General features: G+C 39.9%; 215 protein-coding genes, 5 tRNA genes, 3 rRNA genes, 1 other RNA gene and 1 other annotated feature (2 of these 225 running past the window's edge). Of the genes, 178 read left to right on the top strand and 46 right to left on the bottom strand.

From position 1 onward, the window contains the following. The 3 genes in view from AUF14_RS11175 to rhaM are tightly spaced (at most 29 nt apart) and all read left to right on the top strand, a layout consistent with a single transcriptional unit that may run on beyond the window. On the top strand, nucleotides 1-1,082 hold the 3' portion of the coding sequence (locus AUF14_RS11175; protein ID WP_016179737.1) for a TRAP transporter large permease. 214 nt of this gene lie to the left of the window's left edge; the window shows 1,082 of its 1,296 coding nt (coding positions 215-1,296); its start codon lies off the left edge, out of view; its stop codon occupies nucleotides 1,080-1,082. A 4-nt stretch (nucleotides 1,083-1,086) separates the two neighbouring features. Next, entirely contained in the window at nucleotides 1,087-1,920 is an 834-nt protein-coding gene (locus AUF14_RS11170) for a sugar phosphate isomerase/epimerase family protein (RefSeq protein WP_049222177.1), read from the top strand. Nucleotides 1,921-1,949: 29 nt separating this feature from the next. Continuing rightward, a complete protein-coding gene (gene rhaM / locus AUF14_RS11165; protein ID WP_049222175.1) occupies nucleotides 1,950-2,261 on the top strand; it encodes an L-rhamnose mutarotase in 312 nt (103 codons plus the stop codon). 53 nt (nucleotides 2,262-2,314) lie between these two features. On the opposite strand, the gene AUF14_RS11160 is transcribed toward rhaM, so the two are convergent. Together AUF14_RS11160 and AUF14_RS11155 are read right to left on the bottom strand one after the other, a co-directional pair. Next, entirely contained in the window at nucleotides 2,315-3,661 is a 1,347-nt protein-coding gene (locus tag AUF14_RS11160; protein ID WP_049222173.1) for a PTS sugar transporter subunit IIC, read from the bottom strand. 209 nt (nucleotides 3,662-3,870) lie between these two features. Next, complete coding sequence (locus AUF14_RS11155) at nucleotides 3,871-4,584, bottom strand: GntR family transcriptional regulator (protein ID WP_016179741.1); 714 nt, start codon at nucleotides 4,582-4,584, stop codon at nucleotides 3,871-3,873. A 265-nt stretch (nucleotides 4,585-4,849) separates the two neighbouring features. Between AUF14_RS11155 and AUF14_RS11150 the strand changes: the two genes are divergently transcribed. Continuing rightward, a complete protein-coding gene (locus tag AUF14_RS11150; protein WP_102866042.1) occupies nucleotides 4,850-6,268 on the top strand; it encodes a glycoside hydrolase family 1 protein in 1,419 nt (472 codons plus the stop codon). Nucleotides 6,269-6,472: 204 nt separating this feature from the next. Here the strand turns inward: AUF14_RS11150 and AUF14_RS11145 are convergent, their stop codons facing one another. After that, complete coding sequence (locus tag AUF14_RS11145) at nucleotides 6,473-6,865, bottom strand: hypothetical protein (protein WP_227656342.1); 393 nt, start codon at nucleotides 6,863-6,865, stop codon at nucleotides 6,473-6,475. 203 nt (nucleotides 6,866-7,068) lie between these two features. Here AUF14_RS11145 and AUF14_RS11140 point away from each other — a divergent pair, with 203 nt between their 5' ends. Genes AUF14_RS11140 through hxlA form a run of 3 tightly spaced genes read left to right on the top strand, consistent with a single transcriptional unit; the run spans nucleotide 7,069 to nucleotide 9,220 of the window. Next, nucleotides 7,069-8,016: a class I mannose-6-phosphate isomerase gene (locus AUF14_RS11140; RefSeq protein ID WP_049222167.1), complete on the top strand. Its 948-nt coding sequence runs from the start codon at nucleotides 7,069-7,071 to the stop codon at nucleotides 8,014-8,016. Between the two features lies 1 nt (nucleotide 8,017). Next, on the top strand, nucleotides 8,018-8,581 hold the full coding sequence (gene hxlB, locus AUF14_RS11135) for a 6-phospho-3-hexuloisomerase (protein ID WP_049222165.1): 564 nt from the start codon (nucleotides 8,018-8,020) through the stop codon (nucleotides 8,579-8,581). A 12-nt stretch (nucleotides 8,582-8,593) separates the two neighbouring features. Further along, nucleotides 8,594-9,220 (top strand): 3-hexulose-6-phosphate synthase, encoded by a 627-nt coding sequence (gene hxlA, locus AUF14_RS11130; protein ID WP_049222163.1) that lies wholly within the window; start codon nucleotides 8,594-8,596, stop codon nucleotides 9,218-9,220. 435 nt (nucleotides 9,221-9,655) lie between these two features. Here the strand turns inward: hxlA and AUF14_RS11125 are convergent, their stop codons facing one another. The 3 genes from AUF14_RS11125 to AUF14_RS11110 form a co-directional block, all read right to left on the bottom strand. Continuing rightward, nucleotides 9,656-10,204: a helix-turn-helix domain-containing protein gene (locus tag AUF14_RS11125; protein WP_102866041.1), complete on the bottom strand. Its 549-nt coding sequence runs from the start codon at nucleotides 10,202-10,204 to the stop codon at nucleotides 9,656-9,658. 542 nt (nucleotides 10,205-10,746) lie between these two features. Beyond that, a complete protein-coding gene (locus AUF14_RS11115) occupies nucleotides 10,747-11,019 on the bottom strand; it encodes a hypothetical protein (protein WP_049222159.1) in 273 nt (90 codons plus the stop codon). Between the two features lie 254 nt (nucleotides 11,020-11,273). After that, a complete protein-coding gene (locus AUF14_RS11110) occupies nucleotides 11,274-13,208 on the bottom strand; it encodes a BglG family transcription antiterminator (protein WP_049222157.1) in 1,935 nt (644 codons plus the stop codon). 241 nt (nucleotides 13,209-13,449) lie between these two features. Between AUF14_RS11110 and AUF14_RS11100 the strand changes: the two genes are divergently transcribed. The 6 genes from AUF14_RS11100 to AUF14_RS11075 all read left to right on the top strand — a co-directional run bounded on the left by AUF14_RS11100 (nucleotide 13,450) and on the right by AUF14_RS11075 (nucleotide 19,588). Then, complete coding sequence (locus AUF14_RS11100; protein ID WP_049222155.1) at nucleotides 13,450-13,911, top strand: PTS sugar transporter subunit IIA; 462 nt, start codon at nucleotides 13,450-13,452, stop codon at nucleotides 13,909-13,911. Then, entirely contained in the window at nucleotides 13,908-14,231 is a 324-nt protein-coding gene (locus AUF14_RS11095; RefSeq protein ID WP_016179751.1) for a PTS fructose transporter subunit IIB, read from the top strand. Before AUF14_RS11100 ends, AUF14_RS11095 begins: the two co-directional genes overlap by 4 nt. An 18-nt stretch (nucleotides 14,232-14,249) precedes the next feature. After that, nucleotides 14,250-15,350 carry a PTS fructose transporter subunit IIC gene (locus tag AUF14_RS11090; protein WP_049222154.1) on the top strand — a complete coding sequence of 367 codons (1,101 nt, stop codon included), beginning with the start codon at nucleotides 14,250-14,252 and terminating at the stop codon, nucleotides 15,348-15,350. 99 nt (nucleotides 15,351-15,449) lie between these two features. After that, on the top strand, nucleotides 15,450-18,125 hold the full coding sequence (mngB, locus tag AUF14_RS11085) for a mannosylglycerate hydrolase (protein ID WP_049222153.1): 2,676 nt from the start codon (nucleotides 15,450-15,452) through the stop codon (nucleotides 18,123-18,125). Between the two features lie 26 nt (nucleotides 18,126-18,151). Next, complete coding sequence (gene scrK, locus AUF14_RS11080) at nucleotides 18,152-19,030, top strand: fructokinase ScrK (RefSeq protein ID WP_049222151.1); 879 nt, start codon at nucleotides 18,152-18,154, stop codon at nucleotides 19,028-19,030. A 132-nt stretch (nucleotides 19,031-19,162) separates the two neighbouring features. Continuing rightward, nucleotides 19,163-19,588, top strand: coding sequence for a phosphate-starvation-inducible PsiE family protein (locus tag AUF14_RS11075; protein WP_016179755.1), 426 nt, complete (start codon nucleotides 19,163-19,165; stop codon nucleotides 19,586-19,588). A 53-nt stretch (nucleotides 19,589-19,641) separates the two neighbouring features. On the opposite strand, the gene AUF14_RS11070 is transcribed toward AUF14_RS11075, so the two are convergent. Both AUF14_RS11070 and AUF14_RS11065 read right to left on the bottom strand, forming a co-directional pair. Then, a complete protein-coding gene (locus AUF14_RS11070) occupies nucleotides 19,642-20,517 on the bottom strand; it encodes a sulfite exporter TauE/SafE family protein (RefSeq protein WP_049222149.1) in 876 nt (291 codons plus the stop codon). Nucleotides 20,518-20,636: 119 nt separating this feature from the next. Continuing rightward, on the bottom strand, nucleotides 20,637-21,503 hold the full coding sequence (locus AUF14_RS11065; RefSeq protein WP_049222148.1) for a LysR family transcriptional regulator: 867 nt from the start codon (nucleotides 21,501-21,503) through the stop codon (nucleotides 20,637-20,639). A 205-nt stretch (nucleotides 21,504-21,708) separates the two neighbouring features. Between AUF14_RS11065 and AUF14_RS11060 the strand changes: the two genes are divergently transcribed. The 19 genes from AUF14_RS11060 to AUF14_RS10970 all read left to right on the top strand — a co-directional run bounded on the left by AUF14_RS11060 (nucleotide 21,709) and on the right by AUF14_RS10970 (nucleotide 50,097). Continuing rightward, nucleotides 21,709-22,248 carry a prolyl-tRNA synthetase associated domain-containing protein gene (locus tag AUF14_RS11060; RefSeq protein ID WP_049222146.1) on the top strand — a complete coding sequence of 180 codons (540 nt, stop codon included), beginning with the start codon at nucleotides 21,709-21,711 and terminating at the stop codon, nucleotides 22,246-22,248. A 224-nt stretch (nucleotides 22,249-22,472) separates the two neighbouring features. Next, the gene (locus tag AUF14_RS11055) at nucleotides 22,473-23,825 is read left to right on the top strand and encodes a sensor histidine kinase (RefSeq protein ID WP_185968652.1); all 1,353 of its coding nucleotides are present in this window, start codon (nucleotides 22,473-22,475) and stop codon (nucleotides 23,823-23,825) included. Between the two features lie 6 nt (nucleotides 23,826-23,831). After that, complete coding sequence (locus AUF14_RS11050; RefSeq protein ID WP_048719017.1) at nucleotides 23,832-24,566, top strand: LytR/AlgR family response regulator transcription factor; 735 nt, start codon at nucleotides 23,832-23,834, stop codon at nucleotides 24,564-24,566. Nucleotides 24,567-25,391: 825 nt separating this feature from the next. Then, the gene (locus tag AUF14_RS11045) at nucleotides 25,392-26,495 is read left to right on the top strand and encodes a tyrosine-type recombinase/integrase (protein WP_049222143.1); all 1,104 of its coding nucleotides are present in this window, start codon (nucleotides 25,392-25,394) and stop codon (nucleotides 26,493-26,495) included. A gap of 499 nt (nucleotides 26,496-26,994) precedes the next feature. Continuing rightward, entirely contained in the window at nucleotides 26,995-28,779 is a 1,785-nt protein-coding gene (locus AUF14_RS11040) for a SpaH/EbpB family LPXTG-anchored major pilin (RefSeq protein WP_049222142.1), read from the top strand. A gap of 120 nt (nucleotides 28,780-28,899) precedes the next feature. Then, nucleotides 28,900-33,933 carry a SpaA isopeptide-forming pilin-related protein gene (locus AUF14_RS22795; RefSeq protein ID WP_049222141.1) on the top strand — a complete coding sequence of 1,678 codons (5,034 nt, stop codon included), beginning with the start codon at nucleotides 28,900-28,902 and terminating at the stop codon, nucleotides 33,931-33,933. 1 nt (nucleotide 33,934) lies between these two features. Further along, entirely contained in the window at nucleotides 33,935-34,651 is a 717-nt protein-coding gene (locus AUF14_RS11030) for a pilin N-terminal domain-containing protein (RefSeq protein ID WP_102866039.1), read from the top strand. A 109-nt stretch (nucleotides 34,652-34,760) separates the two neighbouring features. After that, on the top strand, nucleotides 34,761-36,515 hold the full coding sequence (locus tag AUF14_RS11025) for a sortase family protein (protein ID WP_049222139.1): 1,755 nt from the start codon (nucleotides 34,761-34,763) through the stop codon (nucleotides 36,513-36,515). Between the two features lie 14 nt (nucleotides 36,516-36,529). Then, nucleotides 36,530-38,713, top strand: a complete 2,184-nt coding sequence (locus tag AUF14_RS11020) for a glucosaminidase domain-containing protein (RefSeq protein WP_049222138.1) — start codon at nucleotides 36,530-36,532, stop codon at nucleotides 38,711-38,713. 109 nt (nucleotides 38,714-38,822) lie between these two features. Beyond that, nucleotides 38,823-39,401 carry a signal peptidase I gene (gene lepB, locus AUF14_RS11015; RefSeq protein ID WP_049222137.1) on the top strand — a complete coding sequence of 193 codons (579 nt, stop codon included), beginning with the start codon at nucleotides 38,823-38,825 and terminating at the stop codon, nucleotides 39,399-39,401. A gap of 31 nt (nucleotides 39,402-39,432) precedes the next feature. Next, nucleotides 39,433-40,206 (top strand): hypothetical protein, encoded by a 774-nt coding sequence (locus AUF14_RS11010; RefSeq protein WP_049222136.1) that lies wholly within the window; start codon nucleotides 39,433-39,435, stop codon nucleotides 40,204-40,206. Then, the gene (locus AUF14_RS11005; protein ID WP_049222135.1) at nucleotides 40,206-41,771 is read left to right on the top strand and encodes a coiled-coil domain-containing protein; all 1,566 of its coding nucleotides are present in this window, start codon (nucleotides 40,206-40,208) and stop codon (nucleotides 41,769-41,771) included. The genes AUF14_RS11010 and AUF14_RS11005 overlap by 1 nt, the downstream gene beginning before the upstream one ends. Nucleotides 41,772-41,813: 42 nt before the next feature. Next, on the top strand, nucleotides 41,814-42,554 hold the full coding sequence (locus AUF14_RS11000) for a hypothetical protein (protein ID WP_225844217.1): 741 nt from the start codon (nucleotides 41,814-41,816) through the stop codon (nucleotides 42,552-42,554). Nucleotides 42,555-42,570: 16 nt separating this feature from the next. Beyond that, entirely contained in the window at nucleotides 42,571-43,674 is a 1,104-nt protein-coding gene (locus tag AUF14_RS10995; RefSeq protein ID WP_049222134.1) for a coiled-coil domain-containing protein, read from the top strand. Between the two features lie 63 nt (nucleotides 43,675-43,737). After that, on the top strand, nucleotides 43,738-44,538 hold the full coding sequence (locus AUF14_RS10990; RefSeq protein ID WP_048721976.1) for a helix-turn-helix domain-containing protein: 801 nt from the start codon (nucleotides 43,738-43,740) through the stop codon (nucleotides 44,536-44,538). Nucleotides 44,539-44,639: 101 nt separating this feature from the next. Beyond that, nucleotides 44,640-46,298 (top strand): immunoglobulin-like domain-containing protein, encoded by a 1,659-nt coding sequence (locus AUF14_RS10985; RefSeq protein WP_049222133.1) that lies wholly within the window; start codon nucleotides 44,640-44,642, stop codon nucleotides 46,296-46,298. A gap of 189 nt (nucleotides 46,299-46,487) precedes the next feature. After that, complete coding sequence (locus AUF14_RS10980; protein WP_048721980.1) at nucleotides 46,488-46,754, top strand: YiaA/YiaB family inner membrane protein; 267 nt, start codon at nucleotides 46,488-46,490, stop codon at nucleotides 46,752-46,754. A gap of 351 nt (nucleotides 46,755-47,105) precedes the next feature. Continuing rightward, nucleotides 47,106-48,356 carry a DUF4352 domain-containing protein gene (locus AUF14_RS10975; RefSeq protein ID WP_049222132.1) on the top strand — a complete coding sequence of 417 codons (1,251 nt, stop codon included), beginning with the start codon at nucleotides 47,106-47,108 and terminating at the stop codon, nucleotides 48,354-48,356. 424 nt (nucleotides 48,357-48,780) lie between these two features. Further along, nucleotides 48,781-50,097 carry a DUF1958 domain-containing protein gene (locus AUF14_RS10970; protein WP_390889553.1) on the top strand — a complete coding sequence of 439 codons (1,317 nt, stop codon included), beginning with the start codon at nucleotides 48,781-48,783 and terminating at the stop codon, nucleotides 50,095-50,097. A gap of 59 nt (nucleotides 50,098-50,156) precedes the next feature. On the opposite strand, the gene AUF14_RS10965 is transcribed toward AUF14_RS10970, so the two are convergent. From AUF14_RS10965 to AUF14_RS10955, 3 genes are all read right to left on the bottom strand, one after another. Continuing rightward, nucleotides 50,157-51,725: an L-serine ammonia-lyase, iron-sulfur-dependent, subunit alpha gene (locus tag AUF14_RS10965; protein WP_049222129.1), complete on the bottom strand. Its 1,569-nt coding sequence runs from the start codon at nucleotides 51,723-51,725 to the stop codon at nucleotides 50,157-50,159. Nucleotides 51,726-51,736: 11 nt separating this feature from the next. Further along, nucleotides 51,737-51,949 (bottom strand): tautomerase family protein, encoded by a 213-nt coding sequence (locus AUF14_RS10960; RefSeq protein ID WP_049222127.1) that lies wholly within the window; start codon nucleotides 51,947-51,949, stop codon nucleotides 51,737-51,739. Between the two features lie 176 nt (nucleotides 51,950-52,125). After that, nucleotides 52,126-53,112, bottom strand: a complete 987-nt coding sequence (locus AUF14_RS10955; protein ID WP_049222126.1) for an ornithine cyclodeaminase family protein — start codon at nucleotides 53,110-53,112, stop codon at nucleotides 52,126-52,128. A 705-nt stretch (nucleotides 53,113-53,817) separates the two neighbouring features. On the opposite strand from AUF14_RS10955, the gene AUF14_RS10950 reads away from it, so the two are divergent. Next, nucleotides 53,818-54,297: a rhodanese-like domain-containing protein gene (locus AUF14_RS10950; RefSeq protein ID WP_049222183.1), complete on the top strand. Its 480-nt coding sequence runs from the start codon at nucleotides 53,818-53,820 to the stop codon at nucleotides 54,295-54,297. 47 nt (nucleotides 54,298-54,344) lie between these two features. Here the strand turns inward: AUF14_RS10950 and AUF14_RS10945 are convergent, their stop codons facing one another. The 4 genes from AUF14_RS10945 to AUF14_RS10930 all read right to left on the bottom strand — a co-directional run bounded on the left by AUF14_RS10945 (nucleotide 54,345) and on the right by AUF14_RS10930 (nucleotide 59,609). Further along, a complete protein-coding gene (locus tag AUF14_RS10945; protein ID WP_049222125.1) occupies nucleotides 54,345-56,588 on the bottom strand; it encodes a S8 family peptidase in 2,244 nt (747 codons plus the stop codon). Beyond that, the gene (locus AUF14_RS10940; RefSeq protein ID WP_102866038.1) at nucleotides 56,581-57,687 is read right to left on the bottom strand and encodes an AAA family ATPase; all 1,107 of its coding nucleotides are present in this window, start codon (nucleotides 57,685-57,687) and stop codon (nucleotides 56,581-56,583) included. The genes AUF14_RS10945 and AUF14_RS10940 overlap by 8 nt, the downstream gene beginning before the upstream one ends. A gap of 984 nt (nucleotides 57,688-58,671) precedes the next feature. After that, nucleotides 58,672-59,088, bottom strand: coding sequence for a VOC family protein (locus AUF14_RS10935; RefSeq protein WP_049222120.1), 417 nt, complete (start codon nucleotides 59,086-59,088; stop codon nucleotides 58,672-58,674). A gap of 206 nt (nucleotides 59,089-59,294) precedes the next feature. Beyond that, a complete protein-coding gene (locus tag AUF14_RS10930) occupies nucleotides 59,295-59,609 on the bottom strand; it encodes a helix-turn-helix domain-containing protein (protein ID WP_053089570.1) in 315 nt (104 codons plus the stop codon). 349 nt (nucleotides 59,610-59,958) lie between these two features. Here AUF14_RS10930 and AUF14_RS10925 point away from each other — a divergent pair, with 349 nt between their 5' ends. The 13 genes from AUF14_RS10925 (at nucleotide 59,959) to AUF14_RS10870 (ending at nucleotide 75,339) form a co-directional block, all read left to right on the top strand. Continuing rightward, on the top strand, nucleotides 59,959-61,788 hold the full coding sequence (locus AUF14_RS10925) for a DUF4365 domain-containing protein (RefSeq protein WP_049222118.1): 1,830 nt from the start codon (nucleotides 59,959-59,961) through the stop codon (nucleotides 61,786-61,788). A gap of 572 nt (nucleotides 61,789-62,360) precedes the next feature. Further along, nucleotides 62,361-62,888, top strand: a complete 528-nt coding sequence (locus AUF14_RS22790) for an Rpn family recombination-promoting nuclease/putative transposase (protein WP_225844216.1) — start codon at nucleotides 62,361-62,363, stop codon at nucleotides 62,886-62,888. Nucleotides 62,889-63,034: 146 nt separating this feature from the next. Continuing rightward, the gene (locus tag AUF14_RS22785) at nucleotides 63,035-63,253 is read left to right on the top strand and encodes a transposase (protein ID WP_227656341.1); all 219 of its coding nucleotides are present in this window, start codon (nucleotides 63,035-63,037) and stop codon (nucleotides 63,251-63,253) included. 560 nt (nucleotides 63,254-63,813) lie between these two features. Continuing rightward, nucleotides 63,814-64,098, top strand: a complete 285-nt coding sequence (locus AUF14_RS10915) for a helix-turn-helix domain-containing protein (RefSeq protein WP_053089569.1) — start codon at nucleotides 63,814-63,816, stop codon at nucleotides 64,096-64,098. Nucleotides 64,099-64,417: 319 nt separating this feature from the next. Beyond that, complete coding sequence (locus AUF14_RS10910) at nucleotides 64,418-67,123, top strand: bifunctional metallophosphatase/5'-nucleotidase (RefSeq protein ID WP_102866037.1); 2,706 nt, start codon at nucleotides 64,418-64,420, stop codon at nucleotides 67,121-67,123. Nucleotides 67,124-67,594: 471 nt separating this feature from the next. Continuing rightward, a complete protein-coding gene (locus AUF14_RS10905) occupies nucleotides 67,595-68,407 on the top strand; it encodes a MetQ/NlpA family ABC transporter substrate-binding protein (protein ID WP_049218760.1) in 813 nt (270 codons plus the stop codon). Beyond that, the gene (locus tag AUF14_RS10900) at nucleotides 68,400-69,200 is read left to right on the top strand and encodes a DUF169 domain-containing protein (RefSeq protein ID WP_225844213.1); all 801 of its coding nucleotides are present in this window, start codon (nucleotides 68,400-68,402) and stop codon (nucleotides 69,198-69,200) included. The genes AUF14_RS10905 and AUF14_RS10900 overlap by 8 nt, the downstream gene beginning before the upstream one ends. 11 nt (nucleotides 69,201-69,211) lie before the next feature. Next, nucleotides 69,212-70,186, top strand: a complete 975-nt coding sequence (locus AUF14_RS10895; protein ID WP_049218758.1) for a methionine ABC transporter ATP-binding protein — start codon at nucleotides 69,212-69,214, stop codon at nucleotides 70,184-70,186. Further along, nucleotides 70,179-70,835 (top strand): methionine ABC transporter permease, encoded by a 657-nt coding sequence (locus AUF14_RS10890; RefSeq protein ID WP_049218756.1) that lies wholly within the window; start codon nucleotides 70,179-70,181, stop codon nucleotides 70,833-70,835. The genes AUF14_RS10895 and AUF14_RS10890 overlap by 8 nt, the downstream gene beginning before the upstream one ends. 132 nt (nucleotides 70,836-70,967) lie before the next feature. Next, nucleotides 70,968-72,167 carry an MFS transporter gene (locus AUF14_RS10885; protein WP_049218754.1) on the top strand — a complete coding sequence of 400 codons (1,200 nt, stop codon included), beginning with the start codon at nucleotides 70,968-70,970 and terminating at the stop codon, nucleotides 72,165-72,167. A 110-nt stretch (nucleotides 72,168-72,277) separates the two neighbouring features. Continuing rightward, a complete protein-coding gene (locus AUF14_RS10880; protein WP_049218753.1) occupies nucleotides 72,278-73,927 on the top strand; it encodes a membrane protein in 1,650 nt (549 codons plus the stop codon). A 60-nt stretch (nucleotides 73,928-73,987) separates the two neighbouring features. Continuing rightward, entirely contained in the window at nucleotides 73,988-74,254 is a 267-nt protein-coding gene (locus AUF14_RS10875; protein ID WP_016179771.1) for a hypothetical protein, read from the top strand. Next, nucleotides 74,254-75,339 (top strand): hypothetical protein, encoded by a 1,086-nt coding sequence (locus AUF14_RS10870; RefSeq protein ID WP_049218751.1) that lies wholly within the window; start codon nucleotides 74,254-74,256, stop codon nucleotides 75,337-75,339. Before AUF14_RS10875 ends, AUF14_RS10870 begins: the two co-directional genes overlap by 1 nt. Before the next feature lie 204 nt (nucleotides 75,340-75,543). Here AUF14_RS10870 and AUF14_RS10865 read toward each other — a convergent pair whose 3' ends face one another. From AUF14_RS10865 to AUF14_RS10855, 3 genes are read right to left on the bottom strand one after another with little or no spacing between them, the layout of a single operon-like run. Beyond that, on the bottom strand, nucleotides 75,544-75,750 hold the full coding sequence (locus tag AUF14_RS10865; RefSeq protein ID WP_225844212.1) for a restriction endonuclease subunit S domain-containing protein: 207 nt from the start codon (nucleotides 75,748-75,750) through the stop codon (nucleotides 75,544-75,546). 44 nt (nucleotides 75,751-75,794) lie between these two features. Continuing rightward, complete coding sequence (locus tag AUF14_RS10860) at nucleotides 75,795-76,109, bottom strand: DsrE family protein (protein WP_049218747.1); 315 nt, start codon at nucleotides 76,107-76,109, stop codon at nucleotides 75,795-75,797. 9 nt (nucleotides 76,110-76,118) lie between these two features. Then, entirely contained in the window at nucleotides 76,119-76,379 is a 261-nt protein-coding gene (locus AUF14_RS10855; RefSeq protein ID WP_016179775.1) for a metal-sensitive transcriptional regulator, read from the bottom strand. 178 nt (nucleotides 76,380-76,557) lie between these two features. Between AUF14_RS10855 and AUF14_RS10850 the strand changes: the two genes are divergently transcribed. The 9 genes from AUF14_RS10850 to AUF14_RS10810 all read left to right on the top strand — a co-directional run bounded on the left by AUF14_RS10850 (nucleotide 76,558) and on the right by AUF14_RS10810 (nucleotide 84,423). Next, a complete protein-coding gene (locus tag AUF14_RS10850; protein ID WP_049218745.1) occupies nucleotides 76,558-76,869 on the top strand; it encodes a rhodanese-like domain-containing protein in 312 nt (103 codons plus the stop codon). Between the two features lies 1 nt (nucleotide 76,870). Then, nucleotides 76,871-78,520 carry an FAD-dependent oxidoreductase gene (locus AUF14_RS10845; RefSeq protein WP_049218742.1) on the top strand — a complete coding sequence of 550 codons (1,650 nt, stop codon included), beginning with the start codon at nucleotides 76,871-76,873 and terminating at the stop codon, nucleotides 78,518-78,520. Next, nucleotides 78,513-78,812, top strand: coding sequence for a rhodanese-like domain-containing protein (locus AUF14_RS10840; RefSeq protein ID WP_049218740.1), 300 nt, complete (start codon nucleotides 78,513-78,515; stop codon nucleotides 78,810-78,812). The genes AUF14_RS10845 and AUF14_RS10840 overlap by 8 nt, the downstream gene beginning before the upstream one ends. 160 nt (nucleotides 78,813-78,972) lie before the next feature. Beyond that, nucleotides 78,973-79,665: a deoxyribose-phosphate aldolase gene (deoC, locus tag AUF14_RS10835; RefSeq protein WP_016179779.1), complete on the top strand. Its 693-nt coding sequence runs from the start codon at nucleotides 78,973-78,975 to the stop codon at nucleotides 79,663-79,665. After that, entirely contained in the window at nucleotides 79,662-80,108 is a 447-nt protein-coding gene (locus AUF14_RS10830; RefSeq protein WP_016179780.1) for a PTS sugar transporter subunit IIA, read from the top strand. The genes deoC and AUF14_RS10830 overlap by 4 nt, the downstream gene beginning before the upstream one ends. Before the next feature lie 15 nt (nucleotides 80,109-80,123). Continuing rightward, nucleotides 80,124-81,500, top strand: a complete 1,377-nt coding sequence (locus AUF14_RS10825; RefSeq protein ID WP_049218739.1) for a PTS fructose transporter subunit IIC — start codon at nucleotides 80,124-80,126, stop codon at nucleotides 81,498-81,500. Nucleotides 81,501-81,508: 8 nt separating this feature from the next. Further along, nucleotides 81,509-82,531: a Gfo/Idh/MocA family oxidoreductase gene (locus AUF14_RS10820; protein WP_016179782.1), complete on the top strand. Its 1,023-nt coding sequence runs from the start codon at nucleotides 81,509-81,511 to the stop codon at nucleotides 82,529-82,531. Next, complete coding sequence (locus tag AUF14_RS10815; RefSeq protein WP_049218737.1) at nucleotides 82,532-83,575, top strand: alcohol dehydrogenase catalytic domain-containing protein; 1,044 nt, start codon at nucleotides 82,532-82,534, stop codon at nucleotides 83,573-83,575. Nucleotides 83,576-83,646: 71 nt separating this feature from the next. Continuing rightward, entirely contained in the window at nucleotides 83,647-84,423 is a 777-nt protein-coding gene (locus AUF14_RS10810; RefSeq protein ID WP_016179784.1) for a DeoR/GlpR family DNA-binding transcription regulator, read from the top strand. 46 nt (nucleotides 84,424-84,469) lie between these two features. Here the strand turns inward: AUF14_RS10810 and AUF14_RS10805 are convergent, their stop codons facing one another. After that, entirely contained in the window at nucleotides 84,470-85,381 is a 912-nt protein-coding gene (locus AUF14_RS10805; protein ID WP_049218734.1) for a prenyltransferase, read from the bottom strand. A gap of 296 nt (nucleotides 85,382-85,677) precedes the next feature. On the opposite strand from AUF14_RS10805, the gene AUF14_RS10800 reads away from it, so the two are divergent. The 7 genes from AUF14_RS10800 to AUF14_RS10775 all read left to right on the top strand — a co-directional run bounded on the left by AUF14_RS10800 (nucleotide 85,678) and on the right by AUF14_RS10775 (nucleotide 94,047). After that, a complete protein-coding gene (locus AUF14_RS10800) occupies nucleotides 85,678-86,991 on the top strand; it encodes an NCS2 family permease (RefSeq protein WP_049218732.1) in 1,314 nt (437 codons plus the stop codon). A 407-nt stretch (nucleotides 86,992-87,398) separates the two neighbouring features. Next, nucleotides 87,399-88,103, top strand: coding sequence for a helix-turn-helix domain-containing protein (locus AUF14_RS10795; protein WP_016179787.1), 705 nt, complete (start codon nucleotides 87,399-87,401; stop codon nucleotides 88,101-88,103). A gap of 235 nt (nucleotides 88,104-88,338) precedes the next feature. Next, nucleotides 88,339-88,473: a hypothetical protein gene (locus AUF14_RS23105; RefSeq protein WP_256137782.1), complete on the top strand. Its 135-nt coding sequence runs from the start codon at nucleotides 88,339-88,341 to the stop codon at nucleotides 88,471-88,473. A 959-nt stretch (nucleotides 88,474-89,432) separates the two neighbouring features. Beyond that, nucleotides 89,433-90,086, top strand: a complete 654-nt coding sequence (locus tag AUF14_RS10790) for a hypothetical protein (protein WP_016179789.1) — start codon at nucleotides 89,433-89,435, stop codon at nucleotides 90,084-90,086. Between the two features lie 67 nt (nucleotides 90,087-90,153). Beyond that, on the top strand, nucleotides 90,154-90,852 hold the full coding sequence (locus AUF14_RS10785) for a helix-turn-helix domain-containing protein (protein WP_016179790.1): 699 nt from the start codon (nucleotides 90,154-90,156) through the stop codon (nucleotides 90,850-90,852). A 254-nt stretch (nucleotides 90,853-91,106) separates the two neighbouring features. Then, a complete protein-coding gene (gadC, locus tag AUF14_RS10780) occupies nucleotides 91,107-92,618 on the top strand; it encodes a glutamate:gamma-aminobutyrate antiporter (protein ID WP_016179791.1) in 1,512 nt (503 codons plus the stop codon). 28 nt (nucleotides 92,619-92,646) lie between these two features. Next, on the top strand, nucleotides 92,647-94,047 hold the full coding sequence (locus AUF14_RS10775; protein WP_016179792.1) for a glutamate decarboxylase: 1,401 nt from the start codon (nucleotides 92,647-92,649) through the stop codon (nucleotides 94,045-94,047). A 19-nt stretch (nucleotides 94,048-94,066) separates the two neighbouring features. Here AUF14_RS10775 and AUF14_RS10770 read toward each other — a convergent pair whose 3' ends face one another. Further along, nucleotides 94,067-95,530: a helix-turn-helix domain-containing protein gene (locus tag AUF14_RS10770; protein WP_016179793.1), complete on the bottom strand. Its 1,464-nt coding sequence runs from the start codon at nucleotides 95,528-95,530 to the stop codon at nucleotides 94,067-94,069. A gap of 647 nt (nucleotides 95,531-96,177) precedes the next feature. Here AUF14_RS10770 and pflB point away from each other — a divergent pair. Together pflB and AUF14_RS10760 are read left to right on the top strand one after the other, a co-directional pair. After that, complete coding sequence (pflB, locus tag AUF14_RS10765; RefSeq protein ID WP_016179794.1) at nucleotides 96,178-98,475, top strand: formate C-acetyltransferase; 2,298 nt, start codon at nucleotides 96,178-96,180, stop codon at nucleotides 98,473-98,475. A 178-nt stretch (nucleotides 98,476-98,653) separates the two neighbouring features. Further along, nucleotides 98,654-100,063 carry a L,D-transpeptidase family protein gene (locus tag AUF14_RS10760; RefSeq protein ID WP_227656340.1) on the top strand — a complete coding sequence of 470 codons (1,410 nt, stop codon included), beginning with the start codon at nucleotides 98,654-98,656 and terminating at the stop codon, nucleotides 100,061-100,063. A 141-nt stretch (nucleotides 100,064-100,204) separates the two neighbouring features. On the opposite strand, the gene AUF14_RS10755 is transcribed toward AUF14_RS10760, so the two are convergent. Next, on the bottom strand, nucleotides 100,205-100,900 hold the full coding sequence (locus AUF14_RS10755) for a Crp/Fnr family transcriptional regulator (protein WP_370447994.1): 696 nt from the start codon (nucleotides 100,898-100,900) through the stop codon (nucleotides 100,205-100,207). A gap of 216 nt (nucleotides 100,901-101,116) precedes the next feature. On the opposite strand from AUF14_RS10755, the gene AUF14_RS10750 reads away from it, so the two are divergent. Both AUF14_RS10750 and AUF14_RS10745 read left to right on the top strand, forming a co-directional pair. After that, on the top strand, nucleotides 101,117-101,407 hold the full coding sequence (locus AUF14_RS10750) for a hypothetical protein (protein WP_034875605.1): 291 nt from the start codon (nucleotides 101,117-101,119) through the stop codon (nucleotides 101,405-101,407). A gap of 12 nt (nucleotides 101,408-101,419) precedes the next feature. Beyond that, entirely contained in the window at nucleotides 101,420-102,607 is a 1,188-nt protein-coding gene (locus AUF14_RS10745) for an MFS transporter (RefSeq protein WP_016179800.1), read from the top strand. 52 nt (nucleotides 102,608-102,659) lie between these two features. On the opposite strand, the gene AUF14_RS10740 is transcribed toward AUF14_RS10745, so the two are convergent. Beyond that, nucleotides 102,660-103,478 (bottom strand): hypothetical protein, encoded by an 819-nt coding sequence (locus AUF14_RS10740; protein WP_102866035.1) that lies wholly within the window; start codon nucleotides 103,476-103,478, stop codon nucleotides 102,660-102,662. Nucleotides 103,479-103,774: 296 nt separating this feature from the next. On the opposite strand from AUF14_RS10740, the gene AUF14_RS10735 reads away from it, so the two are divergent. Then, complete coding sequence (locus AUF14_RS10735) at nucleotides 103,775-104,821, top strand: aspartate-semialdehyde dehydrogenase (RefSeq protein ID WP_016179802.1); 1,047 nt, start codon at nucleotides 103,775-103,777, stop codon at nucleotides 104,819-104,821. A gap of 247 nt (nucleotides 104,822-105,068) precedes the next feature. Here the strand turns inward: AUF14_RS10735 and sstT are convergent, their stop codons facing one another. Next, on the bottom strand, nucleotides 105,069-106,304 hold the full coding sequence (sstT, locus tag AUF14_RS10730; protein WP_016179803.1) for a serine/threonine transporter SstT: 1,236 nt from the start codon (nucleotides 106,302-106,304) through the stop codon (nucleotides 105,069-105,071). A 362-nt stretch (nucleotides 106,305-106,666) separates the two neighbouring features. Here sstT and AUF14_RS10725 point away from each other — a divergent pair, with 362 nt between their 5' ends. The 12 genes from AUF14_RS10725 to AUF14_RS10665 all read left to right on the top strand — a co-directional run bounded on the left by AUF14_RS10725 (nucleotide 106,667) and on the right by AUF14_RS10665 (nucleotide 116,955). Beyond that, a complete protein-coding gene (locus AUF14_RS10725) occupies nucleotides 106,667-108,346 on the top strand; it encodes a ribonuclease J (RefSeq protein WP_016179804.1) in 1,680 nt (559 codons plus the stop codon). A gap of 92 nt (nucleotides 108,347-108,438) precedes the next feature. Beyond that, nucleotides 108,439-108,675, top strand: coding sequence for a hypothetical protein (locus AUF14_RS10720; protein WP_225844341.1), 237 nt, complete (start codon nucleotides 108,439-108,441; stop codon nucleotides 108,673-108,675). Between the two features lie 248 nt (nucleotides 108,676-108,923). Continuing rightward, nucleotides 108,924-110,255: a DRTGG domain-containing protein gene (locus AUF14_RS10715; RefSeq protein WP_016179806.1), complete on the top strand. Its 1,332-nt coding sequence runs from the start codon at nucleotides 108,924-108,926 to the stop codon at nucleotides 110,253-110,255. 13 nt (nucleotides 110,256-110,268) lie between these two features. Further along, entirely contained in the window at nucleotides 110,269-111,225 is a 957-nt protein-coding gene (locus tag AUF14_RS10710) for a DHH family phosphoesterase (RefSeq protein ID WP_016179807.1), read from the top strand. A 632-nt stretch (nucleotides 111,226-111,857) separates the two neighbouring features. Further along, on the top strand, nucleotides 111,858-112,916 hold the full coding sequence (locus AUF14_RS10700; RefSeq protein WP_016179808.1) for a hypothetical protein: 1,059 nt from the start codon (nucleotides 111,858-111,860) through the stop codon (nucleotides 112,914-112,916). Nucleotides 112,917-113,088: 172 nt separating this feature from the next. Beyond that, on the top strand, nucleotides 113,089-113,412 hold the full coding sequence (locus AUF14_RS10695) for a zinc ribbon domain-containing protein YjdM (protein ID WP_016179809.1): 324 nt from the start codon (nucleotides 113,089-113,091) through the stop codon (nucleotides 113,410-113,412). Between the two features lie 117 nt (nucleotides 113,413-113,529). Then, nucleotides 113,530-114,240, top strand: coding sequence for a zinc metallopeptidase (locus AUF14_RS10690; RefSeq protein WP_016179810.1), 711 nt, complete (start codon nucleotides 113,530-113,532; stop codon nucleotides 114,238-114,240). A gap of 128 nt (nucleotides 114,241-114,368) precedes the next feature. Further along, on the top strand, nucleotides 114,369-114,704 hold the full coding sequence (locus tag AUF14_RS10685) for a hypothetical protein (protein ID WP_016179811.1): 336 nt from the start codon (nucleotides 114,369-114,371) through the stop codon (nucleotides 114,702-114,704). 94 nt (nucleotides 114,705-114,798) lie between these two features. After that, nucleotides 114,799-115,302 carry a tRNA adenosine(34) deaminase TadA gene (tadA, locus tag AUF14_RS10680; RefSeq protein ID WP_016179812.1) on the top strand — a complete coding sequence of 168 codons (504 nt, stop codon included), beginning with the start codon at nucleotides 114,799-114,801 and terminating at the stop codon, nucleotides 115,300-115,302. A 26-nt stretch (nucleotides 115,303-115,328) separates the two neighbouring features. After that, nucleotides 115,329-115,412, top strand: an RNA gene (gene ffs / locus AUF14_RS10675) — signal recognition particle sRNA small type. A gap of 167 nt (nucleotides 115,413-115,579) precedes the next feature. After that, the gene (locus AUF14_RS10670) at nucleotides 115,580-116,449 is read left to right on the top strand and encodes an SPFH domain-containing protein (protein WP_048720345.1); all 870 of its coding nucleotides are present in this window, start codon (nucleotides 115,580-115,582) and stop codon (nucleotides 116,447-116,449) included. Between the two features lie 11 nt (nucleotides 116,450-116,460). After that, nucleotides 116,461-116,955, top strand: a complete 495-nt coding sequence (locus tag AUF14_RS10665; RefSeq protein ID WP_016179815.1) for an LURP-one-related/scramblase family protein — start codon at nucleotides 116,461-116,463, stop codon at nucleotides 116,953-116,955. 51 nt (nucleotides 116,956-117,006) lie between these two features. Here the strand turns inward: AUF14_RS10665 and AUF14_RS10660 are convergent, their stop codons facing one another. Further along, entirely contained in the window at nucleotides 117,007-117,486 is a 480-nt protein-coding gene (locus AUF14_RS10660; RefSeq protein ID WP_016179816.1) for a methylated-DNA--[protein]-cysteine S-methyltransferase, read from the bottom strand. 96 nt (nucleotides 117,487-117,582) lie between these two features. Here AUF14_RS10660 and AUF14_RS10655 point away from each other — a divergent pair, with 96 nt between their 5' ends. The 4 genes from AUF14_RS10655 to AUF14_RS10640 are packed head-to-tail and all read left to right on the top strand — an operon-like array spanning nucleotide 117,583 to nucleotide 121,017. Continuing rightward, the gene (locus AUF14_RS10655; protein ID WP_016179817.1) at nucleotides 117,583-118,962 is read left to right on the top strand and encodes a bifunctional metallophosphatase/5'-nucleotidase; all 1,380 of its coding nucleotides are present in this window, start codon (nucleotides 117,583-117,585) and stop codon (nucleotides 118,960-118,962) included. Between the two features lie 34 nt (nucleotides 118,963-118,996). Further along, the gene (locus tag AUF14_RS10650; protein WP_016179818.1) at nucleotides 118,997-119,617 is read left to right on the top strand and encodes a YutD family protein; all 621 of its coding nucleotides are present in this window, start codon (nucleotides 118,997-118,999) and stop codon (nucleotides 119,615-119,617) included. Between the two features lie 4 nt (nucleotides 119,618-119,621). Then, a complete protein-coding gene (locus AUF14_RS10645; protein WP_016179819.1) occupies nucleotides 119,622-120,392 on the top strand; it encodes a TIGR01457 family HAD-type hydrolase in 771 nt (256 codons plus the stop codon). Next, entirely contained in the window at nucleotides 120,382-121,017 is a 636-nt protein-coding gene (locus AUF14_RS10640) for a TIGR01906 family membrane protein (protein WP_016179820.1), read from the top strand. The genes AUF14_RS10645 and AUF14_RS10640 overlap by 11 nt, the downstream gene beginning before the upstream one ends. A gap of 19 nt (nucleotides 121,018-121,036) precedes the next feature. On the opposite strand, the gene AUF14_RS10635 is transcribed toward AUF14_RS10640, so the two are convergent. Next, a complete protein-coding gene (locus tag AUF14_RS10635) occupies nucleotides 121,037-121,546 on the bottom strand; it encodes a phosphatidylglycerophosphatase A family protein (RefSeq protein WP_016179821.1) in 510 nt (169 codons plus the stop codon). 59 nt (nucleotides 121,547-121,605) lie between these two features. Beyond that, nucleotides 121,606-122,589 carry an NAD(P)/FAD-dependent oxidoreductase gene (locus AUF14_RS10630; protein ID WP_048719062.1) on the bottom strand — a complete coding sequence of 328 codons (984 nt, stop codon included), beginning with the start codon at nucleotides 122,587-122,589 and terminating at the stop codon, nucleotides 121,606-121,608. A gap of 131 nt (nucleotides 122,590-122,720) precedes the next feature. Here AUF14_RS10630 and AUF14_RS10625 point away from each other — a divergent pair, with 131 nt between their 5' ends. After that, nucleotides 122,721-123,308: a peptidylprolyl isomerase gene (locus AUF14_RS10625; protein WP_049218898.1), complete on the top strand. Its 588-nt coding sequence runs from the start codon at nucleotides 122,721-122,723 to the stop codon at nucleotides 123,306-123,308. 58 nt (nucleotides 123,309-123,366) lie between these two features. Here AUF14_RS10625 and AUF14_RS10620 read toward each other — a convergent pair whose 3' ends face one another. Further along, nucleotides 123,367-124,533 carry a MalY/PatB family protein gene (locus tag AUF14_RS10620; RefSeq protein ID WP_102866034.1) on the bottom strand — a complete coding sequence of 389 codons (1,167 nt, stop codon included), beginning with the start codon at nucleotides 124,531-124,533 and terminating at the stop codon, nucleotides 123,367-123,369. A gap of 77 nt (nucleotides 124,534-124,610) precedes the next feature. Between AUF14_RS10620 and AUF14_RS10615 the strand changes: the two genes are divergently transcribed. The 7 genes from AUF14_RS10615 (at nucleotide 124,611) to AUF14_RS10585 (ending at nucleotide 131,531) form a co-directional block, all read left to right on the top strand. Beyond that, a complete protein-coding gene (locus AUF14_RS10615; RefSeq protein WP_016179825.1) occupies nucleotides 124,611-124,991 on the top strand; it encodes a CvfD/Ygs/GSP13 family RNA-binding post-transcriptional regulator in 381 nt (126 codons plus the stop codon). 85 nt (nucleotides 124,992-125,076) lie between these two features. Beyond that, nucleotides 125,077-125,439 carry a hypothetical protein gene (locus AUF14_RS10610; protein ID WP_171030593.1) on the top strand — a complete coding sequence of 121 codons (363 nt, stop codon included), beginning with the start codon at nucleotides 125,077-125,079 and terminating at the stop codon, nucleotides 125,437-125,439. 356 nt (nucleotides 125,440-125,795) lie between these two features. Then, nucleotides 125,796-127,354 (top strand): 16S ribosomal RNA (locus tag AUF14_RS10605). A 239-nt stretch (nucleotides 127,355-127,593) separates the two neighbouring features. Continuing rightward, nucleotides 127,594-130,505: ribosomal RNA gene (locus tag AUF14_RS10600) — 23S ribosomal RNA — on the top strand. 73 nt (nucleotides 130,506-130,578) lie between these two features. After that, nucleotides 130,579-130,694: ribosomal RNA gene (gene rrf / locus AUF14_RS10595) — 5S ribosomal RNA — on the top strand. The 16S, 23S and 5S rRNA genes sit together here with 1 tRNA gene alongside, the layout of an rRNA operon. Before the next feature lie 7 nt (nucleotides 130,695-130,701). Continuing rightward, nucleotides 130,702-130,775, top strand: a tRNA-Asn gene (locus tag AUF14_RS10590). Between the two features lie 402 nt (nucleotides 130,776-131,177). Next, nucleotides 131,178-131,531 (top strand): iron-sulfur cluster biosynthesis family protein, encoded by a 354-nt coding sequence (locus tag AUF14_RS10585; RefSeq protein ID WP_016181182.1) that lies wholly within the window; start codon nucleotides 131,178-131,180, stop codon nucleotides 131,529-131,531. Between the two features lie 22 nt (nucleotides 131,532-131,553). Here the strand turns inward: AUF14_RS10585 and AUF14_RS10580 are convergent, their stop codons facing one another. Both AUF14_RS10580 and AUF14_RS10575 read right to left on the bottom strand, forming a co-directional pair. Then, complete coding sequence (locus tag AUF14_RS10580) at nucleotides 131,554-132,174, bottom strand: flavin reductase family protein (protein ID WP_049221465.1); 621 nt, start codon at nucleotides 132,172-132,174, stop codon at nucleotides 131,554-131,556. A gap of 10 nt (nucleotides 132,175-132,184) precedes the next feature. Then, complete coding sequence (locus AUF14_RS10575) at nucleotides 132,185-133,159, bottom strand: ring-cleaving dioxygenase (RefSeq protein ID WP_102866033.1); 975 nt, start codon at nucleotides 133,157-133,159, stop codon at nucleotides 132,185-132,187. A gap of 123 nt (nucleotides 133,160-133,282) precedes the next feature. On the opposite strand from AUF14_RS10575, the gene AUF14_RS10570 reads away from it, so the two are divergent. After that, nucleotides 133,283-133,924 (top strand): HAD family hydrolase, encoded by a 642-nt coding sequence (locus tag AUF14_RS10570; protein WP_016181185.1) that lies wholly within the window; start codon nucleotides 133,283-133,285, stop codon nucleotides 133,922-133,924. A 50-nt stretch (nucleotides 133,925-133,974) separates the two neighbouring features. Here the strand turns inward: AUF14_RS10570 and apf are convergent, their stop codons facing one another. Continuing rightward, nucleotides 133,975-134,580 carry an aggregation-promoting factor gene (apf, locus tag AUF14_RS10565; protein ID WP_048720777.1) on the bottom strand — a complete coding sequence of 202 codons (606 nt, stop codon included), beginning with the start codon at nucleotides 134,578-134,580 and terminating at the stop codon, nucleotides 133,975-133,977. 370 nt (nucleotides 134,581-134,950) lie between these two features. On the opposite strand from apf, the gene AUF14_RS10560 reads away from it, so the two are divergent. The 8 genes from AUF14_RS10560 to AUF14_RS10525 all read left to right on the top strand — a co-directional run bounded on the left by AUF14_RS10560 (nucleotide 134,951) and on the right by AUF14_RS10525 (nucleotide 143,447). Next, complete coding sequence (locus AUF14_RS10560) at nucleotides 134,951-135,940, top strand: LacI family DNA-binding transcriptional regulator (protein ID WP_049219880.1); 990 nt, start codon at nucleotides 134,951-134,953, stop codon at nucleotides 135,938-135,940. 278 nt (nucleotides 135,941-136,218) lie between these two features. Beyond that, on the top strand, nucleotides 136,219-137,622 hold the full coding sequence (locus AUF14_RS10555) for a L,D-transpeptidase family protein (protein ID WP_102866032.1): 1,404 nt from the start codon (nucleotides 136,219-136,221) through the stop codon (nucleotides 137,620-137,622). A 150-nt stretch (nucleotides 137,623-137,772) separates the two neighbouring features. Next, the gene (locus AUF14_RS10550) at nucleotides 137,773-139,092 is read left to right on the top strand and encodes an IS91 family transposase (RefSeq protein ID WP_102866031.1); all 1,320 of its coding nucleotides are present in this window, start codon (nucleotides 137,773-137,775) and stop codon (nucleotides 139,090-139,092) included. A 16-nt stretch (nucleotides 139,093-139,108) separates the two neighbouring features. Further along, nucleotides 139,109-139,261 (top strand): hypothetical protein, encoded by a 153-nt coding sequence (locus AUF14_RS10545; RefSeq protein WP_225844263.1) that lies wholly within the window; start codon nucleotides 139,109-139,111, stop codon nucleotides 139,259-139,261. Between the two features lie 286 nt (nucleotides 139,262-139,547). Continuing rightward, nucleotides 139,548-140,279, top strand: a complete 732-nt coding sequence (locus AUF14_RS10540) for a GntR family transcriptional regulator (RefSeq protein ID WP_016181189.1) — start codon at nucleotides 139,548-139,550, stop codon at nucleotides 140,277-140,279. 12 nt (nucleotides 140,280-140,291) lie between these two features. After that, the gene (agaS, locus tag AUF14_RS10535) at nucleotides 140,292-141,464 is read left to right on the top strand and encodes an SIS domain-containing protein (RefSeq protein ID WP_049221666.1); all 1,173 of its coding nucleotides are present in this window, start codon (nucleotides 140,292-140,294) and stop codon (nucleotides 141,462-141,464) included. Between the two features lie 22 nt (nucleotides 141,465-141,486). Next, nucleotides 141,487-142,494, top strand: a complete 1,008-nt coding sequence (gene lacD / locus AUF14_RS10530; protein ID WP_048720769.1) for a tagatose-bisphosphate aldolase — start codon at nucleotides 141,487-141,489, stop codon at nucleotides 142,492-142,494. A gap of 11 nt (nucleotides 142,495-142,505) precedes the next feature. Beyond that, entirely contained in the window at nucleotides 142,506-143,447 is a 942-nt protein-coding gene (locus tag AUF14_RS10525; RefSeq protein WP_049221663.1) for a hexose kinase, read from the top strand. A 17-nt stretch (nucleotides 143,448-143,464) separates the two neighbouring features. Here the strand turns inward: AUF14_RS10525 and AUF14_RS10520 are convergent, their stop codons facing one another. Beyond that, nucleotides 143,465-144,175, bottom strand: coding sequence for a GntR family transcriptional regulator (locus AUF14_RS10520; protein WP_016181193.1), 711 nt, complete (start codon nucleotides 144,173-144,175; stop codon nucleotides 143,465-143,467). A gap of 170 nt (nucleotides 144,176-144,345) precedes the next feature. Between AUF14_RS10520 and AUF14_RS10515 the strand changes: the two genes are divergently transcribed. The 7 genes from AUF14_RS10515 to AUF14_RS10485 all read left to right on the top strand — a co-directional run bounded on the left by AUF14_RS10515 (nucleotide 144,346) and on the right by AUF14_RS10485 (nucleotide 150,276). Further along, nucleotides 144,346-146,124 (top strand): glycoside hydrolase family 35 protein, encoded by a 1,779-nt coding sequence (locus AUF14_RS10515; RefSeq protein ID WP_049221660.1) that lies wholly within the window; start codon nucleotides 144,346-144,348, stop codon nucleotides 146,122-146,124. Between the two features lie 2 nt (nucleotides 146,125-146,126). After that, entirely contained in the window at nucleotides 146,127-146,606 is a 480-nt protein-coding gene (locus tag AUF14_RS10510; RefSeq protein WP_016181195.1) for a PTS system mannose/fructose/N-acetylgalactosamine-transporter subunit IIB, read from the top strand. A 12-nt stretch (nucleotides 146,607-146,618) separates the two neighbouring features. After that, nucleotides 146,619-147,515, top strand: a complete 897-nt coding sequence (locus tag AUF14_RS10505; RefSeq protein ID WP_049221658.1) for a PTS mannose/fructose/sorbose/N-acetylgalactosamine transporter subunit IIC — start codon at nucleotides 146,619-146,621, stop codon at nucleotides 147,513-147,515. Further along, nucleotides 147,502-148,311: a PTS system mannose/fructose/sorbose family transporter subunit IID gene (locus tag AUF14_RS10500; protein ID WP_049221656.1), complete on the top strand. Its 810-nt coding sequence runs from the start codon at nucleotides 147,502-147,504 to the stop codon at nucleotides 148,309-148,311. Before AUF14_RS10505 ends, AUF14_RS10500 begins: the two co-directional genes overlap by 14 nt. A 37-nt stretch (nucleotides 148,312-148,348) precedes the next feature. Then, nucleotides 148,349-148,753 carry a PTS sugar transporter subunit IIA gene (locus AUF14_RS10495; RefSeq protein WP_048719460.1) on the top strand — a complete coding sequence of 135 codons (405 nt, stop codon included), beginning with the start codon at nucleotides 148,349-148,351 and terminating at the stop codon, nucleotides 148,751-148,753. A gap of 143 nt (nucleotides 148,754-148,896) precedes the next feature. Continuing rightward, on the top strand, nucleotides 148,897-149,490 hold the full coding sequence (locus AUF14_RS10490) for a helix-turn-helix domain-containing protein (protein ID WP_049221654.1): 594 nt from the start codon (nucleotides 148,897-148,899) through the stop codon (nucleotides 149,488-149,490). 108 nt (nucleotides 149,491-149,598) lie between these two features. Next, nucleotides 149,599-150,276 (top strand): phosphatase PAP2 family protein, encoded by a 678-nt coding sequence (locus AUF14_RS10485; protein WP_016181200.1) that lies wholly within the window; start codon nucleotides 149,599-149,601, stop codon nucleotides 150,274-150,276. Between the two features lie 3 nt (nucleotides 150,277-150,279). Here AUF14_RS10485 and AUF14_RS10480 read toward each other — a convergent pair. Beyond that, nucleotides 150,280-150,352, bottom strand: a tRNA-Thr gene (locus tag AUF14_RS10480). Nucleotides 150,353-150,469: 117 nt separating this feature from the next. Then, complete coding sequence (locus tag AUF14_RS10475) at nucleotides 150,470-151,531, bottom strand: serine hydrolase domain-containing protein (protein ID WP_226080546.1); 1,062 nt, start codon at nucleotides 151,529-151,531, stop codon at nucleotides 150,470-150,472. Between the two features lie 217 nt (nucleotides 151,532-151,748). On the opposite strand from AUF14_RS10475, the gene AUF14_RS10470 reads away from it, so the two are divergent. The 6 genes from AUF14_RS10470 to AUF14_RS10445 all read left to right on the top strand — a co-directional run bounded on the left by AUF14_RS10470 (nucleotide 151,749) and on the right by AUF14_RS10445 (nucleotide 156,959). Next, nucleotides 151,749-151,822: transfer RNA gene (locus AUF14_RS10470), tRNA-Asn, on the top strand. A 179-nt stretch (nucleotides 151,823-152,001) separates the two neighbouring features. Next, a complete protein-coding gene (locus AUF14_RS10465) occupies nucleotides 152,002-152,973 on the top strand; it encodes an acyltransferase family protein (protein ID WP_048721788.1) in 972 nt (323 codons plus the stop codon). Nucleotides 152,974-153,029: 56 nt separating this feature from the next. After that, nucleotides 153,030-154,358 (top strand): C1 family peptidase, encoded by a 1,329-nt coding sequence (locus tag AUF14_RS10460; RefSeq protein ID WP_049222028.1) that lies wholly within the window; start codon nucleotides 153,030-153,032, stop codon nucleotides 154,356-154,358. A 231-nt stretch (nucleotides 154,359-154,589) separates the two neighbouring features. Then, the gene (locus tag AUF14_RS10455) at nucleotides 154,590-155,375 is read left to right on the top strand and encodes a tyrosine-protein phosphatase (RefSeq protein WP_016181204.1); all 786 of its coding nucleotides are present in this window, start codon (nucleotides 154,590-154,592) and stop codon (nucleotides 155,373-155,375) included. Nucleotides 155,376-155,387: 12 nt separating this feature from the next. Continuing rightward, the gene (locus AUF14_RS10450) at nucleotides 155,388-156,221 is read left to right on the top strand and encodes a fructosamine kinase family protein (RefSeq protein ID WP_016181205.1); all 834 of its coding nucleotides are present in this window, start codon (nucleotides 155,388-155,390) and stop codon (nucleotides 156,219-156,221) included. Further along, nucleotides 156,222-156,959, top strand: coding sequence for an acyl-[acyl-carrier-protein] thioesterase (locus AUF14_RS10445; protein ID WP_016181206.1), 738 nt, complete (start codon nucleotides 156,222-156,224; stop codon nucleotides 156,957-156,959). A 49-nt stretch (nucleotides 156,960-157,008) separates the two neighbouring features. Here AUF14_RS10445 and AUF14_RS10440 read toward each other — a convergent pair whose 3' ends face one another. Then, nucleotides 157,009-157,983 (bottom strand): asparaginase, encoded by a 975-nt coding sequence (locus AUF14_RS10440; protein WP_016181207.1) that lies wholly within the window; start codon nucleotides 157,981-157,983, stop codon nucleotides 157,009-157,011. A gap of 89 nt (nucleotides 157,984-158,072) precedes the next feature. Here AUF14_RS10440 and AUF14_RS10435 point away from each other — a divergent pair, with 89 nt between their 5' ends. The 3 genes from AUF14_RS10435 to AUF14_RS10425 are packed head-to-tail and all read left to right on the top strand — an operon-like array spanning nucleotide 158,073 to nucleotide 160,282. Next, complete coding sequence (locus tag AUF14_RS10435; protein ID WP_049222031.1) at nucleotides 158,073-158,903, top strand: DUF72 domain-containing protein; 831 nt, start codon at nucleotides 158,073-158,075, stop codon at nucleotides 158,901-158,903. Nucleotides 158,904-158,917: 14 nt separating this feature from the next. Beyond that, nucleotides 158,918-159,754 (top strand): Cof-type HAD-IIB family hydrolase, encoded by an 837-nt coding sequence (locus tag AUF14_RS10430; RefSeq protein ID WP_016181209.1) that lies wholly within the window; start codon nucleotides 158,918-158,920, stop codon nucleotides 159,752-159,754. Between the two features lie 12 nt (nucleotides 159,755-159,766). Continuing rightward, on the top strand, nucleotides 159,767-160,282 hold the full coding sequence (locus AUF14_RS10425; RefSeq protein WP_049222033.1) for a pyrophosphohydrolase domain-containing protein: 516 nt from the start codon (nucleotides 159,767-159,769) through the stop codon (nucleotides 160,280-160,282). Between the two features lie 14 nt (nucleotides 160,283-160,296). Here AUF14_RS10425 and AUF14_RS10420 read toward each other — a convergent pair whose 3' ends face one another. After that, nucleotides 160,297-161,649: an aspartate kinase gene (locus AUF14_RS10420; RefSeq protein ID WP_016181211.1), complete on the bottom strand. Its 1,353-nt coding sequence runs from the start codon at nucleotides 161,647-161,649 to the stop codon at nucleotides 160,297-160,299. 317 nt (nucleotides 161,650-161,966) lie between these two features. Between AUF14_RS10420 and AUF14_RS10415 the strand changes: the two genes are divergently transcribed. From AUF14_RS10415 to AUF14_RS10375, 10 genes are all read left to right on the top strand, one after another. Further along, nucleotides 161,967-163,688, top strand: a complete 1,722-nt coding sequence (locus tag AUF14_RS10415; RefSeq protein WP_016181212.1) for a septation ring formation regulator EzrA — start codon at nucleotides 161,967-161,969, stop codon at nucleotides 163,686-163,688. A 169-nt stretch (nucleotides 163,689-163,857) separates the two neighbouring features. Beyond that, a complete protein-coding gene (locus AUF14_RS10410) occupies nucleotides 163,858-165,000 on the top strand; it encodes a cysteine desulfurase family protein (RefSeq protein WP_049222034.1) in 1,143 nt (380 codons plus the stop codon). Nucleotides 165,001-165,094: 94 nt separating this feature from the next. Beyond that, the gene (gene thiI, locus AUF14_RS10405; RefSeq protein WP_016181214.1) at nucleotides 165,095-166,303 is read left to right on the top strand and encodes a tRNA uracil 4-sulfurtransferase ThiI; all 1,209 of its coding nucleotides are present in this window, start codon (nucleotides 165,095-165,097) and stop codon (nucleotides 166,301-166,303) included. 299 nt (nucleotides 166,304-166,602) lie between these two features. Then, a complete protein-coding gene (locus AUF14_RS23100; RefSeq protein ID WP_265331636.1) occupies nucleotides 166,603-166,725 on the top strand; it encodes a hypothetical protein in 123 nt (40 codons plus the stop codon). A 374-nt stretch (nucleotides 166,726-167,099) separates the two neighbouring features. Further along, the gene (locus AUF14_RS10400; protein ID WP_016181215.1) at nucleotides 167,100-167,735 is read left to right on the top strand and encodes a redox-sensing transcriptional repressor Rex; all 636 of its coding nucleotides are present in this window, start codon (nucleotides 167,100-167,102) and stop codon (nucleotides 167,733-167,735) included. 33 nt (nucleotides 167,736-167,768) lie between these two features. After that, nucleotides 167,769-167,981, top strand: a binding site (T-box leader). Between the two features lie 199 nt (nucleotides 167,982-168,180). After that, nucleotides 168,181-170,820: a valine--tRNA ligase gene (locus tag AUF14_RS10395; RefSeq protein ID WP_049219313.1), complete on the top strand. Its 2,640-nt coding sequence runs from the start codon at nucleotides 168,181-168,183 to the stop codon at nucleotides 170,818-170,820. 171 nt (nucleotides 170,821-170,991) lie between these two features. Then, the gene (locus AUF14_RS10390) at nucleotides 170,992-172,302 is read left to right on the top strand and encodes a bifunctional folylpolyglutamate synthase/dihydrofolate synthase (RefSeq protein ID WP_053089552.1); all 1,311 of its coding nucleotides are present in this window, start codon (nucleotides 170,992-170,994) and stop codon (nucleotides 172,300-172,302) included. Beyond that, a complete protein-coding gene (locus tag AUF14_RS10385; protein ID WP_049219309.1) occupies nucleotides 172,289-172,948 on the top strand; it encodes an HAD family hydrolase in 660 nt (219 codons plus the stop codon). The genes AUF14_RS10390 and AUF14_RS10385 overlap by 14 nt, the downstream gene beginning before the upstream one ends. Nucleotides 172,949-172,996: 48 nt before the next feature. Continuing rightward, nucleotides 172,997-173,686 carry a RadC family protein gene (gene radC / locus AUF14_RS10380; RefSeq protein WP_048719610.1) on the top strand — a complete coding sequence of 230 codons (690 nt, stop codon included), beginning with the start codon at nucleotides 172,997-172,999 and terminating at the stop codon, nucleotides 173,684-173,686. Nucleotides 173,687-173,842: 156 nt separating this feature from the next. Then, nucleotides 173,843-174,043 carry a cold-shock protein gene (locus tag AUF14_RS10375; protein WP_016181220.1) on the top strand — a complete coding sequence of 67 codons (201 nt, stop codon included), beginning with the start codon at nucleotides 173,843-173,845 and terminating at the stop codon, nucleotides 174,041-174,043. A gap of 100 nt (nucleotides 174,044-174,143) precedes the next feature. Here the strand turns inward: AUF14_RS10375 and AUF14_RS10370 are convergent, their stop codons facing one another. Further along, nucleotides 174,144-174,647, bottom strand: a complete 504-nt coding sequence (locus AUF14_RS10370; protein ID WP_049219234.1) for a TetR/AcrR family transcriptional regulator — start codon at nucleotides 174,645-174,647, stop codon at nucleotides 174,144-174,146. A gap of 382 nt (nucleotides 174,648-175,029) precedes the next feature. Between AUF14_RS10370 and AUF14_RS10365 the strand changes: the two genes are divergently transcribed. Both AUF14_RS10365 and AUF14_RS10360 read left to right on the top strand, forming a co-directional pair. Beyond that, the gene (locus AUF14_RS10365; RefSeq protein ID WP_102866030.1) at nucleotides 175,030-176,304 is read left to right on the top strand and encodes an ISL3-like element IS1476 family transposase; all 1,275 of its coding nucleotides are present in this window, start codon (nucleotides 175,030-175,032) and stop codon (nucleotides 176,302-176,304) included. Between the two features lie 147 nt (nucleotides 176,305-176,451). Beyond that, nucleotides 176,452-177,726 (top strand): ISL3-like element IS1476 family transposase, encoded by a 1,275-nt coding sequence (locus tag AUF14_RS10360; RefSeq protein ID WP_016252543.1) that lies wholly within the window; start codon nucleotides 176,452-176,454, stop codon nucleotides 177,724-177,726. Nucleotides 177,727-177,901: 175 nt separating this feature from the next. On the opposite strand, the gene rnjA is transcribed toward AUF14_RS10360, so the two are convergent. Beyond that, nucleotides 177,902-179,578, bottom strand: a complete 1,677-nt coding sequence (gene rnjA, locus AUF14_RS10355) for a ribonuclease J1 (RefSeq protein WP_016181222.1) — start codon at nucleotides 179,576-179,578, stop codon at nucleotides 177,902-177,904. A 1-nt stretch (nucleotide 179,579) separates the two neighbouring features. Beyond that, complete coding sequence (locus AUF14_RS10350; RefSeq protein WP_016181223.1) at nucleotides 179,580-179,792, bottom strand: DNA-directed RNA polymerase subunit epsilon; 213 nt, start codon at nucleotides 179,790-179,792, stop codon at nucleotides 179,580-179,582. A 359-nt stretch (nucleotides 179,793-180,151) separates the two neighbouring features. Here AUF14_RS10350 and AUF14_RS10345 point away from each other — a divergent pair, with 359 nt between their 5' ends. The 7 genes from AUF14_RS10345 to secG all read left to right on the top strand — a co-directional run bounded on the left by AUF14_RS10345 (nucleotide 180,152) and on the right by secG (nucleotide 185,906). Then, nucleotides 180,152-181,882, top strand: a complete 1,731-nt coding sequence (locus AUF14_RS10345; RefSeq protein WP_016181224.1) for an ABC transporter ATP-binding protein — start codon at nucleotides 180,152-180,154, stop codon at nucleotides 181,880-181,882. Then, complete coding sequence (locus tag AUF14_RS10340; protein ID WP_016181225.1) at nucleotides 181,879-183,639, top strand: ABC transporter ATP-binding protein; 1,761 nt, start codon at nucleotides 181,879-181,881, stop codon at nucleotides 183,637-183,639. Before AUF14_RS10345 ends, AUF14_RS10340 begins: the two co-directional genes overlap by 4 nt. 246 nt (nucleotides 183,640-183,885) lie before the next feature. Further along, the gene (locus tag AUF14_RS10335) at nucleotides 183,886-184,392 is read left to right on the top strand and encodes a gamma carbonic anhydrase family protein (protein WP_049221858.1); all 507 of its coding nucleotides are present in this window, start codon (nucleotides 183,886-183,888) and stop codon (nucleotides 184,390-184,392) included. After that, a complete protein-coding gene (locus AUF14_RS10330; protein WP_016181227.1) occupies nucleotides 184,379-184,714 on the top strand; it encodes a hypothetical protein in 336 nt (111 codons plus the stop codon). Before AUF14_RS10335 ends, AUF14_RS10330 begins: the two co-directional genes overlap by 14 nt. A gap of 62 nt (nucleotides 184,715-184,776) precedes the next feature. Further along, the gene (locus AUF14_RS10325; protein WP_016181228.1) at nucleotides 184,777-185,043 is read left to right on the top strand and encodes a (4Fe-4S)-binding protein; all 267 of its coding nucleotides are present in this window, start codon (nucleotides 184,777-184,779) and stop codon (nucleotides 185,041-185,043) included. A 269-nt stretch (nucleotides 185,044-185,312) separates the two neighbouring features. Further along, a complete protein-coding gene (locus AUF14_RS10320) occupies nucleotides 185,313-185,588 on the top strand; it encodes a GNAT family N-acetyltransferase (RefSeq protein WP_016181229.1) in 276 nt (91 codons plus the stop codon). 81 nt (nucleotides 185,589-185,669) lie between these two features. Beyond that, nucleotides 185,670-185,906 carry a preprotein translocase subunit SecG gene (secG, locus tag AUF14_RS10315; protein WP_010746758.1) on the top strand — a complete coding sequence of 79 codons (237 nt, stop codon included), beginning with the start codon at nucleotides 185,670-185,672 and terminating at the stop codon, nucleotides 185,904-185,906. A 44-nt stretch (nucleotides 185,907-185,950) separates the two neighbouring features. Here secG and AUF14_RS22515 read toward each other — a convergent pair whose 3' ends face one another. Beyond that, the gene (locus AUF14_RS22515; protein WP_193756244.1) at nucleotides 185,951-186,088 is read right to left on the bottom strand and encodes a hypothetical protein; all 138 of its coding nucleotides are present in this window, start codon (nucleotides 186,086-186,088) and stop codon (nucleotides 185,951-185,953) included. Between the two features lie 31 nt (nucleotides 186,089-186,119). Between AUF14_RS22515 and AUF14_RS10310 the strand changes: the two genes are divergently transcribed. The 11 genes from AUF14_RS10310 (at nucleotide 186,120) to AUF14_RS10260 (ending at nucleotide 196,457) form a co-directional block, all read left to right on the top strand. Further along, nucleotides 186,120-186,884, top strand: a complete 765-nt coding sequence (locus AUF14_RS10310) for an alpha/beta hydrolase (RefSeq protein WP_016181230.1) — start codon at nucleotides 186,120-186,122, stop codon at nucleotides 186,882-186,884. After that, nucleotides 186,865-189,249 (top strand): ribonuclease R, encoded by a 2,385-nt coding sequence (rnr, locus tag AUF14_RS10305; protein ID WP_102866029.1) that lies wholly within the window; start codon nucleotides 186,865-186,867, stop codon nucleotides 189,247-189,249. The genes AUF14_RS10310 and rnr overlap by 20 nt, the downstream gene beginning before the upstream one ends. 1 nt (nucleotide 189,250) lies before the next feature. After that, nucleotides 189,251-189,715 (top strand): SsrA-binding protein SmpB, encoded by a 465-nt coding sequence (gene smpB, locus AUF14_RS10300; protein WP_010746755.1) that lies wholly within the window; start codon nucleotides 189,251-189,253, stop codon nucleotides 189,713-189,715. A gap of 288 nt (nucleotides 189,716-190,003) precedes the next feature. Continuing rightward, entirely contained in the window at nucleotides 190,004-190,717 is a 714-nt protein-coding gene (gene atpB / locus AUF14_RS10295) for a F0F1 ATP synthase subunit A (RefSeq protein ID WP_048718669.1), read from the top strand. Nucleotides 190,718-190,754: 37 nt separating this feature from the next. Then, nucleotides 190,755-190,967 (top strand): ATP synthase F0 subunit C, encoded by a 213-nt coding sequence (gene atpE / locus AUF14_RS10290; RefSeq protein WP_010743272.1) that lies wholly within the window; start codon nucleotides 190,755-190,757, stop codon nucleotides 190,965-190,967. A 95-nt stretch (nucleotides 190,968-191,062) separates the two neighbouring features. Further along, nucleotides 191,063-191,584, top strand: coding sequence for a F0F1 ATP synthase subunit B (gene atpF, locus AUF14_RS10285; protein WP_016181233.1), 522 nt, complete (start codon nucleotides 191,063-191,065; stop codon nucleotides 191,582-191,584). Further along, complete coding sequence (atpH, locus tag AUF14_RS10280; RefSeq protein WP_016181234.1) at nucleotides 191,574-192,119, top strand: ATP synthase F1 subunit delta; 546 nt, start codon at nucleotides 191,574-191,576, stop codon at nucleotides 192,117-192,119. The genes atpF and atpH overlap by 11 nt, the downstream gene beginning before the upstream one ends. A gap of 19 nt (nucleotides 192,120-192,138) precedes the next feature. Beyond that, nucleotides 192,139-193,665: a F0F1 ATP synthase subunit alpha gene (gene atpA / locus AUF14_RS10275; RefSeq protein WP_016181235.1), complete on the top strand. Its 1,527-nt coding sequence runs from the start codon at nucleotides 192,139-192,141 to the stop codon at nucleotides 193,663-193,665. Nucleotides 193,666-193,680: 15 nt separating this feature from the next. Beyond that, a complete protein-coding gene (locus AUF14_RS10270) occupies nucleotides 193,681-194,586 on the top strand; it encodes a F0F1 ATP synthase subunit gamma (RefSeq protein WP_034876827.1) in 906 nt (301 codons plus the stop codon). Between the two features lie 22 nt (nucleotides 194,587-194,608). Then, the gene (gene atpD, locus AUF14_RS10265) at nucleotides 194,609-196,009 is read left to right on the top strand and encodes a F0F1 ATP synthase subunit beta (protein WP_016181237.1); all 1,401 of its coding nucleotides are present in this window, start codon (nucleotides 194,609-194,611) and stop codon (nucleotides 196,007-196,009) included. Nucleotides 196,010-196,022: 13 nt separating this feature from the next. After that, entirely contained in the window at nucleotides 196,023-196,457 is a 435-nt protein-coding gene (locus tag AUF14_RS10260; protein WP_010746747.1) for a F0F1 ATP synthase subunit epsilon, read from the top strand. 212 nt (nucleotides 196,458-196,669) lie between these two features. Here AUF14_RS10260 and AUF14_RS10255 read toward each other — a convergent pair whose 3' ends face one another. The 4 genes from AUF14_RS10255 to AUF14_RS10240 all read right to left on the bottom strand — a co-directional run bounded on the left by AUF14_RS10255 (nucleotide 196,670) and on the right by AUF14_RS10240 (nucleotide 198,218). Further along, on the bottom strand, nucleotides 196,670-197,281 hold the full coding sequence (locus AUF14_RS10255) for a DUF2922 family protein (RefSeq protein ID WP_102866028.1): 612 nt from the start codon (nucleotides 197,279-197,281) through the stop codon (nucleotides 196,670-196,672). A gap of 47 nt (nucleotides 197,282-197,328) precedes the next feature. Further along, the gene (locus tag AUF14_RS10250; protein WP_102866027.1) at nucleotides 197,329-197,715 is read right to left on the bottom strand and encodes a hypothetical protein; all 387 of its coding nucleotides are present in this window, start codon (nucleotides 197,713-197,715) and stop codon (nucleotides 197,329-197,331) included. 65 nt (nucleotides 197,716-197,780) lie between these two features. Further along, a complete protein-coding gene (locus AUF14_RS10245) occupies nucleotides 197,781-197,993 on the bottom strand; it encodes a DUF2922 family protein (protein ID WP_102866026.1) in 213 nt (70 codons plus the stop codon). A 21-nt stretch (nucleotides 197,994-198,014) separates the two neighbouring features. Beyond that, complete coding sequence (locus AUF14_RS10240) at nucleotides 198,015-198,218, bottom strand: DUF1659 domain-containing protein (protein ID WP_016181900.1); 204 nt, start codon at nucleotides 198,216-198,218, stop codon at nucleotides 198,015-198,017. A 746-nt stretch (nucleotides 198,219-198,964) separates the two neighbouring features. On the opposite strand from AUF14_RS10240, the gene AUF14_RS10235 reads away from it, so the two are divergent. The 13 genes from AUF14_RS10235 (at nucleotide 198,965) to AUF14_RS10175 (ending at nucleotide 207,540) form a co-directional block, all read left to right on the top strand. After that, on the top strand, nucleotides 198,965-199,198 hold the full coding sequence (locus tag AUF14_RS10235; RefSeq protein ID WP_016181242.1) for a DUF1146 family protein: 234 nt from the start codon (nucleotides 198,965-198,967) through the stop codon (nucleotides 199,196-199,198). 50 nt (nucleotides 199,199-199,248) lie between these two features. Next, entirely contained in the window at nucleotides 199,249-200,550 is a 1,302-nt protein-coding gene (gene murA / locus AUF14_RS10230) for a UDP-N-acetylglucosamine 1-carboxyvinyltransferase (protein WP_016181243.1), read from the top strand. Between the two features lie 79 nt (nucleotides 200,551-200,629). After that, nucleotides 200,630-200,806, top strand: a complete 177-nt coding sequence (locus AUF14_RS10225; RefSeq protein WP_016181244.1) for a DNA-directed RNA polymerase subunit beta — start codon at nucleotides 200,630-200,632, stop codon at nucleotides 200,804-200,806. A gap of 228 nt (nucleotides 200,807-201,034) precedes the next feature. Beyond that, nucleotides 201,035-201,325, top strand: a complete 291-nt coding sequence (gene yidD, locus AUF14_RS10220; protein ID WP_176674777.1) for a membrane protein insertion efficiency factor YidD — start codon at nucleotides 201,035-201,037, stop codon at nucleotides 201,323-201,325. 426 nt (nucleotides 201,326-201,751) lie between these two features. Beyond that, nucleotides 201,752-202,915 carry an ABC transporter substrate-binding protein gene (locus AUF14_RS10215; protein WP_016181246.1) on the top strand — a complete coding sequence of 388 codons (1,164 nt, stop codon included), beginning with the start codon at nucleotides 201,752-201,754 and terminating at the stop codon, nucleotides 202,913-202,915. Nucleotides 202,916-203,026: 111 nt separating this feature from the next. After that, nucleotides 203,027-203,905, top strand: coding sequence for a branched-chain amino acid ABC transporter permease (locus tag AUF14_RS10210; protein ID WP_016181247.1), 879 nt, complete (start codon nucleotides 203,027-203,029; stop codon nucleotides 203,903-203,905). A gap of 9 nt (nucleotides 203,906-203,914) precedes the next feature. Then, a complete protein-coding gene (locus AUF14_RS10205) occupies nucleotides 203,915-204,889 on the top strand; it encodes a branched-chain amino acid ABC transporter permease (RefSeq protein WP_016181248.1) in 975 nt (324 codons plus the stop codon). Further along, nucleotides 204,870-205,646, top strand: a complete 777-nt coding sequence (locus tag AUF14_RS10200) for an ABC transporter ATP-binding protein (protein WP_016181249.1) — start codon at nucleotides 204,870-204,872, stop codon at nucleotides 205,644-205,646. Before AUF14_RS10205 ends, AUF14_RS10200 begins: the two co-directional genes overlap by 20 nt. Then, the gene (locus AUF14_RS10195) at nucleotides 205,646-206,347 is read left to right on the top strand and encodes an ABC transporter ATP-binding protein (protein ID WP_016181250.1); all 702 of its coding nucleotides are present in this window, start codon (nucleotides 205,646-205,648) and stop codon (nucleotides 206,345-206,347) included. Before AUF14_RS10200 ends, AUF14_RS10195 begins: the two co-directional genes overlap by 1 nt. Before the next feature lie 3 nt (nucleotides 206,348-206,350). Then, on the top strand, nucleotides 206,351-206,995 hold the full coding sequence (locus AUF14_RS10190; RefSeq protein WP_016181251.1) for a CBS and ACT domain-containing protein: 645 nt from the start codon (nucleotides 206,351-206,353) through the stop codon (nucleotides 206,993-206,995). A gap of 75 nt (nucleotides 206,996-207,070) precedes the next feature. Continuing rightward, entirely contained in the window at nucleotides 207,071-207,301 is a 231-nt protein-coding gene (locus AUF14_RS10185; protein ID WP_016181252.1) for a DUF2969 domain-containing protein, read from the top strand. Between the two features lie 82 nt (nucleotides 207,302-207,383). Then, a tRNA-Tyr gene (locus AUF14_RS10180) sits at nucleotides 207,384-207,467 on the top strand. A 1-nt stretch (nucleotide 207,468) separates the two neighbouring features. Further along, nucleotides 207,469-207,540 (top strand) — tRNA-Gln (locus AUF14_RS10175). Nucleotides 207,541-207,633: 93 nt separating this feature from the next. On the opposite strand, the gene AUF14_RS10170 is transcribed toward AUF14_RS10175, so the two are convergent. Beyond that, nucleotides 207,634-208,509, bottom strand: coding sequence for a helix-turn-helix domain-containing protein (locus AUF14_RS10170; protein ID WP_016181253.1), 876 nt, complete (start codon nucleotides 208,507-208,509; stop codon nucleotides 207,634-207,636). A 239-nt stretch (nucleotides 208,510-208,748) separates the two neighbouring features. Between AUF14_RS10170 and AUF14_RS22510 the strand changes: the two genes are divergently transcribed. Continuing rightward, a complete protein-coding gene (locus AUF14_RS22510) occupies nucleotides 208,749-208,919 on the top strand; it encodes a hypothetical protein (protein WP_164872448.1) in 171 nt (56 codons plus the stop codon). Nucleotides 208,920-209,009: 90 nt separating this feature from the next. Here AUF14_RS22510 and AUF14_RS10165 read toward each other — a convergent pair whose 3' ends face one another. Continuing rightward, nucleotides 209,010-209,618: a TetR/AcrR family transcriptional regulator gene (locus AUF14_RS10165; protein ID WP_016181255.1), complete on the bottom strand. Its 609-nt coding sequence runs from the start codon at nucleotides 209,616-209,618 to the stop codon at nucleotides 209,010-209,012. A 177-nt stretch (nucleotides 209,619-209,795) separates the two neighbouring features. On the opposite strand from AUF14_RS10165, the gene AUF14_RS10160 reads away from it, so the two are divergent. Both AUF14_RS10160 and AUF14_RS10155 read left to right on the top strand, forming a co-directional pair. Beyond that, nucleotides 209,796-214,037, top strand: a complete 4,242-nt coding sequence (locus tag AUF14_RS10160; protein WP_049220746.1) for a 2-hydroxyacyl-CoA dehydratase — start codon at nucleotides 209,796-209,798, stop codon at nucleotides 214,035-214,037. Between the two features lie 355 nt (nucleotides 214,038-214,392). After that, entirely contained in the window at nucleotides 214,393-215,097 is a 705-nt protein-coding gene (locus tag AUF14_RS10155) for a GntR family transcriptional regulator (protein ID WP_034876820.1), read from the top strand. A gap of 9 nt (nucleotides 215,098-215,106) precedes the next feature. Here AUF14_RS10155 and AUF14_RS10150 read toward each other — a convergent pair whose 3' ends face one another. Further along, nucleotides 215,107-215,748, bottom strand: coding sequence for a YigZ family protein (locus AUF14_RS10150; RefSeq protein WP_049220748.1), 642 nt, complete (start codon nucleotides 215,746-215,748; stop codon nucleotides 215,107-215,109). A 111-nt stretch (nucleotides 215,749-215,859) separates the two neighbouring features. Between AUF14_RS10150 and AUF14_RS10145 the strand changes: the two genes are divergently transcribed. From AUF14_RS10145 to pstC, 16 genes are all read left to right on the top strand, one after another. Beyond that, nucleotides 215,860-216,141 (top strand): DUF7662 domain-containing protein, encoded by a 282-nt coding sequence (locus AUF14_RS10145; RefSeq protein ID WP_053089562.1) that lies wholly within the window; start codon nucleotides 215,860-215,862, stop codon nucleotides 216,139-216,141. Nucleotides 216,142-216,281: 140 nt separating this feature from the next. Continuing rightward, nucleotides 216,282-217,586, top strand: a complete 1,305-nt coding sequence (locus AUF14_RS10140; protein WP_049220753.1) for a DEAD/DEAH box helicase family protein — start codon at nucleotides 216,282-216,284, stop codon at nucleotides 217,584-217,586. Between the two features lie 193 nt (nucleotides 217,587-217,779). Further along, nucleotides 217,780-218,241 carry a ComF family protein gene (locus tag AUF14_RS10135; protein ID WP_225844334.1) on the top strand — a complete coding sequence of 154 codons (462 nt, stop codon included), beginning with the start codon at nucleotides 217,780-217,782 and terminating at the stop codon, nucleotides 218,239-218,241. A 138-nt stretch (nucleotides 218,242-218,379) separates the two neighbouring features. Further along, nucleotides 218,380-218,925 carry a ribosome hibernation-promoting factor, HPF/YfiA family gene (gene hpf / locus AUF14_RS10130; protein ID WP_034876815.1) on the top strand — a complete coding sequence of 182 codons (546 nt, stop codon included), beginning with the start codon at nucleotides 218,380-218,382 and terminating at the stop codon, nucleotides 218,923-218,925. A gap of 267 nt (nucleotides 218,926-219,192) precedes the next feature. Then, a complete protein-coding gene (gene secA, locus AUF14_RS10125; RefSeq protein WP_048718702.1) occupies nucleotides 219,193-221,724 on the top strand; it encodes a preprotein translocase subunit SecA in 2,532 nt (843 codons plus the stop codon). Nucleotides 221,725-221,909: 185 nt separating this feature from the next. After that, nucleotides 221,910-223,020, top strand: a protein-coding gene (gene prfB, locus AUF14_RS10120; protein WP_181236295.1) for a peptide chain release factor 2 whose coding sequence is annotated in 2 segments (ribosomal slippage) — nucleotides 221,910-221,981 and nucleotides 221,983-223,020 — 1,110 coding nt in all. Because the reading frame shifts where the segments join, the coding sequence is not laid out codon by codon here. Nucleotides 223,021-223,117: 97 nt separating this feature from the next. Further along, nucleotides 223,118-223,807 (top strand): cell division ATP-binding protein FtsE, encoded by a 690-nt coding sequence (ftsE, locus tag AUF14_RS10115; protein ID WP_016181267.1) that lies wholly within the window; start codon nucleotides 223,118-223,120, stop codon nucleotides 223,805-223,807. Further along, nucleotides 223,800-224,684, top strand: coding sequence for a permease-like cell division protein FtsX (gene ftsX / locus AUF14_RS10110; RefSeq protein ID WP_048718705.1), 885 nt, complete (start codon nucleotides 223,800-223,802; stop codon nucleotides 224,682-224,684). Before ftsE ends, ftsX begins: the two co-directional genes overlap by 8 nt. A 319-nt stretch (nucleotides 224,685-225,003) precedes the next feature. After that, nucleotides 225,004-225,324 (top strand): DMT family transporter, encoded by a 321-nt coding sequence (locus tag AUF14_RS10105; RefSeq protein ID WP_016181269.1) that lies wholly within the window; start codon nucleotides 225,004-225,006, stop codon nucleotides 225,322-225,324. 47 nt (nucleotides 225,325-225,371) lie between these two features. After that, the gene (locus AUF14_RS10100; protein ID WP_049220760.1) at nucleotides 225,372-225,809 is read left to right on the top strand and encodes a GNAT family N-acetyltransferase; all 438 of its coding nucleotides are present in this window, start codon (nucleotides 225,372-225,374) and stop codon (nucleotides 225,807-225,809) included. Nucleotides 225,810-225,869: 60 nt separating this feature from the next. Beyond that, the gene (gene cls, locus AUF14_RS10095; protein WP_016181271.1) at nucleotides 225,870-227,318 is read left to right on the top strand and encodes a cardiolipin synthase; all 1,449 of its coding nucleotides are present in this window, start codon (nucleotides 225,870-225,872) and stop codon (nucleotides 227,316-227,318) included. 514 nt (nucleotides 227,319-227,832) lie between these two features. Next, a complete protein-coding gene (locus AUF14_RS10090) occupies nucleotides 227,833-228,681 on the top strand; it encodes a phosphate ABC transporter substrate-binding protein PstS (RefSeq protein WP_016181272.1) in 849 nt (282 codons plus the stop codon). Between the two features lie 70 nt (nucleotides 228,682-228,751). Continuing rightward, nucleotides 228,752-229,528: an AraC family transcriptional regulator gene (locus AUF14_RS10085; RefSeq protein ID WP_049219834.1), complete on the top strand. Its 777-nt coding sequence runs from the start codon at nucleotides 228,752-228,754 to the stop codon at nucleotides 229,526-229,528. Between the two features lie 68 nt (nucleotides 229,529-229,596). Beyond that, on the top strand, nucleotides 229,597-229,989 hold the full coding sequence (locus tag AUF14_RS10080; RefSeq protein ID WP_049219835.1) for a VOC family protein: 393 nt from the start codon (nucleotides 229,597-229,599) through the stop codon (nucleotides 229,987-229,989). A 6-nt stretch (nucleotides 229,990-229,995) separates the two neighbouring features. After that, nucleotides 229,996-230,250: a helix-hairpin-helix domain-containing protein gene (locus tag AUF14_RS10075; protein WP_048719043.1), complete on the top strand. Its 255-nt coding sequence runs from the start codon at nucleotides 229,996-229,998 to the stop codon at nucleotides 230,248-230,250. Between the two features lie 243 nt (nucleotides 230,251-230,493). After that, nucleotides 230,494-230,686: the start of a phosphate ABC transporter permease subunit PstC gene (pstC, locus tag AUF14_RS10070; RefSeq protein WP_016181276.1), read on the top strand. It continues 740 nt past the right edge of the window; 193 of the gene's 933 nt are visible here — the first part of the coding sequence; it begins with the start codon at nucleotides 230,494-230,496; the stop codon falls past the right edge of the window.

The raw sequence follows: 230,686 nt of genomic DNA, 5'->3' as shown, positions 1-230,686 counted from the left end.
TCATTATGAATAATGGTGGGATCGCCGAGAAACTGGTGAACTTTGCAATGCTGTTTGTTGGACGAATTCCTGGTGGTTTAGCTCATACGAATGTTTTAGGTAACGCTCTTTTCGGTTCCATGTCTAGTTCTGCGATTGCTGCTTCTACGGCAATTGGCGGTGTGTTGGTACCACAGCAGGTAAAAGCTGGCTATGACCGAAAATTTGCCACAGCGGTAAATATCGCTTCGGCTCCCACTGGAATGGTGATACCGCCTAGTACGGCCTTCATTATGTATTCATTGGTTGCTGGTGGCGCTTCGATTTCAGCGTTATTCATGGGCGGTTATCTTGTAGGTGCTTTATGGTGTATCGGAATTATGGTGGTAGCTTTTATTCATGCTAAGCGTAACAATTATCAAACGATCAAAGGCGCTGAAAAAGGGACCGCGGGGAAGGTTTTAAAAGAGGCGATTCCGAGTGTCATGTTAATTGTGATCATTATCGGTGGTATTCTCTTCGGACTGTTTACAGCTGTAGAGGCTTCGGCGATTGCAGTAGCGTACTCCTTATTGATCGCGATGTTCTATTACAAAACGATCACTGTTAAAGATATTCCTAAAATGTTAACAGAAGCAGTCAAAACGACAGGGACAATTTCCTTCTTGTTAGCAACCTCTTCGATGATGTCCTTTGCGATGGCTTTTACAGGAATTCCTCAAGCGATCAGTGGAGCGATTTTAGGATTAACAACCAACAAGCTCATCGTTTTATTATTAGTTAATATTGTCTTATTACTTGTGGGCATGTTCATGGATGTCGGTCCGGCGATTCTAATCTTTACGCCGATCTTTTTACCAGTGGTGACGAGTGTAGGTGTTGATCCTGTGCACTTTGGTCTATTTGCTATTATGAATTTGTGTGTCGGCTCCATCACACCGCCTGTCGGAACGGGATTATACGTAGGTGCCAGTGTCGGCGGCGTCAAGGCCGAACAGATGCTGAAGCCGTTGATTCCCTTTTATGTCGCTATTTTAGTGATTTTATTACTGATTACTTATTTCCCAGCACTAGTTATGTGGCTGCCGAATATGGTGGGGTAGAAAAATGTTAAATTTATCGATTCGCGGACATGATTTGTCCGATGTTACAACGCTAGAATCTTTAGCTGAAAAAACACAGGCACAAAATGTCCAAACGCTGCAATTAGCACTAGGTCTTTCTTTTCCAGATTGGCCTAGTGATGGCAAAAATCTAAATCCAGGTTTAGGGCAAAGGGTTAAAGGGGTTTTGCAGAAAAGTGAGATTCAAGTAGGTATTTTAAGCTGCTATATCAATATGATTCATCCTGACAGCAGTCTGCGTGAAGCAGCATTATCCAAATTTGAAAGCTATGTCCGTCATGCTCGTTACTTTGGCGCGACGATGGTAGCGACAGAGACAGGGAATGTACTGCCGGAGATTCGTTATACGACGAAGAATTTTACCGACGAAGCGTTTAATGACATGGTTCAAGTCATCCGACGACTAGTGAAGGTTGGAGAAGAACAGCAGACACTGATCGGAATTGAGCCAGGATTGAATCATCCACTTTACTCGTTAGATCGAGTAGAGCAATTAATCCAACAGATCGATTCAGATTATTTAGGGATCATTTTAGATCCGACGAATTTGATTACTAGTGAAACCTATCAAAATCAAGTGGCTTTGGTCCAACAAGCCTTTGAACGGTTTGGCGAAAAAATCGTTGCGGTTCATTTGAAGGACTATCAGGTTCAAAAGGATCAAATCGTCCCAGTGAATTTAGGGACAGGGGTGATTGATTATCCAGCAATTTGCCGCTTGATTGCCAAGGAAAAACCCGGATTGTTTGTTGTCTTAGAAGAGACCAAGGATCAAGCGATTCACAAAGCCGTTCAATTGATTGAACAGGTATTATAGAAACATTGTGATTGAAAAAGGAGAATGTTATGATCAAAAAAGCGATCAGAATGAACCTATATCCTGGAGCGAAAGCAGAATATCAGAAAAGGCACGACGAATTGTGGCCGGAGATGCGGGAAATGCTGAAGGAACATGGAGCGTTAAGCTATTCTATTTTCTTAGATTCAGAAAGCAATCAGCTCTTCGGTTATCTTGAAATCGAGGATGAAGAAAAGTGGAATCAGGTTTCAACTACAGCCATCAATCAGAAATGGTGGACATATATGAAAGATTTAATGGAAACAAATCCAGATGATTCACCTGTTAGTTTTGATTTGGAACCGGTATTTGAATTGTAAAATAAAAAGTCGAATTCAGTTGAAAGATTTTCTTTCAGCTGAATTCGACTTTTTTAGTTTAGCGCTTTTTCCGCCTCTGTTTGAGCCATTTTCGCTGTTACGTGTTCGTCGATTCGCAAGAACGGCAAGTAGATAAAGACACTGACTGCAATAATGATGATTTGTAAAACGGCGGCGCGCCAATCACCACCCGTTGCGAGAAAGCCTGAAATCACTGGCGGTGTGGTCCAAGGGATTTGGACAACCACGTGATTGATCAATCCTGCAGCTGTTGCGAAATAGGCTGTTACTAGTGAGAAGATCGGAGCCAAGACGAATGGAATGATCAGACTTAGATTAAATACGATCGGCAGACCGAAGATGATCGGTTCGCTAATATTGAACAAGGCAGGTGTGACAGATAATTTCGCAAAGTCTTTATAATCTTTCCGACGACTAAAAACGAAAATCGCGATCAGTAAGGCAATCGTGTTTCCAGAGCCACCCATTACAGCGAAGGTATCTTTGAAGGCCATATTAATAATATGCGGGATTTGCTCGTTATTCGCATAGGCAGCCATATTTTCCTGCATGTTTTGTAATAAGAATGGGTCAAGCAATGAACCAGAAATCACGGCTTGGTGAATCCCGAAGCCAAAGAACAGATTGGCAATTGATGTAATCAGGACAAAGCCAGGTAATCCAGTAGTGACATGACTCAAAGGACCTGTGATGGCTTTTGTAATCAGTCCATTGACATCCATATTGAACAATTGATTAACACCAAAAGAAAGAATCGCAAATACTGTGACAGTAATCATGATCGGAATCAATACATTGAATGATTTCAGAACAGCCGGTGGAATATTTCCCGATAGTTTGATTTGCAGCTTTTCATTTGTGGATAATTTGATGAAGAGTTCCGTCGCTAATAAACCAACAAAGATACCGACGAACATCCCAGAAGCGCCCGTATGTGAACCGGGAATAACGCCAGTCACCTCAATCGCTTTTTTGGCATTTTCCGGTGTGAACATGGTTTTCATCGGCGTCAAAACGATAAAAGTCGAAATTGATACTAAGACAGCTGCAATATGATTGCTATAATTTCTGCTGACACACATATGATAAGAAACTGCAGCGACAACTAATAGTGTAGTGATACTTAAGGTACCATTGGCGATTGACATGCCGACCTCTTGAATCTTCATCAGGGTTGCTGGGTTGATGATTTTCCCCATGAAGCCGGTGGGCTCTAAGATAACGTAGTTGATCAAGGTTACGAAACCAGCTAACATCATGAAGGGCATGAATGTAGCAAAAGCGTCACGTAACGTTCGCATGTGGATCTGATTTCCTAGCTTGGTCGCGATAATCCCGAAACGTTCAAAGAGCTGTTCCTTTTTATTTGTTTTCTCCACGATAGATTCTCCTTTTTTGTAGAATGCTAGTTTGTCTTTCTCTCAGTATCCTGCGAAAAAAGGAACTGCATCCTTATGTTTTAGTTGTAAGCACTTACCTTGATTACATAATAAAACGGATCGACAATAAAGTAAATACCTTTTTATAAAAATATATATCTTTGGTTTGTAAAGTGACAAAAAAAGAGCTGAACACTCAGCTCAAGGAATCAATTCTCTACAAAAACAGCTTCAAAAATAAAGTCCTGGTACAAATGTCGCGTAATTGAGTATTCAAAAGGTGTGCCATTTGCTAAAGAAACACTCTTTTCAATCTCAATCATAAAATCGCCAACATCGATCCCTAAGATTTTGGCATCGAATTCTGTCGCAAGGACACCCTTCATCCAAACGTGAGAGGCGTTGATCTCTAAATGCAGTTCATCACGAATGTAGGAATAAACGGATTTTTTTAGATGCTTTGGTACCAACCCAGGGATAATGGAAAGGGGCATAAAGGTTTGTTCTAATGAGTAAGGTTGCTGATCTACAAAGCGGCTGCGAACAATATTATAAATATAGTCCTTTTCGTCTATTTGCAGCATTTCAGCAACTTTTTTAGAAGGCAACTCAATGGAAAAAGTATGAATCTCTGAATCCACATGCTCTTCACCTACGACGCTCATGAGTCCTTCACTAGGTCCGAAAACCTTTGAATTATCGATCGGCTTGCGTAATACTTCGGTACCAAATCCACTTCGGCTATGTAGAACGCCTTCTGAAACAAGCATATCCAACCCTTTTTTTACGGTTAACTTACTCGTATTGTACAGCTTCGCTAACTCAGTACCTGATGGCAGCTTCTCCCCAATCGCGTAGGTACCATCCTCAACTTTTCGTTTTACATCTAGATAGACCTCCATATATTTTGCCTTTTTCTTCATAATTACCTCCTTTAACAAACGATTAAAGATATAAATAATTATATACTTTTGCGAGGTTTTAGCAATGCTTTCGTAGTTAAAAGAATTATTTAGTTTTAAAAGTATATTCTTTTAATTAAAAAACTATTTCATTTTTTAGTAAGCGATGTTATGATGAATGAGCAAACAAGAAAACCTGCCTTTAACCTGCCATTTCTACTTCGGATACTTAGAAAGAGATGGCGTGAAAATGGGCTTCACTTTTATCGGAACGAGGAGGACTACAATGAATAAACAGCAATTAACTTTTCCAACGGACTTTTGGTGGGGATCAGCCTGGTCAGCCGAGCAATCAGAAGGACGCGGAGAAACAGGTAAAGCAGAAACCGTCTGGGAACGCTGGTATAAGGAGCAACCCTATCGCTTCTATCAAGGAATTAGTTCAGAAACAACCACCGATCATATCCATCGCTACAAAGAAGATGTCCAGCTGATGAAGCAAACGGGACACAATTCTTTCCGTGTGTCGATCTCTTGGGCACGGATGTTTCCAGCCGATGGTGTCGGTGAGGTCAATCCCAAAGCGATTGAATTCTATCGCGATTTATTTACAGAAATGAAGGATAATGGTATCAAAGTCTTCGCCAACTTGTATCATTTTGATATGCCGGCAGCGTTACAAGATAAAGGCGGCTGGGAATCACGGGAGGTCGTGGATGCGTATGTACATTTCGCGGATACGTGTTTTAAAGAATTTGGCGATCTGGTTTATCATTGGTTTACCTTCAATGAACCGTTGGGGCCAATTTTAGGTTCCTATTTGGAAGATTTTCATTATCCAAATATCATTGACTTCAAACGAGGGGCACAGGCTGCCCACTTTACGATTTTGGCTCATGCTAAGGCGATTGCGACCCATAAAAAACATAAGCTTACGAGTAAGATCGGCGTCATTTTAAATTTAAGTCCGACCTTTCCACGTAGTCAAAATCCAGCAGATGTGAAAGCCGCAGAGATTGCTGATCTCTTTTATGTGCGGAGCTTTTTAGATCCGATGGTCAAAGGGGCGTACCCTAAAAAATTAATTGATTTACTGAAGGAATACGATCAGCTGCCAGTTGATTATACAGAAGAAGACTTAGCATGTATCAAAGAAAATACGGCGCAAATTTTAGGCTTAAATTATTATGAGCCAAAGCGGGTGAAGGCTCGTCTAACTGCGATTAATCCAAAAGGGCCATTTTTACCAGACTGGTTCTTTGAAAATCATGTGATGCCAGGCCGCCGTATGAACGAATACCGTGGCTGGGAAATCTATGAAAAAGGCATTCACGATCTATGCATGGATATCAAGGAAAACTATGGCAACATTGAAGCCTTTATCTCGGAAAATGGCATGGGCGTCGCCAACGAAGAACGCTTTATGGATGAAACAGGTCAAGTGATCGATGATTATCGCATCGAATATATTCAAGATCATTTGGCTTATCTATGGAAGGCAATTAATGATGGCTGCAATATCAAAGGCTATCATCTATGGACCTTTATTGATTGCTGGTCATGGATCAATGCCTACAAAAATCGTTATGGTTTAGTCTCACTTGATTTACCAACACAAAAACGTACGATCAAAAAAAGCGGGGAATTCTACAAACAGCTCAGCGATCAAAATGGTTTTGAGTATGATGTGGATCGCTTAGTATAACAAACGGAAAAACCAATCTGAAAAGGTTGGTTTTTTATTTGGAATTTGTTTTTAGTTTCATAGTATAGTCGCCCAAGTTTTTTTTATTAAACAAGCGACAAGTAAGAGAAGCAATGAATGAGTCGAAAAATGGACTATTAACCGAGCAGAAGAAATAGCAAACTCACTATCCAAACTGGGAAGCGGGTTTTTTACAAGAAATTATTATTTAAACGGTTCCTTTCGCATAAAAGAAAATGGCGATTTGCTGATTTTTCCATACTCGTCGGCTCTCAGATAGTCGACCTCAACATGAGGATAGGCATTTAACTCTGCTATATGATCCTTCAATATCGGAACTAATAACAACAGATCAATGTCAATTTCACGCAGTAACTGTCTGGCTTGTGCCAATGTTGCAGGATGCCAGTCATAATCAGGATAAAGGTTCGAAATGTTTTTAAGCATATCCGCAGTGGCATAGTCTGTTGCAATAAAACCCCAATCATCAGCTTTTTTGGATATATAGTGGTGAACAACAAGCAAGGCTTTTTCCATAAATTTTTCCTCAAATCCGTTCTTTTTTACTATTGTAACCAGTAACTCAATCGGTCTCAAATGAAAAATGTTTGTAAATTGTATTCTTTCAGGGGATTTCTAGTAAAAGCTGCGCCCTAAAAGAGCAAACGATCTAGATAACAGAATAAAAGTGAAAAAATAGAAAATATCTCCTCAAAAGGACTAATTTTTTTAAGGGATTGTCAAAGAAATACAGGACTGTATAATTCTAGTTGTAAGCGGAAACAAAAGGAGGGGCTATAATGGAAAAACAAATCGTAAAAATCTTACCCTTTTTCGAAGCACGTATTTGGGGCGGCAAACGGATGCTGGAAGCCTTCAATTATCAGACAGATATTTATCCAATTGGTGAGGTCTACAATGTAGTGGCTTTGCCGGGAGCGGCGGATTGTCCAGTTGCTGATACCGATCTGACACTTTCTCAGCTTTATAAAGAATATCCTGATTGGTTCGATTGTGAGACGGAGGAACTGCCGATTCGCGTGAATTTATTAGATCCTTTAGCAGATTTATCTGTTCAGCTCCATCCAGACGATTCCTATGCCATGAAGCACGACAATTCACGAGGAAAACCAGAGGCTTGGGTGATCCTAGATACGCCCGCGGATGGCAAAATCGAGTTTGGGCACCATGCGAAAACTAAGGAAGAATTTGCTGAATGGGTCCAGGCTGGAGAATGGGGAAAGCTGTTGAAATACTTACCAGCCAAGAAAGACCATTTCATTGATATTCCGGCAGGGACATTGCATGCTATCAATCGCGATGTCTTGACCTACAACATTTCCCGTAACGCCGATTTGACCTATCGACTATATGATTATGGACGAGTCGATCCGAATACAGGAGAAGAAAGAGAATTACACATCAATAAAGTCTTGGAAAATGTCTTGGTTCCTGATACTTCAGAGGGCTTTGTTTGGATTGAACCTTATCAACGAAACGGCTGTGAAATCACTGATTATTGGGATGAACCAGGTTTATACAGTTTGAGTCGGATCAAAACAAAAGAACAGGGAACGTATCGGCTTAAGCGTTTTGTTTTTATCACAGTAGTAGATGGAGCGGGCACGGTAAATGAGGTTCCGATTTCGAAGGGAGAAACGATCTTAATTCCAGCGGGGATTGAGCACTTGGAGTTTACTGGGGCCTTAGATCTATTTGTGGCGAGCTATAAAAATATGGAGGCATAAGATGGAAACGAAGGAAGTTGCCTATACAGCAGCAATAGAGCTGGCAGAAACGTTGAAAAAAATTGATCAAGAACAGATAGATCAATTGGTAATCAGTGTCAAGCAAGCGAAGCGGATTTTTGTATCAGGGGCTGGCCGTTCCTTGTTAATGCTGAAGGGGTTGGCGATGCGTTTGATGCATCTGGGGTATGAAGTCTATGTAGTGGGAGAAGTGACAACGCCAGCATTTTTATCGAAGGATTTATTGATCGTGGCTAGCGCGTCAGGTGAAACTACTTCATTGATCAATACCGTAACGAAGGCAAGAAAGATCGGCGGCAACATCATTAGCTTGACCGTTTTTCCAGAATCAACTTTAGCCAAATTATCTGCGAGTATTATTCGAATTCCCGCTTATACCGACAAGCTGCCTGAAAGTAAGGAAAATCAAAAGGGAATTTTGCCAGGCGGCAGTATGTTTGAAGAAGCAGTCCTATTACTGTCGGATTCCTTGATTGTTGAGTTGGCAATAGAACAAAAAGTTCCGACTGATCGAGCGTTTGAAAAACATGCAAATTTAGAGTAAGGGGGAAAATAAATGAAATTACAACTAGCAATCGACGAATTAACTCTTACCGAAGCGTTGGAGGTTCTAAAAGACATTCATCCCTATATAGATATTGTCGAAGTAGGAACACCATTTTTAATTGATGCTGGTCGTGAAGCTGTTCGCCAGATCAAAGCGACCTATCCACAGCTTGAGGTTTTATGCGATGCCAAAATCATGGATGCTGGCGCCTATGAAGCGCAGTTGGCTTACGATGCCGGTGCTGATTATGTGACCGTTTTAGGCATCACTGATGATTTAACAATCAAGGGCTGTGTTGAGCAGGCTCAAAAGCAAGAGCGGCAAGTCATGGTGGATTTGATTTGTGTGGAGAATTTTGCTGAACGGGTGCCGATTATCGAAGCATTCGGTGTGGATATTATCGCAGTACACACAGGAGCGGATCAGCAGCAGGCAGGTCGAACGCCATTGGAGGATTTAAAGGAATTGAAGCAATACGCAAAAGCTGTTCAAGTAGCAGTTGCTGGGGGAATCAATGCTGAGACTATCGGAGATTATGTAGCGCTAGATCCGGATATTGTGATCGCCGGCAGTGGGATATTGAAGGCGGATGATCCGGTGGCAGCAGCGAAAGAAATGAAAGCAGCGTTGAACTAATTTCCTTTGTGTTGCGTTTTTTCATGTACATTAGACAAATCAAGCAGAATAAGTAGCAGTCATGAAAAAAGGTGATGATCATTGGAAGTCCTAATTAGGGGAAAACACCTTTGCGCGCAATATTAGAGATGCGAGAGGGTTGCCGTTGTTCTATTTGATGCTATGTCATAAGCCAGACCAAACCACGTTTTCTAAAGTCGAGTTTGATCAAAAATTACATTTAAAATAGTAGAAAAAGAGTGGTAGACCATTGATTTTGAAAAGGATCAATGGTCGTAAGCTTGACCAATACCAATATAGTAAGGAAATAATCTTCTTCAAAACAAGAGTAGTTTCAGAGAAAATTCAAGTCTCTAGTATTATTCAGGGTCTTATGGCTGTAGGTATTGTTACGCGAGGATTGATATTTGGGTAGATGAAAAGACGCCTTATTATTCAGGCGTTTATTTTATCATGTGGAGGATCTTGGATTTGATTTGCTGTTTCCTCAATTTCAATCACCAGTTTTACTCCTGTATCAAAATCTCTAATAAGAATATCCATTACCTTAGCTTCTAATCCATGAGGCTTTGATCTTCCCTGAGACCAGTTTTGAAAAGTACGTTCATTAACATTTAATAAATCAGGGAGATTCAGGTGTTTTTGTTTTGCCTTTTGCTTCACTACTCTTATCTGATAGGCATACTTTCGGTTTTCTTCTTTAGTTTTCTCTCGTTTTTTTCTAGCAATATTTAGTTTATGCTCTTCTAGTTGTTGAGCTAAGATAGGGGTAAATCTTTTTAATGATTCTGTAACTAGCACGTCATCTTTTCTTTCTAGGGTAATAATTTCTTCTAACTCATCATCAGAAATCCCCATTTTTTTGGCAAGCTGTTCTGATCCCCAATTCATACTATTAGAAATCGTGAGTAACTCCTCTGTTTTATCTTCATAAGGAATCGTATCCCAAAAATTTGGATTAAAAATATTCGGATTTATCGACATTCAACTCATCTCCTTTACTAACATGGACAGCAAGCAACAATTCAAATTTATGCACGCGAATCATTTCGAAAGCTTCCGAATACCTATTTTCGCTTGTGATTCCTTTGTCAAAAAAACATAAAAAATATTTGTTAACAGTTTCAGTAATGAAACGATTTGCCCCTCTGTTAGGTACTGGATTATTACCTATAAGAAAAAGTCCGCGAAAAGCAACACTTCGTTTTCTCAAGAAATTTCTCAATTCTGAAAATTCGGGAATTGATTTGTTGATTAGATCTTCCCGCAAATCAATTCGAAACTCGAATATTGACGTATCATGATTGCTTCGACTCATATGCTTAATGAATCGTATTTTTTTGAGGAAGATAATCTTTCCACGATAGTTGATAGTCAGATCACTCTTTGTCAGTTAGGCTTTTCGCAGTATTCAACGATCGGGATATACTCATTTTTAGATAGAAAATAACCGATGGTGCTGTGTAGCCTAATGATATGCGTGGCGAGCATCAGACTATTTTTCCGGTTTTTGGAAAAATAAATCCCTAATTTCGAGATAGTTTGATAAAAGTGATTTCTCCATGATACTCTCTTTTTTGGATATTCTTATTGTCAAAATCAGAAAAAATAGCATGATCAATTCGATCTAGTTCCTTAAAAACTGATTCATGGATGGCTAGTTTTAACTCTTCTGAGTCTAATCCTGTTGGAAAACGACTAAATTCCGTTGAAGCTCCTCTGAAACTTTCCTTTGGTAAATTCCGAAACTCATAAGAATTATATGGCTCTAGTAAAGCAGGTGAAACATTGATCGTCATATCTTTACCTCCAATTATACGCAAATTGCGCTTTTTTTCAATTGTGATAAAGGAAAATTGATTTTTTCGAACCCCATTCGCTCTATCAGTATAAAAATACGAAATCTAATCAACTAAACTGGTGAAACTTAACGTGAAAAAAATGTTTATTCTCTCTACTAAAGAAACGCTCCTCATTATTAAGTCAAGAGCAGGATTAGAGAAATCTTTATGTGAACAAACATAAAAGGAGTGGGGAAAGTTCCCAACTCCTTTTACAATTGCTTAATCTGCTTTAAGAAATTTTGAAAGTCGCTTTGCTGTAGAATCGCTTGCTGGATATCCTCGCGTTCCATTAATTCCAGCAGCAGATTGTAGATTTCTTCTGTATCTTCGTAGTCTTCTTTACTAATAGCAAACAGGAAAACAAATTTAACTAGATCGCCGTCGCCCCAATCCACACCTTCAGGTAGTACCGCGACGGCTACCGCTGAGCGCTTGGCCAATAGGGACATTGGATGGGGAATTGCCAACCATTCATTAATATTGGTTTGATTGATGGCTTCCCGCTTCATAATACTGTCATGGAAATATTCAGGAATAAAATCTAGCTTGAATAATTGCTGCGTCATTTTTTTGAGCAGCTGCTCTTTGTTCTCTACGTCACCGTAAAAATAAAACTCCTCTCGAAACAACGAATAGATTTCACCCTTCGCTTCATTAAAATTCGCTATGAAGTTCTCGATTTTAACGATTTCTTTATCTAATTTTGCCATATTGATATAAATATGAGGCACACTTAATTGCTCTAACGGCACGGTCGTGATGACGAAATCAATCGTGGATAGATTGCATTGCTGCAGTTCTACATAGGAAAGCCGATCCACTACCTCAAGGGTATCCTGATAATTCTTATTGATCTTGGCTTCAATAATCCGGCTCATAGCGCGTCCTGTTCCGCAGACAAGAATCACTCGATATTTTCGATTATTGCTGACAGAGTTTCGTTCCATTGCGCCTGCGATATGCAAGGCGATGTAGCCCACCTCGTCTTGTGAAAAATACAATCCATGCTTTTCCCCTAATATTTCTAAGTGGGTCAGGCACAAATCATAAGCCTGGGGAAAGGATTTTTTAATCGTCGCCAACAGAGGATTGCTGCGGCGGGCCTCCATCAGGTTCATATTAATAAAGCCTTCAATATGTGAGGTTAGATCCTCCACCAGTGTTGCGTCCTGAACCCAATCGAAGTTCGACGTACGTTTAATCGCCTGCAATAACTCTTCAACCAGGTTTTTTGCTGTTTCTGTCGAAGAGGTGCTTGTTAGTTCCGTTTCCACCAAACGTGGTGCATTTAATGCCAAGTAGTACGTAAAATATTCCCTTTCATCAGCAGTTAATTGAATGTCGAAGGCACAATCAATTTCGGTCAAAAAATGATCGAGAGCATCTTTCGCTTCCTGCTTCAAGATAGGAACGCGTACAGGAAAATCAGTGATGACATGCCCATCAAGAAAACGACTTAACGCTAAGGCAAAATGAGAAAGAATATTCTTATGATAATAATCCGAATCCAATAATCCCAAAGGCGCGAGGGATTCAAGCTCCAGCTGTTGTAAGAGGTCAAGATCGATATTGTCAAATAGAGCCAACTCCATCTCCGTAAAGCCCACTAGATATTCCTGTAAATCTTTTTCGATCAATAAATCGCTGATTGCCTGCCGCTTTGCAAATTCATTCCCTAGAAGCTCAAACCCAATGTTGGGACGATTGATGATCTTCAATTGATAGGTCAACAAATTGTCGCGAGCTGTTTTTAAATAAGAGTAAAAGGTATTTTTGCTAATGAACAGCCGATCCAAAAAATCATCCAACGATAAAGGGGTTTCATTTTTAAATAAAAGGAACAGTAAATAAGCTTGGCGTTCTTCACTGGTCGTTAAAAAAGATTCCGCAGAGGTCATACTTTCTGTCCACCAGTCGTTGAACTGTTCTTTAGAATGAATCGTCAGTAAATAGCCCTGTCCACGAAGGAGAGTGATCGTGGCACCGACATTGCTTAATAGATCATTTAGATTGGCAATGTCCGTTCGCACGGTTCGCTCAGAAATCGAGAAGCTTTTGGCTAATTCCTTCATCGGCAGCGGAGTGGTTTGTTTGGCTAATAATTCTAGTAGGTCATCTAAACGTTGATAAGCAAGCTTTGACACGTATTTCACCTCCGGTTCTTAACCCAATCATACAATATAGAAGAAAAGATTGAAATCGTTCCGTCGTACTGGATTTTTCCAAAAGAGTTGGCAATCTCTTTGGAAAACGCTTTACTAATGATTGCCAAATTAGTTGGAAATTGGAAGTGTTTACACAAAGGCCCAGAACTCGTAAATTAAACGTGTAAAGCGAAACGTTACATGAATCAAAAACTAAACAATTAAGAAAGGGGCTTCCGATATGGACTTTAACGAATCAACAATCCTTTTGGATGTAGCGGTCGCTTCGAAGGAAGAACTATTTGAAGTCATTGCGAATTATGCCTATGATTTGGGATTTGTCGCAAATGCGGCTGAGACCTGCGAAGCTTTTATCGAACGTGAAGCAGAATATTCGACTGGCTTGCAGGATGGCTTTGCAATCCCGCATGCGAAAGCGAAAACCGTTTTGAAGCCGACTGTTTTATTCATTCGCTTGAAACAGGAGATCGAATGGGAGACTTTTGATGATTCCACGGTGAAAAATGTTTTTGCCCTAATGGTTCCCAAAGAAGATGAAGGAACTGTTCATCTAGAAATGCTGAGTCGGTTGGCGACGGCTTTATTAGAAGAGACGTTTATCCAGCAGATTCAACGATCAGAAGATAAAACACAATTAGTCGAATTGATCAAAAAAGAAATGATTGGAGAGAGGATCAAATGAAAATAGTAGGAATTTCCGCGTGTCCAGCAGGCTTGGCACACACACCTATGGCCGCCAAAGCCTTAGAAAAGGCCGGTGCGAAAATGGGCTACGATGTAAAAATCGAACAACAGGGCTCATTAGGACAAGTCAATAAGATTAGTACAGAAGAAGCAAAAGAGGCTGATTTTTTACTGTTGGCAACCGATCAAAAGGTGGAGGGACTGGAACGATTTGAAGGAAAACCGCAGCTGCGCGTGAATATCAATACTTGTATCAAGGCACCAGAGGCTGTTTTGAAGAAATGTATCGCTGCTGTTCAGCAAAGACAAGCAAATTAAAGAAAAGGAGCAAGAATGATGAAGAAAGTTCTAGCAGATTTAAAGGGCCACTTAATGAGTGGGATCAGTTTTGTACTGCCGTTGATTATTGGTGCTTCCCTAGTCGTTGCGATCCCGAAAATGATCGCCCTTGGCATGGGGATAACGAGTTTAGATCCATATGCAGAAGCAGAAGGCTTCAAACATGCACTTTATTTGATTGAACAAGTTGGTTGGACTGGGATTGGCTTGATCAACACTGTATTAGCCGGATTTATTGCTTATTCCATCGGCGATAAGGCTGCATTAGGTGCAGGGTTTATCGGCGGTGCCGTTGCTTCAAGTACAAATGCCGGTTTTCTTGGTGCGGTAATCGCTGGTTTCTTAGCTGGTTACTTAGTGAAATGGTCGAAGGAAAAAATCAAATTACCAGAATCATTCTCAGGCGTGATGCCGTTAGTCATCTTACCGTTGATCGCGACCATGTCTGTGGCGATCGTTATGGGGGCACTTTTATCGGAACCGTTAGCATGGATTAATACTAGTCTCGTTGATTGGATTCGTACTATGATCGAAAACGATGTGAACAAGATCTTGCTGGCTATGATCATGGGCGCAATGATCGGGTCTGACTTAGGCGGACCAGTGAATAAAGCAGCATGGATGGCCGGAAATGTCTTATTAGCAGAAGGTGTTTACTTGCCAGCGATTATCGTTAACGTAGCGATCTGTGCGGTTCCATTTGGTTATGCCTTGGCTACTTTATTCCACAAAAAACGTTTTAACAACGAACTATTAGATGCCGGTCGCAACAATTTTATCATGGGTTTCATCGGAATTACAGAAGGTGCTATTCCTTTTACGTTGGTTAATCCATTACGTTTGGTTCCCATCAATATGCTCGGCGGAGCGATTGCTTCTGGTTTAGGAATTGCGCTTGGTATGTACGCAAAAATGCCGCCTGTAGGAGGGATTTACGGCTTCTTCACAGTTGGGAATGGCTGGGCGTATCTGATTGGTCTATTCGTCGGAGCAGCTTTCATCGGCTTTGTCGCACCATTATTCGTTAACTTCAATAAACAGGAAGAACAAACGGATGAAGTTGAATTAGAAGATATTGATATTAGCTTTGAAAATTAGCAAAAAAAAGTTAGTTCGCTAAACTAGACAAAAAATTAATAGGCACTGACGATGCAGATCGTTGAGTGCCTATTTTAATCAAACGAGAGGAATTTTTACATGAAAAAAACAGTACACGTTGTACCCCACAGTCATTGGGATCGCGAATGGTATTTCACCACCAGCCGATCAAAAATTTACTTGATGCATGATTTAAAAAAAGTTTTAGAGCAGCTAGAGAAGGATAATCCTTACGATAGTTTTATTTTAGACGGACAGGCTTCGTTATTGGATGATTACTTGAAATGGCGTCCGCAGGATCAAGCGCGAATTAGAACGCTGGTTCAGCAGGGCAAGCTGATTATTGGTCCTTGGTATACGCAAACCGATCAGCTGGTGATTTCAGGCGAAAGCATTGTCCGCAATATGCTGTATGGCATGAAGATTTGTGAAGAGTTCGGGGACTACATGAATGTTGGTTACGTACCGGATTCCTTCGGACAAGCAACCAGCATGCCGCAGATTTATCGCGAGTTTGGGATCAGCGATACGATGTTTTGGCGCGGGGTGAGTGATGATGATGTGGCACATACGGAATACACTTGGCGCGGGGAAGACGGCTCCGTTGTGAACGTGTATCAGATCCCCAGCGGCTATTACATTGGCGGAGCGATTCCTGAGCGGGAAGCAGATTTAGCCGAGTTCCTGCATCAAGAGCCTTTTAAAACGACGTGGGGTCGCAGTGCAACGGATCAGGTTTATTTTCCGAATGGCTTTGACCAAGCACCGGTGAGAGAAAATCTGCCGGAGTTAGTCGAACAAATGAATGAGCTTTACCAAGGGGAATATGAGCTGCAATTTTCAACGATTGAAAAATACATCGCGGCAGTCAAAGAACGCCATCCGGAATTAGAAGAAGTTGCCGGTGAGCTGATCAACGGAAAGTTGATGCGTATCCACAAAACGATTTTCTCTTCACGGCCGGACTTGAAGGCACTGAATACGCAAATTCAGCATTATCTGGTAAATGTGATGGAGCCAGTGTTGACGATGGCGCTGCAATTAGGCTTTGAATATCCCGTAGAAACAGTCAAGGAAATCTGGAAGCTGATGTTTGAGAATGCGGCACACGATTCGATCGGCTCGTGTGTATCTGATACTACTAATGAGGATGTCTATATGCGCTACAAACAAGCGCGAGATATTTCGATGAACCTAGTAGAATTAACATTACGCCAAATCTCAACCGCCATCAATAATCCGCAGGCACAAGAAATCACGTTTACGCTGTTTAATACCTACGACACTGCGCGTGAAGGAGTGATCGAAGCCGAGGTTTATCTGCCGCAAAAGACGTTTGCGATCCTCGATCAAGCGGGGAATTCCTTGCCTTATACGATCTTAGAAATGATCGATCAGACGGAATATGTTCTGAACCAAGGGAATATCTTGAATTCCGTCAAAGAAATCTATTTGCCGGAAAAAGTCTATAAAGCCAAAGTCGCGATCGAAACGACCACGGTACCAAGCATTGGCTATACCCAGTTGACGATCGATCTAAAAGGCGATAGCAGTGCACCCTTACAAGCCGCTTCGAATACGATGATCGAAAATGAGTATTATCAAATCACGATCAACCCGAATGGCTCACTCGATATTTTGGACAAGGCCAATGATATTCTCTACAAGAATCAAGGAATCATTGAGGAAAATGGCGATGATGGCGACTCCTTCAATTATTCGCCGCCAGTTAAGGATTGGACGATTTCATCGACTGATGTTGACCCTAAAATCACGATCCAACAATCCGATATTTATCAATCGGTACGTTTAGAATTCTTGTTGAAGGTTCCTCAAAACTTGAGTGAACGGTCTGAGAAACAGGCGACAGCGGAATTACCGATCGTTCTTGAATTAGTCTTGAAGAAAAATTCGCCGATCATTGATTTCAATTTGACGGTGGACAATCAAGCCGTGGATAGTCATCGGGTCTGTGTTTTGTTTGATACTGGGATCACCTCGAAATTCTCGATCGCTGATCAGCAATTCGGCACGTTGCAGCGTCCAGTTGTTTTTGAAAAAGAAATGGCTCTATGGGAAGCCAACAAAGAGCAATGGAATGAACAGCCGATCGCCATCGAAACCTGCCAGTCTTTTGTCGGTTTATTCGATGAGACGCATGGCGTTGCAGTGATGCCAAAAGGAGTGCGGGAATATGAAATCGTTGGTGAGGACTATGACACAATTCGCTTAACGATTTTCCGGACCTATGGCTTCATGGGGAAAGAAAATCTGATGTATCGTCCTGGAAGGGCATCAGGCGAAACGGTGATCGCCACCCCAGACGCGCAATGTCATAAGACGATGAGCTTTGATTTTTCGGTTGCTTACTTTGCGCAAGGCTTTGATCAAGCCAACGTAGCTCAACTTGCCAAACAAGCTGTGACTCCGATAGAACTGTATCAATACGCGGAATTCTTAAACTCGCGTCTGATCTTTACGCTAGGTGATGTCGAACCTACGCTACCCGCTGAATTCAGCCTTTTTGAGATTACAGGAAATCTGACGCTGAGTGTTTTGAAAAAAGCCGAAGATCGCCCGGGCTATATTATTCGGTTGTATAATGGTTTGCTTATTGAAGAGGGATACGCAACGATCACCTTCAAGCATGAAATCAAAATTGCGGAAAAAGTTGATTTGAAAGAAAAAACAAAGGAACCGCTACCAATAATTAATGATACAATAGAACTCGAGGACATCGGGCACGCGAAATTCGTGACCTTGTATGTTGAATAAATCTAAATGATTGTGAGTGAAGCTTAGTGGAAAAATTATTTGGCGGGATCGAGGCCGGCGGAACAAAATTTGTTTGTGCAGTGGGAAATAATGATCTGGAAATCGTGGAGCGGGTCAGTTATCCGACGACTACTCCAGAAGAGACGATGGCATTAGTGATCAGCTTCTTCAAGCAGTATGAAGAGCAATTAGTCAGTATCGGCGTAGGTTCATTCGGACCGATCGATATTCATCGCGATTCAAAAACCTATGGTTACATTACTTCAACACCGAAACTAGCTTGGCAGAATTTTGATTTTGTCGGCACTATGAAAAAAGAGTTTGACTTACCGATCGCCTGGACGACCGATGTGAATGCGGCTTGCTACGGCGAATACGTGAAGGGTCGCGGCGATGGTGTCAACAGTGTCGTGTATTATACGATCGGTACTGGCATCGGCGGCGGCGCGTTGCAAAAAGGCAATTTTATTGAAGGCTTCAGCCATCCGGAAATGGGGCATGTACTAGTCAGTCGCAACCCGGAAGATAATTTTGAAGGCAGCTGTCCTTTCCACGGACATTGTTTAGAAGGAATGGCGGCAGGTCCTGCGATTGAAAAACGCTTAGGACGTAAAGGTCAGGACTTAAGCGAAGACGATCCTTATTGGGACATCGAAGCGGATTACATCGCACAATGTGCCTACAATACGACCTTGATGTTCTCACCAGATGTGATCATCTTCGGCGGTGGTGTGATGCAGCAGGAGCATTTAGTTAAAAAGGTTCGCGCGCGTTTCAAAGAATTAGTGAATGATTATGTAAAAACACCTGAATTAGAAGATTATATTGTGACACCAAAGCTTGGTAATAATGCCGGAACAATTGGCTGTTTAGCTTTAGCCAGAGAAGCGAAATTACATTCATAATAAAATAAGCTCCGTCAACTCGCTCTTAGTAAGCTACTGAGCGAGTTGGCGGAGTTTTTTTAAGTGCGTATTCCTTCTGATTCGTTTTGAGAGTTGCTATAATTTAGATAGAAATCAAACGGAGGACGTACGATGAAGGAGAATTATTTTTTAAAATTCGAAAAAGCGATCAGTACGGTCGTGGATATATTATTAGCTGTATTGATAATTGTTGTTGTCATTGTCATGGGGGAAGGCATCATCAATATGATCATGCACGTGATTCCATTGAATAATGTATCGGAATTGACCCTCTTGATTGATGAAATCGCGACGCTGTTCATTTTATTGGAAGTCATATTGATGCTGCTGCGTTACATCAAGGAAGGGCATCATATTCCTGTACGTTACCTGATTTTAATCAGTATTACCGCCATCCTGCGAGAGCTATTACTGGCTCACGGAAACGGGACGAATTCTTTGTTATTATCTATCTCGATTTTGGTTTTGGTGGGTGTCTTATTCATTTTGGAAAAGGTCAAGGCCTTTCATAAGGGTGAAAGCCGCATAGAAAAATAAAATGGCTTCGTACCAATATTGGTACAAAGCCATTTTTTGATAAACAGAGCGATTTAAGCCGCTGCCGTTTTCCGTGATTTTAGAATGTATTGAATACCTGTATAGAAAATAATAACAATAACTAAATAAGTGACCATTGAAATGTCTAAGTTCATCAAAAATTGTGACGCGATGATAACTCCGGGAATCCCGCCGATCGTGATCGCCAAGGCAATTTTTCTAGAATAAGCTTTTTCACGAATGAAGTTGATACTAGCGACTGGTTGAAGTCCCGCGCATGAACACATCATGATCGGAAAAGCAGCTAATGGTGTCATTCCTAGCATGTAGACCATCGCCATACATGGCGCATATAGCCCAACACCAACCGTCATCAAGGCACCGAATAAGAAGTTGCCGATGATACCGATGCCTAATTTCACCCCGCTTAATCCCATCGCGGTATTTCCTTTACCCAATAAGGCAATGACTTCCGTTTGACGTAGCAACATCAAAATCGCTGTAATCAATAATGCCCAACCAATCCATTTCTGAACCGCTGTTTCGGATAGCTTAGTAACATATCTTGATCCGAACCAAGAGCCGACGATCGCCGCTAAGATTAAAGCGACTAAAGTCAACGCATCAACTTTGATAACTGTGACGAAAATCACAGCTTCAGTCAAGACAGGGATCGCGTGCCCAACATTTAAAATCCCAGGTAATTTTCGATCATCCGTATTTTGTTTCGTAACATTTAACATCATGGTAGTGAGTGCAAAACTCCCAATTCCAATCGTATCTGCAAAATCTGCAATAAAGCCAATAATTCCGCTAATTAGCCAATTTCCTGGACCTAAATCATCGCGATGGGTCACAACATCACGCACAAGCATGATTGCTTGAAAGATCATCAGTCCAATTAAAATATAAAAAATAATCTGTGCCATAAATCCTCCCGTAGGTCTTTTTCTTATAATTATAACAATAAACGAAATAGAAAAACCATAAAATTTGAAAAAATTGTGATTCATTGAACGATCGCAAGAAAAAATAAGTCCGAGTTAGCTTAAAAATCTAAGTATAGCTTCAAGAATTCTCGACTAGCTAACGAGAGCAAGGACTTGTTACGATAAAGAACTCCGACTTTACGAAAGACCGGATGAACGAACGGTCTAGTCTCGACTTGAAAAGCGATTCGTTGCAGAATCAATTTGGGTAAAATACTAATCCCTAAATTTTTCTCTACCATTGCCAAAATCGAATAATCATCCCATGTGCGAAATTTTATTTGTGGTGAAACCTGTGCTTTTGCTAATAATTCAGTGACGTCAGAGGTTCCTTCACGTTCTAGTAGAATAAAAGGCTGCGCTTTTAGATCGGTCACATGGACTTTTTCTTTAGCCAAAAAAGGATGCCCCTGCGGCAAAACGACCAGCTGCTCATCGTCATGGAGAAATCTTTGCTCCAAATTATGGGACGCAGGTAATCGTGAAAAGCCGAAATCAACGCGCCCCTCTAAGATCCACTGTTCGATTTCTTCGTAATCTCCCAATAATAATTCAAAATCAATCTTAGGATAGTCCTTTTGAAACGTTTCGATCGCTTCAGGCAGCCAATGAGTAGCCACACTCGAAAATGTCCCGATACGGATCAGACCTGTGTCTAAATGCCCCAGCTCTGCCAGCTGATTTTGCAAGGTTTGATATTTTTCCGCCAGCTCCTTTGCATAAGGCAACACATTCATCCCATCAGACGTTAACCGAAGGCCCGCGCGATTACGCTCCAACAAAGCAATTCCCCATTCTTGCTCGAGATCATGAATCATTCGACTGATCCCCGATTGAGAGTAGTTTAAAATTTTAGCCGCTTTAGTGAAGCTGCCTAGTTCAACGGTTTTAACAAAAGCGATGTATTTCTGAATGTTCATATCCATGATTGAATTCTCCTATCCATTTGAACTGATATGTGAATAAGCATTTATTGCATCTGTTTTCATCATATTAAAGATGCTAAAAATTCGTTTTTGTAATCCTTATTTCTATGATAAATTACTGCTAGTAACTATTCAATAGAAGAAGACAGCGTACACAAATGACAAGCTGCCAAAATTTACAGGTTAGAAAAAAGGAGTGAGTAAAATGGTATTAGTCAGTGAAGCCTATACATCAGTACCAGAAATATACAGTACACCATTGCAGGAAAAAGTCTATCAGGTCCTGCAAGAATTAGATATGGCGTTTCAGCGAGTGGAGACAGATGAAGTCATCACGATGGAGGATTGCCAGCAAATTAATGAACGTTTAGAGATGGATATGGTGAAAACCTTGTTCTTATGTAATCGGCAAAAAACAAATTTTTATCTATTCGTCACCTGTGGCGACAAGCCCTTCAAATCGAAGGAATTCAGTCAGGCGTTGGAAATTGCTCGAGTTTCATTTGCCTCAGCAGAGCAGATGGCTGAAATGTTAGGAACAAAAATCGGTGCGGCAACAATCTTTAGTACGTTGCTGGAAGAAGCCAAGAAGGTTCAGCTAGTTCTGGATAAGGATGTCTGTGATCAAGAATATTACGGCTGCAGCGATGGCACAACGACAGGGTATTTGAAATTGAAGACCAGTGATGTATTAGATAAATTTTTGCCTTATGTTAAGCATCAGCCGAAAATTATTGAAGTCTAAAAAAGCTAATAGAGCGTCTCATACATGAGATACTCTGTTAGCTTTTTTTTGCATCTTTTTGAATATTCTAAAAGTATTTTGGAATATTATAGATGCTCGAAAATAAGTAGCTTTTGACTTTTGATTTCAAATAATAGAAATTAAAAGATGCTTTTACTTGTTAATTTAAATATTATATACTTGACAAAAATATATTGATTTTATTTATTATTATGGGAGGTTTTATGGAATATCTGGCAATTGTTTATTTAACAAATTTATTCTCTTTAATATTAATTAATTTATTTACTTTATTTTTAACAAATTTATTTTTAGAGCACGTATTTCTTTTAGAAAGGCATTCGATTTATTTTTTTTGTAATACTTTTCTATTTTCACTATTGATTTCCTCAGTCTCTTTAGTTGACTTAGTGAATGGAACTCAGGTTGGTTTTTTTGTGTACAGTATTATTCTCGTAATTCAATTTATCAGTGGCTATTTATTAATTCGAACATTTTATCCAATGATAAATTACGCTCAGAATCTATTTATTCAAACAATCTCCGAAGCAATTTTAGCTGTTTTTAGGTATATACTATTAAATTTTTCTTTTGGCTATATCCAAAGTTTGTCTCGATTAGCAACTATGTTTGTAGGGATTTCCCTCTGTTTTTTTCAAGTAGGAATAGCAATCATTGTTTGTTATGCAGCGAGAAGAAGCCAGACAGTATCAACCATCAAAAGGATCTTTGATTATCCTGTATTTATGTTGATGTTTACAGGTTTATTTTTTTTGAGTGAATTATTTGTATATTCCCGCTTCTTTTTAAATAATTCCGATCGGCAAGTTCATTCATGGTTGCTGTCGTTAATCTATTTGATTGTACTAATTATTTTTGGTTTGTGGACTCTGACAATTGATCAGAAAAAGAAGTGGGAAAATACCCAGCTTATGCTAATTCAGCAGCAAAATTATTTGAAACAAATGGAAGAGGTTCAAAGGGAAATCAGGAGTGTCCATCATGATTATAAAAATATGCTTACAGGAATTTATTTGCATGCAAGTCAAGGAAATACGAAGGAAATTCAGACATTCCTGTCAAATAAATTTTTTCAACTCGATCATCAGATAGAAGAGAAATTAAAACGGCAAAATCAGTTATTACTTATAGAAAATACTGAGATTAAAGGATTGCTAATTAGTAAATTAGCAGAAGCAGAGTCGAAAGGTATTTCAATACATTTAGAGATAACAGATATTTTTAAAAACTTTCCAATGGAATCTAGTGACTTAGTAAGGGTCATGGGAATTTTTTTGGATAATGCAATCGAAGCTGTACTTGAGCTTAATCGAACCATGCAAAAGATAGTGATAATGCAAGATGAAAAATCTTTTGTTATTCGTATAAAAAATCCAAATGGGCATAAGGTTGCATTACATGAATTGGTACAAACAAATTTTTCAACAAAAGGTAAAAACCGAGGATTTGGACTTACAAATGTTAGAAAAATATTGGCAAGATATCCCCACATTTTAAATGAGGTTAACATACAAAATGATCAATTTATTCAGACATTAACGATCAAGAAGGAGTGATTCTCTATGGTTCCAATTTATATTTGTGAAGATCAACCGGAAATACTGAATCAGCTAGAAGAAAGTATCAGAAATATTATTATGATTGAGGAATTTGATTTTAAGGTTGTATTAGCTACGAAATCCCCTGAGGAATTACTTCAATGTTTGAAAAATCAGCGGACTAAAGGTATCTATTTTTTAGATATTGAGTTTCCTAAAGAATCAATAAACGGTTTTGAATTAGGGAAAGAAATTCGTAAATTAGATTCTAGAGGATTTTTAATTTACATAACCACCCATAATGAATTATTACCAGAAACCTTTTCTTATCAATTAGAAGCACTGGATTATATTTTAAAAGATAATCCAGCCCGACTAAAGCAGCACCTCAAAAAGGCGCTATTAACGATTCAAAATTTATTAGGCAATGAATCGTTGGAAGAAAGAGAAATGTTCACTGTGGAGAGTGCTTCGCGTATCTTGCATGTACCAGTTGATACGATTGAGTATTTTGAGACAAGCTATAAAAAGCATAACGTTGCATTAATTACCTCTGATCAATATATCGAGTTCCATGGGAATTTGACTCAGCTCGAGGAGCGTCTATCTTCAGGCTTTATCAGAACTCATCAATCGTACCTAGTCAATCGTTCTAAGATTCAGAATGTTGATAAAAAACGTCGCATAATACTACTTAAAAATGGCGGTACTTGTTTGGTATCGCGTAATAAAATCAAAGAACTTAAGCAGCTTTTTTAACCAAATAGGACAGAAAAGGGACCGAATAGTTTATAAGTGTCATCTGATTCTTTTTATTGGATATAGTGATAAAAAGGAAGAGGAGGTGGATGCTGGCTAAAGAAACTAAGAGTTTAGAAAATCTGAAAAAATAAAGATTTCAATCAACAATATAGCGATTTTACTGAAGTGCGACAGGCCTAATCTAAGTGCAAAATCATAGATTGTTGCACTTTTGAATAGTGTGTTTTAAAGATTCGTGGGTCTGAATTGGAGATGGTTTTTTCGCAAGATGACCGATTATCTAAAAAGATCGTTAAAATATAAAGTTGAGTAAAGTATAAGGTAGACGAAGAAGTAGTTAAAGAAGTTTGACAGGGACCGAAGAAGTGAAAAACAAAGAGCTCGCTGAAGTGTAGGTTACTTACGCTTCAGCGAGCTCTTTGTTTTCTATTTTTATGTCCAGAAGAATCTACGGATTTTAGTGTCGAGATAGTGATATTCATGAATGTAAATAATAACATCAATAAAAATTATATTTTATTGAAGACTGAAAATAATAGAGTAACAAACAAAAATTTCTTAGTCTTCCAAAAAACTAGAAAGAGTTTTGTTTGTTATGAAACAAATTAACTTATTTGTTAGCTATATCAAAGCTGTTCACGAAAACAATTATATATTAATCATTATTATTAGGCAATACGATTTACTAAAATAATTATTGTTTTTGAAAAAGATAATTTTTTTAGCTGGATATTGGATTTTTATCAGTTGTCTTAAACATAAATTAGAAAAAAACTCAAAAATGAGCCGTCTGTAAAGCCGTCAAAAAAGGAGGACGTAGAAATGCGTAAAGGTGAAAATATTTATTTACGAAAGGATGGACGCTGGGAAGGAAGATATCCCAAAGGAAGAAAAATTGATGGAAGGATTAAATATGGATATGTTTATGGAAAAACCTATACAGAAGTAAGGCAGAAAATGTTTCCACTTAGAGTGCATTACAGCACACTTCAACAAACGCACGGTGTTTCAAATGAAACATTCGAGGAATGGGCTGTTCAATGGTTAGGAGAAATACAAAGAGAGGTAAGACCTTCTACTTTTTCAAGTTATTTCTACAAGCTAAAAAAATACGTGTTTCCGAAAATCAAAGAGATTCCATTAAATGAACTCACAGGGGAACACGGTAAGTCACTTTTAATAGAACTTCAACATAAGCTTAGCAAATCAACAATACAAGTTATTTTCAGAATTATTAATAAGTGCTTAAATCATGCAAAAAAAATTGGGAAGATAATAACAAACCCATTCTCTGAAATACAATTGCCGAAAATCAAACGAAAAAGAACGAACGCATTAACACGTTCGGAGCAATCACAACTTATGTCAATTGCCAAAAAGGAGAAAACAAATCGGGGGCTGCCCGTTCTGTTAGCTTTACATTCAGGTATGAGAATTGGGGAGATCGCAGCTTTAAAGTGGGAAGACATTGATTTTGATTCAGGATTGATTCACGTAAGCCATACGTATCAACGTATAGGGGCATTACATACACATGATAAGAGCAGATTAATTTTTACAGAATCAAAAACAGACTCTTCCATTAGAATGATTCCCATAGGAAAGGCGCTAAAAAAATTGTTACTGAAGCACCGTAAGCAATCAAAAACGTCATTCGTTTTCTCGACGAACGGTCACCCTTGTGAACCACGATTGCTTACATACCATTTTCATCAAATCCGAAAGAAAGCAAACTTACCTAATATTCATTTTCATCAATTACGCCATACTTTTGCGACCCGATGCTTAGAGGCGAAGGGAGATGTTTCGTCTGTGAGCGCACTTTTGGGTCATTCCTCCACCCAAATGACATTGGATACGTATGTACATGCATTAATGGAACAGCGAATTCACGTAATCTCAAAAATGGAGAAAATGATTAGCTAGAATGAATTTAAATTAGAAAAAAATTAGAACAAAACCTGTATGGAGGGCTTTTTTTCTTTATCTAAGAAAACGCTTTCATAAGTAGGGCACGATATTCTCTTTGAAATACCTACATGTATTTATAAATTTATAAACGTTGGACTAATGCAACTTAAAATCATTCGCCGTCATTCGTCGTCAAGCTAGGTAAAATATCCCATCCTTATCAGCTTTTCTAGAGAACATCTAGTTTTTTGGAAGACTAAGAAGTATTTCAGGGAATTATTGCGGCATCCTGAACTTTGTAATGAAAAAAATTAACGAATTACTTTTTGAAGGGAGGTATGTTTATCGAAGGACAGACATACACAGTTTTCAATAGTAAGCAACTTAGACACAAACAAAAGATTACTTTGTCTAAGTGAAGATAAGTGGATCGAAAATGACGGCAATCAATTTTTCGTTATTCATTTATTTTAACTAATTTTACCAAAAAAAGGAAAAAGAAAAGGAGTTAATTATGAATAAAAGATGGATAGGTAAAGCGGCAATGACTTTGGGTGTACTGACGATGGTTGGATCAGCGGGAGCAGGTTTAGGTTCAATCGCGTATGCAACACCAGATGTTCCATATGTAAGTACGAATGCTATTTCAGACGACACATCTGATCGTACAATCACACTTTGGAAATATGAAATCAAAAGTTCGGCAGATTTAAAAGATCGTGATAATGGGGAAATGTTAGATCCTAATGATCCTAAACTGAAGGATAAAGTTTTGATGGAAGGCGTGGAATTTGAAATTGTTCGTGTCATCCCTAATAAAAATGCCACTGGAGATTACGTTAAGTTAGATGATCCAACCAAACAAAAAGAAGGTGCTACAAACGATTATACTATTGACCCTACTTTTAAAGCGAAAACTGGTGAAACTGGTGCTGACGGTAAACTAACTTTTAACGTAGGAACTGGTAAAGAAGCCGATGGAATCTACTTAGTTCGTGAAGTTCCAGATGAGAATGGAGATTACTGGTATATGAAAGATGGTGTGAAGACAAAAGTGTCTACACCGATGGCACCATTCTTTGCGTATTTGCCACAAACAAAACGCGACAATGAAAAAGAATTGATTTACGATGTACACGTTTATCCTAAAAATATTGTTAACGATTCATCAGGGGACAAAACAGTTGAAGGACAAAAAGGGTACTCGATTAAAGCTGGACAGCCTTTTCAATGGGAAGCAACAGTGAAGCTACCTACAAATTTATATTTCCAGGCACAAGAAGATCAAACGATTACGAATGTATATGACAAAGATGGAAATAAATTACCTGACATTAATGTATCGGCAGGAACTAAAGTTTATGCGAATGAATTCTATATTCATGATGAACTTGTTAAAGAACTTCACTTAGATAATGTGGAAGTAGAGGCTTATAATTCTACAACCAAAACATGGGATAAGTTAGTTTTCAATACGGATTATTCGGTGACCAAGAATGGCACCAAAGCAACTGCAAGTCCAATTACAAATGCAAATGGTGCACCAATTGATATCCGTGTAGATTTAGAAGAAGCGGGTATGGAAAAACTTGAAGGAAACTACAGTGATATTCGTGTTATCTACCATACCCATACCGATATTGATTTCAATGGCGCTATCGAAAATGAATTTGATTATGGCTATCTAATCCCTGGGTCAAAACCTGTAACTGATACTCCTAAAGATAATCCAGAATATTTCGATGGTGGATTTACGATTGATAAAACGGAAGAAGATTCTACGAAAAAATTAGCAGGTGCGGAGTTTTATATTGCCACAAGTAAAGAAAATGCCGACCAAGGTCGATTCTTAGCATCAGATGGAAAAACATACAAAAAAGATACTGATGATTTTGGTGCCGCAGATACTTTACCAACTGGTGTGACTTTCCTAAAAGATACAACAGATGAGAATGGACATGCTCAATTCAACGGATTGGAACTTGATTGGTACACGGATGCTAATGGTAATAAGAAACAAGATAAAGATGAACCAACGTGGGAGCATTCAAAAATTGAACGTGAATATTGGTTAGTGGAGACAAAATCACCAGATGGTTTTGAATTATTGAAAGATCCAATTAGCGTAAAAATCAAATTGAAACCAGAAGATGTAAAAGTTCATGTAGAAAATAAATCGCAAACCAAACTACCATTCACCGGTGGTACAGGAACAATGTTAACGATCATCATCGCAATTGGAGCTATCACAATCGGTACAGCAGCAATTGCCATTGATAAAAAACGTCGCGCAGTTTAAGAATATATTTATCTGATAAAAGATCGTTACTAAGGATGGAGTTATACCTCTTTAGTAACGATTCAATGGAGTATAGATACACCATCAATTGGATGGTAATGAGGAAAGGAAAGGAAGACGATGCGAAAAAACTTTAAAGCAAATAAAATGGTCACCATCCTTCTTCCTATAATATTTCTGATTGGAATACTAATTCTGCAAGTTTTTTCAGGTGATCTCTTAAGCGCATCGAATAAAGAAAGTCTGGTCAATATATCAATTGATGGGAGAGAAGTGACAACAGGTGAGCTTGAGTCAGAAAAGGAAACAGTTGAATTAACTCTTGAAGCGAAAAAGAAAGTCCTTCTTGAAATTCCATATGATGAATCGATTTCTATAGAATTATTGAACAACAAAAAAGAAAAAATAGATATAGAAGAGTATTCATCGACAGAATTTGATAGAAAAGAACTCATAAAAGAACTTGATGAGTTAGATGATAATGAAGAAACACCAAAGAAATTTAGCGGATTTCAAGTAGTCAATAGTGAAGGAAACAAAAAGTCACTCTTCTTCCTATTAGAAAAAGAACATAAGCAACAATTAAAGGTGAATAGAAGTACAAATGATAAAACAGAGGTCTCTGTTTTAAATGTAGAAAAGCCAGAAGTAGAGCAAACACTTCTTATTTTTAAAGGTCTATCTAAAAGCTCTGACCAGATAAGTAAAGTGAATGAATCTACTGAAAAAAAGAACATGGAGAAAGCTTCTGTAAAAAAAGCAAATGAGGCAAATCAAAGTAAGAAACAAACATCAGGTACAAAAACAACCGCTTCTTCAGAAATAGGCGAACAGGTAATAGAACAATCAGAAGCAGGGCAGCCTATTAAGGATTCAAATTCGGAAGAAGAAACGCAAAAAGCGAAACAAGAAGCTCCTAAAGAAGAAGCTATCGACTCCAAGACAGAAACTACTAATGAAACTACAGAATTACCAAAGATAGGTTCTCCAGAAAGTTACGATAGAATTCTGGCAGTTGAAACAGTCAAAACAAAATCTTCTTTAAATGAATTATTGAAGGATGAGTACAAAGCATCTGATTCTTTGAAGAAACCTCAATATTTAACTAACTCAAGCGCAAGTAAAGTGAAAGCAAAAGAAACCAAGGCAGAAACTCCTATTATTATTAGAGACGTGAAACTTGAGGTAAGGGACGGGGTAAATACTGATGATCCAGATAATGAGCCTGGACATGACGATGATGATGAAAATGGTATAGTCCGGTCTTTTGATCAAGTAAGTTATTTAGTATCCTTCTCTATTCAAAGTACTAGTACCCTTACCAAATACACCAATATTCGCTATCGAGTTATCGGCGAGTTGGGTACAGCCGTATCTTTGGAAAATGGAATTCCTAAAAATAACGGGGAAATTTCAAATGGAGAGTATTTTGAAAACGGGGATGGCTCTCAATATTCTCGAGGGGTAATGGAGTCTATTATTACTGATACCGGTCAAGTTTTTGTGCCGATCATCATGAATGTTTATGGAGCAAAACATGGTACTGAACTGACGCCATCATTCAAATTAGAAATTGTTGATGCGACGAATACAGAAACAGGAAAAGTTGAAACATTTAATAAAGTTTATGATGGTGAAGATTTTGAACCAATCAACAATAAAAAGAACGGAAAGATAAAAGTTAAGGTTTCAGCAAGGCCCTCAGTAAATGTCAAATTAGTTGCCGGTGATATCAAAGGGGGAAGCACAGTAGGTAGTACTAATGCTAAAGTAAGTGCTTACGATGTTGGGGTAACAACATTTTTACAACCTCTTCCTGAACGAACTGAGACTGGAGATTATAGGGGATCAACATTTCCGACAGGTCCTATTACTTATACGATTAAGCAAAAAGGAAGATATCAGAAAAAAGTTAGGATTAACGGAAAAGACACGATAGAAGAAGGTGATGTGGCACCTAGTCAAACTGCCAATATGGAGTGTGTGGGTATTGCGCCGGCAATTAATGATCGAACTCAAGCTAATTGGACAAAAAATGCTGGTGTTAAAGAAGGAGATTTCAAAAAACCGCTTCGTATTCCCAATGGGATAACAGAAAAAATTTATACGTCACAGCCATCTGGAGATGCTTCTAAAATTGGGGTCTACAATTCTGGAGATTTTAGCAAGACTGCTACAACTGCAAACGGAACTCCTATCACGAATAAAAATTATGTGGGTGTTCTGAATCCGTATACGTACAATATGGAGGGCGATCGGATACAATCCGCGACAGATAAAAGTTTTTCAAGTCTAGAGTTAATCTATTCTTTTGATAAAACGAAAATAGAGTCTGTTGGAGTAGCGCAAGGCTGGTTTAGGTATGACATGACATTATATGTAGACAATATAAAATATGATGGTTATGAAACTAATAAAACTAGTAGCATCAAGTATCCAAATGCTATTACTCCCGCTGGAGACTATGTTATGGGACCGCTTTTTGCTAAACCAAATGATGAGAATAATTTAAGTCCAGGTGATTTTATAAATTTAGAACTAAATTATCCTAATACGGATAAAAGCTTAGGTGATGCTCGCTTAAATCAAGGAGAGACTATTTATTTATCAAATTATAATCAAGCTTTTGCCCCTGCGTGTCAGGAATCAAAGGCAATACTGATGTGGGACTCAGATACATTTGAATACGATGACACGAAAGAAATATTAAATAACACACTACCGGACCATCGTAATAATATCAGTGTGAAGTATCGATATGGTGTCCCTAAAATAAAATTAGATCAGACTGCCCCCTATACAATGAATATAGATAATTATAATTATACTGAGCAGAATATTTATGCATGGTACAACACTGTAGCGGAAGCAAAGGCTAAAGGAAAAATATCTGCAGTAGAGACGGTAGCGAAAATTGATAAAGTAGTTGAACGGTGGGTTGCTAATCCGAGAATACCTGTAAAAGTAATTGGTAATCCTGGAGATAAAACTCCAGCTGAAAAACCTATTGCTCTATTTGAAACAAGTCAGTTTAATGATAAAAATGGAGCTGTACTTCTTAACTCAGTTACTGGAGGTGCAGGTAATTTTAAAACGTATAAACCTACTGTGTATGATTCAAATGGAGTAGCTACGGTAAATGTAAAATTTCCTTACTGGCATGCTACTTCAGCCTACATTAAGAAGTTCAATATTACGACTAATACAATTGTAAATAAGGAAGTTTACAATAGCTCTGAAGATATAGACGTCACAGTAACCGGAGTCTTATCAGGCAGCAGAAGTGTAAAGTATGATGGTGAGTTAAAAACAACATTGCCTAAAGGAATTTCGTATAAGGTGGGGTCATCGAATTATGGGGAACCGATAGTCACTGATAATCCTGATGGTACACAGATGTTACGTTGGAAATATGAGAAAAAGGATCTTAATGCGGGAAATTTCATAGAAATTAAATTCAAAGCGACTTCAGATTTTACGAAGTTGACATTTAAGAATACGGGCTATACAGACAATTTGACTGTTAAAACTGTTGGAGAAATGTGGACTACAGGAAATGACAAAGTTAAGGATGTAACCAAGGAAGAACTCCGATCCTCTACAGATACATTCATAGAACATCTGATTCAACAGGTTGTTCTTAGTAAAAGTGCTGATAAACCGTCTATTGAAGTGGGAGAAGTAAAAGAAAGTACCGATCCTGTAAAAGTTGATAACTCGATTACGTATAACGTCAAATTAGTTAATCAAAGTATTGACCCAATTAAGAATGCAAGAATACTTGATGTGTTGCCGTATGATGGCGATTCTCGTGGAACCAAGTTCAATGGAAACTACACGGTTGAAGAGGTAAAAATAGAGGAAGAAGATGTTAATGGTAAGAAAGTAGCTGATACAAAAGCCAAAATCACATTTACAAATACGCAAATTAGTGACACAAGTAAACCGAATGATATTTCTGGCTGGACGGCGTACACTCCTGGAACGACGAACATAACTGCTGTAAAAAATGCAAAAGCTTTTTTAGTATCACATCCAGAAGTAGCTGTAGGAAATACACTTGAATTAACAATAAAAATTCGACCAAAAAATCAATTGGCTGGTGATGTACTCGTCAATAGAGCTTCAATGGATTCCTTATTAGAACTTCCGGTTGATTCACAGCCAGTGTGGACTAGAGTATACGGTCGTGATCTGACAGGGTATGTCTGGTATGACGATAATTATGATGGATTAATGGATCAGAATTCAAATGGGAAACCAACTGATCCGGTTAAAGATATTGCTGTGAAGCTGTACCGTACTAGCCTAGAAGATGGTGGCTATAAGAAGCAACTCGTAAAACAAAGTTTGACGGGGGAAGATTTCATTGATAGTTCTGGGAACTCAAAGATAAAAACTGGAGCAGATGGGAAGTATACATTTTTAAATCTTCCTGAAGGGGATTATCTAGCAGAGTTCATTTTAGGTGATATTGTTGTTACGAAAAAAGTCGCTATTGTGACGAAGAAATTAGTCGGCAGTGATCCGAAATTGAATTCCAAAGCCGATCCAGATGACTTCAAGACACCCGAATATACGCATCCAGTGCTGAAAGATCTACCAACGTTACTAACTGGAACGGATAAGGTTCATCACATTACGGATGTCAATGCTGGATTGGCACGTCTCTCACGGATAAAACTCTTTAAATATGAAGAGGGCACGGTTATTGATGCCAATGGGGATGGAAAACTGAGTGATGCAGAAATTGAAGCACTCACTACTACCGCATTAGCCGGTGCTGAATTTCAGCTTTACAAAGGAAAAAGTGATAATCCAAAAGAGGCTGATAAAATTGGCACTGTTCAAGTAACTGGTAAAAATGGTTGGTTAGAGTTTGATGTTACTCTTCCACCAGGTGATTATACAATCGTTGAAACAAAAGCACCGGCTGGATTTGAATTATTAAAAGATCCAATCCATGTAAATGTACCACAGTATAATTATGTGGCTGTTGTTCATGTCGCAGACAAGGGACAAATCGATTTACCGTTTACTGGTGGAACCAAAGCCATGCGGATCATCTTAATCGCTTCTGCTACACTTTTTGTAATTGGGATGACAGGAGTATTTCTACATTTTCGACCGATCAAAGTAAGGGGAGGAAAATAAAATGAAAAAAGTCCATCGTTTGTTATTCTGTTTGTTTGTTTCCTTTCTGAGCTTTGGTGGGGTGGCATCTGCTCATGCCAAAGCAGATGCCACAGAAAATACGGAGAATTCTGGCTATAACATCTACATTCAAAAGTACAAGATCGTCGATTTTGAAAAGATTGCCGATACGTTGCCGTTAGATGGGACAAAAGTCGATCAGGTAAAGGATGCGGATGGGAAAAATTTGGACCCACTACCTGGGATGTCCTATGAAATCACTCGTGTTACTCCAATCCAAGGCGCATCTGGTTTTGAACCTGTTCAAGGGGATGGCGCCTTCACTACAACGGTTACGACAAATGAACAAGGCTTGGCCCATGCGGGTAACTTAGTTCAAGGGATGTACCAAATTGTGGAGAAAGAGCACGCACAGCTAAAAGATGTGATGGAACCTGTGATCGTCGAGCTGCCGTTTCCTCAACAAACCGGAGAACCCTTGAATGAGGTCTACATTTATCCTAAATCCAGTGTGGTAGGTGAAACCCCTAAATTACCTATAACCAAAGGACCGGATGGCACCCCGATTGAAGTCGATGAAAAAGGCGAAATTAAGAAGCTGCCGCAAACCAGTGGAAACATTGGAACCGCACAAGTACTTCTATGGATTTTGGCGATGATTATTACTATGGGTGCTTTTGGAATGCTTAGTATTCATCGCAAAAAAGATGTTTTTTAAGAATTGATTAATGCATCATTACTGAAGAAAGAATCTAGGATGCGTAACTATTAGTATCCTTGATTCTTTCTTTCAAATTGTGAATCTCTATTGGAAAGAAGGCCTCGTCATGAAGAAACAAAACAAGCCAAAACGAAAACACTCTTTTTTAAAGATTTTCGCGATCATTATGATCGTTGGCGGCGTGTTGACGCTTCTTTATCCAATTGTTGGGAATTACTTAGCCAATCGTGAACGCAGTCAGGCAGTCTCTGAATACGACGATACGATGAAAAAGATGTCCCAAAAGGAAAAAGACGAACAGTGGGCATTGGCGAAAGCCTATAACGAATACATTTACAACAAGCAAGAAGGATTACCAAAAGGAAATCCAGTTGTTTACAACAAGATCATGAAGCAGGGCGATGTCATGGGAACCGTGGACATTCCTGCGATTGATATCAAACAAATGCCTTTTTTTCACGGCACGTCCTTTAAAACATTAGAAAAGGGACTCGGTCACTTTGAGCCCAGCTCAATCCCAATCGGTGGGAAAAATACCCATGCGGTCATCACGGGACACAGTGGCGTTAAAAACCAAGTCTTGTTTACGGATATCCGTAACCTTAAAGAAGGCGATTTGTTTTTTATCAATATTCTAGGGAAACGATTGGCCTATGAGATCGATTCTTTTGAAGAGATTCTGCCGAGCGATGTCGATAAGGTCAAGATACATAAGGGAAAAGATAAAGTCACACTCTTGACTTGTACACCACCGGGAATTAATACGTTTCGACTGTTAGTCACAGGGCATCGCATTGATTACAAAACGGCAGTCAAGAAAAAAGTCAAGAAACGCAATACTTGGAGTTATCAAAATATTGTTCTAGCAACACTAGGTTTGAATGTCGCGATCTTTGCGCTATTAATGGGCTTGTACCGCCGCTTCATTAAACGTTTCCGCTCTGATGATCCAATCATCGCGGCGAAGGCCCGGAAGAATTTGAAACGACTATTTACAGTGACGAAGACGCTCTTCATTATCCTATTCATTACGATGACAGCGGTACTGATCACAGCGATCTATGGCTATCTGCATATGGAACAAGAACCAGCCTCGGCGGCAGTTAATGTCGGGAGGACAGAGGAATTGAGCTCTTATAATATCGACAAGATCCAAAAGGCAAACTACGGGGAGAAACAGATCGCCAGTGTAAAAATCTCTGATTATGCCAAAGCGAAATCGGTGGTTCAAACCACCACCAATAATTGGGGCATCGGAAAGCTCGTGATTCCCGATGTCTCGATTGATCTGCCGATCCTTGCGGGAATGGCCAATGAAAACCTGTTGACTGGAGCGGCGACTTATCGCTCCGATCAACAATTGGGACGGGGAAACTACGTGGTACTTACCCATAATATCTTTGATAAAGATGTATTGTTGCATCGGATTCAAGATTTAAAAAAAGGACAGTTGATCTACACAACGGATTTTAAAAATGTCTATGTCTACGAGGTTTCTTTGAACAAGATCATCGAAGAGACAGAGGTTTCTTATGTGGAAAAAGAGCCAAAAAATGGGATCGCGAAAATTACACTCTTGCGCTGTGAAGGGGACATTGGAACGATCTATCGGCGTCTTGTTCAAGGAAATCTCAAAAGTGTGGAACCGCTGCATGATGCGGAGGACGAGTTGTTCAAGAAACTGAAACTGAAACGAGACGATGGAAAGATTGACGGAACGATCGTGAAAAAAGATCCTGTGTCTGAGCCTGAACGAGTAAGCATGACCCTAGCTGCCAAGATCATTTCTGATCCGATGCAGACAGTTGTTCCGTTGTTCTTATTATTCTTATTACCAATTTTATTCTTTAGTCTGATTTAGAAGGGGAGACATTCATGAAAAAAATAGTACTAGGTGTTTGTGGGGTTCTCGTCTTTATCGGCGGACTTGTCAGTATACGCAGTGGTGTACTAAAGGCAGGAGAACTGACGAAAGACTCCTCATTAATCGTAGAAACGGGCACTGTGGAAAGTGTCGTTACTATTCCAGAGAGTAGTGAAACACCTGACGAGGAAGTCATTGTTCCTGAAGCAGAAAGTCCTGCACCAGTAGAAGAACAGCCAGCGCAGCCGATAGAAGAGTCGAGTACTTTGCCTGAGCCGTCTGCTAGTTCAGAGTCCGTTCCGTCGTCATCAAAACCGTCAGACACGAGTCCAACTGAGAGCAGTACAGTTGATTCATCGACCAGTACTAGTTCAACAAGTACGAGTACAACCAATTCGACATCCAGTAGTACATCGACATCGAGCACTACGATGCCGAACAGTTCCACAAAGCCAAGTAGCACAAAGCCAAGCAATCCGAAACCGAGCCAAACAAAACCAAGCCAAACAAAACCAAGCGAAACAACACCGAGTAGTATAGAACCAACCCAACCGTCTACGAGTCAAAGTTCAAAACAACCGACAAAACCGATGAAGCCAACACCTGTGTCACCAACTACACAGCCAGCACCTGCCACTACGAATAATACAAGTGTCCAGTCGAACTCATTCGTTGCGCCATCTGCACCAGAGGCATTTTCGGAAACAAGTACCTTAAATCTGCCGAGTGAACTGAAGACAACAGAAGTTGCGCAGTCGGATCTGAAGGGTTTTGAACTACCATTGTTAAGCAGTTTTGAAAACAAGGATCACGCGGTTTTGATTTACGAAGGGATTAAGCAGCTTGGAAACGAACAAGAAGAAACCTATAGCGCGGAACAATTAGCAACAGAGATCTATCAGAACTTATTCGATTTAGAAATTTCTGGGAAACCAGAAAAAATGCCAGAAGAAATCACCGTCGGCAGTCTGATTTATCAAAAGAAAAAAGATAAAAATAGTGTACTAGGGATCTACATCGGGAATGATTATTACTTAACCGTTGATGATGTAGAGGTTGAAGAAGATACAAAAGAGCGTACATCAATTAATGAAGAATCGGAAGAGAAAGAAAAGAAAGTAACTCAACGACAGGTTATTCTCGAAACTCTTGATCTGGAAGAAGAGCTCTTAGTGCAAGAATTGCCGGAAACGGCACTAACAGAGTATGGGAAACAAGTATTGGCAGAGTACCCCGCATCGATGAATTTTACCGAAAATGAGAGCGCAAAGAAGTTTATCGAAACAATCGCGGAAGATGCTCAGAAGTTAGGCCAAGAATATGATGTCTTTGCATCCGTGATGATTGCCCAAGCGTTATTAGAAAGTGGTTCGGGAACCAGTACCTTGTCCCTTTCACCTAACTTTAATTTGTTTGGAATTAAGGGAACTTATCAAGGGCAATCTGTTTCGATGTCAACTCAAGAAGATCGTGGAAATGGAGATCTGTATTCAATAAATTCCGCATTCCGTAAATATCCGAATTACGCGGCCTCGCTTGGCGATTACGTACAACTAATCCGTGGAGGCATCTCTGGCAATGATGGTTACTACAGGCAAACTTGGCGTTCAGAAGCGAAAAACTATCTGCGCACCACCAATGCTTTGACTGGAACTTATGCGACCGATACCACGTATGGTCAAAAATTGAACTCGATCATCGCGCTTTATCATTTGACTCAATATGATCAAGTAAAAACTACAGATGGGAATTCTGGTGTCTTTATCAAAGGAAAGGAAGAAATTCCGGAAGAATATCGAAATCGTATGAAATATCCTGATTACAACGGTGTAGATTATAACAGTTCCGGATCTTATCCAGTTGGTCAATGCACATGGTATGCCTTTAATCGAGTAAACCAATTAGGCAAAACAGTCGATGATTATATGGGCAATGGCGGGCAATGGGCGAGTAAAGGGAAGGTGCTAGGTTATGAGGTTAGTCAAAAACCAAAGGCAGGCTGGTTGATTTCCTTTAAGCCTGGTGTAGCTGGTTCTGATCCACGCTATGGTCATGTGGCTTTTGTTGAAGTGGTACGTCCAGAAGGAATTTTGATTTCAGAGGGAAATGTCTATGGTGGAACAATCATCTCTTATCGAGTAATTGACAATGCTTTAGCCACATCAGATCAAGTTTCATACATCAAACCAAAGTAATAACTACGTCCATTTAGTAACAATGGAACAGTATAAGTCTTAAAAATCAAATTTGTTTTTCTATTAAGAAAAACAAATTCATTCGTATGAAAAAGGAGCACCGTAACTTATGGCAACTGTTCGATCACGTCAAATGAAAAATGAAGGCAGTCCACCACAACGGTCGATTGGGAAAAGTCTAATCCTCACCATTTTGACGATTCTACTATTAGTAGTGTTGTTTGTAACGGGACAACTGGTGCGCAGAGAATACAGCTTTCATCCGATCTCAGGAACTTCTATGAGTCCCTCACTAACAGAAAAAGATATGGTTCTAGTTAAAAAGGAGCACAAAATTCTTCGCTATGATGTGATTGCTTTTTCTGTCAAAGGAGAATCAGGAAAATTTGTAAAACGTGTAATTGGTATGCCTGGAGATCCGATGTTTATTCGTAATGACCGAATGGTTTTAAATATTGGCGAGCAAGGGGATTTTGAAACGACCTATACGTTTCAACTTTCCCCAGCTATGGCAGAAGAATTTCAAGAGTTAACAGAGATTCCTAAAGGGTTGTATTTTACTATCGGTGACCATGTGGATGTCTCGAAAGATAGTCGAACCTTTGGCTTTGTCTATAAAAAAGAAATTGAAGGAACAGTTCAATTCCATCTTCCTTCCTTGATCAGAAAGCAGGCGAATAGTGAATGATTAAAAAAATCCTGCTGGAGGAGAAATCAGGATGGTGATAGTAGGAATACTCAGCATTGGATTCGTTGTCTTAGCCATTCTTTTAGTACTTGTTCGATTTGTATTTGATCTACGGTTAACAGCGATCCAACAGGAAGCGGATCACTCACAACTTTTCAGACGAAAAATCAATCATCTCAGAAAAATCGAACAAGCTAGACATATCCGCTACTTATTAATTATATGTTTAATGATCGGAATCGGATTAGCGATTCTGATTGGTTCCTTTCTAGTTTTAATGGATAAACAACAAAAATTGACAGCTCAGAATCAAATAGATCATGAACGAATCATTTATTTGGAGAAACAACAGAAGCAATTAATGGCTAATATTCCTTTGAAGAAGTATCCAGAGGAAGGGATTGGCTTAGAAGAATATGAATGGGAAAAATGGTCTGAGGAAAAGAAAGATGTGAATCTTCAAAGACAAATTGAATCAGCCATTTCAAAAAGATCGGCGCAATATTTTGATTCTTTTGATACAAAAGTGTCTTTATCTACTCCCAAAACGATTTCTCTTCAGCTAAAAGGATATACAGATGATGATGCAAGTAGAGAAATGATCAAAAACAATCTTGATGCATTTGCCAAAGAGGCGGAGAAAGTTTCTCAATTAAATAATATCCATGTTCGAATGATCACTTCTGTTAGTAAAGAGAAGCAAGTTGTCTATAGTGTCAATTATTCTCGCAAGAAGAGCGAGGATAAATTTAATAAACAGAATGTTTCTGAACAGAATCTAAAGAATAGTGGTGAGAAGGGTTAATGGCAGAAAATAAGAAAAAGAGAAAGTGGCTTTCAACGCAAGCTTTGAAGGAATTCATCAATGAAATCACCGAAGAAGAACTCAATGCGGAAGAAATGTATAACGAATTATCTCCTACTACTACCTTCAACTTACTAGAAGAGTCGGAAGCATTAATTCAAGAAAAAGAAAACAGTAATGAGTCAAAGAACCAAGAAGAAAAACTGCAATACGAAGAGGATTACTCTGACAAGTATTTAATCCTTCAACAAGCAGCTGAGAAATTAGATGCTCAAAAAAAGGAAGCAGAAATACGTATCCATGAGTTAGAAATAGAAAATGATGATTTAAAAGAAAAGCTAGATTTCGAACGAATCAGAGTTGGAGATGAGCTAACAGAACGGGATAAGAATTGGCAAGAGAAGCTAACTGAAATAGAAGAAGAAAAACAAGTAGTCGAGGAAGAATTTATACAGTTAGAGCAGCAACTAGAAGAAAAGCAGCGAGAATTAGAGGAATTTTCTGAAATAATTAAAAAGGAAGCCTCAGAAAAAGAAGCGGCGGCTGTTGACTTGAAAGAACTGACGCGACAGCTGAAGGAATACCAGAAAAACTACGAAGCTGTACAAGAGGAAAATCGTGAACAGGAAAAAAAGCTGACTCAGATCGAGGCGGAACAACGTGAAGAACGCACCCAATTTGATCAATTGAAGACACAATACCACGAGCTGGAGCAGGATTACCAACAGCTGCATCAACTCAATCAGAAAAATGAAGCGAAAATGGTCGAGCTTCAAGCAGAAAATGATGTATTGGATGAGCTGCTTGAAGAAAAGGAACACGAAATCGAAACAGAGCTTACACGTCTTAGAGAAGACAACGCAAAATATAAACAAACGATTCAACAGTTAAAGGAACAAGTAGCACAAAAGCTTACGAATGCATTGGAGGAATCAGACATGGCGATGGAGGAACAAGGACAACGACCGGAAGAGCAGGAACAAGAAGAAACGATTGAAGATACAGCGCAGCTTGCGGCCGAAAAGGAAGCCCTCAACAGTGCCTTGTTTGATGCCCATGAGGAAATTGCAAAGCTGGAGGAACAAACCAGTCGTCTAGAAGAGCTGGAGGCTGAAAAGGAACGGTTAGCGAGTCGCTTAGCAGATGCGCAAGTGGAATTAAGCAAGCTGAAGGAACAGAAGGTCGCTGAGGAAAGCCTTGAATTGATTCAAGCAAAAAAACAAGTCGAAGAACTGACGGAAAAGAATGAACAACTAAAAAAAGAAGTGGTTCAATCTCAACAAGAAATCGGTGAAGTCTTGATTTCAGCTAAGAAACAAGCGAATCGCACGATCGAAGAGGCGCAAACCGAAGCCAAGCACCTGATCAGTTCCGCTGAATTGGAATTAGAAAACATCAGCAACCGAGCGAGAAAAATCTTGATTGAAGTCTCTGAGTCACGAAAAAATGTGCTTTCCATCTACGATGACCTGGAATTCAAAGTAGAAGCACTATCCAACGGTACGCTGTTAAAGGAGATAAAGAAAAAGAAACAGGATCAGAAGTTAGCGGATTATTTTGATTAAGGACGAAACGACACTAAGTGCAGAAAAGGGGATAGACAGATATTGATCATAAACTGGATAAGCGTCGCTCTAGTCATTTTAATACTTGTTGTTTGGTTTAGACGAATAATTATTAGCGTGCAGCTTAAACGATTGAAATTGCCACCAAATACTCCGCAGTCGTTTCAGCGGAAATTGGAATACGTTAAACAAGCAGAACAAGGAAAACATGTCTCAGCGTTACTATTGCTCTCAATTTTTTTGGCAATGGGATTGTTACTGACCACATACGGGTTATTTCAAGTGGAGGATCAGCTGCACATTGTCACTGAACGGACGAATCAATTAAAAGATGAGCTATACACGTTAAAAAAAGAACAAAAACAAATTATTACGAAATTACCGATTAAAAGCTATCCCAAAAAAGGGCTTGGATTAAAAGATTATCCGTGGGATGAATTATTTTCAGAAGAAAATAGAGAAAAGCAATACGAAATTGAAAGTGATCTGTCTACTAAGGTAAGTCCTTATTTTGGATTATCAACGACATTGATTGTATTGGATATTCCTACCCAAACATTAAATATTGCGCTGGCAGGAGATTCCGGCAGTGAAGAAAATCGCCAACAGATCAAGGATAACGTCAAGTCATTTGCAAAAGAAGCGAAGGATGTGTCGAAGCTGACGCAGATCACCTTCCAGATGAACTTAATGAATGATAAAAACAAGAAAAAGACTTACAGCTGTACATTTACACGTGAAAAAGCTGATGAAGAATTTTCATTGATCCAAGAAGAAGAATAAGGAAAGAGGGCGCATTATGAACGCACAACAAAAAAAGAACGGATGGTTTTTTAGCAAGAACATTATAGATGAAATCAATTCCGTACCTGAAGAAGATATCTTATTCGAAGAAGAAACTAGCGCTTTACCAGAAAAATATACAAAAAAACAGAGGGATGAAATTTCTGAGTTAAAGCGATTGAATGAAGAAAAGGATGATCTTCTAAATAAATTGACAAAAGAAAGTACACTAGAAAATCAACGTTTAATAAAAGAAAACGAAAAATACAAACAAGCATTAATTCGAACCGGAGAAGAAAAAGCAGAAAATCGTCGTCAAATTCAAGAGCTGGAAGCAGAAGTTCGACGAAATAGACAAGAAATACGAAACCTGCAAGAAAACAAAGAGTCAGGAGATTTGAAAGAGCAACTAGAAAAAGCAAACGAAGAATTGAGGACTTTGAAGACGACTGCTGAGAATTATCAACAACTGGAAAAAGAATTGCAAGAAGCTCAGCAACAAATTCGTAATTTCACGACTACTCAAAAAGATGAAGCATTCCAACATCAAGAAAATATTCAGAAGTTTGAACGACAAATTAGTCATTTAATGAATGACTTAACTGAAAAAGAAGAGCTAGTCACTCAATTAGACCAATTGATTGTCGAAAAGGATCAGTTGATTTTAGAAAAAGAGGATATCGTTCAACAATTGATTGAAGAGCAGAAGCATCAAGATTCATTAGCAGAAAGTGAACTTGTTGCACAATTGCAACATCAAATAACTACACTTCAAAAAGAAAATGAACAGCTACAGCAAGAGGCAACTCAATCGCAACATGAAATCGGGGAAGTGTTGATCTCTGCACGACGCCAAGCGAATCGAATGGTGGAAAAAGCCAAATTAGATGCACAGCGGATCGTTAAAGATTCGGAAGCGGAGCTGCAAACGATCCATGATAGGGCTAAGGAAATTTCCTGTGAGGTCGATGAATCACGTCAGACAATTTTGAGCATTTATGAAGAATTAAAAATCCGAGTTGATCAATTAGCAAAAAGTAATGTGCCAGACTTAGAGGAAATAAAAGGACGTTATGAATATCCTAAGGTTTCAGTAATCACAAGAAAAGAGCATAAGTAATTAGTGGAAAAAATGATGTAGTTAGATAATTTAATGGTTCTAGATAAAAAAGGGGAGATTAACATGAATCAAGTCTTGATTCTGACCAGAAATGTGTTAGCTGAACAAGAAATTCAACAAAAATTACAATCGTTAAACTACGAGGTCTATTGTTCTTCGAAAGTTTTTGATACTTGTAGACAAAATTTAGAAGTAAGAGAATTTTTTAAGCTTTTTCAATATGTCATTTTAAGTGAAACGATTTGTGAGATGGAAGTGATGGAGCTTATACCGATCCTAAAGAATCATTCCGCTCAAGTTATTCGAAAAGTAGAGACAAATGTAACAGAAGCAGATCAAAGATGTCTAGAAAATGAACAACTGAATGCGATTATTTCATCATCGGATTCAGTTGATGAGCTACGAGAGTGTCTGTACAACTTAAGAAATAGTGATGAACGAACTGAGATATCACATCGAAATAATAATGTCGTTCAATTGTCAGGCAAGGTTTCGTTAATTGGATCAAATTATCTTCAAGGTTCCGGTAAATATAATGAAATTAATCGTCGTATTATTGAGACGCTGCATCGATTGTCTCAGACTGAATCAAAAATTCTCTCTATTTTAATTGAGGCGGGAAATCAAGTAGTTACGCGTGAAGAAATCTGTCATAAAGTTTGGAATGAAGATGTGACTAAATCTCATTTAGCCTCTCTTTCTAGCACAGTAACACGCATTAAAACAAAGTTTGAACAAGGCAATTTAGAAAAAATAGCCATTCATACATTATGGGGGAAGGGCTATAGGATTAATCAAAATCTGCTCAACCATCTTCAAGGTGAAGAGCTTTTGAAAAGTATTGTTTCTGTATCAAATGGGTAAACAGAAAGTATCTCGTTAAGGATCATTGAGAGATAAAACATTACTAATGGTCTTATCCTCTTTTAGAGGTTAGATAAATAAAGATTAAAAAAGGAGAAAAAATGAAAAAGAAGTATTTAGCATCACTAACCATAGCATCTGTATTGTTACCAGCGTTTCTTGCCACTCAAGGAGTAATTGCTGCTGAAAATGAGGGAAATCCTCAAACAGCAACTCAAACAACAGAGGCACCTGCTCCAGCTGTACCAACTGTTGAAGTACCTACTTCAACACCAACACCTGAGGTACAGACACCAGAAATATCAAATCCGACACCTGAAGAAACACCAGTACAGGAGTCACCTCAGGAGACTGCACCGGTACCGGAACAAGGGACTCAACAAGAAAGTCTTCCTCAGGAAAAACAAACAGAAGTAAAACCATTAGACGTTGAGCCATTTCCACCGAATGTGCCAACGGATTCAGCACCAGCAATCAATATTATTCCAGTACAAACAATTACTAAAGGAACTGCATTCGATCCAATGGCAGGTGTTAGTGCAACAGATCAGACGGATGGGGATATTACATCAAAAGTAACCGTTAGTGGGAATGTAGATGTGAATGTCGAGGGTTCTTACTTATTAACCTATTCGGTCACAAATTCAAAAGGCCAGACCGCGACTCAATCAGCACATATCGTAGTAGTTGCTCCGAATATTGGGATGTACAGTATTGAACTTGCTGATTTTAGTTTACCTAAAGGTGCAGATTATGTTCAGGCGATTCGTGATCGGATTGTAGTGAAAGACGCTGACGGAACGATCCTACCGATTGAACCTTTAAACATCGTGGTTTCGAGCCATCATTCTACAGATAAAGTTGGCACTATTGCAGTAGAAGTGGCAGTTCTTTCAAGCTATAACACTGTAACTAAAAAAATTGTCAATATTACAATTGTTGACAATAGCGCAGTGAGAATTGATGCTTCTGATGTCACTATAAATGTAGGAGATACATTTGATCCTTATAATTATGCTAAGGGATACGAAACAGATGTAAATGGCACGGAGACTGCGTTAGGTCAAGCGGCAGATGCTTCAAGTACCGGGATTTTTGTATTATCAAATAATGTTGATGCAACAAAGGCAGGAACCTATCAGGTGACCTATCAAGTAAGAAGCTCTGCTGGCACTGTGGATACAAAGACAATCAATGTCACTGTAACTGATAACGCTAGTGACCGTTTACCAACAATTATTGTAGAAGATAAAGTGATGTATGTTGGTGATAAATTGACGAAGGAAATGGTTTTAGCTTGGGCGAAAACAGAAGATCCAAACGATTTTATCACTGGATTTAAAGTGATGAATGGTGAAATCAAAGTTAGAGTTATAGGAGATACATTAGTTGAAACTGGGGTACATGAAATCATGTTTTATGCGATGACTGCCGAAGGAAAAACAGCTGAAAAATCAATGACGTTAACGGTCAAAGATAAAGAAGCAGCCACTGATGGGAATGGCACTGGAACTTCAGAAAAAGAAAGCTCTTCAACAGAGAAAGAACCTGTAAAGGTTATTGAATCAACTAAAACAGAGAATAAAAAGGTTGAAACTGTCAAAAAAATGAATACTGAACAAAAAGGTTCAGTTGATATAGCTACAGATGAACTGCCTAAAACAGGGGAAAGCTCTAGTAATGTGTTCTTAAGTCTGCTAGGTATTTTTATGAGTACCGGAGTAGTAGCATTTCTATTAAAAAAGAAAAAATCAGCATAATAACTAATTTGTTCTAATAAAGGCTGATAGTTGACCGACTTTTAGAAGATGGTGTGAAACCTATCCTTTTAAAAGTCGGTATTTTGATCACGGTTAAATGTGATGAAAATGTTTATCAAAGCCAAAAAGAACGTTGAACTAACAAAAACTTATTTTATCAGGTAAGCAGTAAAAAAGGAGAATAAAAAAATGAATAATATCAAGAAAAAAGCATATCGAAATACCCCAGCATTTGTGCTATTAGCTTGGGGATCGTTTCTTTTTTTTATCATTTTAATTTCAATTGGATTATATACATTAAAAGAGCCATTGATGGTTAAAGGCTATTATCTAATGGGATCAGTAGGGTTGATTTCTTCATCGTTCACACTATCAAAAGTTATTCGAGATAATCAAGAAGATGAGGAACGATATAATCAAATGTTTAGAGCAGAAGATTTTCCTGAGAAGGAGTAATCGAATCATTAAATGTATTGGGTAGATAGAAAAAGGAAGCCTATTCTTAGAAAAAATCAAGTTCATAACTACTAATAACTCTAAGATATGAGTTGTAAAAATAGTATCTATCTTGCTTAATTGCTTTTGATATTAGGAAGAACTACTAATTGAAGATACAGACTAGGTAAAATTTAGGGGGTATTTCATAATGATCGAAGTCATCTGTTTACATCTAGGAAGGCTTCGGTTTTTATTTATCGCTAAGTTTAATTGATCCCAAAGGTTGTTTGTCAACAATCTACAAATTTAAGAATGGACGAATCGTTATAAGAATTAGCTTTTTAAAAATTGATAGAAAGAAGGACTAAAATGAAAAGAAAAATAGTATTGCCTTTGATGGCAATTGCTTTATTAGGAATTAGTGGTTGTGAAGATAAAAAAGAAAGTGACTCAAAAACGGATGTGACAAAGTCTTCGATTAGTAGTACAAAGCAGCAAGAAGACGCAGAAACTAGTAGTAGCGAAATAGAAGAACAAAAAACGGATGATAAAACGGATTTAGATACTATACAAAAAGTACTGAAAGAGCAAACTAAAGCAGAAAAATTAACGAAGCTTTTTGAAAAAGATGACGTAATTACCAATGGAGATAATAACGTTAATTTTACTATCAACGGTTATCAATATCTAAAGATTGAGAATTTTTCGCGTGATTTTGCCGTTTCTTATGGTGATCAAAATAAAGAAGGCGGCGTGTTATTAGTTTCCGCTACTTTTAAGAATAATAGCGATACAAGTGTTTACGCTGGTCCAGGTTTCTCAATGAGTGTCGTGGGATATGACTCTGCAATTGGACGTGATGAGGATCTTTTAGAGAACGACTTAGTTGGTGAGCTGCTAGATAAGAAAAATGAGCTTAAACCGAATGAAGAACTTTCAGGTTATGTAGCTTTAGGAGTTAAACCTGCAGCGATGGAAAAAATTACTGAATCCGGTACAGCCGAATTTGAACTTCCAGGATTTTACAGCAAACCTGATAGTTTTAGTAAAGCAGATACGATTGTTGAACCAAAAAAAGAGAGTATTGCTTTAACTAATGAGGGAGAAAGCAGCAATACTGAAGCTTCTCAGTTTTATGAGGATAAGATAACGACAGAAAATATGGGCACCAAAACAATGATTGATGAAAAGAAACTAGAGAAGGTAGAAAATTTTGAAAATGTGGCTATTACCGCAGAAGGTTCTCAAATCACTTCTTTTGAGCCTAATGAAGAGCAAGCATCAAGATTTAGCAAATTTGAATCGGGTGTTATTCTAATTACAGTTAAATTGAATATAAGAAATGATGGAGACACACCTTTAAATGTTGATAGCACTTCTGCAACTCTAAAAATAGGTGATAGCGTTAAAATGATGAGTGAAAACATGCTGCAAACCAAGAATGGAGCTGATGAAGTAGGAAAAGGAGAAGAGGCAACAAAATGTTTAGTTTTTGCACTAGATAAAGAGTCGTACGAAAAGCTTTATAAAGATCAAGATCTCCTTTTAGATGTGAATTTATATGATACTAATTTCAAACGTATTACAAAAATTGGAAATATTTTATTTGAACTCACGTAGTTACAGATTTATTAGGAAGAATTGTAGTCATTAGTAAAAGGACTCACTCAACATTGATAAGTAATTTTAATTAGCGGAATGTTTCGGCTTAGGTGTTGATTAGGAGTGATCAATTAAATTTTGTAAGCCTATTGCACTGCTTTTGCAGCGTCAGCCGAAAATTATTGAAGCGTAAAATGTATTTAATAGCAGGTTTCCCAAAGAATTGGGAGCCTGTTTTTGATATGAGTAAGTTAATAAGAGAGAAATAGAAAAAGGAGTCTGTATTATGTGAAAAAAGTTCTAATATTTGTTTTCCATGTATGCTAAACTTTTAGGTATTACATGTTAACTAGGAGGTTCTGTGAATAAAAAGGGTTTATTATTAATCATTGTTTTATTTCTGATTTCTTTCGAAACATCGGCTTTTGCTGCTGAGGACATTATGGAGATTACCAAATCAGCAGGCTACACCGATGTGTTAGAGGAAAACAAACCAAAAGCTTCGATCGTGGTTGATGGAACGAATGGTCAGATATTATGGGAAGAGAACGCTGATGTGGTCAGAGAACCCGCCAGTATCTCCAAAATAATGACGGTCTTTTTAGTTTTTGATGCCATAAAAGAAGGGAAATTGACTTTAGACACGAAAATCAAAGCAACGGAAAAGGATCAAGCCATCAGTCAATTGTATGCCATCAGTAATAATAATATTGTAGCAGGTGTCGAGTATCCTGTTAAAGAGCTATTGAAAATGGTCGTTGTGCCGTCATCGAATGTAGCGACGGTTATGTTAGCAAATGCTGTTTCAGAAAGTCAAGCAGGCGCATTTGTTAAAAAAATGAATGAGAAAGCTCAAAAAATCGGTATGAAGAATACTGCTTTTTATAATTGCAGTGGTGCTTCAGCTGTGAGCTTTGAGGGGCTTTATACGCCAGAAGGCTACGATGCGAATGGCAGTAATACTGCAACTGCTCGTGATTTGGCTACAATGGTTTTTCATTTGATTAAGGAGCATCCAGAAGTATTGGAATTTACGAATCAGCCAAAGGTCACTGCCATGGAGGGAACGCCCTATGAAGAGACCTTTGAAACCTACAATTATTCGTTGCCTGGAGCAAAATATGGTTTTGAAGGTGTAGATGGCTTGAAAACGGGTTCTGGTCCTAGCAGTGCCTTCAATTATATTGCAACGGCCAAGCGGGGAGATACTCGTTTGATTGAAGTGATCCTAGGGGTGGGCGACTGGTCTGATCAAGACGGAGAATACTATCGTCATCCCTTTGGTAATGCGTTGCTTAAAAAAGTTTTTGACGAGTATGAACACCGCTTGCTCCTATCAAAAGGAATCCACGAGATTGATGGAAAATCGATACAGCTAGCGAATGATTTTTATGGTGTAGTGAAAAAAGGTGAAGAACCAAAAGTCACGATCCAAGAAAATCGGGTGACGTTAGCCAGTCAGAAGGAGCAGCTGACAGAAGACATGCCGAAATTATCGCTGAACTATAAAAAACTAGAAACAGAAGAAAAACATTTGCCGACTACGAGAAAAGCGTCATTTTTTGATCAGGCGAAGAAGTTTATTTTACCAGCTTTTCTGCTTATACTAGGACTGGCGCTGTTACTTTTTCCAGTGAAGAAAAAAACACTAAGACGGACAAGAAGCAGCTCTCGCCGTAAAGGTGTGGTGATATTCAGAATTGCTGGAATTGTCTGTATCCTTGCTTCATTATTTATGATGATCTGGGAAATACTTTAGAGAACCGAAAAACAGAGTGAACCGCCAAAATAGGCGAATCACTCTGTTTTTAATTTCTATCAGCAGCAATCCAATGGACAGCCTAAGCGTTCGGCGATGGCTAGTCCTGATGGTGTTTGTGCCAAGCCGGCATGACCTGTACAGCGTAGTGACGCTGGAATCATTCGACCAACTTTATTGAAGCTTTCGATGGTTTCATCTAACGGAATAACGACATCATAGCCAGCCAGCGCCATGTTGGCAGCACCCAATGCGTTCATTCCGCACATCATATTTTTCCCAAGACAAGGAACTTCTACCCGAACACCAATTGGGTCACAGGTCATTCCGAAGACATTTTGCAAGCCCATAGATGCGGCATTGACTGCTTCTTCGATGGTTCCGCCCATTAATTGCACGAGTGCGCCCGCAGTCATACCAGAACCCGAACCACATTCCGCCTGACAGCCTGCCACCTCTGCGGCAAATGTAGCATATTCCGCAATGAAGACACCAATCATTCCCGCAGCTAAGAGCGCTCGAACCAATTCATCATGGGTCTTTTTTTGATAATCACTAACAGCGATCAAGGTTCCTGGTAATGCGCCGCAGGAACCTGCCGTTGGCGCTGCAACGAATACATTCATCGAGCTTTTGACTTCCATTAAGGCAGAGATATTCTCGATGATTTTAGCTGGCAGGTCATCACCGATCAACTTCTCACGATTGGCGCGAATTTTAGGTGCCTGTGAGCCTAGCATCCGATCTTCATAGGAAGTACCGGCCAAGCCGATTTGAATGCCGTTTTCCATAATTTCAAGAATGTCTTCCGCTTTTTTATAGACTTCTTCTTCGGAAATACTGCCGCGATGACTTTCATAGCGCAGCGCCATATCGGCTAGATCTAAATTTTCCTCTTTTGCTAGAGCAATCATCTCTTCGGCTGTTGAAAAGAGCATCTTAGGTTCCTTTTGCGACATAATAGGCAGGACAGGATCAAAGGCAATGAATCGTTCAACCTTCATCTGCTTATTCAGCCAAGCGATTTCTTTTTCAGAAATCTCCTGTTGAGTCTTGATATGCAGCATCGTTTTACCAGCTTGTTCCTTGACGACAGCTGAGCAGAATTTGTCGATTTTATCTTCTAAGTCAGCTTCAGATAACGCCAAAGTCTCACCGAAAAGGAGGGTCTCATAGAAGCCTCCAGTAACTTCGACAGCAAAATGATTGATCTCGGTAATCTCGATCATCCCGCCGCCAACAGAAAGAGCAGTTACATCTAGTTCTTCGCCCAGATCTGTTTTGACTGTCATTTTATAAGTGTTAGGATGGTTGTTTTCGTAAGGAACCACCCGGAAAACAATTTCCATGCCATCCGCTTCAGCAATTTCAAGAGCACGTGTCAACCGATTGTCCGTCGGGTCCATTCCCAGCAAGCCCCCAACTAGACCGATATCGGAGCACTGCGTAATATAGCTTGCAGCTAACGAACCCTCTGGATCAAAATCTGCCTGAAAATAGATGATTTTTCCAACGACCATCTGCCGCAGTGCACGTCCAATCCGCACCGAGGCTGCTGTATGGGAACTTGAAGGACCGATCATCACCGGGCCTAACACATCATTAAAAATACTGGCATGTTCTTTCATTCGCGTCCTCCTTAGAAATCCGCTTTGATATAAACATCCTCACCTGCGATTTCGTCACCGATTACGTCTTTCCACTTGTCTGCTTCAATCTCCTTGAATGACACCGAGATCACATTCGGGGTACAACCAAGTTCCTTCACCACGAAATCTTGCAATTTTTTAGCAAAGTCCTGTTTTACTTCTTCCGAACGACCAGGGTACATTTTGACTGATAAATGTGGCATTTTTATTCCTCCTTATTGATTTTAACGTATTAATTTTTCGTGGAAAAATTATTCCGATCCGAATGGCGTATACCATCCAACTAAGTAATTCAGCTTTTAATTGATGCGGGCATCGTTGCTGTCTCACTGGCTAAGCGGGCTGCGAGAAGTTGGACTGGCATCCTTATTTCTATTTTTTACGACCATTCTGTTCCGATTTTTTCTTCCAGCGCACGTTCATAGATTTTTTGGGCAGTGACGAGATCCTGAGCGCCGATCCCAACAGTTTTAAAAACGATGATCTCTTCGTCATTTTCGCGACCGCCAATTTTTCCCATCAGCACCTCTCCGATGTCTCCGGTAAAATCGTCCTTCGTAATTATGCCGTCTTCTAGTGGTATCAAAATATCACCGGCTTCGGATAGCACCGCCTCTTCTGAATCAAAATAGAGCTTGCTGGCGCGTTCTAAAATTACCGGGTCCATTTCCTGCATATGCGGTTGATAAGAACCTACGCAACTGACTGTGGCACCAGCCTTGACTTTACTGCCATCAAAAACTGGCGAAGTGGCTGGGGTAACAGTGATGATCAGATCGGCATCATTAATCGCTTCATCTGAAGTTTCCGCTGGCAAAATTTGAGTCCCATAGTCCTTCAGCTCTTCATTCATTTGCTTAACGAATGCTTTTGTTCGCTCAGAATTTTGGTCAAAAACGTGGACCGTCTCTAAATCCCGGGCACAAATCATCGCCTCTAATTGTGTCGCGGCTTGTCCACCAGTTCCGATCAGTGCACCTTTTTTTGCATCTTTTCGACCTAAGACATCAAAGGCAACCCCAGAAGCGGCACCAGTCCGTAGCTGAGTAACAGTCACACCATCTAGTAGGGCGCTGACATAACCTGTCTTGCCATCTACTAACAGCACTTGAGCTGGAGCAGAGGCTAAACCTTTATCAATATTGTCAGGGAAAATATTGATGATTTTTAGGGCAGCTGCATCTAAATCAGGTGCGTAAGACGGCATGAATAGGAATGTGCCATTTTGTTTTTCCGAAACGATCTGTGTTCGCAACGGCACATCTGTCTTACCCCCACTAAATAATTGGAAGGCCACCTTGTCTGCTTCAATGGCATCCTTCATGGTAAATACTTGTTTGATATTTTCACGAGATAAAAGTAGCATAAAAACCTCCTTAATGAATTTTCTTTCACACCTAAAAGTATAAGCGATTACAATAACGGTTTCAAAGGAATTTCAAGAATTTTCTTTTATTCTTGCTACTACTTTACTGATAAGTTTATGGCTGAGTTCAAAAGCTGAAGCGACCTTGGAGGAAACATGTTGATGTACGGAGTACGAAGCACCGCTACAACGAGCAGCTGGCTGTTGGCGGACTGGAGTTAAAACTCCTTTAACTGCATTAATAGAACGATTGTAATTTTATTCAAATTTTTTAGCTATTTTAAACCATTTCGCAACAAAAGAAATTACTCAAATTGTTATTGAAAAAGCGTTTTCCTTTCTATATACTTTGATTGAAGAAAGATTCACAAAAGGTGCAGGAGGTGGAAGAAATGTCAAAACGACTATGACTATGAGGTGAAAACCAACTTAGAGTATCTAAGCGAGTTCGTGTAGCATTCTTTCCCTCAAAGTATTCCTGTGCTTAAAAAATCTGATCCCATACTTTCGAAGGATAAGGGATGACAAAAATATTTGGAACCCTTTCTTTACTGACGGCGTTTTAGTAGTAGCTTCTTCGTTAATAACCTGAAGCTGTCCACTTCTGACACAGCCTTTGTGCGGAAAAAACGAGGTGAAAGTAAAGCTATGACTCACCAATTCAACGAACCAACAAAAAATCGATCGAAAGAAGGATTTAGAAAAATGAAAAAGAGAATCAGCGGATTATTACTCATTACTTTAGCAATATTTGCCATCGTGTTGACAGGCTGTTCCAACAACGATGGAAAGAAAGATCGTGCAGAAGCGGATATTGATTGGCAAATGATCACACCAGAAAAGATGAAGAACGTTCTTGAAACAGACGATGCTGCCGATTATCAAATCATCGATATTCAACCGGAGGCAGACTATGAAAAAGGCCATCTGCCAAACTCTATCAGCGTACCAGCTTATCCAGTAGATACTGAAGAACTGGAAAAATTAGTCGTGGATAATGCTGATCAATTTAAGGATGGCGACAACCCAATCTATGTTGTCTGCCCAGGAGGTGGAAGCGGGGCGAAACGTACAATCTCATTACTCATCGATGAAGGCATCGATGAATCTCGGTTATATATCGTTGAAAACGGTGCGAAGAAATGGCCTTATAAAGATGATAGTAAACTGTGGGTGACAGAGTAAAATTTTAATAATAAAAAGAGTATCGGATGTTTTTAATCCGATACTTTTTATATTTGCTGTCTATCTTCTAAACGCATTTGAATTGGTTGAAGAATCGGATATTGAGACATCACATTACTATAAATATTTGTATCATTAGTGTAACGGACTGTTATGACCAGTGCATACTCTATTCTGTCTCTGTTATCAGATCTAGAGAGTCCATGTAAGCGAAGAAATGGTTTATTTAAGCTGCTTACTATTTTTCTGACTCTTTGTGTTTTTGTAGTATCCCATTTCAAAAAAGCGTTTCTTCGTTCTGTTTCGTCTAAATATTTTGAAGTTTGCTTTTTCGGATATGCACTTTTTTTGAAACCTTCCTCTAGTAATACTTCCGCTTGAGCTTTCCCTTCCTCAGAAGATAAATCTACTTCAATAGTGTTACTCCCTTTCTTACGAAAAGGATATCTCTCAGAGTTAGGATAAAAATCATCTTCTATTCCATACTCAGTGTACTTATCAGTATTATCAGGATTGACTTTTGATTTGGTTACAATAGTCCAAGTGAATATTGCAGATTTAGAAGTAGTCTTTTCAGGAACTGGAATAGGTAGCACAACATATCCTTTTGCAGAAATCGTTCCCGAATACATAATTCTAACTTCATCGTTACTTGAGGTTAGTAGTTGAGCTGAATCGTTGTCAAATTCGCCCTTACTTTCATAAGGAATATCCTTTGCAGAAGAAATCCGCAATGCTAAAGAATGTTCCAGTAACGCACGCGCTTCCCAAACATTAAAATCGGGATATTTGTCTAGTATCAAAGCTAATTTTCTTGCTACATGCGGAGCAGAAAATGATGTTCCATGAACTTTGTTTAATAAATAATCAAACGATGAAATAGTATAAATAGGATCAATTGGAAGTAAACCACCATGATCAATTAAATCTGGTTTAAGTTTTGCACCTTCTCTTCCAAGACCAATTGAACTGTATGGACTAGTGATTTTTTTCTCGCGATGCTCATAATATGCGGAGACGGTTAAATTATTCACTGAATCTCCCGGGATTTGTATTCTCTTCGCTATCCCGGTTTGAGTACCAGTATTACCAGCTGCGATAACAAAGAGAATATCATTTTCATAAGCAATTTGATCTAGTATTCTAGTCAACGAAGAAACGACTTCATCTTGGACAGGTCCTACAGGTCCGATAGAAAGATTCCAAACTTTGATATTGGAGTACTTAGGGATAATATCTAGTATCATTTGATCTAGAGTTAAAAGATTAAATTCCATATCCTCTTCAGAAGGTAATGCACGAACACTTTGAATTCTAAACGCTGGAGTTAGCTCATCTTCACCTTGTTCATATAGATCACCGAAAAGAAGAACACTAGCAACTGACGAACCGTGTTCTACGTAGTAGGATGTAGGTGGAATTTTTGACTCATCAATTTGTGTTATTGATTTAAAATAATTATTTGATTTTGAGATACCACCATCTATTAAACCAATCCAAGGAAGAGTACGTATTTTGTCTTCATTCATATTTGAAATAGAATATTTATTAATTATTTGCTCAGGAGAAAAGTTAGCGGACAAATAGTCTCTACTTTCTGATGTGTATGCTGCTCGTAAAGGGTTGAACTTTTCAAGTTTTTTTAGTTCATAATTTGTTAAATTGCAAACAATGAAAATCACATTATTTTCTGTTTGAATAATACTGAACTCATCCTGACCTAGCCCCGTTATCTTTTCAAATTTTGTAATAAATTCTTCGATATCCTCCACGGAATGAAAAACTAATTCATATGTTTTCCGTTCTACCGAATTATTTTCATCAGAAATCGAGGGTTTCAACAAAGAAATTTCTTCCATCCGCCTAATTTCTTTTGCTTGATTTTTCTTTGTTGTATTGTTTATTTGATTGATTAAAAAATCAATATTTTCTTTGCTACCAAATAAATAATCTGATCTACCTTCTTTTCCGTCATTATCAATCCAGGTTGCTGAACCTGTTACTTTAAGTTTAGACTCTCGGTATATTGAGGATACTTGATAAGACTTTGCAAGAAATGCATTTGAATAGCTCACTCTAAAATATATATTTTTTAGAAAGTTCGTACTAGGGAGACTTTTTATCTCTGATTTCAATTGATTCAATTGAGGTAAAAGATGGTCTCTAGCTTGATCTAAACTTCTTTTAAATTTACGCTCTTCAGCATTTGAATCTCCTCCAAAAGAAGGGGTTACTCCAGGTATAGCAAGAGCTCTACCATTAATAATTAATGGATTCGATTTTTCAGCCATCCTTAGTCAACTCCTTTAAGTATCTTTGCACAGAACTTTTTGAGATGTTCATTAACTCACCAATATCTCTAGTTGTCAGATTAGGGTAATTTTCTTTTAAATGCTGGACTATAAACTGTTTTTGATCCACTTCTAGCTTAGGAAATGTCAATTGGGTCAAAATAGTTAAGAAGGGGTTTTTTCCTTTTATGACTTTTAGTCGTAATCCTTGTTGGGAATATATCTCTATTTCAGCAGGGGAAAAACCGTCACTCAAGTTTGTTAGAATGAGAAGTTCATCTCTTGTTAATTGATTTTTTGAATACTTATCCCAAAGTTTTAGACGGTTTTGTTTATCAGGTAAGCTAATATCAATTTTTTCATCAAATCTTCTCCATACTGCACTATCCAGATTTTCCTTATCGTTAGTCGTGGCTATAATTAATCCTTCGCCTTCCCAAGCATCTAAACTGGTTAATACAGAATTAACAATTCGTCTCATTTCTCCAACATCATTTCTGGAGGATCTACTCACGGCAATACTGTCGAATTCATCAAATACGATCACAGCCTTTTTTGAACTTAAGGATTTGAAAAGAGAGGTAATTGTTTTTCCGGAGTCACCTAGATAACTTGAAAAAAGTGTAGGGACATTAACTAAAAGAAAATCTAACTCTAATTCATAAGCTAAAGCTTCGCCGATAGAAGATTTACCTGTTCCAGGGTTACCGTTCAAAATAATTTTTTGACTCAATTTTATTCCCAAATCATCCAGTTTCTTTCTATTGCGGTAAGAAATAATAATGTCATCAATATGATTAAGAGTATCTCTATTCAAAATTAAATCGTCTAAAGTTTTTACTGGTCTTTTCCGATAAACATATGCTTCAATTCCTTCAAAATCATTGTTTTCTTGATTAAATCTCGTTAGTTTTTGATCATATAGTCCAGCTTGATGTTTTGAAAGGAGCTTAGATAATACTTCTGCTACTTTCTTTGTATCGTCTTCTTTTGCAAGCAATCTAATAATTGATAGAATAACAGCTTCGAGTGAATTATTGTCATTATTGAAGCTTGCTTCTACAAGATCAGGAAGATAATTAATTACATTTTTTCTCATAAAACACTCTCCTTTTTATTCGTCCCAAAAATATTTAAAATATTTATTGTGGGACAAAAAAGAATAAAAATGCTTATTTAAAAGCATTTATAATTAAAAAAATCTGTCCCATTCATTATACGATATCTTGTGATAATAATAAAGTAATATTCCATATTTCATCTCATAGAGGTTCTAGCCATAAGAAAAACGGATTTTGCACTCATTATTAAAAAATATTAACGAAATTTTTAGTCGCCTGTTGTAAAGTATAAAATAGACAAAAATATTGGAGAAATCAGCTATGTCTATCGATTTATGCCTTGCTAGCTTTCAAAAATTAGAATTACCACACACTACCTCATTTTCTAATGAAATGTCCATTAATGATTTGAAGAAGCTTGAGAATTTCCCTTCTATGTCTAGCTGATTTAGAGAAAAATTTAGGGACTGATATAAAAGCGATTGATCTTGATGAGAAAATGGTTGCTTTGCTAGACGAAGCAGCAGATATATTATCGGTGACTAGAGACTAAGATGAGGGAACGATCAACCACTATACCGAAAAATCGTTTATTTATGAATTAGCCGAGAGGAGCTGTGACAAAAGACTTGTCATAGCTTCTTTTTCTGAATAAACGGTGTTCCAGAAGTAGCTTCTTCGGAAATAAACCGAAATTTCACAAAAATTTGAGAAACAATTTTCGGAAATTCCTTCTTATTTCTTGAAGCTGACCACTTCTGTCACAACCTCTTCAACTCCTATTTTCTCACTATCTCAATCATTGGAAGTGGCGTTCGAGCTGTGGAATATCTGGGAAGGCAAGTTTGATGTATAAGAACTGAATAAGGTTAAGCTTGAAAAGTTATCGGCGGATTATTTGGAGAAACTCTTTGGACAGAGTGAGTATTTCTTTCTTATTGTTGATAAGTATAAATAATTGGACTGTATCTAGCATAAACATAAAGCCTCCTGCGACAAAGCTATTCGTAGGTGGCTTTCTTTTACTGTGCATTCAATTCCCATATAACGCAGAATTTGTCTTGTAGCTTCGCATAATGAGATTCCCAGAAAGTCTTGTGCAGACCAACAAGACTCGTGGATCCGGTCTTGATCAATTGGCTTTCTAAAGTCGTGATCTCTTCATAAGACTCTAACTCCAGCCAAAAAGAGATACGACCATTAGATGTGATAGGCTGAAAATCGTTCCTTTCGACTACATCTCCCGCATAAAAGAACTGATTTACCAGCTTAAAAGTCGCGTTAGCAATACATCGGCTGCGCTGATCATCCTCTATGTAGCCCATGTCTTTAAAGGTCATTTTTTCAACGATTTCTGCATTAAAAACATCAGCATAATAAGCTAAAGCCTGCTCACATGTATCATCAAATAAGATAAAAGGAACACTTGCTTGGATCATCTGATCACCTACACATTCATTCTAGCATAGCCATTTTAGGAAAAATTATTCTAGATTGTGTTCTTTTTGAAGACAGAAGAAAGAAGCTTGACCAGATTGATCAGAATAGGCGGGTCTTCCTTGATGGGTGGGCGCAAAGTAATCGTGAAGTGTCGACCGCTTCTTCCTCACTTGCTTCAAACAGTTTGCGGTGGAATAGAGGTCCGTCATTTTCTGTTTATATTGTTTAGGTGAGCTGCCGTATACTTTTTGAAGGTGTTTGAGAAGCTTCCGGAACTTGAGTAACCGACCGAAGATTGAATGAACATAATCCGATCCTCTTGTTCCAGTAGTTCAATTGTTTTCTCCGCTTTTAAACTTGAAATAGATTCTCGCAACGAGTATCCGGTAAGACGCTTAAATTCTCTACTAAAGTGATGCTTATCGTAACCGAAATATGCAGAGATATCCTCGATTTTCAACTCATCTAGAAAAATATTTTCCTCAATGTAAATGAGGATATCTTCAATAATGTCTTTCATTTATCTCAGGCCTTTTCCAAAAAGTATAACGTCTCATACGAAATAATGCCATTTTATAATATACACCATTAATTATTTTCTATTATTTTAATAATTACATATTAGTTTTTCGAACAAGATTCACAATTATATATAACTGATAATAGTTGATTTCCATTTACTTAGGTGGCAAAAAATGTTATTTTGTTTATAGGGATATCAACTAAAAAAGAACTTTATCTCATTAGTGCCGAAAGTGAATAAGGAGCTGGAGTTCTCCAGTGATCTGGGTTACGAGGTTTCTTACTAAACAGTCCTAATATACATGAATGTTTGATAGATGATGAAATTAAGATGAGGTGGAAAATCAATGCTAATAAAAATGGAGGCTTTGCCAAAAATTGAAGAGAAGGTTGAAACATTATTGGGCACTCGCCTGTCAGAGTATTGCACGGTAAACATCATGCACACAGACTTTGGCAGCGACTTTTACTGTGTGCTTCCGCCAGATGAAGTAGAGGATCGAAAGGAGTTTTATGTTCAATACCGAGAATTGGAAAGAGTTGCAGATAAGGATGACTATTTATCCCTGCGATTAAAAACAGCAACAGTCCGAAGATGGTTTAAGAAAAGGTGCTTAACCTTTCTTTTTTATGTTGATCTTGCTCATGATGATATTTATTGGATTGATCCATTTGAACAATTCTTTGAAAAACTAGAGGAGCTTACGCCGAATCAGGAAGCGGTGGTCTTTGACATTCCTAAAAAAAATCTACTCTCAAAGAACGCCAGAGAATTTCCAAGTGAATTTTTTGAACGTATGGAGAAGTTTGATAATTATTTATTCAATGGGACCTTAGATCGGATCAGTCGCGATATTGAAACCTTTACGGAAAAATCTTTATTCTCAGAGGAGTTGCTAGTCGATGAGAAGGAGAATTCTATAACGATTAAGTATAAAAGTGTCTCTTTAGAAGCTGATTTTCCTAAAAATGATCAGGATGGTAACTGCTCGATCACATTTGCGCGGCTGTTGAAGGTGTCAGATCCAGGGGTTCATTTGAATCACAAGGAAATATTGGGATTATTCTATTTCGGCAAGGAAACTGATGCACGCTTAGGAATGCGAAAATACATTGGATTATATCTGGAGGATTTGGGACAGTATTTTGTTGATTTTGGAAACAGTGTCGCTTATTTGTATCAGCATGAAGTAGACGAATTAGGCGTGGTAGTTGATACATTTATAAAAAAATATGTTGCGAAGATTACAGATTTCCTAAAAGATCTGCAATCCTTTGCTTTTGAGCCCTATTACGGCGATTATCGAAGGTTTAAGCTGATGCAGCTAGATGTGGAAATGTGGGAAAAAGTTCGAGAACATGTCCAGAAGTACCAAACAAATAATGGAGCGTATGAAAATGGCTATATCTTCTCACCTTATGCAGATCCCAATCAAATCGGTGTCGATGACGATCAAGGCAGAGAGTTATTCAGTGTTTATGGATATTATAAACAATCCGACATGGACCTGGAGAAGCTAGTCGTAGATGTGGTCTGGGAGTATATTGACTACTCTACATCAGGTATTGAGGCTGGTCAGACATACAATGTCGCGGATACGTATGCCTTTTTTATCAATGAGCTGCTGCCTAATTTCTTTACTAATGAGCAGACGATCAAGAAAAGAAAACTCTTTCGAACGAAGCTGGTGAAGGTCTATAAAACACAAACTAAAGAAGAAATCGAGAAAAAAATCTTTATCCCAAAATATAAGCTGACCCAATATCCGAATGGAAATGCTGAATTGGCCGAGACATTCCGCTACTTATCAGATTATTTGAAGGCACAAGAGTTTTATGGTTTTGACCCTATAGCATTTGAAAACCTGTTGGAGGGATTTGACAATCTGTTAAGAGCTGAATTAGCAATCGGCGGGGAGTCTTCAAAGGCTTGGTATCAAGAAAAGAAGGAGGATCTGTTGAAAGATGTCAAACAGCTAAAGCTTGATCAGGAAAATGATTTTCCTAGCGATGGGTATTTTCTTGCGAACACCTTCAGTAAGCTTGAGGCGATTGTCAGTCATTATAAAGGTTCCTTTGATGGAAAAAGAATTCAAGAAAGTGAGCTGCTCTGTGAGTTTGCTGATTTAATTGCTGAATACAATGAAGATCGATTGATCCGATTGTTGCTTAGTTGATAGAATTTATAGCCTTGTAAGAAAGACGGGAAGTGGTAATCCACTCAGCGAATGACAGTCAGAGTTATACTTTCATATCACTGAAAGATATTTTTAGATGCGATGCGGATTACATGAATAAAAGCAGAATAGCCAAATAGATACACTTGCGAAGGATTTCGTAGGTGTATTTTTACTTTTTGTTTAGTAAGTAGATAAAATGCTATGCGTTAGCTGCTGCTATTTCCACTTACGAAAAAGAAACGAAGCAAATCCAAAAATACAAGTGGTAATAAAAAGGATAAATAAAACAATTTTTATAATGGTAGAAAAGTCCATGAACAATCGCCTCCGATAATTCAAACTATACCATAAAACGGTGTTATATGTGAGGTTTTACTGTATTTTATGCGATAAAAGAAGTTATATAAAACCTATTTATTAATGACAATTTTTTTGATGAAATGAAAGCTTTCACAGGAAATGGACAGATTTTTCTTTTGCGTATCTTACAGTAAAAGAACTTTGATAGCGATTTTTTGCCATGTTATAATGTAGGCGAGAAATCCTGCTATCTGAAAGGCAGGAAAACGATGCAAAAATACTTACCGACCAACGATCTACTTTTTCGCAAACTTTTTAGCTCAGAAGATTCCCAGCACATTCTCAAAGCCTTTATCAAAGACCTAATCGGCATTGAATTCAAGACACTAACCCCTACAGTCACTTACCATATCGACAGTTATATAAAATCCTACGAAGAAAATGAACAATCCGAATTAAAGCGAACTGAAGTCGATGTCTTAGCAATCGATGAAAATGGTGCTCATGCCACGATCGAATGCCAGATACAATCTCATGATTGTTTTCATGAGCGAGTGATTTTTTATCTAGCCGAAGCCTATCGTTCACCATTTGGGGCGATCGAAACAAAGGAAGCTGAAAAGAAGAACAATTTTTCAAGTCTGTGTCCAGCCTATGGAATCAATATTTTGGATTTTGATCTGTTTGATGAGAATGAGCAAGCTCTGCAGCTGTTTCGTTTACTAATGAAGAAACCCATCGTCCATTTCATAATCGAAAATCACAGGAACTGCTGCTTTTATGCTTTCTCAGCCTGAAAAATAAGAATATCGCCAAGCAGCATCCTGCTTGGCATTGGTATTATTTCTTAAAAACGGGAGAAACAACTGATCAGGCACCAGATTATATCAAGGAAGCCAAAGCCAGAACCGATTTTTTAAACCTAGAAAGCGAGGAACAAAAAATGATCATGCGAATTGATAAAGACAAAGCTGTTAGCGATGCGATTCTATCTACGAGGTTTCGAGAGGGACGCGAAGAGGGAATCGAGCAAGGAATAGAACAAGGAAAAAGACTAGTAGCTCTTGAATTGCTAAAAACCGGGAATACGATTGATTATGTATCGAAGGTAACAGGATTGGATATAAAAACACTTAAAAAGTTGAAAAACGAAGAAGAGTAGTATTATGAACGTGCTATGCAAAAACGGATTCAAAAGCAAATCCTATTTATCAAATTTTTTACAATAAAGATTCTTACTAATAGAACGGTGCTTGTGATACTTAAATAAATCGCAGGTGCCTCCTTCCATATACAAGCTTGAGAAAACTCATAGATTTCTGTCTTCATGAAATAATTATGAAGCAAACTAGATGTTCAAAAAATTGATGAGCCAATATCGAAATCTATTAGTAAAGGAAAAAGTATGCGTGTTATTATAAGTTCATAGCTGAATGGGATAGTTACGAAGAATTAATAATGAAGTAGGTAAAGAGAGTTTGCTTTTCGTTTATTAGGAATAGTAAGCGAATTTTACACGTCATTATCAAAAATGAAGATTCCGTGGTTGAATGTTGAAAATGCACGCACGCGCTAAAAAGCATCAAGAATCCCAAAAATTAGCTTATGAAAGCCAAAAATACGTATAGTTATCTGATGACGCACCATTGATCAAAACGAATGTATTAAAAATCTATCGTCTCACCAGAAGACAATTATCAATTTTTAGAGGTCTTGCATCATTTGTCCCAGACTGAAACAAAGATTCTCTTCATTTTGATTCAAGCTGGGAATAAAGTCGTTACACGAGAAACGATTTGTCATCAAATCTGGAATGAAGAAGTTAATAAATCACATCTAGCGTCCTTATCCAGTACGATTACACGAATCAAGAATAAGTTCCAGCAAACGAATTTGACCCATAAAGCGATCCAAACACTTTGGGGGAAGGGCTATCGAATCAATCCAGAACTATTGGATCGAATTCAAAAAAACGAAGCGTTGCATACGTTAGTTTCGAGTGGGTAGAAACGAATACAGATCATAAAGAATCAGGAAGAAAAAACTGATTCTTTTTTGCCTATAATTGTAATAGATTCATCAATCTGACGATATTTCAAAAAAATTAGAAATAGAATTTGTTGATAAATAGAGAATAAATCAAAAAGAGACATAGCAAAAACAAAAAGCTCTATTGAAATTTTTAATGGCTTACAATGAAATGCCTCTTATTTTTTTGTTTAAAACTCAAAAAATAAAAAGAAAATACGAAAAATATTTGAATATTTCGTGAATAATTGCTACCATCTTCTTTGTAAGCGTTTTTAAAAAGAAGGAGATGAATTTATTGAGGAAGTCGAATTTAGTTAAAAGTGCAGTCACATTATTTACAGTCTTAGGTTTCACCTTGCCATCAGGGTTTGCGGCAGCTGAAACAATCAATACAGAAGCAACAAGTACGCAGATTAGTAGTACAAGTAACGAAAATTCTATCAGTGAAGTAAATAGTGAAACCAGCAGTCAGACGACAGGGTCCGATTCGACTGTTGAAGCAACAGTTGAAAGTAGCTCAGAACTAGACAATGAACCAAAAAGTACAGCTACTGTCCCAATTCAATTGCTGGGAATTAATGATTTTCATGGTGCTCTGAGTACGACAGGGAGTTACTATGATGCTACAGGAAATAAAACGTCTAATGCTGGTACCGCTGCATTGTTAGCCGGCTACTTTAATCAAGCAGAGACTGCTTTTAAAGCTCAGAATAATACAGGAAAAACGTTACGTGTTCAGGCTGGTGATATGGTCGGAGCAAGTCCAGCAAATTCAGGCTTACTGCAGGATCAGCCGACGATGCGTATTTTAAATCAAATGAAATTTGCTGTTGGTACGTTAGGAAATCATGAATTTGAAGAAGGTTTAGGAGAGTTTAATCGAATTTTGACGGGAACTAAACCAGATCCTAGCTCTGGCTTTTTACCGATCGTTAAGGAATACAACGAAGACTATTCTCAAGACGAGTTAAAAGGCGGTTTTGATTTAGTTATAGCGAACGTACACGAAAAAGACGGCTCTATTCCTTATGGCTGGAAACCATATACGATTAAAAACGTCGGTACTGCTGCTGAACCAATTAACATTGGTTTTATTGGAGTAGTGACTACAGAAATTCCTAATCTTGTATTAGCGGAACATCATAAAGATTACACGTTTACTGATCCAGCCGAAGAAATTGTCAAATATTCTAAAGAACTTGTTGATCAAGATGTAAACGCAATTGTTGTCCTTGGTCATACGCCATCGGTGCAAGGATCTGGTGAAACGGTAAGCGGGGAAACTGCTGAGATCATGAATAAAGTCAAACAGACCGATCCAGACAACAGTGTTGATGCCTTCTTTGCGGGACATAATCATGTTTATACAAATGGTGTAGTAGGAAATACACGGATCGTTCAATCGACTTCTCAAGGGAAAGGCTATATTGACTTGCGGGGAGAATACGACCCAGCTACTAAAGATTTTGCTTCGACACCAAAGGCAACGGTCAGCGCTGTTGATCCGACTAAAGGAATTGCGAAGGATGCTGCTATAGAAGAAATCGTAGCAGATGTGGACACACGTGTTGCGCAAGTAACGGAAGAAAAAATCGGCACAGCTGACAAAGCAGAAGATATTTCTCGTACGGTGAATGAGATGGGTGAATCACCAGTCGGCAACCTTGTGACTGATGCACAAGTCTATATGGCGAATAAAAATGGTGTACCGGTCGATTTTGCTATGACGAATAATGGCGGTATTCGTGATGATCTGAAGGTGAAGCCGGATTCTTCAATTACTTGGGGAGCGGCTCAGGCAGTTCAGCCTTTTGGAAATATCATGCAGATCGTGGAGATGACCGGTCAGCAAATCGAGAATGTGTTGAATCAGCAGACTTTTAATTTTGATCCCAACGATGCTAGAGGTAGCGGCTACTTTCTTCAAGTTTCAGGGTTAAAATACACGGTTATTAAAAATCCTGATGAAACAGACACAGAACACCAATATAACGTCGAAGAAATGAAAAAAACGAATGGGACACCAATCGAAGCCGATAAGACCTATAAGCTAATCATCAATGATTTCTTATACGGCGGCGGGGATGGTTTCTCTGAATTCACGAATGCTAAACTAACAGGTGCATTAGACCCTGACACGGAAACCTTTATTGGCTACATCAAGGACTTAGAAGCAAAAGGCCAAAAGGTAGCGGCAGCAATTGAAGGCCGCAAAACATTGGCAACTACTGAACCAACTGATCCCGCAAAAGAAGAAACGGAAAAAATCAAAGCTGAAACAAAATTGAATGACTATCTTGAAGGAGAACAATACCTGACAGGAAAGACCATTCCAAATGCGACAGTCGAAGTAGCTGTTAAGGAAACGGCTGCGGCTAACGTCGTTCAACCAGTGGTAGCCCGAGCAGCGACAGCAGCTCCTCAAAAATCAGGTGCGGATGGTGAATTTAAAATTGACGTGCAAGCATTAGGATTACGTGAAGGCGACCAGGTTCACCTGATTATTACCGGCGAAAAAGGCGGTAAGGGAGAGTTTTTAGTCAATGTTTTAGGCGATGCGGCAGCAAAAGAAACGGAGCAAATCAAAAAAATTACCAAATTTGCGAATATTTACGAAGACGACACAGAGTTGACTGGAAAAACAATCGCAGATGCTACAATTGACGTTTCTGTTGAGAAGAGTGAAAAATTCGCATTAGGTAAATCGAATGAAAAAGGGAATGTTATCCTTGATATCAAAGACTTAGCTTTGAAGAAAGATCAAAAGGTGACGATTACGATCACAGGTCCAAGTGGTGGGAAAGTCGTCTTTGAGAAAACCGTTCTAGGAAAAATTGTGGCCTCCAATGTTAATACGAAAACACCAAGTAGTACAACTTGGATCGATGGTACGCTGCGAAAAGTTTATCCAAAGACAAATGAGGAAAAGCAACTAATCTTTGTTGTGTTGGGAATGGTTGTCTTAGGTACCAGCGGTCTAATCTACTTTAAACGAAAATAGCTGCAACTATAGGAGCTGTGACAAAAGTCTTGTCATAGCTTCTTTTTCCGAATAAACGGTGTTTCAGAAGTAGCTTCTTCGGAAATAAGCCGAAATTTCAAAAAAATTTGAGAAACAATTTTCGGAAATTCCTTTTTATTTCTTGAAGCTGACCACTTCTGTCACAACCTCTTATTTATTAGAGATTTTTTTAGAGTTATTGTGAAGTGTTTCTCTTTCAGCTATACTCTTTATGATAACGCTTATAATTTTTGGGAGGTGAAAATTTTGTTTATTTATCGGCTATGAGTTTGAGTGAAAAATGAACTTAGAGTCTCTAAGTTAGTGAGTAAACAGAATTTCCCTCCTTTCTTTGCTGCGTGATTTTCACGTTTATTTCTGCTGATCGGAGGAGCATACAGATAGTGTATGTTTCTTTTTTGTGCGCTCACACACATGTAAAGATTAAAAAAAACGATAAGGGGAATGACGATGAAAAGGTTTAAGATTGGATTAGCGATGTTAGCAGCGGTTCTAGTATTGGGAGCGTGCGGATCAAAGAAGGAAGCGGCGACGGAAAAAGAAGAGAAAAAGGATATTAAAATTGCCTGTAATCAAGTGTCTGAGAACTCGCTTAAGGCGGCGAAAAAATCAATGGAGGCAGAAGGCTACAAACCTGAGTTTGTGGTGTTTTCAAATAATATTGAAGCGCTGCAGGCGGTTCAGGATGGCAACGTGGATGCGTCTTTCGCACAGCACGAGCCCTTCATGAAATCCTTCAATGAACAAAAGGGCGGTGATCTGGCAATGATGAAGCCGCATGTTTATTATACAGGGATCGGCCTGTATTCAAGTAAATATGACAAGATTGATGAGTTGCCTGATGGTGCGCAAATCGCCATTATGAACGACGCGATGAATCGTGACAATTCTTTACTGATGATGCAGGATGCAGGTTTAATCAAATTGAGTGATGAGAAGAAATCAGGCTATACGGCGTTGGATATTGTTGAGAATCCGAAAGATTTTAAATTCGTAGAAATTGAACAGGCACAAACGGTTCGCAGCTTGGAGGATCTTGATGCAGCGACCTGCTTCTTTACCTTTATGTTTAACTCTGGTGAGAATTACAAGGATTACTTAATTCGTGATCAGCATGCGAAGGATTTTCCGATCAGCTTGATTGTTAAGAAGGAAAATAAAGATACGGATTGGGCGAAGGCAATCAATGAATCCTTTACGACAAAAGAGAGCAAGAAGGGAATCAATGATCATTTCAAGGGAGTGTTTACTTTCTATGAGTAAATTTCAAGAGCTAGATCGGCGGTTGAACTATTTATTAGAGTTGGAGCGTAGGGTTGTAGGGATCAGCTTTTTACGAACACGGGCGGATTTTGACACCTATGAGGCACCAGCGACTAAAAAATTAGTCCCTTATTGTCGGGCAGTCCAACAGGCAACGGAAGGAATCAGTGTGAAACTGTCGATCGATAATTTTGGCTGTCCAGCTTCGGCGGTTGCGTTAGGACTGATCGAAAACGATGATTACAGTGCAAGCGGTCAAAAGCATGCCAACATGGGTGTGTATAAGGATATTGAAGTAAGTAAGGCAATCGCGGATGAGATGGTTTATTGTAAAGAACCTTCTTATGGTGTTGCGGTTGAACCGATTGATTCTTGGAAGAGTGCACCAGACGTTATTTTGATGATTACTACGCCATTTAATGCGATGCGAATCTTACAGGGGAACGCATATTTTAATGGACAGGCGAAAAACATCAAGATGACGGGGATGCAGGCGATTTGTCAGGAAGGTACCTCTTATCCTTATGAAACTGGTTTGATCAATATTTCGATGATGTGCTCGGGGACACGCTATGTGGCACGTTGGAAGGATGAGGAATTATGCGTCGGTATTCCTTACGAGAAATTTGAAAGCATGATCGAAGGACTTGAGGCAACGCTGAATCCAATGGAGCTATTAGAAAAGAAACGCAAGATCATCAAAAAAATCGCGGAGGACGAGGTTCCGGATTTTTATGAGGTTCGCAAACGCGACAATTATTTTAGAGGCGCATATCAGGGCGTGAAACGTTAGGTGTTGAGTAGATGGAAATAGTCATCGATCAGGTTAATAAAAGTTACGGCAAGCAAACAATCCTAGAGGATATTTCGCTGACGATTCCCGCGGGATCAATCATGGGAATTTTAGGAATCAGCGGAGCAGGGAAATCCACGTTGCTGCGCTGTATCAATGGATTGGAGCAAAGCCAATCCGGCAGTATTAGAATCGGTACACAGCTGTTAGAACAACTATCGGAAAAGCAATTGCGGGAGATAAAGAAAAAAATCGGGATGATTTTTCAAGGAAATTCCCTGATTGAACAAAAAACGATTTTTAAAAATGTCGCCCTACCATTGGAATGCAGCGGCTACTCTAAAGAAGCAATCAAAGAACGCGTAGACGAATTGCTGACAGAAGTTGGAATCGCCGATAAAGCGCAAATGAAACCACGGCAATTATCTGGTGGGCAAAAGCAGCGGGCGGCAATCGCTAGAGCCTTGACCATGAATCCTGAGATTCTGTTATGTGATGAGGCAACTTCAGCTCTTGATCCCAATATCACCAATGGCATTTTGGAGCTGTTGCTGAAATTGAATCAGAAGATGGGGCTAACCATCGTCGTTGTGACCCATCAAATGGAGGTTGTGAAGAAAATCTGTGATCGGGTCGCTATTTTACAGCAGGGAAAGATTGTGGAGGAAGATACGGTCCAACAGGTTTTTTTGAATAATTCTGAGATATTGCAAACAATCACGGGAGAGCAGCAGACGCAATTTGGTGTGCAGAAGGCAGACCATCGGTTAGTAAAAATCGTGACACCTTTGAAGGAGGATCTTTTTGCCTTGCTGCGACAAGCGGAAATAAAAACACCGCATTTGTTAAAGGCCACGACAGAACAATTTAAAGCGGAGACCTTGACGACACTGCTGTTATCAGTCCCTGATAACGATGTAGAGAAGCTATTGAGGCTTTCCGCTCAAGGGCATTTCAGCTGTCAGGAGGTGAGGAGCGGTGAGTAATTCGGTTTTGATCACGCAAGTACTGTTGCCTAATTTAATCAGTACACTTATCATGGTGATAGTCTCCTCATTGATTGCGACAATCATCGGCTTTGCTTTAGCGATTGTTTTAGTAATCACAAATAAAAAAGGCTTAGCGCCTAACGCGAAAGTTTATCGCCTGCTGGATTTTATCGTGAACATTATTCGTTCGTTTCCGTTTATTATTTTGATGGTGGCACTGATGCCGTTTACTCGTTCCATCGTAGGAACAACCATCGGTACTTCGGCGGCGATCGTGCCCTTGACCTTTGCGATGACGCCTTATGTGGCACGGCTGTTTGAAAATAATCTATTGGAGATTAATCCGTATACCTTAGATGCGGCAAAATCGATTGGGGCGACTCATATGCAGATTATTTTCAAGGTGATGCTGGTAGAGGCTTTTCCTAGTATGATCTCAAGCGTGACCTTGGCGATCATCTCCGTTTTAGGCTATACCGCGATGGCTGGTACGGTGGGCGCGGGTGGTCTGGGTGCTGTAGCAATTACCTACGGCTATCAAAATTTCGATAATACGATCATGTATAGCACGGTGGTTTTGCTGATTGTTTTTGTGCAGCTTGTTCAATGGATCGGCAATCTGTGCTATAAAAAAGCGAAAAAATGAATCAGTCAGAGTATGAGGAAACTCATGCTCTGATTTTTTTTGTTGTTTTAAATTGAAAAACAGCTATAGCTGAGATAGCTGTCGGTAGTAATATCAGGTATAATGAAAGAACGATATTTTTTAGGAGGAAACATGGAAAAGTCGAATCAGCTCAAATTGAATCTACAATATGTCAGTATGCAGGTTCCTTATTGGATGGGGTATTCGGTATTGGGAACGTTTACTTCGGTGTTCTTGCTGTCACGTGATTTCACGAATGGTCAGATCGGAACAGTTTTGTCGCTGGCCAATCTAGTTGCTACGGTTGTTCAACCATTCTTGGCATCCTTTGCTGATCGAATGACTCGGATTCGTTTGTCTCAATTGGCGGCAGGGATGGCGTTGCTGTTAGTCTTATTTTCCAGTATATTGCTGGTGCTACCTAAAGCGTTCTTAGTCATTGCCTTTATTTACATCCTGCTTTATACCTGTCTGGTACTTTTGCAGCCGCTAACGATTGCCATCGGAACCTTCTTTATCAGTCGCGGCTATGCCTTGAATTTTGGTGTGGCGCGGGGACTTGGCTCTTTGGCTTTTGCGGTAGCAGCGGCAATCACTGGAGTTTTGATCGAACGGTTTTCTGCAACGATTATCCTATTTCTTTTAATCGGAATTTTTCTTTTCTTTGCACTTGTAACATTAACGATTGATACGCGCAAGGATGGCGGGAAATACTCGGAGTCGATCGTGCCCAAGCATCTTCAGGAGACTCATGAGGGAGAACCGATAGGCTTATTGGAATTTGCGAAAAAGTATAAGCGCTTTATGCTGCTGCTAGTCGGGGTGTCCTTGTTATTTGTGTTTCATACGATTACGAACAGCTATATGTATCAAATTATGCAGCCTTTAGGAGGAACAGAAGCCAATGTAGGTTCGTCTCTTTCTATCGCAGCCTTGAGTGAGCTGCCGACAATGTTTTTCTTTTCGTGGCTATTACGGCGTTTCAAGATCCATTCCTTAATGCGTTTTGCGGCCTTCTTCTTTTCGGTGAAGGCGTTGCTGATTCTGTTTGCTGGAAATATTTTTCTGATTAATGCCGGGCAAAGCTTACAGATGGTAGGATTTGCGATGCACACCATGGCATCGGTTTATTATACGAATCAAATTATTCCGCAAAAGGATCTAGTCAAGGGACAAACCTTGATGGCCACAGCGAATTCGATTGGCGGGATTATTGGAGCCTTTGCCGGCGGACAAATTTTAAGTATTTTATCGGTTTCGGCAATGCTTTTGATCGGCACTTTGATTTCCATCACTGGGACATTGATTGTGTGGCTGTCGGTAGAAAAATAAGATTGAGAGAAGCGTCTATTTCCAATGGGGGAATAGGCGTTTTATTTCGTTTTCTTTTTTATTTGCGATAGAGTGAAATACGTAATGATCAACACAATCGGAGGCGGCTTATGAAACGTTATCGTTACTATTTGTTTATTTTTTTGATCGCTGGGCTGTTTGTTGTTCCACAGCTTTGGACGCAGAAAATGATTTTGGGGGCGGATGCCTTGTTCCATTACAATCGTTTTTATGAAACGGCCGAGCAAATCAAAACTGGAAATTTTAGTTATTTCATTTCGCTTTTCGGCTTTCAGCAATCTGGTCGGATCGTCAATGCGGTATATGGACCGCTGTTTTCTTACTTGCAAGGGATGCTTGTCTTACTTGCTGGCAGCTGGTTTCGTTATCAGGTACTTTCGAATTTTTTAGTCTATTTGCTGGCGGGGTGTTCGCTATTTAAATTACTGACCTACGACAAAATCAGGGAAAGCACCGCATTTCTAACCGCAATTATTTTTATGACTACTTATGGCATTAATTATTGGATCTTGAATCAAGGCTTTACCAGCTGGGGTACGAGTCTTTTACCTTTGTGCTTGATCCCGCTGGTGGATCTGAAAAATCATCATTTCCCGATTGTTAAAATAGCTTTGAGTATGGCTGTGATGACCCAGATTCACACCCTGACGGCGATGATGCTGGGATTGATTTATTTTCCATTTTTTATTGACTACGCACGAAAGCAATGGGGCAGAGCACTTCTTGAATTGGGAAAAACGGTGGGCTTGTATGTCTGTTTATCCATCAATGTTTGGATCAGCTTATTTTTGATCAACCGGGGAGATCAATTGAAGATGCCCTTTACCAATCCAGAAATGAGCGAAAAAGCAATCGATCTGGGAGGTGCCTATTGGCTACACTATCCTGGGAATTTGCGGCTATTACTGATTGCAGGCTTACTTCTTAATTTGGTCTATTGGCATAAGACGCGACGCTTTACGAAGCAGCTATTGATTTTTAGCGGCATTTTCTTTATTTTTTCGACAAGTCTAATTCCTTGGGATTGGCTGGTCGCTCATCAGGTTCCGTTGATTTCGTTGATCCAATTTCCTTTTCGATTTTTCGCGCCATTTACGGTCTTGTTTCTCTTTTGTTTAGCCTCCTTGTTTCAGGATTTAGCCGGGAAAAGAATTCTATTTGGTGGATTACTTTTACTAAGTGTAATCAGTATCGGACAAAGTCTGCAGCTGCTTACACATGACTTGAATCAATGGGATAAGCAATCGTTAGCGAGCAAGCATACGTTTGTCCGTGTTTCTGAAGCAGCGGCTCGAAAAAGTTTTTATTCAAAGGATTTGGGAAAAGCATTGAAGGCGGTAGAAAAATCCAGTCCAGATTATTTACCGATTTATCATAATGATACGAAAAATAAATATGTCAGCTATGAAAAGCAGATTCTCGATAATCAGACGAACTTTTCTAAGACAGTTAAAAATGATCAATTAGTGCTTTCTTGGCAAGCCAAAGAAGCGGGAAGGATTCAATTGCCGATCGTCGTTTATCAAAATACTAAATTAAGTAAGAAAACTCGAGAAATCAAACCACTGACGCTGTCTAACATTGGCGTACCTACGATTAAGCAAGTAGCTGGAAGAAACACGGTTCGTGTACGATATACTCCCCCATGTTATATTGCAGTTGTTTTTGCTCTTTGCGGGCTCAGCTGGTTCGCGACATTTTTATGGTGTCTGTATCATTTTTTTACAAAAACAGGTTAACTTTGGCTTTCTGACAGACGATCAGGTAAAATACAATTTACAATATAAGAGGTGAAGAAAATGACAAATTACAATAATGAAAAAGATCGACGCTTGCGTGGCTCAATGGCCCCTAAAACCGAGGAGGATGTTGCGTTGGCAGGTACGAACTCCAGCGAAACCGAAAATAAACCGGAGTCATTAGCTGGCAGCAATTCTGGTGAAGAAAAGGAGATTGCGCGATCTGGCTCAAATGCTGTAGAGGAAGAAGAGCCTCACACTTCGTTAAAAGATGAAGCAAAAAAAATCATGAAAGAAATCGAAGACAAGCTTGATCCGAAGAAGTAATGAGAAACCATGATAATTATTTAGAAATTTATGCGCATTGGTATCCACGTAGTTACGGGTTAAGTGATTATCCGATGGAATGTCATGTGACCTATTCAGGAGCAGAACGGAAAGCACTTTTTGAACAATTGACTGAGGCACAACAGGCACTGGTTAACCAACAAAGAAAATATGAGGTTCGCTCGCTGTTTTTACAAAAGCAGTATTTGCAGACCTCCGATTGGGAATTTGTCGCGTTGAATATTGATGATGAGTACGAACGAGGCGTTCACAGCCAATTAAAATGTGCCTGTGGTCGTCCGTTAAAATATCAATTTGTCATTGAGTCAAAAAGTAAACAGCAGGAGATTCGTTTAGGAATTCAGCATTTTAAGGATCATTTAGGGATTTCGCAGCAGGTAGCAGAAGAGATCAAAAAAGGCGTGGCTCATGTGGATCTAGCCTTAGATGAATTGCTTTGGTTGACGGAGAAGAAAATTCCTTTTCCGGAGGATTTGTGGCAACGTTATGTTTTTGCTTTTTATCGCAACAATACGCTGCGTCGTCCGCTTTCTTTGAATCAAAAACTAGCCGAGCGAGTCGTCTGTTTTCGAAAAGCAAAGATGCCGCTTTTCATAGGCGATTACCTGAGTGTAGTGACAGAGATTAATCAGGTTGATCGTGAAGTTTTTGATCGTCAGGAGAAAAATTTCTTAGCGGACAAAACCGTCTTCGAAGCTTATTTGGCTGATTTTCAGCAGGATATCCAAGCACCAATCTATTTGGAACGAACCTTCTGGGGGCGTAAGCTGACGGATTTTATTCACTTGGACCGTTATGGTTCTGAAACCTATGAAGAAGCAAAGATGCGCTATTTCGATGATTTGTTGTCTTTTTTTCTGGCGTTGAAGGATAAGAGCAAGCTTGACCGAAAGATCCACAGCTTTGAGCTTTTTCATCAAAAGAAATATGGCAACGCGGAATTAATTACGTTCCTTATTGCAAAATATCAGCAATATCAGTTTACACAAAATTTTTTCTTAGCGATTCCGAAGGTTTATCGGATCGGTATACGCAAAGCAATCAAACGAAAGCAGAAAAAATAAGGAGTTGGTTCGAGATGAACCAACTCCTTATTTGTCTAAATGATTATTGAGCTTGTATTGCAACAGGACTTTTGTTTTCTGGAGCAATCTTGCATGGATCAGATAATATAGTTGCCTCATGTAGTGGATTCTTTTTTATGTGATTTCAGAATCGGCTATGTGAGAAAGAAAATAAAGAGCTGCCCGTTTTTCTATCCTATATCCTTACATCTGCCGAATAAAGCCAACCTTCTCCTGAATGGAAGAAATTTCCTCTTCAATTATATCAAGAAACGCAGTGATTTCTTGCTTTTCCTCTTCTGAGCAAATATCCTTCGTATTGATTTTTTCAAAGTGCTCTTGCATTGTTTTCAGGTTGATGAGGCTGCCTGTAACATGCATTTTTTTGTTGATATTTTCAATAGAGTTCAAAATCCTACTCCCTTTCCTGAGTAGCATCCTGCGTGAAACGTGGATCATGGTTTGATATAAGCATAGCCCTGTGCTTGTAATTCTATCAAATCTAAAACGCCTGCAGGAACGACAACAACATTCTCTGGCAGTTGATCCTTTGTTATCTGATTGGCCCGCATCGCATTATTGCAAGCGTGAAAGGTCACGCCTTGGGTCGCAATGAACGTTTGATTTTCAGTCGCAAGATACCCGTTAATCGCACTGCCATTAATTAAAACAATAATATCTATTTTTTGGGGTTCTTTCAACAAGTTTTTAACATTATTAGCAGTTTCAGTCCATTTTTCTAATTCATCTATATGGAAAACAACCTTCATTATTACACCTTATTTCTTAATAATCATATTTATAGCTTGTTCCAGCTTTTGTGCCTGGTCTTCTGGATTTTTGTCTGGATGCTCAAAACAGTTTTTCAGATTTTCAGCCACGATCATGCCCATCACACGATCAATACTAGAACGCACGGCACTTAACTGAGTAATGATATCGATACATTCCTTTTCCTCATCAATCATTTTTTGTATACCGCGAATTTGCCCTTCAGTTCGTTTTAACCGATTGAGGATCTTTTTTTCTTCTAATTCCATCTACTAACACTTCCTTTGTAAAGTCTCTCTGTCATTAATATACCTAGCTAGGGTATAACTCGTCAAGTAGATCGTTTTTAAAGTTTTTTTTTGGAGAAACAGAATGGTTGACAGAAATCATTTTACTGTGGTAAAAATACCCTATGAGGTATATTTTGAAATTTAAGGAGAAGAATACATGTTTAATTTATTTCAAAGAAATCCAGCTATTTCAACAAGTGAATTGGCGGAAAAATTAAAGGATTCAATCACTTTGCTAGATGTTCGGACTCCGGAGGAATACCGTGGCGGGCATATTGCTAAAGCAGTGAATGTTCCATTGAATAAGATCAATCGTTATCAAGGAAAAGAAAAGCAAGTATATGTGATCTGTCAATCAGGGATGCGGAGTAAGCAAGCTGCCAAGCTGTTAAAACAAAAGGGCTACGAAGCGATAAATGTTCAAGGCGGGATGAATCGCTGGCAAGGTCAAACTAGAGGGGGAAAATAAAATGAAAATTATTATTGTTGGTGGTGTCGCAGGTGGCATGTCCGCGGCTACACGTTTGCGTCGATTGATGGAGGATGCAGAGATTATTGTTTTAGAAAAGGGTCCATTCGTCTCATTTGCCAACTGCGGATTGCCTTATTATGTTTCAGGTGAAATTGCTGATCGCGATGCGTTGCTGGTTCAAACGCCGGAATCGTTAAACGCGCGTTTTAATTTGGATGTACGGCCTTTTCATGAAGTGACTGCTATCTCTTCCGAAAACAAAACCGTGACCATCAAGAATGAAGAAGGAAGCTTTGAAGAGAGTTACGACAAATTAATTCTATCGCCAGGGGCAAAGCCATTGATTCCTGAAATGTCTGGATTAGCAGAGGCGACCAATGTCTACAGCTTACGCAATGTTCCGGATCTGGATCAAATCATGACTGCTTTAGAGGATAAACCAGCAAAAGCAACAGTGGTTGGCGCTGGATTTATTGGGCTGGAAATGGCAGAAAATCTGAAGTCCCGAGGGTTAGAGGTTACAGTAATCGAAAGAGCCCCTCATGTGTTGCCGCCGTTAGATGAGGAAATGGCCGCATTTGTTCAAAATGAATTGGTTCGCAACGATATCCGAGTGATAACAGGTGAATCTGCACAAAGCTTCAGTGATCAAGGCAAGAAAATTACCCTGACTAATGATGAGGAAGTGGCTTCTGATCTAACGATTCTTTCTGTTGGGGTTCGACCAGAAAATACCCTAGCCCAACAAGCTGGATTAGCAACCGGCTTAGGCGACGGAATTGTAGTGGATGAGACTTATCAAACTAGCGCTCCTGATATTTATGCAGTTGGTGATGCGATTGTAGTGAAGCAGCAGGTCAGTGGTGAAGATGCGTTGATCTCATTGGCCTCTCCCGCAAATCGTCAGGGACGACAGGTAGCCGATGTCATTGCCGGATTGGCGCGTACAAATCGTGGAAGTATTGGTACCGCGATCGTTCGTGTATTTGATCTTGCAGCTGCATCGACTGGTCTGAGTGAACGTGTGGTTAAACAATTAGGACTCAATTATCAGGTTGTCCACGTTTCCGGAAAGGATCATGCGGGGTATTATCCTGGAGCAAGCGATGTCACACTGAAATTAGTTTTTGAACCTAAGACAGGGAAAATCTATGGTGCTCAAGGTGTTGGTGAAAAAGGTGTTGATAAACGCATCGATATCTTAGCAACAGCAATCAAAGGTGGATTGACCATTTTTGATTTGCCTGAATTGGAATTTACTTATGCGCCGCCATTTGGTTCGGCAAAGGACCCAATTAACATGCTAGGCTATGCGGCAATCAATCTGGCAGAAGGAATCAGTGACTCGATACAATGGTATCAATTGAAGGAAGAACAGAAAAACGGCAGTCAATTATTAGATGTTCGTAATCCTGGTGAATTAGCAAACGGTCGTTTCCCAGGAGCAATCAATCTTCCGTTGAATCAATTAAGGGAACGAATCTCGGAACTAGATCCAACGAAAAACTATGTCGTCAGCTGCCATAGCGGATTAAGAAGTTATGTGGCGGAACGTCTTTTGAAGCAAAAAGGATTTAATGTAAAAAATTTAGATGGTGCATTTGCGCTGTATAAAACAGTCAGACCGGAGGAATTGATTTATGAATAATTCGATTGGAATGAGTGACTTTTACCATTTGACAAAAGAGAAAAATTTGCGGATCATTGATGTTCGGGAAACCTATGAATATCAAATGGGCCATGTTCCTTACGCAAAAAATCTTCCATTAAGCAGTTTAGGTAATCAAGCAAGTGAGCTTGATAAGGATAAAGAGTACTATTTGATTTGCCAATCAGGGTCACGATCAGATAATGCCTGTAGCTTTTTAAGTAATCAAGGGTATAAGGTTATTAACGTTTTAGGGGGAACAGCTGCTTGGCCTGGAGAATTGCAGGGGTAATTTTCATTTGGTTTTAAAATGATAATGAAGAGAAACACCAGTTTAATTGATAAACTGGTGTTTTTTTTTTGAAATCTAAATTTATTCATTTTTATATATTGACAAAATGAAAACAAATGATAATATAAAGGTGTAAATAAAAACAAAAAGGAGCAAACAAATGATCGAGTTAGAGAAGTTAGCGAATATGGTGGATCACACGTTGTTAAAGGCTGATGCGACTAAGGAGGGCTTCGAGCAACTTTGTAAAGAAGCAGATGAATACGGATTCAAAATGGTCGCGATTAACTCTTATCCAGTAGCGATGTGTCGGGAGTTTTTGAAGGATAGTAAGGTTCATGTAGGAGCGGCGATTGGCTTTCCATTAGGACAAACAACGATTGAAACAAAGGTTTTTGAAGTACAGGATGCAATCAAAAATGGGGCAGATGAGATTGATTATGTAATCAATCTCGGCAAATTGAAGGACGGTGACAGTGAGTATATTCGCCAAGAAATGAAAGCAATTGTGAATGCTTCACGTGAAGGAGGAATTTTCAGCAAAGTCATTTTAGAAAATTGCTATTTAACGGATGCGGAAAAAGTAACGGTTTGTGAAATTGCTAAGGAAGTGAAGCCAGATTTTGTTAAGACGTCAACGGGTTTTGGTACGGGCGGCGCTACCGTAGAAGATGTTGCATTAATGAAAAAAGTTGTCGGTGATGAAGTAAAAGTGAAAGCTGCTGGTGGCATTCGGGATTTGGAAACGGCTTTAAAGATGGTTGAAGCAGGTGCGGAACGCTTGGGAACAAGTTCAGGAATTAAGATCATAGAAGAATACAAAAAAACTAAAAACAGAGGAGTAGAGAAATGACCGAAATCCGCGATGTATTGAAAACAGCTTTTATTAACCTTGATTTGTCAGCGACAGAGAAAAAAGCGGCGATCAGTGAACTAGCGGGCACCTTTGTAGCAGAAGGTGTTGTTACAAATGAGAGCGTTTACTTAGAAGCTGTAATGAAGCGCGAAGCAGAGAGTACAACTGGGATCGGCTTTGGTGTTGCTATTCCACATGGGAAAAGCTCAGCCGTTACTGAACCTTCATTGGCCTTTGGTCGCAGTCAAGCTGGGATTCAATACGATTCAATGGATGGCCAACCGGTTCATCTGATGTTTTTAATTGCTGTACCAGAAACCTCAAATGATGAGCATTTAAGAATTCTTAGTAAGCTTTCCCGAAAACTGATGCATGAGGATGTCCGTCAAAAATTGATGATCGTAGGCAACGTAGAAGAAATCTATCAGATTTTTGAATAGGAAAGGGTGGAAAAAATGAAAATTGTTGGAATCACATCGTGTTCGACGGGAATTGCACATACCTACATGGCGGCGGAAAGCTTAGAGATTGCAGCGAAGAAACGTGATATTGAAATCAAAGTAGAAACACAAGGATCAATCGGTGCGGAAAATGTTTTGACTGAGCAGGAAATAGCAGAGGCTGATGCGGTCATTATTGCCGCTAGTACATCAGTAAATAAGGATCGGTTTAATGGCAAACGGTTGTTAGAAGTGGATGTGACAGAAGCCATCGATCATCCGGATGATTTATTCGATCGTGTTCCGAATGCGGCAATCTATACTACTTCTGGTGAGGTCAAAACGGAGGCAAAAGCAGAAAAAAGCGGAATCTACAGTCATTTGATGACCGGTGTGTCCTACATGATCCCCTTTGTTGTGGCAGGTGGTATCTGTATTGCTTTAGCCTTTGCTTTTGGTGGAATCAATGCCAAAGGAGACTTGGCTGCAGCAATCAATGAACTAGGCGGTATCGCTATGGGCTTAATGTGGCCGATCTTAGGCGGATATGTTGCCTTTTCTATCGCGGATCGACCAGGGTTGGTTCCCGGGATGGTTGCTGGGATGATCGCTTCGAATATGAATGCGGGTTTTCTAGGGGCATTGTTAGGCGGCTTCTTGGCTGGATATACAGTACAAACATTAAAGAAAGTACTGAAGTTGCCACCAGCCTTTTCTGGACTATTACCAGTTCTGATTCTTCCAGTGATCTCCGTATTATTTGTTGGACTTATTATGAAATTTGTCGTAGGGATTCCAATTACTGCATTGAATGAAGGAATTACCAATTGGCTAAACAGCTTGTCAGGAATGAATTCGGTGTTATTGGGTCTACTGCTTGGAGGCATGATGGCAATCGATTTGGCGGGTCCGATCGGAAAGGCTGCGTACTTCTTTGGAGTGGCATCATTAACCAATCTGGCAGTCGGAGAAACAAGTACAGTCATGGCAGCCGTCATGATTTCTGGAATGGTACCACCGTTAGCGATGGCTCTTTCATCAACTGTTTTAGGAAAAGGTTTATATAGTAAGGAAGAACGTGAAGCTGGAAAATCTGCTTGGGTCTTAGGTCTATCCTTCATCTCTGAGGGGGCGATTCCATTCGCTGCGGCAGATCCGATTCGGGTATTGGCTTCAGTAACTGTCGGCTCAGCAATCACAGGAGCTTTATCGATGATTTTCAACTGCGGGATCGCGGTTCCTCATGGCGGCTTTTTCGTCTTCCTGATTCCAGGAGCAGTCGAGAATGTCTTGCTATATGTTTTAGCACTAGCGATTGGAACAGCTATCAGCGGATTTTTAGTAACAGCAGTAAAAGTAATGGCGCAGAAAAAGCAAGCGGCTAAGGAGTAATGATTGGCATGTCAGAATTGATTAAGGTTTGTTTGATAGGTACAGGCAGAGCGGGAATGATTCATGGGAAAAATTTTGCTCGTAGAATCGAGAATGCAAAATTGATCGCTTTATGTGACCCATCTGAAGAAAGTTTAGCAGCAGCGCAAAAGGAAGTAGATTGTCCTTATATTTACAAAGATTATCGTGAAGTGATGGCTAATCCTGAGATTGACGCCGTTGTGGTCGTGACGCCGACAGTCTATCATAAGGAAATCGCACTAGCTGCTGCTGCCGCCAAAAAGCACATTTTTTGTGAAAAGCCAATGGCGATGGATGAGGCTGAATGTCTAGAAATGATCCAAGCAGCAGCAGAAAATCAGGTTAAATTGCAGATTGGCTTCATGCGGCGCTTTGACGCGAGCTTTCAAGAGGCGAAAAAGGTCGTGGATTCTGGTGCGATTGGTGAGGTTGTCTTGGTAAAATCACTGACCCATGGCCCTAGTGAACCTAAACCATGGATGTTTGATATTCATAAAAGCAATGGACCAATCGGTGAGGTCAACAGTCATGATCTAGATACTCTACGCTGGTTAACAGGTAGCGAAGTAAAAAGTATTTATGCCAATGGCGGAAATTATCGTTCGCCGGAAGTGCGAGCTGAGTATCCGGATTACTACGATACCGTAGCCATGAATTTAAAATTTGCGGATGGCAAGCTGGGACTGATCGATGGTGCACAATATGTCCAATATGGCTATGACGCGCGGACGGAGATTCTTGGGACTAAAGGCAGCATTTTAGTTGGTGATCAAGGAAAGCACAATATCGTGGTGGCAACGAGTGATCATCAGTTGACCCGACCAACGATGCACAGCTGGATGTATCTATTTAGAGAAGCATATGTAGCTGAGGATCAGGCTTTTATAGATTGTATTTTGAAAGATACAGAGCCTCAGTGTACGGGAAAAGACGGCTTAATGTCGGTTCGCTTAGTCAATGCAGGCTTGACTTCGTTGCTGGAAAATAGAATTGTTGAGGTGGAAGCATAAATGAAAGCAATCCAATTATTAGGAAAAGAACAGATTCAATTAAATGAGTTACCTAAACCGGAAATCTCGGAAAAAGAAGTTCTAATAAAGGTCAAAGCGGCGTCTATCTGCGGGACGGACGTGCGAATGTATAAAAACGGCTACCCGACTGCAAGTGAAGAGACCCCGTTAACACTAGGACACGAGATTTCAGGTGATATTGTCGAAGTAGGAGCCGCAGTTGATTTCTATCAAGTCGGCATGCGAGTAGCGATTGCTCCCAATATGGGCTGCGGTATCTGTGATCAATGCGTTAGCGGCAATACGCATTTATGTGCGAACTATGAAGCGTTCGGCATCAATCTACCTGGCGGCTTCGCTGAATATTTGGTCATTCCGGAAAAAGCGGTGCGCCAAGGAAATATCTCACTGATTCCAGATGAACTGTCTTATGAAGAAGCAGCCTTGATCGAACCTTTCAGCTGTGTCTTCAACGGACAAGAAATTGCGGGAAACAAACCAGGAGATAATGTCTTGATTATTGGGTCAGGTCCAATCGGAATCATGCATGCGATGTTGGCTCGAGCACGTGGAGCTGGAAAAGTCATGATGAATGATTTGTCTGAAGCTCGGCTAGCTGATGCGAAAAAGATGCTTCCAGATCTAATCACACTGACTTCCGAAAATTTACAGGACAAAATTTTCGCGGAGACGAACAATCAAGGGGTTGATCTATGTATTATCGCAGCACCAGCTCCGCAGGCTCAAGAAGCCAGCTTCAATTATATGGCGACAAACGGACGCTGTCTCTTCTTTGGCGGATTACCAAAGGAAAAAGAAGAGGTGCGATTGAATACGAATATTCTTCACTACAAGCAATTACGCGTGTTCGGCTGTACTCGAGCAAGTCTAATGGGTTATCGAACATCGGCACAGCTAGTTGCCAGCGGTAGGATTCCATTGCAGGACTTGATCACGAAGCGTTATACGATCGATCAATTTGATGAAGCGTTAGAAAATGCTCAGCATGCAATTGGCTTAAAAAATGTGATTGTTTTCAAATAGTCATTTTAGTTTCATTGCTTCCATTTTCAGTTTCTTTTATAATGAAACAAAACGCAAAAAGGTGATAAAAAATGGACGAGCAATTGTATGCAGAAGAAAGAAAGCAATCAATCGTAAATATCGTAAATGAAAAAAATCGGATGCAGGTTGCTGAGTTAGCAGATTTATTCAACGTAACGGGTTCAACGATTCGCAACGATTTGCGAGAGCTGGAGAATGAAGGCTTAGTAACTCGAACACATGGCGGGGTAATCAAGCGTGATTTTCAACGCAGTGTTGAGATCATTCCCAAAAGCCGCGAATTTACCAATGAAAAATACCGAATCGCAGAACGAGCGGTGCGCTTGATTGAAGAAAATGATATTTTAGCGATTGATACAGGGACTTCTTGCAGAGCTTTTGCTGAAAAATTGATCAACAGTTCCTTGAAGCGTTTGACGATCTTGACCTATGATTTGGAGATTGGCTTGCTGCTAAGTGAAAAAACCAATTATCAAGTACAAGTCATTGGCGGCGCGATTCGCAATGGTTATCCATATGTATCAGGCAGCTCTGTGGCACTTGGTTTGGCTGGCTTTTCAGTCGATAAGGTTATCTTAGGAACGACCTCCTTTGATAAAAGCTATGGGTATTCGACACCAAATTACGAAACAGCAGAGATGAAAAAGAGTTTGATGAATATTGGACGGATAAAAATCGTATTGTGCGAGTCCAGCAAGATCAATCAACGCAGCTTTAAGCAGTTTGCTAAGCCTGATGAATGTGATTACTTAATTACAGATGCACAGATTACCAGTGATCAGCAGAGTGATATCAATGCGTTGAATATCAATTTATTAATGGTATAGAAGAAAGCCTGTTTACTCCCGTATCGGAAGTTAAACAGGCTTTTTACTATGCAAACAGGGAACCAATAAAATAAAGAACAGGGTAAATCACCATGATTGCAGACATTGCTTTTAAGACGATTGGAAAAGTTGTCTTTTTATCTTGCAGCGTGCGATATTTTTTCAAGCTTTGCCAATTTTTAGGAAAAAGGAAGAGTAGAAATAGGACTGTCCAAGGTGCTAAACCAGTGATAACCAAGATAGCCAACCAGATAAAGCTGAATACGTAGATGGTTAATAAGAGCTTCACGGCGGCTGGTTTGCCTAAATAATATACCAGCGTTTTCCGATGGTTTTCGATGTCTTCCTCCAAATCACATGTGTTGTTGGCCAATAAGTTATTAAACATCATCAATACCAGCGGCAAACTGATCAAGAAAACCTTACCAATCATCGCAAACGTGATGACCTGCGTTTGGTAAACCGCTAAATAATAGCTCACCACAGTAATAAAGAAGCCACTTGCCGTACCAGTTAGTGCCTCAGCGATTGGCAGGCTGTTTAAAGGCCGTCGACCATAGGAATAAAACAACCCAATATAGAAACCAATCACACCTAAAACTCCAATTACCCAATTTGTTCGCCAAACTAATATTAATCCTAATATGAAAGAAATAATCAGATTAAATAGATAAAAGTTTCGCACAAAACGCAGATCCAAATGATCGCGTCCAATAATATTGGTGTGCTGTTTGTAGTTTTCATCAGAAGCATTTCGATAATCCATGTAGTGATTAAAAACATTGACGGTAATGTGGAACATGACGATGATCAAAACGAATAGAAAAAATTCTGGATTGAGTGAGCTGTTAAGCTGAAATTTCGCAATCGCGTAGCCGAGTAAAATAATAAAAAGATTTAATGGAGCAGTATAAATTTCCGACAGCTCCCAAAATTGCTTAAAGGTTAGTTGTTTCAAGATGATTCTCCTTTTTTAATGTATTTGTCAAAAAATCAGTTTTCGATCAAGTAGAAGATAAAAACTAGATCAACCATTTTCAAAAATAGCGAGCTTTGAGAATTTTGTCCAATAGTTTGTTTAAGCCAAGGGAAAGGGTTTCAATAGAAGTCGTTGTTTTTTTCGTTAATGTTCGTGTTTTAATCTATTTATATATTATTGTTTACTTATTATCTGCTTTATTATATGATTATCCTCGTTGTTTGGAAAAACAAGCTATTATTTTACGAACATTTTTAGAATATAGGAGGAGTATCATGAAAGGAAAATTAAATTCCTATTTTGAACTTGAAAAATTGAACACTACAGTAAAAAAAGAAATTTTGGCGGGTTTTACCACCTTTATTTCGATGGCATATATTCTCTTTGTTAACCCAAGCGTATTGGGCGCGTCAGGAATGGACGAAGGCGCAGTCTTTACTGCTACAGCCTTGGCAAGTGCATTAGGGTGTATCCTGATGGGCGTCTTAGCTCGCTATCCGATCGCAACGGCTCCCGCATTAGGGATCAACGCTTTCTTCGCTTATTCTGTCTGCATTGGAATGGGGATTCGCTGGGAAACAGCGTTAGCTGGTGTTTTCGTGGCATCCTTGATTTTTATCTTAATCACTATTTTTAAATTACGGGAAATGATCATTGATGCGATTCCAGCAGACTTGAAATATGCGATTTCTGGTGGGATTGGTTTATTCATCGCCTTTTTAGGATTGAGCGAAGGCGGCATTATCGTGGCGAATAAGTCCACCTTGGTTGGGCTAGGCTCAATGAGTGTCGGCACCACTTGGTTAACGATCTTTGGTTTGATCGTGACTGCAATTCTGATGGTACGTCGCGTGCCGGGAGGAATCTTTATCGGTATGGTGGCAACGACATTATTAGGATTAGTCACAGGATTGATTCAAGCACCAACACAGATTATTTCGGCAGCACCTAGTTTGAAGCCAACCTTCCTAGTTGCTTTAAAGCATGTAAAAGATATCAACACGCTTCAGCTTTGGGTGGTTGTATTGACCTTCTTATTAGTAACCTTCTTTGATACGGCCGGCACCTTAGTTGGGTTAGCTAATCAGGCGGGCTTTATGAAGGACAATAAAATGCCGCGAGTCGGCAAGGCCTTGGCATCAGATTCTACGGCGATGTTAGCTGGATCACTGCTAGGAACCTCACCAGTAGGAGCCTATGTAGAATCCTCAGCAGGGATTGCAGTTGGTGGACGTTCTGGATTAACCGCGATTACAACAGGGGCTTTCTTTATCTTTGGCTTGTTTTTCTCACCACTGCTGTCAGTTGTGACCTCACAGGTTACCGCACCAGCGTTAATTATTGTAGGAGTATTAATGGCTCAATCGTTACGTGAAATTAAATGGGATCAATTAGAGATCGCGATTCCCTCATTTTTGATTCTGATTGGGATGCCGCTGACCTATAGTATTTCTGACGGAATTGCCTTAGGCTTCATTTTTTATCCAATCACGATGATTGCCGCGAAACGTGGGAAAGAAGTTTCTCCGATCATGTATGGACTATTTTTTGTCTTTATCGGCTTCATGTGGATACTAAATGTAAAATAAAATTTAACTGAGTTGTCATTTTTATTTCTATTTCTCCATAAAGTGGAAATTTTATTTTTAATCATATTGTCTTGTTAAAGGACTTAAATGCTATTTTTTTAAGAGTATTAGTCTTACTTTAAGTAATATTGGATATTAAATAGGTAGCGATAGCATTCTTTTGGTTATGACTTTCATCATTAAAACGGTAAGCATATATTTTTATTATTTACAAATTAAAAATTGACCTAAAATTAACAGTATAATATAATCTATCTATATAAATGTTTTTCTATTTTAAGGCATTAAATGATATTTCGGGTTAATTTTCGGATTTTATTAAGGTATGCCTTCAGTGATGCTGGATAGGGCTATTAATATGGAAAAGGTGTTCGCTGGGAAAGAGCAATTTTAAAGGAGATGAAGGTATGCAATTATTACTTCTAACAAAGGTTCCGCTATATGAGGAAAACTTTGAGCGACAATTGAAACAGTTAGGCAACGAGGTATATTGTTCCAGCAATATGTTAACAATGTTAAAAAGAAATTCGTTTGACAAAGCTTTTCTTACTCAATTTGAGGGAATCATTTTTAGCGAGACCATCTATGATATAGAGGCTTATGAGGTAATCAAGCAACTGCCGCAGGCAAACATCAAGCTTTTTCGTCGAGCAGCAGATAGTAATTTTGACAAAGAAGGCTCTTCTCCTTTTGATGCGTGGATTCCAATGAATTCTGATTTGGAACGCGTGCGGGAAATTTTATTGCTTGCTGAATTATCAAGCTTGGCAAGTAAAGATGCCGCACATGTCCAGCAAGTGTCAGTCAAACAAAAATTGTCTGACCTAAATTTGAAGTTGAAACAAAAAGAGATTGTCTACTATTTAATTCAGGCGGGAGACCGAACCGTCCCTCGTGAAGAAATCAGTCGACAAATTTGGGAGAAAGATCCAACGAAGTCTGTTTTAGCAAGTCTTTCGAAGGTTGTTTCAAAGGTTAATGAGAAAATAGGAAATGAATTTGGCGAGGAAGCGATTCAAACTGTTTGGGGTCAAGGATATCGTCTGAACAAAAAGTTTTTTGATTATTTGGAAGATGATTTTGTGCAAGAGCCAACAACGATCGTTCGCTAAATTGTTCTCTGTAAATAAGTATTAGCTTTTTTCCTAACAATCAATACGTTTTTTTGTAGCTATTTATCAAATAAGAATGAAAGTGCTTTTCGTTTCGAATGTGTGAAACGGAAAGGCACTTTTTTTATTTATGTGTATTCGTAAGTGTTATGCAGCCCATTGCCAATAGTGCTTTATATTAATACATTGAAAAATCGTCAAAATATTATAAAAAATTCAGACAGAATAAAGGAGAATGACTTTTTTAGAATTTACTTATAATGAAAAAAAGGAAATCCTAACTGATGAACCAATCAAAGAATCATTACTATTAAGGAATCATTGGATCAAAGAGTATGTAAATGCCATGATTAAGGGCTTTTTTCTTTAGCGAGTCAGGATTATTTATTTCTTATATTAGAATACGTTTCCCAGTTTAGAATCGATGTAAGATGATTAGGAAGTGTGTTATTGGGTAAAATAACTAAAAAAGGATTAAGCTGCTCAAAGGGTTAATTGATAAATATTTATATTTAATGAATAAAAATTTGTTTATGTTATATTTTTAAATTGAGTGGGATTATTATTTTTTTCAAGAAATATATGAAAAATCGATCGACTAACTCTATCCCTCGGAATAGAAAATTCAGTTTTTGATTTGTCATAAATACAAATGTAGTTAGAACATCATAGGAATTAACGGGGGTATTATTTTAAAGGAATGATTATCATGTAGCTATTTATATTGGTTTTCCAGAAATTATTATGATGAATTTGAAATATTTTTGCTAAATGTGTAATTGGTTAAAAATTTCGATGAGCAAAAATGATTTTAAAAAAAAGGTTTCGCAAAAAGTTAATATACTGTTGATTTATTATAAAAAATATTTTATAATTTTTTAAAAATAGATGTATAATAAAACATAAAAATTATTTATTTAAAATAAAAATAATTATTATACTTTTTGAATTAGAATTACCTTGAAGACTTTTACAAGTTATATAACTAAGAGGATTGCTGATGGCTTTTTGCAGATATGTTCGAGTTTTCGTAATGTTAGCAAATTCAAAATGATAACAATTAAGTGGTCAAACTACATTCGAGAGTAAATATAGGATATATCTGTTTATTTCTATATGAAGGTATCAGATGGAGAATAAGGAGAGATTTTAGGAGAAATAGCGCAAAAATCAATAGTTAGTAAATAGAAGATAAGCTTCTGATGGTTTTGTTACGAGAGAAGGTTCACTCAGAAAAAGCAAGACGGTTTTACATAATAAGTCAAAAAACATACATATAGAAGCAGCTATCTTTTGATCTTAATCACAAAGAAGAGAGATGAGACCAGCATGGGAAATTTTGATGTTTTTAGTGTAACTGATAATAGCAAAGAACAATTGTTGGATAAGGTTGACGATTTGGAGATACAGAACAAGGAACTCCTGGAGCAAATCGAAAAACTGGAAGGGATACGCGGTGCACTAGAGGAAAAAGTTTCAGCATACCGCTGTCGACTAAAAGAAGTGACAAAGAAGCTAGAGGATCATCCTATCTTTTTATCTAGAGATATCGTTGTCTATCATAATAAGGACAATCTAGAAAGGCGTCGCTTTGTCCTTCATAGAAAATCAAAGCGTCAGCAGGCAAGCGCATGTGGTGATTCTTCTAGAAAAACGATGGAGATCAATGATTTACAGGAGAAATATGAACATCTTTTAGAACAATATATGTTTGAGTGTGATCGGAGTGAACAATTGTTTGATTATCTGTTTCATCAGGAAAACGATGCTACTTTGGAATTATTTGTTAAAGCGGATGCTGCAGACACATTGTTAGCTGCTGCGACAACCAGTCGTAAGATTATTCAACAGGCAGAGGAACAGGCAAAATATATTGAGTCGAGTCTAATGGAACGTTTGAATAGTGTATTGAAGCAAAAGAACAATATACCGCAAGAGATTATTGATGATGTAAAAGAGAGTCTTCGTTGTTTAGAAAACTAAATGAACTTTCGACAGTGGAGTTAACGGGTGTAAAAGTGGAAATGAGTAAAGATGGGAGTGTAGGACGATGAAAAAAGTAATTATTCTTACTAGAAATATTATCATCGAGCAAGAGTTTCAAAATGAACTGCAACGATTAGACTATGAAGTTTTTGTCTTAAAAGAATTTTTTGATGTGGATAAACCTAATTATTTTGAAGATATTTTATCACTATTTGATATTGTCATCTTTAGTGAAACATTGACAAATCAGGAATTTAATGAAATATTGCCCATTGTTTTGGAAAAGGATTTGCATTATTTACGGCGTACGGATGAACCCGTACCTAATATTGATGAAAGCCATTGTTTATCGATTGATTGTACGCTAACGGAACTAAGAGAATTCTTGCTGTTAAGCGATAAGCGTGGAGGGCATCAAGAGTCGATTTCTAAAGGACTCGTCAGACAATCTGAAATGAAGAAACAAGACTTAGTTCTTTTCTATAGTTCATTGAATAATATTGAAAAGAAAATTATCAGTGCACTGGCAGAGGGCAGCGGAAAGATCATTTCCAGAGATGAGCTGTGTAATAAGGTTTGGAACAACGAAGTCAGCAAATCGCGTTTGGTCCAAATGTCTACGGCAGTAGGAAATATTCGTAAGAAAATCGCTCACGCCCACATCGATAATGTTCGGATTATTACGTATTGGGGAAATGGCTATCGTCTCCATGATGTTCCGAATGGCTTGATGAATGAGCATATTAAGGAATACAGTATGTAGTTAAAAGTTAAAAGCCTCAGCTTTCTCCTATCACAGGAAGAGGGCTAGGGCTTTTTTTGTTGGAAAAAATTCCATATTTTTTTAGGTTGCTCATGATTGAATGAAAAAAATCTAGAAAAAAGTCCTCCAAATCCTATATATACTTCTCCTTGTAAGAAAAGAGGTGCCTAAAATGATTTATCAATATTCTTTGAAATATTTTTCCTGAATCATTCATTGCTAATTAATTAATGAAAAGAGAAAGAAGCGTTTCTATGAATCAGAAAAAATTATCTTTATTTGGCTTTTTTGCATTGACGGCTTCGATGGTCTTAACGGTGTACGAATATCCGACCTTTGCTACTTCGAAGCTGCACCTGGTTTTCTTTTTATTGCTAGGTGGCATTTTATGGTTTTTGCCGGTGGCGTTATGTGCAGCAGAGATGTCCACGGTGGAAGGTTGGCAAAACGGTGGGATCTTTAGTTGGGTCAGCCAAACGTTAGGTGAGCGATTTGGCTTTGCTGCGATCTTCTTTCAGTGGTTTCAAATTACTGTTGGCTTCGTGACCATGATTTATTTCATTTTAGGTGCGCTGTCCTATGTATTGAATTTTCAAGCACTGAATACAGACCCTTTATTGAAATATATCGGTTTACTAGTCATTTTCTGGGGGCTGACCTTCTCGCAATTAGGCGGAACACAACGAACGGCAAAAATTGCGAAAGCAGGATTTGTGGTCGGTATCCTTATTCCGTCCGTCATTTTATTTGGGTTGGCAGCGGCTTACTTCATTGGAGGAAATCCTATCGAAATTGCTATTAGTAAAAAAGCATTCATCCCAGATTTTTCACAGTTATCAACTTTAGTCGTTTTTGTCTCCTTCATTTTGGCTTATATGGGTGTTGAGGCATCCGCTTCCCATATCAATGAATTGGAAAATCCCAAGAGAAATTACCCGTTAGCGATGATCTTATTGGTTATCCTAGCCATTGCCTTAGATGCGATCGGCGGCTTCTCTGTAGCTGCAGTGATTCCCCAAAAAGAATTATCCTTAAGCGCTGGAGTGATCCAAACATTCCAATCATTGATTTTGCATTTTAACAGTCATTTAGGCTGGCTGGTTAAAGTCATTGCTTTGATGATCGCTTTTGGTGTGATGGGTGAAGTAAGTTCATGGGTAGTTGGTCCTTCTCGCGGGATGTTTGCGGCAGCACAGCGTGGGCTATTGCCTAACTTTTTACGTAAGACCAACACGCATGGGGTTCCTGTGCCATTAATTATGATCCAAGGCGTGATCGTCACAATCTGGGGTGCAGTATTGACCTTTGGCGGCGGTGGAAATAATCTATCCTTCCTCGTTGCGATTTCGTTAACGGTAGTGATTTACTTGGTCGGCTATCTTTTATTCTTTATCGGTTATTTTGTTTTGGTATATAAAAAGCAAGAGTTGAAACGAACCTATAACGTCCCTGGAAAAAAAATTGGAAAGACAATCATTGCTGGTGTCGGACTACTATTATCAGTTTTTGCTTTGTTGATTTCCTTTGTTCCTCCAGCTTCCATTGCTAAGAACGAAGATCGAACTTACCAAGTGATTTTATTGATTAGTTTTGTGATCACGGTAGTTTTACCGTTTATTATTTATGAATTGCACGACAAGCATGGACACACAACGATCGAGGAGCCTGTTCACATGAAAGCAGGAGATGTGAATGGAGCGATCTATCCAGCAGCTCGTGGAGAACATCAAATTGTTCAAAAAGAAGAGCACACATTGAAACATTAAATAAAGACATTTTTAGGAGGATTTACTCATGTTATATGGAAAAGAAAATCGTGATGAAGCAGAATATTTGGAACCAATTTTTGGTTCAGAAAGTGAACAAGTTGATCTGCCAAAATATAAATTGAATCAAGCATCAATCGAACCACGGATCGCTTATCAATTAGTTCAGGATGAAATGCTGGATGAAGGGAATGCCCGTTTAAATTTAGCGACATTTTGTCAAACCTATATGGAACCAGAAGCAGTGAAGCTAATGAGTCAAACGTTAGAAAAAAATGCGATTGATAAATCAGAATATCCTCGCACAACAGAAATCGAAAATCGCTGCGTGAATATGATCGCTGATCTTTGGAATGCCAGTGAGAACGAAAAATTTATGGGAACGTCAACCATTGGTTCTTCGGAAGCGTGTATGCTAGGCGGCATGGCAATGAAATTTGCTTGGCGTAAACGTGCGGAAAAGCTAGGATTGGATCTCAATGCGAAAAAACCGAACTTAGTTATTTCATCTGGTTACCAAGTTTGCTGGGAAAAATTCTGTGTCTATTGGGATATTGAAATGCGGGAAGTGCCATTAGACCAAGAACATATGTCGATCAATTTAAATAAGGTAATGGACTATATTGATGAGTATACTATTGGAATTGTCGGTATCATGGGAATTACTTATACTGGGCGTTATGATGATATTAAAGGACTAAATGACTTAGTCGAAGAATACAATAAACAAACCGATTATAAGGTCTATATTCATGTGGACGCTGCTTCTGGTGGTTTTTACGCACCTTTTACTGAACCTGATTTAGTTTGGGACTTCCGATTGAAGAATGTCATCTCAATCAATTCATCTGGTCATAAGTATGGATTGGTTTACCCAGGTGTCGGCTGGGTTCTATGGCGTGATCAACAATATTTGCCAAAAGAATTAATCTTCAAAGTCAGCTATTTAGGTGGGGAGCTGCCAACGATGGCGATTAATTTTTCTCATAGTGCCGCACAATTAATTGGTCAATATTATAATTTTGTACGATACGGTTTTGATGGCTACAAGGCTATTCATGAACGTACCCATAAAGTAGCACTGTATTTAGCCAAAGCAATTGAAGAAACCGGATTGTTTGAAATCGTCAATGATGGGTCTCAACTACCAATTGTTTGTTATAAATTAAAAGAAGATCCAACACGCGAATGGACCTTGTATGATTTGGCAGACCGTCTGTTAATGAAAGGCTGGCAAGTGCCCGCTTATCCATTACCTCAAAATCTGGAAAAAGAAATCATTCAACGTCTGGTCATTCGAGCTGATTTTGGTATGAACATGGCGTGTGATTATGTTCAAGACATGCAAGAAGCAATTGACGCTTTGAATCAAGCGCATGTGGTTTATCATAAAAAAGCAGAAATCAAAACATATGGATTTACTCATTAAAAAGAAGCCTGAAGGAAAATTATTCTTTCAGGCTTCTTTCGTATGGACGAGCGAGTTGGTTGATCTCAATACAGGTTTGATCGATTGTTTTAGGTGAAACAGGAAAAATTAATGTATTCTCACTGCCTAAGTCCGCCTGGTAAAGTGCGGTGTCACAAACGATGACTCGTCTTGAGCAAAAGAAAGTATCGTCCACTACTTCATTCAAGGTATTATAGATCATCGTGCTAATAAGAAAATGATCATCCAGCAAGGCTTCCAGCTGTTTACGATAATATAAAAAATTGAAATCAGAAGAAGCGACGATATACAATTCGATTTTTTCATCAAAGGTGTTTCTGCGCAGCAGATCGAGGGTTAACGTCATTTTGCGAATGAGATTGTCGTTCCAATGAATAGTTGTTTGGCAAGCAGCAGACCATGTTTCTAAGATTTTTTGCACCTTTTGGTAAATAACCAGCTGTTCTTTATCTAACAGATAAATCAGATCCGGCTGGAAAAGCTGCATGTCTCCCCAGGTAGAACGAATAAAAGGGAGAAAGGCCTTTTTCAAAAGTAATTCATTGTCAGGTGAGATCGTTAGAGAGGAACGTAATTCTTGCAGCAGATTTTCGATTTCAGGATAGCGCTTGATATGATTTTGATACACCACGTCAAAATCTTTTTGCAGCAATTCCAAATTGTTGCAAAGATAATTTCTTGCATTGAAAAGTGAATAAATAAAAAATAGTTCCTCTTCATTAGCGCAAATTGTTGATTTTAAGGTTTTCAAGCCTTCACGTAATAATCCAAATAAAGGTGTTTGCTGTGCGCAGATTTTGTCTTCATCTGAAAAAGTAATGGTCGCTTGTCGGGCACGGTGATTGCTGAGCTGAATGCCTAAAATGATGATTTCTCGCTCGCTTTCCGGGTAATCACGTGCGAAAAAGTGTTCCTCGACATAATCAATCAATTCTTCAGCAGCTGAAGCAATCATTTTATTGAATGGGATGGCGGAACGTTCACCAGTGTATCTTGCGATAGCCAAAAGCAAGTAGCGTAGATCTTTTTCAGGCAGTTTCAGCTGCTGCTTTGAACACGAATAGCCAAGCTCATCAGCAAAATCAAAAATATCTGCTCGAAGCTGATAAATTTTACTAGTCGACAGAAATTCTTTTTCCGCGATCTCAGACCAGTGGGTGTTTCCAATCAAAAAGTCGTTTAGAACACGCAAAAAATCGGAGCGCCGGTAAATCCGTTGCGTTAATTCTAATAATGAATAAGCGGGATCAAAAAATAGTTTGCAGGTATTTCTGGTCCGCTCAAATGAAATAATCTCCTGTGTGAAAGATTCTTTTAGAGCCTCGAGATCGTTAGTAATCGTAGGTGTACAGACGTTTAAACGTTCGGCCATCGCTTGTAAAGTGATTTCTTTCTTTTGGTACAGCTGTTGGCAGAGATAAACCTGACGAAAAATATTTTTTTCAATATACCTTTCTAGCATAAAGTACCTCCTTAGTAACGACACACATATGATTGATATTGTATACCAATTTCGTTGCTTTGAATATTTCTAGGCTAGAGAACTCGTCATTTTTTTAGACTGAAAAATAAAATAATGAAGACGGACGCCTAAAAGGGATCACAATGCTGATTTTAAAATAAATTTAAGTATTTTTATTTAAGAATAATTTTAGTTATTAAAAAACTTTAGAATAGAGCTGAACTTAGTAACTGACGGGTTAATTAAACTATTGAATAACAGTGAAAACCTTTTTTTAGTGAATTAGAATGAACTGCTAGAATAATGAGACAAAATTTTTTTGAAAGAAATTTTTGTCGATTATGAGAGTTTGAGGGGAGAAATATTTCACAAGCCCGTCTGTATTAGTTCTCTGTTTTTCAGTCAACAAACGGTTGTAAATTGTATATTACTGAGCAAATTCTCGTATCAAGTAGAAACTGTCATTATCAATTACATCATCTGTTATAGTGAAAAGTGTAACAGGTCATGGTATTTGATAAGATAATTATCATTATTTTAAAAGGTTTTGTAGAGATAAGAAGTCAAAAAAGCCCTTTCTTAAAACTGATTCCTTTGTTATAATCATTTTAAATTAATTTGAAACTATTTAACAAGGGAGTGCTATTATGGAAACTACAACAATCAAAAAAACTGTAGAACAAACAGAAAATCCTTGGGAAGGGTTTAACGAGGGCCGCTGGCAGCATGAGGTCAATACGCTAGACTTTATTAAACGAAATTACACAGAGTACAAAGGTGATGACAGCTTTTTAGAAGGCGCAGCTCCGAGTACCGAAAAATTATGGGACAAATTACAAGAGCTTTTTGAAGTTCAGCACAAACAAAACGGCGTTTATGATATGGACAACGACGTGCCCGCGACCATCACTTCCCATGAGCCTGGTTATTTGATCAAGGAAGAAGAAAAGATCGTTGGTTTACAAACCGATGTACCGTTGAAGCAAGCATTTATGCCATTTGGCGGAATCAACATGGCCAACAAAGCCTTAGAATCAAACGGCTATGAAGTAGACGATGAAATGTCTTTCATCTTCAACAAATGGCGCAAGACACACAACCAAGGTGTTTTCGATGCTTATACAGATGAAATGCGCTTAGCTCGCAAAAATAAAATCATCACAGGTCTTCCAGATGCTTATGGTCGTGGCCGTATTATCGGTGACTACCGTCGTGTCGCATTATACGGGATTGATTTCTTGATGAAAGAAAAGAAAAAAGACTGGAAAAACGTCGGCAGTAAAGTAATGACCAATGACGTGATCCAATTACGTGAAGAAGTTTCTGAACAATTCCGCGCATTAGCTGATATGAAGGAAATGGCTGCAAGCTATGGCTATGATATTTCCAAGCCTGCTAAGAATGCTCAAGAAGCAATCCAATGGTTATACTTCGGCTACCTTGCAGCAATCAAATCACAAAATGGTGCCGCAATGTCAATCGGTCGTATTTCAGCGTTCTTAGATATCTATATCCAACGTGATTTAGATCGCGGCTTGATCACTGAATTTGAAGCGCAAGAAATGATCGATCATTTGATTATGAAATTACGTATGGTGAAATTTGCTCGTACGCCTGAGTACAACCAATTATTCTCTGGCTACCCAATCTGGGCGACATTGTCATTAGCAGGGATGAACATGGACGGTTCTTCATTAGTAACGAAAAATGATTTCCGTATCCTTCATACCTTAACAAATATGGGACCTTCACCAGAACCAAACTTGACAGTATTGTACTCATCGCATTTACCAGAAGGCTTCCGTACTTATGCAGCAAAAGTAGCGAAAGAAAGCTCTTCGATCCAATTGGAAAATGACGATCTATTACGTCAATACTGGGGATCTGACGATGCAGCGATTGCTTGCTGTGTATCTGCGACAGTTATCGGAAAAGACATGCAATTCTTCGGCGCTCGTGCCAACTTGGCTAAAGCAGTGCTTTATGCAATCAACGGCGGCGTTGATGAAATGACGAAGATGCAGGTTGGTCCGCGTTTCCGTCCATTAGAAGGTGACAGCATTGATTTTGATCAATTCATGGAAAGCTACAAAGATGTTTTGGATTGGTTAGCAGAATTATATGTGAATACTTTAAATGTGATTCATTACATGCATGATAAATATGCCTATGAAGCACCACAATTAGCGTTGATGGATACAGATTTGAAACGGACGTTTGCGACCGGTATTGCAGGCATTTCTCACGCAACGGATTCATTGATGGCGATCAAACACGGAAACGTAAAAGTGATCCGTGATGAGGATGGCTTGGCAATTGACTATATTCCGCAAAACGAATTCCCAACATACGGAAATGATAACGACGAAGCAGACGAAATGGCGAACTGGATTCTTGAATACTTCATGACGCAAATCAAACGTCAGCACACGTATCGTGATTCAACACCAACCTTGTCATTGTTGACGATTACTTCAAACGTCGTTTATGGTAAAAATACTGGGAATACACCAGATGGCCGTCGTGCAGGTAAACCATTGGCACCAGGAGCAAACCCAAGCTATCAAGATGGTAAGTTCTTAGGTGAGAAAAACGGTCTGTTGGCTTCATTGAATTCAACTGCGAAATTGAACTACTCTTGTGCGCAAGACGGTATTTCAGATACACAAACCATCAATCCAGGCGCATTAGGCCGGACAGATGACGAAGCAATGCAGATTGACAATCTGCGTCAAGTATTAGATGGCTACTTCGATAAGGGAGGCTACCACTTGAACGTGAATGTCTTTGGTCGTGAATTGCTAGAGGAAATGGACAAAGATATTGATAATCCTAAATATGCGAACTTTACCATTCGGGTATCCGGTTATGCCGTGAAATTCCGTGACTTAACACCAGAACAACGTCGCGACGTAATCTCACGTACAGACCACACAAAAATGTAAAAATAAAATATTTTTTAGCAAAATAGAATTTTTGAAAGGTTCTGAGGCTCATTATGTAGCCTCAGAACCTCTTTTTTACCAAAAATGTTAAAAATTATTAATAATTGTGATTTTTAAATAAAATATTAGTTGATTGTTCTATACTATTGATAATTATTAAGCAAGTGGGTGATAGTGATTGAAGGAGTATGAAAGTCAATGGGTGGTGCGAATTGTTGGTATCGTTGCGGGGGCAATGGTCTTTTTCATGATTATTTATGCTTACTTTGGTTCACATTTTTATTTTGGGTCGGTCGTGGCGAATGTACCTGTGGGCGGGTTGTCCGTTCAGGCGGCTGAAGAAAAAATTCAGCAAGAAACAAAGCAGGTGGAAATTAAGCTGAAGGGGGAGTATCAAACAATCAAACTTCAAGTCGCTTCGCCGTATAAGATTCAAAAGGATTATTTGAAGAAGAATATTCGCCGAGGAGAATTCAGTCTGCCCATAAAAAAAGGCGCAAAAGATCGATTAGCTGAGGCAATTAACCGCGCCTCCTTTCTCGGGGGAAAAGAAGCGCAAAATGCCAAAATCATTTATACCAATCAAAAATTCGAGATCAAGTCAGAAAAAAGCGGCACAGTGGTAGATTCTACGCGACTGCGCAAGGAACTCTGTGAAGCCTTTGAAGAAGGAACACTACAAACAGAATATGAGTTAGCCAATTATTATCGAGAACCTGAGATTACAACGCAGGATTTGAATCGGCAAAAAATCACCCAGAATTTGGAAATGGTCAGGAAGCGTAAGATAAAACTAAAGCTGAACAAAAAAACCATTCCCCTGACTGAACAGCTGTTGACCGCTTCAGTAGATGATCAGGGAAATTTTGACCAAGAGCTGATAACAGCGTGGGTAGCAGATTTGGAACGGGAATATTCAACGATTTACCAATCGGTGGATTTTACAAATGTCCACGGGCAACATCTGCGTTTTAAAAATGTGGGGAATTACGGCTGGTTTATTGATATTAAACAATCGGCGAAGAGAATCGCTGAAAAACTAAAGGAACCCGATACTAAAGTTATTCAACTGGTACTCAAGGGCGATACAAAAAAACAACCCCTACAGGTTACAAAAAACTACATAGAAGTTGATTTAGATAATCAAAAAATGTACTGCTTTGACAATGGCAAGCTAGTAGTCGAAACGGATGTGATTACAGGCCGCTACAATAAAGGAACGGCAACTGTTCCCGGTTTTCATACGGTGATGGACAAACGGCGAAACGTTGATTTGAGCGGTGTCTTAACAAATGGGGATGGCACCTATAATGTGCCTGTTGATTATTGGATGCCGTTACTAAGCTATGGTCAGACGATTACTGAGATAGGTCTTCATGATACAGATCATAAGCTGCAGTATTTCGGTCAGCCCGGCGCCTTTAAAACGGATTTGGGAAGCTATGGGTGTGTCAATACACCGAAATCTGAAGTGGCGAAAATTTATGAGTATAGTTACATCGGAATGCCTGTTTTTATTTATGGCCATGCTTATGATGACGCGCCAGGTGAATGGGACAAACCAGTAGAGTATGGAACAGAAATCTAAAACAGAGGTTGTACCAGAAGCTATTTCTGGAACACCGTTTATTCAGAAACAGGAGCCATGACAAATCTTTGGTCACGGCTCCTGTTTTTTGTTTTTTGCAAGTTGTAAAAATGATTTCCTGCAAATAAAGCAGTTCAAGCTTTAAAAGATAATATTGTCCTTGATTAGCTCGATATTTTTGATAAATATTTTATGGTCATGCATTTTGATCGCACCACAGGTTTTTAGTTGATGCATGATCCGGCTGACGCTGCTGGCAGCATTGATACCGCAAAAATGGGCAATTTCTTCGTTGGTCACTACGAAGTCGATCAAGACCCCATCTTGGTATTCTATGCCAAATTTGTCGTAAAGGTCATAGATTTGGCTGCATACAGCCCCAAATTTGCCATTCATTAACATTTGCTGAGTTCTCTTCATGGATTTCATCAGCCGTTCTCGGTAATAGTTTTTGACATAGATTTGGAGTTCACGATTTTGATTGATATCTTTCCAAAATTCAACGCGGTCAATCTGGTAGAGTTCGGCCTTTTCGGATTCTATCCGAATATTGAAGGGAGCGTCGATGAATTGAGAGTACTCGTCCTTTAACAATGACACTACTTCGAGTTCATTGATGTATTCCAAATTGAATTCGCGACCATCTCTGGAAACGACACTCGTCTTGATGACGCCGCTTTTCAAAATGTACACATGATGGTCCTGAATTCCTTCATAGAGCAGATACTTTTTGTATTCTTTACTAACGATCGGGAATTTTTTTTGTTCTAAGTAGTTTGTTAAAGCTGTATTATCCAATTTTTCTTTATTCCTTCCATGAATTGTTGAAATTTTCATTGACATTTTATCACAAGTAGACGTTTTGTTTGATTAAAAGGCTAGTTAAAAAAGATAGTAACAAATGTTAATGTCCTTTTTTGTTAAAAAAAATTTACGTCTTTTTTTAATATGAAAGCTGATTTCCCGCTGTTTTTTCTATCCGTATAATCAATCAAGTAAGTCGAACAACCCAAAGCGTGATCAGAAAATTTGAAAGAAAGAGAAGTGTTTATTATGAAAAAATGGACAAGCGCAATGATTGAACGATTGGAATCAGCCTATCAGGTACGATTTGAAAAAGAGGCGGTACTGGTCTTTTTAAATGATGCGTATCAAAATGCGTTGATGTTGAGGAGAGATTATTCGTTTGAAAATGACGAAAGTCTGGCCGCCTTTTTATCAGCTTTTGACTATACGCGGGATTTATTTATTAGTCAGGCGGTGGATCGTTATCCATCAAATTACAATAAGGTCGCAGAAAAAATCTCAACCTTAAAGAAGTTAAATGAGCGTATCGCATATTAATGAGAGTAGGTAATGAAAATTAAGGAAGAAAAGTTATTCAATAAAGGATTTATCACCATCACGATTATCAATTTTGTAGTCTTTTTAGTCTATTACTGTTTTGTTGTGATAACGGCAAAATATGCAACACAAAGCTTAGGGTCAACCACCGCTCAAGCGGGCTTCGCTGTCGGTATTTATATTATCGGTACACTACTGGCACGGTTGTACATTGGCAAGAAATTGGAATTATTCGGCCGACGAGCGGTTTTACGCTATGGGGCATTGTTTTACTTAATCACGACTGCTGCATATTTGATCAGCACCAATATTTTTATTTTAGATGGCGTACGGTTTTTAAATGGCTTTGGTTACGGAGCGGTTTCTACTGCGGCTAATGCGATCGTTACTGCTTATATTCCAGAGGCTAAATATGGGGAAGGAATCAACTATTATGGATTGAGTACCAGCTTAGCAGCAGCGATCGGACCATTTATCGGGTTACTGCTGCTACCGATGGTTGGTTTTAAAGCGATCATCCTTCTTGCGGTGATTCTCGCCTTTGTTACGATGCTGGCCTGCTTCAAATTTGAAGTAAGTAATATCGAATTATCAGAGGAGCATCGTGCTCGAATCAACACCTTTAGCTTAGAAAGTTTTGTTGAACTGAAGGTTTTATTTATTGCGGGAATCGCCTTTTTGATTGGGATCGCCTATTCCAGTGTCCTAGGCTTTTTGTCTATTTATGCCGATCAATTGCACTTAGTTACGGCAGGCGCCTTTTTCTTTGTGGTTTATGCCTTGGTGGTTACTCTCACAAGACCGATGTCTGGAAAAATTTTTGACAAGCATGGAGAAAATTCTGTGATGTATCCAAGCTTTATTTGTTTGACGATTGGCTTGATTCTTTTAGCCTTCACAGGCAATGCTGTTGTCTTGTTAATTGCCGGAGCGTTTGTAGGTTTAGGCTACGGTACTTTTATGGCAAATGGTCAGGCGGTGACCTTGAAGCTGGTTGAAAAGGCTCGAATCGGTGTCGCATTATCGACGTACTTCATTGGTCTTGACTTAGGCTTAGGAGTAGGACCTTATTTATTAGGAGCCATTAAAGGAATCCTAGGGACTTATCAGCATATCTACATCTTCTGTGCGATCATTCCATTGGTTGTAGCGATTTTATACATGATTTTTTATCATCCAAAGAAATCTGTGGATGCGTAAGAAATAGGAACAAAAAAGGCTGTGCCAGCTTGCTTTGGCACAGTCTTTTTTGTTAAATTTTATTCAGTTTTTCATGGATGACTTCGGTTAAATCATAATTCTGGTTTAGTTTGGCATAATAATCGGCTTGCTTTAATAGTTCGATTTTATCGCTGATGTTTTCTTGAATGATCGCTTTTTCGAAAAATAGCTCTTCTAATCCAGTAGTCACGTTTACCTCTAATAAGGTTTGAATACCTTCGTCGCAAAGTGCATTAGCTTTTTTTTGGTTGCCGCGATCGGCGTAGAAGCAAGCTGCCTGGTAATAGGATGGACCTAATTTTAATTTTGTATTCATTTTTTCCTCCATTTGCTCAGCGCGTTCAAAATAGATGCGTGCGCGTTTTTTTTCTTCGTTTACTTGATAACAGGTGGCTAATCCTTTAAGTACTAGCAGTTCATACCTTTTTTCATCACGAAAAAAGGTATAGGCGCGTTGAAAGTAATGGACAGCTTTTTTTGTGTCGCGCTTGTCAAATAAATTTGCGTAAGCGCGAAAATACAATAGATGACCAACGATTCGTGCATTTTGATATGAAATTTTCTTGCCATAGGTATTCAATAAAAACAAAACACTAGAGAACTCTTGACGTAGATGCAGACAACGAACAATATCCAACAAAGAAGTTTCCGTTAAAAGAACTGTATCTGGGAAAGCATGATGGTATGGAACATCCAGTTTCATACAAAGATCGAGAATGACTTCTAAAATGCCTATGTTTTTGTCTTCGATCAACTCTAAGTCAGCCGGAGAACAAATCGTTTTGAAGTCTTCTCGCGCTATACCCGCCTTCTCGCGCTTTTGTCTGATGATATCTCCATTCACGTTCATGATTGACCTCCTACGAATAACGCTTTCATATTAATTCTAAAGCCTTTATTAGAAAACTGCAATAATAATATTCAAAAAAACCCTTTTTTTTAATTTATTTTCCTATAAATTGAATTGAATGTTTATTTTATCTTTGTTATATCATTTATTTAGGTCGAAAAATCATTTTCTTAAATAATCGAATAATTATAATAAGAGCGGCTGGAATCAGAGGGGATTGAAAACAAAAGAACGCTTGCGTTTCAAGGCAAATATGATAAACTGTTAAAATACTATGAAAAGGAAGAGTGATTGTGATGAGAAAAATGAATGTTGCAATTGTCGGCGCGACTGGCGCAGTAGGAACACAAATGATTAAACTATTAGAAAATAGCACCTTGCCCATTGGCACTGTGAAATTTTTGGCTTCGAAGCGCTCCGCTGGGAAGCAACTTTCATTTAAAGGCGAAACTCAAACAATCGAGGAGCTAGTTCCAGATTCATTTGAAGGAATCGATCTGGCCTTATTTTCAGCAGGCGGAGGAATATCGGCCAAATTTGCACCAGAAGCGGTCAAACGCGGAGCGGTTGTAGTAGATAATACGAGTCATTTCCGAATGGACCCTGAAGTACCATTAGTTGTGCCTGAAGTAAATCCTGAAGCTCTGCGGGCTCATAAGGGGATCATTGCTAATCCCAATTGTTCAACGATTCAAATGATGGTGGCGTTAGAGCCGATCCGACAGGCTTATGGGTTAAAACGTGTGCTAGTTTCAACCTATCAGGCGGTATCTGGTGCTGGAAATCAAGCAATGGAAGAGTTGAAGCAGCAAACTCGCGACTTTTTAGCTGAAAAGCCTGTAGATGAGTGGAAAGCAGATATTTTGCCTTGCGGAGGAGATAAAAAACATTACCCGCTGGCCTTTAATGCTTTGCCGCAAATCGATGTATTTACCGATGATGGATACACCAACGAAGAGTGGAAAATGATCAACGAAACGAAAAAGATCATGGAGGACGATTCGATTAAGGTTTCAGCAACCTGTGTACGCATTCCTGTTATGAGCGGACACTCTGAATCCGTTTATATTGAGACGGAGAAAACGGCGACAGTGGATGAAATCCAAGAAGTCATTGCTAAAGCGCCGGGTGCCGTATTAGAGGATGATCCAAGTCAGCAGATCTATCCGCAGGCCTTGAATTGTGTTGGCAAAAAGGAAACGTTTGTCGGACGTATCCGCAAAGATCCAGATGAGGAAAAGGGTGTCCATCTGTGGGTAGTTTCAGATAATCTATTAAAGGGTGCAGCTTGGAATTCCTTGCAAATTGCGGAAACAATGTATGAAATGGGACTTTTAAAGTAAGTGAATAGTCAAATTCTCAGACCTGTGACGTTTGGTGTCGCAGGTTTTTTTTGACATCAAAGGAAGGATTAAATTTTACGGGTCGATTTGAAGACGGAACAGCTTAACGTGCCCTACGATGAATATCCTCACTTGCGATACCTGGAGTAGTATCACAAGTGAGGATATGTTTGGCTGAAAGTTTGTTTTTAGGTGAAGTTAATACAATCAGCGTGTTGGTAGATTTATTTAGAAAACGAAACGGCTTTTATTTATTCGCCAAACGTTCTTTTAAATTTATTTTCTCACCTCGCTTTCGTAGATCATAAAATTCACCGATAGCTGTGAAAAATAAATCATTTGAAGAGTTAACTGCTGTTTCAACAGAATCTTGCACGACACCAATAATGAAACCAACACCAACGACTTGCATGGCAATGTCATTAGAAATTCCAAACAGGCTGCAGGCTAATGGAATTAATAATAATGAACCTCCAGCAATTCCTGAAGCGCCACAAGCAGACAATGCGGATAATACACATAAAATTAACGTTAAACTAAAAGGCACATCGATTCCTAATGTATGAACAGCCGTTAGGGTCATGATAGAGATAGTAATTGCCGCACCTCCCATGTTGATGGTTGCACCTAATGGTAAAGAAATAGAATATGATTCTTTTGTTAACCCTATGCGTTTTGCCAGCATCATATTGATTGGAATATTTGCCGCAGAACTTCGAGTGAAAAATGCTGGAATAGCACTTTCCTTTAAACAAAACCAAACGAGAGGATACGGATTTTGTCTAATTAGTACAAACGCTACTAAAGGATAAACAACTAAATCAACAATCAGCATTGTCCCTACCAGCAAGAGCAGAAGACGCCCATATTGCATTAATCCAGCAAGTCCAGTTGAAGAAACTGACTCAAAGACTAGACCGGCAATACCCAACGGTGCCATAGCGATAATTAGCTGAACAACCCCCGTAATGGCTAGAGAAAATTCATCAATAACTTCCTTAACAGAGTTTTTTCGTGTACGTAAGGCAAAACCAATTAGAGCCGACCAAAATAGAACGCCTAAATAATTTCCCTCAATCATTGCCTGCAATGGATTTTGAACAATGTTATTTAGAATAGTGGTCAATACATCGATTAACGCTTTTGGTGCTTCTTGAGAACCGGAAACTTCTTGCAAGGAAATAGTTAGCGGAAAAAGATAACTAGCTAATACTGCAATTGTTGCGGCTAATAAGGTAGTAAATAAATACAAAGAAATAATTGGCTTAATGTAGGTTTGAGTCGTTGATTGATGCTTTGATATAGAGGCCATGATTAATACAAATACTAATAATGGCGCTACCGCTTTTAAAGCCCCAACAAATAGACTCCCAAATATTGCAATGAAGCTCCATTGAGGAAGAAATATTCCTAATAAGCCTCCAAGGATAATACCTATCACAATTCGCTTGATTAACGAAAGCTGCTTGAAAAAATCTAACAAAACAAGAAACCCCTTTTCATTTTTTAATTATTTTGGCACTATATGGCAATTAAAGTTTAATTGAAATAAAGGGAACCTGCAACCGTTTCTTTAGAACCATTTTTAGCAAATAACAGGCTTGCTAGATTGGTTGGTAACTCTGAGAATCATTTGTACGGTTGAGCATCTCAAGTCAGCGATTTTTTACAGTTGAACGAAGATTTACGTGACAGTTTCATCTAATTCGTCTCTCATTCATTCGGCTTAACTCTCCCTATTTTTAGAAAAACATGTATAATAACTAATGAGTATAGGCACAGACCGTACTGATTACGGGGTCTGAGTAAGCTAATATAGATAAAGAAACTAGAGAGGTGGATATTTTGAGTACAGTCAAAATAATTCCCTTCAGCGGAGTACGTGAAAATGGTAAAAACATGTACGCGGTTGAAGTGGATAATGATATTTTTGTCCTCGATTGCGGACTGAAGTATCCAGAAAATGAACTATTGGGAATCGATGTTGTGATTCCTGATTTTACCTATTTAATTGAAAACGCGGATCGCGTGGCAGGGGTCTTTTTGACTCATGGACATGCAGATGCGATCGGAGCGTTGCCTTATTTCATATCTGAAGTGGCCGTGCCGGTCTTCGGAACTGAATTAACGATTGAGCTGGCAAAACTGAATGTGAATCAAAATGAAGAAAGTAAAGGATTCAAGGATTTTCACGTGATTGATGAGCATACCGAGATTGATTTTGGGACTGCGGTTATCAGCTTCTTCCGGACGACCCATACGATTCCTGATTCTGTCGGGATTAGCTTGAAAACAGCTGAAGGCAGTATCGTATATACTGGTGACTTCAAGTTTGACCCAACATCGATCCCAATGTATGCGACAGATTATCGTCGTTTGGCTGAAATTGGTTCGGAGGGTGTTTTGGCATTGTTGAGTTCTTCATCGAATGCAGAAAATCCAATCCAAGTGGCTTCTGAACGGGAAATCGCCAGTGAAGTCTATGACACCATCAATGAGTGGAACGGACGAATTATCGTAGCGTGTGTTGCCAGCAACCTGCAGCGGGTTCAACAAATTTTAAATGCGGCAGAAAAGGCTGGACGTAAGGTAGTCTTGACTGGACAAGATTTGGATCGCATCATCAAAACAGCGATGCGTTTGAATAAGCTTGAGGTACCAGAAGATATTTTAGTCACAATCAAAGAAATGAAGAAATATCAGCCAGAAGAACTGATCATCTTAGAAACAGGCCGTATGGGCGAACCAATCAAGTCGTTGCAAAAAATGGCCAATCGCTCACATCGCAACTTGAAAATTGAAGACGGCGATTTAGTCTATATCACGACGACGCCAACGATCGCAATGGAAACCACGGTTGCGAAGACGGAGGATATGATCTATCGTGCCGGCGGAATCGTAAAAAGCATCTCTGAGAACTTACGGGTTTCCGGTCATGCCAATCCTCGCGATTTGCAAATGATGATGAATTTCATGTCACCGAAATATTTCATTCCGGTCCAAGGGGAGTATCGTCAATTAGCTGCTCATGCGAGCTTAGCAAATGAAATGGGCATTCCCTTCAAGGATATTTTCATTACTGGCCGCGGAGATGTTTTAGAGTATAAGAATAAGCATATGAGTGCTGCCGGCAGTGTACCAGCGGACAATATCATGATCGACGGAATCGGTGTTGGAGATATTGGCAATATCGTCCTGCGGGATCGTAAAGTTTTATCGGATGACGGGATTTTTGTGGTCGTAGTGACCATTGATCGTAAACTGAAAAAAATCGTCTCTGCCCCGCAGATTACTTCACGTGGCTTTGTCTATATCAAAGCAAGTCGTGATTTGATCAAGGAAAGTGCCGAGATTACCAGCGAGATCGTTGAAAAGCATCTGCATTCCGATGATTTTGAATGGAGTAAATTAAAGCAGGATATTCGTGATCAGTTGAGTCGTCATTTGTTTGAACAAACGAAACGTCGTCCAGTGATCTTGCCGGTTATTATGGAAGCCAATCAACGACGCGGACGCCGCAAATAGTTGAAGCCGTAAACTCTCCAATCAATAAACGATTGGAGAGTTTTTTTAATACTTACTACTCTGTTTTTTTGCCAAAAAGGAGTATGATTAAGGTGTCAGTAAATGTAGAGAGGGCTGGTCATATGTTAGAAAAACCATTAAAGTGTCCAAATTGCGGCACACATTTCTTTGTTGATGAAGTATTGAATGTTCAGGAGCATCCGAAAGAAGCGATGCCGGTTGAATGTCCGAATTGCCACCATATTTATGAAAAAAGGATCACCAACGGCTATTTCATGACTTTTGAAGATCGGGAACATGGAAAATATGAGGAAGAAGCGGGAGAGTAATCTCTCGTTTTTATTTTTGCAATGCGTGTCACATTCATGGCAGCATGAGTGAGCTGTGTCATCCATCCAGCAATTTCTATTGATCGAATTTATAAAAAAGGGCGGGAAATTAAACAGTTCGAGCTACAAGGAAAGTCGATGGTTACTTTGATGGTAACGGTTGACTTCTTTTTTTTCGAACACTCTGTTATACTGGTTTTGCTAAGCTGTACTAATATAATAGATAAATGTTATAGCGGGAGGAAATTATGGCGACAAAACACGATCTGATTTTAGAACATATTGAGAGTCTGCCGGTGGGAGAACGAATCTCTGTCCGCAGCATTGCTAAAAATTTGCGCGTCAGCGAGGGAACAGCCTATCGTGCAATTAAAGATGCTGAAAATATCGGTTTGGTCTCAACGATCCAACGTGTTGGGACGATCCGTATTGAACGGAAATTGAAAAAAAATATCGAACGCTTGACCTTTGGCGAGGTGGTTCGAATCATTGAGGGAGAAGTCTTAGGCGGCTCTAATGGTTTGGACAAGGATTTGAATAAGTTTGTCATTGGTGCGATGACAGAAGAAGCGATGCGCCGGTACATCACCCCAGGCTCGTTATTAATCATCGGAAACCGTGAAGGCGCTCAAAAGCTGGCTTTGCAGGACGGTGCAGCAGTCCTAATCACCGGCGGCTTTGATACGACACCTGAGATCGCCAAGCTTGCGGATGAACTAGCTTTGCCCGTTTTAAGCACGACCTATGATTCTTTTACTGTAGCAACGATGATCAATCGGGCGTTGAGTGATCAATTGATTAAAAAAGATATCATGCAGGTCAGCGATATCTACATGCCGCTTGAAAAGACCGTCTATTTGCAAGCAGGGGATACAATCGCGAACTATCATCGATTGTCTGATAAAACCGGACATTCACGTTTTCCAGTTGTAAATAAAAGCATGCGGGTTTTAGGAGTTGTGACAGCCAAGGACGTTTTAGGAAAAGCTGAAAATCTAATGATTGATCGAATCATGACGCGAGATCCGAATGTGGTGAAGCAGAGTATGAGTGTGGCTTCGGTCAGTCATCAAATGATTTGGGATGGACTTGAAATGATGCCGGTAGTAAAAGATGATCTTTCTTTAGTAGGAATGGTCAGCCGTCAGGATGTCATGAAGGCGATGCAGCTCGTTCAGCGTCAGCCGCAGATGTCTAATACGATCTCTGATCAAATCGTCGGTGATATCATTACAGTTGATACAGACCGAGAAGAGAATCAGTTAGAGAATCCCTACTTCAAATTTGAGGTCACCCCTCAAATGGTGAACAGTGTCGGGACGATTTCTTTTGGCGTATTGAGTGAGATTGTAGCGAATGTCGCCCAACGAAGTATTTTGCTAGATCAGCGGCGCAATACCTTAATCGAGCAGATGAATCTGCATTATTTACGACTGATTCAATTAGAAAGCGAAATTGAGATTCATTCAAAAACATTAGAACTAGGCCGACGTTCAGCGAAGGTCGATTTGGAGGTTTTCATTGACAATGTGATTGTGGCTAAAGCAATCGTAGTCTGTCAAGTGATGGAACGTTCTTAGAAAGAGGAAGAGCATGACAATTACAGAAGAAATTTTACAAATGATTAAACAATACGATCGGATTATCATCCATCGTCATATGCGACCTGATCCAGATGCCCTTGGCTCCCAGTGCGGACTTGCGGAAATTTTACGTGGGTCTTTTCCAGAAAAGGATGTGTATCAGGTGGGCGGTCCAGTTGAAGGGTTGGCCTTTTTAGCTGAAATGGATGAGATATCTGATGATCTATACAACGGTGCTTTGGTAATCGTAACAGACACGGCAAATGCGCCGCGGATCAGTGATGACCGCTACAGGTTTGGTGATAAGCTGATCAAGATCGACCATCATCCGAATGATGACCCTTATGGAGACTTGCTGTGGGTCAATACACAAGCCAGCAGCTGTAGTGAGATGATTGCCGATTTTGCGTTTGCTGAGAATTTAACGGTGACCGAGAATGCAGCTCGTCTATTATATGGCGGAATTGTTGGGGATACAGGACGCTTTTTGTATCCAGCGACTACCTCTCATACGTTGCAGGTAGCGGCGAAATTATTGGATTTCGGCTTTGATGCAACGAGATTGAATCGTGAAATTGATCAAATCTCATTAGATGTGGCGAAGCTGTCAGGCTATCTTTATCAAAATCTGCAAATTGATGAAAATGGTGCCGGTTATGTCTTTTTGGATCAAGCGATTCTAAATAAGTATGGTATTAAGGATTCTGACACGGCGGCGCTTGTGCCGCTGCCAGGAACAATCGATGCTGTGTTGGCATGGGCAATCTTTGTGGAGCAGCCAGAAGGCTATTATCGAGTTCGGCTTCGCTCCAAAGGCCCGGTTATCAACGAATTAGCTAAACGTTATCATGGCGGGGGCCATCCCTTAGCCAGCGGAGCAAACGCGAAGGATCAGGCGATGTGCCAGGACATCTATCGTGAGATCCAAGTATTGTGCAAAAATTACAACCAAGATCGATTGATTTAAAAAAATCTAGAAATAGCTGTGAACAAAGGTTGTTTCATGATTGATACATTAATACTAGGCATGGAAAGAAACGTAAGGTGTTTCCTTGGGCTTCTTTCCATGCCTTTTTGACTTGAGGAAAGTATAAAATTTTTATATGAAAAATACTTTACGGCAGGTGTATCCACGTCCGGCTTCACGAACGAGCTTTTCTGCGTTAGCTGCGCATAAAGTTGCTGCTAACCTTCATTCCGGCAATCATCTCACTAAGACTGCTGGGGATTGGTGCTCAAAAGCTGAGCGTGTGCGTGAAGTCTTTCTTATTAAGCCACAGACGTACATCCAGCGTGAAGGTAGTTGAAAGAAAACAATCCAAATCATTGTCAGGTTTTGAGGTATGAAGCGGTAAAGCAAGACTAATTAACGAATATATAAAAAGTGAGTTTATATAAAGTTTTTAAAATTACTATATTTCTTTATTAATAACTAAAATTCAATTTAGGAAAGTTTTTAATATATAAAATGTCATTCTTCAAATTCTTTAGAATTTTTAAAAAAAGATATTTCGGCTTTCTATTTACAATACTCTTTTCATTGTTATATTATTATGAGTGTTAAAAAATGAAAGCGCTATAAATACGGAGGGGTAGACAATGAATGTGGCAAAACTAGCTGAGAGACAGTTATTTCTAATGAAAGCTGAGAATTTGGAGAAACGAGTACGCGCCTACTATGCTCAAACACAGGATGTGGATTCCTTGATTGAGTACGGAGTCGCGATCCTTGTACGGAGCTTTTTCTGCATAGGAAGCTTTTCGGAGCTGATCCAAGCCTTGATTCAAGAGGTTTATTTTACAGTTGAACCAACTGCTGTCATGCGCCAATATTTGCCCTATTTTGAAGACTATTTCACCGAAAACGAATGGCAAACAGTAGTAAATCGCCTATTTGGCAATCATACAACCTACCTTGCGCAAACGGAAGAGGCGCGTGTAAATAAAGGCTATTTAGAACAAACTGGGACACTCGATAATCGGATTGAGGGTCTTGTTTATCGTGTAGAAGCCGTTTTTGAAGATACTATTGGGAAAAAACACAAGTTGACGATTCGTGATACCGACTCCACTTTTAGTGAATCGCAAACGATTCAAGTGTTGAATATATTGACGACCTTGAGTATTTTTGACACAGCTGATGTGCGGAAATACGAAACCTATGTGAGTTATCAAACACCGGGAAAAATCATTGCGACATCTCATAATTCCCGTCAAAAAACCAAACCAACAGCGAAGGAACCGGAAAACATCGCTGCTGAACAACCCCCAGAAAAAGAAAAAACGGTAGCCGCGACTAATAAAAAGCAGTCATCTGCATCAGTATCTACTTTGCCTAAAGAAGCGACGAAGCAGACTGCTTCAAGTAACAACACTTCTCTAAGGAAAAATACTACCCTGAAGAAAAACCAATCAAGCCCTACGAGTCTGCCGAAAAATACCAACACGTCCGACAGTCCGTCGCCGAATCCTGAACTGAAGAAAAAAGCATCTGGGAATAAAGCCAATGAGCTGTTGGACCAACCAGATACGTCTTATAAACGTTTAGGCAAAAGTGAAGAACAGATTCAGAGCAATCGAGACGGTAGAAAGCTGAAGAATAGAGTGAATAATGCGCTGGGGCGGAGTAAGAACCGGAAAAGGAACAAAAGGAAATAGCATGCTGTTTTGGCGGTGCTACTCTGTTTGTTGGTAGCGAAAGTTTACGAATCAGCGAGCTTACTGGGTTGATGCATTCTAATAACGTGGATTTTTTAGGAAAGACTTTTCAAGTTCCAGATTTTCCGCTAAACTAAATGTTTAGAGAAAATAAATTTATTGGAGGAAAAGTATGCCAAATTGTCCTATGTGTCAGTCAGAGTACACTTATGAAGATCGCGGCTTATTTGTTTGCCCAGAATGTGGTCACGAATGGTCTGAAAGCGAAGATGTGGAAGAGGGATTAGTCGTTAAAGATAGCAATGGCAATCCATTGCAAGACGGTGACAGTGTGACCGTTATTAAGGATTTGAAAGTCAAAGGTGCTTCTGGGGCCATCAAACAGGGAACGAAGGTTAAAAATATTCGTTTAGTTGAAGGCGATCACAACATTGATTGTAAAGTCGATGGCTTTGGCCCCATGAAGCTGAAGTCTGAATTTGTTAAGAAGTTATAAGCTAGAGAGATTCTTAGAGCCGTTTTCATAAAAAATTCATGGCTTTCATGCTAAACTAAGCTTAGGAAACTGTTTATTTCAAACAGCACAATTATCTTTGATTAGAGGAGAATGTTTATGTATGGGTATGGAACATTTTATAATTTTCTAGATCCCACGTTTCTATTAGTTATCGCCGGACTGGTCATCTCTGGACTTGCTTCTGCTTATGTCAATTCGACGTTCCGCAAATACGATGAGTTTCGCAGCAGCAAGGGTGTTACAGGGACTCAAGCAGCTGAATACATTTTGCGCAGTCAAGGAATTACAGATGTCGGAGTCCAGCAAATTGCCGGAAATCTGACCGATAATTATAATAGCGGGAATAAACTGTTGAGCTTATCTGAAGCAACGGCACAATCGACGTCGGTGGCCGCTATTGGTGTGGCGGCGCATGAGTGCGGACATGCCGTGCAGGATGCCAAAAATTATTTTCCGTTGAAATTACGGGCAGCGATTGTACCTGTAGCCAATATCGGTTCGACGCTTTCTTTTCCATTGATTATGTTAGGTGTCATTATGAGCTGGAACCAAACATTGATTAATGTCGGGATTTTGGCGTTTTCATTAGCGCTAGTTTTTCAGCTTGTAACCTTGCCCGTCGAATTTGATGCATCAAGACGTGCATTGAGTATTTTGCGTGAAGGAAATATGCTGGCAGAAGATGAACTGGCAGCCGCTCGAAAAGTTTTAATGGCAGCTGCGCTGACTTATGTCGCAGCAGCATTAGCAACATTTCTACAATTATTACGACTGGTATTGCTTTTTGGCAATCGGAGCCGCGATTAAGAACCGACGACTTGTCGGTTTTTATTTTTTTGTGTTCAAGCCTATGAAGCGTGCGCTTTCAATCACAAGTAGTTCTTATTACTGATATTTTTAAGAGTGTGGTATCATTAAATAAAGGAGCTGATACCATGAAAAGATCGACCAAAGTCAAAATCGGAGTAGGCGTCATTGTCGCAGCCAGCACTGCTACTGCTGTAGTCGCTTCTGGGAAGCTAATTGAAAAGGCTCGTCATGTTTCGAATCGCTGTAAAGTAAAGCGTTTTGTGAATGCTAAGTTTGACGGCAGTGAAACACTGCTAGCGATCGTTGATAAACTTTCAGATGAAGATTTAGATAACATCATGAGTATTTTAGACAAGATCAAGAGCGGAAAAAAGCGCGTATCGGTCTATGGTGATTCCATCAAAGATACGACCGAGGATTTGAAAGACCGATTGATGGATTTAGTAGACAAAGTAATGTAAGAAGATGTGCCAGTGATGGCGCATCTTTTTTTGCTGAAAAACTTATGCTAAAGTAAGTTGATCAGCAATCAAGAGAAGTTAAGTGAGGAAAGAAATGGAACGTGAAAGTCAGTTGACGGAAGAAGAGAAAATATATTTTATGGAAGAAGCGATCAAGGAAGCCAAGAAGGCTGAAGAAATCGCGGAGGTCCCGATTGGTGCGATCGTTGTCCATAAAGGAGAAATTATTGGTCGCGGCCATAATTTACGAGAGCACAGTCAGGATGCGACAAGTCATGCAGAAATGTTTGCTATTCGCGAGGCCTGTCGTCATTTGGGCAGCTGGCGATTGGAAGAGTGTCAGCTATTTGTTACGCTGGAGCCTTGTCCAATGTGCAGCGGCGGGATGATTTTGTCGCGGGTGGAAGAAGTTTATTTTGGAGCGTACGATCCTAAAGGTGGTACAGCGGGAACGTTGATGAATTTATTAACAGATGAGCGTTTCAACCATCGCGCGTACGTTGAGGGCGGTATTTTGGAGGCGGAATGTGGAACGCTATTGACCAATTTTTTCCGCGCCATTCGAGCACGGAAAAAAAAGACTAGCCAAAACGAGTAGAGTTTGTTATACTATTTTTTGCCGAAAGGCAGGACAATGCCGGGCCTGTGAATTGTGTCAGGTCTGGAAGGAAGCAGCACTAAGTAGGATCCGGCATGTGTCTGATATAGATGACATTACAGCAGACTTTTTGGTCTGCTTTTTCTTTTAACCAAATCAACAGGGACTGTCTGGATGGCAGTTCTTTTTTTATAGACTTTTTATAGAAAGTCAGAATTAATTGAAGCTCTTTCAAAATAAGCGTAAACTGAAGATATTAAATTTTGGGGGTGCGACGATGAAAGAGAAGCAGGCATTTCATATCAATGGGTATTTAGGTTTAGTAGGTTTAATTGTAATTATTGGAATTGGTAGCTGGGGAGTTTTTGCTGGCAGTACAAAGGAAAGTTTCGGCTTGATCTTTTTAGGCGTTCTTCTATGGATTATTGCTGGCTTATTTTTAAGTTCTTTAACAATCGTTGGGCCGAATAAAGCGAAGGCAGTCTTGTTTTTTGGAAAGTATCTTGGAACCATCAAAGCAAACGGCTTATTCATTACAACGCCGTTGACGCGAAAAATCCCGGTGTCTTTGAAGGTAAGAAATTTCAATAGCTCATTATTAAAGGTCAATGATTCTGATGGAAATCCCGTCGAAATTTCAGCAGTCGTGGTTTTTCGAGTGGTGGATACGGCCAAAGCGTTATTTGATGTCGATTACTATTTAGATTTTGTTGAGATTCAAAGTGAAACAGCGATTCGTCATATCGCGACGCAATATCCTTATGACACATTCAATGACGATGATTTAACGTTGCGAGGAAATACGACGGAGGTATCAGAAGAATTAGCTGAGGAATTACAAGAACGTTTAGCGATGGCTGGTGTTGAGGTAATCGAGACGCGTTTGAATCATTTAGCGTATGCCACTGAAATTGCCAATGCGATGCTGCAGCGACAACAAGCTAAAGCCATATTATCTGCCCGACAAACAATTGTTGAAGGCGCGGTTACGATGACGCAAATGGCACTGGAACAAATCGAAAACGGTCAGGACATTCAGTTTACAGATGATCGGAAAGTTCAGTTAATCAATAATCTGCTGGTTTCCATCATCACCGATAAAGGAACCCAGCCAGTGATTAATACAGGGGATCTATCAGAAAAATAGGAGGCCAGAGAATGAAGAAGTTATACATTAAACAGAAGGTTTTTAGTATTGGTGAAAAGTTCACCGTGGTTGATGAGGATCAACGGCTGCACTATTCGGTTAAGGGCAGCTTTATGAAGATTCCCAAAACCTTTAGTGTTGAAAATGAACAAGGGAAAGAAGTCAGTCGAATTACTAAGAAGACAATTAGTCTTTTGCCAAAATTTTTTGTCGAGATTAATGGGAAAGAAGCGATTGAGATTTCCAAACAGTTGAGCTTCTTCAAAGCGAAATACTCGATTTCAGCTGAAGATGTGACGGTTGATGGCAACTGGTGGGATATGGATTTTGACGTGTCACGAAAAGGACGAAAGATTGCGGAGATAAACAAGCGCTGGATTTCGTGGGGCGATACGTACGAGATTACGATTTTAGATGAATCATTAGAAGAGTTAATCATTTCGCTGGTTATTGCGATTGATTGTGTGAAGGAGGATGAAGCAGCAGCTTCGTCGGCATCAAGCTAAAGAAAGATACCGTTGTTGATTGCCTATCTTCAACAACGGTATCTTCTTTATTTAGAAAAGAGTGATTTCCTGCAGAGTCGGATTCTCAATCACGAGTAACTGCTCTTTGATTTTTAGACCTTCTTCACTCGAACCGGAATACCCGACCAGTTTGCCATTTTTCCCAATGACGCGATGGCAAGGAACGAGGATTGGCAAGGGATTGTTGCGATTGGCTTGTCCAATCGCACGAACAGCTCTGGGACTTTGAATTTTCTCAGCAATCGTCAGGTAGCTGCACGTTTCGCCATAAGGAATCTCTGTCAACGCCTGCCAAACTTTTTGCTGAAAGGCTGTTCCAGATGTAAAAGCATAGGGCACATTAAATTCCTTGCGAGCACCTGCTAAGAATTCCAAGAGCTGTTTCTTTGCTGTTTGTAGAATTTCTTGGTTGGCTAAGGGGCTTTCATCAATTGGTGTATAAGAAACCCCAATTAAGGCATCGGGACTAGCATCTAGCCAAATCGTACCGAGAATAGAGTCAAACTTCATACTTTCACCTGCTTTTTTAGCGAACGAGTTCGTTCAGCCTTCTTGAGCTATATGTTACTATAGATGGAACAAGAAGAGTTGAAAAGAGGTAGAATAATGGAAAAAATTATTCTTTTACATACCAATGATCTTCATTCCCATTTAGAGAATTGGCCAAAGCTTCGCCGTTTTTTACTGAACCGCAAACAGGAGGAAACAGCGAATAAGCGAATTATTACCGTTGATTTAGGGGATTTTGTTGATCGCTGGCATCCTTTGACAGAAGCGACTAATGGCCAAGCCAATGTTCAATTAATGAATCAAATTCATTACGACGCGGCGACTATTGGAAATAACGAGGGCGTGGGAAACTCAAAGGCGGAACTGAATCAGCTGTATGATCAGGCGAATTTCGATATTCTTTTAGATAATCTCTTCGATAAGCAGACCTTGCAGCCACCAAAATGGGCACAACAATCTAAAATTATTACGACCGAACAGGGAACGAGGGTTGGATTGCTGGCCTTCACTGCCCCCTTCCCACTAACCTACAATCCCAATGGCTGGGACATTCGCCAGGTTATGGATATTTTGCCAGATCTTGTATCGGAGCTTCGTCCGAAAGTTGATGTGCTCGTATTGATGAGTCATTTGGGAATTAGCGTTGATCGGCAAATCGCACGAGAGCTGCCGGCAATTGATGTGATTCTAGGTTCTCATACGCATCATTTATTTGAAACGGGAGAAAAGATTGGCGATGTGCAGCTAGCAGCGGCGGGGAAATACGGTTATTATGTGGGCGAAGTTCATGTGACACTTGATGATAAACACCGCATCCAGAAAACTTCAGCTCGTACCTTTCCTACAGAAAAGATGCTGGAGCTGCCTGAGGACCAAGAAGAAATTGACGGATACCTGACAGAAGGACACCGATTATTAGCAGATAAGGAAGTCGCGAACATTCCCTTTACCATGAGTACAAATCTGCAAACGGCGCATCCGATGATCGATTATACATTGGCCGCCGTAAAGGAAGCAGCTAAGACAGAAGCAGCCGTGTTGAACTCAGGATTATTTTTAACGGATATTCCTGCTGGGATCGTGAATCAAGATCAGCTGCACACAGCATTGCCGCATCCCATGCATCTAATCAAAGTAACACTGGATGGTAATAATTTGATTCGGCTGGTTTTAGAAATGGAAAAGAATCGCCATTTCTTAATCAATTTTCCTGTGATAGGGATGGGCTTTCGCGGCAAAATTTTTGGTCATCTGGTTTATGATGGCATCGAATATGATGGAGTGAATCATCAGGTTCGTTGGTTAGGAGAACCGGTTGATCCGGAGCTGGACTATACGCTGGCGACTGTCGATCATTATATGTTTGTTCCATTTTTTCCGACAATCGAAATTGCGGGGCGTTATGAATTTTTATTCCCTGATTTTATTCGCAGTGTTTTGGGGGACTATCTCCACACTCACTATCCAATCAAATAAAAACAAGGTATAATAGCAAACAGGTGGTGAAACGATGGCAAAAGAAAAAAGAGACAAAAAAGAACAGAAAAACAATTCAGAAAAAACAGTCACAGAAGAATTGGCTGAGGTCTTAGATGAAATCGTTGAGACACCCGCTGAAGAAAAGAAAAAAGGTGAAACCGTCGTATTTGTCGATGATAGTAATCTTTTGATTGGCGAACGCCAATACCGCTTAGTTAGAAATTATCGTGAAGGCTTTGATGCCGAACGTTTAGGTGAACGCTTTAGTGAGGTCTTGACACGCTATGATTACATTGTTGGTGACTGGGGCTATGACCAGTTGCGCTTAAAGGGCTTTTTCCGCGAAGACGATCGAAAAAGCTTACCGGAGCAGCGGATTGATACATTAGAAGATTATTTGTATGAGTACTGCAATTTTGGTTGTGCTTATTTTGTCTTGGAACGGACAGGCGGAAAACGCCAGCAAACGCGAAAAAAACGCAAACGCAAGCGGAAGGACAAATCTCAAGCATACGTGGAGGAGAAAAAAGTTCCAGTAACCAATAAGCCAAAGAAAAAACCAGTAATCAAAAACCGTCAGCCAAAAAAGGAAACACCTACAAAGACAAAAGAAAAAGACGAACGCTTTGTAATTCGTCAAAGGGAAGAGTAATAGGATGTACGAAGGATACCTGATTGACCTAGATGGAACGATCTATCGCGGAAGCGAGCCGATTCCTGCTGGTCGCCGCTTTGTTGAGCAATTGCAGGCGCGCCAGATTCCATTTTTATTTTTGACCAACAATACGACAAAAACACCAGAGACAGTAGCCAATCGATTGGCTAATGAATTCTCGATCCATGTGGGACCAGAGACAGTCTATACTGCGACACTTGCCACGATTGATTATTTGAATGATGCAAATAAAGGCAAGAAGGTCTATGTAATCGGTGAACCAGGCTTGATTGAACCGATTTTAGCTGCGGGATATGTCTGGGAGGAAGAGACACCTGATTATGTAGTGGTGGGATTGGACACGGACGTTACTTATGAGAAGTTTGTCGTGGCAACCTTGGCGATTCAAAAGGGTGCGACCTTTATTGGAACAAATCCTGATAAAAATATCCCAACTGAACGTGGTCTGCTGCCGGGCGCTGGCTCGGTGATTGCCATGATCGAAGCCTCCACGCAACAAAAGGCCATCTATATTGGCAAGCCAGAAGCGATCATTATGGAGAAAGCAGTAGAAACCTTAGGTATGGAAAAAGCAAATGTGCTGATGGTGGGAGATAATTACACGACCGATATCTTAGCGGGAATCAATAATGGAATTGATACTCTCTTGGTATTGTCAGGCTTTACTCAAAAGGCAGATGTACCGACTTTGCCAGTACCGCCGACTTATTTAGTGGACTCGTTAGATGAGTGGCGTTTCAATGAAGAATAAGTGGCTAGAACGCATTGGATTGATTTGCCTGCTAGTGACTTTGCTGACACTGGCGATTACGCTGACGATTAATGCCCGCTGGCTCTATCAGTTTGATATCGGACAGTTAGACTTGTTGGATTATACATCACTTTCTGAAAAAGAGCTGCTGCATAACTTTGATCAATTAATGCGCTATTTGAATTTGCCTTGGATAAAGACACTTAAAATGACAGACTTTCCAGTCTCATCTAGCGGCGCATTGCATTTTTATGAAGTCAAAAAGCTGTTCTTACTGAATTACGGCTTATTATTGGTAACAGTCGTGCCCAGCATACTTTATATACGTCAGTTAATGAAACAACAGTGTCTGTGGAAGCTGATCCAGCCATTCCGCATTGCGGTTGTTGTACCGATCGTGATCGCGTTTTTGATGGCAGTGAATTTTGATCGCTTCTTCGTGATGTTTCATGGGGTCTTTTTCAACAATGACGCATGGATTTTTAATCCGGCAACGGACCCGATCATTAATGTGCTGCCAGAGACATTTTTCCTGCATTGCTTCATTTTATTTTTTATCTTGCTAGAAATTTTTTATCTATTACCGATCTATTTTGGTAAAAGGGCATTAAAAAAAGAGCGTTAAGCTCTTTTTTTTGTTGTCCTTATTTAACGATTGAATCTAATTTGCGAGGATGCTCGTGCGCTAGACGACTGGCAGCTGACGCGGCGATCGCACCAACGAGATCATCCAAAAAAGTATGAACATGCACACCATCGTGCTCGTTAAGCTTCTTCAAGATTCCAGGCTTCACTTTATCGATATAGCCATAATTTGTGAAGCCGATAGAACCATAAACGTTGACGATCGACAGAGCCATGATTTCATCGATTCCATAAAGGCCTTCATCCTCTTCAAGGATGTTTTGTAAAGGATAATCCAGCTTTTTTTGTTCGGCTAACTTATCCAGCTCGATCCCCGTGATAATGGCGTTGTGTACCTCTCGCTTGGTCAATACGCGATTCACACTATGGATACATAATTCGATGTCCAATTTTTCAATATAATCCTTTTGTAAAAAGAACACCAAGTCTGCAATATCTCTAATAGTGACTCCGCGTTCCTCAAGAAGTTCACGTGCTTTTTGCTCAAGAGCAGTCGTTTCGAATACCATATTGTACCTCCTTTTTAGTTTGTGCAGCTGACATTGCACGACACAACCTCCAGCTGAAGCTAGATTTGTGGAAATAGGCTGGTGCTGTGTCCAGGCTGCGTGCGGTTTTTGGGATTTATATAATGCAGGGCATTATTGACAGCAGTCGGAGCTTCTCCCATTCCTGTGGCGATCAATTTCACCTTGCCGTCATAGGTAGAAATATCTCCGCAGGCATAGACGCCAGGAATTGACGTGCGCATATCCGATTCAACTAGGATCGCCTGCCGTGTGCTTTCTAGTCCCCACGATTTTAAATGATCCAAAGAAGAAGAAAAGCCGTAATTGACGATCAAGTAATCCACATTTAAAGTAATTGTCTCATCACTTTTTGCTTTTTGTAAAGTCAAATCTTCCAAATCCTGTTCACCATGAAGTTCTTTAAGAATATAAGGCGTGTAGATATTGACGGACGATTCCTTTAGTTTTTCAACACTGTGCTCATGTCCTCGGAAGGTATCTCGTCGATGAATGATCGAAACTTCAGCAGCGATTGGCTCTAGCATTAATGCCCAATCGATCGCAGAATCCCCGCCGCCAGCGATGGCCACTTTTTTGCCGGCATATTTCATCAGATCATTGATGTAATAATCAATTCCGTGATTTTCAAATGTATCCGCATCAGCGATCATTAATCGTCTTGGCTGAAAGGAGCCGTTGCCGATAGCCAGCACTACTGACTTTGTATAGTGAGTATCCTTCGTGGTAATTAATTCAAGATAGTCCTCATGCTGCTTCAATTCCAAAACTTCTTCTTCTAAGCAGTAAGTATGGGAAAAAGTCCGTAATTGCTTTTCCAAATTGTTTACCAGATCCGCCGCTTTAACGATCGGGAATCCAGGAATGTCGTAAATATTTTTTTCAGGGTAAAGTGTCGTCAGCTGTCCGCCTAGCTGTGGCAAACTATCGATCAGCTTTGTTTTCGCTTGGCGTATCCCAGCGTAAAATGCCGCAAACATGCCGACTGGTCCTGCACCCACAATGGTTATATCAAAAATTTCCATATCAACACCCTTTCTTTCCATCGATTGTAACAAATAAATGAGAGAGAAAGAAACGCTTGGCTTGTAAAGGTGGCAAAACGCAAAAAGTTTGTTATGATGGACACAGCAAAAAAATAAAGGAGGACATTGAAGTGACTCAATTTCCACAATTAAACTTAACAGAAGAAAAAGGTCCTAAAGCGACGATCAAAACTAATATGGGTGATATCACGGTTCAACTATTTCCTGAAGAAGCACCAAAGACAGTTAAGAACTTTATCGAATTAGCGAAGAAGGGCTATTACGACGGCGTAATTTTCCACCGTGTCATTCCTGATTTCATGATCCAAGGGGGCGACCCAACTGGTACTGGTATGGGTGGCGAAAGTATTTACGGTGAGAAATTTGAAGATGAGTTTTCACGAAATCTATTTAACCTGCGTGGCGCATTATCAATGGCAAATGCTGGTCCGAACTCAAACGGCAGTCAATTCTTTATCGTGAACAATCAAAATGTGCCAGCTAATATGATGGCACAATTAGAAGAAGCTGGATTCCCGGGAGAAATCGTTGAAACCTATAAACAAGGCGGAACTCCTTGGTTAGACTTCCGTCATACTGTTTTTGGTCATGTTGTTGAAGGTATGGACGTGGTTGATAGCATCGGTGCTGTAAAACGTGGCGCGCAAGATAAGCCTGTGCATGATGTTGTCATCGAATCAATCGAGGTTACTGAATAATAAGAATGATTAGAAAAGGTTCCCTGCTCCGCAAATTGAGCAGGGAACCTTTTTTAATTTAACTTAATGCTCTTACGATTCGGTTTAAGCCTTCTTCTAAAACTGCTCGCGGACAGGCGACATTCAAACGCATATGCTGCTTCCCGCTTGGCCCATAGCTAACCCCTGTATTTAAGACAACCTTGCCTTTATGGACGAAGCGCTCTTCTAATTCCTTATCAGAAAGATCATATTCCGAAAAATCCAACCATAATAGATAGGTTCCTTCAGGCTTCATGATTTTTACCTTTGGCAGCTGTTCTTGGAAAAAGTTCATTGTATAAGTAATATTGGATTGAATATAAGGTAGTAGTTCGGCTAACCATTCTTCACCCGTTTCATAAGCCGCTTCCATACCGACTAAACCAAAGGTATTGATTTCTTGTTGAAAGTTCTCTTCTTGCTTACGGATTAATTGGCTGCGCAGTTTCTCATTTTTGACAAAAACAACGGAATTTTTGATTCCCGCTAGATTAAAGGTCTTTGTCATCGAAGTAAATTGTAAGCTAAAGTCGCTGAAGCCATCGCCTGCATTAAAAAATGAAGTCATTTTATTCGGCGGAAACACTAAATCCTGATGAATCTCATCGCTTAAGACAAGCACTTGATATTTTTGGCAAAGTTCGCCTAATTGATAGAGTTCCTTCTTCGTCCAAACTCTTCCACCGGGATTGTGAGGATTGCATAAAATCATAACTTTTACCTGGTGTTGTTTGAATTTTTCCTCCATGTCAGCCAAGTCCATTACAAAATGTCCATTCTCCTCGACTAATTGGCTTCGAACCAATTGCCGACGATTCGTCGTAATGATGTTTGCAAAAGGAGGGTAAACAGGATCGTGGATTAAAATTACGTCATTTGGCTTTGTGAAGGCTTGAATCGCTGTAGTAATTCCTGCTAAGACACCAGAGAAAAAAAGAATCTCTTCTTTTCTTACGGCAAGCTTAAAATGTTCCTGCTCCCAATTGCTGATAGCGGTATAAAGTGTATCAGGTGTATCAGCGTAACCTAAGATTCCATGTTCTAACAATTTTTGATAGGCTTGTAAGGCGCCGGCGGGCGCTTTGAAATCCATGTCGGCAATCCACAACGGCAAAAGGTTCTCTTCATTATAGGACTTAAGGATCGCATCCCATTTGACGCTGTTAGAGCCAAGGCGATCGATCGGTTGTTCAAAATTTGTCATTTCTCTTCCTCCTGATGGCTAACTTCAATTTTGTTTATAAATACAGTATAATGAAACATGCGAAAAGAGGGAAATGAATGGGATATAAAATTGGAGATATTATCGAAGGGCAAGTCACAGGTATTCAGCCATATGGTGCGTTCATCTCATTAGATGCTCAGACACAAGGATTAGTCCACATATCAGAGGTACAGTCTGGTTACACAAAAAACATACACAGCTTTTTAGAGGTTGGACAAGTGGTGAAGGTACAAGTTATTGATATTGATGAATATACTAAGAAGATCAGTTTATCTTTGCGAACGTTGGCAGAGCATTCCGCTGAAGTGCCTTACCATCGGAAACGTTACTTTACAAATCGCAATAAAAATATCGGCTTCCGCTCCTTAGAGAAAAACATGCCCGCTTGGACGGATGAGGCAATCGATTTTCTATTGAAAGAACAAGTTGAAAATTAAGGCTTATTTTATGCAAAGAATATCTTTTTTTCTGAAAACGTGATACAATGATTCCGATTTACGATTAGCTTTTGCAGAGGTGAAAATTGTGACAAAACAAGTGTCAGGAACAATCATGTTGCATTTAGAAGATGGATCGAAGCGTTTTTTAGTTCACGAAATAGGAAAAGAGAAAGAATTTGCTCGCACTGATACCAAAGCCGAAAACACCGTTTTAGCTAGTTTTTTGAATTTCTTGAAGGCGACACTACATATTAATGTTAATAATATTCGGCTAGTCGAATTAACGAATACACAATCACACGGTGCTAGTTTGCCGTTATATGTATTTGAAATGACTAGTGAAGAAGCTACAGAGCTCCCCGAAGGATTTGCTTGGGAGAGTCCAGACAGCGTCAGAAAAATCCTTGGAACAATCGAAATTGAAGGTGTACCATTATTTGAATAAACCTGAAAAAGAAGCTTATGAATAATAAGTTTCTTTTTTTTGAAGAAAATAGTTGACCATGGAATGATTAAATGGTAAATTAATAAACGTTGCTGATACAGCAAAAGCCGAACGATGAATTTTGAAATTAAAAAAACTTCAAAAAAGTTATTGACATTTGCTTGGTAACCTGTTAAGATATAAAAGTTGCTGAAACAAAGCAACGAACAATGTAGACCTTTGAAAACTGAACGAATAAAACAAACCAAATGTGTAGGGCGCTTCTATTATATAGAAGCAAACAACATAGCAAGCAATATGCTAGCAAGTCAATTATTACAATTGAGCTTAACAGTCGCAAGACTGTTTCAAACACTTTTTATGAGAGTTTGATCCTGGCTCAGGACGAACGCTGGCGGCGTGCCTAATACATGCAAGTCGAACGCTTTTTCTTTCACCGGAGCTTGCTCCACCGAAAGAAAAGGAGTGGCGAACGGGTGAGTAACACGTGGGTAACCTGCCCATCAGAAGGGGATAACACTTGGAAACAGGTGCTAATACCGTATAACAATCGAAACCGCATGGTTTCGGTTTGAAAGGCGCTTTTGCGTCACTGATGGATGGACCCGCGGTGCATTAGCTAGTTGGTGAGGTAACGGCTCACCAAGGCAACGATGCATAGCCGACCTGAGAGGGTGATCGGCCACATTGGGACTGAGACACGGCCCAAACTCCTACGGGAGGCAGCAGTAGGGAATCTTCGGCAATGGACGCAAGTCTGACCGAGCAACGCCGCGTGAGTGAAGAAGGTTTTCGGATCGTAAAACTCTGTTGTTAGAGAAGAACAAGGATGAGAGTAGAATGTTCATCCCTTGACGGTATCTAACCAGAAAGCCACGGCTAACTACGTGCCAGCAGCCGCGGTAATACGTAGGTGGCAAGCGTTGTCCGGATTTATTGGGCGTAAAGCGAGCGCAGGCGGTTTCTTAAGTCTGATGTGAAAGCCCCCGGCTCAACCGGGGAGGGTCATTGGAAACTGGGAAACTTGAGTGCAGAAGAGGAGAGTGGAATTCCATGTGTAGCGGTGAAATGCGTAGATATATGGAGGAACACCAGTGGCGAAGGCGGCTCTCTGGTCTGTAACTGACGCTGAGGCTCGAAAGCGTGGGGAGCAAACAGGATTAGATACCCTGGTAGTCCACGCCGTAAACGATGAGTGCTAAGTGTTGGAGGGTTTCCGCCCTTCAGTGCTGCAGCTAACGCATTAAGCACTCCGCCTGGGGAGTACGACCGCAAGGTTGAAACTCAAAGGAATTGACGGGGGCCCGCACAAGCGGTGGAGCATGTGGTTTAATTCGAAGCAACGCGAAGAACCTTACCAGGTCTTGACATCCTTTGACCACTCTAGAGATAGAGCTTCCCCTTCGGGGGCAAAGTGACAGGTGGTGCATGGTTGTCGTCAGCTCGTGTCGTGAGATGTTGGGTTAAGTCCCGCAACGAGCGCAACCCTTATTGTTAGTTGCCATCATTTAGTTGGGCACTCTAGCGAGACTGCCGGTGACAAACCGGAGGAAGGTGGGGATGACGTCAAATCATCATGCCCCTTATGACCTGGGCTACACACGTGCTACAATGGGAAGTACAACGAGTCGCGAAGTCGCGAGGCTAAGCTAATCTCTTAAAGCTTCTCTCAGTTCGGATTGTAGGCTGCAACTCGCCTACATGAAGCCGGAATCGCTAGTAATCGCGGATCAGCACGCCGCGGTGAATACGTTCCCGGGCCTTGTACACACCGCCCGTCACACCACGAGAGTTTGTAACACCCGAAGTCGGTGAGGTAACCTTTTGGAGCCAGCCGCCTAAGGTGGGATAGATGATTGGGGTGAAGTCGTAACAAGGTAGCCGTATCGGAAGGTGCGGCTGGATCACCTCCTTTCTAAGGAAATAGTTCATCGAAGATGAACGTTACGGAAACTACACAGGAATGTTTTATTCGTTCAGTTTTGAGAGGTCTACTCTCAAATCGTTCATTGAAAACTGGATACAGAAACAATTTTAAACAAACCGAGAACACCGCGTTGAATGAGTTTTTTAATAAGTTCAATTGCTTATTTATTACTAAAGAACATGATCGCTCATGGGAATTAGTAAGACCCTTGACGAAAGTCAAGATAAGGTTAAGTGAATAAGGGCGCACGGTGGATGCCTTGGCACTAGGAGCCGATGAAGGACGGGACTAACACCGATATGCTTCGGGGAGCTGTAAGTAAGCTTTGATCCGGAGATTTCCGAATGGGGAAACCCAACATCTTTTATAGGATGTTACTTTTCAGTGAATACATAGCTGATTAGAGGTAGACGCAGAGAACTGAAACATCTAAGTACCTGCAGGAAGAGAAAGAAAAATCGATTCCCTGAGTAGCGGCGAGCGAAACGGGAAAAGCCCAAACCAAGAGGCTTGCCTCTTGGGGTTGTAGGACTCCGATATGGTAGTCCAGTGAGATAGTCGAAGGACCTGGAAAGGTCTGCTAGAAAGGGTAAAAGCCCCGTAGACAAAATTTGACTGGCACCTAGGAGGATCCTGAGTACGGCGGAACACGAGGAATTCCGTCGGAATCCGGGAGGACCATCTCCCAAGGCTAAATACTCCCTAGTGACCGATAGTGAACCAGTACCGTGAGGGAAAGGTGAAAAGCACCCCGGAAGGGGAGTGAAATAGATCCTGAAACCGTGTGCCTACAACAAGTTAGAGCCCGTTAATGGGTGATAGCGTGCCTTTTGTAGAATGAACCGGCGAGTTACGATTACTTGCGAGGTTAAGTTGAAAAGACGGAGCCGCAGCGAAAGCGAGTCTGAATAGGGCGAATGAGTAAGTGGTCGTAGACCCGAAACCATGTGATCTACCCATGTCCAGGTTGAAGGTGCGGTAAAACGCACTGGAGGACCGAACCCACGTACGTTGAAAAGTGCGGGGATGAGGTGTGGGTAGCGGAGAAATTCCAAACGAACTTGGAGATAGCTGGTTCTCTCCGAAATAGCTTTAGGGCTAGCCTCAGAGTAAGAATGATGGAGGTAGAGCACTGTTTGGACTAGGGGCCCATCTCGGGTTACCGAATTCAGATAAACTCCGAATGCCATCCATTCATCTCTGGGAGTCAGACTGTGAGTGATAAGATCCATAGTCGAAAGGGAAACAGCCCAGACCACCAGCTAAGGTCCCCAAATAACTATTAAGTGGAAAAGGATGTGGGGTTGCACAGACAACTAGGATGTTGGCTTAGAAGCAGCCACCATTTAAAGAGTGCGTAATAGCTCACTAGTCGAGTGACCCTGCGCCGAAAATGTACCGGGGCTAAATAGTTTACCGAAGCTGTGGAACACACCAATGGTGTGTTGGTAGGAGAGCGTTCTAAGGGCGTTGAAGGTAGATCGTGAGGACTACTGGAGCGCTTAGAAGTGAGAATGCCGGTATGAGTAGCGAAAGACAGGTGAGAATCCTGTCCACCGAATGACTAAGGTTTCCTGGGGAAGGCTCGTCCGCCCAGGGTTAGTCGGGACCTAAGCCGAGGCCGAAAGGCGTAGGCGATGGATAACAGGTTGATATTCCTGTACCCGTTGTTTTTGTTTGAGCAATGGAGGGACGCAGGAGGCTAAGGAATCAGACGATTGGAAATGTCTGTCCAAGCAATGAGTCTTGATGTGAGTCAAATGCTTACATCTCTAAGGACAAGTTGTGATGGGGAGGGAAATAATAGTACCGAAGTTCCTGATGTCACACTGCCGAGAAAAGCTTCTAGTGAGAAAACAATGGCCCGTACCGTAAACCGACACAGGTAGTCGAGGAGAGAATCCTAAGGTGAGCGAGAGAACTCTCGTTAAGGAACTCGGCAAAATGACCCCGTAACTTCGGGAGAAGGGGTGCTGATCTAACGATCAGCCGCAGTGAATAGGCCCAAGCGACTGTTTATCAAAAACACAGGTCTCTGCAAAATCGAAAGATGACGTATAGGGGCTGACGCCTGCCCGGTGCTGGAAGGTTAAGAGGAGTGCTTAGCGTAAGCGAAGGTACGAATTGAAGCCCCAGTAAACGGCGGCCGTAACTATAACGGTCCTAAGGTAGCGAAATTCCTTGTCGGGTAAGTTCCGACCCGCACGAAAGGCGTAACGATTTGGGCACTGTCTCAACGAGAGACTCGGTGAAATTTTAGTACCTGTGAAGATGCAGGTTACCCGCGACAGGACGGAAAGACCCCATGGAGCTTTACTGCAGTTTGATATTGAGTGTTTGTACCACATGTACAGGATAGGTAGGAGCCGTAGAAGTCGGGACGCTAGTTTCGACAGAGGCGCTGGTGGGATACTACCCTTGTGTTATGACCACTCTAACCCGCACCACTAATCGTGGTGGGAGACAGTGTCAGATGGGCAGTTTGACTGGGGCGGTCGCCTCCTAAAGAGTAACGGAGGCGCCCAAAGGTTCCCTCAGAATGGTTGGAAATCATTCGCAGAGTGTAAAGGCACAAGGGAGCTTGACTGCGAGACCTACAAGTCGAGCAGGGACGAAAGTCGGGCTTAGTGATCCGGTGGTTCCGCATGGAAGGGCCATCGCTCAACGGATAAAAGCTACCCTGGGGATAACAGGCTTATCTCCCCCAAGAGTCCACATCGACGGGGAGGTTTGGCACCTCGATGTCGGCTCGTCGCATCCTGGGGCTGTAGTCGGTCCCAAGGGTTGGGCTGTTCGCCCATTAAAGCGGCACGCGAGCTGGGTTCAGAACGTCGTGAGACAGTTCGGTCCCTATCCGTCGCGGGCGTTGGAAATTTGAGAGGATCTGTCCTTAGTACGAGAGGACCGGGATGGACTTACCGCTGGTGTACCAGTTGTCTCGCCAGAGGCATCGCTGGGTAGCTATGTAGGGAAGGGATAAACGCTGAAAGCATCTAAGTGTGAAGCCCACCTCAAGATGAGATTTCCCATTTCTTTAAGAAAGTAAGATCCCTGAGAGAAGATCAGGTAGATAGGTCAGGAGTGGAAGTGCAGTGATGTACGGAGCGGACTGATACTAATCGATCGAGGACTTAACCAAAAATTGATTCACGGATGTTTGAATGTTTCTGATCCAGTTTTGAGTGAACGACGTTTACTCAATTAAATAGTAGTGTGGTGGCGATAGCGAGAAGGATACACCTGTTCCCATGTCGAACACAGAAGTTAAGCTTCTTAGCGCCGATTGTAGTGAGGGGTTGCCCCTTGTGAGATTAGGACGTCGCCACGCATATTATTCCGGCATAGCTCAGTTGGTAGTAGCGCATGACTGTTAATCATGATGTCGTAGGTTCGAGTCCTACTGCCGGAGTTCTAGACAATCTCTTGTAGATTGTCTTTTTTTTGTGCACTTGGCATGGGACGACAATTTAGGTGGTGAAAGTCTGATGTGGTGAGACAACACATCGGTCAGCAACTATAAAAGTGCAAATGCAAGAGGTATTTCTGTTCTAAAAGTACACACTGTTAATATAAATTGAATTACCCTATGCAGACTCGTATGTATGGTGTTGTGAGAAGTGAAGCTGTGACAAAAGTCTTGTCATAGCTTCTTTTTCCGAATAAACGGTGTTCCAGAAGGAGCTTCTTCGGAAATTCCTTCTTATTTCTTGAAGCTGACCACTTCTGTCACAACCTCATCTATTCGATTGTGAGCAAAGTATTTAGATGATTGGTAAAATCGTGCTATGCTCTAACTGAGGTGATGAGAATTATGTATATAAATATAGCGGATGATTTGGTAGAACGTCTTAAAAAGTATCAAGATAGTCGAATTGTTTTAGATTTGGATGACGGTGTGGGTCAGTATTCTAAATCTGGAAGTTGTGCATTGAATATTAGTTTTCGATTATTGATTTTGGATAAGGAACAGGATCATTCAGATTATAACTTAGACATTGAAAGTAATATTGGCAGTATTGCGATCAAAGAACATTCCAAGTTATACTTAGAAGATGAGATGACATTAACTTTCGATCCAAGGATGTCCTTAATCAAATTGAAGGGTCCTAGTGGTATGATTGATGGAAATGTACAAATGATTGATTTACGTGAAAATAAGGAGTGAGCTCATTGAGCTCACTCCTTATTTAGTTAGGTCTTTCGAGGTCTAATGTACCCGCGATATGGCTATATGTAGCGCCAGCTAGACGAGCAAGTGGATCAAAAGTCAATGGATCAATGTATTCGTTCTCTGGATCAAACAAGTTTTCTTCAAAGTGATAGTTTAAGACTTCTAGGATAAACAGGTCGCTAATAATAGTATCATTATGATCCTTAACAGGGATATGTTGGTGTAAACGAACTTCAAATCGAATCGGAGCATCTGAGATCGCCGGTACTGTGACTTCTTGACTATCCACTAAAGTGAGAGACATTTTTGCCAACTCACTTTCGTCAGCAGGTAATGAAGCAGAGGTTTGATTCATTTCTGCTAAAACTTTGTCGTTTACCAGATGAATGACTCCTTCTTTTTGTTGAAGCAGATTACGCGCGGTGTCTTTGATCTTTTGATTATTACGGTTAATCGAAAGGCTGACTAATGGTAGATCTTTAGCGACAACATTGAAGTAGCTAAAAGGAGCAGCGTTCACGATGTTTGTTTCTTGATTGATTGTCGTGATCCATGCGATTGGACGGGGAATGATACTCCCTGTTAAAAATTTGTAATGTTGTTTGGCCGTCAGTTCTTTAGCTGAATAGAAGAGCATAGTATTCTCCTTATTGACGTTTTTTATTGGCATCAGATGTGTCGAATGGCCGAACGTACTCTTCGATTTCTTTTCGTTTTGACTGTAAATGAGGTGGTAAGGAAAGATTCTCCCCTGCGTGCTCATAGGTTTCATCCTGCAAGAAGCCTGGCCCATCCGTTGCTAACTCAAACAAAACATGCGGTGCTGCTAAGAAATATTCTGATTGGAAATAGAAACGATCGACAAAACCAGAATTTGGGAATTCTAAGGCGTTGATTTTCTCGATCCAATCCCGCAAAGCGTCATCATCAGCAACGCGTAAAGCTAAATGGTGTACATTGCCGTAGCCTTCTTGTGCTGGAATCATGTCTGGCTGGTCATCGACAATGATGGTTGCTCCATTGCCGCCTTCGCCTACCTCAAATTGATGCATGCTACCTTCAGCAGCTGTTTCCTTAAAGCCTAGAAGATTTTCTAAAACTAATTTTAAATGGTCAAATTTTGCCACAGTTACAATCGTAGGTCCTAATCCGAAAATCGCGTGTTCAGCAGGAACGTTTGAATTTTTCCATGGTGTTCCGCCAGCGACGCCGTGATTTTTTTCATCGGACACTAATTGAAACAATTGATCATCGTAATCATGAAATTCAAGGTATTTTTTGCCAAAACGCTCCTTAATCTCTCCATGAGCGACAGCTAAATCTGTAAAGCGTTGTGCCCAATACTCCAATGAAGCATCGGTTGGAACACGAAAGCCCGTACGTGAAATGCTGTTGGTTCCTTTTGTTCCTTTGGGAATCCGTGGGAAGTCAAAGAATGTCATATCTGTTCCAGGAGCACCAGTGTCATCGGTAAAGTATAAATGATAGGTTTCAATATCGTCTTGATTGACGGTTTTTTTAATCATACGTAAGCCTAAAATATCCGTGAAGAAGCGATAATTTTTTTCGGCACTGGAAGTTATAGCTGTAACGTGGTGTAATCCGCGAATTTGTGTATCCATAATAAATTCCTCCTAATTCCTTACTAAAAGTAAGTATAAGTGTTGTCCATTTTTTTAGCAAGAATATTGCCTTAGGTTGATATTTGTCAGAGGAATCAGTAGGATGGAAGCAGGAGGTAGAGGATGAAAAAGATTGTATTGTTTGATTTAGATGGAACATTGACGGATTCAAGTGAAGGAATCATAAATAGTGTGTGTTATATGTTGAAAAAAAAGGGCTTAGCTATTCCTGATGAGGCGACGTTACATAGTTTTATCGGACCGCCTTTAACGGATACATTGAAACAGCTATATGATTTGAAGGAAGCAGAAGCAGATAAAGCGGTGCAGATTTATCGCGAATACTATGCAGAACAGGGAATCAAGCAATTATCTGTCTATGATGGTATCGAAGAGGTACTTGCTTCACTAGCTCCGGATTACTATTTAGCTATAGCGACATCAAAGCCGGAGTTTTATGCCGAGCAGATTATTGCAAATACTGGCTTATCTAAGTATTTTTCAGGAATTTTCGGCGCGGATCTAGCCGGTATACGGTCAAATAAAACGGATGTGATTGCCTATGCGTTAGCTCAATTGGAAGAAACTCCCGCTGTAATGATCGGTGACCGAAAATTTGATATCATTGGTGCCAAAGCCAATCAGATCAAGAGCATTGGCGTGCTCTATGGTTTTGGAGAGCGCAATGAAATGATTGAAGCACAAGCAGATCGAATTGTTGCAACCGTTGATGAATTATCTGTCGCCATAAGACAGAGCTTCTAAAAATAAAAAAAACCCTCATTTGAGGGTTTTTTAAAGGCTCTTCTATCGACTTAGTACCAGCCGTTTGCTTGCCAGAATGCTTGAGCGCCTTCCCATGAACCATAGCGAGAAGTCACGTATTGGTCGGCTACACGTTCTTGGTTTGCTGCAGAGTAGTCACCATTTAAGTATGAAGCTGATAATTGGTAACGTCCAATGTATTGGCCGTTAGTCGCAGTGTATGAACCGCTAGATTCACGTTGTGCAATCCATTCTTTCGCTGCATTTGTGCTAGCTGGTGTTGAAGCTTCAGCAGCAGGAGCAGCGGCTTGTTGTACAGGAGCAGCTGTTTGTGTAGTTTCTTGAACGGGTGCTTGCGCTGTTTGAGCAGGAGCTGCTTGTTCTTGAACTGGTGCTACTGTTGTATTGCCCTTAGCGTCTGTATCGATCGTTAAGTTTTGACCTTCAAAAATCATGTCAATATTAGAAATTTTGTTTTCTTTAGCAATTGAATCAACCAAGCTGTTATCGCCAGCAAATTTGATTGAGATTTTTGATAAGGTATCACCAGCTTGAACTGTGTAGTTTTCTGCTGCATGTGCTTCGTTTGTCCCTAGTGCAAATACCGCGCCAGCTGTTAGTAAAGTCGTAAGTACAAGAGTTTTTCCAAATTTCATTATGTAAATTCCTCCAAAAAAGTTTTTAAATGTAAATCAGTCATTTCGACTACGAGTGATACTTTACCATCGTTTCAGATTGCGTGGGTTATAAACCAGTGACAATACGTTACAGTGTAATGTATTAATGTGACAATAAATAACCGAACGTGTGTTTTTGAAATACTTAATCTCTTTTAAGAATAATTAAAAACAGCGTACTGATAAGGTTTTTGGCAGGTTTTTATCATGTCTTATTTTGAAAGCGCTGCTTAAAGTTGCAATGTTGAAATTTTGTTGTAAAAAATCAGAAAATTCTATACGAAAAAATCATGGAAATCACCAGAAATTTTCTTAAGAAAAGGTAAACCAAGCTAGATTGAGGTGGAAAATGAAAATCACAATGAAAGAGGTGGCTCGCTTAGCAGGGGTTTCAGTGACGACAGTGTCTCAGATTCTCAATCAAAAGGGCGGCCGCTTTAGCGAAGCGACGAGACAAAGGGTATTAAAGGTGATTGCAGAGCAAGATTATTCCCCAAATTATTTTGCTTCCAATATTATCGCGAAAAAATCGAAGACGATCGGCGTGATTGTTCCGGATTTTTCGGAACAGTTTGCTTCGGCGATTGTCCGAAAAATCAGAGAGCAATTGGAAAAGCAGGGCTATTATCTGATTATCTGTGAATCAGATCATGATTTTTTTAAGGAACAGGAATTATTGAATCAACTAGCAAGAATTGCAGTCGAAGGAATTTTTCTGTTCACGCCAAATGATTACCAGGGAAAGAAAATCATCGAACGTGGACGTTTTCAAGAGATTCCGGTCGTTTTTGCTGATCGCGGTTTGAATGAAGGGTTTTATGGGACCATCAAGCTGGATGAATATTCTGGTGTTTATCGTGCAATCGAATGGCTGATCACAGAAGGTCATGAAAAAATTGCTTTTATTATGGATAATGCTGAGCACTATCATCTGACAGAACGTTTTGATGCTTATTGCCAGGCGTTGAAGGATCATGATCTATTAATAGAAGAAAAATACATTAAGCAGATGCCTTTGACGATAGCTGGAGGGTATCAAGGAACGATTGATTTGTTAAAAGAGACGGACGTTCGTGCGATTTTTTGTTGTGACGATATGCTGGCGATCGGCTGTTACCAAGCGCTATATGATAGCGGGAAGAAGATGAATCAGGACATCACGATTATTGGCTTTGATGGCGGTGAAGTCACACAAATCCTTCGTCCTCAAATAAAAAGCGTTCGTCAGCCATACGAAGAATTAGGCAAGGCCTACGCCGAAAAAATCCAAATGGCGATTGACCAGCCCGATCGAAGGATGGACGATCGGCTTTTTCAGGTCGCTTTCGAAACAACATAATAAGTTCGAAGTAGGAAGAAAAACTTATATCCCGCATGGTTTTCGGGATGTGAAATTATTTTAAAATTATTTCATAGCAAAAATTATATTGAAAATGTTTGCTAAAAATATTTTTAACTTAGTATATATGCTACTTCATAAAAAAGTCATAATTTATCGGCCAAAAGCCATTATTTTTCTGATAAAATATGATGGTAATAAAGTTATAGTATTTCTTAGCCAGCAGGGGTAGTTGGCGTGAATGCATCAATTTTAAGCGAGAAAAGTGAGGGTATATTTTGAGAGGTATTAGGGAGGATTTTTTTCAAGAGAAAACGAAAAAAATCATTATTATCAGTTTGGTGGTTTTACTTGTAGTTGTTAGTTTTTATTCATTTAAGAGTGTTCATTATGCGGATCGGTTGTTACCGAAAACGAAGGTAAACAGTATCAATGTTGGCGGATTAACGCTTGAGCAGGCGAATAAAAAAATAAATGCTGAATTAACAGAGGCGCCCTTTGAAATTCACCTGGGCAGTACCATATGGAAGCAATTTAAACGAAGTGAATTGGGCTGGCAAACAGATCATCTGGAGGAGCTTAGCAAAATCAAGCAAAATCAAAAACCATTTGCTTGGGGAATTACCAGCTTGTTTGGCAGCCAGTACGATTTGCCGAATATATACGATCAATCCAAAGTAGATCAATTGATAGATAGTTTGGGTACAGTGCTCCTTCAAACAAACGCTGCGCGTGTGCCGACAAAAAATGCTATGATTGAATGGCAAGAGGATCATTTTGTGATTGTCCCAGAAAAGCAAGGAGATACCTTTGATGTCGAAGCGGTCAAAACTGCTTTAAAGAAGTATCTGGAAAATGGTGAGGATTCACTAGATACGGAGGATTATTACGCCCAGCCAGTTCTGACTAAAGAAGATAGTACATTAAAAAAATTAAAGACTAAAATGAATCAATTAGCCAAGCTAAAGGCAGTCTATACGATTGGCGGAAAGCAGCTAACGATTCCTCCCCAAGAACTTAGCAGCTGGTTAACTACCAATGAAAAAGCGGAAGTGCTTTTGAAACAGGATCAGGTGACGGCTTTTGTGACGAAGTTGAATGAAGAAAACAATACGAAAGAAAATCCGACATCCTTTAACAGTACTTTACGAGGAACCGTTTCTGTTCCTGCAGGTCTTTATAACTGGACGATCGATATTCCTTCAGAGGTGAAGGAATTAAGTGCTCAGATTCTAAAAGGCGAGAACTTTAATCGTGTACCAAAAGTAGTAAGTGATGTAGAAAATATTCAGACAAGCATTGGCAATACTTATGTAGAGGTGGATCTGCAAAATCAGCACATGTGGTATTACAAAGAAGGAAAGCTGCAATTTGAAACGGATATCGTCAGTGGAAAACCGTCAACGCCGACTCCTCCTGGATTAAACTATGTTCGAAGCAAGTCAATGGATCAGGTGCTGAGAGGTTTGAATGACGACGGCTCTAAATATGCTAGTCCTGTCCGGTATTGGATGCCAATCGACGATACAGGTGTTGGTATCCATGATTCCGATTGGCAGTACGCCTATGGCGGAGATTTGTGGCTGTATCGCGGCTCTCATGGCTGTATCAATACGCCTCCGGCCAAAATGGCTGAGCTGTATCCTATGCTTGATGAGGGAACACCAGTCTTAGTTTTTTAAGAAAAAATCAGATATAAGTGAACGTGCTAACCTGCGGGTTGGCACTTTTTTTAAACAGTAAAGAAAGTATAAAAAGTTAAGGGCTAAAAAGGCTGCACTACCAGTCTTTTAGCCCTTTTCATTTTGTTTTTGAACAAGTAAAATATTACTATGAAAGCGAATATTCTCGAAGCAATCTTTTTTGACGAACACCATAATTGGGATAACTTTGTTGAGAAATACGGGCGAAAGATTCGGCTAGTCGTCAAACGGGAAGTAAACAAGTTTAGATATTGTGGAGATATTCAAAAAGGATACCGACTGTTTGTCTGCGAAGGATGTCATCAAACAAAGTTTGTTCCCTTGAAATGTCGTGGAAAGTTCTGTCCAACGTGTGCAACAGGTGAAAGCCAAAGTTGGTCAGCGGTTGTGGCGAATGATATGTTTAAAGTGACACATCGGCACGTAATCTTTACGATCAATGAGGGGTTACGGGAAATCTTTATGATGGAAAACTATCGAGATTCCTTACTGAAAGGACTAATGGATGAAGCCGCAAAAATTATTCTTGCCTATTTTGAGAAAAGAAAGGTGAAGGCAGGTATAGTAGCTACAATCCACACCTTTGGATCAAAACTAGAATTTAATCCGCATGTTCATATGGTTGTTACTATGGGTGGCTTAACAAGAGATGGAAGTTGGGAAGAATACGATTATTTACCTTTTTCTATGTTAAGAAAATACTGGAAAAATGCTGTATTGAAACTAATTAGACGAACGTTAGGTGAGTGGGACAAGCAAAGAGTTCAATCAAGATTACAAGCTGCGTACAAGAACAATGGAGAAGGGTTTTACGTAAATGCTCCTAAAAGGAGCAGGACAAATCTAAAGTCACTACTCCAATACATCAGTCGTTATATGAAGCGTGGCCCGATCGCATTAAGCCGAATCTTAATGTATGATGGCGACACTGTCATGTTCAACTATATGGACAAACGAACGAATACTAAAGAGACGATGACCATGAGTATAGACGAATTCATAGCTGCACTGATTCGCCATATTCAAAATAAGAATTTCAAAACGATTCGTCGCTATGGAATCTATAGTCGTAGAATCAAAACATTAATGAAAAAGGTCATGAAGGAGTATCAGAAACGAGTAAAAAAGCGGTTTATCAATCTGAATGAGGCCTTAAGACCAAAATCCTGGGAAGAAAGAATAACCGAAGAATTTGGTGAAAATCCCTTAGAATGTTCTTGTTGCGGTGAGTACTATGAATTCGTTGGGATGAGTGTGCGCAAAAATGGAAGGTTAGTTATTAAATATGCGAAAGATAACCATGCAAAGCGGTTTATGCGAGAGGAGAATCGAAAAATTGACCAAAAAGAATTCAGGCAACAGTATGAAGAAGAAAAAGAAAAAACTTTTAAAGCAATTCGCTGGGATTGGGAACGCCAACGTGAAATTTATATGTCTAAGTTGTGGTGAAAAAGAATCAATCCCAATGGATGTAGTAAAATTTTTAGATGATGCAGATATTGCAAATGATCCGAACAATCCTCCCCAATTTACCTGTGAAAAATGTGGGAAGGAGATGTATCCAGAATATTATAGAAACGCCCTTGGAATAGAGTTTAAGATCAGTGATCTTCAATAAGAAGGTTAATCATACAAAAAGTCCACCGGAGAATTCATTCTCCGGTGGTTTTCTTATGCTCTAATTGCGTCAACTGGTATTAGATTTTCATACCAATTATTGAAAAGTTTATTTGAATATAGTTTGAAAGAAAAATTCTACTAGCATATTTTATCTTACGAAAACTTGATAAAACAGCATTTTAAGCCGACAGTAAAATTACTAAAAGATTTATTGTTGACAAAGGTAAAAAAACCACCTTACCATTGGGTTGTGGTTATAACCAGTTTAAAAGAAGGAGAAGCCCATGGAAAATTCTTTTAAAAACAAAGCTTTGTATCATCAACTTGTAGATTTATTGAAGAAGCGGATGGAAAGTGGCATGATTCCTCATGATAAGCTGCCATCTGAGCGGGAATTAACAGCTCAGTACGGAGTTAGTCGGACGACGGTTCGTTTAGCTTTGCAAGAGCTGGAAAACACGGGGTACATTTATCGGCGTCATGGAAAAGGGACATTTGTCTCTGATATCAAAACAGCTGCTGCAGATTTAGCTGGTGCCTACAGCTTTACCGAACAAATGAAAAGCCTCGGCAGACATCCTGAGACGCGAATTTTATCCTTTGAAAAAATGGAAGCCGATAAATTTATCGCACAACGACTCAATCTTCCTTTAGGAGAAGCAGTTTTCAAATTGAGTCGGCTGCGGATCGCGGATCGAGAGCCTTTAATGATTGAAGATAGCTATCTGCCTGTCAAATTCTTCTTGTCATTAGATGATCAGCTATTAAGAAGCAAGCCCTTGTACGATCTTTTTTCAGAAGATTTTAAGCAAACGGTCCGTTTAGCAGATGAAGAGCTTTATGCCAGCATCGCTTCAAAGGATGACGCGAAACAGCTGATGATCCCTGAAGGAGCACCAGTCCTGCATTTAGTCCGTCAGACCTACAATATGAAAAATGAAATCATTGAATTTACTTTGAGCGTTGCTCGCGCGGATCAATTTCATTATCAGATTCGTCATATTCGAAATAGTTAGGAGAATTAAAGCATGTTTACAATAGAAAAAGAAAAATTGGAACAAATGGGAGCGGAGATCACGACGCGTGAGATTCGCCAACAGCCGGAACTTTGGAAAGAAACGATTGACCTTTATCAGTCAGCCCAAGGGGAATTAGAAAATTTTCTTACAGAAGTCCAAAAACAAGCAAAGGGTCAGCGTACACGCGTAATTTTCACCGGTGCAGGAACCTCCCAATATGTAGGCGACACGCTGGTTCCTTATTTGCGCAAACACGGCGATCGTCAAGCATTCAGCTTTGAAAGTATCGGAACCACTGACATCGTGGCGGAGCCTGAAGAATATTTAATCAAAGAGGAACCGACCTTACTGGTATCCTTTGCCAGAAGCGGAAACAGTCCTGAAAGTTTGGCAGCAGTTGAAATCGCAAATCAAGTCGTGGATACGATCCATCATTTATCAATCACCTGTGCAAAAGAGGGAAAATTGGCGCAAATCAGCCAAGCCGATTCCAAGAGCTTTTTATTCTTAATGCCTGTTCGTTCGAATGATGACGGTTTTGCCATGACTGGCAGCTTCTCCTGTATGACACTAGGCGCGTTGCTGACATTTGATCAAACAGCACTAGAGGAAAAGCAAAACTATGTAGAAACATTGAACGCTTTAGGAAACGAAGTGATCGCCCGTGAGCATGACATCGAAGAAATTGTCGCACTTGATTTTGAACGAATTGTTTATGTCGGTTCCGGCAGTTTAGCAGGCTTGACCAGAGAAGCACAATTAAAAATCCTAGAACTGACCGCTGGAAAAATCGCGACAGTCTTTGATTCATCGATGGGCTTTAGACACGGACCAAAATCATTTATCAATGAAAAAACTATTATGTTCGGTTTTGTCAATAATGATCCATACACGCGGGATTACGATTTAGATATCTTAGAAGAAGTTCACGAAGATGAAATCGCTTCCGGTGTCTTTGCTATCACTCAACCCGGAAAACGGAATTTCTCTGGGGATACGTTCGAGTTTGCAACTGGGACTTCTTTACTTCCAGATGCCTATTTAGCACTAGGCTATGTCATGGTAGCACAAACTGTCGCGCTTTTAACATCGGTGAAAGTTGCGAATACACCTGACACGCCTTCACCAACGGGAACAGTCAATCGAGTGGTAAAAGGCGTAACGATTCATGACTATAAATAGGAATTAACTGGGAGGAAGAAACATGCTTACATTAACAACAGGTAAAAAAGCGGCGATGGACCGTTTATCAACAAAGGATGGCATTATCAGTGCCTTAGCAATTGATCAACGTGGGGCGTTAAAAAAAATGATCAAAGCGTTAAATGTCGAACCAACGGATAAGCATATTGAGCATTTTAAAGAATTGGTATCGAGCGAGCTGACACCATATGCGTCTTCGATCTTATTGGACCCTGAATACGGTCTGCCTGCAGCAAAAGTACGTCATGCAGATGCAGGTCTATTGCTGGCATATGAAAAAACAGGCTACGATGCAACCACACCAGGACGTTTACCTGATCTATTAGCGGATTGGTCGGTTTTACGACTAAAAGAACAAGGTGCCGATGCTATCAAGTTTTTACTTTATTATGATGTGGATGAAGATCCTGCGATCAATCATCAAAAGCATGTCTTTGTCGAACGGTTAGGCAGTGAATGTGCAGAAGAAGATTTGCCATTTTACTTAGAATTGGTTTCTTATGATGCGCAAATTTCAGATGCTGGTTCATTTGACTATGCTAAAGTGAAACCGCACAAGGTCAATGATATGATGAAGGAATTCTCAAAACCGCAATACAAAGTGGATGTTCTAAAAGTGGAGGTCCCAGTGAATATGAATTTCGTTGAAGGCTTTGGTACTGGTGAAATCGCTTATACAAAAGAAGAAGCGGCAAACTATTTCTTAGAACAAAGCCAAGCAACGGATTTACCATTTATTTTCTTAAGCGCAGGTGTTTCAACGGAGCTATTCCAACAAACATTGGTATTTGCTAAAGAAGCTGGCTCCACCTTCAATGGTGTGCTCTGTGGGCGTGCCACCTGGAAAAATGGTGTAAAGCCGTTTATTGAATCAGGTGAAGCTGCTGCTCGTGACTGGCTGCAAAGCGAAGGTCGTGAAAATATCGAAAGCTTGAACAACGTGTTAAAACAAACGGCAAGCTCATGGCATGACAAAGTTCAAGTCGTAGAAGAAGCAGCGGTGAACTAGGAGGCGAGCTCGTGATAGTAACAGTAACGATGAACCCGTCCATTGATATTTCTTATCCACTGGAGAAACTGAAGCTAGACACGGTCAATCGAACCGATCAGGTGAGTAAAACAGCTGGCGGAAAAGGACTTAATGTCACGCGTGTCATTCATGATTTGAAGGGCGATGTTTTAGCAACGGGTGTTTTAGGCGGTTTTCATGGCGCTTATATCTCGGAAGAATTAAAGAAAGCAGATATCAAGCAGGCATTTACAGCGATCCAAGAAGAAAGTCGAGATTCAATTGCGATCTTGCATGAAGGAAACCAGACGGAAATATTAGAAGCTGGTCCGACAGTTTCAGAAGCGGAACAGCAGGCTTTTTTGGAAAATTTTCAGGAGTTGGTTAAAGAAGCCGAGATTGTCACCATTTCAGGCAGTCTGGCTAAAGGGCTCCCATTGAATTTTTATCAAAGGCTCGTTCAATTAGCGGAAGAACAAGTGGTAAAAGTCCTTGTGGATACCTCTGGTGAAAGCTTGAGGCAGGTGTTAGCCGGTGAGCATAAACCCTTTTTGATTAAGCCAAACCTTGAAGAACTAGAAGCTTTATTAGGACAGCCGTTTTCAATTGATGATCTAGAAGCGCTTCAGCGTGCTTTAGCTCAGCCTCTGTTTACTGGGGTGGAGTGGATCGTTGTGTCACTAGGCAAAGATGGGGCGCTTGCAAAATATCGTGATTCTTTCTATCGAGTAACGATTCCAACGATTAAAACAGTTAATCCAGTGGGGTCAGGTGATGCTACTATAGCTGGGTTTGCCTATGGCTTATCACAAAAAATGAGCGTAACAGAACTGCTGAAGCTGTGTATGGCAGCCGGTATGGCCAATGCTCAAGAAGAACGAACAGGTCATGTCAATCCAGCGAATGTGGACATGCATTTTGAAGAGATCAACGTAAAAAAGATCGAGCAATAAGCTCGATCTAGTCAGGATTAATTGTTTTTTGAGACCAGTTCAATTTTATAAAAGTTCCATTTTTTATAGGATTCAACATATTCCAGCATTTGCTGTGTATCCCTTCGTTTGGTCACACGGACTTGGAGAACAGTTGGTTCATCAGCAGAAATCTCCAGCAGCTTTGCTGCATCTGAAGGAGTCGGGAACTTGATTTCATTTGTTTCGGTAAAGTCTTCTTCGTTCATATGGATATTATAATCTAGCTTAAAGCGTTGATAGATGGAATTGTAATAGCTCAGTTCTTGATAATTAGGATTCACATATTGTTCCGGCAAATAGGTCTGCTGATAGATATACGGAGTTTCTTCGGCTTTGCGCAAGCGTTTGATGCAGTAATAAAATGCTGTATCAGGCAATTCGAGCTTACTTAAATAAACGGGATCATTTCCTCGTGTGATTGATAAGACTTGTACCTGATCATTACTTATAGGAAACAACTCGATATCGGAAAATTCGACTATTTTTCCTTTACGGGCGCGCGAGACGAAAGAACCACGGCCTTGATGTCGAACAATGAATCCATCCTTAACTAAATCATTCAACGCGCGAATGACGGTGATTGAGCTGACACTGAACATTTCTGCCAACTCGGCTTCCGTATAAAATTTGTCGCCATTTTCGAATTTACCAGAAATGATTTGCTGTTTTAGTTCATCTTTTATGATTTGGTATTTTGGGATGACCATAGGAACCTCCAAACAATGAATAGGAATTAAAAGTTTCATTAGAATTTTTTGATTTTGTGGTTATGGCTTGATTTTAACACATTCCACTAAAATAAGGAGAGTTGACTTTCAGTATCGGATAATTTAATATATTAATATATTAAAAACGCTTTCATTTAAGGAGGGAGCTTTTGAAAACATTTGAGATTAAAGAAGATTTTCTTTTAAACGGCCAGCCCTTTAAAATCATGTCAGGAGCGATACATTATTTTCGGATTGACCCAGCGGATTGGTATCACTCACTGTATAACCTGAAAGCTTTAGGCTTCAATACCGTTGAAACGTATATACCATGGAATTTGCATGAACCAAAAAAAGGTGAGTTCCATTTTGAAGGAATACTAGATTTGGAACGCTTTTTATCAATTGCAAAGGAACTCGAGTTATATGCGATCGTAAGACCATCACCATACATTTGTGCAGAATGGGAGTTTGGTGGATTCCCCGCTTGGCTACTAAACGAAGACACACGCATCCGAACAAATGAAATCGGTTATTTAAAACATGTGGCTGATTATTATGATGTCCTCATAAAGAAACTGGTTCCTCATCAGTTGTCAAATGGCGGAAATATTTTGATGATCCAAATCGAGAATGAATATGGTTCATATGGAGAAGAAAAAGACTATTTACGTTCGGTTCGAGATTTGATGATAAACAGAGGAATCACGGTTCCGTTTTTCACTTCAGATGGGCCTTGGCGTGCGACACTTAGAGCAGGCAGCATGATAGAAGAAGATATTTTAGTTACGGGCAATTTTGGTTCAAAGGCCGAAGAGAATTTTGCATCCATGCAGAGTTTCTTCGATGAACACGGAAAAAAGTGGCCCCTGATGTGCATGGAATTTTGGGATGGCTGGTTCAATCGCTGGAAGGAACCTATTGTTCAACGAGATGCCGAGGAGTTGGCGGAAGCAGTTAAGGAAGTCTTAATTAGAGGCAGTATCAATCTATATATGTTTCATGGGGGAACGAATTTTGGTTTTATGAATGGCTGCTCCGCACGAGGAGTCATTGATTTGCCGCAAATTACTTCTTATGATTACGGGGCTCCGCTAAATGAGCAGGGCAATCCAACCGAAAAATATTTCGCAATTCAAAAAATGATTCATGATACGTTTCCTGAGATTCAACAAATGGAACCGTTGACAAAGAACACAATGGAAGTAAAAGGAATTCCTTTAAGAAATAAAGTCAGCTTGTTTTCAACTTTAGACACGATCAGTCAACCGGTGAAAACGACATATCCAGAGACGATGGAAATGCTAGGACAAAATACTGGCTACATTCTGTATCGCACATCGATTAAAAAGGACGCGGAAGAAGAAAGACTGAGAGTCATTGATGGTCGCGATCGTAGTCAGCTATTTCTAAATCAAAAATTACAAGCGACACAGTATCAGACGCAAATCGGCGAGGATATCATTGTTCCGATGACTGAAGAAACCAATCAATTAGACATATTGATTGAAAATATGGGGCGGGTTAATTACGGACACAAATTATTTGCTGATACACAAAATAAGGGGATTCGAACAGGAGTCATGGCTGATCTGCATTTCCTCACTGATTGGTCGCAGTATTGCTTGCCGCTGGATTCTTGTGAGGCAGTTGATTATTCAAGAGAATGGCAGCCAGAGCAGCCAAGTTTTTATCGCTATGAAGTAGTGCTTGATGAAGTGGAAGACAGCTTTATCGATCTGTCGAATTTTGGAAAAGGTGTCGTTTTTGTCAATCAAGTAAATATCGGACGATTTTGGGAAGTTGGCCCAACACTATCGCTTTATATTCCTAAGGGATTACTTAAAGAAGGCAACAATGAAATCGTGATTTTTGAAACAGAAGGAACCTTTCAACCAGAGATTCAATTGGTAAAAAAACCATTATATAAAGAAATGAAAGAGGGATAACAATGAGTATTATTGGAGTAAGAATTGACGGACGTTTGATTCACGGACAGGTAGCAAACTTATGGACAACAAAACTGAATATTACGCGGATCATGGTGGTAGATGATGAAGTGGCACAAAATGATATTGAAAAAAGCGGACTGAAGCTGGCTACTCCAGCAGGCGTGAAGCTAAGCGTGCTGCCGATTGAAAAAGCCGCTAACAATATCTTAGCAGGGAAATATGATTCTCAACGTCTATTGATCATTGCCCGCAAACCCGATCGTTTATTGAAGCTAGTTGAGTTAGGTGTTCCAATTGAAGAAATCAATGTTGGAAATATGTCGCAAACAGATGAAACGCGTTCAATTACTAAATCAATCAATGTTGTCGATCAGGATGTAGAAGTATTCAACCAATTACATGCTAAAGGCGTTCGATTGATCGCACAAATGGTACCAAGTGATAAAGCAGAAGACTTTATGAATCTATTAGCGAAATAGGAGGATAAGTAAATGGATATCTTATGGTGGCAGATCTTATTATTAACATTATATGCAGGGTATCAAATTTTAGATGAATTACAAATTTATTCATCATTGAGTGCACCAGTCTTTGCCGGATTATTTGCCGGCCTAGTAATGGGCGATTTAAAAGCAGGACTTATTATTGGCGGTAGTATGCAATTGACCGTACTAGGTGTCGGTACATTTGGAGGCGCATCAAAAATTGACGCTAACTCCGGAACGATTCTAGCAACAGCTTTTTCAGTAGCATTGGGAATGAATCCAGAGCAAGCAATCGCGGCAATTGCGGTACCAGTTGCCAGCTTGATGATTCAATTAGATATTTTGGCTCGTTTTGCCAATACGTATTTCGCTCATCGGATTGATAAATTAGTCGAAGATATGAATTATAAAGGCATTGAACGCAACTTCTTGATGGGGGCCATTCCATGGTCATTTTCTCGCATGATTCCAGTCTTTCTAGCGCTGGCATTTGGTGGAGGCTTAGTCGAAAAGGTTGTTGCTGTCTTGAATGGTGATTTGAAATGGTTAGGTGACGGTCTATCTGTAGCCGGAGCAGTTTTACCAGCTGTCGGGTTTGCGATTTTATTACGTTACTTGCCTGTGAAAAAACACTTTCCTTACTTGATCCTAGGGTTCACGTTAACAGCGTTACTAGGAACAGTCTTTACGAATATGCAGGTTTTAGGCACTGGTGTTGCGGGTGTTGTGAAGAATTTCGAAGGCATTTTCAATTCACTTCCTATGTTAGCCATCGCATTGATCGGATTTGCTTTAGCTGCGATCAGTTATAAGAATGGACAGATGATTCCAAATTCCCCAGCACCGAAAGAAGTTGCTTCCAATGATTCAGATGAAGGAGAGATTGAAGATGACGAAATCTAATTATAAGTTGACGAAGGAAGATTTTAAGCAGATCAATCGCAGAAGCTTGTTTACCTTCCAATTAGGCTGGAACTATGAACGGATGCAAGGATCAGGCTACCTTTATACAATCTTGCCGCAATTACGTAAGATTTATGGCGATGACACGCCGGAATTAAAAGAAATTATGAAGACTCATACACAATTTTTTAATACGTCAAACTTCTTCAATACAATCGTGACTGGGATTGACTTGGCGATTGAAGAAAAAGAAGGAATCGGCGGAAAAGACACTGTATCAGGGATGAAGGCTGGGTTAATGGGTCCCTTTGCGGCAATTGGGGATTCGATCTTCGCCGCATTGATTCCAACGATTTTTGGGGCCTTGGCAGCGAATATGGCGATCAATGGAAATCCAACCGGTATCTTCATTTGGATCATCGCACAAATCGCGGTGATGATCTTCCGTTGGAAACAACTGGAATTCGCTTATCGTGAAGGAATCTCTTTAGTTACAACGATGCAGCATCGCTTAACTGCTTTGACAGACGCGGCGACGTTACTTGGAGTCTTCATGGTTGGGGCGTTAGTTGCCACCATGATCAATGTAAAATTCTCTTGGGCACCGAGCATTGGTGATGTGACGTTGAATATGCAGAACAATCTTGATATGATCTTACCGCGCTTATTACCAGCAGGAATCGTTGCAGCGATTTATTGGATGCTAGGTAAAAAGAACATGACTTCAACCAAGGCGATTTTTATCGTATTAGTTGTCTGTGTGGCATTATCAGTATTAGGTGTGATTTCTAAATAAGTTAGGCTGATTCCAATGAATAATGAGGAGCGAACCAATGGGAAAACAATTAGTTTTAGTGAGTCATGGACTCTTTTGTGAGGAATTGAAAAAGAGTACGGAAATGATTATGGGACCGCAAGAAAGCATCCATACAGTCAGTTTACTTCCCGCAGAGTCAGCGGAAGATTTTCGCGCAAAATTTGAAGCAGTTATTGCGGATTTAGATGATTTTGTCGTGCTGGCTGATTTGATGGGCGGAACACCTTGTAATGTAGTCTCGCGGATGATTTTAGAAGGGCAAGCGATCGAACTATACGCAGGAATGAATATGCCGATGGTGATTGATTTCATCAATAGTGAATTGATCGGTACAGAGCTTGCATTAGTCGAATCTGCGACAAGTAATATTTGCCACGTGAATGAACGGATCATCGGTGACGATGATGACGAGGACGAGTAAAATCTCATAGAAGATGATATAGAGGCGTCGTTTATTTGTGAATAGGAGCTGGTTTGAAAGTCTAAAAGACTTTCGAACCAGCTCCTTTTTCTGTTCTGCTATTATGGTATGATTGAGGAGAAAAGAAAGAATGGGAGATTAGAGTGGATTTCAACGAGAAACTAAAGCAATTACGTCAAAATAGGCAATGGACGCAGGAAGAATTAGCAGAGAGACTATTTATCTCACGAACAGCAGTTTCCAAATGGGAGTCAGGTCGCGGGTTTCCCAGTATTGATTCCTTAAAAGCTATTTCGCAGGTTTTTGATATTTCTATTGATGAGTTGCTATCCAATAGTGAATTGCTGTCAATTGCAGAAAATGAGCAGCAACAGCAGCGGAAAAACTTTCAACATTTGCTTTTAGGTATTTCAGATTGCATGGTCGGCTTATTAATTGTTCTGCCGATTTTTGGTCAAGCACAAGGGAACCATATTGCGTTTGTCTCTTTATGGCAACTTTCGCAGGAAACAATTATCTTCAAGCTTATTATTTTTTCATTCGTTATTTTAACAATGCTGTTCGGCATTTTTGAACTCGCTTTTTCTAGGCGAGAACAACGAATTATTGGATCGGTTTCTTTGATTTTATCGTTGTTCGGCGTACTGCTTTTCATCATGACTAGACATCCATACCCGGCAACGTATGTATTAATGCTTTTGGCAGTGAAGGGGATTTCCCTATTAAATAGCCGTTGATACGCATCGTCACATCAAGGTGACGGTGCGCTTCTTTTTGTTTCTGGCAGTCTCTGATACGTTTTATTTGGATAGCTTCCAAATAATTGTTAGGAGAGGATTAGTCAAATGAAAATAGCAAAGAAGCAATTAGAAACAGCCATAGGATTATTGATCGTCTTTATTTTATACACGATTTCTTTATCCTTGTTCGATGTACAGAAAATAGGTCCGCAGCATTCGGAGGTGGGCTTTTCTACAATTAATCAATACGTATTTCAGAAGATAGGTACTAGTGAATTTTGGTATCAAGTGACGGAAATCTTAGGGATTTTTCCATTGATAATCGTGGGGTATTTTGCTTTACGAGGATTTTTCCAATTGTATACCCGCAAGAAGCTCTTACTAGTGGACAAGGAAATTCTTGCGCTAGGATTTCTTTATGCTGGAGTCGCCGCTTGCTATGTTCTTTTTGAAAAAGTCATCATCAATTATCGACCGATTTTAGTGGATGGACAGCTAGAGGCATCCTATCCGTCAAGTCATACTTTTCTGGCGATTACAGTCTTACTGTCAGCTTTTTATGTATTAAGAAAGGAAACAGGAACGGGAAAAGCAATCATCGCCTATGTGAGCCTGGTGGTCATGATTGCGCTGGTTATCGGACGTTTTTTGTCTGGAGCCCATTGGGGAACCGATATTTTTGGTGGAATTTTATTAGGTCTGACACTTGCCAGCTGCTACCTTGCAGGAATTGAAAGTAGTTCTAAACAAAAAAAAAGAACGTTGAAAACTCAACGTTCTTAGAAGAGCCACCTGTCGGGCTTGAACCGACGACCTCTTCCTTACCATGGAAACGCTCTACCAGCTGAGCTAAGGCGGCATAGTTATTTAACACAAGATATAGAATAGCGAAAACAAGCTTATTTGTCAACTGGTTAAACAGAAAAAAATGCGGCATTAGCTGCTGTGAATTCTTTATTTATAAACGAGTCGTCGCTTACGAGCCTGCGACGACTTGTTTATATAGTTTAGAGACGATATCATTATATCCCTTTGGTTGAGTCCAGACATTTGAGAGCAGAATAATGCCATTTTGACCATCTTTTGAAAAATCAACAAGGGCTTCAAAACGTGCCTTAACTCCTCGTGAATGGTAGTTATTTGTCATGTTATAGATTCCGCTGGCGTATTTTTCACCTGGATACGATTGCCATAATGCAGCACGTTCTTGTGTTGTTAAAAATTTGTCCTGATAAAGATCTTGAAAATAGCTGTACAAATCCTCCCCCGACATAAACACATTGCCTGTTCCTAATTCATCTGCGTAAGAAGATACGGTCGTAGGAGCGTAAACAGGGCCGGAGGAACTTTCTGAGTATGAAAGAGCCTGCTGATTGTTCGTTTCTGAATAGAAGCTTGTTTCTTTCAGCTTCATTGGTTTTCTTAAAAGTTTATCAAATAGTGTGCTGTAGTCGGTATGATAGACTTGCTCCAAAATTCCAGCTAACAAAACATAATTGACCGGTTGATAGGAGTAACTAGAATTCGCAGCCACAGTCGTTTGACGAATTGTCTCTGAAAGTATTTTTTGTGGATCAGTAGTGTTCAAGGCGGCAATTTTCTTTTCGTCGATACGTAACCCAGAACTCATATTCAGCATATCTTTGATAGAGATTTTCTCACTATTAGAAATTTGCGGATAAAAGGTGCTGAGCTTTTCCTCTAGGGAAATTTTACCAGATTTAACCGCCTGCATGATCAAATAGGCAGTTTGTCCCTTTTGAACGGAGCCGATGCAATATTGTGTATGAATCGTATTGTGGATTCTTCTAGCTTGATCTTTCCAGCCATAAGCTTTATTCAAAATCACCTGTCCATGCTGAAAAACTAAAACAGTACCGCTAAAATTTTTTTCTACCAATAACTGCTCAATACCAGCGGACGTAGCATTTTTTGGTTCGATTGGTTGCTGATTGGTCAAATCAGTAGTTGTTTTCGTTGCAGGTGTGCTGCTTTTTTTCGTTGCGTGATGCTCAGGATAGCTGTGTTCAGCATACATTCCGCTGAATGCTAGGAGTATTAAAAAAAGCGGAAAAACAAGTGTTAATTTATTTTTCTTTCTTTTTTGGTGCTTGTGTTTTGACATAATAAATCCTCTAATTCTATTTGAAATCGTTCCATTTTTATTTCGATAAAAATTTTCAGCAGTTCCATCTAATTTTTGAAAATTAGGATTGCATCATGAAATAAAAATTGATATTATAGTAAAGTATTCTTCCGGCATAGCTCAGTTGGTAGTAGCGCATGACTGTTAATCATGATGTCGTAGGTTCGAGTCCTACTGCCGGAGTTTTAGAGATGATCTTTTGATCGTCTCTATTTTTTTACACCTAAAAAGTGAATTTTATATGAATAAAAAGCTTAAATATGAGTGAAATATTGAGAAAAGCATGACCTTTTTTTAAAACGAAGTCACTCTCTTTGAACCTAATAACAATCCTCGTTATACTAATAGCGAGGAGGGATTCGATGGAAAAACGCGATGCCTATTTTGACAACGCAAAACTTTTCTTGATGATCTTAGTTGTGTTTGGTCACTTTCTACAGCCGTTTGCAAATGATCATCCTCTATATAATGATTTGTACTATTTTATCTTTACCTTCCACATGCCCGCGTTCATCCTGATCTCAGGTTTTTTCGCGAAAAGTGGACCAAAACCCTTGATGATTTTAGTAAAAAAATTGTTGCTTCCCTACATTTTCTTTCAGTTGTTGTACTCCGGCTATTACACGTTGATTGGCCTGCAGGATTCCTTCAGTCTTGATCTGGGAATTCCGCAATGGTCATTATGGTTTTTATTGAGCTTGTTTTGCTGGAACGTGCTTTTGCATTTGACGCATAAATTTTCAGTAAGACAGGTTTTGATCGCTAGTATACTGATTGCACTGCTCGTGGGGTATTTTCCAATTTTTGATCGTTTTTTAGCGGTTCAACGAACATTGACGTTCTTCCCTTATTTCATGTTAGGCTACGTGATTCCGAAGAATTGGGTCGAAAAGCTGAAGACATATCCGAAAAAATGGATGGCCTTACTGCTATTTAGCGGATTGTTTCTATTTATACAGGGAAACGATTTGATCAATAAGTATTGGGTCTTTGGTTCAAAGCCCTATGAAGACTATCTCAATCAACCGTTACTAGGCGGACCTCAACGTTTGATCTTTTTTATAGCTGGGTTAATCGGAATCGTTGCTTTCTTGATGATTGTCCCAAAAGAACGGCACTTTTTCTCCAATTGGGGAAAAAATACGTTGACGGTGTATTTGCTTCACGGTTTTTTAGTGAAAGGCTTGAGAGCCCTTGAGCTTGATTTCGAAATCAGCTCTTTAGAAGTTCTTTTATTGTTTCTCGGGAGTATGTTGCTAACGGTGCTGCTATCAAGCAAACGACTGGGTCAATGGATCGAAAAAGGAAAAGCAGTTTTGCAGCCTAGTTTGTAAACTAATTGTCTCTTTGCCTCATTAAGCGTAAAATGAGGGGCAAGGAGGCGTTTTTTATGGCAAAAATTACAAATGAACGAACCCAAGCTTTTCGAAAAGCTTTTGAACAAAATTCTAAACAAATCGCATTGCAACGAGGCGTAGTAAAAAATGGTATTCGGGCCTCTGCGGAAAATATTCAGACACATGTGGAAAATACGCCGGTCTTCTCCATTGATCTGGCTACAGGAAAAGTCGCAAACCAAAAACAATCTGGACGCTGCTGGATGTTTGCGGCATTAAATACGTTTCGGCACAAACTGTTGACGACCTTTCAGCTGAAGGACTTTGAGCTTTCACAAAACTATACCTTCTTTTGGGATAAATACGAGAAGGCAAATTACTTCTATGAAAATATATTGAATACAGCAGATCAGCCTGTAACGAGCCGCGAGGTGGCCTTTTTGCTGCAAACACCGCAGCAAGATGGTGGGCAATGGGATATGATTGTGTCTCTTTTCCAGAAATATGGAGTCGTACCGAAAAGTGTGATGCCGGAAAGCAGCAACAGTTCAAACTCTCGCGATCTAAATAATTATTTAAATAAATTATTACGCAAACACGCGGTTCTGCTCCGTCAGATGGTCTTGGAAGAGGCGACAGAAGAAGAGATTCAAGCAAACCGTGAAGCGATGCTGCAGGAAGTCTATAATCTTTTGGCGATCTCATTGGGGACACCGCCAACAGTGTTTGATTTTGAATATCGTGATGAAGAAAAAAATTATCATTTGGATCAAGGACTGACTCCACAAAGCTTCTATGATAAATATGTTGATGTAGATTTAGATGAGTATATCAGTATTATCAATGCGCCGACTGAAGACAAGCCTTTCATGAAATCCTATACGGTGGATATGTTAGGAAATGTAGTGGATGGTAAACAGGTAAAATATTTGAATCTTGAGATGGAGGATTTCAAGGCATTGGCGGTTAAGCAATTAGAGCAAGGCGAATCTGTCTGGTTTGGCTGCGATGTTGGTCAATCCTCAACCCGCGACAGCGGAATCATGGCCTTAGATGCCTATGATGTCGAAGATTTATTTGACGTTGATTTGACCATGACAAAGGCTGAGCGATTAGACTATGGCGAAAGCTTGATGACCCACGCGATGGTTTTGACCGGTGTCGACTTGATTGATGGTCAGGCGAAAAAATGGAAAGTCGAAAACAGCTGGGGAGAAAAAGTTGGTGAAAAGGGCTTTTTTGTAATGAGTGACGAATGGATGGATGAATACACCTATCAAATCGTTGTTCGCAAAGAATTTTTAACACCAGAACAATTAGCTGCCTTCGAGGCAGAACCAACAGTTCTAGCACCTTGGGACCCAATGGGTGCGTTGGCATAAAAGAAAAAAATCTGAGACAGTGTGGCTGTTTCAGATTTTTTTTGAAACGCCCTTTTTACGAACAAAAGCGTTTTCTTGCTGATTATGCTATACTTTTAGCAAAAAGGATGTTGATTCAACTTTTGCAAAAGGCTTAATGAGGGGATTTTATTAAGATAAGTCGCTTGCGAAATGGATATAATTTAGTTGAATGGGAGATGCATTCGGAAAATGAAAAAGGAGGTTGGTTGAATGCCTAAACATTTAGCCGTTCGGCATGCTGAAAATATGCGGGAATTGGGTGGTTATAAGACAAAAGATGGACGGAGGATCGCTCATCAAAAATTGATTCGTTCTGCAGGTATCAATCATATTGATGCGCAGGATAAACACTATTTAAGTAAATACGGGATTAAAAAAGTCGTCGATTTTCGTTCAATTGAAGAGCGAGATTCTCAGCCGGATCAGGAAATACCTGAAGCGAAAAATATTTTCTTGCCAATTTTTCCAATAGAGGAAACCAAGACAGCTTCGGCCTCGCCTAGGAAAATGATGCGTCGGATGCAAAACGGAGAGGATGCGCATCAACAAATGGTCGAGGTATACAAACACTTTGTGACAGATGACCATGTGCGAGGACAGTATCGTAAATTTTTTGATTTAGTCTTGGAGAATTCAAGTGAGAAGGAGAGTCTGCTCTTTCATTGTACGGCAGGAAAAGACCGTACGGGTTTTGCGGCAATCCTGTTATTAAGCAGTCTAGATGTCAATCAAACAACCATCACAAAGGATTATCTAGCAACGAATCGTTATTTAAAGAAGGCTGTCGAAGAAATGTACCAAAAAGCGGAGAAAGCAGGTGTGCCCGCGGATTCGTTGAACGGCATTGAGGATATGATGAAGGCTAAAAAGGAATATCTGCAAACAAGCTTCAAATTAATCAAAGAGCAATATGGAACAATGAATAACTTTATTCGTGATGGAATCGGTGTAACGAAACAAGAAATCAAAGATCTGAAGAAAATTTATTTGTTGTAAGGAGCTGACGAGATGGATGAACTGCTAAACTATTTACAATTACAATCGAAAGCTGTACCGATCGGCGGCGGAGATACCAATCAGGCCTATCGTGTAACAGATGGAGAACGGGATTATTTTCTAAAATACCATCCTCAGATGTCAGCGGACTTTTTTCAAGCTGAGGTTGGCGGGTTGGAAGAATTGAGCAACTTTGTACGCGTTCCAAAAGTTTTTCGACATGGAACTTTTATGGAAGGGGCTTTTATTCTGATGGAATGGATCGAACCTGGTGAAGGGGATCAAAAAGATTTAGCCCATGCATTGAGTAAAATTCATCGAGTAAAAGCCGATTATTTTGGTTATAAAAAAAATAATTTTATCGGCGTCCTTCCGCAAATCAATACATTTACCAGAGACTGGTGGGACTTCTATTTTACCTATCGTTTGGAGATCCAAATTGAAATTGCCAAGGGAAGAAATCATTGGACAACGAAGCGAGAACAAAATTATCAGTTATTTAAAGAGTGGGTGTATCAAAAATGGGGTACAATGTCTTTTGAACCAACTTTATTGCACGGTGATTTTTGGAGCGGCAACACGTTTTTTGATACGCAAGGACAGCCTGTATTTATTGATCCGGTAGTGTCATATGGCCATCGGGAAGTGGATCTGGCCATGTCGCAGCTTTTTGGCGGATTTCGTCGAGAGTTCATCGACAGCTATCAAGAAATTCTACCGATGCGTGCCGGTTGGGAAGAACGACTGACGATCTATCAGCTCTATTATCTGCTTGTTCATCTGAATACCTTTGGCGAGAGTTATGGGGATGCGGTAGATCGTGTCTTAGCTTTAGGAGGAAAGTAATTGGGAAAAAGATACACCTTGAATCATGAGGTCGCCTACTATGAGTGCGATATCAATCAAAATATGACGTTTCCGGCTTTATTAAGCGTTGCTATCAAGGCGTCTTCTGATCAAAGCGATCAATTGGAACGGGGCACTGAATACATTAATACGCTAGGGATTACTTGGGTGATTACTCAAACGGAGGTAACAATTGATCGATTGCCAAAAGTCGGCGAGCAGATCACGGTCGTGACTGAGCCAACCGAATTTAATCGTTATTTCTGTTACCGCAGCTTTTGGGTTTATGATTCAGAGGAAACAGAATTGCTGAAGATTGATATGTCCTTTGTTTTGATGGATGTTGAAAATCGGAAAATGAGCAGTGTGGATGCTAAATTAATGGCACCTTACGAGTCACCGCAGGTTAAAAAGATTCGTCGCTGGCCTAAGATCGAAAAAGTTGAGGGTGAACACCATCAGTTATATCACGTACGTTACTACGATCTTGACAGCAATCATCATGTCAACAATGCCATGTATTTCAATTGGTTGATCGATGTCTTAGGCTATGATTTTATGACACAGCATGAACCGACCTATGTGAATGTAAAATTTGATAAAGAGGTATTATACGGGAACGATATCGAAAGCTTTTATGAAATTGTTGAGGCAGAAGAAGTCAAAACCCGACATGAAATTCGTCTTGGCGATCAACTGGCCTGCGAAGCAAATATTTTATGGCAAAAAAGAAGCTGAATCGAGAGTATTTTCGATCCAGCTTCTTTTTGTCGTGTTGCTTAGCAAATTATTCTTCCATAAATCGCTTCAATTCTTCTTTTGAGAGCTTGGCGTTCAACGCGATCAATAATTTTAACCGGGCCTTTTGACTGTTAATCCCGTTACAGAAGATCACCCCATGCTGAGCTAATTCTACGCCGCCGCCATGATAATCATAGACAGGTTCAGCAATCCCGTTGAAGCAGCGAGAGACTAGAACGATCGGCAGGCCTTTTTCCAGTAAATGATAAAAAGGCGGTAAGGTTTGCGGCGGTAAATTTCCCGCACCCAATGCTTCTACTACGAGACCATCCACAGAAATGGCTTGGTCAAGTATCTTAAAGAACTCGCCCTCCATCCCGGCAAAAACTTTTACAATCGGAATCATCGCATCAAAACTGTCGATATCATAACGAGTTGCCTTGGGAAGTTCTTGTTTGAAAAGAATCTTTGATTTTGTTACTAATCCGATCGGTCCTAGCGTCGGCGTCCTAAATGTGGCGACATTTGTTGTATGGGTCTTTGTCACATAGCGGGCACTGTGGACTTCATCATTCATGACCACTAGCACGCCTTTATTGATGGCACTTTCTGAAGCCGCTACACGGATCGCACATTCAAAATTATAGAGGCCATCACTGCCTAATTCATTGATTGAACGCATCGCGCCGGTGAGAATAATCGGCATTAAATCACCGATGGTTATTTCTAGAAAATAAGCAGTCTCTTCTAATGTATCCGTTCCATGTGTGATAACGACGCTATCAATGCCTTCTTGTTTGGCCGCTTTAATCCGTTCCTTGAGCTGGAACATTGTTTCAACTGTTATATGTGGAGAAGGCAGATTAGAAAAGTCTTCTACGATTAATTCGATATCAGCAGGTAAACGTAATTCTTGCCCCGCCGCCAGTAAAGGATTTTTCTTATCAGGGCGTACAGCACCGTCAGCATCCTGACTCATTGAGATCGTTCCACCTGTATGTAAAATCAAAATCCGTTTCATCTTCATTACTCCATTCGTTATTCGCGCATTGCAATCATTTTTTTGCTATGTTTATTGTATACTATGAAGCAAGGGGAGGCTAGGATACTATGATTCGAATTGGATTAACTTCTTTTAATGAACACAGCAGTCTGACGGGGAAGAAGACCTCTTCTTTGTATGAGTACGCTGGTTACTTACCATTGGTAGAATTAGATACGAATTATTATGGGATTACCAGAAAAAGTTCCGTTGAAAACTGGCTCACACAGGTTCCGGAGGATTTTCGTTTTGTGGTGAAGCTATATGGCGGATTCACAGGACAGGCGAAATGGCAAGATAGTTATCCTTCTATGACTGCGATGCAGGAGCATTTTTTAGAAACCTTGCAGCCGATGATCGAAAGTGGAAAGTTATTTTGCTTTTTAGCGCAATTTCCGGCACAATTTAAATGTACCAAAGAAAACGTCGCTTATTTAGAAACGTTGCGAGAATTGTTCAACGATTTGCCTGTGGCGATCGAGCTGCGAGACTACAGCTGGTATGGCAAAGAGTTCATTGAAAAGACCCGCCAATTAATGAGAACCTTGAACTTTAGTTTGGTGATGGTTGATGAACCGCAGCTGCCTGACACTGTACCGTTGGATACGACGGTAACCAACCCGAATTTCAGCTTGTTCCGTTTCCATGGCAGAAATCAGGCATATTGGAATGATCGCACGGGGGATTGGCGGAAGAAACGTACGCTTTATCGTTACAATGAAGCCGAGCTGAAGATATTAGGAGAAAAAATCCAGCAAGTAGCCAAGGAAACAAAAGAAGTTGGTGTTATCTTCAATAATAACTCCGGTGGGGATGCGGCCGATAATGCTATGCAACTGAAAAAGCGTTTAGGTTTGGATTACGAAGGATTAAATCCGAGCCAAATCGATCTATTTTAAAATGAGGGAGAACCATGATAAAAGCCATTTTTTTTGATATTGACGGGACGTTGATCACAAGTGATTCAAAAGTATTGGACAGCACCAGAGAAGCGATTCGCCTGGCGCAAAAACAGGGGATTTTCTGCGGAGTCGCGACCGGACGAGGGCCTGTGAGGATCGAGGAACGAATTGAACAGCTGCCTTTGGACGTCTTTGTGATGTACAATGGCCAACTGGTGTACACGCGAGAAAAGGATATTTACCAGCGTCCATTTTCTGCTGAGACATTGCAGCGAATCGTGGACTTTGCCGATGACGAACATCGGCAGATCATTTTTGGCGGACGTCGAAGAATGGATGGCAGCCATTTAATGAAATGGTCTCAAAATTCTTTATTAAAAAAGATCGCTAGTTGGATGCCTAAATGGTTTCCTGTTAGACCGACGAGAAGATTGTTGCAATCCTTCAGTCCAAATCGTCAAAAGGGGCGATACAAAAAGCTCTCGATTTTACAGGAACCGATTTATCAATGTGTGCTTTTCAGTGCAGAAAATGAAGCACAACGCTTGCAAGAATTACTGCCAGATTGTTCGTTTCAGCGGTCTAATCCTTACTCGGTTGACATCGTTCCCAAAAATGGCTCGAAGTATCATGGCATCTTGGAGTTTACGAAAGCAGCTGGGATTACGCCTGAAGAGGTAATGGTTTTTGGTGATCACTATAACGATATTGAAATGATCAAAAAAGTCGGTATCGGAGTAGCGATGGGGAATGGACTGGATGAGGTCAAAGAGCAAGCGGATTATGTTACCGCAACGAATGAGAATGATGGCATTTATCAAGCAATGAAGTATTTCAATATCATTTAAAGAGGGATAAGTATGTCAAAAGAACCATATCAAATGGCTAAAGAATTTCATGAAACCTTTGCGCCAGCGCCACCGACTTTACCAAAAGCTTTTTCTAAAGAACGCGGGAGCTTCCGTGCCGGATTTAAAGCTGAAGAGATCGTCGAATTCTTGTATGGTGTTGCAGAAGGTGATGAAGCGGAGTTTTCGGATTTAGTTGAGAAGCTTCACGAAAGTGTTGAACAGGCAAAAGAAAAGGTTTTAACCAAGGGGGAAAAGGTCGAAGATGCTTTAACGGCCGAAGTGGATGCCCTGACCGATTTGCTTTATTTTACGTATGGCTCATTTGCCTTGATTGGCGTCAATCCTCAACCGATTTTTGAGATCGTCCATCGGGCGAACATGGGGAAACTCTTTCCTGATGGGAAACCGCGGTATCATCCAGTGACTAACAAAGTGATGAAGCCGGAGGATTGGCAGCAAAACTACGCACCTGAACCATTGATCAAAGAAGAAATAAACAGACAAAAAGGAAAAGCCGAAAAGTAACGGCTTTTCCTTTTTTAATCAAAAAATGTGTAATAAAGTGAACGTACAGCTAAGCGTTCTTGCTCACTGCGAATGGCGAAGATAATACTGCGTTCATCGGCGCCTTGAGAGATCATCCGCAAATTGACATTTTTACGGGCTAGAGCAGCGGTGCTGTCAGAAGTTGTTCCTGGCCGCTCACGCATGCCTTCACCAACAAGGGCGACTACGGACAGTCCATGCTCGATCGATAGCTGATCCGGTTGGATTTTCTCTTCGATCTGCTTCATTAATTCTGCTTCAATATCACGAGTCAACTGGCGTTCTCTCAGGATGATCGAGATATCATCAATTCCTGAAGGCATATGCTCAAAGCAAATGTTCAGATCTTCAAGAATTTGCAAAATACGTCGAACGATACCGACTTCTCGGTTTAACAAATATTTGCCAACCGTTATTCCGCAGAAGCCGCCATCACTGGCAACTCCCACCACTTCATTCCGGCTAACATTCTCAAAGGATTTCTTGATTAACGTTCCTTGGCATTCGGGGTTATTAGTGTTTTTAATAATCACAGGAATCTGTGCTTTAAAGGCCGGCATCAGGGCTTCGTCGTGAAAAACGGTAAAGCCGGCATACGTCAACTCACGAATCTCACGATAAGTAGCATATTCAATCAGTTCAGGATCATGGATATATTTGGGACTGGCCGCGAAAATACCATCCACATCCGTGAAGTTCTCGTACAGGTCGACCTTTAAACCTGCTGCAACGATCGAACCGGTAATATCCGATCCGCCTCGAGAGAAGGTGCAAAGATGGCCATCAGTTGTGTAGCCAAAGAATCCTGGGATAATTAGGATATCTTCAGACTCGCGCCATTGATAGATTTTTTCATAGGATTCCTCTAGAATCCGGGCGTTTTGCGGTTCATTGGAGACTGTGATTCCTAACTCTTTTGGATTGATGTAGCGAGCACGGACACCATTTTTTTGGAAACATGCTGCGACTAATTGGGCATTTAAATTCTCTCCACTGGCTAAAAAGCTGTCTAAGGCATAAGGATCGGCTTCATCAAAGTTTTCCTGCAGCTGCCTTAATTCAGCACTAAAAGTATTCTCAATATCGTCATCGACCTGAAATTCTGCCGCGATCTCGGTATAACGCGCGACGATTTCACGGATCAATTCGTCAGTATCGTGTTTGTAAACAACAGCATTATAAAATTGAATCAATAAGTCGGTGACTTTTTTGTCTTTATTGGTTCGCTTTCCTGGAGCAGAAACCACCACGAAACGACGGCCGGAGTCGCCTGTCACGATCGATAAGACTTTTTTTAGTTGTTCAGCTGAAGCTACGGAGCTCCCGCCAAATTTGATCACTTTCACTTTAATCACCTCTTATTTTAATGTGGCTTTAATATTATCTGAAAAGTTGCACAATTTCAAGGGGATTCGACGCTTTCTCGAATAGAAAATTTGATAAAATTACACTTTTCTTAAATTTATTGCAATTGAAGCAGTCAGCAAAAAATGCTAGTATGAGGAGTGACTGTGCGATAAACATTTCTAAAGGGATTTCAAAACTAGCTAGTGAAGAGAAAAGTCTTTTGTGTTATAATCTACGTTAGATGTTTTCGCCAAAAAACTGATAATAATGAACCATTAAATAAACTGAATCTGGATAGTTGAAAGGAAAATCATACATGGGAAGTAATGTAATCATAGGGATCGTTATCGGCTTAGTCATTTTGGCTGCCGTTTTATACTTGATTGGTTATCTGATGAAGAAAAAAAATCAAGAACGCTTAAAAGAACTTGATAAAAGGAAAGAAGCGTTATTCGATCTTCCTGTCGTGGAAGAGGTCGATGAAGTGAAAAAAATGCATCTTGTCGGCCAAAGTCAAAATACTTTCCGTGAATGGAATCAAAAGTGGACAGATGTTTCGACGAAATCTTTTGCTGAGCTTGAAAGTCAAATCTTTGAAGTTGAAAGCCAAAATGAGACCTTCCGTTTTATGAAGGGAAAATCGGCGATCGAAAGCGCAGAGCGCACGATGACTGAGATGGAAGAAGAAGTTGAAGGAATTCGTACAGGATTGAAGGAATTACGCGAGACTGAAGAACGTAATTCATTAGCCGTTCAGCAAGCGTTAGATGTTTTTGAAGAATTGAAAAAGGATCTGAAGGAAAAGAAAGACAGCTTTGGACCTGCTTTACCTGAGATTCAAAAACAGGTAAAAAATGTGGAAATCGAATTTACGCAATTCGTTACTTTGAATACTTCAGGCGATCCGATCGAAGCCCGAGAAGTATTGGATGATGCAGAGAAGCATACGTACGAAGTACAAGAAACGATGCAAAAGGTTCCTGCTATTTATGAAGATTTAGAAAAAACTTTCCCAGGCCAGATCGATGAACTAGAAAAAACTTATAAGAAAATGATGGCTGACAATTTTGTTTTACCAGAGGATGATTTCGAAGAACGTCTGGATAAAGTGAAGAAGCATGTTGAACGTTCATTAGAGGATTTAGAGAAAATCGAGTTAGGTACTGTGGAAACAGCCAATAAAGAAACGGCTGAATTGATCGATGATCTGTATGTCGTATTAGAAAAAGAATTTGAAGCGAAAAAATATGTTTTAACTAACCGTAAAACAATCGGTGAATATATTACTCACGCTGCTCGGAATAACCACCAATTGATGGTCGAGTTGGACCACACTTCTCAGAGCTACGCATTGAACAACAATGAGTTGGGACGTGCCCGCGGTTTCCAAACAGAGATTGAAGAACTGGAACGTCGCAACCGCAATATGGAACCACAGATTGACAAACATGAATTAGCCTTTTCCGAAGTTCAAGTGTTCTATAAGGATGCCTTCAAAGTCTTGGATGATATTGAAACGAAACAAGTTGAGATCGATGATGACTTACACGATTTGCGTAAAGGTGAAAAGGAAGCTTCTGAGAAAATCGAGAAGTATGAATTCCGTTTACGCAATCTAAAACGCTATGTAGAACAACAACGTTTACCTGGCTTGCCTGGGGATTACTTAGAATTCTTCTTCGTAGCGACGGATCGTGTGGAAGAGTTAAGCAAATCATTAAACAAGATTCGGATCAATATGCAGGATATTAATAAGCTTGTGAGTCTTTGCGATGAGGACATGGAATTGTTGGATCAAAAGACCTACGACTTAGTGGATGCTGCAGCGTTGACGGAGCAAATGATGCAATATGCGAATCGTTACCGTCATACTCATCCTGAAATCAAGAGTGCGATTGAGAACAGTTTGGAACTATTTAACAGAGAATATCGTTACCAAGATGCCTTGGATGAGATTGGCACTGCGCTAGAACGAGTTGAACCTGGTGCTTTTAAACGGATTGAAGATTTCTATTTTAACAACCGAGATTTAGTCTAAGCTGAGCGATTTGCTCAGCTTTTTTACTTTATTTCGGAGAAATGAAGATCGACGTTATTGGCAACTGTTAAGGAAGAGGTTATGAAACTCTTCTTATTTGTAAGGATTACTTGAAGTGTTATGACATTCTCGCTATAATAGGAAAGAATTTTTGAAGGAAGGTCGAAGAATGATTTATTTTGATAATAGTGCGACGACGGCAATTTATCCATCCGCACTTGATACATATGTAAAAACGAGTCAACGGATTATGGGGAATCCCTCTAGTCTGCATGACTTAGGTACGCAGGCGAATCGTTTGCTGCAGCAAGCGCGAAAACAAACAGCAGACTTGCTGAATGTGAAAACCAATGAAGTCTTTTTTACCAGCGGCGGCACGGAAGGGGATAACTGGGTACTGAAAGGTACAGCGATTGCTAAGCGAGAATACGGCAATCATCTCATTATTTCCAGTGTTGAGCATCCGGCTGTCAGTCGAACAGCCGAACAACTAAAAGAACTTGGATTCGAAGTAAGTATCGCACCAGTTGATCAAAATGGTTTTGTAAAAGTCGAGCAGTTGGCTAAGCTAATTCGTCCTGAAACGATTTTAGTTTCGGTTATGGGTGTCAACAATGAAATGGGAGCAATTCAACCGATCGAAGCGATTAGCAAAGTGTTGGAAGACCACCCCACGATTCATTTCCATGTGGATGCCGTACAGGCGATTGGTAAAGTTGAGCAGGAAAAATGGCTGACACCACGGGTTGATTTTGCTACTTTTTCTGCCCATAAATTTCACGGTCCTCGTGGAGTTGGTTTTATCTATTGGAAGGAAGGCAAGAAGCTGGCACCGTTGTTAAACGGCGGCGGACAAGAAAGTGGGCAGCGTGCAACGACTGAAAATCTTCCTGCTATTGTGGCGATGAGTCGGGCTTTGCGCCTACACCTTGAGAAAAAGGCAGAACGACCAAACCACACAGCAGTCATTCGTCAATACTTAAAGGAAGCGTTAGCTAGCTATGAAAAGGTAACGATTTTCTCTGGCGATGAGGATTTTGCGCCGCATATTTTAACGTTTGGAATTAAAGGGATTCGCGGGGAAGTGTTGGTTCACGCCTTGGAGGAAAAACAAATTTTCGTGTCAACGACGAGTGCTTGTTCAAGTCGTAAAAAGGTCGATAGCTCGACATTACATGCCATGGGGGTTCCCCATGACATTGCCACGACGGCAATCCGAGTTAGTTTAGATGAAGCCAATACCATGGCCGAAGCAGAGCAATTCATGGTGATATTCAACCATCTTTACGACAAGTTTTCGAAGATCAATTAAGACCGCTTCATGTAAATAGTGATTATGGATGCCAGTTGAAGCATTAAAAGACAAAGAAGGTCAAGAACTGACATTATAAATAAGGAGAATGATCGTGCAATATACTGAAATTATGGTGCGCTACGGAGAGTTATCAACCAAGGGAAAGAACCGTCGCAGTTTTATCATGCGACTCGCACAAAATGTCCGTGGGGCGTTGGCGGAATTTCCTGATTTGAAAATTCATGCTGATCGTGACCGAATGCATATTTTATTAAATGGTGAAGACAGCCGTTTGGTTTTACCTAAATTAGAAAAGGTTTTTGGGATTCAAACCTTCTCGCCAAGTATTCGCGTAGAAAAAACACTTGATGATTTGAAGCAAATGACGCAGCAAATCATGCAAGAGATTTATACGGGAAAAGAAACCTTTAAGATTACTGCTAAGCGTAGTGACCATCACTTTGAATTGGATAGTCATGGTATCCAGCAATATCTAGGAGATGCAGTAATGGATGTTTGTCCCGATATCAAAGCCCAGATGAAGCGTCCGGATATTAATTTGCGGGTAGAAATTCGCCGTGATGGGGCTTATCTTTCTTACGAAACGATCAAAGGAGCTGGTGGATTGCCAGTTGGGACCAGTGGTCGTGGAATGTTAATGCTGTCTGGCGGGATCGATTCCCCAGTTGCTGGTTACTTAGCGATGAAACGCGGAGTGGAGATTGAGGCTGTTCATTTTGCCAGCCCGCCTTATACTAGTGAGCAGGCGCTGCAAAAGGCCAAGGATCTGACAGAAAAATTAACGCCATATGTTGGCGGAATCCAATTTATCGAAGTTCCTTTTACTGAAATTCAAGAAGAAATCAAAGCCCATAGCCCACAAGGATATTGGATGACATTAACACGTCGGATGATGCTGCGATTAACAGATGCGATTCGCGAGATGCGTCATGGATTAGTCATTATCAATGGGGAATCACTGGGCCAAGTAGCCTCACAAACATTGCATAGTATGGTAGCCATCAATGAAGTGACGACTACACCAATTATTCGACCAGTCGTGACAATGGATAAAACTGAAATCATTGAACTAGCAGAAAAGATTGATACCTTTGAGTTGGCCATTCAGCCGTTTGAAGATTGCTGTACAATCTTTGCGCCACCTCAACCTAAGACACGACCAAAACTGGAGAAAGTTTTGGAACTGGAGGAACGCTTCGATATTGAAGGGTTGATGGCCCGCTGTTTAGCTGGATTGAAGATTGAAGAGATCATGCCTGCTCGAACAGAGAAAAACGAAGAGTTCGCAGATTTTTTATAATAAATTTGAGCAAGAAAGTGTACTTTCTTGCTCTTTTTTTTGTAAAAGATTGTTATTGTTTTTTCTACATGTTAAAATCGTTTATGTGAAGTAATTAACAAACAAGAGCTCATAGACTAATATACGGCGAGAGAATCGACCTAATTTTTTGCTAAAAAAATGATTACACTAAAACGAACAAGGATGTCAGTTCAGCTTTTCGCAGTATTATAGCTCATAAGAAATAGAAAGCTATGCTCAAAACAAGCAAAAGAACTGTTTAGCAGAATGATATACGGCGAGAGAATCAGCCTAATTTTTTGAAAAAAAATTATTACATTAAAACGAACAAGGATGTCAGTTCAGCTTTTCGCAGTATCTATAGCTTAGAAGAAGTAGAAAGCTATTGTCCAAGTAAGCAAAAGAACTGTTTAGCAGAATGATATACGGCGAGAGAATCAGCCTAATTTTTTGAAAAAAAATTATTACATTAAAACGAACAAGGATGTCAGTTCAGCTTTTCGCAGTATCTATAGCTCAGAAGAAATAAAAAGCTATGTTCAAAACGAGCAAAAGAAACTGTTTAGCAGAATGATATACGGCGAGAGAATCAACTTAATTTTTGCAAAAAAATTAATACATTAAAACGAACAAGGATGTCAGTTCAGCTTTTCGCAGTATCTATAGCTCAGAAGAAATAAAAAGCTATGTTCAAAACGAGCAAAAGAAACTGTTTAGCAGAATGATATACGGCGAGAGAATCAGCCTAATTTTTTGAAAAAAAATTATTACATTAAAACGAACAAGGAGAAAAAACATGGAGCGAATCATTCAAAAACCCCAACTATCGAAAGCGACAACTAAAAGACTGTCTTTGTATTTACGTTGTTTGAAAGGATTGGAGAAAAATGGTGTTACTCGCATCAAATCTTCCGAGCTCAGCAAAATGACTCAGGTAGGATCTGCGACGATTCGACGTGACTTTTCCCATTTTGGAGAGCTTGGCCGCAGTGGTTACGGCTACGATGTCAACGACTTGATTAAGGTTTTTAGCGACATGCTGGAAACGAAGGAAGAAAAACGGATCGCATTGATTGGCTGCGGGAACTTAGGCCAAGCGCTGCTAAATAATAATTTTCGTCGCAATGAAAATTTGAATATTGTTTGTGCATTCGATAACGATCCTGAAAAGGTTGGCAAAGAGCTGTGTGGCTACCTTATTCATTCGATTGATGAGATGGATGAGGTGTTGGCGGAAGAAAAAATTACTGTTGCTATCTCTACGGTTCCCAGTCAAAATGCTCAAGCAGCAATTGACCAAGTGGTTGCAAATGGAGTCACAGCCATTTTAAATTTTGCGCCAGATCCTTTAAAAGTGCCGGATAATGTCCATGTCCATTATATTGATTTAACCTCGGAGTTACAGACGTTGATCTATTTTGATGGTCAGTAGGACTTTACAAGTTTCCGAGTTCATTGTAGAATGAGTCAGACGATGATCAAGAGGAGTATATGAGGATTAAAGTTCTAGAGAGAAGATGCACGGCTGAAACATCTTTACTTTGACTCATAGAAGGTAGCTTGGGAGTTTTGCGATCTGAAAGAAGTAAGAACGCACGGTACATGTCCGTTACACATGTTCGAGCGGCAGAGTCTTTTTCTGCAATTTAGGTGGTACCGCGTAATTTACGTCCTAGAACACAGTTGTGTTCTAGGATTTTTTTTCGTTAGTTCTGCTTTTCGCAATTTATTGTGGATGCACATCCTAGTTAAAAAGGTTCTGACGAAACATGAAACGGAACTGTTTAGCGGATTCGTATATGCACGAAAAGAGTACCTGTTGCTTTGACTAAAGAAGCTGTACCAGCAATCAATCTTTTAAAATAGGAGGAATTTAAATGACTGAAAATTTACCAACAAAATTCAATCCGCAAGAAGTAGAAGCGGGTCGTTACCAAAAATGGTTGGACCAAGATTTATTCAAGCCATCAGAAGATCAGCAAGCAAAACCTTATTCGATTGTTATTCCGCCCCCAAATGTAACTGGGAAGTTGCATCTAGGTCATGCATGGGATACGACGTTGCAAGATATGATCATTCGTCAGAAACGGATGCAAGGCTTTGATACGCTGTGGCTGCCTGGGATGGACCATGCGGGTATCGCGACGCAAGCAAAAGTTGAAGAAAAATTACGAGAACAAGGTATTTCCCGTTATGATCTTGGTCGTGAAAAATTTGTTGATCAGGTTTGGGAATGGAAAGAAGAGTACGCAGGACATATTCGTGAGCAATGGGCGAAGTTAGGCTTATCCCTGGATTATAGCCGTGAACGTTTTACTCTTGATGATGGCTTATCCGATGCAGTGCGTAAGGTTTTTGTTTCGTTATACGAGAAGGATTTAATCTATCGTGGCGAATACATCATCAATTGGGACCCGCAAGCGAAAACGGCTTTGTCTGACATTGAAGTTATCCATAAAGACTTAGAGGGTGCCTTCTATCATGTTTCTTATCCGTTAAGTGATGGCAGCGGTGTGTTGGAAATTGCGACGACTCGTCCTGAAACGATGTTAGGAGATACAGCGATTGCTGTCCACCCAGAAGATGAACGCTACCAAGACTTGGTTGGTAAGACAGTAATTTTACCATTAGTCGATAAAGAAATTCCAATCATTGCGGACAGTTATGTTGATCGTGAGTTTGGAACAGGGGCAGTGAAAATTACTCCTGCTCATGACCCGAATGACTTTGAAGTGGGTAATCGTCATGATTTGCCGCGAGTAAACGTGATGAATCCGGATGGCAGCATGAATGAGCTGGCCGGCAAGTATGCGGGCATGGATCGTTTCGAAGCACGTAAAGCAATCGTTGCTGATTTGAAAGAAATCGGTCGTTTGATCAAAGTCGAAAAAATGGTTCACAGCGTTGGGCACTCAGAACGTACGGGTGTTGTTGTTGAACCACGTTTATCAACTCAATGGTTTGTTAAGATGGGACCGTTGGCAGATCAAGCAGTGAAAAATCAAAGCACGGATAACGCAGTAGATTTCTTCCCGCCTCGTTTTAACAATACCTTTATGACTTGGATGGAAAATGTCCACGACTGGGTTATTTCACGTCAACTATGGTGGGGACATCGTATTCCTGCTTGGTATCATAAAGAAACCGGCGAAATGTATGTTGGCATGGAAGCTCCTGCGGATAGCGAAAATTGGGAACAAGATCCGGATGTATTAGATACTTGGTTCAGTTCAGCCTTATGGCCGTTTTCTACGATGGGCTGGCCGGACGAAGCAAGTGAAGATTACAAACGCTACTTCCCAACCAGTACCTTAGTGACCGGTTACGATATTATTTTCTTCTGGGTAAGCCGGATGATTTTCCAAAGCTTGGAATTCACGGATGAACGTCCATTTAAAAATGTGTTGATCCACGGTTTGATTCGTGATGAACAAGGCCGTAAGATGAGTAAATCTTTAGGCAACGGGATCGATCCAATGGACGTGATTGAGCAATATGGTGCTGACGCATTGCGTTGGTTCTTATCAACAGGTTCAGCGCCAGGTCAAGATGTTCGCTTCAGTTATGAAAAAATGGATGCAGCTTGGAACTTTATCAATAAAATCTGGAATGCTTCTCGTTTCGTAATTATGAACGTTGAAGGCTTTACCGCTGAAGATATTGATTTCTCTGGTGAGAAAACTGTGGCGGATCGTTGGATTTTAACTCGTTTGAATGAAACGATTGAAAAAGTAACCAGCCTGTTTGATCAATTTGAATTTGGTGAAGCTGGACGTCAATTGTATAACTTCATGTGGGATGACTTCTGTGACTGGTATATCGAGATGAGTAAAGAAATTCTTTACGGAGAAGATGAAGAAGCAAAACAAACGACGAAGAGCATTTTGGTTTACGTTTTAGATCAAACCTTACGTCTATTACATCCAATTATGCCTTTTGTAACAGAAGAAATTTGGGCGAAGATTCCACATACTGGCGAGTCATTAGTTGTTGCGGACTATCCAGTGGTTCATCCAGAATACGATGACAAAACAGCCGCAAAAGGTATGGAATTTTTGAAGGAATTGATTCGTTCAGTTCGAAACATTCGGGCGGAAGTGAATACACCACTTTCAAAACCAATTACTTTACTGATCAAAACGAATGATCAAAAAATCGATGAATTCTTAATTGAGAACACCAGCTATATCGAACGCTTCTGTAATCCAGAAGAATTGGTGATTGCAAGCGACATTACAGCACCTGACTTGGCGATGTCAGCCGTATTGACTGGCGCAGAAATTTACTTGCCATTAGCCGGTTTGATCAATATCGAAGAAGAGATCAAACGACTTGAAAAAGAATTGGCAAAATGGAACGGTGAAGTCAAACGTGTCCAAGGTAAATTAGCCAATGAACGCTTCGTGGCGAATGCACCTGAAAACGTGGTTGCTGAAGAACGAGCAAAAGAAAAAGATTATTTAGAAAAACAAGCAGCGGTTCAAGAACGGATTGAAAGTCTGCGGACGATTTCTTAATTGATTGATGAGTGTGACCTGTAATTTGGGTCGCGCTCATTTTTTATCTGATAATCTCATAACTAAATTTATAAATTGGTGGATTTCCTCAGCACTTATCCATCTTTCTTCAGGAAACTTTGCTATACTAGAGGCATGCAAAAAAAGAGATAAACGAGGCGAATACTATTGATGATAGAAGAAGCGATTGCTTGGATTCATAGTCGTAAAAAATTTGGCTCACGCCCAGGTTTAGAACGCATCCAAGCGTTATTAGATAAAGTAGATAATCCAGAAAAAAAGGTGCCTGTGATTCATATTGCCGGAACGAATGGTAAAGGTTCAACAGTTGCCTATTTACGCAGTATTTTAATTGAGGCGGGAGTGACTGTCGGCAGCTTTACTTCCCCTTACATTGAAGAATTTAACGAACGAATCGCCATTGACGCCCAGCCAATTCCAGACAATCAGCTGATTGTCTATGTCGAAAAATATCAGCCAATCGTCGCTGAGCTTGATCGAGACCCAGCAATTAGCGGGATTACGGAATTTGAGATTTTGACAGCAATCATGCTGGATTATTTCGCGACAGAACAAGTGGACGTTGCCATCGTTGAAGTTGGCTTAGGCGGCTTGCTGGATTCAACCAATGTCGTGAAACCGATTTTGACGGCTATTACAACGATCGGCTACGATCATATGGATGTTTTGGGAGATACCTTAAACGAGATCGCCGGACAAAAAGCCGGAATCATCAAAAAAAATGTACCCGTAGTAACAGGAAAAATTACGAAAGGTCCGTTGATCGAAATTGTGGAAAAGGCAGCGAATGAGACAGCAAAAATGTATCGCTACGGCGAAGAATACCAAGTGGATTATTTGCGTCCAGATCCTACTTGGGGCGAGCTGTTCAATTTTACCGATCAAGCTGGCAAGCTTACATCACTGAAGGTACCATTATTGGGGCGTCATCAAGTAGAAAATGCCGGAGTAGCGATTGAGCTGTATCATCTCTATTGTGAACAAAAGGGTCTGCCATTTGAAGAGAAGACAATTCAAAAAGGGTTGATGAAGGCACAATGGCCGGCTAGAATGGAAAAGGTCAGTGACGAACCCTTGATCGTCATGGATGGGGCGCACAACGGACATGCCATGAAACGCTTAGTAGAAAATGTAAAACGCGAATTTCGCGATTATAATATCAATATTCTTTTTTCAGCGTTGGAGACGAAGGATGTTGACCAGATGCTTGCATTGCTTTCAGAAATTCCTAATGCTCACATTTATCTGACCACATTTGAATATCCTAAAGCGTTGGATCTTAGTCGCTTTGACCATCTGGATAGCCGCTTTGAGGTGGTTTCATTATGGCAATTCGGCTTAGGAGAATTATTAGAGGATATGGGTGCAGATGATTTACTATTGATTACGGGCTCATTGTACTTCGTTTCTGAAGTACGTCAATTATTATTAAATTTAGGAGGTACGAATGAAAAAAGTTAAGGGAATCATTTTCGACATGGACGGCTTATTGTTTGATACGGAGTCGATTTACTGCGAAGCCAATTTGGTGGTAGCTGAGAAATACGGTCTGCCTTTTACGAAAGAGATTTATGCACGTTTTATCGGTATCTCAGATGAAGAGGTCTGGGCAGAGCTGCACAAAATGTATGCTGATCATGGCGAGGAGACGGTGCAAAAATTTATCGATGAAAGCTGGGGAATGGCTCATGATCGTTTCAAAACCGGTGAGGTCGATTTGAAACCAGGTGTCCATGAATTGCTCGCTTATTTAGAGGAAAAAGAAATTCCGCGGGTAGTGGCGTCTAGTAATGTGCGACCGATTATTGAAATTTTACTGGAGCATGCAGGAATTCGTGACAAATTTTCGGACATTATTTCAGCTGAGGACGTGAAATTTGCCAAACCTGATCCAGAAATTTTTGTAATCGCGTCGAATCGCTTAGGACTTGCGCCTGAAGATTGCTTAGTGTTAGAGGATTCGAAAAATGGGATCTTAGCCGCAGAAGGAGCGGAGGTGCCAGTAGTGATGGTACCGGATATTCTTCCGCCAACTACTGAATTAAAAGAAAAAACAGAATCGGTTTTCTCCACCTTGCATGAGGTAATCGACTTTTTAGAAGCATAAAATCAACTCCTTTGCGTACTTTAAAGAAAAGTAGCAAAGGAGTTTTTTATGGAAAAAAGTTTGTTATTACAAGAGCTGCCTGAAAGTTCATGGCCGCGGGAGCGTTTGCTTAGAGAAGGTGAGAAGCATTTATCGGATCAGGAACTACTAGCGATTATCTTGCGCAATGGATCGCGTCAGCAAAATGTGATGGAATTAGCGGGTAGTATTTTGCGTGAATACCCAGCACTCTATGATCTAAAGCATGCAACGCTGCAGGAGCTGCAGCAATTTAAGGGAATTGGCAAGACGCGAGCAATTGAATTAAAGGCGATGATGGAATTTGGTCATCGAATCAATCGCGCATTACAGCCAAAGATGGGGAAGGTTCAATCTAGTCTTTCTTTAGGTCAACAGTTGATCACAGAACTAAAGGATTATCATCAAGAGCATTTAGTCGCCTTCTTTTTGAATACGAAAAATGAAATTATTTCGCAGAAGACGATCTTCATTGGCTCGCTGAATCAGAGTATCGCCCATCCCCGGGAAATTTTTCGCGAGGCGGTGCGAATTAGTGCAGCGCGGGTGGTATTAGGGCATAATCACCCCTCGGGAAATCCCACGCCGTCACATAATGATTTGGCTTTTACTGAACGTGTTCAGGAGTGCGGAGCGATGATGGGAATCGAGTTATTAGACCACATTATTGTTGGTGAAACCAAATATTTCAGTTTGCGTGAAGAAAAGTACTTAAAGTAGCAATTGAAAACCCTTGCGCATAGAATAAGTAGAATGTTAAACTATTATTGTAATTTTGTTTGAGATACGAGTTGGTATACAGATGTTTCCCTTTTCGTAGGCCGGCAATGTTACACATACTTAATTAAGTGCTTAGGCACGAGGAGGATTTTATTCATGGAAAACGGAACAGTAAAATGGTTTAACGCAGAAAAAGGTTTTGGCTTCATCACTCGTGAAGATGGCAGCGATGTATTCGTACATTTCTCAGCTATCCAAGGCGACGGTTTTAAAACATTAGAAGAAGGACAAGCAGTAACTTTCGATGTTGAAGAAAGCGATCGCGGACCTCAAGCAGCTAACGTAACTAAGCAATAATACGACAAAGCCTTAGAGAAAAAATCTCTAAGGCTTTTTATTTTGGTTCTGATTTGCTTGGTTTCTTTCATATATTTTGCATATGAGAAGCAGTAATGATTTAATTTTCCGTCGAAAATTGGAAGAAGCGATCCTCTTCTAAATTTTCGACATGATTGGCATTATTAACTGCTAATGCGGCTTTACCGATACAGTATTGCCAGAAAAAATCAAAGAAGAGGGTGGTACTTTTTTCAGGCTTAATGGTATTAAATATGTCTCTAGTGACTTGCTTAGTTAATTGAATCGTATCAGAATCCTGTAGGAAAAAGCGATAGAATTCATCTGGGTAATCGGTGGCATAATTGGTTATCGCTTTTGAGAGAGCTTGTAGTGTCTTTGGTTCCTGATCTTCCAGAAAATCGGCATATTTCAATAAAACGCGGGTAGTTAAAACCGACTTTAGCTCCGCCAGATTCGCAAACTCACGATAGATTGGCTGGGTTGAACAAGCGATATGTTCTGCGATATTACGAGCATGAAATTTTTTGAAGCCTTCATTGATAATCAATTGATAAGCACCATCTATAATCTGGCTTCGTTGCACGCGTTGAGTTCTTACCATAATTAATCTTCCTTTATTTTGGATTGAAGAAGCTATAAAATAACACGTGTTAATTTATAGCTTTTTCTAACTAACTTTCATTGTGCAAATAAAGCAGCTGATTGTCAATTGATTTTTGATAATTTCAAGAAAATAATACTTTTTTTTGCATAAAAACTGAAAATTATTTTTTAACAGTTAGAAAATGATAGTAAGCTCAAGAATAAAAAAACATCCATCTAGGAAATTAGATGGATGTTTTGGGTTCTATAATATTTTGTGTTGGTGGAAAATCGAAGGCGATTTTCTACTAACACTTTTTTCTTCGTTTCAACTCAAAAAGAGACTCACTTTTGGTAAAATTTAGTCGACCAAAACGTCACCCTACCAAAGGAGTCTCTCAATGGATAATCATACTAGAAAATTACTCGGATTAACAGATAAACATTTATTTTTTGATGAAGAATGGCTGATTGAAAAAGAATATAAAGGCGTTCAAGCGCAGTTTATTAAAGGAAAATTGGATGACTCTCCTTCCTATTGTGAACACTGTGGATCGGTTCGTATTATCCGCAACGGTTCCTATACGACACGCACTCAGATGTTGAAAGTCAAAGAAAAGTTGACTATTTTAGAATTAAAACGTACCCGTTTTCTCTGCCATGATTGTGGACGGACCTTTTCTGCGAAAACGGACTTAGTTGATGAATATCATCAACTAACAAAGGAACTGAAGCAGGCGATTCTCATGGAACTGTACGAAAATCAATCACGTAAACTAATCGCTAAGAAGTACTTCGTCTCGGATGGGACGGTGACACGTATCTTGCGTGAAGCAACGAAGCATTACCAGCCACGTATGAACTTCCTTCCGACAGTGTTGTGTATGGATGAGTTCAAATCAATGAAGTCTGTTTCTGGTTCCATGAGTTTTATTTGTGTTGATGGGACAACCAATCAGCTATTTACGATCCTTGAAGATCGCAGACTTTACAAACTAACTCAATACTTCCTGCGCTTTCCTAGAAAGGCCCGTTTAAAGGTCAAGTACCTAGTGATGGACATGAGTGCCAGCTATTGTCAGTTGCTTAAAACGGTCTTTCCAAATGCGGAGATCGTAACTGACCGCTTTCATATTGTCCAACACATCAATCGCAGCTTCAATCAATTACGTGTCCAGATCATGAATCGTTTTCGAACCTCACACTCTGAAAATCAGAAGAAGTACCGTCGGCTCAAGCGATATTGGAAACTCTTACTCAAAGATTCCACGACATTGGAGCCACTCAAACGGCATTATCATCGACTGTTTAAACGACCAATTAGTCAAACAGAAATCGTTGATGAGCTGTTAAGCTACAACGAAGAATTGCGAACTGCGTATCATTTTTGTCAATTATTACGCTATTATTTCGTTAAACGAGATACGGAAGGCTTTCAAGAAACCCTTAAAACAATTACATCTACGTTACCTCAGTCGTTTAAAAAGAAATTCACGATCTTCCATCGCTACCAATCGGGCATTTCAAATGCCTTTAAAGTGTCCCACTCAAACGGTGTCACGGAGGGGCTGAATAACAAGATCAAGCTGATTAAACGAATTGCGTTTGGTTATCGCAACTTTTATAACTTTCGGGCACGGATCTATTTACAACAAGGTCTGATCTTTGAAAACTAAAAAATATGGTTCTATAATATTTTGTGTTGGTGGAAAATCGAAGGCGATTTTCTACTAACACTTTTTTCTTCGTTTCAACTCAAAAAGAGACTCACTTTTGGTAAAATTTAGTCGACCAAAACGTCACCCTACCAAAGGAGTCTCTCAATGGATAATCATACTAGAAAATTACTCGGATTAACAGATAAACATTTATTTTTTGATGAAGAATGGCTGATTGAAAAAGAATATAAAGGCGTTCAAGCGCAGTTTATTAAAGGAAAATTGGATGACTCTCCTTCCTGTTGTGAACACTGTCGATCGGTTCGTATTATCCGCAACGGTTCCTATACGACACGCACTCAGATGTTGAAAGTCAAAGAAAAGTTAACTATTTTAGAATTAAAACGTACCCGTTTTCTCTGTCATGATTGTGGAAGGACCTTTTCTGCGAAAACGGACTTAGTTGATGAACATCATCAACTAACAAAGGAACTGAAGCAGGCGATTCTCATGGAACTGTACGAAAATCAATCACGTAAACTAATCGCTAAGAAGTACTTCGTCTCGGATGGGACGGTGACACGGATCTTGCGTGAAGCAACGAAGCATTACCAGCCACGTATGAACTTCCTTCCGACGGTGTTATGCATGGATGAGTTCAAATCAATGAAGTCTGTTTCTGGTTCCATGAGTTTTATTTGTGTTGATGGAACAACCAATCAGCTATTTACGATCCTTGAAGATCGTAGACTTTACAAACTAACTCAATACTTCCTGCGCTTTCCTAGAAAAGCTCGTTTAAAGGTCAAGTACCTAGTGATGGACATGAATGCCAGCTATTGTCAGCTGCTTAAAACGGTCTTTCCAAATGCGGAGATCGTAACTGACCGCTTTCATATTGTCCAACATATCAATCGCAGCTTCAATCAATTGCGTGTCCAGATCATGAATCGTTTTCGAACCTCACACTCTGAAAATCAGAAGAAGTACCGTCGGCTCAAGCGATATTGGAAACTCTTACTCAAAGATTCCACGACATTGGAGCCACTCAAAAGACATTATCACCGACTGTTTAAACGACCGATTAGTCAAACAGAAATCGTCGATGAACTGTTAAGCTACAACGAAGAATTGCGAACAGCGTATCATTTTTGTCAATTATTACGCTATTATTTCGTTAAACGAGATACGGAAGGCTTTCAAGAAACCCTTAAAACAATTTCATCTACGTTACCTCAGTCGTTTAAAAAGAAATTTACGATCTTCCATCGCTACCAATCGGGTATTTCAAATGCCTTTAAGGTGTCCCACTCAAACGGCGTCACTGAGGGGCTGAATAACAAGATCAAGCTGATTAAACGAATTGCGTTTGGTTATCGCAACTTTTATAACTTTCGGGCACGGATCTATTTACAACAAGGTCTGATCTTTGAAAACTAAAAATATGCGGCGCACAGAACGCGCCGCATATCGGACTAAGTTTTATTCAAATTTGTCTTCACCAACACGATTTGACGAAGAGCCAAAAATATGCGGCGCAGAGAACGCGCCGCATATCGGACTAAGTTTTATTCAAATTCTTCACCAACACGATTTGACGAAGAGCCGTTTTTGTTTAATTATCAGGAGTCATGATCATCGGTAGAATCATTGGATGGCGCTCGGTTTGATCAAATAGGAACGGTTGCAAGGCAGCTACCATCGCATTTTTCAATTTAGCTTCAGTACAGCCAGCCTCATTTAAGGCCTCTCGTAATGCATGGAACAAAATCCGTTGTCCTTCATTAATCATTTCGCCAGATTCACGCATGTATACAAATCCGCGAGACAAAATATCTGGACCAGCTAGGATTTCTTTTTTCTCAATATCAACAGTTGCGACAGAAAGAACTAAGCCTTCTTCTGAAAGAATGCGACGATCGCGTAAGACCACGTTGCCGATGTCGCCGATACCGCTGCCGTCTACATAGACATCACTAGCATTGAAATGACCAGCTCGCCGTGCGCTGTCTGCAGTCAATGCAAGCATATCGCCATTTTCCATGATAAAGCAATTTTCTTCAGGAACGCCAGTATCTTGTGCTAATCCTGTATGGATTTTCAACATTCGGAATTCACCGTGGATGGGAACAAAATATTTTGGCTTCATCAGGCGCAGCATCAGTTTTTGTTCCTGCTGACTACCGTGACCTGAAGTATGAATGTTATTGACTTTTCCATGAATGACTTCAGCGCCTGCTTCTGAAAGCAGATTGATCAAATGGTTGACGCTGGTTGTGTTTCCAGGAATAGGCGAGCTTGAGAAGATCACTGTATCATCCGGTTGAATTTGGATTTGACGGTGCGTACCATTAGCGATTCGTGAAAGAGCCGCCATTGGTTCACCTTGCGATCCAGTACATAAAATCATCAATTCGTTTGCTGGCAAATTGTTTATTTCATGTGCATCCACGAATGTACCATCAGGAACTGTGATGTAGCCCAATTTTTGTCCGTTGACGATCGCGTTTTCCATACTGCGTCCGAAGACGGCTATTTTACGACCCGTTGCCACAGCGGCTGAAGCAGCTTGTTGCAAACGGGAAATATTGGAAGCGAAGGTAGCGAAAATAATTCGTCCTTCAATTTTTTCCATAATGCGCAAAATGGACTGTCCAATTGTCTGCTCAGATTTTGTAAATGTTGGCACTTCGGCATTGGTACTGTCAGAGAGCAAGCACAATACGCCTTCTTCTCCAAGCTTAGCCATTCGATGCAGGTTCGCAGGTTGACCGACTGGTGTAAAGTCGAATTTGAAATCTCCTGTTTCCACGATATTTCCTGATGGTGTTTTAACTACAACACCTAATGGATCAGGGATACTATGAGTCGTACGGAAAAAGCTCACAGACGTTTTGCGGAAACGAATCACAGAATCCTCGTCGATCTCATGTAATTCTGCATCACGCAATAAACCATGCTCGTCCAATTTATTCTTGATTAAAGCCAAAGCTAACGCCCCTGCGTAAATAGGAATGTTTGCTTGCTTCAATAAATACGGTACGCCGCCGATATGATCTTCGTGTCCGTGTGTAATTACTAATGCTTTAACCTTATTGAGGTTTTGGATTACATAACTAAAATCGGGAATGACATAATCAATTCCTAGTAAATCATCTTCAGGAAATTTTATTCCAGCATCAATAATGATGATTTCATCTTGGAATTGAACCCCATACATATTTTTTCCGATTTCGCCCAATCCACCAATGGCAAAGACACCAGTTTCATTGTTTTTTAGCGAAAGTTTCATATTAGAACTCCATTAACTTGAAGTCAGCATTCTCTTTTTCATATTCTAAATGATTGCCTTCTAAAAGTTGAATGTATTCCACGTTATATGGGGTATTTTCGCGTAATAAATTGTGAACGATTTCTTCGTTGTCTGCTTCTACATACAATGAGTGAGTTTGTTCGCGTTTTGGGTTCCGTTCTTTGGTTTCTTGATAATAAACTTTGTAAATCATGAATCTATCTCCTTTATTTGCTTTATAGCAATTTTTTCCACGACAAAATGAGGGGCGGCTGCCACCTATTTTTTTATGCTCGACGCTTTAGCTTATTTAAAGCGCTGAGAAGAAGCCTCGTCTTTGCTTCTTGCTTGAAAAAACAATTTCACCGTTCTTTGGGTTGTTCTTACAACAATTACCTGTAGTTTATCACAGAATAAATAAGAAGTATAGAAACTAGGAAGGGAAATGAGGATTCCTTAGAAATTTTCAGAAAGTCTAAAAAAGTAAAAATAGAAAAACAATTTTTCATGCAGGCAGAAGTATTTTTTTTATGCTATATTGGAGACATTACGGTATAGAAAGAGGCGAGAAAAATGAAGTTAATGTTGCGCTATACCTTGCGTTACAAAAAGCTATTATTATTTGATTTTATCAGTGTTTTTGGGTTTATCCTGATCGAGTTAGGACTGCCGACGATTTTGGCAATGATGATTGATAAGGGAATTGGAAATAACGATTTTAACTACGTACAGAAGATGGGGATCCTAATGATTGCGATCACTGTAGTTGGAATTGTCATGAGTATTTCGCTGCGTTACTTCAGTTCTCAGATCACCTCTAGAATGGTCGCTGCGATTCGCGATGATCTGTTCGAAAAGATCCAAAGCTTTTCCCATTCAGAATATGAACAGATTGGTGTACCCTCATTGATTACACGCACAACCAATGATGCCTATCAAATTATGCTGTTCATGCAGAATATTTTGACTACAGGTTTTATGACACCCATGATGTTTGGTATGAGCTTGTATTTGATTATACGAACGAGTCCAGGTTTAGGGATATACGTGTTGTTGGCGTTGCCGATACTATTATTGGCAGTCATCCTGATCGCAAAATATTCGGAACCATTGTCAACGAAGCAGCAAAAGAACCTAGATAATATTAACGGCATTCTACGGGAAAACCTTTCAGGCTTACGTGTGATTCGGGCGTTTGTCAATGAAAAATTCGAAGAAACGCGTTTTCGCTTAGTGAATGATGCCTATACGAATAGTTCAAAAAGCCTGTTTCATTTAATGGCAGTAGCACAGCCAGGATTTTTCTTCCTATTTAATATCGTGATGGTCTTGATCATCTGGAACGGGACTGTGCAAATCAGCGATGGTGCCTTGGCAGTCGGAACGTTAATCGCTTTTATCGAATATATTTTTCACGCGTTGTTCTCCTTCATGCTGTTTGCTACAGTGTTCATGATGTATCCGCGAGCGAATGTTTCAGCAGAACGGATTCAAGAGGTTTTTGATATGGAACCAATTATCAAAGACAATCCTGAAAAAACAGCAGAACCAACAGAAAGAGGTTCATTGGAATTTCGTAATGTAACATTTGCTTATCCAGGTCACTCAGAAAGTCCGGTGATACGCAATGTCAGCTTTACGGCAAAAGCAGGTGAAACGGTGGCTTTTATCGGCAGTACCGGTTCAGGAAAATCGACATTGATTCAATTGATTCCGCGTTTTTACGATGTGACGGAGGGTCAGGTATTAGTCAACGGACAAGATGTACGTGATTATCAATTGAAAGATTTACGGGAAAAAATCGGTTATATCCCACAAAAGGCCCAATTATTTACTGGAACGATTGAAGATAATTTGCGTTACGGAAAAAAGAATGCCACGCAGGCTGAGATGGAGCAGGCAGCTGAAATTGCACAAGCTGCGGAATTTATCTCGCAGAAACCAAAGGGCTATCAAGAAGAATTAGCAGAAGGCGGGAGTAATTTCTCTGGCGGACAAAAACAACGCTTGGCGATCGCGCGAGCGGTGATTCGCCGCCCTGAAATTTATATCTTTGATGACAGCTTTTCTGCATTAGATTATCAGACAGATGCAAAACTTCGTGCTCGATTGAAAAAGGAGACAACTGAATCTGTGGTCTTGATCGTTGCTCAGCGAGTGGGAACGATCATGCATGCGGACAAAATTGTCGTGTTGAACGAAGGAGATGTTGTGGGGATCGGAACACATCGGGAATTGTTAGAGAAATGTCCGATCTATTATGACATCGCCGCATCACAATTATCAAAGGAGGAATTAGCATGAGAAACAGCATTTCTTCTTTAAAACGGTTGATGCATTATATCAATCCATACAAAAAGTCTTTCATTATTGTGCTGATCCTTGCGGTAGCGACCTTAATTTTGGGGACGTGGATGCCGTATCTAACTGGACTGCCGACAACGGAGGTCAGCAAAAATATCGCACAGGGTGAATCTATTAATTTTGATTATGTCTTTAAGTGGCTGATCGTGATCGTGATTGTCGGTATCGTTTATTGCGGAACACAGCTAGGAACGGGTTGGCTGATGGCCAATGTCGTACAGTCAGCGATGCGCGATTTGCGGGAGGATATTGAGGCTAAGATCAATCGTTTGCCGGTTTCTTATTTTGACCGCAATCAGCAAGGAAATATTTTGTCGCGAGTAACTAATGACGTGGATGCTGTCAGCAACGCCATGCAGCAGGCGATCATTAAATCAATTAATGCGGTGTTGGGTATCTTATTAGCAGTTGCTATGATGTTTTATATCAATCCGATGATGGCTTTGATTTCGATGATTATGATTCCATTATCCCTCGTCATCACTCGAAAAATCGTTCAGGTTTCGCAAAAGGATTTTCAAGGAATGCAGAATTCTTTGGGAGAAATGAATGGTTACGTCCAAGAAAATATGACCGGTTTCAGTGTCTTAAAACTATATGGACGGGAAAAAGAAACCTTGGCAGGGTTTAGTAAAGTCAATCATGAGCTTCGTCGCTTTGGTTTCCGAGCTTCCTTTGTTTCCAGCTTGATGCAGCCACTGGTGCAATTGACGGCGTATGCGACATATATTGCGATGGCGATACTAGGAAGCTGGAACGTTATTCATGGGGTAATCTTAGTTGGTCAGCTGCAAGCCTTTATTCAATATATATGGCAAGTCAGCCAGCCGATGGGAGAAATCACTCAGCTGTCTTCAATGATCCAAAGTGCTTCGGCTTCAGCTAAACGGGTTTTTGAAATTTTGGATGAACCAGAAGAAGAATTGAATGACCACGATCTGCCGCTGCCAGAACCAGTACAAGGAAATGTGGTCTTTGATCATGTTCAATTCAGTTATGATCCGAAGAAACCATTAATCGAGGATTTGAGCTTTGAAGTAAAAGCTGGAGAAACGGTGGCGATTGTAGGTCCAACCGGTGCTGGTAAAACAACCTTGATTAACCTGTTGATGCGTTTTTATGACATCAATAGTGGAAGAATTCTCATTGATGGGGTAAACACTCAAGAAATGAATCGCTCGGATGTTCGCTCCTTATTCGGAATGGTGCTTCAGGATGCTTGGTTATACGAAGGAACGATTGGAGATAATATTCGTTTTGGACGTTTAGAGGCGACGGATTATGAAGTCGTTGATGCCGCGAAGACTGCCAATGTAGATCATTTTATTCGGACGATGCCTAGTGGGTATGAAATGGAGATCAATTCTGAGGGAGACAATGTTTCTCTCGGGCAGAAGCAATTACTGACGATTGCGCGAGCGATTATTTCTGATCCTAAAATCTTGATTTTGGATGAGGCGACTAGTTCTGTCGATACTCGGTTAGAAGGTCTGATTCAAAAAGCAATGGACCGTGTCATGGAGGGGCGGACAAGTTTTGTGATTGCCCACCGGTTATCGACGATTCGCGATGCGGATCATATTCTAGTCATGAAAAATGGACAGATTATCGAACATGGCACGCATACCGAATTATTAGCACAAGGCGGATTCTACGAGCAGCTGTATAACAGCCAGTTTATGGAGGAAGCAGAATAGAACGTTTAGAGGTCGATTCATAAGCGTTCAGCATTATGAGTGTCGTTTATTCGTAAAAAGGAGCTGAGCTGAAAGTTTAAAAGACTTTTGGCTCAGCTTTTTTCCTAATTAAATTTTTGCTGCAAAAGGATTTTCTAGGTTCTCAAACGTAAACTAGAAAGGAAGAATTTCACAATAAATGCTATACTTGTTGGGGAACGACTTGTATCGAAATAATAAAAAACAGAGTTGAGCGAGGGAAAAACTATGGCAAATTTTATTGCAGACAGTGCAGATGTTTACGGTGATGTAACATTAGGCGAGGGGTCCACAATTTGGTTTCAAAGTGTTTTGAGAGGTGACAGCAATACGATTTCGATTGGCAAAATGACGAATGTCCAAGATGGGACGGTTGTTCATGTGGATCATGATGCACCAACAGTGATTGAGGATTATGTAACGATTGGTCATGCCTGCATTATTCATGGCTGTACGATTCACTCAGGGGCGCTGATCGGCATGGGGGCAACTGTGTTGAATCATGCAGAAATCGGCGAAAATAGTTTGATTGGGGCGGGGTCCTTAGTAACAGAAGGAACCGTTATTCCAGCCAACTCGTTGGCTTTCGGATCGCCAGCTCGGGTGATTCGTCAATTGACGCCGGAAGAAATTGAAAAAAATCGAAGGAATGCGCAACACTATTTTGAATTGGGACAGGCTTATTCAAAGAATACAATCTCTCGAATTCAGGGAGTCACTCATGAAGGAAACTAGTTTCTTATTACTTCAAGCGCAACTACGAGCATTGTTTCCAGATGATGGTTTAAATCAATTGGCTATCTATGAAGATCAAGCGGAACATTTTTTGATTTTTTCTAGTCGGGGACTACATGTGTTGGAAGAAGATCAATTAACCAAGGAGCCGCGAAATGTTTATTATCCCGTAGATAGTTTAAAACCATTTGCAATTCGTCAACAGGCGGGAATCTTTGAATTGATCATAGAAACTGTGGGCGGTAGATCCTTTGTCTTGGCCTTTCCAGATCAAGCAGATGCTCATCAAGCCATGCAGACGCTCATTGAACTGCTGGCTTAAAGACGAATTAGTGTAATTTTTTCCTGTATCCCAGTATAATCTTACTAAAAGGAAGTGTTGAAATGGATGGAAGTAAATTTGATCAAGAGCCGGTGAACGAAGAAGAATTATTGTCCCAAGGGTATCGCAAATATCATGGTGACGGTATCGACATTTACTACAATAAGGATATTTGCGCACACATTGGAAATTGTGTACGGGGAAATCCGGAAATTTTTGAAGTGGGCCGTAGACCGTGGATTATTCCCGATAACGGCAGCGTAGAAAATGCCAGCTATGTCGTAGATACCTGTCCAAGCGGTGCGCTGAAATACGTCAGTAAAAATTAAAAACTGCCAAGTTGTCAGTTCATGGACGAGTTTAGAGAAATAACTATATTACGAAGATCAGACCAATTTTTCTATAGGAAAAATTAATCCATTTATTATGAGTAAGGATTTCAGTTCCTCTTTTCGCAGGATTACAGCTGAATCAAGAAAGATCAAAAACAGCCAGTCAGAGTCCAATGAAGTATAGAGGAATGACATACGGCACAAAAATCAGACCAATTTTTCTATAGGAAAAATTAATCCATTTATTATGAGTAAGGAGCGGTATTATGGAAATCAAAGAAGAAAAAGAGCGTTTTGTCTTATTGAATGATGAACAAGAAGAAGCAGGAGAAATGACTTGGTCGAATGCGGGTCCAGAAATCATGATTATTGATCACACCTTTGTTGACCCAACCTATCGTGGACAAGGCTTAGCAGAAAAACTCGTGGCAGCGGGAGTCGAAAAAGCGCGCAAGGAAGGAAAAAAAATTATTCCGCTTTGCCCATTTGCTAAAAAAGAATTTGAAGAAAAATCAGAATATGCAGATGTTTTAAGAAAATAAGTTTGGGACTTCTCTAGTCAAACGACGTCAATTGTGCTAAAGTAAAAAATGAGGTAGTTTGGAAATAAGGAGGATCATCTTTTGTATAATTTTATTTTGGGTGTTATCTTAGTTTTGTCAGTGATCATCGTTATCACGATCATGATGCAACCTAGCAAACAAAATAGTGCTGCGAGTGCTTTTACTGGTGGCGCGGATCAATTATTCGGAAAGCAAAAAGCACGCGGCTTTGAGGCTGTGATGCAACGATCAACCGCAGTTTTAGGTGCGATTTGGATGATTTTGCTCTTCGTATTAATGTTTTTATCAAGCAAATAAAACCGGCCTCTCACTTGAGAGGTCTTTTTTATTTTGTATTTACACTAAATCAAGTACACTTGAAGATAAGCAAGAAAAATAGTTGCTTCAGTACGTCTGTCTCGTTTACGTAAAGGCTTAATGTGCTGCTTAGATAGAAAATATGCAAATCGAGAAGGAACGATCGTTTTTCGTTTTTTCATTTACCTAATTACAAGATAGGAGTGATTACTCATGGTACAAGTCCCTGAATCGCTGTTTTTGCCTCACGGAAAGCGAGCGGTCTTATTATTACATGCCTATTCAGGTAGTCCCAATGATGTGCGAATGCTTGCTCGCTTTTTAGAAAAATTAGATTACACGATTTATGCGCCGCTCTTTACCGGACACGGCACGTCTGATCCGCTGGATATCTTACACGAGCATTCTGAACAATGGTGGCAAGACAGTCAGGAAGCAGTAGAATTTCTACAATCAAAAGGATTTCAAGAAATTGCGGTATTTGGTCTTTCAATGGGCGGTACTTTGGCCACTCGCTTATTATGTGAGCAGCCTGACAGTTTTATCGGTGGTGGTTTTTTCTGTTCGCCGATCGCTCCAGTAAAAACCAACGTGACGAAAAACTTCCTATTATATGCGCAACAAGTGCTAGAACGAAATGGTAAAGAAACAACAGAAGAAAAAATCGAAAGTTATCGTCCGTTAGTAGAACAACAACTGGCGACGATTGAGAAACAAGCTCAGATTGCTTATGAAAATCTGACACAAATCAAAAGCCCATTTTTTATGGCACAGGCGGGAAAAGATGAAATGATTGAAGCCGATGGTGTTTTTCGGACAGCAGAGCGACTGCAGCAGACAGCTTTTTCCTTGAATTGGTATCCCAAAAGCGGTCATGTAATTACTGTGGGACCTGAAAGAAGACAATTAGAACAAGATGTGGCAGATTTTTTAGCCGCTCTTGGTTGGAGAGAAAATAATGGAGAGAAAAACAATTAAAGCAGAAATATTGGCTGGATTGAAAGCAGCCAACAAAAAAAGTCTTTCAATGGAAGAATTAGCAGAAATTTTAAACATGCGTAAAAGTGAGGATTATAAACTCTTAGTCCAAACAGTTGCGCAATTAGAACGGGAAAAGGCCGTAGAGTTTAATAAAAAAGGTCGGATTAAACTGCCTTTTCAACCCATCGAAGTAGAAGGCATCTTTCGTCGGAATGAGCGAGGATTTGGTTTTGTCACGATTGATCCAGAAGAGCCGGATATCTTTATTCCCAAAGAAGCGACGAATTTTGCGATGGATGGTGACATCGTCATGATTGATATCCAAAAAACGGCGGACCTTTTTTCCGATCGCGGCGCAGAAGGCCGAGTGGTGTCCATCAAGGAACGAAAAATCCAACAAATTGTTGGAGAATTTACTGCCTTTGATGTCGATGAAATCGCGGAATCTGATCTGTTTGGCTATGTAACGCCAAAAGACAAAAAAAGCGCGCAATTTAAGGTTTTTATTGCCGCTGAAGGGATTCAGCCAGTTGATGGTAGTATTGTTATTGTTGAGATCACTCACTATCCGGAAAAGGGCTATGCTACTAGCTTGGAAGGTATCGTTACGAAAGTAGTCGGGCATAAAAATGATCCAGGAATGGATATTTTGTCAATTGTAATTGCGCAGGGGATTCCAACGCAGTTTCCAGATGAGGTCCAGACAGCCTCAGAGCAAGTACCTGATACAATCGCGAAATCTGATCTGGTTGGGCGCCGGGATTTACGGGATCAGCAAATCGTAACCATCGATGGTGCCGATGCAAAGGATTTAGATGATGCGGTAACCGTTCGAAAATTGGCTAATGGGAACTACTTTTTAGGCGTCCATATCGCTGATGTTTCTTATTATGTAACGGAAGAAAGCCTATTGGATAAAGAAGCCTTTGAACGAGGAACGAGTGTCTATTTGACCGATCGTGTGATTCCAATGATTCCGCAACGCTTATCTAATGGGATCTGTTCCTTAAATCCACAGGTGCCGCGTTTGACGATGAGTTGTGAGATGGAAATTGATCCAAGTGGAACGATTGTTCAGCATGAGATTTTCCAAAGTGTCATTCAAACCAGTGAACGTATGACGTACTCAGCGGTAAATGATATTTTGGAAGATGAGAATCCAGAAACAATCAAACGTTATCAAGAATTAGTTCCGATGTTCCGTTTAATGAAGGAGCTCCATCAAATTCTTGAATCACGCAGGAATCGCCGTGGAGCTATCAACTTTGAGGACCGTGAAGCGAAAATTCTTGTGGATTCTGAAGGACGCCCGATAGATATTGAACTCCGTGAACGTGGTGTGGGGGAACGATTGATTGAGTCCTTCATGTTAGCTGCCAACGAAACGGTGGCTGAACACTTCAATCGTTTGAAGCTGCCCTTTATCTATCGGATTCACGAACAACCTAAAGAAGAAAAAATGCAGCGTTTCTTTGATTTCGCCGCGGCGTTAGGTATTTTAGTCAAAGGAACAAAGAATACGATCACACCGAAGGATCTGCAGCAAGTGATTCATGATGTAGAAGAGAAGCCAGAAGCAGCTGTCATCAATACCATGTTGCTGCGCAGTATGCAGCAGGCGCGCTATTCAGAGGATAATTATGGGCATTATGGATTAGCTGCGGAATATTACACTCACTTTACCTCACCAATTCGTCGTTATCCTGACTTGATCGTTCACCGATTGATTCGTTCTTATAGTAATGATCAAAGTGAAGCGACAAAAGAGAAATGGGCGGAAGCTTTACCGGAAATTGCGGACCATAGTTCGAAAATGGAACGCCGTGCGGTAGAAGCAGAGCGTGAAGTTGATAGCATGAAGAAAGCAGAATACATGGCGGATAAAGTCGGTGAAGAGTTTGACGGTATCATTAGCTCGGTCACAAAATTTGGTATTTTCATTGAGCTACCGAATACGGTCGAAGGAATGATCCATTTAAATGAGCTAAAACAAGACTATTTCCACTTTATTGAAAACCAATTAGCATTAGTTGGGGAACGGACTCGACAGACCTTTAAGATTGGTCAAAAGGTCCGAGTGAAAGTCACAAAATCCGATCCTCAGACTAGAGAGATTGATTTTGAGCTACTAGAAGCAGAAGAAATCCCTGCACTAGAGGTGCCGGGAAATAATCGTCGCGACCAGCGCCGTAAACCAACTGGCGGACGCAAAAATAATAAAAAATCTGAAAAGAATTATGGTAAAGGCAAAAATTCAGATCGCCAAAAAACAACAGGTAAAGACAAGAAAAAGAAAAAAGGCAAGAAGCCTTTTTATAAATCAGTAGCTAAAAAGAAGAAATCGGGTAGAAAGAAGGGATAATATGCCAAAAGGCGAAGGCAAATTAGTGGCACAAAATAAAAAAGCACGTCATGACTATACGATCATTGATACGATTGAAGCAGGGATTGTTTTGCAAGGAACAGAAATCAAATCGATTCGCAATAGCCGAATCAACTTGAAGGATGGTTTTGCCCGCATTAGAAATGGCGAAGCCTTTTTATACAACGTTCACATCAGTCCATACGAGCAAGGAAATATTTTTAATCATGATCCGGTACGCACACGGAAACTGCTCATGCATAAAAAACAAATTGCTCGATTAGCTGGTGAAGTTAAAAATACAGGAATAACGCTGGTTCCATTAAAGGTCTATCTAAAAGATGGGTATGCGAAGGTTTTGATAGGGGTCGCTAAAGGGAAACATCAGTATGATAAACGGGAAAGTTTGAAGCGCAAAGATGTCGATCGTCAGATCAGTCGAACGTTAAAAAATTATTCTCGCTAGTAAAATATTCTTTTTCGCATATTTGGTGAGAATTTCTTTACTTCACAATGGATTTTGATAGGATTAGTTACAATCTATACTAGCCATTTTGTGGGCTAAATTAACGATTGGAGCCGTTTAACTCAAAATAAAATAACTATTTAAAAAAAGAATGCGAGTTATTCGAAAAATTTCAAGAAAATTCTTTGAAATTTTCTTTCTCTGGTGGTAACATACGATAGTATTTTGAGGAGCAGCGCTAAGCAGCCACGAGCTGACGCGAGTCGCTGGGAAGAGAGGTGAACTGAATTGGATGAAAAATCTTGGGTTTTCCATATTGGTCCCGTATGGTTCGATGGTACGGTTACGACAATGATCATTTTGACATGTGTGATTGTCTTCTTGCTGGTTTTTGCATTTACCCGCAACCTATCATTGAAGCCCAAAGGAAAGCAAAACGCAATTGAGTGGGTCATTGATTTTACTACGAATATTGTTGGCGACAACATGCCTCGTAAAGAAGTCAGAAATTTTAGTTTGTTCTCATTTACGTTGTTCTTATTTATTTTTGTAGCAAACCAAATCGGGCTGGTCACAAAAATTGTCACAGGTGACGAAGTGACTTATTGGAAAAGCCCGACTGCTAACCCCTTTGTAACCATGGGATTGGCCTTACTCGTATTAGTGTTAGCCAATTACCTAGGTACAGAAAAATTAGGTCTAGGCAGCTACATTAAAAATTCTTTTTTCACACCTGCAGGATTATTTCCTATTAAGTTGATGGAAGAATTTACAAATGTTATTACGTTGGGCTTACGTCTATACGGTAACATTTTCGCTGGTGAAGTATTGCTTTCATTGATTGCAAGCATGGTGACAAGCACAGGATGGTGGACATTGCCATTTGCTATCCCGCTTGAAATGATTTGGATCGCATTCTCACTATTTATCGGTAGTATCCAAGCGTTTGTTTTCACTACTCTATCTATGGTTTATATCAGTCATAAAATCGAGGTAGAATAATAAAAAAATTTAACACACTTTTAGGAGGAAAATTATTATGAACTTTATCGGTGCAGGAATCGCAATCATGGGAGCCGCAATTGGGGCTGGCTATGGTAACGGACAAGTAATCTCAAAAGCAATTGAATCAATGGCACGCCAACCAGAAATGTCAGGTCAAATTCGTTCAACCATGTTTATCGGTGTTGGTTTGATCGAAGCTGTGCCAATTCTAGGTGTCGTATTAGGTATGTTGATGGTTTTCCAATAAAAATCAGGACTTTTTTGTTGAGACTCGTCCCAAAGATGAGCAGCAGAATCGTATAACGATTTTGTCATGAGAAAGAACAGAAAGGAAGACCGAGTATGCTGAATCTAGTTATTGCTGAGGCTGTCAATACAACGCTCGGTAATTTAATCGTCGTTACGTTATCATTCGTGATTCTAATGGCGCTATTAAAGAAATTCGCGTGGGGTGCCGTTCAAGACATTCTAAAAAAACGTGAAGATAAGATCGCCAATGATCTAGATTCTGCCGAACAATCTCGGATCAAAGCTGCTGAGTTAGAAAAAGAACGCGAAACTCAGTTAGCAAGTTCCCGTAGTGATGCGGCAGATATCATCAAAAATGCGAAAGAAAGTGGCGAACTAAGCCGTCAAAACATCATTAAAGATACTAAAGAAGAAGTGACTCGTCTGAAAGATCGCGCACAAGCGGAAATTAAGGATGAACGTGAAAACGCGTTGACTTCTGTTAAGGATGATGTGGCAACACTTTCTCTACAAATCGCAGAAAAAATCTTGAGCAAGGAGCTTTCGCAAGACGCTCATCAAGATTTGATCAACGACTATATGAATAAGTTAGGTAATACGAAACATGAAGCTTGATAAATACACTGTTGGTAAACGCTATGGAAAAGCTTTGTTTGAATTGGCGATCGAAAATAAAGCCGCCGACACCGTTTATCAAGAGCTGTTGACTGTTCGAGAAATCTGCAAAGAAATTCCCGATCTTGGAAATATTTTAACGGATGTTCGTTTAGAAGGCGCTGAAAAGAAAGCTATTATGGATGCTTTCACCGGCGGTTTTGACGGCATCGTCAAAAATTTTCTATTAGTAGTATTTGAATATAATCGTAGTGACGATCTGCCATTTATGATTGACGAGTTTGAACGTCGCTATGATGAACGCAATAAAATCGCACACGGAACAGTCACTACGGCTGTTCCACTCTCTGAAGAAAAGAAACATGAACTTGAAGCAAAAGTCGCTGATGTTTTTGGCTACCAGAAGGCCACGTTAACCCCGATAGTTGATGAATCAATTCTCGGCGGTGTCATTGTTGAAGCCGATCATCAAGTGATCGACGGCAGCCTCGCCAGCCAATTAAATGGTCTACGAGCAGCACTTAGTAAAAAGTAGAGAAGAAGAGGTGAAATGAATGGCCATCAAAGCAGAAGAAATCAGTGCTTTAATCAAAGAACAGATTCAAAATTATGATAATAAGTTGTCTGTGGAAGAAATCGGAACAGTCACTTACGTTGGGGATGGGATCGCCCGTGCCCACGGTTTAGAAAATGCAATGAGTGGAGAACTTTTAGAGTTTTCTAACGGCTCTTATGGAATGGCACAAAACTTAGAAAGCAATGATGTCGGTATCATCGTGCTAGGTGAATTTGAGTCCATTCGTGAAGGAGACAAAGTAAAACGTACCGGTAAGATCATGGAAGTGCCAGTTGGCGAAAACATGATCGGTCGTGTTGTGAACCCGCTTGGTCAACCAGTTGATGGAATGGGTCCAATTGAAACAACAAACACACGTCCAGTCGAAGCAATGGCTCCCGGCGTTATGCAACGTAAATCAGTATCAGAACCAATGCAAACAGGCTTGAAGGCTATCGACGCCCTAGTACCAATCGGACGTGGACAACGTGAATTAATCATTGGTGACCGTAAAACGGGTAAGACGTCCATCGCGATTGATACGATCATTAACCAAAAAGGTCAAGATATGATCTGTATCTATGTTGCAATTGGACAAAAGGAATCAACGGTTCGTTCACAAGTAGAAACACTTCGTAAATTTGGCGCAATGGATTATACCATCGTCGTAACAGCGGGCGCTTCTCAACCTGCACCGCTATTATTTATCGCGCCTTACGCTGGAACAGCGATGGGTGAAGAATTCATGTACAACGGCAAGCACGTTTTAGTTGTCTTTGATGATTTATCAAAACAAGCCGTTGCTTACCGTGAACTGTCATTATTACTACGTCGTCCGCCAGGTCGTGAAGCGTACCCAGGGGATGTCTTTTATTTGCACTCACGTCTATTGGAACGTGCGGCAAAACTTTCAGATGAATTAGGCGGCGGTTCATTGACTGCCTTGCCATTCGTAGAAACACAAGCAGGAGATATTTCAGCCTATATTCCTACTAATGTAATCTCAATCACTGATGGACAAATCTTTTTAGAAAATGATTTGTTTTATGCGGGGATTCGTCCAGCCGTTGATGCCGGTCTATCCGTATCCCGTGTTGGTGGTTCAGCACAAATTAAAGCAATGAAAAAGGTTGCCGGAACACTTCGTTTAGATTTGGCCAGCTACCGTGAATTAGAAGCTTTCACTCAATTCGGTTCAGATTTGGATGCAGCAACACAAGCCAAATTGAATCGTGGACGTCGAACGGTTGAAGTATTAAAACAAAAATTACATGCGCCACTGCCTGTTGAAAAACAAGTCGTGATTCTTTATGCCTTGACTCATGGCGTACTTGATAGTATCCCAGTCAATAGTATTTTAGATTTTGAAGCGCAATTATTCGAATATCTGGAAACGAATCACTCAGATTTATTTGCGACGATTCGTGATACGAAAGAATTGCCAGATACAGATAAATTAGATGAAGCAATCCAAGAATTCAAAGATATTTTTGACGCTTCTTCCGCTAACCAAGAAAAAGCATAATCGAGGTGAAAAAAGATCATGGCATCCTTAAATGAAATCAAAACACGGATTGCATCGACGAAGAAAACAAGTCAAATCACCAACGCTATGCAAATGGTCTCAGCATCTAAATTAACGAAGTCAGAAGCCTACTCAGCGAAATTCCAACTTTATGCTTCAAAAGTACGTGAGGTATTGACGCACTTAACAGCGAGCGAATTAACTGAGTTAGCAAACTCTGGTCGTGAATTAGGCGGCATCAATTATCACAGCATGTTATTGAATCGTCCAGTCAAAAAAACTGGTTATATCGTGATTACTTCTGATGGCGGTTTGGTGGGAGGCTATAACAGCTCGATTTTAAAACAAACCATGTCAATGCTCGAAGATGATCATGATTCTGCTGATGAGTATGTTTTGTTAGCCATTGGTGGAACCGGAGCGGACTTTTTCAAAGCTCGCGGCGTTAAATTAGCCTATGAATTACGCAATTTATCGGATCAACCAAGCTTTGATGAAGTACGAAAAATCGTTTCGATGACGACCAGTATGTATGAAAATCAGGTCTTTGATGAACTGTATGTTTGTTATAACCATCACGTTAATTCACTATCCAGTCAGTTCCGAGTAGAAAAAATGCTGCCGATCTCTGACTTGGACCCAAGTGAAGCACAAACGTATCGTGAAGAATATTTGTTTGAACCTTCAAAAGAAGCCATCCTTGATCAACTACTTCCGCAATATGCTGAAAGTTTGATTTATGGCGCGATCGTTGATGCTAAGACAGCAGAACATGCAGCCGGGATGACAGCGATGAAGACAGCGACAGATAATGCAGGTGCGATCATTGATGATCTAACCATTTCATACAACCGGGCACGTCAAGCGGCGATCACCCAAGAGATTACTGAAATTGTCGGCGGGGCTTCCGCATTAGAATAATTTCAAGATTGGAGGAAAAAACATGAGTTCAGGCAAGATTGTTCAAGTTATTGGTCCCGTTGTCGACGTGGAATTTTCTTTAGATCAATCCTTACCAGACATCAACAATGCGTTGATTGTTTACAAAAAAGATAAAACAAAAGTTGTTCTTGAAGTTGCTTTGGAACTTGGTGATGGTGTTATCCGCACAATCGCTATGGAGGCTACTGATGGATTGCAACGTGGAATGGAAGTTGTCGATACTGGCAAATCAATCTCCGTTCCTGTAGGTAAAGATACTCTAGGTCGTGTGTTTAACGTATTAGGTGAAACGATTGATAAAGAAGCACCTTTTCCAGAAGATGCAGAAAGAAGCGGCATTCATAAAAAGGCGCCTGCTTTTGAAGACCTTAGTACAAGTAACGAGATTTTGGAAACAGGGATCAAGGTTATCGACTTATTAGCCCCTTATTTAAAAGGTGGGAAAGTCGGACTATTCGGTGGTGCCGGTGTTGGTAAAACCGTTTTGATCCAAGAATTAATTCATAATATCGCCCAAGAACACGGTGGTATTTCAGTGTTTACCGGTGTTGGGGAACGTACTCGTGAAGGGAACGACCTTTATTATGAAATGAAAGACTCTGGCGTTATTGAGAAAACAGCCATGGTGTTCGGACAAATGAACGAGCCGCCTGGTGCACGTATGCGTGTTGCCTTGACTGGTTTGACATTAGCTGAATACTTCCGTGATGAAGAAGGGCAAGATGTGTTGCTGTTTATTGACAACATCTTCCGCTTTACTCAAGCCGGATCAGAAGTTTCTGCCTTATTAGGACGTATGCCATCAGCCGTTGGGTATCAACCAACTTTGGCAACTGAAATGGGGCAATTACAAGAACGAATCACTTCAACCAAAAAAGGTTCGATCACTTCAATCCAAGCCATTTACGTACCAGCCGATGACTATTCTGACCCGGCACCAGCGACTGCTTTTGCCCATTTAGATGCCACGACAAACTTGGAACGTAAATTGACAGAACAAGGGATTTATCCAGCGGTTGACCCATTGGCTTCATCTTCAAGTGCCTTGGCACCAGAAATCGTTGGTGAAGAACATTATCGTGTAGCAACAGAAGTTCAACGTGTCTTACAACGTTACCGTGAATTACAAGATATTATTGCTATTTTAGGGATGGACGAATTGTCTGACCAAGAAAAAGTCATCGTATCTCGTGCTCGTCGAATTCAATTCTTCTTGTCACAAAACTTTAATGTAGCGGAGCAATTCACTGGTCAACCTGGTTCTTATGTACCAGTTGAAAAAACAGTTGAAGGCTTTAAAGAAATCCTTGAAGGAAAATACGACGATCTTCCAGAAGATGCCTTCCGTAGTGTCGGCACCATCGAAGACGTTATCGAAAAAGCGAAAACTTTAGGCTACTAGAAAGAGGTGCACGATGGAACAAGAAAAAAACAAAGTTCTGCAAGTGAACGTTGTTACTCCAGACGGCAACGTCTATGATCATAATGCCACCATCGTCGTTGCTAAAACGGTTGCTGGTGAAATCGGTATTCTACCAAACCATGCACCGATCATTGCACCTCTTGCGATTGATGAAGTTCGGGTTCGTCGAACAGATTCTGATACACACGTGGACTGGATTGCAGTTAACGGTGGAATCATGGAAGTTCGTGACAACGTGTTGACAATCATCGCTGATACAGCTGAACGTGAACGTGATATTGATGTGTCTCGTGCTGAACGAGCAAAACAACGTGCAGAAGCGAGAATTCAAGAAGCGCGTGAAAAGCAAGATACCGACCAATTAAGTCGTGCGGAGGTTGCTTTGCACCGTGCAATGAATCGAATCAAGGTTTCGAAACATCGTTAATTCTTTTACAGGTTGTGACAGAAATAATTTCTGGAACCTGTGAATACAAATTTTTAGTGCTGCAAAAGTTGATATAGCTTTTGCAGCATTTTTTTATTTTGTCAAAATGCAGGTAAACAAGAGCTGTTATAGCGAGTATTTTCCAGATCGTCTTTTTATCGTTTTCTACGCAGTATGTGGTTGTCAATGAACGGATTTAATTGGGAAAAGGCTTATTCCCGTTGTGAATCAGGCGGACCTTCTTTGTTTTTCTTTCTGATTCTGTGCAGCCATTGAAGAACTCTATTTTGTTCTTTCGTGTCTTGGTTTGATGCCCCGTCTTCCATTAAAGGCATAGCGACTGGCTGCTGTTCGTTAAGATGGTTATTGCTTGATTGTGGAAGCGTCTCTTTTTCTACTTTAATCGCTGCTTTTTCTGAAGTTTCAATCGTGCTTAATTGTTTAAAATAGCGACCATGTGGTGTTTCTGGTAGTAGGGAAGATTTCGGAGTCGGCAAAGCGACTTTTTCTTCCTGTTTTTCCGCAACTTCACAGCAACCGACTTCTTCACAGGCCGCTTCCTCAACAGGCTTTCCATCGTAACGAACACCTCTCGTCTCATGTTCTGGATCAAATATCAGGGTTTCCTTATGGGTCAAGACCTTGGCGGTGACCACAGAATCAAATAGTTTTACGCCGTTTTGTGTACAAATGTCTAGGTTTGTTAATAATTCGCAAGCTTCTTTAATCTGTAGCGCCGTTAAGTTGGGATCAAGATCTCTGTATTTCCAATTATGGGTGCCGCCATCGCTTTTTCCAAAGGTGGCAATTAAATCCTTGGTCATTGTTCTTTTCCTTTCTTTTAGTGTTTAATCTGCGTAGGTTGGTTTCATCAAGGTTCGCTAGTTTCTTCTGGTCGGACAAATGAAATAAGGGAGCGAGCAACAGAGACGACTTTTTCACCGAATTTCTTTACTGGAAAAACTCTCAGTTTCAAAGTCTTCCATTCCGGTGCCATAAAGTAGTCTTCAAAATAATAAAAGAGACGTTTCATAGTGCGGGTAGCTTTGGTATGCATAAATACTTCGCGGACAAGATCCTTTAGAAAGTGATCAAACTCCGCCGCTCCCAATTGGCAGCGAACTTTTAAGGCTAAAATATATTTAATCGTGACACTGCTGTTTTGTGTTTCATGGTAGAAATTGGTGATTCGTTGTTCGAGTGTTTTGGCTTTTAAGTTGAATAACTGCCGAAACGACAGTGTTTGTATAACATTCATTGATTCTCATCCTTTCATTCGTAGAGGAGGGCGGTGATAGCACCGCTGCTCCTCAAAAGATTTACTTAAAAAATAATTGTTTCAATCGTTTCGACGTACTTCGCGGTTTCGACTGTGTGAAAAAGTTCTGCGCCATCTTTTTGGCAAAGCTTGACGTCGGTCATGCGTTGCAACAATCCTTTGATCTCTGTGTCGGTCTTTTGAGTATCGGGATCATTGAAGCTCCAGGTGTGATTCTTCCCTAAGCTGTTTTTAAAGGTTGCGACGAGTTTTAGCATTTTTTTCTTCCTTTCTATGATTTATTTGGTGTAGCGTGATTGACTGGTTAGGATCACGCCATCTAATTCACTGCCTTCAACTGACAAGGCTTTCATAATTTCTCCCAGTTCAAGGACCTTTTCCTCGCTAGGCTCATCCATCACATTTGTAAAGGTGATCTTCTTAGTTTTTTCTCCGCCTGCATCGATTTCTACTTGAAGTTTATTGCCGATAGTTTGAATCATGGTTGTTTCCTCCTAAATTTTTTTGGTTCCGGCCGGTGTCTAAAAGATAAACGATTTCTAAAAAAAGTGCGAATCGCAAAATAACCGCTACCCCCCTCAAATTGACCTGTTTTTAGGTAAAAACCCTTATTTTTGCATAAAAACAGGTCAAATTAGGTGGGGTAAGTGTCAAATTGCGATTTTACAAAGCGGATAAAAATGGTGTATAATAAAAAGTTTTAATAAAACACTTCATTAACTAATTGTTTTAAGAGAAAGCTCGACGCCCATCGAAATGAATTAAAAGCTGAAGTCAGTAATAAAGTGAAAAGAAATAGTACAGAAATTTGTTGCGATAAAATGGTAACTAGGACGCAAGCAAAGACAAAAGGTCAATAGCATAATCAAGACAGTAAATAAGAGATGGCAAAGAGTAATAGAACTGTCCCCTTGAATAAATTTTGCGGACGGATATAGGCGAGAAGAAGTTTTAAAAAATCTGTCATTTTAATCTTCAATCGAAAAACGGAATAAAAACTATTATCAAAAATAGGTCGATTATTAGAAGATTGCGGAAAAATGTGTAAATGATTTTTAAAAAGACTTTCTAGGGGGAAAAAGATTTATTTTTGATCGGATCGAAAGAGAAAAATAAACATTAAGTTTTTTAAAAGTTTCTGTATAGTTCTTTGAGCATTCAAAGTATTCTTCTTTACCTGAATCTGTGATATAATCCAACTGTTGATTTTTTTGAAAGGAACGAAGTTATGCAAGTATATGGAATTGATGCAATCGTTAGAATTGTCTCGCATTTTTCCTTTATCTACCTGGCTTTCTGGGCTTTGAGATCGTTACGAATAGAGAATCTTTTTAAAGCATTTAAAGAAACGCAGGTTCGTCTGGCAATTTTGATGCTGGCAATCGCAATCGGCTTTACTTGCAGTACATTTTTCTTAGAAATCATTCTTTTGTGCAAAAATATCTTTTTGACATTTAATTAAGTAAGGTACATATACGAAATAATCGACTAGCATTTTTTGGAGGGAATACAATGGAAGAGATCATCGTTCGTGGTGGTAAACAATTAGAAGGAACAGTACATATCGAAGGTGCAAAAAATGCTGTGCTACCAATTTTAGCTGCGACATTATTAGCTGAAGAAGGAACATCCACTTTGAGTAATGTTCCGATTTTATCTGATGTCTTTACCATGAATCAAGTGATTCGTTATTTAAATACAGATGTTGAATTTAATGAAGAGGCTAAAGAAATTAAGGTGAATGCAACACGTCAATTAAACGTGGAAGCTCCTTATGAATACGTAAGTAAGATGCGCGCATCAATTGTCGTAATGGGTCCGCTATTGGCTCGCAATGGTCATGCTAAAGTTGCAATGCCCGGCGGCTGTGCAATTGGCAAACGTCCAATTGATCTGCATTTAAAAGGATTCCAAGCGTTGGGTGCCAAAATCATTCAAAAAAATGGCTATATTGAAGCTATTGCGGATGAATTAGTTGGAGATACAATTTATTTGGATTTCCCAAGTGTTGGCGCAACACAAAATATTATGATGGCGGCTGTTAAAGCAAAAGGTACAACCGTGATCGAAAACGTTGCGCGTGAACCTGAAATTGTTGATTTAGCAAATTTCTTAAATAAAATGGGCGCTAGCATTCATGGTGCTGGTACTGAAACAATGCGTATTGAAGGTGTTGACCATTTACATGCTGTATCTCATCCAATTGTGCAAGATCGGATTGAAGCTGGAACCTTCATGGTTGCCGCAGCGATGACTGAAGGAAATGTGTTGATTGATGGGGCAATCCCTGAACACAACCGTCCTTTGATTTCTAAACTGATCGAAATGGGTGTTAAGATTACCGAAGAAAATGATGGTTTGCGTGTAATCGGTCCTAAAGCATTGAAGGCGACAGATATTAAAACGATGCCTCATCCTGGGTTCCCAACAGATATGCAAGCTCAAATGACAGCTATTCAATTAGTTGCTGATGGGGTCAGTACAACGACTGAAACAGTGTTTGAAAATCGTTTCCAACATCTAGAAGAAATGCGTAGAATGAATGCACAAGTCAAAATCGACAACAACGTTGCATTGATTAAAGGTGCTTCACAGCTGCAAGGGGCAGAAGTGTATGCAACTGATTTACGCGCAGCTGCTGCATTAGTTTTAGCTGGATTACGTGCAAATGGTATAACACGTGTACGTAACTTGAAATATTTAGACCGTGGATACTATCAATTCCATAAAAAGCTGCAGCAATTAGGTGCGGATGTCGAACGTGTGGATACTGAAAGCAGAAAAGCAACGGATGCTGCAACTGTCTTAGTTTAAGGATTTCAGTTCCTCTTTTCGCAGGATATTAGCTGAGTCAGTAAAATTAATCCATTACGTATGAATAAGGAGTGGATCTATGAGTTCTGGAGAACATATCTTACGTAGCTTAATTCGTATTGTAGCGATCCTACTTGCAGGTGTTTTATTATTTATCGTCGGCAGTATGATTGGTTATGGTGCAATGGGCGGCGGAAATCCATTTAAAGTGCTTATGCCAGATGTTTGGCGTCATATTTTAGAGTTTGTTCATTAGTATTCGTGATAAAAATCTGATTTTGATTATTCAGAAGGGATTGTAGCCAAGTTCTTGGTGCAGTCTCTTTTTTATTGAAATTATCACGTGATTGGGATTACAGAATTATTGTTCATCATGAAGTTTAAATTTTGATGACCAACGAAATACGTTTCTTGCTTTATTTTGTAAGAACAGTAAAATAGTATGGAGCTGATTGATTACCAAGAATTGTTTTGAGGTGTAGGAATGAATATTATTAGCAAAGGTTTAATTGGTTTGGTTCGTGGTTATCAACGGTTTATTTCACCGCTGACGCAGCCGTCCTGTCGTTATTATCCGACATGCTCCAGCTATATGATTAAGGCAATACAGGTTCACGGTGCCTTCAAGGGTTTTCTAATGGGGATTTCACGGATTTTACGTTGTCATCCATTTGCGAAAGCTGGTTTTGATTATGTGCCCACCAAATTTTCCTTACGTAAAAACCTGATTGATCAAGAGGAACCAGATTATGAAAAACTACATAAAAAGGCTTAGAAGCAAAAAGGATTTTTAAATCGTCAATATTTAACTAAGAGAAAGAAGAGCAAAACTTTTTGCGGAGTTATTCTATAGATTAGAGAAAGCTTCCTCATTTTTCTCCTTTTGTCGATAAATCGACGTTAATAATAGAAAAATCAAAATCCTTTTCTCCATAAATCTGTTGCTTTATCAATTGGTGGCAGATGCAGAAAACAAATAAACAAAGTTATTTTAAAGAAATCTCATTGACTGTTTATCAGTTAATGTGATTTCTTTTTTCGTTATTTGAAAGATTCAGCAAGCAGTTGTAAGCGCTATAAATTGTTTGAGTATTGCTGAATTATTAAAATATTCAGAAAATTTAATTGACAGTGAGAGATTTTTCCTATATATTCTTTATTATCTTAACGAATTATCATTATTTTATCAGGGGGTAACGGGATGAAAAAAAGAACAGTAGCTGTAATGGCAGCAGGATTGTTTTTACTAGGTGCATGTGGATCGCCTAAAGCGAGCGATAGTGGCGGCAGTGACGATGCTAAGACGATTAAAATTGGCGGAAACTTCGAGTTATCTGGAGCAGTAGCGGCTTACGGCGAAGCGGAAAACGAAGGTGTCAAATTAGCAGTCGAAGAGATTAATAAAGATGGCGGGATTGACGGCAAGAAAATCGAATACGTTTCAAAAGACAATAAGTCTGATAATAATGAAGCAGCTTCTGTTGCAGCAAATTTGACGACTAAAGATGAAGTAGTTGCAATCGTTGGACCGGCTACCTCTGGTGCGACAAAAGCGACATTGCCAAATTTAACCAAAGCAAAGACTCCAGCAGTAACACCATCAGGAACAGATGATGCGATTACTGTTCAAAAAGGAAAAGTACAAGATTATATTTTCCGATCTTGTTTCCAAGATAGTTTCCAAGGAATTGTTTTAGCCAAATATGCAGATGAAAATCTAAAGGCCGATAAAGCCGTTATTTTAGGCGATAATTCAAGTGACTATGCAAGTGGCTTGAAGAAGGCTTTTAAAGAAACCTATAAAGGTGAAATTGTTGCAGAAGAAAACTTTACTGCAGGAGATAAAGATTTCCAAGCAATGTTGACTAAAATCAAAGACAAAGATTTTAACGTTATCTACATTCCAGGCTATTACACAGAAGCTGGTTTAATTATCAAGCAAGCACGTGAAATGGGAATTGAACAGCCTATCATCGGGGCTGACGGCTTTGGAGATGAAAAACTGATTGAAACAGCCGGTGCCAGCAATGTGAAAAACGTATACTATACAGGTCACTTCTCAACCAAAGCTCCAGCAACGGATAAGGTTGAGCCATTTGTAGCAGCTTTTGAGAAGAAATATGGCAAGCAGCCATCTTCGTTTAACGCTTTGGCTTATGATTCTGTTTATATGATTAAACAAGCAATTGAAGACGAAGGAAAAGCTACACCAGAGGCAATCAACAAAGGCTTAGCGAACTTGAAAGATTTCGAGGGTGTTACAGGAAAAATCACAATGGACAAAGAACACAATCCAGTAAAATCAGCGGTTGTTCTTGGTCTAACAGATGGAAAAGAAACTTCTGCTGAAACCGTAAATCCTTAATTACTCGGAAAAAGCAGGCAAGGGGGTGTGCCAATGGTATTTGGCACACTCCCTTTTAAGAATTAGGGCTATGAATCGTCCAAACTATTTTTGAAAAGTGATGTGATAAAGATGGAAGTATTTATTCAGCAAATCGTCAATGGGCTTTTTCTGGGTAGTGTTTATGCATTAATGGCATTGGGCTACACTATGGTTTATGGAATTATTAAATTGATCAACTTTGCCCATGGAGAGATTTACATGATCGGCTCATTTATTGGCTACTTTCTGATCAATCAATTTAATATGGGCTTTTTCCCAGCTTTGGTTTTATCAATGGCAGGGAGTGCAATTTTAGGTGTCCTGATTGAATTCTTAGCATACCGACCGTTAAGAAATTCAACACGAATCGCGGCTTTGATTACAGCGATCGGTGTTTCGTATCTATTACAGAACACAATGATTTATTTTTTCAGTTCAACGACAAGACCGTTTCCGCAGGTAATTAAAATGCAGGTCTTTAATATTGGCTTCTTGAGGGTTACAAATATTCAGTTATTGATATTAGGATTGTCATTATTCTTGATGATCGCGTTAAACCTGATTGTTCAGAAAACTAAGATGGGTAAAGCAATGCGTGCTGTAAGTGTCGATACGGATGCGGCGCAGTTGATGGGGATTGATGTGAATCGGACCATCTCATTTACCTTTGCTTTGGGATCAGCGCTAGCTGCAGCAGGCGGAATGATGATCGGTCTGTATTACAACTCGATTGATCCGATGATGGGCTACATACCTGGTCTTAAATCCTTTATCGCCGCAGTTTTAGGCGGAATCGGAATTATTCCCGGAGCGGCTATTGGCGGATTTGTCATAGGTTTGATCGAAACGATTACGACAGCATTAGGTTTTTCTGATTTCAAAGATGCGGTGGTTTATGCCGTATTGATTTTGATTTTATTGGTTCGTCCTGCCGGTATTTTAGGCAAACATGTGAAAGAGAAAGTGTAGGTGAGTCAAATGAAAAAGAATTTGAAATATAATTTGATTTGGCTAGCCTTGATCGTGCTTGGATATGCAGTATTGTACATTGCTTATTCAGCTGGGATGGTCAATCTGTTTTTAGATAATATTTTGGTACAAATAGGGATCAATGTAATTTTGGCGGTAGGTCTGAATTTGATTATTGGATTTTCCGGTCAGTTTTCACTAGGACATGCTGGTTTTATGGCGATCGGTGCTTATGCGGCGGCTCTTATTTCGATGAATACCCCAACTTATGGTGGGTTTTTCTTAGGGATGGCAGTCGGTGTTCTTATAGCAGGAATCGTCGCTGTAGGAGTGGGTATTCCAACCCTGCGTTTAAGTGGCGACTATTTAGCTATTGCCACGCTGGGTGTAGCAGAGATCATTCGTATTCTCTTAATCAATTTTAAGGAGATCACCAACGGGCCTTCTGGTTTGTTTGGAATTGAGCCTTTTGTCGATTGGCAAATGGTTTATGGATTTATGGCGATTACTACATTATTTATCGTTAACTATATTCGTTCAGGTGCTGGTCGTGCGACGATGGCGATTCGTGAAGATGAGATCGCTGCTGAGGCGATGGGCGTTAATACAACAAAGTATAAAGTAATGGCCTTTACCTTTGGTGCTATGACCGCTAGTATTGCTGGTTCACTGTATGCAGGATATTTACAATCAATCGCTCCGAAAGATTTTGCTTTTACTAAATCAGTCGATATTTTGATTCTGGTCGTATTGGGCGGAATCGGCAGTGTGACGGGAACCTTTATTGCGGCAATTCTTTTAGGGATTATCAATATGTATCTTCAGGATTTTGGAACATTGCGGATGATCATTTACGCGTTGGCATTGATTATCTTGATGATCTTTAAACCAGGCGGGTTACTAGGCACAAAAGAGCTATCTGTGAAGAAAATTCTAACTAAGTTTAAAAAAGGAGATGACCAAAATGCCTCTGTTGGAAATTAAAGATTTAACCAAAAACTTTGGCGGTTTGGCGGCGGTCTCCAATGTCAATATCGCATTAGAAGAGAATCAACTGGTGGGCTTGATTGGTCCGAATGGTGCAGGGAAAACAACGTTATTTAATCTAATCACTGGTGTTTATGATCCAAGCGAAGGGGATGTGTTACTGGAGGTCGATGGGAAGAGTCATCGATTGAATGGGCAAAAACCTTATGCGATTGCTGATTTAGGTCTGAGTCGGACCTTTCAAAATATTCGTTTGTTTAAAGATCTGACTGTTTTGGATAATGTCTTGATTGCTATGAACAGCAAAAATAAAGAAGGCTTTTTCTCTAGTGTGCTACGCTTACCGACCTTCTATAATAAAGAAGAAAAATTAAAAGAAGAAGCGTTGAAATTATTAACGATTTTTGATTTGCAGGATAAAGCAGAGAATCTAGCACGTAACTTGCCATATGGTGAGCAGCGTCGTTTAGAGATTGTCCGAGCGCTTGCGACTAAACCAAAAATTCTTTTCTTAGATGAGCCGGCAGCCGGAATGAATCCGCAAGAAACTGCAGCACTTACCTTATTGATTCGCAAGATCCAAAAGGATTTTCAAATCACAATCCTGTTAATCGAACATGATATGAGTCTAGTCATGGATGTTTGTGAGCGAATCTATGTGTTAGAATACGGTCGTATTTTAGCTGAAGGTAAACCAGAAGAAATCAAAAATAATCCAGAAGTTATCAAAGCCTATCTTGGAGGTGAGCTATAATGCTGAAAATTGAAAATCTTTCGGTGCATTACGGCATGATCCAAGCGGTACGTGATGTTAGTTTTGAAGTCAATCAAGGTGAAATTGTTTCGTTGATCGGGGCAAATGGAGCAGGAAAGACAACGATTTTACGGACGATTTCTGGATTGAATCAGCCATCTAAAGGGACGATTACGTTTGAAGGCGCACCGATTCAAAAGAAAGCGCCTAGAAAAATTGTGGCTCAAGGGATATCGCAAGTGCCTGAAGGACGGCATGTTTTCCCAGGATTGACGGTCTTGGAAAACTTAGAAATGGGTGCTTATTTGCGCAAGGATGGCGAAATTCCACAGGATTATGAACACGTCTATGAAAAATTCCCGATTTTGAAGGAGCGATTAAATCAAGACGCTTCAACATTATCTGGCGGGGAACAACAAATGTTAGCGATGGGCCGAGCGTTAATGTCTAAACCACGTCTATTGCTTTTAGATGAGCCTTCAATGGGGTTAGCACCAATTTTTATTCAAGAAATTTTTAATATCATTCAAGAGATTCAAAAACAAGGAACGACCGTTTTATTGATTGAACAAAATGCAAAAATGGCTCTATCCATTGCCGACCGCGGTTACGTGCTGGAGACTGGAAAAGTGGTCTTGTCAGGAACTGGTCAAGAATTGCTAGAAAGTGAAGAAGTGAAGAAAGCTTATCTAGGAGGGTAAAACATGAGTGTAAAAGATTTTATGACAAAAGACTTAGTGACGGTTACACCGAAAACCAAAATTTTTGATGCCGTTGATTTGATGAAAAAATATGATATCCATCGCTTACCGGTTATTGATAACGATAAATTGGTCGGATTGATTACAGAAGGAACAATTCAAGAAGCCTTACCTTCAAAGGCAACGAGCTTGAGCGTTCATGAAGTAAATTATCTATTGAATAAAACGGTTGTGGCGGATGTAATGATCAAGGATGTTAAAACCGTGGCTCCTGACGCGGAATTAGAAGATGGTATCTATTTGATGCGTCAAAATAGAATCAACGTATTGCCAGTATTAGACGATGAGAAGTTGGTCGGGATCATCACCAATAATGATATTTTTGATGCCTTCCTAAAGCTTACCGGTTATCACGAAGGCGGTACACATGTTCAACTGAAAATCCTTGAGGATAAAAAAGGGGTATTAGCTAGAGTCGCGAAAATTTTAGCGGACAATGACTTCAGTATTCTAACAGTCATTGTAGATCATCAAGCAACCGCAACAATTGTCGAAATTCAATTAGCCAGCAAAGAGACAGAAAAAATCAAACAACTTCTCACTGATAATGGTTACGAAGTATTGCGGGCAGCGATCACTCAACCATAACTTTAAGGACAACTGACCACTCAGTTGTCCTTTTCTTTCGTAGTATGATAAACTATTTAAGACGGAGGGAAAGATATGTCTAAAAAGAACAAAGATATCCAAGTTCAGGTTAAAGAAGAAGAACGTCTAATTGATGGAGAAAAGCAAACCGTGACACAATTAGTGATCGGAAAGAAAACGATCGGCGAAATTATTCCTGAAAATAAAAGTTTCCAAGCCTATAACGACGGGCATTTACTGGGAAGCTTCAAGACATTAGATGATGGAATTGAAGCCCTGATACGCAACTGGAATTTACATGAATAATTTTTGAAAAAGTACTTGCTTTTTTTTTGAAGATTAGGTATTATAACTGAGTCGGGTTTTTAAATAATAAAAAAACCTAGCTGGAGGAGTAGCGAAGTGGCTAAACGCGACGGACTGTAAATCCGTTCCTTAGGGTTCAGTGGTTCGAATCCACTCTCCTCCACCATTGGGGTATAGCCAAGCGGTAAGGCAAGGGACTTTGACTCCCTCATGCGTTGGTTCGAATCCAGCTACCCCAGTAGTCAAGTGAGTTGCAGGTGCAGCTCACTTTTTTTATTTTATATAACAAAATATCAAAAGAACCAGTGGAATGAACACTGGTTCTTTTAGTGTCAATGATTGATGGTATTTCGACGGATTTTTTGAAGTCCCCAAAAGCACACTAGACTGAGCAGAAAGATTAAAAAGAGTGCAAAGGACAATGTGGCATAAGGAAATAGCGAAGAATTAGCAATTGATAAAAATGGATTAATAAGTATTTGTCGAATCGCTTCAGGAACATGCGGCTGCATATCTGTGAGTGCCTGAGATATTTCTGACAGATCGCTATGTGCAGGTAGGATGCTCGTATAGGTACCGAGTGCTTTATTGCCGATGGCAAGGTAGCCTATCGCAATATTTCCTAAACTGAATCCACCAACAACTAAGTTTCCAAAGGTAAGTAATCCGATGGCAAGATTCCCCAACGCGATGACTCCTAAAGCAAGGTTTCCGGCAGAGAATAATCCTAATGTTAAGATACCGGCTGAAAAACATCCTAGCGATAATAGACCGATGGAAATGATCCCCCTTGAAAAAATTCCTAATGACAACAAGCCTGAAGAGAAAAAGCCAATACTGACAATTCCATGTGCAGTCGGAATCAATTGCTTTTTATGCCGTAGCGTACTAATCGCAAATTGGCGATTGTGCCACAGCAGCTCTGAAAGATTTGGAATGACGATGTGCAGTAAAGGCAGTGTAAACAAAAGAGTCGTTGATCGATATTCAAAATATAGTTCTGGCTCTCGTTCGTTTAATAAATTGTCTAACGAGAGATCTAATAATTGTGCAATACGTTTTAAAGTATCGATATCAGGGTACCCAGCCCCGCGTTCCCATTTGGAAACCGTTCGATCAGATACATATAAAATATTCGCTAATTGTTTTTGCGTAAGCTCATTTCGTTGTCGATAGTTTCTTAATTGTTTCCCTAAAAAATTTCCCATTTGATTTCCTCTTTCTGATTGATAAGTTAAGCATAGCGGATTGACAGAGAAAAAGGTATAAAATCTGTTGAAAAAGTGATTCTACTTTGCGTAGAGTCTTGATAAATCAAGCTTTCTAAATCAGCCTGTTAATTTTGCAAAGAGCTCTCACTTGATGGGAATTACGATATACGCTACCATTTATAGTAGAAAGAGAGCAGTAGTGATTTATATTTTGAATCTGAAGGGAGTCTGTACTTATGAATAAAGTTGAAGAAATGAAAGAAATGCTGACAGATACGGTAACAAAAATTTACAGTACAATCAAAGAGAGTTCAATAGAAGTAACAAAGGAAAAAGGACAAGTTCCACGCGTGCGCACGGTTCGGCCGACTCGCCACACGATTAAATGGAAAGCCAAAAATCATTAATAATCAGAGAAGGAGCTGACCAAAAAGTCTTTTAGACTTTCGGATCAGCTCCTTCTTATTTCTTGACCACTTATGAGTCGCACTCTTTTTTTAATGGTCTATTTCAATGCCTAAAATAGTCAGGTGTCCATTGCCGACTAATTTGATTACCAGCTTCGAAAGGCTGTCAGCGCTCATGGTCGTATCGCTAGTAATCCACCAGTGCAGGGTACCAACGAAAATCGAGGTCATGTATTCAATGATAAAATCTAAAGGAACTTCAATGTCATTCTCCGTAATTTTTAGGCGTTTGAAGACATGTGAGTATTTTTCATTGAGAATCTCTGCGACTTTTTTTCGCAGAATTTCATTCCCTGAGGCATCCATAATTGTTAAGAAGAATTTCCGGTTTGCTTGAATTTGTTCATAGATATTTTTTAATACCATTTCAATTTTCCGAACCTTCAAACGATTGCCTTGAACAATCTGATCTGGGTCAAGAACAGCCGCAAAAGCATCGATTGCTTGTTTAAAGATTTGATCATAGAGGTCTTGCTTGTCCTTAAAGTGGGAATAAAAGGTTGCACGATTGATCATCGCTTCGTCCGCGATCTCTTGAATGGTGATATTATCATAGCCTTTTGCTTCTACTAAATGAATAAAAGCCTCCATAATCATTTTATTGGTTCGTTTAACCCGAAGGTCGATTTTTTTTGCCATAGTAAAATCCTTTCATTTTTACAACATATCCAGGAAGATTGTTGCTTATCGCACGGATGAAACGGTTTTGAGTATTGCATAACGTTCGAAATGTTTTTAGAATATACGTGAGTAGTATAACAAACACTTTGTAAGTTAATCAACATGTGTTGTTAAAAATGGAAGGTAGGAATAATCATGACATTACGAGCGGGGATTGATGTTGGCTCTACAACCGTCAAGTTGGTCATTTTAAATGAACAAAATGAAAGCATATTTTCGAAGTATGAACGTCACTTTTCCGATGTGAAAACTGCCACAGAACGTGTGTTGCGGGAAGCTGAATCAATGATTGACACTCAAGGAATGACGATGAGCATTACAGGGTCCGGCGGGATGGGTCTAGCAGATGTTTTAGAGATTCCATTTGTCCAAGAGGTAATCGCGTGTACTCGTACTGTTGAGGAAGTTATTCCTGAAACAGACGTCGCCATTGAGTTAGGTGGAGAAGACGCTAAAATCACGTTTTTTGAAGGCGCATTGGAACAACGCATGAATGGGAGTTGCGCTGGTGGTACGGGAGCATTCATTGACCAAATGGCTGTTTTATTGAAGACAGATGCGAATGGAGTCAATGAACTGGCTAAAAATTATAAAACAATTTATCCGATTGCTTCACGCTGTGGGGTTTTTGCTAAAACGGATGTACAGCCGCTTATTAATGAAGGAGCAGCAAAAGAAGATATTGCAGCGAGTATTTTCCAAGCGGTCGTGAATCAAACGATTGCTGGTTTAGCAGCTGGTCGTAAAATAAAAGGAAACATCGCTTTTCTAGGTGGACCGCTATTCTTCATGTCTGAATTGCGTCAACGATTTATCGAAACGTTAAATATCGCGCCGGAAAATGTCATCTTTCCAGAAAATCCTCAACTCTTTGTAGCGATGGGGGCGGCTTTTTATTCAGAGGAAGCAGAAGTAACCACGTTGAAAGACTTGCTGCATCGTCTAACAACAGCCGAAGAGGGACATCTGTCTCCGTCAGACACATTAGAGCCATTATTTGAGGGAGAAGCAGAATTAGCCGACTTTCGAATGCGTCACGGACAAGCACAAGCACAAGAAAAGAGCTTGTCTGATCATGAAGGGGTGGCCTTTTTAGGGATTGATGCTGGATCAACAACGACAAAAGTGGCTTTGATTGATGACAGCGGCAATTTGATGTATTCATTTTACGGGAATAACCAAGGGCAACCATTGGAAACAACGATGACCGTGCTGAAGGACTTGTATAGAAAATTGCCTGAGAATGTCTTTATCGGGAAAGCGGCAGTAACCGGCTACGGCGAGCAATTGATCAAAAATGCGTTGAAGGTCGATATCGGTGAAGTGGAAACTATGGCCCATTACAAGGCTGCCAATCATTTTCAACCAGGTGTTGATTTCATCTTGGACATTGGCGGACAGGACATGAAGGCGATGACGATCAAGGATGGCGCGTTGTCCTCTATTCAATTAAATGAAGCTTGTTCATCTGGCTGCGGCTCATTTATTGAGACATTTGCCAAATCATTGAATTACAATGTCGAAGATTTTGCGAAGGCAGCATTGAAATCAAAGGCTCCTGTTGATCTAGGATCACGTTGTACCGTATTTATGAACTCTAAAGTAAAGCAGGTCCAAAAAGAAGGCGCCTCTGTCGGTGATATTTCTGCGGGCTTGTCTTATTCCGTTATTAAAAATGCGATTTACAAAGTAATCAAGGTTCGTCGTCCAGAAGAGCTTGGCGAAAAAATTGTCTGTCAGGGTGGAACCTTCTACAACGAAGCAGTCTTGCGTGCTTTTGAAATGGTCACGGGGCGTGAGGTTGTTCGTCCGTCGATCGCTGGTCTAATGGGAGCATTTGGTGCGGCTTTGATCGCTTTAGAAAATTACGAAGTCGGAGAAAAAACTGAAACTCTCTCTTTAGCAGAAATTGACACCTTCACCGCTGAAAAAGAATTTACTCACTGTGGTTTATGTGAAAATAATTGCATGCTGACAGTCACGTTGTTCTCAGACGGACGTCAGTTTATTACTGGAAATCGTTGTGAACGTGGAGCACGAATCAAGATTAAGCGAGAAGATAAGAAAGTCAATCTTGTCGATTACAAATATCGCCGTTTATTCAAATATCGTCCGCTCCGGAAAAAAGAAGCCATTCGCGGTGAAATCGGTATTCCCCGCGTCTTGAACATGTACGAAAATTATCCCTTGTGGCATACTTTCTTCAGTGATTTAGGCTTCCGAGTGAAATTATCGCCGCGTTCAAACAAAGAATTATATGAACAAGGAATGGAAACTATTCCAAGTGATACGGCCTGCTACCCAGCGAAAATCGCTCACGGACACATTCAAGCTTTGATTGATAGTGGCGTGCCGATGATTTTCTACCCAGGTGTAGTATTTGAGCGAGAAGAATCAAAGGAAGCGGATAATCATTTTAATTGTCCAATCGTCCAAAGCTATCCTGATGTTATCCGCAACAATGTCGATGATATTCGTGAAGGGAAAGTAGATTATCGCAACCCGTACTTGAACTTAGCCAATGAGGCCTCTGTCGCTAAAGTTTTAGGACGTTGCTTCAAAGATCTAGGTATTACACAAGATGAAATCAATAGCGCTTTGCATCATGCTTATAAAGAATTAGAAGTATTCAAAGAAGACATTCGTCAAAAAGGCGAAGAGACTTTGCTGATGCTCAATCAAAAGGGGGAACGGGGCGTAGTTCTTTCTGGACGTCCGTATCATTTGGACCCTGAGATCAATCATGGGATTGCAGAAGTGATCACCCAAGAAGGCTTCCATGTGTTGACGGAAGATAGTGTGTCCCACTTGAGTGATGTCGGCAACCTTCGTGTTGTTAATCAGTGGGTGTATCATTCTCGTTTATATGCAGCCGCACGTGTGGTAGCAAAATCGAAAAATCTAGAGCTGGTACAATTGAATTCATTTGGTTGCGGTCTTGACGCAGTAACCACGGATCAAGTCGAAGAAATCATGGATCAGTATGGCAAGATTTATACCGTCCTGAAAATTGACGAAGGTTCGAACTTAGGAGCTATCAGAATTCGTTTGCGTTCATTAAAGGCAGCAGTCAATGAACGAGATAAATCGAATTTCGAACCAACGAAACGCTTTGAAGAACCAGAAAAAATTGTCTTCACGAAAGAAATGCGTAAGAAACATACACTATTATTACCGATGCTTAGCCCAATCCATCAATCAGGCTTGTTTGATATTGCTTTAGAAGCATCAGGATACAATGTAGTGTGCTTACCAGCAATGGATCGTGAGGCCATCAATGTGGGCCTGAAATTTGTTAACAATGATTCTTGCTACCCAGCAATCATCTCGATTGGTCAATTAGTTGAAGCCTTACAAAGCGGCAAATATGATTTAAATAATACAAGTGTGATGATGAGTCAAACCGGAGGCGGCTGTCGGGCGACGAACTACATTCCATTATTGCGTAAAGCCTTGAACGATGCTGGCTTCCCGCAGGTTCCAGTTGTTTCCGTCTCACTTGGAAATAAAGGGGTAGAAAGCAACCCTGGCTTTAAATATACATTGCCGATGCTGAAGCGTATCGTCGTAGCGATTCTTTATGGCGATTTGTTTGAACGCGTGGTTTATCGCACACGTCCATATGAATTAGAAAAAGGGCAGATTGATGCTTTGCATGAAGAATGGTTGAAGAAAGTCGAAGGAAATGTTCGAAATGGCTCATTGACGCAGTTCAATCGCAACATGAAAAAAATCATCAAGGATTTTGATACAGTTCCAATTTCAAATGAAGTTAAGCCGAAGGTCGGTGTCGTCGGTGAAATATTGGTGAAATACTCACCAACAGCCAATAATGACATTGTTCGCTTGTTAGAAGCAGAAGGCGCTGAAGCGGTTGTTCCGGATTTGATCGGCTTTATGAACTATTCTTTATATAATCAGATTTGGAAATACGACAATATGGGGATGCCGAAGAAAAATAAAAATCTGGCCGAAATGGCGATCAAATTGATTGAAGTTGTAGAAAAACCAATGGATAAAGCCTTACGTGCCTCTGAGCGCTTTACCGGGATTCATTCTATCTACCAATTGGCTGAAGATGCCAGCAAAATTCTTTCAATCGGTAATCACACAGGTGAAGGCTGGTTCTTGACTGGTGAAATGATTGATCTGTTGAAAACCGGTGTAAACAATATTGTCTGTATGCAGCCATTTGGTTGTTTACCCAATCACGTAGTTGGTAAAGGTGTCATTAAAGAATTGCGCCACCAATACCCTAAATCAAATATTGCTGCGATCGATTATGATCCTGGTGTTTCGATTGTAAACCAATTAAATCGGATTCGTTTGATGATGGCAACGGCCAATAAACAATTAAAGGAAGAAGTTAAAAGTTGATTGAAAGAGTAGACCAATTAAAAAAGGTCTACTCTTTTTGTAATTTTTATTCGTACGTTAGCACGAATAAAAAATCGTATACGCACGAAATAAAGACAATTTTTTGCGGTCAGGAAAGAAATGAATCCTAACCAATGAACTAGCTGCTAGTCGTTAGTTCTATTGGTAAGAACAGATTGATTCAAACTGGCAGACATTTAATGAAGGTTATTTTAACTACCGGAGATTCAAAAAAATACTTTAAAATGATCCGTAAAAAAGCAGAAATCAAACATGAGATAAAAAAGGATTATTGTTGTACATTAGGTATATACCAGTTATAATAAGAATAGATAATTTGAATGGGGTGATGGCCATGGCAAATCAAGTGCCAGTTTATATTCAAATACATGATCAGCTAAAGCATGAAATTGAAAACGGTGTATGGAAGGTCGGTGCACGTCTACCTTCTGAACGGGAATTGTCTTTGAGGTTTGGCGTAAGTCGAATGACTCTACGTCAGGCAATCCAAACACTTTCTGATGAAGGAATACTGGAACGGAAAATTGGTTCAGGAACTTATGTAGCCAGTCGTAAAGTTCAGGAAAAGATGACTGGAACGACAAGTTTTACCGATATTATGGAATCGCAGGGAAAAATTCCCTCTAGCAAAACGATCTCCTTTTTTCACTCACGGGCAAGCTCTAGCGAAGCGGAAAAATTAGGTTTAGAAAAAGGCGAACAAGTGTTACGAATGGAACGGATTCGTTACGCGGATGACCTGCCAATCTGTTTTGAAGTGGCGAGTATCCCCGCTAAATTAATTGAAGGTTTTAGCAAAGAAGAAATCACGGAATCGTTCTATCATAGTTTGCAAGAAAAAGGTTTTGAAATCGGTCGTGCCAATCAGACGGTATCAGCAACATTAGCTTCAGAACAAATAGCTGAATATTTGGCAGTAAAACGTGGTGACGCGATCTTGCGTTTACGTCAAATTTCATATCTAGCGGATGGGGAACCATTTGAATATGTCCGCACGCAATATGTTGGCAGTCGCTTTGAGTTTTATTTAGAAAAATAATCCAAGCGGCTATGCCTCTTGGATTATTTGCTCATGATAAGTGACTTCGCCAGTAGTAAAGCTCACTTGACCATTCAGCAAATCAGTAACCTGAGCTTCGAAATCATCAACTTGATTCTCATCTACCATACAGGTGACAACAACTCGATCGGTGAATTGAGTATCTTTGACAGCAAGATTCTCGCTGGCAATAAAATTCTCCATCTTTCCCCAATTCGAGTAGTCAAGCTGGACGAAGACTTCTTGCTGCAGTCTGCCCTCAACAATCCCTGTATGGACAATTGCTTGAGCAACTGAGCCAGAATAAGCACGGATCAATCCGCCAGCGCCAAGCTTTGTTCCACCAAAATAACGAGTGACAACAGCACAGACATTGATTAGATCATTTTTTTTCAATACCTCTAGCATTGGAACACCGGCAGTCCCGCTGGGTTCTCCATCGTCTGAAGAGCGCTGAATCTCATGATGATCTCCTAGGACAAAAGCGCTGCAATTATGATTTGCCTTCCAATGTTCTTTTTTTATTTGTTGAATGAACGCTTTTGCTTCTTCTTCAGTTTCAATGCGTTTTAAGAAGCAAATAAATCTCGATTTTTTAATCTCGACTTCGTGTTGGTTGTCTTCTTTTATGGTTCGATATTTTTGCAGCATGTTTTTGCCTCACTTTAGTTTTCTCTATTCTAGTATAGAAGAAAAGCGGGAGAGGTTTCAACTAAAGGCTGTTTTGTCTGTATGATTTTTGTTTGAAGGTGAGGGATGAGCATGACACGTGCAAAAAAATATGACAGCATTACGCATTATTTAAAAAATAATAATGGCTCACAAGTCACGTTGACCTTTACACAATTTGACGAGCTGTTGTTTCCTCGCAGCGGATTACCTCATACCGCGCGCCAAGACCCAGATTGGTGGGCGAATGATTATCGCTATCCGGAAAAAGGTGCATATGGTTGGTTGAATGCGAATTATGAAGTAGTACAGGTAAATCTCGGCAAGGAATACGTGGTTTTTAATAAATTAGTAAAATCAAGTTGGTTAATTTAGCTTTTTATGAAAAACAGCCAGAGAAAAAGTGCGGCAAGTCATTGCTGCGCTTTTTTTGTTTTTCTAAGACCAAAAGATGTTTCAAAATCAAAAAAACTTAGAGTCGTTTGCGTATCTTTCTGAAAAAGAGGGGGAGACGAATGGAAATAACAGGTCAGCGCTTATTATTAGAGGAGTGGCGTACATTTTACCCTAAGATTGATCTGACTCAAGCTGAAAAAATTCCTGCAATGGTGCAGATTGATAAGGACTGGGTGTGTCAGCGATGTGGTGAAGTCTCTCAAGAAAAGGTACCCGCAGGATTTTTTTATTGTCCGTCTTGCTTGACCTTGGGACGTGTGGATAGTAATAGTTCACTGTATTTCTTTCCTATTAAAAATGCCGTTCCGAGAAAGGTGGTTCTCACGTGGTCGGGAAAACTTTCAACTGCGCAGCAGAAAATTGCTGATGGCTTACTTGAGGATCAGCTTAAGAGGCGTTCCTTTCTACTTTGGGCAGTCACTGGTGCGGGGAAAACAGAGATTCTTTTTCCGCTTTTAAAGAGTCTTTTGGAGAAAGGTAAGAAAATTGCTGTGACTTCTCCGCGGGTAGATGTTTGCAATGAGGTCTTTCTTCGTTTTCGCCAAGCCTTTCCTGATGAAAAAATCAGTCTTTTTCACGGACAGGAACGAAAAGATGCAGGTGATCAGTTTGTCGTGTGCACCGTTCACCAGCTTTTACGTTACCACGAATTTTTTGATTTAGTGATTGTTGATGAAGTCGATGCCTTTCCTTACGCTGAGGACCCTTTGCTGCATCGAGCAGTGGACACCGCGCAGAAAAGAGAAGGAAAACGTGTATATTTAAGTGCGACACCGGATAAGGTGTTAAAAAAGACAGTTGACCGGGTTTATTATTTACCAGCACGTTATCATCGCCGCAAGCTGCCCGTTCCGCAAGTATTGTTTTCTTGGCGTTTAGAAAAACATTTACTTGCAGGACAGTTGCCAAAGAAGATTTTAGCTAAAATAACGGATTTACTAGAGAAAAATAATGTTCTATTTTTTTGTCCCAACATCTCCTTATTAGCAAAAATAGCAGCGTTTATCCAAGGTGTATACTCAGATATTCGATTGACGACGGTTTTTTCACAGGATCAGGAGCGTCTAATTAAAGTCGAAAATATGCGTGCAGGAAAGTATCAATTACTTTTAACAACGACCATTCTAGAACGTGGAGTAACCTTTGAGAGGGTATCGGTCATCGTATTGCAGGCTTCTCATCGGGTCTTTAAAAAATCTGCATTGGTGCAGATTGCTGGTCGAGCGGATCGTAAAGGAGAGTATTCTCAGGCAGAGGTGATTTTTGTTACCAGTGAACGAACCACAGCAATCAAATCAGCAATTAGGGAAATTAATAAGAACAATCAGCAAGCGTTGAAAGAAGGATTGATCAATGCGCTGTAGCTGTTGTCAAAAAGAGTTAGTGAGAAATCTCACCCTGCGAGAATTGTTCCACTCTGCAAATTTGAGATGTTATCATTGTGAGAAATTATTTACAAAAATCGATCAAGCCACTTCTTGCCCTGGTTGTGGAAGAGCAGATTCATCAAAACTCTGTTCGGATTGTCGATTATGGCATCAAGAGCTTGGATTTGTCATGAATAATAGGAGTCTCTTTCATTATGATGAGGGATTTCGCAAATGGATCGAAGCCTATAAATTTACTGGAGATTACCGATTGCGAGGGGCGTTTGTCAATGAGCTTGCACAAATTTTACAAAACTATCGTGACTACTTAATCTGTCCGCTGCCTCTTTCGAAGGAACGATTTGAACAAAGAGGGTTTAATCAAGTTCGCGGCTGTTTAGAACTGACGAAAATACCCTTGAAAGATTTGCTGCGACGCAAGGAATTAGCTCCACAGTCAGAAAAATCACGTAAAGCTCGCTTGGAAATGGAGCAGCCATTTGAGTTAAGGGTAGCAAATGGGAAAATTAGAAATCAAAAAGTTTTATTAGTTGATGATGTTTATACAACGGGGAGAACCCTTTTTCATGGAGCCGAACTGCTTTATAAAAATGGTGTGGAAGCGGTAGAAAGCTTGACTTTTGCTCGTTAAAATGCATCATTTAGGATTATGAAATTGATAGCGATTTACTTTGCAAAAGGATTAGATTTCGATATAATAGAGTTAAGAAGAAGAGGTAAGAGTGGTCCTTCCTTATCTTCAGTTGGCAAGACGAAAGGGGCAATACGTATGTTCAAATATAATGTTCGTGGGGAAAACATCGAAGTTACTGAGGCTATCCGCAATTACGTTGAAAAGAAAGTAGGAAAGTTAGAACGCTACTTCACTGATGTTCCGGACGCAACTGCTTATGTCAATTTGAAAGTATACACAGAAAAAACGGCAAAAGTTGAAGTAACGATTCCATTACCTTACTTAGTTCTTCGGGCGGAAGAAACTTCACCAGATTTATATGCAAGTATTGATTTGGTTGTGGATAAATTAGAACGTCAGATCCGCAAATTTAAAACAAAAATTAATCGCAAAGCTCGTGAAACGGGCATGCCTGAGCGTGAAGTAGAAGTGTTAGTGAACGCAGAAGATTCAGAAGAATCTGAATTAGAAATCGTTCGTACAAAACGTTTGTCATTGAAACCAATGGGCAGCGAAGAAGCTGTTTTACAAATGAACATGCTTGGACACAACTTCTTCATTTTTGAAGATGCTGAAACAAATGGTACAAGCATTGTTTACCGTCGTAAAGATGGCAAATACGGCTTAATTGAAACAGATTAATAAGCGTTTATCGCCTTCCAGCTGATGCTGGAAGGTTTTTTATTTTCAATAAAAATAAAGTTTTGGGAGACAGGACCGTTTATTGTAAGAATTGTTCCTTATTCGACTTGGTCTTAAAGAAAATCACAAAAAAAGATTAATCATTATATAAGTCGCGCTTTATTCGCCGCGAGAAGTTTCTTTTCTCAAGGACTAATGATAAAATATACTAGCGGGTTTCTATCAAAAAATAGAAAATGAAAAGAAATAAAGGAGTAAGGTAAACGAATGGCAAACTTTCTGAGACGAATGATTGAAAATGATAAAAAAGAATTAAAACGATTGAGCGGGATTGCTGACAAGGTCGAAGAATATTCTAGCGACATGGAAAAATTGTCTGATGGACAATTACGTGGCAAAACCGAAGAATTTAGAGGACGTTATCAAGCGGGGGAAACGCTAGATGACTTATTGCCAGAAGCTTTTGCGGTGGTCCGTGAAGCAGCTAAGCGTGTTCTAGGCTTATATCCATACCACGTTCAGTTAATGGGCGGGATCGTTTTACATGATGGGAATATTCCTGAAATGAAAACCGGTGAAGGGAAAACGTTGACAGCAACGATGCCGGTTTATTTGAATGCCTTGACTGGAGAAGGAGTCCACGTCGTAACTGTTAATGAATATCTAGCTACACGTGACTCCACAGAAATGGGTGAATTATATAACTTCTTAGGTTTAAGTGTTGGTTTAAATATCAATTCAAAAACTTCTGAAGAAAAACGCGAAGCGTACAATTGCGACATCACCTACAGTACAAATAATGAACTAGGATTTGACTATCTGCGTGACAACATGGTGGTTTACCAAAGCCAAATGGTTCAACGTCCATTAAATTATGCAATTGTCGATGAAGTAGACTCAATCCTGATTGATGAAGCGCGGACACCGTTGATTATCTCTGGTGCGGCTGAAAAATCGACAGCTCTTTATACACGAACTGATAATTTTGTGAAGCGTTTGAAAGAGGATGAAGATTTCAAAATCGATATCCAATCGAAAACGATCGGGCTGACTGAACAAGGGATTGAAAAAGCAGAAGAAAACTTTGGTTTAGAAAACTTATACGATTTAGACAATACTGCGTTGACCCATCACTTAGATCAAGCATTGCGCGCAAACTTCATTATGATTCGCGATATTGATTACGTTGTGCAAGAAGGCAAGGTTTTAATTGTTGACCAATTTACTGGGCGTATCATGGATGGACGTCGTTATTCTGACGGTCTGCATCAGGCAATTGAAGCAAAAGAAGCGGTTGAGATCGAAGATGAAACGAAAACGATGGCGACTATCACCTTCCAGAACTATTTCCGTATGTATAAAAAATTAGCCGGAATGACTGGTACTGCTAAGACGGAAGAAGAAGAATTCCGCGAAATTTATAATATTGAAGTTATTCAAATTCCAACAAACCGTCCGGTTATCCGAGAAGACCATGCAGATTTGTTGTATCCAACTTTGGAAAGCAAGTTCCATGCAGTGGTACAGGACATTAAAGAACGTCATCGCAAAGGCCAGCCGATCTTAGTTGGTACAGTTGCTGTTGAAACGTCTGAGCTGCTTTCGAATATGCTGGATCGTGAAAAGGTGCCTCATGAAGTCTTGAATGCGAAAAACCACTTTAAAGAAGCAGAAATTATCATGAACGCCGGACAAAAAGGCTCGGTAACGATCGCTACCAATATGGCCGGTCGAGGAACTGATATCAAGTTAGGCCTAGGGGTCGTTGAATTAGGCGGCCTAGCTGTAATTGGTACTGAACGTCATGAATCTCGTCGTATCGATAATCAGCTTCGTGGACGTTCAGGTCGTCAAGGAGATCCAGGGGTTTCACAATTCTACCTTTCATTGGAAGATGATTTGATGAAACGTTTTGGTTCTGAACGGATCAAAGCCTTCTTGGATCGTATGAAGGTAGAAGACGAAGATGCTGTGATTCAAAGTAAAATGCTGACTCGCCAAGTAGAATCTGCTCAAAAACGAGTAGAAGGAAATAACTATGACACGCGTAAAAATGTCTTGCAATACGATGATGTGATGCGGGAGCAGCGGGAAGTCATTTACAAACAACGTCAAGATGTTATTATGGGCGAAAAGGATTTGTCTCCGCAATTGTTGAACATGGTGCGTCGGACAATTTCTCGTGTGGTTGACAGCCATACTCAATTAGATAAAGATAATTGGAATCTTGAAGCTTTAGCGGATTTTGCTGGAGCAACATTGGTTCATGAGGATTCTGTTTCAAAGGCTGATTTTGAAGGCAAAACACCAGAAGAAATGAAAGATTATCTATATGGTCGCGCCAAAGAAGTATTTGATACAAAAGTGTCACAATTGCAAAGTCCAGAACAATTGTTGGAATTTGAAAAAGTGGTCATCTTGCGTGTGGTGGATACGAAATGGACAGATCATATTGATGCGATGGATCAATTGCGTCAATCAGTCGGCTTACGGGCTTATGGACAAAATAATCCATTGGTAGAATACCAAACAGAAGGCTACAAGATGTTTGAGGATATGGTTGGAGCCATCGAGTTTGAAGTAACACGTCTATTCATGAAAGCGGAGATTCGTCAAAATGTTCAACGAGAGCAAGTTGCTCAAAATCAACAAGAACATCCTGTAGAAGCAGATGGAGATCCGAAGAATTTGACCCATACTAAGCAAAAACCGGTTCATGTGGAAAAGGTTGGACGGAACGATCCATGTCCATGCGGCAGTGGTAAAAAATATAAAAATTGCCACGGTAAGGGACAATAATTTTCTACGATAAGTAAGGAACCTTTTGAACGGGACATAGCTGCTATGTCTCGTTCTTTGCGAGTTCGTGACGCTGTTCTATTTCTACAAGTTGTCACAGAAGCTTAAAAAATGTATATAATAAGAGTTAGTTTTAAATGTTTGGTTTTACGGATTGTTTTATCCGCAAGAAAGAAGGAATAGATTTGGAAAATGCAGAAATACGTAATTTTTTAGATACGATGCAAGAGCAAGTCGCAAGCTTCAGGGGGTCTCTTTGACCTAGAGCAGTTAGAAGAGGATATCGCCGAAGCAGAAAATCAAATGTCTGCACCAGGATTTTGGGATGACTCGGAAAAAGCTCAAGCTTTAATTAATCGCAACAACGCAGCGAAAGAAACATATGATCAATTTCAAGCGATCGCTGGCGAAACAGATGAGTTAAATCTGATGTGGGAAATGCAACAAGAAGAGTTTGATAGCGATTTGCAAAAAGAGCTGGAAGAACGCTTAGTACAATTGCAGGAAAAGATTTCTGGCTTTGAGTTATCGCTGTTACTTGATGCTCCCTATGATAAAAACAATGCAATTGTTGAATTGCATCCAGGTGCTGGTGGAACAGAATCACAGGATTGGGGATCAATGCTTTTACGAATGTATACGCGCTGGTCAGAGCAGCACGGATTTTCAGTTGAGACGATTGATTATCAATCAGGTGATGAAGCAGGAATCAAGAGTGTTACACTGATGATTAAAGGGACGAATGCGTATGGTTATTTAAAATCAGAAAAAGGTGTCCACCGATTAGTGCGAATCTCGCCGTTTGATTCTGCGAGTCGCCGTCATACTTCATTTTGTTCCGTTGAGGTCATGCCTGAATTAGATGAAAATATTGAAGTTGAGATTAATCCAGATGATTTGAAGGTCGACGTTTATCGGGCAAGCGGAGCAGGTGGTCAGCATATCAATAAAACCTCATCAGCTGTACGGATTACGCATTTGCCTACGGGAACGGTTGTTGCTAGTCAAGCACAGCGTTCGCAATTTCATAATCGCGAGACAGCCATGCAAATGTTAAAGGCGAAACTCTATCAGTTAGAAATTGAGAAGAAAGAGCAAGAAGCTGCTGCCTTGCGAGGGGAACAAAAGGAAATCGGTTGGGGCTCACAAATTCGCTCTTACGTTTTTCATCCATACTCTATGGTAAAGGATCACCGTACCGAATATGAGACGGGAAATGTCCAAGCAGTAATGGATGGCGACTTGGATCCTTTCATCGATGCTTATCTGAAATGGCGTCTGGCACAAGAGTCCTAAGTTTAAAATGAAATCAAATTGTAAAGTAATGAAAGCCTGTTGCAATGTTGGCATGCTATAATAGCAAAGAATTTAAGAGGATTTGGAGAGATAAAGCATGATTGAAATGCAGGATGTAACAAAAAAATATCCTAATAAGACAACAGCTGTGCGTGGGATTTCGGTCCGTATCGATCAAGGTGAGTTCGTCTATGTCGTTGGTCCCTCTGGTAGCGGAAAATCTACCTTTATTAAGTTGATGTATCGTGAAGAAAAAGCCACATCGGGGAAAGTATTAGATGTTGCCCGTCATGATTTACTAAAGATCAAGAATAAAGAAGTGCCTTATTTACGTCGTGATGTCGGCGTTGTGTTCCAGGACTTCAAATTATTGCCCCGAAAAACTGTTTATGAAAATGTTGCTTACGCTATGCAAGTAATCGGTCGTAAACCACGGGATATCAAAAAACGTGTTATGGAGGTTTTAGACCTTGTTGGTTTGAAACACAAAGTCCGCGTATTCCCAAGTGAATTATCTGGAGGAGAACAGCAACGGGTCTCGATTGCACGTGCGATTGTAAATACACCAAAAGTCCTGATTGCTGATGAACCAACTGGTAATTTGGACCCAGATACTTCTTGGGAAATCATGCATTTATTAGAACGAATCAATAATCAAGGTACAACGATCGTTATGGCGACTCATAACAAAACGATCGTAGACACCATGCGCCATCGTTTAATCGCGATTGAAAATGGCTTGATCGTTCGAGATGAAGCGGAAGGAGAATACGAGTTTGATGATTAGAAATTTCTTCCGACACCTGTTGGAAAGTATCAAGAGTGTGAAGCGTAATGGCTGGATGACTCTGGCATCAGTCAGTGCGGTAACGATCACGTTAACAATGGCGGGAATTTTCCTGGCTGTGATTATGAATGCAACCAAGTTAGCTCAAGATGTTGAGGGCAACGTTGAAGTGACAGTCTTTGTTGATATCGGTACAAAAGATAAAGAATTAAAAGAATTGAAGTCTGAATTACAGGATATCAATCATGTGGACAAAGTGACTTTTTCTAGCAAACAAGATCAATTGAAGAAGTTGCAAAAACAAATGGGCGATGCATGGGACCTTTTCGAAGGCGACAGTAATCCACTCTATGATGTATACGTAGTAAAGGCGACCGATGCACAATATATTCGTCCGGTGACTCGAGAAGCCAGTCAATTAAGTAATGTCTTTCGTGCAAATTACGGCGGAAATTCAGCTGACCGAATCATCCAGATGGCAAAAGTTGTCCGGACTTGGGGCTTAGCAGCCGCTGCCTTATTAGTTTTCGTAGCAATTTTCTTGATTTCGAATACGATTCGGATCACGATCATTTCACGTAAAACGGAGATTCAAATCATGCGTCTGGTAGGGGCGAAAAACGGTTATATTCGCTGGCCATTCTTTCTTGAAGGTGGTTGGATCGGTTTGATTGGTTCAATTGTACCAATTTTAATCTTAACCTATGGCTATTCACAGGTATACGGCTTAGCAGCTCCTTATTTGCTACAGTCAAACCTAGAGTTACTGCGTCCAAACCAAATCATATGGATTTTAGATATCACGATGGCCGTTGGTGGCTACTTGATTGGTTCGTTGGGTTCGGTTATTTCAATGCGTCGTTTCTTAAAAATCTAACAAATCAAAGCTTCTTCGAAAAATTTCGAAGGAGCTTATTTTTTTTCCTGAATTAGTAAAAAATTCTATCCCTTGATTTTTTTAGTAAAAGCTCCTAGAATAAATATCAATTAAATAAAACGCTACCGAGCAAGGGAGCCAATTTCGTTAGGTCATTGAAGAAATTGGACTTCCTTGTTTTGCGTGTTCAACTTCTTCCAGTTTAATCATGTATGAATTGAAGATTAAACCCAATTACTAATATTAAATGTTTAAACGGTTTCGTTGAACTGTATGCGTAGCGCCAATTTAGATTATTAATCGAGGAGGAATATTGATTATGGCATGGGTATCATTGATTGTGGCAGGAGTTTTTGAAATGTTTTGGGCGACGATGATGAAATTGAGTGAAGGTTTTAGTAAAATGAATTATTCGCTTTTGACGATAATTGGCATGATAGCCAGTTTTTATTTTTTGTCGAAGTCGTTACATTCGTTACCGATGAGTTTAGCTTATCCGATTTGGACAGGGATTGGCGCTGTCGGCTCTATTTTAATTGGGGTTCTTTTATTTAAAGATCATTTGTCGCTTTTAACTAGTTTCTTTGTTGTACTTTTGGTAGCAGGAATTATTGGAATCAAGATTACTAGCGGACATTAAGCCAAAATTAGGTTAAACTATTTTTAGCAAAAACTCAGGAGGATCTTATGATTAAAAGAACGGATGAACTAACACCACAAGAATTATTGACAATATTGCAGGCTCGTACGGCGGTTTTTGTTGTAGAGCAGGAGTGTCCTTATCAAGAAGTCGATGAAGCTGATCGGTCGGCGTTGCATGTGTGGATCGAAGAAAATGGCAGATTGCAGGCCTATGCGCGAATTCTAGCCGAAGAAGAAACGATCCATTTTGGGCGTGTATTAGTCGTTAAAGAATATCGTGGACAGCAATTAGGACGAACAATCGTATCGAAAACGCTAAAAGAAATTGAGGCTCGCTATCCAAAGCGTCCGGTGGTCATTTCGGCACAGGCCCACTTAGTTGATTTTTATCACTCATTTGGGTTTGAAAAAAACTCTGGAATCTATTTAGAGGATGAAATCCCTCACATTGAGATGATTTTGAGAAATGAAAAAAATCACTAAGGTCCATTGTTTACAATCAACATTATCTCGGCTATCCTTTAGTAGAAGGAGTGTGGGAGAATGTCATTTGTGACAGGGCACTTGGGATTACTTTTCCTAATTATCAATACTATTTTATCATTTATCATTGTTTTTCGAGAACGTAAGGATACGGTTAATACGTGGGCATGGCTATTAGTTTTGACTTTTATCCCCATTCTCGGCTTTATTTTATACGTTTTTTTTGGAAAGGGAATCTCCAAGGAACGGATCTTTGATTTAAAGATGCAGACCAAAATCGGGATGAACGTAGAGGTCCAGCAGCAACAAAGAGCACTAGCACGAGGACTTTTTCCAAAACCGACAACAAACCAAGTCGATCCGAAACAGTTGATTTATATGCTGACGATGTTTGAGAGTTCGTTGTATACCACCAATAATGAAGTCATTCTATATACCGATGGACGTGAGAAGTTCGATGCTTTAATTAAGGATATTAATCGGGCAAAGTACCATATTCATATGGAATACTATATTTATCGCGCAGACGACTTGGGACTTGAAGTTCGAGAGGCATTAGTAGCGGCTGCTTTACGTGGTGTAAAGGTCCGTTTGCTCTTAGATGCTTGGGGCTCAACACAAGTAAATCGCCGGTTTCTCTCTCCGCTGATCGAAGTCGGTGGAGAGGTCGATTTTTTCTTTCCGCTGTTTTTACCGTATTTGAACCCACGAATGAATTATCGCAACCATCGAAAAATCGTTGTAATTGATGGAGAGATTGGGTATACGGGAGGATTTAACGTTGGCGATGAATATCTTGGCTTAGTCGAAAAATTTGGCTATTGGCGGGATAATCATTTACGGATTCACGGTCATGCTGTGTACACATTGCAGAACCGATTTTTAATGGATTGGAATTCTCAGCAGAAACACGAGCTGGTCTATCAGCCTGATTATTTTCCTGAGATTAAATCAGAAGGAAAATTAGCGTTGCAAATGGTGAGTAGCGGGCCAGACAGTGAGCATGAACAGATTAAATTGACTTATTTAAAAATGATCAATTTAGCAAAAAAAGAAATTTTGATTCAGACACCCTATTATATCCCGGACGCACCAATTCATGAGGCTCTAAAGCTGGCATTATTATCAGGTGTAAAGGTACGGATGCAAATTCCGAATAAGCCGGATCATATTTTAGTTTATTGGGCAACTTACTCCTTTGCGGCTGAGTTACTGGAATATGGCGCAATTATCGAAACCTATGAAAATGGTTTTATTCATGCGAAGACAATGATCATCGATGGTGGAATTGCTTCGGTAGGGTCAGCAAATATTGATGTTCGTTCATTCAAGTTGGATTTTGAAGTAAATACGATTGTTTATGATGCAGAATTTGCTGAGGAATTACGAGACGCTTTTTATAAAGATTCGATGAAATCTGAACTTCTGACCCAGGAAAAATATGATCAGCGCGGAATCGTTATTAAGTTCAAAGAAGGAATTGCACGTCTGATTTCACCACTTCTGTAAAAATCATTTGCGCTTTCATGGGTTGATAGTATAAAATGAACTAGCTTGTTTAGTAAGACTATCGTTTAGAAAATGATTACGTTAAAATGAATAAGGATGCCAGTTGCGAGTTCCACTACGTATTTCTAATACGTTAGTGGAATCGTATGCCAACGACAATAAGAAAATTTGTTACAAATTTCCATATCCTAATTAGAGTTGGCTCAACTTTTCGCAGTATACTCAGAAGTATAAGCTAATTAAAATGAACAAGTGAACTCAAAAAATAGTCGCTAGTTGAATGGTATACGGCATGAAAATAAGTATCATTTTTCGTTTTTTGAAAAATGATTACGTTAAAATGAATAAGGATGCCAGTTCAACTTTTCGCAGTATACTCAGAAGTACAAGCTAATTAAAATGAACAAGTGAACTCAAAAAATAGTTGCTAGTTGAATGGTATACGGCATGAAAATAGGTATCATTTTTTGTTTTTTGAAAAATGATTACGTTAAAATGAATAAGGAGATTTTTCATGAAGAAATGGTTAATTCCTCTTTTAGGTACGCTTTTACTTTTGTCCGGTTGTTCGAAATGGATCGACCGCGGCGAATCAATTACTGCTGTCGGTTCATCGGCCTTGCAGCCTTTGGTTGAAACGGTAGCTGAAGAATATCAAAGTAAAAATCCCGGCAGATTTATCAATGTCCAAGGCGGAGGAAGCGGTACTGGATTGAGTCAGGTTCAATCAGGGGCAGTTGAGATCGGAAATTCTGATTTATTTGCGGAGGAAAAAAGTGGCATTGATGCAGATAAGTTAGTTGATCATAAAGTAGCAGTTGTTGGGATCACGCCTATTGTTAACAAAGGTGTTGGCGTAACCAATATTTCGTTAGAGAATCTGCGTAAAATTTTTCTCGGTGAAATCACAAACTGGAAAGAGCTTGGCGGAAAAGATCAGGAAATCGTTATTCTAAACCGAGCAAGCGGAAGTGGGACGCGCTCTACTTTCGAACAATGGGTCTTAGATGGAAAAACAGCGATACGTGCGCAGGAACAAGACTCAAGCGGAATGGTTCGCCAAATTGTTGCTGACACACCTGGTGCTATCAGTTATACAGCTTTTTCATATGTTACAAAAGAGGTTCAAACACTGAATATTGACAATGTTGAACCGACAGATGAGAATGTGACGACTAATCATTGGAAAATTTGGGCTTATGAGCACATGTATACCAAAGGAAAGCCAACAGAACTAGTTGCCGATTTTCTTGATTATATGCTTTCAGATGAGGTTCAAGGAAAAGTCGTTTCACAGCTTGGGTATATTCCGATCTCTGAAATGAAAGTTGAACGTGATTGGCAAGGTAATGTAATAAAATAAGTTGAAATACCGTTTCGAATGTTTTCGAGGCGGTGTTTTTTTATAATAGATGCAATAGGAGGGATGAAAGATGTACTATCCAATTCAACTGCCTTTTTTGTTAAATGAAGAGTTTACGCGCGTCATGATTTATCATGAAAAAGTAGTGCCTGAATGCAAGGAGTTTATCTTGTGTTTTTGGTCGATGTGGTCGAAAACACAGGATCAAGTTCGTGTGAAGAACGTCATCATCGCAGATGGCTGTATTGATCTGATTGTGGACTTCGACCAAAAGCTGATTTTTTTCACAGGAAATCAACAAACAGATTTTGATTATGAAATTGAGGTACCGGCACGCTTTTTTGGCGCACGCATGATGCCAGGGGCTTTTCATCAATTAACTGGTTTATCAGCAGAAGCGGCAATGGATACCTTCATTTTACTACAGGATATTTTTGATGATTTTGATCAGAAACAGTTTTTTACAAATATGTTTGAGAAAGCGCAAGAAATTTTTCAAAGCTATTTGATGAAAAAATTTAAAGAGCTACAGCCAAATGAGTTTACTCAGCTTTTTCCGCGATTGTCTCAAGCAATCCCACAAACCACAAAAAATTTGTATGAGCTGCTTTATTTTAGTCCACGTCAATGCCAACGTGCTTTTATGAAAAATTTTGGATTAACACCTAAAATGGTTTTAAGCATTCTGCGTTTTCAAAAATGCTTGGAGATACTGACCTCGGAGCAAGCAAAGCCGGCGGATATTTTAGCGGTCACCAATTATTATGACCAACCGCATTTTAACAAGGATTTTAAACATCATTTAGGAATCACACCGCTGGAATTGGTGGATCGATATAAAAATTGACGCATTTTTACAATACGTTTCGACTTACCCTTGATAAAATTAGCTTATAAATTGAGGAGGCGGTTAGAATGTACAAAAATATTACAACGAATTTAATGGTGACAAGTGTGGATGCATCGGTGAAGTTCTATCAAGAGATTTTAGGACTAGAAGTGGTGGCTTCTGTCCCAGCAAAGAATCAGACATTGCAATTTGCAATTCTCGCTAAAGAAGCCATGACATTGATGCTGCAGGAAAAAGAGAATTTGAGTGAAGAGTATCCAATATTAGCCGCGGAAAAAATCCAACCCTCCATCACGTTGTATATTACTGTTGAAAACTTTAATGAGTTCTATCGGACTATTAAAACTAACTATCTAATTTACACTGAACCTCATAAAACCTTTTATGGAGCCAATGAATTTGCTATTACAGATCCGGATGGGTATGTGTTGACCTTTACTGAATATAAAGAAGGATGATCAAAGATGAAAAGTGATCTACAAGTCATTCCGGGGATTGGTAAAAATATGGCTCAACATTTAATAAACGCGGGTTATCCGACTGTTGAGTCATTGAAAAAGCAAGATCCGGAGGAAATCTACCTAAAGGATTGTGTGAATAAGGGGGAGAAAGTCGATCGTTGCGCCTTGTATGTTTATCGTTTAGCCGTACATTATGCCAATCATGAGGGTGTACTGCCACAGGATAAGCAGAATTGGTGGGATTGGAAGGATAACTAAACAAAAAAACTCGTGAGACATCACGTTCAAACTTTGCCAGTCTTTGGCTTAGCTTGATCGTGTTTTTTTGTTTTCAAGCAGTTCAGTTGCGGTGATGCTCTCATCTGGTTTACACTTTCTTTACAAATGTCATGGAAGCGTTACAGGAGGTTAAAAAGAAATTGATTTTCAACAGGTAAAATGATTTTGTTGGTTTGTAAAAAACCGAATGGATTAGTTTGTAGGAATCAGGAGGAGTAGGCCTTGGAAAATGAAGATGTAAAAAAAGCGCTGACGACAAAATCAAAGCGCGCGAGAATCGAACAACGAGGACGTTTTGTTAGTTTTATTTGTATCGCGTTGATCGTGTTTGTGGTTGGAGCGATTTTCTATTTTGTAGCAAGCAAAGGGTTATCAACCTTTTTTGTAGATAAGATTAATGTTTTTGACTTTTTAT

Origin of the sequence: Enterococcus avium, from assembly GCF_002891025.1 — a bacterium.
Taxonomy (GTDB): domain Bacteria; phylum Bacillota; class Bacilli; order Lactobacillales; family Enterococcaceae; genus Enterococcus_A; species Enterococcus_A avium.
This window is presented reverse-complemented; position numbering and strand designations above follow the sequence as displayed.

Excerpts from the sequence above, each read along its gene's own strand:
- AUF14_RS10985 (WP_049222133.1), top strand. The coding sequence starts at position 44,640 with ATGAAAAAGAAGTATTTAGCATCACTAACCATAGCATCTGTATTGTTA.
- AUF14_RS11115 (WP_049222159.1), bottom strand. The coding sequence starts at position 11,019 with ATGACGATCAATGTTTCACCTGCTTTACTAGAGCCATATAATTCTTAT.
- AUF14_RS10735 (WP_016179802.1), top strand. The coding sequence starts at position 103,775 with ATGAGAAAAATGAATGTTGCAATTGTCGGCGCGACTGGCGCAGTAGGA.
- AUF14_RS10695 (WP_016179809.1), top strand. The coding sequence starts at position 113,089 with ATGCCAAATTGTCCTATGTGTCAGTCAGAGTACACTTATGAAGATCGC.
- AUF14_RS10430 (WP_016181209.1), top strand. The coding sequence starts at position 158,918 with ATGATAAAAGCCATTTTTTTTGATATTGACGGGACGTTGATCACAAGT.
- AUF14_RS22790 (WP_225844216.1), top strand. The coding sequence starts at position 62,361 with ATGCAAAAATACTTACCGACCAACGATCTACTTTTTCGCAAACTTTTT.
- AUF14_RS10310 (WP_016181230.1), top strand. The coding sequence starts at position 186,120 with ATGGTACAAGTCCCTGAATCGCTGTTTTTGCCTCACGGAAAGCGAGCG.
- AUF14_RS10500 (WP_049221656.1), top strand. The coding sequence starts at position 147,502 with ATGACGAAATCTAATTATAAGTTGACGAAGGAAGATTTTAAGCAGATC.
- AUF14_RS10540 (WP_016181189.1), top strand. The coding sequence starts at position 139,548 with ATGGAAAATTCTTTTAAAAACAAAGCTTTGTATCATCAACTTGTAGAT.
- mngB (WP_049222153.1), top strand. The coding sequence starts at position 15,450 with ATGAAAAAAACAGTACACGTTGTACCCCACAGTCATTGGGATCGCGAA.
- AUF14_RS10645 (WP_016179819.1), top strand. The coding sequence starts at position 119,622 with ATGTACGAAGGATACCTGATTGACCTAGATGGAACGATCTATCGCGGA.
- AUF14_RS10795 (WP_016179787.1), top strand. The coding sequence starts at position 87,399 with ATGCAATTATTACTTCTAACAAAGGTTCCGCTATATGAGGAAAACTTT.
- AUF14_RS10425 (WP_049222033.1), top strand. The coding sequence starts at position 159,767 with ATGTCAAAAGAACCATATCAAATGGCTAAAGAATTTCATGAAACCTTT.
- rhaM (WP_049222175.1), top strand. The coding sequence starts at position 1,950 with ATGATCAAAAAAGCGATCAGAATGAACCTATATCCTGGAGCGAAAGCA.
- AUF14_RS10715 (WP_016179806.1), top strand. The coding sequence starts at position 108,924 with ATGGCGACAAAACACGATCTGATTTTAGAACATATTGAGAGTCTGCCG.
- AUF14_RS10390 (WP_053089552.1), top strand. The coding sequence starts at position 170,992 with ATGATAGAAGAAGCGATTGCTTGGATTCATAGTCGTAAAAAATTTGGC.
- AUF14_RS10210 (WP_016181247.1), top strand. The coding sequence starts at position 203,027 with ATGGAAGTATTTATTCAGCAAATCGTCAATGGGCTTTTTCTGGGTAGT.
- AUF14_RS22795 (WP_049222141.1), top strand. The coding sequence starts at position 28,900 with ATGCGAAAAAACTTTAAAGCAAATAAAATGGTCACCATCCTTCTTCCT.
- radC (WP_048719610.1), top strand. The coding sequence starts at position 172,997 with ATGGAAAAAAGTTTGTTATTACAAGAGCTGCCTGAAAGTTCATGGCCG.
- AUF14_RS10165 (WP_016181255.1), bottom strand. The coding sequence starts at position 209,618 with ATGGCAAAAAAAATCGACCTTCGGGTTAAACGAACCAATAAAATGATT.
- AUF14_RS10800 (WP_049218732.1), top strand. The coding sequence starts at position 85,678 with ATGAAAGGAAAATTAAATTCCTATTTTGAACTTGAAAAATTGAACACT.
- AUF14_RS10670 (WP_048720345.1), top strand. The coding sequence starts at position 115,580 with ATGAAAGAGAAGCAGGCATTTCATATCAATGGGTATTTAGGTTTAGTA.
- AUF14_RS10080 (WP_049219835.1), top strand. The coding sequence starts at position 229,597 with ATGTACAAAAATATTACAACGAATTTAATGGTGACAAGTGTGGATGCA.
- cls (WP_016181271.1), top strand. The coding sequence starts at position 225,870 with ATGTCATTTGTGACAGGGCACTTGGGATTACTTTTCCTAATTATCAAT.
- AUF14_RS11005 (WP_049222135.1), top strand. The coding sequence starts at position 40,206 with ATGGCAGAAAATAAGAAAAAGAGAAAGTGGCTTTCAACGCAAGCTTTG.
- AUF14_RS10700 (WP_016179808.1), top strand. The coding sequence starts at position 111,858 with ATGAATGTGGCAAAACTAGCTGAGAGACAGTTATTTCTAATGAAAGCT.
- AUF14_RS10145 (WP_053089562.1), top strand. The coding sequence starts at position 215,860 with ATGACACGTGCAAAAAAATATGACAGCATTACGCATTATTTAAAAAAT.
- AUF14_RS10935 (WP_049222120.1), bottom strand. The coding sequence starts at position 59,088 with ATGATCCAAGCAAGTGTTCCTTTTATCTTATTTGATGATACATGTGAG.
- AUF14_RS10755 (WP_370447994.1), bottom strand. The coding sequence starts at position 100,900 with ATGAAAATTTCAACAATTCATGGAAGGAATAAAGAAAAATTGGATAAT.
- atpF (WP_016181233.1), top strand. The coding sequence starts at position 191,063 with ATGCTGAATCTAGTTATTGCTGAGGCTGTCAATACAACGCTCGGTAAT.
- AUF14_RS10335 (WP_049221858.1), top strand. The coding sequence starts at position 183,886 with ATGGCAAATTTTATTGCAGACAGTGCAGATGTTTACGGTGATGTAACA.
- atpD (WP_016181237.1), top strand. The coding sequence starts at position 194,609 with ATGAGTTCAGGCAAGATTGTTCAAGTTATTGGTCCCGTTGTCGACGTG.
- AUF14_RS10810 (WP_016179784.1), top strand. The coding sequence starts at position 83,647 with ATGGACGAGCAATTGTATGCAGAAGAAAGAAAGCAATCAATCGTAAAT.
- AUF14_RS10615 (WP_016179825.1), top strand. The coding sequence starts at position 124,611 with ATGGGATATAAAATTGGAGATATTATCGAAGGGCAAGTCACAGGTATT.
- AUF14_RS10855 (WP_016179775.1), bottom strand. The coding sequence starts at position 76,379 with ATGGAATTAGAAGAAAAAAAGATCCTCAATCGGTTAAAACGAACTGAA.
- AUF14_RS10205 (WP_016181248.1), top strand. The coding sequence starts at position 203,915 with ATGAAAAAGAATTTGAAATATAATTTGATTTGGCTAGCCTTGATCGTG.
- AUF14_RS11140 (WP_049222167.1), top strand. The coding sequence starts at position 7,069 with ATGGAAAAACAAATCGTAAAAATCTTACCCTTTTTCGAAGCACGTATT.
- tadA (WP_016179812.1), top strand. The coding sequence starts at position 114,799 with ATGGAACGTGAAAGTCAGTTGACGGAAGAAGAGAAAATATATTTTATG.
- AUF14_RS10410 (WP_049222034.1), top strand. The coding sequence starts at position 163,858 with ATGATTTATTTTGATAATAGTGCGACGACGGCAATTTATCCATCCGCA.
- AUF14_RS10830 (WP_016179780.1), top strand. The coding sequence starts at position 79,662 with ATGACCGAAATCCGCGATGTATTGAAAACAGCTTTTATTAACCTTGAT.
- AUF14_RS10455 (WP_016181204.1), top strand. The coding sequence starts at position 154,590 with ATGCCTAAACATTTAGCCGTTCGGCATGCTGAAAATATGCGGGAATTG.
- AUF14_RS10385 (WP_049219309.1), top strand. The coding sequence starts at position 172,289 with ATGAAAAAAGTTAAGGGAATCATTTTCGACATGGACGGCTTATTGTTT.
- AUF14_RS10090 (WP_016181272.1), top strand. The coding sequence starts at position 227,833 with ATGAAGAAATGGTTAATTCCTCTTTTAGGTACGCTTTTACTTTTGTCC.
- AUF14_RS10825 (WP_049218739.1), top strand. The coding sequence starts at position 80,124 with ATGAAAATTGTTGGAATCACATCGTGTTCGACGGGAATTGCACATACC.
- AUF14_RS11070 (WP_049222149.1), bottom strand. The coding sequence starts at position 20,517 with ATGGCACAGATTATTTTTTATATTTTAATTGGACTGATGATCTTTCAA.
- AUF14_RS11050 (WP_048719017.1), top strand. The coding sequence starts at position 23,832 with ATGGTTCCAATTTATATTTGTGAAGATCAACCGGAAATACTGAATCAG.
- AUF14_RS10075 (WP_048719043.1), top strand. The coding sequence starts at position 229,996 with ATGAAAAGTGATCTACAAGTCATTCCGGGGATTGGTAAAAATATGGCT.
- AUF14_RS10345 (WP_016181224.1), top strand. The coding sequence starts at position 180,152 with ATGAAGTTAATGTTGCGCTATACCTTGCGTTACAAAAAGCTATTATTA.
- AUF14_RS10245 (WP_102866026.1), bottom strand. The coding sequence starts at position 197,993 with ATGCTAAAACTCGTCGCAACCTTTAAAAACAGCTTAGGGAAGAATCAC.
- lepB (WP_049222137.1), top strand. The coding sequence starts at position 38,823 with ATGGCAACTGTTCGATCACGTCAAATGAAAAATGAAGGCAGTCCACCA.
- AUF14_RS10665 (WP_016179815.1), top strand. The coding sequence starts at position 116,461 with ATGAAGAAGTTATACATTAAACAGAAGGTTTTTAGTATTGGTGAAAAG.
- AUF14_RS10255 (WP_102866028.1), bottom strand. The coding sequence starts at position 197,281 with ATGACCAAGGATTTAATTGCCACCTTTGGAAAAAGCGATGGCGGCACC.
- AUF14_RS22515 (WP_193756244.1), bottom strand. The coding sequence starts at position 186,088 with ATGAAAAAACGAAAAACGATCGTTCCTTCTCGATTTGCATATTTTCTA.
- atpE (WP_010743272.1), top strand. The coding sequence starts at position 190,755 with ATGAACTTTATCGGTGCAGGAATCGCAATCATGGGAGCCGCAATTGGG.
- AUF14_RS10550 (WP_102866031.1), top strand. The coding sequence starts at position 137,773 with ATGAAAGCGAATATTCTCGAAGCAATCTTTTTTGACGAACACCATAAT.
- AUF14_RS10150 (WP_049220748.1), bottom strand. The coding sequence starts at position 215,748 with ATGCTGCAAAAATATCGAACCATAAAAGAAGACAACCAACACGAAGTC.
- AUF14_RS10170 (WP_016181253.1), bottom strand. The coding sequence starts at position 208,509 with ATGGGAAATTTTTTAGGGAAACAATTAAGAAACTATCGACAACGAAAT.
- AUF14_RS11065 (WP_049222148.1), bottom strand. The coding sequence starts at position 21,503 with ATGGATATGAACATTCAGAAATACATCGCTTTTGTTAAAACCGTTGAA.
- AUF14_RS10585 (WP_016181182.1), top strand. The coding sequence starts at position 131,178 with ATGTATATAAATATAGCGGATGATTTGGTAGAACGTCTTAAAAAGTAT.
- AUF14_RS10975 (WP_049222132.1), top strand. The coding sequence starts at position 47,106 with ATGAAAAGAAAAATAGTATTGCCTTTGATGGCAATTGCTTTATTAGGA.
- AUF14_RS10475 (WP_226080546.1), bottom strand. The coding sequence starts at position 151,531 with ATGTATGCTGAACACAGCTATCCTGAGCATCACGCAACGAAAAAAAGC.
- AUF14_RS11155 (WP_016179741.1), bottom strand. The coding sequence starts at position 4,584 with ATGAAGAAAAAGGCAAAATATATGGAGGTCTATCTAGATGTAAAACGA.
- AUF14_RS10340 (WP_016181225.1), top strand. The coding sequence starts at position 181,879 with ATGAGAAACAGCATTTCTTCTTTAAAACGGTTGATGCATTATATCAAT.
- agaS (WP_049221666.1), top strand. The coding sequence starts at position 140,292 with ATGTTTACAATAGAAAAAGAAAAATTGGAACAAATGGGAGCGGAGATC.
- AUF14_RS10820 (WP_016179782.1), top strand. The coding sequence starts at position 81,509 with ATGTCAGAATTGATTAAGGTTTGTTTGATAGGTACAGGCAGAGCGGGA.
- AUF14_RS10190 (WP_016181251.1), top strand. The coding sequence starts at position 206,351 with ATGAGTGTAAAAGATTTTATGACAAAAGACTTAGTGACGGTTACACCG.
- rnr (WP_102866029.1), top strand. The coding sequence starts at position 186,865 with ATGGAGAGAAAAACAATTAAAGCAGAAATATTGGCTGGATTGAAAGCA.
- AUF14_RS10925 (WP_049222118.1), top strand. The coding sequence starts at position 59,959 with ATGCTAATAAAAATGGAGGCTTTGCCAAAAATTGAAGAGAAGGTTGAA.
- AUF14_RS10370 (WP_049219234.1), bottom strand. The coding sequence starts at position 174,647 with ATGGTAAGAACTCAACGCGTGCAACGAAGCCAGATTATAGATGGTGCT.
- AUF14_RS10225 (WP_016181244.1), top strand. The coding sequence starts at position 200,630 with ATGAGTTCTGGAGAACATATCTTACGTAGCTTAATTCGTATTGTAGCG.
- AUF14_RS10545 (WP_225844263.1), top strand. The coding sequence starts at position 139,109 with ATGGATGTAGTAAAATTTTTAGATGATGCAGATATTGCAAATGATCCG.
- hpf (WP_034876815.1), top strand. The coding sequence starts at position 218,380 with ATGTTCAAATATAATGTTCGTGGGGAAAACATCGAAGTTACTGAGGCT.
- AUF14_RS10980 (WP_048721980.1), top strand. The coding sequence starts at position 46,488 with ATGAATAATATCAAGAAAAAAGCATATCGAAATACCCCAGCATTTGTG.
- AUF14_RS10955 (WP_049222126.1), bottom strand. The coding sequence starts at position 53,112 with ATGCTACTTTTATCTCGTGAAAATATCAAACAAGTATTTACCATGAAG.
- AUF14_RS10745 (WP_016179800.1), top strand. The coding sequence starts at position 101,420 with ATGAAAATTAAGGAAGAAAAGTTATTCAATAAAGGATTTATCACCATC.
- AUF14_RS10740 (WP_102866035.1), bottom strand. The coding sequence starts at position 103,478 with ATGAACGTGAATGGAGATATCATCAGACAAAAGCGCGAGAAGGCGGGT.
- AUF14_RS11040 (WP_049222142.1), top strand. The coding sequence starts at position 26,995 with ATGAATAAAAGATGGATAGGTAAAGCGGCAATGACTTTGGGTGTACTG.
- AUF14_RS10630 (WP_048719062.1), bottom strand. The coding sequence starts at position 122,589 with ATGGAAATTTTTGATATAACCATTGTGGGTGCAGGACCAGTCGGCATG.
- AUF14_RS11090 (WP_049222154.1), top strand. The coding sequence starts at position 14,250 with ATGAAGAAAGTTCTAGCAGATTTAAAGGGCCACTTAATGAGTGGGATC.
- AUF14_RS10510 (WP_016181195.1), top strand. The coding sequence starts at position 146,127 with ATGAGTATTATTGGAGTAAGAATTGACGGACGTTTGATTCACGGACAG.
- AUF14_RS10970 (WP_390889553.1), top strand. The coding sequence starts at position 48,781 with ATGGAGATTACCAAATCAGCAGGCTACACCGATGTGTTAGAGGAAAAC.
- AUF14_RS10465 (WP_048721788.1), top strand. The coding sequence starts at position 152,002 with ATGGAAAAACGCGATGCCTATTTTGACAACGCAAAACTTTTCTTGATG.
- smpB (WP_010746755.1), top strand. The coding sequence starts at position 189,251 with ATGCCAAAAGGCGAAGGCAAATTAGTGGCACAAAATAAAAAAGCACGT.
- AUF14_RS22510 (WP_164872448.1), top strand. The coding sequence starts at position 208,749 with ATGAATAAAGTTGAAGAAATGAAAGAAATGCTGACAGATACGGTAACA.
- AUF14_RS10375 (WP_016181220.1), top strand. The coding sequence starts at position 173,843 with ATGGAAAACGGAACAGTAAAATGGTTTAACGCAGAAAAAGGTTTTGGC.
- AUF14_RS11095 (WP_016179751.1), top strand. The coding sequence starts at position 13,908 with ATGAAAATAGTAGGAATTTCCGCGTGTCCAGCAGGCTTGGCACACACA.
- AUF14_RS10450 (WP_016181205.1), top strand. The coding sequence starts at position 155,388 with ATGGATGAACTGCTAAACTATTTACAATTACAATCGAAAGCTGTACCG.
- AUF14_RS10260 (WP_010746747.1), top strand. The coding sequence starts at position 196,023 with ATGGAACAAGAAAAAAACAAAGTTCTGCAAGTGAACGTTGTTACTCCA.
- AUF14_RS10965 (WP_049222129.1), bottom strand. The coding sequence starts at position 51,725 with ATGAAAGAACATGCCAGTATTTTTAATGATGTGTTAGGCCCGGTGATG.
- AUF14_RS10870 (WP_049218751.1), top strand. The coding sequence starts at position 74,254 with ATGAGAAACCATGATAATTATTTAGAAATTTATGCGCATTGGTATCCA.
- AUF14_RS22785 (WP_227656341.1), top strand. The coding sequence starts at position 63,035 with ATGATCATGCGAATTGATAAAGACAAAGCTGTTAGCGATGCGATTCTA.
- AUF14_RS11055 (WP_185968652.1), top strand. The coding sequence starts at position 22,473 with ATGGAATATCTGGCAATTGTTTATTTAACAAATTTATTCTCTTTAATA.
- AUF14_RS10655 (WP_016179817.1), top strand. The coding sequence starts at position 117,583 with ATGGAAAAAATTATTCTTTTACATACCAATGATCTTCATTCCCATTTA.
- AUF14_RS10215 (WP_016181246.1), top strand. The coding sequence starts at position 201,752 with ATGAAAAAAAGAACAGTAGCTGTAATGGCAGCAGGATTGTTTTTACTA.
- AUF14_RS10250 (WP_102866027.1), bottom strand. The coding sequence starts at position 197,715 with ATGAATGTTATACAAACACTGTCGTTTCGGCAGTTATTCAACTTAAAA.
- AUF14_RS10155 (WP_034876820.1), top strand. The coding sequence starts at position 214,393 with ATGGCAAATCAAGTGCCAGTTTATATTCAAATACATGATCAGCTAAAG.
- AUF14_RS10750 (WP_034875605.1), top strand. The coding sequence starts at position 101,117 with ATGAAAAAATGGACAAGCGCAATGATTGAACGATTGGAATCAGCCTAT.
- lacD (WP_048720769.1), top strand. The coding sequence starts at position 141,487 with ATGCTTACATTAACAACAGGTAAAAAAGCGGCGATGGACCGTTTATCA.
- AUF14_RS10990 (WP_048721976.1), top strand. The coding sequence starts at position 43,738 with ATGAATCAAGTCTTGATTCTGACCAGAAATGTGTTAGCTGAACAAGAA.
- AUF14_RS10960 (WP_049222127.1), bottom strand. The coding sequence starts at position 51,949 with ATGCCACATTTATCAGTCAAAATGTACCCTGGTCGTTCGGAAGAAGTA.
- AUF14_RS11010 (WP_049222136.1), top strand. The coding sequence starts at position 39,433 with ATGGTGATAGTAGGAATACTCAGCATTGGATTCGTTGTCTTAGCCATT.
- AUF14_RS10575 (WP_102866033.1), bottom strand. The coding sequence starts at position 133,159 with ATGGATACACAAATTCGCGGATTACACCACGTTACAGCTATAACTTCC.
- AUF14_RS10440 (WP_016181207.1), bottom strand. The coding sequence starts at position 157,983 with ATGAAACGGATTTTGATTTTACATACAGGTGGAACGATCTCAATGAGT.
- AUF14_RS10770 (WP_016179793.1), bottom strand. The coding sequence starts at position 95,530 with ATGCTAGAAAGGTATATTGAAAAAAATATTTTTCGTCAGGTTTATCTC.
- AUF14_RS10845 (WP_049218742.1), top strand. The coding sequence starts at position 76,871 with ATGAAAATTATTATTGTTGGTGGTGTCGCAGGTGGCATGTCCGCGGCT.
- AUF14_RS10140 (WP_049220753.1), top strand. The coding sequence starts at position 216,282 with ATGGAAATAACAGGTCAGCGCTTATTATTAGAGGAGTGGCGTACATTT.
- AUF14_RS10945 (WP_049222125.1), bottom strand. The coding sequence starts at position 56,588 with ATGGCTGAAAAATCGAATCCATTAATTATTAATGGTAGAGCTCTTGCT.
- AUF14_RS10400 (WP_016181215.1), top strand. The coding sequence starts at position 167,100 with ATGGAGCGAATCATTCAAAAACCCCAACTATCGAAAGCGACAACTAAA.
- AUF14_RS10560 (WP_049219880.1), top strand. The coding sequence starts at position 134,951 with ATGAAAATCACAATGAAAGAGGTGGCTCGCTTAGCAGGGGTTTCAGTG.
- AUF14_RS10235 (WP_016181242.1), top strand. The coding sequence starts at position 198,965 with ATGCAAGTATATGGAATTGATGCAATCGTTAGAATTGTCTCGCATTTT.
- AUF14_RS10640 (WP_016179820.1), top strand. The coding sequence starts at position 120,382 with ATGAAGAATAAGTGGCTAGAACGCATTGGATTGATTTGCCTGCTAGTG.
- deoC (WP_016179779.1), top strand. The coding sequence starts at position 78,973 with ATGATCGAGTTAGAGAAGTTAGCGAATATGGTGGATCACACGTTGTTA.
- AUF14_RS10100 (WP_049220760.1), top strand. The coding sequence starts at position 225,372 with ATGATTAAAAGAACGGATGAACTAACACCACAAGAATTATTGACAATA.
- AUF14_RS10085 (WP_049219834.1), top strand. The coding sequence starts at position 228,752 with ATGTACTATCCAATTCAACTGCCTTTTTTGTTAAATGAAGAGTTTACG.
- ftsX (WP_048718705.1), top strand. The coding sequence starts at position 223,800 with ATGATTAGAAATTTCTTCCGACACCTGTTGGAAAGTATCAAGAGTGTG.
- AUF14_RS10505 (WP_049221658.1), top strand. The coding sequence starts at position 146,619 with ATGGATATCTTATGGTGGCAGATCTTATTATTAACATTATATGCAGGG.
- AUF14_RS10580 (WP_049221465.1), bottom strand. The coding sequence starts at position 132,174 with ATGCTCTTCTATTCAGCTAAAGAACTGACGGCCAAACAACATTACAAA.
- rnjA (WP_016181222.1), bottom strand. The coding sequence starts at position 179,578 with ATGAAACTTTCGCTAAAAAACAATGAAACTGGTGTCTTTGCCATTGGT.
- AUF14_RS11045 (WP_049222143.1), top strand. The coding sequence starts at position 25,392 with ATGCGTAAAGGTGAAAATATTTATTTACGAAAGGATGGACGCTGGGAA.
- AUF14_RS10320 (WP_016181229.1), top strand. The coding sequence starts at position 185,313 with ATGGAAATCAAAGAAGAAAAAGAGCGTTTTGTCTTATTGAATGATGAA.
- AUF14_RS10775 (WP_016179792.1), top strand. The coding sequence starts at position 92,647 with ATGTTATATGGAAAAGAAAATCGTGATGAAGCAGAATATTTGGAACCA.
- AUF14_RS10710 (WP_016179807.1), top strand. The coding sequence starts at position 110,269 with ATGACAATTACAGAAGAAATTTTACAAATGATTAAACAATACGATCGG.
- AUF14_RS11100 (WP_049222155.1), top strand. The coding sequence starts at position 13,450 with ATGGACTTTAACGAATCAACAATCCTTTTGGATGTAGCGGTCGCTTCG.
- AUF14_RS10570 (WP_016181185.1), top strand. The coding sequence starts at position 133,283 with ATGAAAAAGATTGTATTGTTTGATTTAGATGGAACATTGACGGATTCA.
- hxlA (WP_049222163.1), top strand. The coding sequence starts at position 8,594 with ATGAAATTACAACTAGCAATCGACGAATTAACTCTTACCGAAGCGTTG.
- murA (WP_016181243.1), top strand. The coding sequence starts at position 199,249 with ATGGAAGAGATCATCGTTCGTGGTGGTAAACAATTAGAAGGAACAGTA.
- AUF14_RS10395 (WP_049219313.1), top strand. The coding sequence starts at position 168,181 with ATGACTGAAAATTTACCAACAAAATTCAATCCGCAAGAAGTAGAAGCG.
- AUF14_RS10520 (WP_016181193.1), bottom strand. The coding sequence starts at position 144,175 with ATGGTCATCCCAAAATACCAAATCATAAAAGATGAACTAAAACAGCAA.
- gadC (WP_016179791.1), top strand. The coding sequence starts at position 91,107 with ATGAATCAGAAAAAATTATCTTTATTTGGCTTTTTTGCATTGACGGCT.
- AUF14_RS10785 (WP_016179790.1), top strand. The coding sequence starts at position 90,154 with ATGAAAAAAGTAATTATTCTTACTAGAAATATTATCATCGAGCAAGAG.
- AUF14_RS10620 (WP_102866034.1), bottom strand. The coding sequence starts at position 124,533 with ATGACAAATTTTGAACAACCGATCGATCGCCTTGGCTCTAACAGCGTC.
- atpA (WP_016181235.1), top strand. The coding sequence starts at position 192,139 with ATGGCCATCAAAGCAGAAGAAATCAGTGCTTTAATCAAAGAACAGATT.
- AUF14_RS11025 (WP_049222139.1), top strand. The coding sequence starts at position 34,761 with ATGAAGAAACAAAACAAGCCAAAACGAAAACACTCTTTTTTAAAGATT.
- AUF14_RS10885 (WP_049218754.1), top strand. The coding sequence starts at position 70,968 with ATGGAAAAGTCGAATCAGCTCAAATTGAATCTACAATATGTCAGTATG.
- AUF14_RS10325 (WP_016181228.1), top strand. The coding sequence starts at position 184,777 with ATGGATGGAAGTAAATTTGATCAAGAGCCGGTGAACGAAGAAGAATTA.
- yidD (WP_176674777.1), top strand. The coding sequence starts at position 201,035 with ATGAATATTATTAGCAAAGGTTTAATTGGTTTGGTTCGTGGTTATCAA.
- AUF14_RS10905 (WP_049218760.1), top strand. The coding sequence starts at position 67,595 with ATGAAAAGGTTTAAGATTGGATTAGCGATGTTAGCAGCGGTTCTAGTA.
- AUF14_RS10185 (WP_016181252.1), top strand. The coding sequence starts at position 207,071 with ATGTCTAAAAAGAACAAAGATATCCAAGTTCAGGTTAAAGAAGAAGAA.
- AUF14_RS10815 (WP_049218737.1), top strand. The coding sequence starts at position 82,532 with ATGAAAGCAATCCAATTATTAGGAAAAGAACAGATTCAATTAAATGAG.
- hxlB (WP_049222165.1), top strand. The coding sequence starts at position 8,018 with ATGGAAACGAAGGAAGTTGCCTATACAGCAGCAATAGAGCTGGCAGAA.
- ftsE (WP_016181267.1), top strand. The coding sequence starts at position 223,118 with ATGATTGAAATGCAGGATGTAACAAAAAAATATCCTAATAAGACAACA.
- AUF14_RS10435 (WP_049222031.1), top strand. The coding sequence starts at position 158,073 with ATGATTCGAATTGGATTAACTTCTTTTAATGAACACAGCAGTCTGACG.
- AUF14_RS10160 (WP_049220746.1), top strand. The coding sequence starts at position 209,796 with ATGACATTACGAGCGGGGATTGATGTTGGCTCTACAACCGTCAAGTTG.
- AUF14_RS10415 (WP_016181212.1), top strand. The coding sequence starts at position 161,967 with ATGGGAAGTAATGTAATCATAGGGATCGTTATCGGCTTAGTCATTTTG.
- AUF14_RS10200 (WP_016181249.1), top strand. The coding sequence starts at position 204,870 with ATGCCTCTGTTGGAAATTAAAGATTTAACCAAAAACTTTGGCGGTTTG.
- AUF14_RS10875 (WP_016179771.1), top strand. The coding sequence starts at position 73,988 with ATGACAAATTACAATAATGAAAAAGATCGACGCTTGCGTGGCTCAATG.
- AUF14_RS10850 (WP_049218745.1), top strand. The coding sequence starts at position 76,558 with ATGTTTAATTTATTTCAAAGAAATCCAGCTATTTCAACAAGTGAATTG.
- AUF14_RS10240 (WP_016181900.1), bottom strand. The coding sequence starts at position 198,218 with ATGATTCAAACTATCGGCAATAAACTTCAAGTAGAAATCGATGCAGGC.
- AUF14_RS11060 (WP_049222146.1), top strand. The coding sequence starts at position 21,709 with ATGGTATTAGTCAGTGAAGCCTATACATCAGTACCAGAAATATACAGT.
- AUF14_RS10365 (WP_102866030.1), top strand. The coding sequence starts at position 175,030 with ATGGATAATCATACTAGAAAATTACTCGGATTAACAGATAAACATTTA.
- AUF14_RS10995 (WP_049222134.1), top strand. The coding sequence starts at position 42,571 with ATGAACGCACAACAAAAAAAGAACGGATGGTTTTTTAGCAAGAACATT.
- AUF14_RS11170 (WP_049222177.1), top strand. The coding sequence starts at position 1,087 with ATGTTAAATTTATCGATTCGCGGACATGATTTGTCCGATGTTACAACG.
- AUF14_RS10350 (WP_016181223.1), bottom strand. The coding sequence starts at position 179,792 with ATGATTTACAAAGTTTATTATCAAGAAACCAAAGAACGGAACCCAAAA.
- AUF14_RS11075 (WP_016179755.1), top strand. The coding sequence starts at position 19,163 with ATGAAGGAGAATTATTTTTTAAAATTCGAAAAAGCGATCAGTACGGTC.
- AUF14_RS10135 (WP_225844334.1), top strand. The coding sequence starts at position 217,780 with ATGAATAATAGGAGTCTCTTTCATTATGATGAGGGATTTCGCAAATGG.
- AUF14_RS11020 (WP_049222138.1), top strand. The coding sequence starts at position 36,530 with ATGAAAAAAATAGTACTAGGTGTTTGTGGGGTTCTCGTCTTTATCGGC.
- AUF14_RS10895 (WP_049218758.1), top strand. The coding sequence starts at position 69,212 with ATGGAAATAGTCATCGATCAGGTTAATAAAAGTTACGGCAAGCAAACA.
- AUF14_RS10650 (WP_016179818.1), top strand. The coding sequence starts at position 118,997 with ATGGCAAAAGAAAAAAGAGACAAAAAAGAACAGAAAAACAATTCAGAA.
- AUF14_RS10460 (WP_049222028.1), top strand. The coding sequence starts at position 153,030 with ATGGCAAAAATTACAAATGAACGAACCCAAGCTTTTCGAAAAGCTTTT.
- AUF14_RS10195 (WP_016181250.1), top strand. The coding sequence starts at position 205,646 with ATGCTGAAAATTGAAAATCTTTCGGTGCATTACGGCATGATCCAAGCG.
- AUF14_RS10105 (WP_016181269.1), top strand. The coding sequence starts at position 225,004 with ATGGCATGGGTATCATTGATTGTGGCAGGAGTTTTTGAAATGTTTTGG.
- AUF14_RS10685 (WP_016179811.1), top strand. The coding sequence starts at position 114,369 with ATGAAAAGATCGACCAAAGTCAAAATCGGAGTAGGCGTCATTGTCGCA.
- AUF14_RS10690 (WP_016179810.1), top strand. The coding sequence starts at position 113,530 with ATGTATGGGTATGGAACATTTTATAATTTTCTAGATCCCACGTTTCTA.
- AUF14_RS11030 (WP_102866039.1), top strand. The coding sequence starts at position 33,935 with ATGAAAAAAGTCCATCGTTTGTTATTCTGTTTGTTTGTTTCCTTTCTG.
- apf (WP_048720777.1), bottom strand. The coding sequence starts at position 134,580 with ATGAAATTTGGAAAAACTCTTGTACTTACGACTTTACTAACAGCTGGC.
- AUF14_RS10880 (WP_049218753.1), top strand. The coding sequence starts at position 72,278 with ATGAAACGTTATCGTTACTATTTGTTTATTTTTTTGATCGCTGGGCTG.
- AUF14_RS10940 (WP_102866038.1), bottom strand. The coding sequence starts at position 57,687 with ATGAGAAAAAATGTAATTAATTATCTTCCTGATCTTGTAGAAGCAAGC.
- AUF14_RS10635 (WP_016179821.1), bottom strand. The coding sequence starts at position 121,546 with ATGGTATTCGAAACGACTGCTCTTGAGCAAAAAGCACGTGAACTTCTT.
- AUF14_RS10790 (WP_016179789.1), top strand. The coding sequence starts at position 89,433 with ATGGGAAATTTTGATGTTTTTAGTGTAACTGATAATAGCAAAGAACAA.
- AUF14_RS10930 (WP_053089570.1), bottom strand. The coding sequence starts at position 59,609 with ATGAAAGACATTATTGAAGATATCCTCATTTACATTGAGGAAAATATT.
- AUF14_RS10950 (WP_049222183.1), top strand. The coding sequence starts at position 53,818 with ATGAAAAAGAGAATCAGCGGATTATTACTCATTACTTTAGCAATATTT.
- atpH (WP_016181234.1), top strand. The coding sequence starts at position 191,574 with ATGAAGCTTGATAAATACACTGTTGGTAAACGCTATGGAAAAGCTTTG.
- AUF14_RS10840 (WP_049218740.1), top strand. The coding sequence starts at position 78,513 with ATGAATAATTCGATTGGAATGAGTGACTTTTACCATTTGACAAAAGAG.
- AUF14_RS10860 (WP_049218747.1), bottom strand. The coding sequence starts at position 76,109 with ATGAAGGTTGTTTTCCATATAGATGAATTAGAAAAATGGACTGAAACT.
- AUF14_RS11150 (WP_102866042.1), top strand. The coding sequence starts at position 4,850 with ATGAATAAACAGCAATTAACTTTTCCAACGGACTTTTGGTGGGGATCA.
- pflB (WP_016179794.1), top strand. The coding sequence starts at position 96,178 with ATGGAAACTACAACAATCAAAAAAACTGTAGAACAAACAGAAAATCCT.
- AUF14_RS10900 (WP_225844213.1), top strand. The coding sequence starts at position 68,400 with ATGAGTAAATTTCAAGAGCTAGATCGGCGGTTGAACTATTTATTAGAG.
- AUF14_RS10660 (WP_016179816.1), bottom strand. The coding sequence starts at position 117,486 with ATGAAGTTTGACTCTATTCTCGGTACGATTTGGCTAGATGCTAGTCCC.
- AUF14_RS10485 (WP_016181200.1), top strand. The coding sequence starts at position 149,599 with ATGAAAATAGCAAAGAAGCAATTAGAAACAGCCATAGGATTATTGATC.
- AUF14_RS10360 (WP_016252543.1), top strand. The coding sequence starts at position 176,452 with ATGGATAATCATACTAGAAAATTACTCGGATTAACAGATAAACATTTA.
- AUF14_RS23105 (WP_256137782.1), top strand. The coding sequence starts at position 88,339 with ATGACTTTTTTAGAATTTACTTATAATGAAAAAAAGGAAATCCTAACT.
- AUF14_RS11125 (WP_102866041.1), bottom strand. The coding sequence starts at position 10,204 with ATGTCGATAAATCCGAATATTTTTAATCCAAATTTTTGGGATACGATT.
- AUF14_RS10330 (WP_016181227.1), top strand. The coding sequence starts at position 184,379 with ATGAAGGAAACTAGTTTCTTATTACTTCAAGCGCAACTACGAGCATTG.
- secA (WP_048718702.1), top strand. The coding sequence starts at position 219,193 with ATGGCAAACTTTCTGAGACGAATGATTGAAAATGATAAAAAAGAATTA.
- AUF14_RS10495 (WP_048719460.1), top strand. The coding sequence starts at position 148,349 with ATGGGAAAACAATTAGTTTTAGTGAGTCATGGACTCTTTTGTGAGGAA.